218 protein-coding genes, 1 tRNA gene and 3 pseudogenes (2 of these 222 only partly in view) are annotated in these 222616 nt (G+C 63.0%); 104 read left to right on the top strand and 118 right to left on the bottom strand.

Annotated features, from left to right (window positions below; all coding sequences use genetic code 11):
* Both AC0L3B_RS17690 and ligD read left to right on the top strand, forming a co-directional pair.
* Window positions 1–123 carry the end of an MOSC domain-containing protein gene (locus AC0L3B_RS17690; RefSeq protein WP_473380811.1) on the top strand. It extends 441 nt beyond the left edge of the window, so 123 of the gene's 564 nt are visible here — the last part of the coding sequence; its start codon lies off the left edge, out of view; its stop codon occupies window positions 121–123.
* A 12-nt stretch (window positions 124–135) separates the two neighbouring features.
* Complete coding sequence (ligD, locus tag AC0L3B_RS17685) at window positions 136–1083, top strand: non-homologous end-joining DNA ligase (RefSeq protein WP_473380810.1); 948 nt, start codon at window positions 136–138, stop codon at window positions 1081–1083.
* A gap of 30 nt (window positions 1084–1113) precedes the next feature.
* Here the strand turns inward: ligD and AC0L3B_RS17680 are convergent, their stop codons facing one another.
* Complete coding sequence (locus AC0L3B_RS17680) at window positions 1114–1938, bottom strand: ribonuclease HII (RefSeq protein ID WP_473380809.1); 825 nt, start codon at window positions 1936–1938, stop codon at window positions 1114–1116.
* 260 nt (window positions 1939–2198) lie between these two features.
* Between AC0L3B_RS17680 and AC0L3B_RS17675 the strand changes: the two genes are divergently transcribed.
* Window positions 2199–3302 carry a DNA topoisomerase IB gene (locus AC0L3B_RS17675; RefSeq protein WP_473380808.1) on the top strand — a complete coding sequence of 368 codons (1104 nt, stop codon included), beginning with the start codon at window positions 2199–2201 and terminating at the stop codon, window positions 3300–3302.
* Window positions 3303–3529: 227 nt separating this feature from the next.
* On the opposite strand, the gene AC0L3B_RS17670 is transcribed toward AC0L3B_RS17675, so the two are convergent.
* The 9 genes from AC0L3B_RS17670 to AC0L3B_RS17630 form a co-directional block, all read right to left on the bottom strand.
* On the bottom strand, window positions 3530–4735 hold the full coding sequence (locus AC0L3B_RS17670) for an ABC transporter substrate-binding protein (protein WP_456653490.1): 1206 nt from the start codon (window positions 4733–4735) through the stop codon (window positions 3530–3532).
* Window positions 4736–4807: 72 nt separating this feature from the next.
* Window positions 4808–5908, bottom strand: a complete 1101-nt coding sequence (locus AC0L3B_RS17665; protein ID WP_368509101.1) for an SDR family oxidoreductase — start codon at window positions 5906–5908, stop codon at window positions 4808–4810.
* A gap of 54 nt (window positions 5909–5962) precedes the next feature.
* Window positions 5963–6337, bottom strand: coding sequence for a sensory rhodopsin transducer (locus tag AC0L3B_RS17660; protein WP_473380807.1), 375 nt, complete (start codon window positions 6335–6337; stop codon window positions 5963–5965).
* 1 nt (window position 6338) lies between these two features.
* Window positions 6339–6782 (bottom strand): PPC domain-containing DNA-binding protein, encoded by a 444-nt coding sequence (locus AC0L3B_RS17655; protein WP_368507786.1) that lies wholly within the window; start codon window positions 6780–6782, stop codon window positions 6339–6341.
* Between the two features lie 38 nt (window positions 6783–6820).
* On the bottom strand, window positions 6821–8473 hold the full coding sequence (locus tag AC0L3B_RS17650) for a GMC family oxidoreductase (RefSeq protein ID WP_473296964.1): 1653 nt from the start codon (window positions 8471–8473) through the stop codon (window positions 6821–6823).
* On the bottom strand, window positions 8463–9131 hold the full coding sequence (locus tag AC0L3B_RS17645; protein ID WP_473296963.1) for a gluconate 2-dehydrogenase subunit 3 family protein: 669 nt from the start codon (window positions 9129–9131) through the stop codon (window positions 8463–8465). The genes AC0L3B_RS17650 and AC0L3B_RS17645 overlap by 11 nt, the downstream gene beginning before the upstream one ends.
* Window positions 9124–9915, bottom strand: a complete 792-nt coding sequence (locus tag AC0L3B_RS17640; protein WP_473380806.1) for a hypothetical protein — start codon at window positions 9913–9915, stop codon at window positions 9124–9126. The genes AC0L3B_RS17645 and AC0L3B_RS17640 overlap by 8 nt, the downstream gene beginning before the upstream one ends.
* 156 nt (window positions 9916–10071) lie before the next feature.
* Window positions 10072–11169 carry an enolase C-terminal domain-like protein gene (locus AC0L3B_RS17635; protein ID WP_456653486.1) on the bottom strand — a complete coding sequence of 366 codons (1098 nt, stop codon included), beginning with the start codon at window positions 11167–11169 and terminating at the stop codon, window positions 10072–10074.
* Window positions 11170–12945, bottom strand: a complete 1776-nt coding sequence (locus AC0L3B_RS17630) for a thiamine pyrophosphate-requiring protein (RefSeq protein ID WP_473380805.1) — start codon at window positions 12943–12945, stop codon at window positions 11170–11172. It abuts the gene before it with no gap.
* Window positions 12946–14088: 1143 nt separating this feature from the next.
* Here AC0L3B_RS17630 and AC0L3B_RS17625 point away from each other — a divergent pair.
* The 7 genes from AC0L3B_RS17625 (at window position 14089) to cax (ending at window position 21211) form a co-directional block, all read left to right on the top strand.
* Entirely contained in the window at window positions 14089–15423 is a 1335-nt protein-coding gene (locus AC0L3B_RS17625; RefSeq protein ID WP_246776093.1) for an ABC transporter substrate-binding protein, read from the top strand.
* A gap of 78 nt (window positions 15424–15501) precedes the next feature.
* Window positions 15502–16533 carry an ABC transporter ATP-binding protein gene (locus tag AC0L3B_RS17620; RefSeq protein WP_231190013.1) on the top strand — a complete coding sequence of 344 codons (1032 nt, stop codon included), beginning with the start codon at window positions 15502–15504 and terminating at the stop codon, window positions 16531–16533.
* Window positions 16534–16548: 15 nt separating this feature from the next.
* Window positions 16549–17478, top strand: a complete 930-nt coding sequence (locus tag AC0L3B_RS17615) for a carbohydrate ABC transporter permease (RefSeq protein WP_456653483.1) — start codon at window positions 16549–16551, stop codon at window positions 17476–17478.
* Window positions 17390–18325, top strand: coding sequence for a carbohydrate ABC transporter permease (locus tag AC0L3B_RS17610; RefSeq protein ID WP_473380804.1), 936 nt, complete (start codon window positions 17390–17392; stop codon window positions 18323–18325). The genes AC0L3B_RS17615 and AC0L3B_RS17610 overlap by 89 nt, the downstream gene beginning before the upstream one ends.
* Before the next feature lie 573 nt (window positions 18326–18898).
* Window positions 18899–18976: a BA14K family protein gene (locus tag AC0L3B_RS17605; protein ID WP_438286348.1), complete on the top strand. Its 78-nt coding sequence runs from the start codon at window positions 18899–18901 to the stop codon at window positions 18974–18976.
* 85 nt (window positions 18977–19061) lie between these two features.
* Window positions 19062–20105, top strand: coding sequence for an AI-2E family transporter (locus AC0L3B_RS17600; protein WP_473380803.1), 1044 nt, complete (start codon window positions 19062–19064; stop codon window positions 20103–20105).
* Window positions 20106–20152: 47 nt separating this feature from the next.
* Window positions 20153–21211, top strand: a complete 1059-nt coding sequence (gene cax / locus AC0L3B_RS17595) for a calcium/proton exchanger (RefSeq protein WP_311979603.1) — start codon at window positions 20153–20155, stop codon at window positions 21209–21211.
* A 303-nt stretch (window positions 21212–21514) separates the two neighbouring features.
* Here the strand turns inward: cax and AC0L3B_RS17590 are convergent, their stop codons facing one another.
* Window positions 21515–22078 (bottom strand): DUF488 domain-containing protein, encoded by a 564-nt coding sequence (locus tag AC0L3B_RS17590; RefSeq protein ID WP_473380802.1) that lies wholly within the window; start codon window positions 22076–22078, stop codon window positions 21515–21517.
* A gap of 884 nt (window positions 22079–22962) precedes the next feature.
* Between AC0L3B_RS17590 and AC0L3B_RS17585 the strand changes: the two genes are divergently transcribed.
* Window positions 22963–23160, top strand: a complete 198-nt coding sequence (locus AC0L3B_RS17585; RefSeq protein ID WP_204512627.1) for a hypothetical protein — start codon at window positions 22963–22965, stop codon at window positions 23158–23160.
* Between the two features lie 425 nt (window positions 23161–23585).
* Here the strand turns inward: AC0L3B_RS17585 and AC0L3B_RS17580 are convergent, their stop codons facing one another.
* The 10 genes from AC0L3B_RS17580 to AC0L3B_RS17535 form a co-directional block, all read right to left on the bottom strand.
* Window positions 23586–24371: a peptidoglycan-binding domain-containing protein gene (locus AC0L3B_RS17580; RefSeq protein WP_473380801.1), complete on the bottom strand. Its 786-nt coding sequence runs from the start codon at window positions 24369–24371 to the stop codon at window positions 23586–23588.
* On the bottom strand, window positions 24368–25213 hold the full coding sequence (locus tag AC0L3B_RS17575) for a hypothetical protein (RefSeq protein WP_473380800.1): 846 nt from the start codon (window positions 25211–25213) through the stop codon (window positions 24368–24370). Before AC0L3B_RS17575 ends, AC0L3B_RS17580 begins: the two co-directional genes overlap by 4 nt.
* 282 nt (window positions 25214–25495) lie before the next feature.
* Window positions 25496–25732, bottom strand: coding sequence for a hypothetical protein (locus AC0L3B_RS17570; RefSeq protein WP_473380799.1), 237 nt, complete (start codon window positions 25730–25732; stop codon window positions 25496–25498).
* Window positions 25710–25922, bottom strand: a complete 213-nt coding sequence (locus tag AC0L3B_RS17565) for a hypothetical protein (protein ID WP_473380798.1) — start codon at window positions 25920–25922, stop codon at window positions 25710–25712. The genes AC0L3B_RS17570 and AC0L3B_RS17565 overlap by 23 nt, the downstream gene beginning before the upstream one ends.
* A gap of 128 nt (window positions 25923–26050) precedes the next feature.
* Window positions 26051–27001: a L,D-transpeptidase family protein gene (locus AC0L3B_RS17560; RefSeq protein WP_473380815.1), complete on the bottom strand. Its 951-nt coding sequence runs from the start codon at window positions 26999–27001 to the stop codon at window positions 26051–26053.
* A 1025-nt stretch (window positions 27002–28026) separates the two neighbouring features.
* A complete protein-coding gene (locus tag AC0L3B_RS17555) occupies window positions 28027–28251 on the bottom strand; it encodes a hypothetical protein (protein WP_204512631.1) in 225 nt (74 codons plus the stop codon).
* Window positions 28252–28278: 27 nt separating this feature from the next.
* Window positions 28279–29526: a c-type cytochrome gene (locus AC0L3B_RS17550; RefSeq protein ID WP_473380797.1), complete on the bottom strand. Its 1248-nt coding sequence runs from the start codon at window positions 29524–29526 to the stop codon at window positions 28279–28281.
* Between the two features lie 13 nt (window positions 29527–29539).
* Entirely contained in the window at window positions 29540–31306 is a 1767-nt protein-coding gene (locus AC0L3B_RS17545) for a GMC family oxidoreductase (RefSeq protein ID WP_473296956.1), read from the bottom strand.
* Window positions 31307–31318: 12 nt separating this feature from the next.
* Window positions 31319–32086 (bottom strand): gluconate 2-dehydrogenase subunit 3 family protein, encoded by a 768-nt coding sequence (locus tag AC0L3B_RS17540; protein WP_204512634.1) that lies wholly within the window; start codon window positions 32084–32086, stop codon window positions 31319–31321.
* A 404-nt stretch (window positions 32087–32490) separates the two neighbouring features.
* On the bottom strand, window positions 32491–32853 hold the full coding sequence (locus AC0L3B_RS17535; protein WP_473380796.1) for a hypothetical protein: 363 nt from the start codon (window positions 32851–32853) through the stop codon (window positions 32491–32493).
* A gap of 962 nt (window positions 32854–33815) precedes the next feature.
* On the opposite strand from AC0L3B_RS17535, the gene AC0L3B_RS17530 reads away from it, so the two are divergent.
* Both AC0L3B_RS17530 and AC0L3B_RS17525 read left to right on the top strand, forming a co-directional pair.
* Entirely contained in the window at window positions 33816–35909 is a 2094-nt protein-coding gene (locus AC0L3B_RS17530) for a sensor histidine kinase (RefSeq protein ID WP_204512636.1), read from the top strand.
* Complete coding sequence (locus AC0L3B_RS17525; RefSeq protein ID WP_085402319.1) at window positions 35881–36555, top strand: response regulator; 675 nt, start codon at window positions 35881–35883, stop codon at window positions 36553–36555. Before AC0L3B_RS17530 ends, AC0L3B_RS17525 begins: the two co-directional genes overlap by 29 nt.
* 684 nt (window positions 36556–37239) lie before the next feature.
* Here AC0L3B_RS17525 and AC0L3B_RS17520 read toward each other — a convergent pair.
* Complete coding sequence (locus AC0L3B_RS17520) at window positions 37240–37470, bottom strand: hypothetical protein (protein ID WP_204514109.1); 231 nt, start codon at window positions 37468–37470, stop codon at window positions 37240–37242.
* A 321-nt stretch (window positions 37471–37791) separates the two neighbouring features.
* Here AC0L3B_RS17520 and AC0L3B_RS17515 point away from each other — a divergent pair, with 321 nt between their 5' ends.
* A complete protein-coding gene (locus AC0L3B_RS17515) occupies window positions 37792–39042 on the top strand; it encodes a cation:proton antiporter (RefSeq protein ID WP_473380795.1) in 1251 nt (416 codons plus the stop codon).
* 1470 nt (window positions 39043–40512) lie between these two features.
* Here the strand turns inward: AC0L3B_RS17515 and AC0L3B_RS17510 are convergent.
* Complete coding sequence (locus AC0L3B_RS17510; protein ID WP_473380794.1) at window positions 40513–41418, bottom strand: mechanosensitive ion channel family protein; 906 nt, start codon at window positions 41416–41418, stop codon at window positions 40513–40515.
* A gap of 296 nt (window positions 41419–41714) precedes the next feature.
* Between AC0L3B_RS17510 and AC0L3B_RS17505 the strand changes: the two genes are divergently transcribed.
* A complete protein-coding gene (locus AC0L3B_RS17505; protein WP_368507768.1) occupies window positions 41715–42098 on the top strand; it encodes a hypothetical protein in 384 nt (127 codons plus the stop codon).
* On the opposite strand, the gene AC0L3B_RS17500 is transcribed toward AC0L3B_RS17505, so the two are convergent.
* A complete protein-coding gene (locus AC0L3B_RS17500) occupies window positions 42099–42812 on the bottom strand; it encodes a PRC-barrel domain-containing protein (RefSeq protein WP_473380793.1) in 714 nt (237 codons plus the stop codon).
* A 371-nt stretch (window positions 42813–43183) separates the two neighbouring features.
* On the opposite strand from AC0L3B_RS17500, the gene AC0L3B_RS17495 reads away from it, so the two are divergent.
* Complete coding sequence (locus tag AC0L3B_RS17495) at window positions 43184–43984, top strand: Crp/Fnr family transcriptional regulator (RefSeq protein WP_368507766.1); 801 nt, start codon at window positions 43184–43186, stop codon at window positions 43982–43984.
* Between the two features lie 130 nt (window positions 43985–44114).
* Here the strand turns inward: AC0L3B_RS17495 and AC0L3B_RS17490 are convergent, their stop codons facing one another.
* Window positions 44115–45278, bottom strand: a complete 1164-nt coding sequence (locus AC0L3B_RS17490; protein ID WP_473380792.1) for a diacylglycerol/lipid kinase family protein — start codon at window positions 45276–45278, stop codon at window positions 44115–44117.
* A 372-nt stretch (window positions 45279–45650) separates the two neighbouring features.
* Between AC0L3B_RS17490 and AC0L3B_RS17485 the strand changes: the two are divergent.
* A pseudogene (locus tag AC0L3B_RS17485) lies at window positions 45651–45785 on the top strand (DUF1622 domain-containing protein); the annotation flags it as partial.
* A 1161-nt stretch (window positions 45786–46946) separates the two neighbouring features.
* On the opposite strand, the gene AC0L3B_RS17480 reads toward AC0L3B_RS17485, so the two are convergent.
* The 4 genes from AC0L3B_RS17480 to AC0L3B_RS17465 all read right to left on the bottom strand — a co-directional run bounded on the left by AC0L3B_RS17480 (window position 46947) and on the right by AC0L3B_RS17465 (window position 52400).
* Window positions 46947–49016: an outer membrane protein assembly factor BamB family protein gene (locus AC0L3B_RS17480; RefSeq protein WP_456653510.1), complete on the bottom strand. Its 2070-nt coding sequence runs from the start codon at window positions 49014–49016 to the stop codon at window positions 46947–46949.
* Window positions 49013–49333 carry a hypothetical protein gene (locus tag AC0L3B_RS17475; protein WP_204512645.1) on the bottom strand — a complete coding sequence of 107 codons (321 nt, stop codon included), beginning with the start codon at window positions 49331–49333 and terminating at the stop codon, window positions 49013–49015. The genes AC0L3B_RS17480 and AC0L3B_RS17475 overlap by 4 nt, the downstream gene beginning before the upstream one ends.
* A 134-nt stretch (window positions 49334–49467) precedes the next feature.
* Window positions 49468–51207: a molybdopterin-dependent oxidoreductase gene (locus tag AC0L3B_RS17470; protein WP_473380791.1), complete on the bottom strand. Its 1740-nt coding sequence runs from the start codon at window positions 51205–51207 to the stop codon at window positions 49468–49470.
* Between the two features lie 1019 nt (window positions 51208–52226).
* The gene (locus AC0L3B_RS17465; protein ID WP_368507759.1) at window positions 52227–52400 is read right to left on the bottom strand and encodes a DUF1328 domain-containing protein; all 174 of its coding nucleotides are present in this window, start codon (window positions 52398–52400) and stop codon (window positions 52227–52229) included.
* 473 nt (window positions 52401–52873) lie between these two features.
* Here AC0L3B_RS17465 and AC0L3B_RS17460 point away from each other — a divergent pair, with 473 nt between their 5' ends.
* The 3 genes from AC0L3B_RS17460 (at window position 52874) to AC0L3B_RS17450 (ending at window position 55556) form a co-directional block, all read left to right on the top strand.
* Window positions 52874–53311: a BA14K family protein gene (locus AC0L3B_RS17460; protein ID WP_473380790.1), complete on the top strand. Its 438-nt coding sequence runs from the start codon at window positions 52874–52876 to the stop codon at window positions 53309–53311.
* A 74-nt stretch (window positions 53312–53385) separates the two neighbouring features.
* Window positions 53386–54144, top strand: coding sequence for a PRC-barrel domain-containing protein (locus AC0L3B_RS17455; RefSeq protein ID WP_456653508.1), 759 nt, complete (start codon window positions 53386–53388; stop codon window positions 54142–54144).
* Window positions 54145–54227: 83 nt separating this feature from the next.
* Complete coding sequence (locus AC0L3B_RS17450; RefSeq protein WP_473380789.1) at window positions 54228–55556, top strand: DUF2254 domain-containing protein; 1329 nt, start codon at window positions 54228–54230, stop codon at window positions 55554–55556.
* An 11-nt stretch (window positions 55557–55567) separates the two neighbouring features.
* Here AC0L3B_RS17450 and AC0L3B_RS17445 read toward each other — a convergent pair whose 3' ends face one another.
* Window positions 55568–55789 carry a YhjD/YihY/BrkB family envelope integrity protein gene (locus AC0L3B_RS17445; protein ID WP_368507755.1) on the bottom strand — a complete coding sequence of 74 codons (222 nt, stop codon included), beginning with the start codon at window positions 55787–55789 and terminating at the stop codon, window positions 55568–55570.
* Entirely contained in the window at window positions 55743–56474 is a 732-nt protein-coding gene (locus tag AC0L3B_RS17440) for a YihY/virulence factor BrkB family protein (protein ID WP_473380788.1), read from the bottom strand. The genes AC0L3B_RS17445 and AC0L3B_RS17440 overlap by 47 nt, the downstream gene beginning before the upstream one ends.
* A gap of 944 nt (window positions 56475–57418) precedes the next feature.
* Between AC0L3B_RS17440 and AC0L3B_RS17435 the strand changes: the two genes are divergently transcribed.
* The 13 genes from AC0L3B_RS17435 (at window position 57419) to AC0L3B_RS17375 (ending at window position 69426) form a co-directional block, all read left to right on the top strand.
* Window positions 57419–58072 (top strand): cytochrome c3 family protein, encoded by a 654-nt coding sequence (locus AC0L3B_RS17435; RefSeq protein WP_368507753.1) that lies wholly within the window; start codon window positions 57419–57421, stop codon window positions 58070–58072.
* Window positions 58060–60915 (top strand): 4Fe-4S dicluster domain-containing protein, encoded by a 2856-nt coding sequence (locus AC0L3B_RS17430; RefSeq protein ID WP_473380787.1) that lies wholly within the window; start codon window positions 58060–58062, stop codon window positions 60913–60915. The genes AC0L3B_RS17435 and AC0L3B_RS17430 overlap by 13 nt, the downstream gene beginning before the upstream one ends.
* Entirely contained in the window at window positions 60912–62279 is a 1368-nt protein-coding gene (gene nrfD / locus AC0L3B_RS17425; protein ID WP_368507751.1) for an NrfD/PsrC family molybdoenzyme membrane anchor subunit, read from the top strand. Before AC0L3B_RS17430 ends, nrfD begins: the two co-directional genes overlap by 4 nt.
* Window positions 62276–62803, top strand: a complete 528-nt coding sequence (locus tag AC0L3B_RS17420; protein ID WP_473380786.1) for a DUF3341 domain-containing protein — start codon at window positions 62276–62278, stop codon at window positions 62801–62803. Before nrfD ends, AC0L3B_RS17420 begins: the two co-directional genes overlap by 4 nt.
* A complete protein-coding gene (locus AC0L3B_RS17415; protein WP_368507749.1) occupies window positions 62800–63327 on the top strand; it encodes a c-type cytochrome in 528 nt (175 codons plus the stop codon). The genes AC0L3B_RS17420 and AC0L3B_RS17415 overlap by 4 nt, the downstream gene beginning before the upstream one ends.
* The gene (locus AC0L3B_RS17410; RefSeq protein WP_368507748.1) at window positions 63324–64385 is read left to right on the top strand and encodes a hypothetical protein; all 1062 of its coding nucleotides are present in this window, start codon (window positions 63324–63326) and stop codon (window positions 64383–64385) included. The genes AC0L3B_RS17415 and AC0L3B_RS17410 overlap by 4 nt, the downstream gene beginning before the upstream one ends.
* The gene (locus AC0L3B_RS17405) at window positions 64375–64782 is read left to right on the top strand and encodes a hypothetical protein (RefSeq protein ID WP_368507747.1); all 408 of its coding nucleotides are present in this window, start codon (window positions 64375–64377) and stop codon (window positions 64780–64782) included. Before AC0L3B_RS17410 ends, AC0L3B_RS17405 begins: the two co-directional genes overlap by 11 nt.
* Entirely contained in the window at window positions 64779–65549 is a 771-nt protein-coding gene (locus AC0L3B_RS17400; protein ID WP_456653505.1) for a thioredoxin domain-containing protein, read from the top strand. The genes AC0L3B_RS17405 and AC0L3B_RS17400 overlap by 4 nt, the downstream gene beginning before the upstream one ends.
* The gene (coxB, locus tag AC0L3B_RS17395) at window positions 65546–66487 is read left to right on the top strand and encodes a cytochrome c oxidase subunit II (protein WP_368507745.1); all 942 of its coding nucleotides are present in this window, start codon (window positions 65546–65548) and stop codon (window positions 66485–66487) included. Before AC0L3B_RS17400 ends, coxB begins: the two co-directional genes overlap by 4 nt.
* Complete coding sequence (locus AC0L3B_RS17390) at window positions 66480–68153, top strand: cytochrome c oxidase subunit I (protein WP_456653504.1); 1674 nt, start codon at window positions 66480–66482, stop codon at window positions 68151–68153. Before coxB ends, AC0L3B_RS17390 begins: the two co-directional genes overlap by 8 nt.
* The gene (locus AC0L3B_RS17385; RefSeq protein WP_368507743.1) at window positions 68150–68794 is read left to right on the top strand and encodes a cytochrome c oxidase subunit 3; all 645 of its coding nucleotides are present in this window, start codon (window positions 68150–68152) and stop codon (window positions 68792–68794) included. Before AC0L3B_RS17390 ends, AC0L3B_RS17385 begins: the two co-directional genes overlap by 4 nt.
* Complete coding sequence (locus AC0L3B_RS17380) at window positions 68791–69099, top strand: cytochrome C oxidase subunit IV family protein (RefSeq protein WP_368507742.1); 309 nt, start codon at window positions 68791–68793, stop codon at window positions 69097–69099. The genes AC0L3B_RS17385 and AC0L3B_RS17380 overlap by 4 nt, the downstream gene beginning before the upstream one ends.
* Window positions 69100–69201: 102 nt before the next feature.
* Window positions 69202–69426: a DUF6894 family protein gene (locus tag AC0L3B_RS17375; RefSeq protein WP_204512664.1), complete on the top strand. Its 225-nt coding sequence runs from the start codon at window positions 69202–69204 to the stop codon at window positions 69424–69426.
* Window positions 69427–69715: 289 nt separating this feature from the next.
* Here the strand turns inward: AC0L3B_RS17375 and AC0L3B_RS17370 are convergent, their stop codons facing one another.
* Complete coding sequence (locus tag AC0L3B_RS17370; RefSeq protein ID WP_368507741.1) at window positions 69716–70309, bottom strand: Crp/Fnr family transcriptional regulator; 594 nt, start codon at window positions 70307–70309, stop codon at window positions 69716–69718.
* Window positions 70310–70991: 682 nt separating this feature from the next.
* Between AC0L3B_RS17370 and AC0L3B_RS17365 the strand changes: the two genes are divergently transcribed.
* On the top strand, window positions 70992–71222 hold the full coding sequence (locus AC0L3B_RS17365; RefSeq protein ID WP_204512666.1) for a hypothetical protein: 231 nt from the start codon (window positions 70992–70994) through the stop codon (window positions 71220–71222).
* A gap of 268 nt (window positions 71223–71490) precedes the next feature.
* Here the strand turns inward: AC0L3B_RS17365 and AC0L3B_RS17360 are convergent, their stop codons facing one another.
* Window positions 71491–71742: a DUF6894 family protein gene (locus tag AC0L3B_RS17360; RefSeq protein ID WP_210350923.1), complete on the bottom strand. Its 252-nt coding sequence runs from the start codon at window positions 71740–71742 to the stop codon at window positions 71491–71493.
* Window positions 71743–71984: 242 nt separating this feature from the next.
* Here AC0L3B_RS17360 and AC0L3B_RS17355 point away from each other — a divergent pair, with 242 nt between their 5' ends.
* Both AC0L3B_RS17355 and AC0L3B_RS17350 read left to right on the top strand, forming a co-directional pair.
* Window positions 71985–72422 (top strand): RNA polymerase sigma factor region1.1 domain-containing protein, encoded by a 438-nt coding sequence (locus AC0L3B_RS17355; protein ID WP_456653503.1) that lies wholly within the window; start codon window positions 71985–71987, stop codon window positions 72420–72422.
* 399 nt (window positions 72423–72821) lie between these two features.
* A complete protein-coding gene (locus tag AC0L3B_RS17350; protein WP_473380785.1) occupies window positions 72822–73247 on the top strand; it encodes a ZIP family metal transporter in 426 nt (141 codons plus the stop codon).
* A gap of 1619 nt (window positions 73248–74866) precedes the next feature.
* Here the strand turns inward: AC0L3B_RS17350 and AC0L3B_RS17345 are convergent.
* The gene (locus tag AC0L3B_RS17345; RefSeq protein WP_473380784.1) at window positions 74867–77092 is read right to left on the bottom strand and encodes a GMC oxidoreductase; all 2226 of its coding nucleotides are present in this window, start codon (window positions 77090–77092) and stop codon (window positions 74867–74869) included.
* Between the two features lie 533 nt (window positions 77093–77625).
* On the opposite strand from AC0L3B_RS17345, the gene AC0L3B_RS17340 reads away from it, so the two are divergent.
* Entirely contained in the window at window positions 77626–77847 is a 222-nt protein-coding gene (locus AC0L3B_RS17340; RefSeq protein WP_368507426.1) for a hypothetical protein, read from the top strand.
* A gap of 53 nt (window positions 77848–77900) precedes the next feature.
* Entirely contained in the window at window positions 77901–78281 is a 381-nt protein-coding gene (locus AC0L3B_RS17335) for a hypothetical protein (RefSeq protein ID WP_473380783.1), read from the top strand.
* A 795-nt stretch (window positions 78282–79076) separates the two neighbouring features.
* Here AC0L3B_RS17335 and AC0L3B_RS17330 read toward each other — a convergent pair.
* The 4 genes from AC0L3B_RS17330 to AC0L3B_RS17315 all read right to left on the bottom strand — a co-directional run bounded on the left by AC0L3B_RS17330 (window position 79077) and on the right by AC0L3B_RS17315 (window position 82099).
* On the bottom strand, window positions 79077–79517 hold the full coding sequence (locus AC0L3B_RS17330) for a hypothetical protein (protein WP_247398534.1): 441 nt from the start codon (window positions 79515–79517) through the stop codon (window positions 79077–79079).
* A gap of 357 nt (window positions 79518–79874) precedes the next feature.
* Window positions 79875–80297, bottom strand: coding sequence for a hypothetical protein (locus AC0L3B_RS17325; protein WP_473295223.1), 423 nt, complete (start codon window positions 80295–80297; stop codon window positions 79875–79877).
* 16 nt (window positions 80298–80313) lie between these two features.
* Window positions 80314–80514, bottom strand: coding sequence for a hypothetical protein (locus tag AC0L3B_RS17320; protein WP_368507428.1), 201 nt, complete (start codon window positions 80512–80514; stop codon window positions 80314–80316).
* A 157-nt stretch (window positions 80515–80671) separates the two neighbouring features.
* Entirely contained in the window at window positions 80672–82099 is a 1428-nt protein-coding gene (locus tag AC0L3B_RS17315; RefSeq protein ID WP_473298681.1) for an MATE family efflux transporter, read from the bottom strand.
* Window positions 82100–82201: 102 nt separating this feature from the next.
* Here AC0L3B_RS17315 and gcvA point away from each other — a divergent pair, with 102 nt between their 5' ends.
* Window positions 82202–83095 (top strand): transcriptional regulator GcvA, encoded by an 894-nt coding sequence (gcvA, locus tag AC0L3B_RS17310; RefSeq protein ID WP_473380782.1) that lies wholly within the window; start codon window positions 82202–82204, stop codon window positions 83093–83095.
* Window positions 83096–83792: 697 nt separating this feature from the next.
* Here gcvA and AC0L3B_RS17305 read toward each other — a convergent pair.
* Window positions 83793–84572 (bottom strand): hypothetical protein, encoded by a 780-nt coding sequence (locus AC0L3B_RS17305; protein ID WP_473380781.1) that lies wholly within the window; start codon window positions 84570–84572, stop codon window positions 83793–83795.
* Between the two features lie 501 nt (window positions 84573–85073).
* Window positions 85074–85391, bottom strand: a complete 318-nt coding sequence (locus AC0L3B_RS17300; RefSeq protein ID WP_473380780.1) for a hypothetical protein — start codon at window positions 85389–85391, stop codon at window positions 85074–85076.
* Window positions 85392–85552: 161 nt separating this feature from the next.
* On the opposite strand from AC0L3B_RS17300, the gene AC0L3B_RS17295 reads away from it, so the two are divergent.
* A complete protein-coding gene (locus AC0L3B_RS17295; protein ID WP_473380779.1) occupies window positions 85553–85699 on the top strand; it encodes a hypothetical protein in 147 nt (48 codons plus the stop codon).
* 309 nt (window positions 85700–86008) lie between these two features.
* Here the strand turns inward: AC0L3B_RS17295 and AC0L3B_RS17290 are convergent, their stop codons facing one another.
* The 3 genes from AC0L3B_RS17290 to AC0L3B_RS17280 form a co-directional block, all read right to left on the bottom strand.
* Entirely contained in the window at window positions 86009–86479 is a 471-nt protein-coding gene (locus AC0L3B_RS17290) for a hypothetical protein (RefSeq protein WP_473351302.1), read from the bottom strand.
* A gap of 257 nt (window positions 86480–86736) precedes the next feature.
* A complete protein-coding gene (locus AC0L3B_RS17285; RefSeq protein ID WP_473380778.1) occupies window positions 86737–89124 on the bottom strand; it encodes a hypothetical protein in 2388 nt (795 codons plus the stop codon).
* 265 nt (window positions 89125–89389) lie between these two features.
* On the bottom strand, window positions 89390–89773 hold the full coding sequence (locus AC0L3B_RS17280) for a hypothetical protein (RefSeq protein WP_473351304.1): 384 nt from the start codon (window positions 89771–89773) through the stop codon (window positions 89390–89392).
* A 73-nt stretch (window positions 89774–89846) separates the two neighbouring features.
* Here AC0L3B_RS17280 and AC0L3B_RS17275 point away from each other — a divergent pair, with 73 nt between their 5' ends.
* The 8 genes from AC0L3B_RS17275 (at window position 89847) to AC0L3B_RS17240 (ending at window position 94056) form a co-directional block, all read left to right on the top strand.
* Complete coding sequence (locus tag AC0L3B_RS17275) at window positions 89847–89978, top strand: hypothetical protein (RefSeq protein WP_256375626.1); 132 nt, start codon at window positions 89847–89849, stop codon at window positions 89976–89978.
* The gene (locus AC0L3B_RS17270; RefSeq protein ID WP_473380777.1) at window positions 89975–91813 is read left to right on the top strand and encodes an AAA family ATPase; all 1839 of its coding nucleotides are present in this window, start codon (window positions 89975–89977) and stop codon (window positions 91811–91813) included. Before AC0L3B_RS17275 ends, AC0L3B_RS17270 begins: the two co-directional genes overlap by 4 nt.
* A gap of 1 nt (window position 91814) precedes the next feature.
* The gene (locus AC0L3B_RS17265) at window positions 91815–92132 is read left to right on the top strand and encodes a DUF6634 family protein (protein ID WP_473380776.1); all 318 of its coding nucleotides are present in this window, start codon (window positions 91815–91817) and stop codon (window positions 92130–92132) included.
* A complete protein-coding gene (locus AC0L3B_RS17260) occupies window positions 92129–92392 on the top strand; it encodes a hypothetical protein (RefSeq protein WP_473380775.1) in 264 nt (87 codons plus the stop codon). The genes AC0L3B_RS17265 and AC0L3B_RS17260 overlap by 4 nt, the downstream gene beginning before the upstream one ends.
* A gap of 696 nt (window positions 92393–93088) precedes the next feature.
* Window positions 93089–93328 (top strand): hypothetical protein, encoded by a 240-nt coding sequence (locus AC0L3B_RS17255; RefSeq protein ID WP_473380774.1) that lies wholly within the window; start codon window positions 93089–93091, stop codon window positions 93326–93328.
* Entirely contained in the window at window positions 93321–93638 is a 318-nt protein-coding gene (locus AC0L3B_RS17250) for a hypothetical protein (protein ID WP_473380773.1), read from the top strand. Before AC0L3B_RS17255 ends, AC0L3B_RS17250 begins: the two co-directional genes overlap by 8 nt.
* Window positions 93638–93865 carry a hypothetical protein gene (locus tag AC0L3B_RS17245; RefSeq protein WP_473380772.1) on the top strand — a complete coding sequence of 76 codons (228 nt, stop codon included), beginning with the start codon at window positions 93638–93640 and terminating at the stop codon, window positions 93863–93865. The genes AC0L3B_RS17250 and AC0L3B_RS17245 overlap by 1 nt, the downstream gene beginning before the upstream one ends.
* Window positions 93865–94056 carry a hypothetical protein gene (locus AC0L3B_RS17240; RefSeq protein ID WP_473380771.1) on the top strand — a complete coding sequence of 64 codons (192 nt, stop codon included), beginning with the start codon at window positions 93865–93867 and terminating at the stop codon, window positions 94054–94056. The genes AC0L3B_RS17245 and AC0L3B_RS17240 overlap by 1 nt, the downstream gene beginning before the upstream one ends.
* Window positions 94057–94084: 28 nt before the next feature.
* Here the strand turns inward: AC0L3B_RS17240 and AC0L3B_RS17235 are convergent, their stop codons facing one another.
* The 6 genes from AC0L3B_RS17235 to mnmA all read right to left on the bottom strand — a co-directional run bounded on the left by AC0L3B_RS17235 (window position 94085) and on the right by mnmA (window position 98527).
* Window positions 94085–94405, bottom strand: a complete 321-nt coding sequence (locus AC0L3B_RS17235) for a hypothetical protein (RefSeq protein ID WP_473380770.1) — start codon at window positions 94403–94405, stop codon at window positions 94085–94087.
* A gap of 403 nt (window positions 94406–94808) precedes the next feature.
* The gene (locus AC0L3B_RS17230) at window positions 94809–95648 is read right to left on the bottom strand and encodes a metallophosphoesterase (RefSeq protein WP_473380769.1); all 840 of its coding nucleotides are present in this window, start codon (window positions 95646–95648) and stop codon (window positions 94809–94811) included.
* A gap of 150 nt (window positions 95649–95798) precedes the next feature.
* Window positions 95799–95875, bottom strand: a tRNA-Met gene (locus AC0L3B_RS17225).
* Window positions 95876–96227: 352 nt separating this feature from the next.
* Window positions 96228–96584, bottom strand: a complete 357-nt coding sequence (locus AC0L3B_RS17220) for a hypothetical protein (RefSeq protein ID WP_473380768.1) — start codon at window positions 96582–96584, stop codon at window positions 96228–96230.
* A gap of 44 nt (window positions 96585–96628) precedes the next feature.
* Window positions 96629–97267, bottom strand: a complete 639-nt coding sequence (locus AC0L3B_RS17215; RefSeq protein ID WP_018453892.1) for a class I SAM-dependent methyltransferase — start codon at window positions 97265–97267, stop codon at window positions 96629–96631.
* Window positions 97268–97345: 78 nt separating this feature from the next.
* Entirely contained in the window at window positions 97346–98527 is a 1182-nt protein-coding gene (gene mnmA / locus AC0L3B_RS17210) for a tRNA 2-thiouridine(34) synthase MnmA (RefSeq protein WP_027570436.1), read from the bottom strand.
* 347 nt (window positions 98528–98874) lie between these two features.
* Between mnmA and AC0L3B_RS17205 the strand changes: the two genes are divergently transcribed.
* From AC0L3B_RS17205 to AC0L3B_RS17160, 10 genes are all read left to right on the top strand, one after another.
* Window positions 98875–100515, top strand: a complete 1641-nt coding sequence (locus tag AC0L3B_RS17205; RefSeq protein WP_247294083.1) for a flagellar hook-length control protein FliK — start codon at window positions 98875–98877, stop codon at window positions 100513–100515.
* A 13-nt stretch (window positions 100516–100528) separates the two neighbouring features.
* On the top strand, window positions 100529–101236 hold the full coding sequence (locus AC0L3B_RS17200; RefSeq protein ID WP_018453889.1) for a flagellar hook assembly protein FlgD: 708 nt from the start codon (window positions 100529–100531) through the stop codon (window positions 101234–101236).
* A 361-nt stretch (window positions 101237–101597) separates the two neighbouring features.
* Window positions 101598–101873: a CtrA inhibitor SciP gene (gene sciP, locus AC0L3B_RS17195; RefSeq protein WP_002714638.1), complete on the top strand. Its 276-nt coding sequence runs from the start codon at window positions 101598–101600 to the stop codon at window positions 101871–101873.
* Window positions 101874–102065: 192 nt separating this feature from the next.
* Window positions 102066–103673 carry a flagellar basal-body MS-ring/collar protein FliF gene (gene fliF, locus AC0L3B_RS17190; RefSeq protein ID WP_085349194.1) on the top strand — a complete coding sequence of 536 codons (1608 nt, stop codon included), beginning with the start codon at window positions 102066–102068 and terminating at the stop codon, window positions 103671–103673.
* Window positions 103674–103690: 17 nt separating this feature from the next.
* Window positions 103691–104782, top strand: coding sequence for a flagellar motor switch protein FliG (gene fliG, locus AC0L3B_RS17185; RefSeq protein ID WP_018453886.1), 1092 nt, complete (start codon window positions 103691–103693; stop codon window positions 104780–104782).
* Window positions 104782–105402, top strand: a complete 621-nt coding sequence (locus AC0L3B_RS17180; RefSeq protein ID WP_018453885.1) for a FliH/SctL family protein — start codon at window positions 104782–104784, stop codon at window positions 105400–105402. Before fliG ends, AC0L3B_RS17180 begins: the two co-directional genes overlap by 1 nt.
* Window positions 105403–105405: 3 nt before the next feature.
* Complete coding sequence (gene fliN / locus AC0L3B_RS17175; RefSeq protein WP_007596160.1) at window positions 105406–105756, top strand: flagellar motor switch protein FliN; 351 nt, start codon at window positions 105406–105408, stop codon at window positions 105754–105756.
* A gap of 44 nt (window positions 105757–105800) precedes the next feature.
* Complete coding sequence (gene flbD, locus AC0L3B_RS17170; RefSeq protein ID WP_026232617.1) at window positions 105801–107186, top strand: sigma-54-dependent transcriptional regulator FlbD; 1386 nt, start codon at window positions 105801–105803, stop codon at window positions 107184–107186.
* Between the two features lie 290 nt (window positions 107187–107476).
* Complete coding sequence (locus AC0L3B_RS17165) at window positions 107477–108727, top strand: vanadium-dependent haloperoxidase (RefSeq protein WP_018453883.1); 1251 nt, start codon at window positions 107477–107479, stop codon at window positions 108725–108727.
* 165 nt (window positions 108728–108892) lie between these two features.
* The gene (locus tag AC0L3B_RS17160; protein WP_473380767.1) at window positions 108893–110041 is read left to right on the top strand and encodes a M20 family metallopeptidase; all 1149 of its coding nucleotides are present in this window, start codon (window positions 108893–108895) and stop codon (window positions 110039–110041) included.
* A gap of 30 nt (window positions 110042–110071) precedes the next feature.
* Here AC0L3B_RS17160 and AC0L3B_RS17155 read toward each other — a convergent pair whose 3' ends face one another.
* The 10 genes from AC0L3B_RS17155 to AC0L3B_RS17110 all read right to left on the bottom strand — a co-directional run bounded on the left by AC0L3B_RS17155 (window position 110072) and on the right by AC0L3B_RS17110 (window position 118605).
* Window positions 110072–110230: a hypothetical protein gene (locus AC0L3B_RS17155; protein WP_018453881.1), complete on the bottom strand. Its 159-nt coding sequence runs from the start codon at window positions 110228–110230 to the stop codon at window positions 110072–110074.
* Window positions 110231–110325: 95 nt separating this feature from the next.
* A complete protein-coding gene (locus AC0L3B_RS17150) occupies window positions 110326–110907 on the bottom strand; it encodes a flavin reductase family protein (protein WP_473380766.1) in 582 nt (193 codons plus the stop codon).
* A 31-nt stretch (window positions 110908–110938) separates the two neighbouring features.
* On the bottom strand, window positions 110939–111775 hold the full coding sequence (locus tag AC0L3B_RS17145; protein WP_085349192.1) for an ATP-binding cassette domain-containing protein: 837 nt from the start codon (window positions 111773–111775) through the stop codon (window positions 110939–110941).
* Between the two features lie 20 nt (window positions 111776–111795).
* Window positions 111796–112602: an aliphatic sulfonate ABC transporter permease SsuC gene (ssuC, locus tag AC0L3B_RS17140; RefSeq protein WP_473380765.1), complete on the bottom strand. Its 807-nt coding sequence runs from the start codon at window positions 112600–112602 to the stop codon at window positions 111796–111798.
* A complete protein-coding gene (ssuD, locus tag AC0L3B_RS17135) occupies window positions 112599–113777 on the bottom strand; it encodes an FMNH2-dependent alkanesulfonate monooxygenase (protein WP_473380814.1) in 1179 nt (392 codons plus the stop codon). The genes ssuC and ssuD overlap by 4 nt, the downstream gene beginning before the upstream one ends.
* An 8-nt stretch (window positions 113778–113785) precedes the next feature.
* A complete protein-coding gene (locus AC0L3B_RS17130) occupies window positions 113786–114739 on the bottom strand; it encodes a sulfonate ABC transporter substrate-binding protein (protein ID WP_473380764.1) in 954 nt (317 codons plus the stop codon).
* Window positions 114740–114777: 38 nt separating this feature from the next.
* Complete coding sequence (locus AC0L3B_RS17125) at window positions 114778–115740, bottom strand: sulfonate ABC transporter substrate-binding protein (protein ID WP_473380763.1); 963 nt, start codon at window positions 115738–115740, stop codon at window positions 114778–114780.
* Window positions 115741–116100: 360 nt separating this feature from the next.
* Window positions 116101–117267: a cytochrome P450 gene (locus AC0L3B_RS17120; RefSeq protein ID WP_473380762.1), complete on the bottom strand. Its 1167-nt coding sequence runs from the start codon at window positions 117265–117267 to the stop codon at window positions 116101–116103.
* A 78-nt stretch (window positions 117268–117345) separates the two neighbouring features.
* The gene (locus tag AC0L3B_RS17115) at window positions 117346–118134 is read right to left on the bottom strand and encodes a helix-turn-helix transcriptional regulator (protein WP_247337666.1); all 789 of its coding nucleotides are present in this window, start codon (window positions 118132–118134) and stop codon (window positions 117346–117348) included.
* A gap of 111 nt (window positions 118135–118245) precedes the next feature.
* Window positions 118246–118605: a DUF2200 domain-containing protein gene (locus AC0L3B_RS17110; RefSeq protein WP_085395137.1), complete on the bottom strand. Its 360-nt coding sequence runs from the start codon at window positions 118603–118605 to the stop codon at window positions 118246–118248.
* Between the two features lie 321 nt (window positions 118606–118926).
* On the opposite strand from AC0L3B_RS17110, the gene AC0L3B_RS17105 reads away from it, so the two are divergent.
* Entirely contained in the window at window positions 118927–119508 is a 582-nt protein-coding gene (locus AC0L3B_RS17105) for a hypothetical protein (protein WP_085359406.1), read from the top strand.
* A gap of 28 nt (window positions 119509–119536) precedes the next feature.
* Here the strand turns inward: AC0L3B_RS17105 and AC0L3B_RS17100 are convergent, their stop codons facing one another.
* Both AC0L3B_RS17100 and AC0L3B_RS17095 read right to left on the bottom strand, forming a co-directional pair.
* The gene (locus AC0L3B_RS17100; protein ID WP_085359408.1) at window positions 119537–120742 is read right to left on the bottom strand and encodes an LLM class flavin-dependent oxidoreductase; all 1206 of its coding nucleotides are present in this window, start codon (window positions 120740–120742) and stop codon (window positions 119537–119539) included.
* A gap of 97 nt (window positions 120743–120839) precedes the next feature.
* The gene (locus AC0L3B_RS17095; protein ID WP_473380761.1) at window positions 120840–121730 is read right to left on the bottom strand and encodes an acyltransferase family protein; all 891 of its coding nucleotides are present in this window, start codon (window positions 121728–121730) and stop codon (window positions 120840–120842) included.
* A gap of 22 nt (window positions 121731–121752) precedes the next feature.
* Between AC0L3B_RS17095 and AC0L3B_RS17090 the strand changes: the two are divergent.
* From AC0L3B_RS17090 to AC0L3B_RS17080, 3 genes and pseudogenes are all read left to right on the top strand, one after another.
* Window positions 121753–122061, top strand: a pseudogene (locus AC0L3B_RS17090) (nitrate reductase cytochrome c-type subunit); the annotation flags it as partial.
* Window positions 122058–122711, top strand: a complete 654-nt coding sequence (locus AC0L3B_RS17085; protein ID WP_204512192.1) for a NapC/NirT family cytochrome c — start codon at window positions 122058–122060, stop codon at window positions 122709–122711. The pseudogene AC0L3B_RS17090 and the gene AC0L3B_RS17085, both read left to right, overlap by 4 nt.
* An 89-nt stretch (window positions 122712–122800) precedes the next feature.
* Window positions 122801–123916 (top strand): ATP-dependent DNA helicase, encoded by a 1116-nt coding sequence (locus AC0L3B_RS17080; protein WP_007596183.1) that lies wholly within the window; start codon window positions 122801–122803, stop codon window positions 123914–123916.
* Window positions 123917–124036: 120 nt separating this feature from the next.
* Here the strand turns inward: AC0L3B_RS17080 and AC0L3B_RS17075 are convergent, their stop codons facing one another.
* The gene (locus AC0L3B_RS17075; protein ID WP_085395139.1) at window positions 124037–125734 is read right to left on the bottom strand and encodes a tetratricopeptide repeat protein; all 1698 of its coding nucleotides are present in this window, start codon (window positions 125732–125734) and stop codon (window positions 124037–124039) included.
* 245 nt (window positions 125735–125979) lie between these two features.
* On the opposite strand from AC0L3B_RS17075, the gene msrA reads away from it, so the two are divergent.
* The 4 genes from msrA to AC0L3B_RS17055 all read left to right on the top strand — a co-directional run bounded on the left by msrA (window position 125980) and on the right by AC0L3B_RS17055 (window position 127897).
* Window positions 125980–126684, top strand: coding sequence for a peptide-methionine (S)-S-oxide reductase MsrA (gene msrA / locus AC0L3B_RS17070; protein ID WP_018453864.1), 705 nt, complete (start codon window positions 125980–125982; stop codon window positions 126682–126684).
* A gap of 15 nt (window positions 126685–126699) precedes the next feature.
* Window positions 126700–127119 (top strand): peptide-methionine (R)-S-oxide reductase MsrB, encoded by a 420-nt coding sequence (msrB, locus tag AC0L3B_RS17065; RefSeq protein WP_473380760.1) that lies wholly within the window; start codon window positions 126700–126702, stop codon window positions 127117–127119.
* Window positions 127120–127227: 108 nt separating this feature from the next.
* Window positions 127228–127392, top strand: a complete 165-nt coding sequence (locus AC0L3B_RS17060; protein ID WP_083926348.1) for a DUF3309 family protein — start codon at window positions 127228–127230, stop codon at window positions 127390–127392.
* 211 nt (window positions 127393–127603) lie between these two features.
* A complete protein-coding gene (locus AC0L3B_RS17055; protein WP_007596188.1) occupies window positions 127604–127897 on the top strand; it encodes a hypothetical protein in 294 nt (97 codons plus the stop codon).
* Window positions 127898–127976: 79 nt separating this feature from the next.
* Here AC0L3B_RS17055 and AC0L3B_RS17050 read toward each other — a convergent pair whose 3' ends face one another.
* Together AC0L3B_RS17050 and AC0L3B_RS17045 are read right to left on the bottom strand one after the other, a co-directional pair.
* Window positions 127977–128534 (bottom strand): DUF4112 domain-containing protein, encoded by a 558-nt coding sequence (locus tag AC0L3B_RS17050; protein ID WP_085349202.1) that lies wholly within the window; start codon window positions 128532–128534, stop codon window positions 127977–127979.
* A 61-nt stretch (window positions 128535–128595) separates the two neighbouring features.
* Complete coding sequence (locus AC0L3B_RS17045) at window positions 128596–129021, bottom strand: DUF5413 family protein (RefSeq protein ID WP_085349175.1); 426 nt, start codon at window positions 129019–129021, stop codon at window positions 128596–128598.
* 133 nt (window positions 129022–129154) lie between these two features.
* Between AC0L3B_RS17045 and AC0L3B_RS17040 the strand changes: the two genes are divergently transcribed.
* The 3 genes from AC0L3B_RS17040 to AC0L3B_RS17030 all read left to right on the top strand — a co-directional run bounded on the left by AC0L3B_RS17040 (window position 129155) and on the right by AC0L3B_RS17030 (window position 130201).
* Window positions 129155–129400 carry a cysteine rich repeat-containing protein gene (locus AC0L3B_RS17040; protein ID WP_085384905.1) on the top strand — a complete coding sequence of 82 codons (246 nt, stop codon included), beginning with the start codon at window positions 129155–129157 and terminating at the stop codon, window positions 129398–129400.
* Window positions 129401–129437: 37 nt separating this feature from the next.
* Window positions 129438–129665, top strand: a complete 228-nt coding sequence (locus tag AC0L3B_RS17035; RefSeq protein WP_018453858.1) for a hypothetical protein — start codon at window positions 129438–129440, stop codon at window positions 129663–129665.
* A 260-nt stretch (window positions 129666–129925) separates the two neighbouring features.
* Window positions 129926–130201: a hypothetical protein gene (locus AC0L3B_RS17030; RefSeq protein ID WP_051112961.1), complete on the top strand. Its 276-nt coding sequence runs from the start codon at window positions 129926–129928 to the stop codon at window positions 130199–130201.
* A 156-nt stretch (window positions 130202–130357) separates the two neighbouring features.
* Here AC0L3B_RS17030 and AC0L3B_RS17025 read toward each other — a convergent pair whose 3' ends face one another.
* Both AC0L3B_RS17025 and AC0L3B_RS17020 read right to left on the bottom strand, forming a co-directional pair.
* A complete protein-coding gene (locus AC0L3B_RS17025) occupies window positions 130358–131983 on the bottom strand; it encodes a hypothetical protein (protein WP_473380759.1) in 1626 nt (541 codons plus the stop codon).
* A gap of 37 nt (window positions 131984–132020) precedes the next feature.
* Window positions 132021–133313, bottom strand: coding sequence for an adenylosuccinate synthase (locus AC0L3B_RS17020; protein ID WP_018453855.1), 1293 nt, complete (start codon window positions 133311–133313; stop codon window positions 132021–132023).
* A 366-nt stretch (window positions 133314–133679) separates the two neighbouring features.
* On the opposite strand from AC0L3B_RS17020, the gene AC0L3B_RS17015 reads away from it, so the two are divergent.
* A complete protein-coding gene (locus AC0L3B_RS17015; RefSeq protein ID WP_204513993.1) occupies window positions 133680–134612 on the top strand; it encodes a DMT family transporter in 933 nt (310 codons plus the stop codon).
* Window positions 134613–134640: 28 nt separating this feature from the next.
* On the opposite strand, the gene AC0L3B_RS17010 is transcribed toward AC0L3B_RS17015, so the two are convergent.
* Window positions 134641–135045: a VOC family protein gene (locus tag AC0L3B_RS17010; protein ID WP_018453853.1), complete on the bottom strand. Its 405-nt coding sequence runs from the start codon at window positions 135043–135045 to the stop codon at window positions 134641–134643.
* 86 nt (window positions 135046–135131) lie between these two features.
* On the bottom strand, window positions 135132–135536 hold the full coding sequence (locus tag AC0L3B_RS17005) for a hypothetical protein (protein WP_018453852.1): 405 nt from the start codon (window positions 135534–135536) through the stop codon (window positions 135132–135134).
* Window positions 135537–135609: 73 nt separating this feature from the next.
* On the opposite strand from AC0L3B_RS17005, the gene AC0L3B_RS17000 reads away from it, so the two are divergent.
* Window positions 135610–136215: a TetR/AcrR family transcriptional regulator gene (locus AC0L3B_RS17000; RefSeq protein WP_377792003.1), complete on the top strand. Its 606-nt coding sequence runs from the start codon at window positions 135610–135612 to the stop codon at window positions 136213–136215.
* A 17-nt stretch (window positions 136216–136232) separates the two neighbouring features.
* Here the strand turns inward: AC0L3B_RS17000 and AC0L3B_RS16995 are convergent, their stop codons facing one another.
* Complete coding sequence (locus tag AC0L3B_RS16995) at window positions 136233–136622, bottom strand: hypothetical protein (protein ID WP_018453850.1); 390 nt, start codon at window positions 136620–136622, stop codon at window positions 136233–136235.
* Between the two features lie 105 nt (window positions 136623–136727).
* On the opposite strand from AC0L3B_RS16995, the gene AC0L3B_RS16990 reads away from it, so the two are divergent.
* Both AC0L3B_RS16990 and AC0L3B_RS16985 read left to right on the top strand, forming a co-directional pair.
* Window positions 136728–137663, top strand: a complete 936-nt coding sequence (locus AC0L3B_RS16990) for a DMT family transporter (protein WP_007614154.1) — start codon at window positions 136728–136730, stop codon at window positions 137661–137663.
* Between the two features lie 97 nt (window positions 137664–137760).
* The gene (locus AC0L3B_RS16985; RefSeq protein ID WP_473380758.1) at window positions 137761–138738 is read left to right on the top strand and encodes a Bug family tripartite tricarboxylate transporter substrate binding protein; all 978 of its coding nucleotides are present in this window, start codon (window positions 137761–137763) and stop codon (window positions 138736–138738) included.
* A 156-nt stretch (window positions 138739–138894) separates the two neighbouring features.
* Here the strand turns inward: AC0L3B_RS16985 and AC0L3B_RS16980 are convergent, their stop codons facing one another.
* The gene (locus tag AC0L3B_RS16980) at window positions 138895–140580 is read right to left on the bottom strand and encodes a methyl-accepting chemotaxis protein (protein WP_026232608.1); all 1686 of its coding nucleotides are present in this window, start codon (window positions 140578–140580) and stop codon (window positions 138895–138897) included.
* A 252-nt stretch (window positions 140581–140832) separates the two neighbouring features.
* On the opposite strand from AC0L3B_RS16980, the gene AC0L3B_RS16975 reads away from it, so the two are divergent.
* The 5 genes from AC0L3B_RS16975 (at window position 140833) to AC0L3B_RS16955 (ending at window position 146761) form a co-directional block, all read left to right on the top strand.
* Window positions 140833–141876, top strand: coding sequence for a C-terminal binding protein (locus tag AC0L3B_RS16975; protein ID WP_473380757.1), 1044 nt, complete (start codon window positions 140833–140835; stop codon window positions 141874–141876).
* Between the two features lie 88 nt (window positions 141877–141964).
* Window positions 141965–143308: an ABC transporter substrate-binding protein gene (locus AC0L3B_RS16970; protein WP_473380756.1), complete on the top strand. Its 1344-nt coding sequence runs from the start codon at window positions 141965–141967 to the stop codon at window positions 143306–143308.
* 167 nt (window positions 143309–143475) lie between these two features.
* Complete coding sequence (locus AC0L3B_RS16965; RefSeq protein ID WP_018453845.1) at window positions 143476–144432, top strand: carbohydrate ABC transporter permease; 957 nt, start codon at window positions 143476–143478, stop codon at window positions 144430–144432.
* Window positions 144425–145321, top strand: coding sequence for a carbohydrate ABC transporter permease (locus tag AC0L3B_RS16960; protein WP_247475613.1), 897 nt, complete (start codon window positions 144425–144427; stop codon window positions 145319–145321). The genes AC0L3B_RS16965 and AC0L3B_RS16960 overlap by 8 nt, the downstream gene beginning before the upstream one ends.
* Before the next feature lie 84 nt (window positions 145322–145405).
* A complete protein-coding gene (locus AC0L3B_RS16955; RefSeq protein WP_247294061.1) occupies window positions 145406–146761 on the top strand; it encodes an esterase-like activity of phytase family protein in 1356 nt (451 codons plus the stop codon).
* Between the two features lie 192 nt (window positions 146762–146953).
* Here AC0L3B_RS16955 and AC0L3B_RS16950 read toward each other — a convergent pair whose 3' ends face one another.
* Together AC0L3B_RS16950 and AC0L3B_RS16945 are read right to left on the bottom strand one after the other, a co-directional pair.
* Window positions 146954–148630, bottom strand: coding sequence for a mucoidy inhibitor MuiA family protein (locus tag AC0L3B_RS16950; protein ID WP_018453842.1), 1677 nt, complete (start codon window positions 148628–148630; stop codon window positions 146954–146956).
* A gap of 150 nt (window positions 148631–148780) precedes the next feature.
* On the bottom strand, window positions 148781–149401 hold the full coding sequence (locus AC0L3B_RS16945) for a response regulator transcription factor (RefSeq protein WP_473380755.1): 621 nt from the start codon (window positions 149399–149401) through the stop codon (window positions 148781–148783).
* A 202-nt stretch (window positions 149402–149603) separates the two neighbouring features.
* Here AC0L3B_RS16945 and AC0L3B_RS16940 point away from each other — a divergent pair, with 202 nt between their 5' ends.
* On the top strand, window positions 149604–150620 hold the full coding sequence (locus tag AC0L3B_RS16940) for an AraC family transcriptional regulator (RefSeq protein WP_473380754.1): 1017 nt from the start codon (window positions 149604–149606) through the stop codon (window positions 150618–150620).
* A 13-nt stretch (window positions 150621–150633) separates the two neighbouring features.
* On the opposite strand, the gene AC0L3B_RS16935 is transcribed toward AC0L3B_RS16940, so the two are convergent.
* The 3 genes from AC0L3B_RS16935 to AC0L3B_RS16925 are packed head-to-tail and all read right to left on the bottom strand — an operon-like array spanning window position 150634 to window position 152665.
* Window positions 150634–151269, bottom strand: coding sequence for a GNAT family N-acetyltransferase (locus AC0L3B_RS16935; protein ID WP_473380753.1), 636 nt, complete (start codon window positions 151267–151269; stop codon window positions 150634–150636).
* A 22-nt stretch (window positions 151270–151291) separates the two neighbouring features.
* Window positions 151292–151942 carry a CoA transferase subunit B gene (locus AC0L3B_RS16930; RefSeq protein ID WP_456653453.1) on the bottom strand — a complete coding sequence of 217 codons (651 nt, stop codon included), beginning with the start codon at window positions 151940–151942 and terminating at the stop codon, window positions 151292–151294.
* 15 nt (window positions 151943–151957) lie between these two features.
* A complete protein-coding gene (locus tag AC0L3B_RS16925; RefSeq protein ID WP_085349162.1) occupies window positions 151958–152665 on the bottom strand; it encodes a CoA transferase subunit A in 708 nt (235 codons plus the stop codon).
* A 289-nt stretch (window positions 152666–152954) separates the two neighbouring features.
* Here AC0L3B_RS16925 and AC0L3B_RS16920 point away from each other — a divergent pair, with 289 nt between their 5' ends.
* The 4 genes from AC0L3B_RS16920 to AC0L3B_RS16905 all read left to right on the top strand — a co-directional run bounded on the left by AC0L3B_RS16920 (window position 152955) and on the right by AC0L3B_RS16905 (window position 158274).
* On the top strand, window positions 152955–154883 hold the full coding sequence (locus tag AC0L3B_RS16920; RefSeq protein WP_162496341.1) for an AsmA family protein: 1929 nt from the start codon (window positions 152955–152957) through the stop codon (window positions 154881–154883).
* A gap of 208 nt (window positions 154884–155091) precedes the next feature.
* Complete coding sequence (locus AC0L3B_RS16915) at window positions 155092–156477, top strand: ABC transporter substrate-binding protein (protein ID WP_018453835.1); 1386 nt, start codon at window positions 155092–155094, stop codon at window positions 156475–156477.
* A gap of 76 nt (window positions 156478–156553) precedes the next feature.
* Window positions 156554–157426 carry a carbohydrate ABC transporter permease gene (locus tag AC0L3B_RS16910; protein WP_018453834.1) on the top strand — a complete coding sequence of 291 codons (873 nt, stop codon included), beginning with the start codon at window positions 156554–156556 and terminating at the stop codon, window positions 157424–157426.
* Window positions 157423–158274, top strand: coding sequence for a carbohydrate ABC transporter permease (locus AC0L3B_RS16905; RefSeq protein WP_018453833.1), 852 nt, complete (start codon window positions 157423–157425; stop codon window positions 158272–158274). Before AC0L3B_RS16910 ends, AC0L3B_RS16905 begins: the two co-directional genes overlap by 4 nt.
* On the opposite strand, the gene AC0L3B_RS16900 is transcribed toward AC0L3B_RS16905, so the two are convergent.
* The 6 genes from AC0L3B_RS16900 to AC0L3B_RS16875 form a co-directional block, all read right to left on the bottom strand.
* Window positions 158249–158770, bottom strand: a complete 522-nt coding sequence (locus AC0L3B_RS16900; RefSeq protein WP_018453832.1) for a DUF6622 family protein — start codon at window positions 158768–158770, stop codon at window positions 158249–158251. The genes AC0L3B_RS16905 and AC0L3B_RS16900 overlap by 26 nt on opposite strands.
* Before the next feature lie 12 nt (window positions 158771–158782).
* Window positions 158783–159595 carry an ABC transporter permease gene (locus AC0L3B_RS16895; protein ID WP_018453831.1) on the bottom strand — a complete coding sequence of 271 codons (813 nt, stop codon included), beginning with the start codon at window positions 159593–159595 and terminating at the stop codon, window positions 158783–158785.
* A 4-nt stretch (window positions 159596–159599) separates the two neighbouring features.
* Window positions 159600–160514: an ABC transporter permease gene (locus AC0L3B_RS16890; RefSeq protein ID WP_018453830.1), complete on the bottom strand. Its 915-nt coding sequence runs from the start codon at window positions 160512–160514 to the stop codon at window positions 159600–159602.
* A complete protein-coding gene (locus AC0L3B_RS16885) occupies window positions 160511–161680 on the bottom strand; it encodes an ABC transporter ATP-binding protein (protein ID WP_473380752.1) in 1170 nt (389 codons plus the stop codon). The genes AC0L3B_RS16890 and AC0L3B_RS16885 overlap by 4 nt, the downstream gene beginning before the upstream one ends.
* Window positions 161681–161755: 75 nt before the next feature.
* The gene (locus AC0L3B_RS16880) at window positions 161756–163213 is read right to left on the bottom strand and encodes a glycerol-3-phosphate dehydrogenase (protein WP_473380813.1); all 1458 of its coding nucleotides are present in this window, start codon (window positions 163211–163213) and stop codon (window positions 161756–161758) included.
* Window positions 163214–163350: 137 nt separating this feature from the next.
* Window positions 163351–166038 (bottom strand): sensor domain-containing protein, encoded by a 2688-nt coding sequence (locus tag AC0L3B_RS16875; RefSeq protein ID WP_231190372.1) that lies wholly within the window; start codon window positions 166036–166038, stop codon window positions 163351–163353.
* Window positions 166039–166240: 202 nt separating this feature from the next.
* On the opposite strand from AC0L3B_RS16875, the gene AC0L3B_RS16870 reads away from it, so the two are divergent.
* Entirely contained in the window at window positions 166241–167344 is a 1104-nt protein-coding gene (locus AC0L3B_RS16870; RefSeq protein ID WP_018453826.1) for an NAD(P)/FAD-dependent oxidoreductase, read from the top strand.
* A 167-nt stretch (window positions 167345–167511) separates the two neighbouring features.
* Here the strand turns inward: AC0L3B_RS16870 and AC0L3B_RS16865 are convergent, their stop codons facing one another.
* Window positions 167512–167691: a YdcH family protein gene (locus tag AC0L3B_RS16865; RefSeq protein WP_007596254.1), complete on the bottom strand. Its 180-nt coding sequence runs from the start codon at window positions 167689–167691 to the stop codon at window positions 167512–167514.
* Between the two features lie 111 nt (window positions 167692–167802).
* Window positions 167803–167949 carry a hypothetical protein gene (locus tag AC0L3B_RS16860; protein ID WP_240543946.1) on the bottom strand — a complete coding sequence of 49 codons (147 nt, stop codon included), beginning with the start codon at window positions 167947–167949 and terminating at the stop codon, window positions 167803–167805.
* Between the two features lie 69 nt (window positions 167950–168018).
* Between AC0L3B_RS16860 and AC0L3B_RS16855 the strand changes: the two genes are divergently transcribed.
* The 3 genes from AC0L3B_RS16855 to AC0L3B_RS16845 all read left to right on the top strand — a co-directional run bounded on the left by AC0L3B_RS16855 (window position 168019) and on the right by AC0L3B_RS16845 (window position 168837).
* A complete protein-coding gene (locus tag AC0L3B_RS16855; protein ID WP_007596255.1) occupies window positions 168019–168225 on the top strand; it encodes a YdcH family protein in 207 nt (68 codons plus the stop codon).
* Window positions 168226–168344: 119 nt separating this feature from the next.
* On the top strand, window positions 168345–168563 hold the full coding sequence (locus tag AC0L3B_RS16850) for a hypothetical protein (protein ID WP_007614210.1): 219 nt from the start codon (window positions 168345–168347) through the stop codon (window positions 168561–168563).
* A 22-nt stretch (window positions 168564–168585) separates the two neighbouring features.
* Window positions 168586–168837: a hypothetical protein gene (locus tag AC0L3B_RS16845; RefSeq protein ID WP_007614211.1), complete on the top strand. Its 252-nt coding sequence runs from the start codon at window positions 168586–168588 to the stop codon at window positions 168835–168837.
* On the opposite strand, the gene AC0L3B_RS16840 is transcribed toward AC0L3B_RS16845, so the two are convergent.
* Complete coding sequence (locus tag AC0L3B_RS16840) at window positions 168838–169599, bottom strand: GGDEF domain-containing protein (protein ID WP_085384897.1); 762 nt, start codon at window positions 169597–169599, stop codon at window positions 168838–168840.
* Between the two features lie 141 nt (window positions 169600–169740).
* Between AC0L3B_RS16840 and purE the strand changes: the two genes are divergently transcribed.
* Both purE and AC0L3B_RS16830 read left to right on the top strand, forming a co-directional pair.
* Window positions 169741–170229, top strand: coding sequence for a 5-(carboxyamino)imidazole ribonucleotide mutase (purE, locus tag AC0L3B_RS16835; RefSeq protein ID WP_007614214.1), 489 nt, complete (start codon window positions 169741–169743; stop codon window positions 170227–170229).
* Window positions 170226–171332: a 5-(carboxyamino)imidazole ribonucleotide synthase gene (locus tag AC0L3B_RS16830; protein WP_473380751.1), complete on the top strand. Its 1107-nt coding sequence runs from the start codon at window positions 170226–170228 to the stop codon at window positions 171330–171332. Before purE ends, AC0L3B_RS16830 begins: the two co-directional genes overlap by 4 nt.
* Window positions 171333–171368: 36 nt before the next feature.
* On the opposite strand, the gene aqpZ is transcribed toward AC0L3B_RS16830, so the two are convergent.
* The gene (gene aqpZ / locus AC0L3B_RS16825) at window positions 171369–172091 is read right to left on the bottom strand and encodes an aquaporin Z (RefSeq protein ID WP_018453820.1); all 723 of its coding nucleotides are present in this window, start codon (window positions 172089–172091) and stop codon (window positions 171369–171371) included.
* 260 nt (window positions 172092–172351) lie between these two features.
* Here aqpZ and rpsU point away from each other — a divergent pair, with 260 nt between their 5' ends.
* The gene (gene rpsU / locus AC0L3B_RS16820; protein WP_007614218.1) at window positions 172352–172666 is read left to right on the top strand and encodes a 30S ribosomal protein S21; all 315 of its coding nucleotides are present in this window, start codon (window positions 172352–172354) and stop codon (window positions 172664–172666) included.
* 125 nt (window positions 172667–172791) lie between these two features.
* On the top strand, window positions 172792–173442 hold the full coding sequence (locus AC0L3B_RS16815; RefSeq protein ID WP_026232602.1) for a tetratricopeptide repeat protein: 651 nt from the start codon (window positions 172792–172794) through the stop codon (window positions 173440–173442).
* A gap of 27 nt (window positions 173443–173469) precedes the next feature.
* Here AC0L3B_RS16815 and AC0L3B_RS16810 read toward each other — a convergent pair whose 3' ends face one another.
* The 11 genes and pseudogenes from AC0L3B_RS16810 to AC0L3B_RS16760 form a co-directional block, all read right to left on the bottom strand.
* Complete coding sequence (locus tag AC0L3B_RS16810; RefSeq protein WP_018453818.1) at window positions 173470–174432, bottom strand: hypothetical protein; 963 nt, start codon at window positions 174430–174432, stop codon at window positions 173470–173472.
* A 92-nt stretch (window positions 174433–174524) separates the two neighbouring features.
* Complete coding sequence (locus tag AC0L3B_RS16805) at window positions 174525–174809, bottom strand: cupin domain-containing protein (RefSeq protein WP_085359446.1); 285 nt, start codon at window positions 174807–174809, stop codon at window positions 174525–174527.
* A 34-nt stretch (window positions 174810–174843) separates the two neighbouring features.
* Window positions 174844–175099, bottom strand: a pseudogene (locus AC0L3B_RS16800) (ionic transporter y4hA); the annotation flags it as partial.
* A 110-nt stretch (window positions 175100–175209) separates the two neighbouring features.
* The gene (locus AC0L3B_RS16795) at window positions 175210–176691 is read right to left on the bottom strand and encodes a sodium:proton antiporter (protein ID WP_204512213.1); all 1482 of its coding nucleotides are present in this window, start codon (window positions 176689–176691) and stop codon (window positions 175210–175212) included.
* Window positions 176645–177442, bottom strand: coding sequence for an alpha/beta hydrolase (locus AC0L3B_RS16790; protein WP_018453814.1), 798 nt, complete (start codon window positions 177440–177442; stop codon window positions 176645–176647). Before AC0L3B_RS16790 ends, AC0L3B_RS16795 begins: the two co-directional genes overlap by 47 nt.
* A gap of 170 nt (window positions 177443–177612) precedes the next feature.
* Window positions 177613–179010 (bottom strand): NAD(P)(+) transhydrogenase (Re/Si-specific) subunit beta, encoded by a 1398-nt coding sequence (locus tag AC0L3B_RS16785; protein ID WP_018453813.1) that lies wholly within the window; start codon window positions 179008–179010, stop codon window positions 177613–177615.
* Between the two features lie 42 nt (window positions 179011–179052).
* Window positions 179053–179370 carry a proton-translocating transhydrogenase family protein gene (locus AC0L3B_RS16780; protein WP_018453812.1) on the bottom strand — a complete coding sequence of 106 codons (318 nt, stop codon included), beginning with the start codon at window positions 179368–179370 and terminating at the stop codon, window positions 179053–179055.
* Window positions 179371–179381: 11 nt separating this feature from the next.
* On the bottom strand, window positions 179382–180509 hold the full coding sequence (locus AC0L3B_RS16775) for a Re/Si-specific NAD(P)(+) transhydrogenase subunit alpha (protein WP_473380750.1): 1128 nt from the start codon (window positions 180507–180509) through the stop codon (window positions 179382–179384).
* A gap of 137 nt (window positions 180510–180646) precedes the next feature.
* Window positions 180647–180799 (bottom strand): aa3-type cytochrome c oxidase subunit IV, encoded by a 153-nt coding sequence (locus AC0L3B_RS16770; protein WP_007596280.1) that lies wholly within the window; start codon window positions 180797–180799, stop codon window positions 180647–180649.
* A 185-nt stretch (window positions 180800–180984) separates the two neighbouring features.
* Window positions 180985–183870 carry a patatin-like phospholipase domain-containing protein gene (locus AC0L3B_RS16765; protein ID WP_026232600.1) on the bottom strand — a complete coding sequence of 962 codons (2886 nt, stop codon included), beginning with the start codon at window positions 183868–183870 and terminating at the stop codon, window positions 180985–180987.
* A gap of 210 nt (window positions 183871–184080) precedes the next feature.
* Window positions 184081–185988: a M3 family oligoendopeptidase gene (locus tag AC0L3B_RS16760; RefSeq protein ID WP_018453809.1), complete on the bottom strand. Its 1908-nt coding sequence runs from the start codon at window positions 185986–185988 to the stop codon at window positions 184081–184083.
* A gap of 127 nt (window positions 185989–186115) precedes the next feature.
* On the opposite strand from AC0L3B_RS16760, the gene AC0L3B_RS16755 reads away from it, so the two are divergent.
* From AC0L3B_RS16755 to AC0L3B_RS16745, 3 genes are all read left to right on the top strand, one after another.
* Window positions 186116–187609 (top strand): sigma-54-dependent transcriptional regulator, encoded by a 1494-nt coding sequence (locus tag AC0L3B_RS16755; RefSeq protein ID WP_085359452.1) that lies wholly within the window; start codon window positions 186116–186118, stop codon window positions 187607–187609.
* Window positions 187610–187970: 361 nt separating this feature from the next.
* On the top strand, window positions 187971–190151 hold the full coding sequence (locus AC0L3B_RS16750; RefSeq protein WP_085359454.1) for a L,D-transpeptidase scaffold domain-containing protein: 2181 nt from the start codon (window positions 187971–187973) through the stop codon (window positions 190149–190151).
* 287 nt (window positions 190152–190438) lie between these two features.
* On the top strand, window positions 190439–192061 hold the full coding sequence (locus tag AC0L3B_RS16745) for a peptidoglycan L,D-endopeptidase MepK (RefSeq protein ID WP_473380749.1): 1623 nt from the start codon (window positions 190439–190441) through the stop codon (window positions 192059–192061).
* A 15-nt stretch (window positions 192062–192076) separates the two neighbouring features.
* Here the strand turns inward: AC0L3B_RS16745 and AC0L3B_RS16740 are convergent, their stop codons facing one another.
* The 3 genes from AC0L3B_RS16740 to AC0L3B_RS16730 form a co-directional block, all read right to left on the bottom strand.
* Window positions 192077–192496 carry a hypothetical protein gene (locus AC0L3B_RS16740; RefSeq protein ID WP_085395168.1) on the bottom strand — a complete coding sequence of 140 codons (420 nt, stop codon included), beginning with the start codon at window positions 192494–192496 and terminating at the stop codon, window positions 192077–192079.
* A 60-nt stretch (window positions 192497–192556) separates the two neighbouring features.
* Window positions 192557–192829 carry a DUF2312 domain-containing protein gene (locus tag AC0L3B_RS16735; RefSeq protein ID WP_007596286.1) on the bottom strand — a complete coding sequence of 91 codons (273 nt, stop codon included), beginning with the start codon at window positions 192827–192829 and terminating at the stop codon, window positions 192557–192559.
* Between the two features lie 209 nt (window positions 192830–193038).
* Window positions 193039–193341, bottom strand: a complete 303-nt coding sequence (locus AC0L3B_RS16730; protein WP_007596287.1) for a DUF1244 domain-containing protein — start codon at window positions 193339–193341, stop codon at window positions 193039–193041.
* 178 nt (window positions 193342–193519) lie between these two features.
* Between AC0L3B_RS16730 and AC0L3B_RS16725 the strand changes: the two genes are divergently transcribed.
* Together AC0L3B_RS16725 and pyk are read left to right on the top strand one after the other, a co-directional pair.
* Window positions 193520–194113, top strand: coding sequence for a DUF1036 domain-containing protein (locus AC0L3B_RS16725; RefSeq protein ID WP_085359459.1), 594 nt, complete (start codon window positions 193520–193522; stop codon window positions 194111–194113).
* Entirely contained in the window at window positions 194110–195546 is a 1437-nt protein-coding gene (gene pyk / locus AC0L3B_RS16720) for a pyruvate kinase (protein ID WP_027570348.1), read from the top strand. The genes AC0L3B_RS16725 and pyk overlap by 4 nt, the downstream gene beginning before the upstream one ends.
* Before the next feature lie 151 nt (window positions 195547–195697).
* Here pyk and AC0L3B_RS16715 read toward each other — a convergent pair whose 3' ends face one another.
* Window positions 195698–196378, bottom strand: coding sequence for a helix-turn-helix domain-containing protein (locus tag AC0L3B_RS16715; RefSeq protein ID WP_026232596.1), 681 nt, complete (start codon window positions 196376–196378; stop codon window positions 195698–195700).
* A gap of 268 nt (window positions 196379–196646) precedes the next feature.
* Here AC0L3B_RS16715 and AC0L3B_RS16710 point away from each other — a divergent pair, with 268 nt between their 5' ends.
* Complete coding sequence (locus tag AC0L3B_RS16710; RefSeq protein WP_473380748.1) at window positions 196647–197630, top strand: phosphatase PAP2 family protein; 984 nt, start codon at window positions 196647–196649, stop codon at window positions 197628–197630.
* A gap of 225 nt (window positions 197631–197855) precedes the next feature.
* Here the strand turns inward: AC0L3B_RS16710 and AC0L3B_RS16705 are convergent, their stop codons facing one another.
* Entirely contained in the window at window positions 197856–198020 is a 165-nt protein-coding gene (locus tag AC0L3B_RS16705) for a Flp family type IVb pilin (RefSeq protein ID WP_007614256.1), read from the bottom strand.
* A gap of 298 nt (window positions 198021–198318) precedes the next feature.
* On the opposite strand from AC0L3B_RS16705, the gene AC0L3B_RS16700 reads away from it, so the two are divergent.
* Window positions 198319–199833 carry a hypothetical protein gene (locus AC0L3B_RS16700; protein WP_085359463.1) on the top strand — a complete coding sequence of 505 codons (1515 nt, stop codon included), beginning with the start codon at window positions 198319–198321 and terminating at the stop codon, window positions 199831–199833.
* Window positions 199834–199895: 62 nt separating this feature from the next.
* Window positions 199896–201080 carry a glycosyltransferase family 87 protein gene (locus tag AC0L3B_RS16695; protein ID WP_473380747.1) on the top strand — a complete coding sequence of 395 codons (1185 nt, stop codon included), beginning with the start codon at window positions 199896–199898 and terminating at the stop codon, window positions 201078–201080.
* Between the two features lie 331 nt (window positions 201081–201411).
* On the opposite strand, the gene ftsH is transcribed toward AC0L3B_RS16695, so the two are convergent.
* The 10 genes from ftsH to tolQ form a co-directional block, all read right to left on the bottom strand.
* The gene (gene ftsH, locus AC0L3B_RS16690) at window positions 201412–203334 is read right to left on the bottom strand and encodes an ATP-dependent zinc metalloprotease FtsH (RefSeq protein WP_007596301.1); all 1923 of its coding nucleotides are present in this window, start codon (window positions 203332–203334) and stop codon (window positions 201412–201414) included.
* Window positions 203335–203548: 214 nt separating this feature from the next.
* Complete coding sequence (gene tilS, locus AC0L3B_RS16685) at window positions 203549–204664, bottom strand: tRNA lysidine(34) synthetase TilS (protein ID WP_473380746.1); 1116 nt, start codon at window positions 204662–204664, stop codon at window positions 203549–203551.
* A gap of 74 nt (window positions 204665–204738) precedes the next feature.
* The gene (ybgF, locus tag AC0L3B_RS16680) at window positions 204739–205797 is read right to left on the bottom strand and encodes a tol-pal system protein YbgF (RefSeq protein ID WP_018453795.1); all 1059 of its coding nucleotides are present in this window, start codon (window positions 205795–205797) and stop codon (window positions 204739–204741) included.
* A 187-nt stretch (window positions 205798–205984) separates the two neighbouring features.
* Window positions 205985–206473, bottom strand: a complete 489-nt coding sequence (gene pal / locus AC0L3B_RS16675) for a peptidoglycan-associated lipoprotein Pal (protein ID WP_026232595.1) — start codon at window positions 206471–206473, stop codon at window positions 205985–205987.
* A 237-nt stretch (window positions 206474–206710) separates the two neighbouring features.
* The gene (locus AC0L3B_RS16670) at window positions 206711–207475 is read right to left on the bottom strand and encodes an N-acyl amino acid synthase FeeM domain-containing protein (RefSeq protein WP_026232594.1); all 765 of its coding nucleotides are present in this window, start codon (window positions 207473–207475) and stop codon (window positions 206711–206713) included.
* Between the two features lie 162 nt (window positions 207476–207637).
* Window positions 207638–209968, bottom strand: coding sequence for a putative bifunctional diguanylate cyclase/phosphodiesterase (locus AC0L3B_RS16665; RefSeq protein WP_473380745.1), 2331 nt, complete (start codon window positions 209966–209968; stop codon window positions 207638–207640).
* A 242-nt stretch (window positions 209969–210210) separates the two neighbouring features.
* The gene (gene tolB, locus AC0L3B_RS16660) at window positions 210211–211557 is read right to left on the bottom strand and encodes a Tol-Pal system beta propeller repeat protein TolB (protein ID WP_026232593.1); all 1347 of its coding nucleotides are present in this window, start codon (window positions 211555–211557) and stop codon (window positions 210211–210213) included.
* 41 nt (window positions 211558–211598) lie between these two features.
* Window positions 211599–212561: a hypothetical protein gene (locus tag AC0L3B_RS16655; RefSeq protein ID WP_018453790.1), complete on the bottom strand. Its 963-nt coding sequence runs from the start codon at window positions 212559–212561 to the stop codon at window positions 211599–211601.
* A gap of 3 nt (window positions 212562–212564) precedes the next feature.
* On the bottom strand, window positions 212565–213014 hold the full coding sequence (tolR, locus tag AC0L3B_RS16650; RefSeq protein ID WP_018453789.1) for a protein TolR: 450 nt from the start codon (window positions 213012–213014) through the stop codon (window positions 212565–212567).
* Window positions 213015–213057: 43 nt separating this feature from the next.
* On the bottom strand, window positions 213058–213774 hold the full coding sequence (gene tolQ, locus AC0L3B_RS16645) for a protein TolQ (protein WP_007596319.1): 717 nt from the start codon (window positions 213772–213774) through the stop codon (window positions 213058–213060).
* Window positions 213775–214270: 496 nt separating this feature from the next.
* Between tolQ and AC0L3B_RS16640 the strand changes: the two genes are divergently transcribed.
* Complete coding sequence (locus AC0L3B_RS16640) at window positions 214271–214789, top strand: DUF2231 domain-containing protein (RefSeq protein ID WP_368507138.1); 519 nt, start codon at window positions 214271–214273, stop codon at window positions 214787–214789.
* A 35-nt stretch (window positions 214790–214824) separates the two neighbouring features.
* Here AC0L3B_RS16640 and AC0L3B_RS16635 read toward each other — a convergent pair whose 3' ends face one another.
* Window positions 214825–215592: a serine acetyltransferase domain-containing protein gene (locus AC0L3B_RS16635; RefSeq protein WP_473380744.1), complete on the bottom strand. Its 768-nt coding sequence runs from the start codon at window positions 215590–215592 to the stop codon at window positions 214825–214827.
* Between the two features lie 314 nt (window positions 215593–215906).
* Here AC0L3B_RS16635 and AC0L3B_RS16630 point away from each other — a divergent pair, with 314 nt between their 5' ends.
* Window positions 215907–217070 carry an acyl-CoA desaturase gene (locus tag AC0L3B_RS16630; protein ID WP_473380743.1) on the top strand — a complete coding sequence of 388 codons (1164 nt, stop codon included), beginning with the start codon at window positions 215907–215909 and terminating at the stop codon, window positions 217068–217070.
* A 188-nt stretch (window positions 217071–217258) separates the two neighbouring features.
* On the opposite strand, the gene AC0L3B_RS16625 is transcribed toward AC0L3B_RS16630, so the two are convergent.
* From AC0L3B_RS16625 to AC0L3B_RS16605, 5 genes are all read right to left on the bottom strand, one after another.
* Entirely contained in the window at window positions 217259–217744 is a 486-nt protein-coding gene (locus AC0L3B_RS16625; RefSeq protein WP_007596323.1) for a DUF2852 domain-containing protein, read from the bottom strand.
* Between the two features lie 120 nt (window positions 217745–217864).
* A complete protein-coding gene (locus AC0L3B_RS16620) occupies window positions 217865–218605 on the bottom strand; it encodes a TetR/AcrR family transcriptional regulator (protein WP_085348908.1) in 741 nt (246 codons plus the stop codon).
* Window positions 218606–218701: 96 nt separating this feature from the next.
* Entirely contained in the window at window positions 218702–219064 is a 363-nt protein-coding gene (locus AC0L3B_RS16615; protein WP_473380742.1) for a hypothetical protein, read from the bottom strand.
* Between the two features lie 38 nt (window positions 219065–219102).
* Complete coding sequence (locus AC0L3B_RS16610; protein WP_473380741.1) at window positions 219103–219507, bottom strand: YciI family protein; 405 nt, start codon at window positions 219505–219507, stop codon at window positions 219103–219105.
* Window positions 219508–219667: 160 nt separating this feature from the next.
* Window positions 219668–220030: a nuclear transport factor 2 family protein gene (locus AC0L3B_RS16605; RefSeq protein ID WP_085348909.1), complete on the bottom strand. Its 363-nt coding sequence runs from the start codon at window positions 220028–220030 to the stop codon at window positions 219668–219670.
* Between the two features lie 156 nt (window positions 220031–220186).
* On the opposite strand from AC0L3B_RS16605, the gene AC0L3B_RS16600 reads away from it, so the two are divergent.
* The 3 genes from AC0L3B_RS16600 (at window position 220187) to AC0L3B_RS16590 (ending at window position 222282) form a co-directional block, all read left to right on the top strand.
* Window positions 220187–220975 (top strand): SDR family NAD(P)-dependent oxidoreductase, encoded by a 789-nt coding sequence (locus tag AC0L3B_RS16600; RefSeq protein WP_018453780.1) that lies wholly within the window; start codon window positions 220187–220189, stop codon window positions 220973–220975.
* Window positions 220976–221056: 81 nt separating this feature from the next.
* On the top strand, window positions 221057–221494 hold the full coding sequence (locus AC0L3B_RS16595; RefSeq protein ID WP_018453779.1) for a hypothetical protein: 438 nt from the start codon (window positions 221057–221059) through the stop codon (window positions 221492–221494).
* A gap of 434 nt (window positions 221495–221928) precedes the next feature.
* Complete coding sequence (locus AC0L3B_RS16590; protein ID WP_473380740.1) at window positions 221929–222282, top strand: hypothetical protein; 354 nt, start codon at window positions 221929–221931, stop codon at window positions 222280–222282.
* 108 nt (window positions 222283–222390) lie between these two features.
* Here AC0L3B_RS16590 and AC0L3B_RS16585 read toward each other — a convergent pair whose 3' ends face one another.
* Window positions 222391–222616: the 3' portion of a VOC family protein gene (locus AC0L3B_RS16585; protein ID WP_377791981.1), read on the bottom strand. It continues 188 nt past the right edge of the window; 226 of the gene's 414 nt are visible here — the last part of the coding sequence; its start codon lies off the right edge, out of view; it ends in the stop codon at window positions 222391–222393.

Here is a 222616-nt window from a genome sequence, read left to right as displayed (position 1 = left end):
ACGGGCCCTCCGTTCAAATCTGGGGTGCTGGGCGTGGTACGGGCCGGCGGGATGGTCGGGGCTGGTGATACCGCGCGGGCTCGCCCTCCGTCCTCCTCGTTTCGGCCTCTGCCGGCCGTGTAGAAAGAGCCTACCATGGCCCGCAAGTCGACCCTGCCTTATCGCCTGCAGCCCATGTTGGCCACGCTCACGGATGCGCCGTTCGACGATCCCGATTGGGTCTTCGAGGACAAATTCGATGGTTTCCGCATGGTCGCGGAAATCCGGCGTGGTCGGGTCGCGCTCTACAGCCGCAACGGGAAGATCATCAGCCACTCCTATGTCGAGGTCGCGAAAGCACTTGAGGGAGTGAAGGCGGACGCCGTGATCGATGGCGAGCTCGTTGCGATCGGGAAGGACGGCGTATCCCATTTCCAGTTGCTTCAAAACGCCCTGCGTCACGAGGCCAAGCTTTTGTACTGCGCGTTCGACCTCATGTTCGCAGCGGGCGAGGACCTGCGCGCGCTGCCGCTTCTCGAGCGCAAGAAGCGGCTCAAAGCCCTCCTGCCGCGCCACAAGCTCATCGCGTTCAGCAACCACCGCAAAGGCAGCGGCACAAAGTTCTTTGCACAAGCCGAGCTGAGACATCTCGAAGGCATCATGGCCAAGCGCGCCGGCAGCCCGTACGCGTCCGGACGCCGGACCGCCGATTGGCTGAAGGTGAAGACCGCGCAGCGGCAGGAGGTAGTGATCGCCGGCTTCACGGCGCCGAGGCGAACCCGGCCCTTCTTCGGCGCCCTCGTGCTGGCGATACGCGACGACGATACATGGCGGTACATCGGCCACGTCGGCACCGGTTTCAGCCACCAAGTTCTCGAAGAGCTTCACCGCAAGCTCGTGAGGCTCAAGACAGCCAAGTCGCCCTTCCCTGGCAAGGTGAAGGATGAACGGGTTACGACCTGGGTGCGTCCTTCGTTGGTCGCGGAAGTGAAATTCGCGGAGTGGACCAGCAAGGGCGAGCTGCGCCAGCCAGTCTATCTCGGCCTCAGGTCCGACAAGAACGCCAAGCACGTCGTTCGTGAAAAGAAGTGGTCGCGGAAATAATGCCCCGGAGACGAAGCGCACGCCTGCAGTTCAGCTGGCCGTACGCTCGGACGCGGAAGGCCACGGCGGCAGGGGCGGCAGCCCGAGCGCCTTGCGTACAGGTCCGAACGACCTGCGGTGAGCTGCGCATGCACCAAGCCTGGCGAGCGCCTCATAATGAGCCGGCACCGGGTAGCCCTTGTGATCCGCGAATCCGTAGCCGGGGTGGCGCACATCGAGCGTCCGCATGACCGTGTCGCGCTCGACCTTCGCCAGGATGGAGGCGGCCGCAATGCTGGCGGACTTGGCGTCGCCTTTAACGATAGCCTGCTGAGGGATGTCGATTTCCTTCAACCGCTTCGCATCGATCAGCAAGTGCTGCGGCGTCAACCCTAGCCCCCGGACCGCCCGCTGCATCGCCTCGATCCCTGCCCAATAGATGTTGATTGCGTCGATCTCCTCGACCTCGACGAATGCTACACACCAACTCTCTGCCTTTTCCTTGATTTCTTTCGCGAGTTCTTCGCGAGCGGCGGCATCGAGCTTTTTCGAGTCGTCGATTCCGATTATCCGCGTGCCGGGCTTCAGGATCACGGCGCCAGCAGAGACTGGCCCGCCGAGAGGGCTCATTCCCGCCTCGTCCACGCCTGCCACGGCATGATGGCCGCTTTCCCAGAGAGAGGTCTCGAACCGGAACATCTTACGGAGGCGCTGCCCTTCGGACCTATTTTCGGAGCGCCGCTTGTCGATTGAAGCCAGGATGGCACGGGCTCCCGCGCGGGCGTCGGCCCGCAAGATCTGCTCGACGCCGGCCTCGAGCGGTCTTTTCTCGACGACATAGCGCCGGCGCAACGCATCGAGCGAATACTGGGGCATAGTGGCCTTCGTGCAGACTGACTGTGGGAAGCGTGTCGGTGAAATTTGTGGCGATTGTCTGAAGCTGGACCATGCCGTCATCGACTGCGCAGCGCCTTGTCGAAAGGAACCGGACCGGCGCCGCCATCTGAGGTCCCGCTATTCTGGAGGGCCACTGATCCACACCTCGCGTCCGATCTCAGAGCGGAACCAACCGGTGTCTTCATCCCTTGAGAAAGAGTGGAGCCTCGATCCCCGGGTGCTTCCGAGGGGGCCGGCCCATGCTCCGCCAAGCCAGCAACGAAGAAGAGGTTCTGGACCGCAGCGCCGAGGTCGCGGCCACCATCGCGGAAGAAGGGCTCCGGTACGTCAGCGACTCCGCGCCGGGGTACACGCGCAAGCGAACTGGAACCACTTTCAGCTACTACGACAAGGACGGCAAGCGCATCACCGATGCCGCCGTCATCCGACGCATCAAATCCATCGGCATCCCGCCGGCCTACGAGTCCGTGTGGATCTGCCCGTCGTCGAACGGGCACATCCAGGCAACCGGGCTCGATGCGCGGGGTCGCAAGCAGTATCGCTACCATCCGAAGTGGCGCGAGCTCCGAGACCAGAACAAGTATGAGCATATCGTCCTGTTCGCTGCCGCGCTGCCCGCGCTGCGGGAACGGGTCGCTGCCGACATGAAGCGGGACGGACTGCCCCGCGAGAAGGTGCTGGCCACGATCGTTAGTCTTCTGGAAAAGACGTTGATCCGGGTCGGCAACGCCGAGTACGCCGAGAAAAACAAGTCCTACGGGATCACCACCATGCGCCGCAAGCACGTCGCAGTCGGGCGCGGCGTCCTTCGTTTCGACTTCACGGGCAAGTCGGGCAAACAATGGAAGCTTCGCGTCGAGGACAAGCGGATAGCCGCGATCGTGAAGCGCTGCGCGGAGATCCCGGGACATGAGCTCTTCAAGTACCTGGACGACGACGGACAGCCCCGCACCGTCGATTCCGGCGACGTCAACGCCTACATCAAGGACATCACGGGCGAGGACTTCAGCGCCAAGGATTTTCGGACTTGGGCGGGAACCGTTCTGGCGGCGTTGGCGCTTGCCGAATTCAAGAAGTACGACAGCCAGGCTGAGGCGAAGCGCAACGTCGTCGCCGCGATCGAAAGCGTCTCGAAGCAGCTCGGCAACACACCGGCCATCTGCCGCAAGTGCTACGTGCACCCGGAAGTCCTGAACGCCTACATGTCCGGTGACCTCGTGAAGATGATTGATGCCAAGATCGCGCAGAAATTCAAGCGCCAGTACGCCAAGCTCACTTCCGACGAGATCGTGGTGCTGGCATTTCTCCGCAAGCGTCTCAATTCTCTGAAGGTGCCCGCCTAGCCTCGCGTACCCAGTCTCCGGACGCCCGCGTCCTCCTCGATGCCTGCGTGCACGCCTCGGCAGGTGCTCTCGTCGGCAGAGCGGGAAGTGGGCGTTTTGCGGGCGCAGCGATCCGAGTTATATGCAACGCTGCGTGAACGGCGGAAAGGCGCTCGCATTCCGCACTCCAACAAGAGCGCACCTGCGGGTGCGCTCCTCCCTGCGACCAAGCGATTGCAACACCACTATCAGTGTGCAACCAGCGGACAGGCGGAGTCGGACAGCTTCCCGAATGCTTCTTCGCCCGACATAGTGTGAATGAGTTTGTAGTAGTCCCAAGGCTGTTTGGATTCCTCGGGTTTCTTGACCTGCATGATATACATCTCATGCTCCATCAGGCCGTCGGCACGGATCTTGCCGTTGCTGGTGAACATATCGTCGATCTTCATCTTCTTGAGCTCGGCCATCACCTTATCTGAATTGGTGGAGCCGACAGCCTTGACCGCGTTGAGATAGGTCATGGTCGCCGAATAATAGCCCGCCTGATTCATAGTGGGCTCGCGCTTCGTCTTCTCATAGTAGCGCTTGGCAAAGGTGCGGGTCTTGTCGTTGAGATCCCAATACCAGCCCGTGGTGAGGTAGAGGCCCTGTGCGGTCTTGAGACCGAGGCTGTGAATGTCGCTGATGAAGGCGAGCAATGCGGCGGGCTTCATTGTCCTGGCGATGCCGAACTCGTCGGCAGCCTTGATTGAGTTAGTGAAGTCGTTGCCGGCATTGGCCAGTCCAAGCACCTGCGCACCCGCGTTTTGCGCCTGTAGCAGATAGCTCGAGAAATCCGACGTGGAGAGCGGAACGCGCACGGCGCCAGTGACCTTGCCGCCATTGGCCTCGACGACCTTCGAGGCGGACTCCTGCAACTGGGTGCCAAAGGCGTAGTCGGCGGTGAGAAAGAACCAGGTTTTACCGCCCTGCTTCACTATGGTTTTGGCCGTACCGTTGCCGAGCGCCGTCGTGTCGTAGACGTAGTGCACCGTATAGGGTGTGCAGTCCTTGCCGGTCAGTGATGCGCCGGCTGCGCCGATAGCGATGAACGGAATTTTCTTCTCCTTGGCCACATTGTTCATCGCCAGGCTAACTCCCGTGTTCGATCCGCCGAGAATCATCGTAACGCCGTCGCGATCGGCCCATTCGCGAAATTTTTGCGCTCCGACGTCGGGCTTGTTCTGGTGATCGGAGACCATGATCTCGATCTTGTTACCTAGCACGCTGCCGCCAAAATCCTCGATCGCCATCTTGGCCGCCTCGACGCCGCCGGGGCCGATCACGTCGGCATAGAGGCCGGACATGTCGTCTATATCGCCGATCACAACCTTGTTTTCGGCCGCGTGTGCAGTCGTCACCGCCATTGACGCTGCAAGCAATAATTCAAACGTTCTTACCGCAATGTATTTCATTTTACGTTCCTCCTTTTTTGATTTCAGCGCGAGGTCTTAAGACTTCGCATCGTGGGGCCGTGCTCGGTGAAATCAACCAGACCATCGGTCCGAATTCCGGCTCAACACTACTTGCCGAACGTGTCTACCTCCGCGAAACGGCCTTTTGCGTTGGGCGCGCTGAAGCTGCTTTTGGGGCCTGTTCAATGCAAAGAACAACCCGAGGGCGGCCCCTCCAAGTACCGTCGCAGCGTAGGGCACCCACCGACTGAGGGAGCCAGGTGCCAGAAGAGCCGTGGTCCCGGATTCCGCACTGAAGCTGCCGCGCGTGCGGTGAAGCGAGTGCACGGGCTGGTAGAGATTGTCTATTCGGTCGGGACCGATCGGGTGCTCAGTCTGCTGTCCTCCGATGCAAACCTTCGCGAGATAGCTGTCCAGGAACTTGGGCATGATCATGTTACCCAAGATGAGCTTGAGGGTGCTCAAGCCTATCCAATATTCCCGCGCCGGCTTGTTCGCAGCCCTGAATACGACGTCCGCTATCAGTTCGGGCTCGACGACGGGAGCCACCGGCCGCGGCGACCGGCGCATGTGGGCCCTAGCCCAGTCAAACTGCGGCGTGTTGACGGCCGGCAACTGCAGCATGGTCAAATTGATGGCGCTCCGATCATGGATAAGCTCGGCTCGCAGCGAATCGGTGAAGCCTCTGATGGCGTGCTTAGCTCCGCAATAGGCCGACTGCAGCGGAATGCCGCGATAGGCCAATGCCGAGCCGATCTGGATGATCGATCCTCGATTTGCCGGTCGCATGTGGCGAAGTGCGGCCATCGTGCCGTGCACGAATCCGAGATAGGTCACCTCGGTGACGCGGCGGAATTCATCAGGTGTCATTTCCCACGACGGCGAAAAGACGGTGACCATTGCGTCGTTCACCCATACATCGATGTGTCCGAAGGTTGCTGCGACTCGGTCAGCGGCCGCAAATACCGCCTCGGCATCCGCGACATCGAGAGCGAGAACGACGGCCCGGCCTCCGAGCTTTTCGACTTCGTCCCGCACGTCCTGGAGAGCTGTCGCGTCCCGTGCAATGAGCCCCATGGAGAACCCCGCGCGCGCGAAACGGTGCGCCGCCGCCCGGCCAACTCCTGCAGAGGCACCGGTGATGACGACGACCTGACTTTGGTTGACTGGCAGATTATTCACGGCTCGCTCCTGATGTTCATAGCACTGAGCGGATGCACTCCTAGCCTAATTCGCTGGAAAGGCGACCGTGGTCAGCAACGCCATTGCCGGCTGGCGCGAATCAAGCCTTGTATGCTGAACCACAATCGGTGCACTCGCCTCGATGAGCGAGGCGTAGCTGGTATCACGTGGCACGGGCGCGGGGTCGGCAAGATCATTGAAGCGCATGTGCAGCGTTCGCCTGGCAGGTACGGTCAGGACGTAGGGCCCCACGTGGTCCCGGTTTTCGAAGAACAACGTGATCCTGACCTCGGCGTCGCGGTCTCCCGTGTTCAGGAAGCAAGCTGTTTCGTGCGAGACGAGATCGTGGGCCTCGCTAACGCTACCGCTGGGAATATAGCCCTCCGGAATCGCCCAAATGGTGCAGCCGAGCTCTCGCATGTCAATCCTCCAACCTGATCAGCGCCAAGCCGCTTTCAGCATCCTTTCTCTTGCGCAAATGCGTCGGGCTTTCCGTAACGATGACCTCGAGTGTGGGACGGACCAGCCCTGATCCCAAATGCCCGGCCAGCGCCGCCCCATCGCGCTTGCCCACCACCAAATGAACGTGGATCGAGGGCTCGCCTGAGGGCGCCAGAGCGACGTCGCCGATCAGAGATGCCACTTCCACCTGCTCGTTGAGGGGGTTCTCCAAATACTCCTTCTTTTCCCAATCAAAATATTTCAGAACGACCTCGCTGAAGGCGCCGATCCCAGTTATTTGTGCAGCCGAGATATGTTGCTCCTTCGCCAGTGCAGCCAAGCAATGCATTGCTTCTTCGCCCGTCTCCAGCACCGCCGCGAAGGTTCGCTGGCCTGCGTTCTTGCTGAGAATTTTATGCTTCATCGGGTTTCACCTATTTCTCGTTAGATACTCTCGTTCGCTCAGATTCTGATCTCTCCCTGACGCGCGAGAGTGCGAATGCGGTCGGCGGTACGGCACGCGATCGCTTGAATGGTCAAGGACGGATTGGCTCCCCCGACGGTCGGAAATACAGAGCCGTCGCAGATCCACAAATTCTGGATGTCCCAGCTTCGGCAATCCGCGTTCACCACACTGGTTCCAGGATCGGTGCCCATTCGCGCAGTGCCATTCAAGTGGCAGGTATCATCCTCCTGGGTCCAGATATGCCTGGCATCGACGGCTCGAAGTGCCTGGCTCATGAACCGGAGCGAATGATCAATCAAACGCTTGTCGTTTTCGCACCATGAGTAGGTCACGCGCGGAATTCGCAAACCGTATTGGTCGACCTCCTCAGACAGGGTGACGCAGTTTCTTTCTTGGGGCAGCATTTCACCGACGATCTTCAGACCGACGACATGGTTGTAGTTCTTCATTTCGGCGACCAGCCTGGCCCCCCACAGGCCGTGCGCGCTCGCCTGCGTATTCGCCCAGAGTTGCGGCAGCGGCCCTTGGCTCATGTAGGCGTAACCGCCAAAAAAATCCTTGCCCCTGTCCTCGTAGTTCCAGTGCTCGGTGATCGCGAGCGAGGGCGGCCCCTTGTAGGATCGAACTTCGTCGGCCATCACGCCCCACACTGCCTGATTGGACTGCGCCATCAGGTTCTTCCCGAGCAGACCCGAGCTGTTGGCAAGCCCATCGGGGAACTTGTCCGTCGCGGAATTGAACAAGAGCCTCGGCGTTTCGATCGAATACCCGGCGACGACGACGTTGTGCGCACGCTGGAAATGCCAGCTGCCGTCACGATGATAGTGCACGCCCGAGGCGAGACCGGTCCTGCCCACCTCGACAAGGCCGACCATAGCAAGGTCCCGGATTTCCGCCCCTGCCGCGAGCGCCCGCGGGATCCACGTCACGAGGGCGCTCTGCTTCGCGTTCGTCGAGCACCCGGCGACGCAGAAGCCGCGATAGACGCAAGGGTGCGCCAGACCTCGGGGAGCCGAAAGAGTAGCAAGTGGTGTTTCGGTCCACTTGATCCCCATCGCGTCGCAACCCTTCGCGAGTGCACGCGCAGCCGCGTTGAGGGGATGGGCTCGATAGGGGTACCGGGGTCGCGGCGGGCCCCAGGGATAATTGATCGGTCCGGATATCTTCAGTGCCTGCTCTACCTGGGTGTAATAGTCCCACATCTCGCGCCAATCCAATGGCCAGTCGGCCCCATAGCCAAGCAGGGTGCGCGCCTTGAACCACTCGGGTCGGAAGCGAAGCGACACCATCGCAAAATGCACCGTCGAGCCTCCGACGGCCTTGCCACAGTTATTGCTGCCCAGCTGCAGCGGATTAGCCCCGTCCACGATGCGATCGTCGGTCCAATAAAGCTTGGTTTGCTCGGATTCATCGGAGGCAAAGTCTTCGAGTGGCCGAAAATATGGCCCCGCATCGAACGCGACGACTGAAAAGCCATATTCAGCGAGCTTGCAAGCGAGCGTGCCGCCGCCCGCCCCGGTTCCCACGATGGCGAAGTCTACAACCTCGTTCTCGCGGTACTGCCTCATCGGCACCCAAGCGCCGGGTCGGAAGACATCCGGGGCGCGGCCGTTCCTGGCGCGCGGACTTTGCAGGGGGTCATCGGACATGGCGATTGATCCTCGCTGCCTTGTCCTCAGCGCCCGGCTTTGCTTCAGCTGCCTCCCAGGGATCGCGCTCATTGAAATCAAGACGCACATAGCCGCGCGGACTTGCCGGCCCACCCCAACCGATCTCGCTCCAGGCGGTCGGGTGTGCGTAATAAGCAAGCACGATGTCGCGTAATAATCTGCGTTTGAAAAAGTCCGCAGAGCGTATCGTGCCCCACTCCGAAGCGGTGAGCGCACCAGCTTCAGCACGACGAAGCAATTCATCTTGCTCCGCTTCGGTGATCTCGTTGAAACGTCGCTGGTAGGCCAGCTGCGCTTCGGCATCGATGGCCTTCAGCCCCTGCCGCCACGCCTCCCGGTCTCGCGGCATTCCGGCAACGCGATAGCCGTCGCAAGTACCTTCCTGCAGCTTGCTGTCGAGGAGCGCGGCAACTGGAACTTCCGGCCGATCGGCCGGCTGCGGGAGGATGCGGGCGGCGATTGCCGAAACGGTCTCGAACTCGAGGACTGTGAAGAACCGCAGCTCGGGTGCAATCGCCAAACGGCGCGCCACGACTGCCCGGGTCTTGTCATTCCATGATGGTCCGGCCCACTTGTTCAGAACGTCGTAGTCGGGATAAGGCTCGCTTGAGGTAACAGGGCGCGTCCTGTCATGCATCAGGGTACTCCCTCATCAGATCGAGCGCCGCAAGACCGGCAAGGGCGAGCCCGGCAAAGCTCGGGGGCGCCGGCAGCGGCGGCCCGCTGAGAAGATTTTGGCTCCAATTGCGCCAGCCACCCATATTCCGCGATACGCCGTAGGCGTGAAAACCGACCCCTGCCACGCCCATCCCTACAAGCAGTCGCATCCACCAGCACGCGAGCCGATGTGGGCATCGTGCGCCGGCTGATGCCGCCAGAAGCAACCCGGCTCCGATCGGCGGCAGGGTGACCGGAACGGCCATCACCGGATTGTGGAATGCCCCACGGAAATGCAGCAATCCCACTTCCCCCGTCGTCCCCAGCAACCCAGCTGCGGTCACCGCCGCGATCGTCCGACCGGCTGGCAACGAGAGGACCTTGGGCCTTGTTTGTGGCTTGCTCTCGCGCACGCGCTCCGAACAATATCCCAAAAGGCCAGAGAGCAGGATCGCCATGGGAGCGCCGACAGGCGCGCCATAAAACAGGTTCTGCCAGCTGAAGCCACCGACCTTCTTCGTCACGTTGTACAAATGAAAGCCGGTCCCAATCAGACCGGTCGCGGCGGCCAACAGATAAGTTGTATCACGCGCTCCATGAGCAACCGGGCGCGTGTCCGCGGTGCCGTGGGCACTCATCGCAAGCGTCACGGCCGATACGACGAGCGGCACGAACATGGCCTTGTTCTTGAAGGAGCCGCGGTAGTGCTCGACCGCGCTATCGGCGAGCACCGAGGCTGCCAGGCCGCCGGCCGCGCGGTTCAATCGGCGCGCCGCGACTACGGACTTCTTCTGCGTCGATTTCTTTTGTCGCCAGAGAACTACTGATCCTGTCGGGCTTGCCGGCCGGTAGGCCAGCGAGCGCGAGAGATCCGCGGCATACTGGAAAGCTGACTGTCTTGTTCGTGTCATGTGGTGTACTCAAACAGTATAAGGCGCGGCATCCGTCTCTTTGAAAGCCAGCCCGTTTCCCGGTCGCGACAGATCGGGGCGGATGACGCCGTTCTTCGGGACGGGAGCGCCTTCAAACAGCAGGTGTTCGATCCGGACATGGTCATGAAACCATTCCAGGTGACGCAAGCGCGGCGCAGCGCAGGCCGCGTGCAGATGCAGCGAAGGCGCACAATGGGCGGACAGATCGACGTGAAATGCGTCACACAGGGCAGCGATCTGGAGGAAACCGGTGATCCCACCACAGCGGGTCATATCCGCCTGCTGCACATCGACCGCGCGCGCGGCGAGCATCCTCCGCACGTAGTCCACCGTGTAGGCGTATTCGCCCGCCGCGACATCCATTCCAGCGGGGACGCGCGCGCGAACCGCTTGCAAGCCATCGAGATCATCTGAGGGGACGGGCTCCTCGAACCAGCTCACGCTTTCCTGGACGAAAGCGTTTGCAAGCTCGAGCGCTTGCTTGGGTGTATATGCTCCATTTGCATCGACAAAGAGACTGGCGCGTTCTCCAATCGCTTGCTTGGCGAGCCTCACTCGCTCGGGGTCGCGTTTCGGCTGAGAGCCGACCTTCATCTTGACGTAGGCGCACCCCTGTTCGGCGACCCAAGCTCCAAGCTGCTCTTGAAGTTCATCATCGGAGTATGTGGTGAAGCCTCCGCTCCCGTAGATTGGGACGCGAAGCCGGTAGCTGCCCAGCATGCCGACTAACGGCATCTCCAGGAGCCGGGCCTTGAGGTCATAAAGTGCCGCATCCACCGCGGATATAGCGGTCGCCGCGAGTCCTTCTCGACCCAGATTGCGCACTGCTCGCTGCATGGATGACCACGAGCTCTGAGGAGCCATCGAGTCCTGACCTTTGATGGACGGATACAATTCGGCTTCGATCAGGCGGGCAATGGATGCGCTCGAATAGGTGTAGCCTAGGCCTTTCTTGTTGCCGGCCCACGCCTCGACGACGACAAGAGTCGTCGAATCCCAGCTGAAAGTCCCATCTGCTTCCGGCCGATCGGTCGGAACGGAAAACGCTCGCGCGCGCAGGCGGTCGATGGGAACGTCACGCTTCATCTATTCCTTCCCGGGCACGATACTGGTCAGCAGCTCCTTTGCGCTGTTCCTGAGCACGCTTCCAAGCTCAGGCTCTGACGGAATCATGCTGATGAAGTTCTTCGCGTCCTTGAGCGTGATGTGCGGGGGCAAGGGCGGCACGTTCGGATCGGTGTAGGCCTCCAGAACCACAGGACGGTCGGCTGCGAGGGCCTCATCCCAGGCGGCTGCTACCCTGTCCGGATCGTCAACAAAAATCCCCTTCAGCCCGAGCAGCTCGGCGTACCGATGATATGGAAAATCCGGGATGCTCTGCGTGGATTCCGTTTTGCCGGAGCCGAGCTGGATGCGCTCTTCCCACGTGACTTGATTGAGATCGCGGTTGTTCAGCACGAGAACGATGAGTCGGGGATTCGACCATTCCTTCCAGTATTTGGAGATGGTGATCAGCACGTTGAGCCCGTTCATCTGCATGGCTCCATCCCCCATGCACGCGATGACGGTCCGGTCCGGATAGGCCATCTTGGCCGCGAGCGCGTAAGGAGTGCCCGCGCCTAGTGAAGCCAATCCGCCCGAGAGCGAGGCTTTCATGCCGCGGCGGATCTTCAGATCCCGAGCATACCAGTTCGCCACGGACCCGGAGTCGGCCGTGATGATCGCATCATCTGGAAGCCGCGGGGACAACTCCCAGAACAGTCGCTGTGGATTGAGCGGATCGGCAGAGTTCATGGCACGTCGTTCCAACGTGCCCCACCAATCGCGCACACCGCTTTCGATGTCCCGCCGCCAAGCCGAGTCCTGCTTTTGGTCAAGAAGGGGGAGCAGCGCGTTCAATGTTGCCGCGCTGTCGCCAACGATGTTGACCTCCATGGGATAGCGGAGGCTGAGCCGCGAGCCGTCGATATCGATTTGCACGCCAGGCGCGTCTCCCGGCTTGGGCAGGAACTCGCTGTAGGGGAATGCGGACCCCACCATGAGGAATGTGTCGCAGTTCTTCATCAGATCCCAACTGGGCTTGGTTCCGAGTAAGCCGATAGAGCCGGTCACGAATGGCAGATCGTCGGGCAACGCGGCCTTTCCGAGCAGGGCCTTCGCGACACCCGCTTGGAGACGCTCGGCCACAGCGATGACCTCGTCCGTTGCTTCGAGCGCGCCTGCGCCGACCAGGATGGCCACCTTGTCGCCCCTGTTGAGCACGTCAGCAGCGGCACGGAGCAAGGCCTCGCTTGGTATCTTGGCGGGCCCCGCATAGCCGAGCCCGGTGTGGGTCGCGCCATGTGCGAGCGGCGGATCGCTGTAGTCGAGCTCCTGCACGTCCTTCGGCAAGATCACGCACGTAACGGCGCGTCTGAAGTGCGCGATCCGAACAGCCCGGTCGATCAGGTGGCGAACCTGGTCGGGGACGCTCGCTTGCGCGACGTACTCCGTGACGTCCTGGAAGAGTGTTTGGAGATCGACCTCCTGCTGATAGCTGGCTCCGATCGCGCTTCGCGCCTGCTGCCCGACCAAAGCGACCACAGGAACATGGTCCATCTTGGCGTCATACAGGCCATTCAACAGGTGGATTGCACCCGGTCCGGACGTCGCGTAGCAAAGTCCCACCTGACCGGTGAACTTCGCGTGCGCCGAGGCCATGAAGGCGGCCATCTCTTCATGCCGGACCTGCACGTACTCCATTTTGTCCTTGGCGCCTTCTAAAGCGACGTCCAGACCTCCGACGCCGTCTCCGGGGTACCCATAAACCCGGCTCAAGCCCCATTCGGACAGCCGATGCCAAACAAAATTGCTAACGTTCATTGGAATTGCCTTCGGGGTGGCGCCGCCACAAGCGGACGATGTAAAGACCAACGTGAAAAACAAACTAACGTTTCGGTCTGCTGGTCACGGGCGCTACGCTGTCTGTACGGTCACGTACCGCTAAGCGCCGACGAAGTCCCCTAACGAGCTAAATCGGATTCGACAGGCGGGTTTTCGGACGTAGAGCCAACGAGGTGACGTCCTGCATATCTCGTCTCGCTTCTGTCACGTAAGGAAGCGCTGCGCTTGGCCCTTCACAAGATCGACTCCAGACTTGAGATCAGTGGCAGCTCAATGACAAATCGGGCGACAGGATCTGCCGACAGTCCTCCAAATTCACCTGCGACAAGCGATCCACCAGTCAAGGCGGCAGCGCCGCAGCCCGGGACAAGCCACGAACTCGGTACGGGAACGCACATTGGGTGTTCAAGCGCGAGCAGCACAGACGTAGAAGCAATGGTCGATAGTGATCCGGCACCGGTAGTGCAAGCTGGCGGCGGTCTGTGACGCGATGGCTGACGAGGCGAGCTTCCGCTCTACATCTAGTGATCCAGATGGCGAATGGCAGTTTGCGAGCTCGCTCCGTCACCTGCGAGCTAAAAGGCCGTCATAGGGATGGGGGTCATTGTGTTGGCCTGCATCTGTTTATGCAGTCACCACCACTGCATCTAAGGTCTACCAACGTAGATACGAAACCTTCAATCGACCAACGCATTCATGGGACAGGGCCCAGCCCTTGAACGAAACGAGGTGCTGGGAAGGAGCCCTTCATGGCAACGCTCGATATCGACGTCCTCTCTCCCGCAAAAGCCGAACGTGAAGTTCAGTGTCGCCGAAACCTGGTTACTTCCAGCCTTGGGAGTGCGACTGGATGGCATGATTGCTTCGATCCCCTCGGCACCCCCGCCGATTACTTCGTCGCCCGTCTAGCCGATGTAGCCATACTATGTAGCTGGGAGCGGCGCGTGGACGGTAGGGCAGCTCTGATCCCTAGCCGCCCACCGGCGGCATTCGCCACCTTAGCGAGAGCGCTGATACCCAAGCGTGAGAGCATCGGCATTGTGGTCCCAAAGCCGGTGCTCATGCTAGGCGGCGGCCCGAGGCACCTCACCCCACCGACAATCAACAGAGGAGGCACCGACGATGGACACAGGACGTAGATCGCGCGTCACGAGACGCCGTTTCGTGCAGCAGGCCGGCCTTGCGGTTGCTGCTGCCCCACTCATTTCCGCGCCATTCGTGACGCGGGCGTTAGCCGATACCAAGACGCTGACAATCGTGCAGTGGAGCCACTTCGTCCCCGAGTACGATAAATGGTTCGACGCATTTGCTAAAGATTGGGGCGACAAGAACAACGTTTCGGTCGCCGTCGACCACATTCCGGTGGGGAATATTGCGGCACGCGCAGCTGCCGAAGCCTCCGCTGGATCGGGTCACGACATCTTCGGATGGAACGGCTCCGGGGGAGCGCATCTATATCGTAAATTCCTCGTCGATCTGACAGGCCTCGTCGAGGCAACCGAGAAGAAGTACGGCAAGATTTCCACGATAGGCCGCCAGATCGGCTACAACCAGGACGACAAGACCTGGTCCGCCTTTCCCGATTTCTACATCAGCTTTCCCTCGATGTATCGCAAGAGCATGTGGGACGAGATCGGTATAACGCCGGACACTTGGGACAATGTGCGCAAAGGCGGGGCGAAGCTGAAGGCCAAAGGTCACCCGGTGGGCATTTCGCTCGGTCATAGTAACGACCCCAATACGACTTGGCGCGGGCTATTGTGGGCCTTCGGTGGCGCGCTTCAGGACGAAGCTGGCAAGAATGTCGTGCTCGATAAGAAGGAGACGGTCGAAGCCGTCAAGTTCGCAGCGGCACTCTATAACGATGCTATGACGCCCGAAGTGCTGTCGTGGGACGATTCCAGCAATAACCGCTACCTCGCCTCCGGTATCGGCTCGATGATCATCAACCCGATCTCGGCGTACCGGACATTCCAGAAAACTAATCCGAAAGGAGCCGACGACACGTTCGTGATGATGCCGCCAAAGGGACCGGCGCGCCAGATCATGGGCGGCTCGGCGGAGTACTACGGCATCTGGAATTTCGCCAAGAACCGGGAGGGCGCGATCGATTTTCTCAAGTACTACGCGGACCATTGGCCGGAGGCATTCAAGGCGAGCGAAGGCTACAACAATCCTTGCTTCGCCAACCTCGTGCCGAAGCCAATGCCTATCCTGTCGAGCGACCCGACCTCTACGCCAAACGACAAACTGATGGTGCTACAGGGCTCGGATGCCTGGTCGGCAGCTCCTGGCTATCCCGGGCCGTCGTGGCCTGCTGTGGACGAGGTCTATAACGACTTCGTCATCTGCGACATGATGGCGAAGGCGGCCGTTGGCCAGATGTCTGCCGAGGAATCGGTCAAATGGGCCGCCAAGCAAGCCGAAGCCGTCTTCAAAAAATGGCAGGGCAGCTAGGCCTCGGCCGCGGATAGCGTGTGTGCGAGGTCGGAAACGAGAGGACGGACGAGGCTCAAGCCGAAGTCCGGATGTGCAATGGCCGCAGTACTTGCCAAAAACATTGTCAAATCGTTTGGGGGCGATGTACCTGCCGTCAATGGAATCAGTCTGACGGTCCCCGATGGGGAGTTCATGGTGCTGCTAGGCCCCTCAGGCTGTGGCAAGACGACGCTCTTGCGGATCATCTGCGGCCTCGAAAGACAGACCAGCGGCGATCTTTTGATCGACGGCCGCATCGTAAACGAGATACCCCCACGCGCCCGTGGCGTGGCGATGATGTTCCAAAGCTATGGTCTCTATCCTCACTACACAGTGCGGAATAACATCTCGTTCCCGCTCCGCACGCAGCGGGTCTCGAGGGCCGCAATCGGCAAGAAGGTCGAGTGGGCCTCTCAACTGCTCGGCATTGGCCATCTACTCGACCGGCGACCGCGCCAGTTGTCGGGGGGAGAACGTCAGCGTGTCGCGCTGGCGCGCGCGCTCGTGCGAGAACCGACCGCGCTGCTGCTCGATGAGCCGCTTTCCAACCTTGACGCCAAATTGCGCACGTCGGCCCGTCAGGAGATCAGGCAATTTCAGCAGCGCGTCGGCCTCACCACCATCTACGTGACCCATGACCAAGTTGAGGCCATGGGGATGGGCGACCGAATCGCCGTCATTGATAAGGGAAAGATTCGCCAGGTGGGGACACCGGTCGAAATCTATAACAACCCCGCCGACCTCTTCGTCGCAACCTTTGTCGGCGCACCACCCATGAACATCGTAACCCAAAATGGCGGCGAATACCTCGGCTTCCGCCCCGAGAACTTCCTACCCAAGGCCATGGTCGAAGATGAAAGTGCAGCCGAGTTTTCGTTCCGGGTTGATCGATCGGAATATCTCGGCTCGGAGCGGATCGTATACGGGGTGCTAGAAGGCTTTAGTTCGGAACAACTGATCACGGCAAAACTGCCTGGCGCGCACGTAGCCGAGGCAAGTATCCGCACCGGCGAGTGGCATGCGTTCGCGGTGAAGAGGAGCTCTCTTCGGCACTTCGACAGCAGCGGCAACCGAATGGCCCAACACTGAACGGAGCCGTACGCTATGGTCGTTGTCGCTGAAACACTCCCCAGACCGGCAACACGATTTCAATTTCTGCTCGATCGGCGCGATGCGCTGGAAGCGGTCCTGATTGCACCGGCCATCCTCTACGTCCTTTTGCTCGTCGGGTTGCCGCTGCTGCTGGCGATCTACTACTCGGTCAGCGCCTACACTCTCTACAATCCCACGTGGCACTTTGTCGGGCTGGCGAACTTCGAGCAGATCATCCAAGACCCGACCTTCACCCACACTTTGGCCAACACCTTCATCTTCACTTTTGGATCCCAGCTGCTTGGGCTGGTGCTCGGAAAGTTCGGAGCCTTCCTGTTGCTACGGCCATTTCGCGGACGCAAAATCGTCAGAGCGCTAATCATCCTGCCGTTCGCCGTGCCCGTTGCGCTCGCCACGATTGCCTGGCGGTGGATGTTCGATTCGCTCTACAGCGTCATCACGTGGACGTTGATCGCCATGGGGCTCGTGGAACGCGTAAACGCGCCGAACTGGCTTGGCGATCCCCATCTGGCAATGCTGTGCGTGATCATCATCAATGCCTGGCGTTTCTTTCCGTTTGCCATCGTGATTTTTCTCGCCGGGATTACCGCGGTTCCGCAGGACGTACTTGATGCGGCAACGATCGACGGCGCCGGCTTCTGGCGGCGCAACTACCAGATCATCCTGCCCATGATTTTGCCAATCGTGGCGATCGGATTGATTTTCGGCATCGTGTTCACGTTTACGGATCTATCCATTGTATTTCTGCTGACCCAGGGCGGCCCGGTGGGGGCGACCTCCGTGCTGGGTTTTGCGGGCTTCCAGACCGGCATCGTCTCAGGTGACATTTCGCATGGCGCGGCCATCTCTCTGTTCATGCTGCCGGTGCTCCTGGTCGTCGTTATATTCATGCTCCGTTTCATTCGGCGGCGGGAGATCTGAAATGCCCCGCACGATCACCCGCTCCCTCGGCCAAGTCGCGTTCTTTGTCGCCTTGGCGTTTTTCGTAATCCTTGCGACCTTCCCGTTCTACTGGATGGTGATCACCGCATTCAAGCCGAACAGCGACCTCTATAATCTCGGCAACAACCCGTTCTGGTTCAACCAACGACCGACGCTCGACCATGTGATCTATCTCTTCGATCAGACATTGTTCGCGCGCTGGCTATTGAACTCGCTGATCATCGGCCTCTGCGTCGTCATAATAACGGTCGTTACTGCCGTGCCTGCAGGCTATGCCATGGCCCGCATGACGAGTCGAAAGGGAGAAGCGCTAGGCATCGCGATTTTCCTGACTTATCTCGTCCCGCCGACTCTGCTGTTTCTGCCGCTGTCCCGAATCATTGCCGAACTTGGCCTTCAAAATTCGATGTGGTCGTTGGTGCTGGTCTATCCGACGTTCACAATCCCGTTCTGCTCGTGGCTGCTGATGGGGTTCTTCAAGGCGCTTCCAATCGAAATCGAGGAAGCAGCGATCGTCGACGGCTGTAGCCTCTTTGGCGCGTTCATCAAGATGGCAGTCCCCCTGTCAGTCCCAGCAATCCTGACGGTGGTGATATTCACTTTCACCTTGACCCTGCAGGAGTTCGTCTACGCGTTGACCTTCATCTCGTCGTCTGACCAGAAGCCGATCACGCTGGGCGTGTCGACGGACCTCATTCGCGGCGATGTATTTTTCTGGGGCGAGATCATGGCGGGTGCGCTGATCGCCGCCGCTCCGGTGGCGATCGCCTACAATCTGTTCCTAGATCGCTTCATTTCTGGCATCACCGGCGGCGCCGTCAAATAGAACGGCCGCGACGAACATCTCGATCCCGGAGGATCGAGGAGTACAGGAGGACAGAATTGCGCCTGCAAACGGGTGACGCGCCGCTGCTGCTGTGTCGGTCGTCGCGACCTCGCCTGCGTGCCCTCATAACGGGCAGGTGTCAGGTATTGTACGGTGGCGGACCGAGATCATCCGCCTACGTATCCTGGCGGGCCGCTGAGCAACAGCGCACCTGCGACCCTCTGACGCTTGGATCCCCAAAGGCTCATCGGAACGCAAGCTCGCGAGACATCGTTGCATTCGTACACAACCCAGCCACGAAGGCATGGATGAACTTGCGAAGTTTGCTTCTCGTCCTCACTACTGCTGGTGCGATTTCCTTTAACTCGACCTCGGCCTTGCTCGCGGCGCCGATGGTTGGAGCGACGGCATCCGTTCAGCCGGTGCAGTACCGGCCTTGGCATCGTGGCCTGAATCGGCCGCACTGGCGCGGACATTACGCACCCGGTGCCGCCATGGTCGGCGGCCTCGCCGCCGGAGCTCTGATTGGCAGCGCGATTAGCGATGCGAGAGCCGATGCCAATGACCTAGTGCGTGCAGCGCTATCAATCCTATGATCCCGCATCCGGCACATACCTCAGTTACGATGGCGTCCGGCATCCGTGCCCCTAACCGTTCGGGTAGACCGCTGCAGCGGGCTATTCCGATCTCAAGCCGGCCCGCCCCCGAAATGTGGCCTGCTCGAGGAACATACTGAATGGACTCGGGCGAGTTCACCAAACGCGTCGCGATCGCGGTGACGATCGCGACCGTTCCGTTCCTGCTCTGGTATCTCCGGTCGGTGCTGCTGGTGGCCGTTGGCGCGACGCTCCTCTCCGTCGTCCTGGACCTTCTGTCCCGGCCGCTGCGCTGGTGCCGAATCCCGAGAGCCGGTTCAGTTGGGCTTGCCGTGCTTCTTCTGTTCGGATCGCTCGGTGCCACCGCCTATATGTTCGGCACCACGCTATCGAGCGAGATGGAAGACGTGCTGAAGCGCGCGGATATCGCAGCCAAAACAATCGCCGACGCCTTGCAGAATTCCGCTTGGGGGGTCTCGCTCCTGCAGCACGTGGATGCCAACCAGCTCTCGCTCACAAGTTGGGCCGGCAACATCGCCAGCGTGAGCAGCAGCGTCTTCGCTTCCTTGGTGGTCATGATCGCAATGGGCGCGTACATGGCGGCTCAGCCAGGGGTATATCGAAAGGAAGTCCGCAAGTTGCTTCCTCGCAGATGGGCAAGCCCGCTAGAAGCGGCAGCCAAGCACGTCGTCCACTCACTACAGCTCTGGAGTATCGGGCAGGCCATCCAGATGGTACTCGTGGGAGTGCTCACGACAGCGGCAGTCTGGCTTATCGGCCTGCCATCTCCGCTCGCTCTGGGTGTCATCGCCGCGCTTGCCGAATTCATCCCGTACGCCGGCCCCTTCATTGCCGCGGTGCCTGCGCTGCTCGTCGCGACCGCGCAGGGTTGGTCCACGCTGCTTTGGACCCTGCTGGCCTACATTGCCATTCAGCAAATCGAGGGAAACGTGCTGCTCCCGATCATCCAACGGCGGCTCATCGCCGTTCCGCCGGCTATGATCTTGTTCAGCATCTTGGCCGTAAGCAGCTTTTTCGGGATGGCGGGCGTAATTTTCGCCGCGCCTATCAGCGTCATGATTTATGCCGCGCTGGAGACAATGGCTCCAAAGGAGAGAACTGCGCACGCTGGTTCAGGGCAAACGCAAGCCACTTCTCGTCATCAAGCGCGGGACCATTTCTAGTGCGGGGGAAGATACACACCAGGAACTGCGCTGGCGGGCCATCGAGGGTGCTCCTCCTGCTGATGGCTGTGATCCCACTCTCACTCGGCACTGCCTACATGGCCGCGCCGCCGGCGCTGCGGTTTGTGACCAGCGCCGCGGCGATTGCTGTTCTGGCGGAGTGGATCCGACGCGGGACGGAGCAGCTCGCGCGGCACGCAGGACCTACCATCGGCGGCCTGATCATGGTTACGTTCGGCAGCGTCGCGGAACTGGTGTTGGCTCTATTCATACTTGCGAGCGGCGAAACGGCCGTCGTTCAGGCCCAGATCACCGGCTCGATCATCGGCACGAGCCTTTTTGGCTTGGGGATTGCGATCCTGATAGGCGGCCTGTCGCGGCAGCGGCAGACATTTAACCCAGCCAAGGCCGGGCTGCTTTCGACGTTGCTGATTCTATCAGTTATCGCACTGCTTTTGCCGGCGGTGTTCGACTATACGGGTCGGCAGGATCACTTGCACAACATCGGACTTACCGATGAGGAGCTGAGCCTAGGTGCATCGTTAGTCTTGCTTCTGCTCTATGCAGGAAACATCGTCTACACACTGATCACTCATCGAGACGCCTTCGCCGACGAAGAAGCTGAGGGCGATCCTGCGTGGGGTCTGGCATTATCGATCGGCATCATAGTTGGCTGCACCGCGATAATCGCGATCGAAGCCGAAATCCTCTCTGACGTGCTGACCCAGACGGCCACAGCGCTCAGCATCTCGCCGACTTTCCTTGGCGTGATCGTACTGGCCCTCGTCGGGACAAGCGCCGACATCTTCGCGGCGAGTTGGTTCGCTCACCGCGATAACATGACGGCCGCGTTGAACATCTGCGTTGGATCCGCCATCCAACTCGTGCTGGTGGTCGCGCCGCTGTTGGTCCTTATCTCGGCGTTCATGGCAAAGCCCATGAGCCTGGTGTTCGGCAATCCGCTCTATCTGTTTGCAATCGCGAGCACGGCATTCATCGTGAACGCGATCGCACGCGACGGCGAGACCACCTGGTTCGAGGGCCTGCTTCTGGTGGGCGTGTATTTGCTATTCGGGCTCGGTTTCTTCTTCATTGGTCCAGGGTGACCGCCCCTGCTGACGCTATCGGACCTAAACCGAGCCCGGACGCGCGGTGCCTTGCACGCCTTCACCGTTGTGCGCTGCTCGGAGGCGCCGCAGACCGAAGCGCTCGAGAGCCCTGCGCTGCCTGGCTGACCCGAAGTTGCGCGGTCGCCGGCGAATCGACGCTGGCGGTCCTTCCGTCTCGACATGGTCGAGACAGTCCGTCCCGTCGTGGTCTCATCGTGTGAGGATATCTCCATCGCGCCATCCGCGGTCATTGAGTGGGCAAGCTGGCAGATCTCTGGCGGCGAAACGCCTCCTTGGAAGTTAGTCGGCGAACAGGTCCGGGTGCGCCGGCGGGTCGGCCGGGTACACCAAAAGGCGGGTATCCTGCGGCCGAGCCGCCTCGGTAATGATCGCTCGTTCGATCTTTGCCGCTGAGAGGATATGAAACACCTGCTCACCGGCGGCGAGCAGGTAGTCGGTGATGATCCGCCGGTGGCACCGCCACCACACCGTTTCGGCGCACATTATGGCGCAGCGCTGGGTTGCGCCCAGCCGGCGCAAATGATCAAGCGCGCCACGGAAGCGCTCGCTCATGGCATAGTCGGCATAGTTGTGAAAACTCTTGTTCGTCCAAAACGCGTTCACCTCCGGCGCTACCTCGCGCACGCGACTGCGCAGCCCCCCGAGCGGGGCCATGTGCTCATATTGTATGCCATGCGGCCGCAGGGAATTCGGGAGTAGCTCCCGGTTGTACTGCGGGTTAGTGCTGGAACGCGGCATCGTGCGCACATCGCCAAGCAGAGTCACCTCGACGCTTCGCAGCAGGCCGACGAATTCATCCAGCGGCCGCGTGCCGTGACCGATAGTGTAGAAGGGGTGTGCCATTCCGAATCTTCCTCTCCACCTACAATCCAATTTGGGGCTTGATCCGCCGCACGCCAGCGCCTCGGCGTCGGATTCGAGCGGAATGTCAGCAGCGGCCGATCCCTCCTTCGAGAGGAGGCTGATGAACCGAGAATTGGAACTTTGCGGCGGCATGATGGGTCCAATGCGCCGATCAGGATTCAAGGCTCTCCGGAATCCTTCAGTGCCGTCGCAGCGACTCGACGGACGGCTTCATTGGTTCGCCCGGGAACGCCAAGCCCGTGATTGCTAGAAGAGCGCGGCCAAGCTGGGGCCACCGGATAGGCGTACATGATCCCCGGGTCCACGGGAATCGAGAGCCGACGATCCCGCGAATAGCATCCACGTCTACCGCCGCGCTCCGGACGATGTCTGGAGAACGAAGCGTAGGGGAACCCGGGTCCCCGCCCAGTCCGTTGCCAGCTATGCAAGCGACTGTGCATCGCTTGCTGAACAGGCGATCGGATCTCCCGATCTGGCTCAGGTAGTTCTTACCCTATGGCTGGTCGCCATCGCTTTTTTCGCCAAGCTGCGCTCGGCGCGAACCTCGCAGGCAGCGTCCATCGGGCTCATCGTCGACGAACTCGTCACCGATGGCTTCAAATGCGTCTTTCCAGCGGTCGCTCCGTGCCGGTCAAGGTCGACGTGCCCGCCAAGGAGGATCGGACCCTGGTCTGCGTCCCCGCCGACGGCGTCGCTGCTCAAGCGAGGTGAAGAGCGGACCAGGAACTCGGTTTATCAAGCTGCTGACCACGCACATGGGAACGATGACGTGCGATCGTCGCCTAGCCCGACCGCACTTCGATTTTTCAGGGCCGGTGCAACCGAAATCCGGCATCGACGTAGAAGGACTCGGAGCTACTTGCATGACCTTCGAGAAAAAACAGAAGACAGTTGAAGAGCTGACCCGCCTCCGGGAGATGCGGGCCGGCACCACCGATCCCCTGGCGACGCGGCTGCTGCAGGACATCATTATGGAGCTCGAAATCGGCCTCGAGCTTGCATCACAGACGGGAGCATCGGATCAGGCGAGGCCAGCTCCTCCCGAGCCGCCACCTAAGTAGTCCGCTTTCACATCCGACCGGCCCGTCGAGCATCGTCGCAGACGCAGCGACAATTCGGCCGCACAATAGGCTTCAACGTCGGGAACGCTGCCGCGAGGGCTCTCGGCTTGCGAGCGACATCCTAATATAGCCGGCCCAAAAGGGCTCGGGGCCCTTCAGCCCGGGCGGTTAATCTATTGACGCGATAGGCTTCACTCCCAAGGCTCGAGGCAATGCTGGGAGCGAGGTACGCGGATTGCCGATCGTTCCCGGCACCATGCCGCAGGCCAAACGTGCAGCCTCATGAGTTCGACGTGCCTGTATTTCCTGGGGGCCGTCACACTGAAATGCAAAGGCCGCGAAAAACGACATTGCGCCGCGCTAGTGGCGGCAAACAAAAAGGAGCCCCGCCGAAGCGGGACCCCTCATTGGCCTGCTCCAGGCGATCACTTCTTGCTCGGACCTGAGCCCGACGAACCAGGAGAGCTGCTCTCGTTCGCGCTCGGCTGGTTTGCGCTCGGCTGGTTGGCCGTCGACGAGCTTCCGCTTTGCGATGGCGACTGACCCGTCGTACCCGACGGACTGGGTGAGCTCTGCCCCGTCGAAGACGGCTGGTTCTGCGCCTGACCCGAGTTCTGGCTCGGCGTCTGACTGGTCGCGTTCTGCTGGTTCGACGGCTGGCTGGTCTGGCCCTGAGCGGTACCGGTGCCGCTCTGGCCCTGACCTGTCGAGGTCTGAGTGCCCATCAGAGTCTGGGTGCCGGTCGAGGTCTGAGCCCCGGTCGACGACTGCGACTGGATGCTCTGGCTCGCCTGCTGGCTCAGCCGGCCGGAGACGCCGAGCGACGACACAGTGCGCATGTCGATGCTGCCGGTCACCGCGATTCCCTGCTGACGCTGATACACAGTGATTGCCTCACGGGTTTCCGGACCCCAGATGCCGTCGGCTTCACCATGCAGGATACCGCGCTCGATCAACACGCGCTGGATGACGCGGATGTCGTCCGGCGGAAGATCGACCACCGCCATCGTGCTGCCGCCGCTGCTCGCGCCGCCGCGGCCGTGACCGGCGCCGGCGAAGCGCGCCCGCGGACCGACCGGGACTACGTCAACGATGCGGCGATCACGGTCGACGATCACGACTTCGTCCTCCACGACGAAAAAGCTATCGTCGCGATAGGCGGGGAAGACGTCGATCAGCGCCGGATAAGTCGAGACAGACGCGATGGTCACGCTCGGCGGGACCGCGATGCCGGCACGAACCTGGAAGTTGATCGAGCTCGCGTTAACGCGCGGAGCGTTGCTGGCCTGCAGAACCGATTGCTGCAGTGTCGTGCGCTGCTGCGCCGACACGGTCTTGCCGCTCTCGGTCTGGATCTGGCTGTTGGCAGTGGTCTGCTCTGGGTCTGACCCTGCGTGTTGGTGTGGCCCTGGGCGGCGTTCTGGTTGGTGCCGGAGTTCGGATCCCGCTCCTGCGCGCTCTGGCCGGATCCGCTCTGCGGGCTGGACTTGTTGTCAGCCTTGTTGTCCGCCTTTGCGTCGGCCTTGCCCTTGTCCTGCGAGCGGTCCTCCGTCCGCTGCGTGTTGTCGCGCTCGGACTTGTTCTGACCGGCCGCCTGATCCTTGTCCTTCTGGCCGTGCTGCTGCGCGCGCTCCTTGTTGCTGTCGCGCTGCTCCTTGCTGGAGTCCTGCGAGTGGCGCGCATTGTCACGCTCAGACTCTCGCCCTTGGCCCGCCGTCGGATCCTTGCTGCTGTCGCGCTGACCTCCGGCGTGGCCACGCTCCTGCGTGCCGGATTCATCGCGTTGCGCCCGGCTGGACTCGCCGCCTGGCGCGGATGGTCCTTCGGCTCGGCCGCTGTCGCGAGATTCGGACCCGCGGCCCTGCGTTACTCCGTCGTTGTGGGAAGTACCTTCGCGGCTGGATGCGCCGCTGCCCATCCCGCCGCCGGAATGACCGCCCGCCGACATTCCCTTTTCGGTCGCCGCGCCGCCGGCGCTGCCCGCGCCACCGCCCACGCCTTGCGCAGACGCGAAGCCCACGCTCGCAAGCAGTACCGCCGTCGTGACCAGCAACCTACTCTTCACTCTCTTCAACATCAAAAACTCCTCCTCGATCGTGCGTGTGTTCTCAGATGAAACAGGACACAACCGACGCCCTTTCGACGGGGGTGTCCGTCGCGGGCAACCGGGAGGAGATGCAATCGTTCCTTGGATCTCCTTGCACCTCGGTTACGTCCGGCGATCCAACCACGGAGTAGCCCAAGACCAGTGGCACGTTGCGGGACGATGCGCCTCGAGAAGCTCGGCTCGGCGCATGTGCGCTCGGAGCCGAGCCAAGGCTTTGAGGAGCCGTGATCACCAGTGGTGGCGATGCCAGCGATCGTGGTGGACGACGCGGCGCGCATAGGGACCACCGTAATAGGCGAACGCGGGCCGAATGACACGACGATAGCGAGGCCCGTAGTAAGCCGGCGCGTACCCGCTGCTGTAGTAGGCGGTGGTGTAGCCGCCCCACGGATAGGGATCGTATCCCCCATAGTAGGCCGCCGGCGTATAGCCTCCGTAATATCTAGCCCGGATAGCCGTAGCCATAACCATAGCCTGGCCCGTAGCCGTACGCCGAAGAGGCAATGCCGCCGATCACTGCGCCGGCGATCAGTCCTCCGGCGATGCCGGGCCCGAACCCGCCACCACGCCAGCGGGCCTCGGCGGGACTCGGTGCGGCCACGGCGCTGACGCCGAGCACGGCGGCTGTTGACAGAACAAGTAGGGTTTTCTTCACCTCAAGCTCCTCCTCAATTGAGTTCAATGAAGCTGTAACGAAAGCGCTTTTGGCAGGTTGCAGGCGTCAAACCAAAGAACAAGAACGTCGATGAACAGACATTTATCTAGATGAATAACCCTCATACCTCACTCACGGCCGGCCACGAATTCCACGGGCGTGCCTTTCGAAACACTCGCCGCCACACGTTCGGCGTCCCAATTCGTGAGCCGCACGCAGCCGTGCGATTCCGCCTTCGAGACCTTGCTTGGCTCGGGCGTGCCGTGGATCCCGTATCCTTCCGCCGACAGGCTGATCCATATGGTGCCGACTGGATTGTTGCGGCCAGGCTTGATCGTGAACGGCTTGTCGGAGCGCACGCCCTTGAAGTGGTAGTTCGGATTGTAGCGGTAGGTCGGATTGCGGCTGACCTCGGTCACCTTCAGCGTGCCTGACGGCGACGGCTTCTCTTCGCTTCCGACGGTGGCCGGATAGAAGCCGATCAGTGTGTTCGATTTATCGAAGAGCTTGACGGTCTGCCGGGTCTTGTCCACCTCGACCCTGTCGGTCTTGGAGGCCTCGCCGTCCGTGCCGCCCGTGTCCACCACGACGATGGCTTCGCCCGCGCGTTCGAACTTCTTTCCGGAATTCAGGGCTGTTAGAAGCTGCTCGCTCATGTGAAACTTCTCGGCAATCGCCTCGCGGGGGCTGGTATAGCTGAGTTTCGGAATATCCTTCATGCCCTCCATCGTCGATGGAAGCTTCTCGAGGAATGGACCGGCCACGTCCTTCTCGGTGATCATGTAATCGGAAGTAATCGGCCGACTATCAACGCGCAGCGCCTTCAAGACATCGTCGGTCGGTTGATCGGCGCTCGGCAGTTGCTGGGCTTCAGCGTACGCACGCAAGGCCTTGCTCGCATTCTGTCCGAACTTGCCGTCGATCTCGCCCGGCGAAAAGTGCGCCCTGTCAAGCAGGACCTGCAATCGGACACCGGCGGGCGTCGCCTTGTCCCTGGACAGCGATTTCTTCGAAGGCTCAGCCGAATTGATCGCTTCGGGGCTCAGTTCGGCGCTCCAGGCCGGGCTCGCAGCGAGCATCAAGACCAACACCAGGATCGGGTATCCTCTCCGAGACCACATGCTGTGCCCTTTCATTGTCCCGCCTTCTACCCGGCGTCTACGAAGAACGCCCGCACGACCCAGACAACGGCACCCGACATCAGATAGGACATCGCCAGGAGGGTCCATTCTGGAAGCGCGGTACGGGCGGCGAGTCGCTCCGCCAATCTCATCAGCGGCCTCAGCATTCGCCTTCGGGAAGACGCGCGAGGTACGCAAGTCGCAAGCTCGCGAGCTCCTGCATGTCCTCTCTGCGCGTTTCGCATCTCCTTTGGAGATGTCGCCCGGGCAAGCACCGGCGGCGGTCGGCGGCATCGACACCGTCGTGGGTCGCGCAAAAGATCGACCAAGCTGTTTCTACGGCCGTGCGGACGCCCACGGCGTCGACCATTCTCAAGCTCCAAAGCGGAGATGTTAGTGTTGATCAACGTCCTCCGAGGTCAAAAAGTTTCCGCTTTTTCCCGATGCGTCCGGGCATGCTGAGTTGAACTTTTGACGTAAGTGGAGCAAGTGCCGTTCGGCTTAACTAGGGCCATGCAGCAGGAAGCGAGACTGAGAAGGAGAGTAGCCGTGTTGCGCGATCCGATAGATACCGAGGGTCGGCCCATTCGCACTTGAGATGCGTCAAGGCGAACATCGCCGCACCGGCGTAGAGATGATTGAACTCAGACTCCTACGCACTCCGGGCTCCGCGCCTCAATCCCGCTATATGGGGCCGACTCGGAGAGCGGCTCCGCCGATCATGATCGGCGTTGCATTGCGGCCACTGCCGCCGGGCCGGTTACGTCCTGGGATCCAAGCGTAGCTTCCCAGCGCGCCGCCTCAGTTCCAGTAAGCGGGACAAATCTCGCTACGTTGGGCCTAATCATTTGCGCAGCACTCGGTTTCTTCTTCATTCTTCCGGCTTGAGGACCCCCCGATAAGTCTCGCAGCGCAGTCAACATAGCGCCATGAACCTGCGGAGGCACCGCCAGACCGGAGTGTTTGGAGAACCTTGAAAGCTGCTAACGAGAGGAAGTTGCGTGGCGGTCATGGTGCTCCCGTTTTTCCCGCTCGCTCCGAAGGATGTGCCGGGTGATTTTTCGATCACGCTTGAAGGCGCCTTTTGTAGCGTGGTATGCGGCCATTCCTGGCGTCTCCTTGGATTTGTCTCGCCCAGCGTAAGCCGGAGCTACCAGCACGAGCGTGAGGGCGCAGATCAGTACGCCGAACCAGTTCTTGGACTTCATGGGTTTTCTCCTCCGGAAGCAGAATACCTATCGGCCACTGAGCTCCTGGGGAGTTGAACGACGCAACTCTCCCACCTGGGATGCGGCTACTTGAGTTGCTGAATTGCCCCAAGCGTTCCTGACGTAAGTAGCGAGGTCTGCAATCTGCTGGTCCGAAAGCTTCCAGTCGAAGGCCGGCATCGATACCTGCGTCGGCCGGGCATCAGTCGTCGCCGCGTGCGCACCATTCAGGATCAACCTGATGATAGTGGTCGGGTCCCGGTCCTGTACGGCGCTGCTTCCCTGAAGCCGCGGAAACATAGCCGACACGCCCTGGCCTTCGGCTTGGTGGCATCCCGAACAATTGTCGACATAGAGCGCTCCGCCGGCGGCCATAGCTTTCGGATCTGGCTCAGCAACCTTGTTGTCCTCGGTAGCTGCTGGAATATCCTTGAGGTAAGTCGCCATAGCCTTGAGATCGTCATCGTTCAGCTTCGAGGTCGAGAAGGTGATCACCTCCGACATGGGACCGTAAGCGACGGTTCGGTCGTTCCGGCCTGTCTTGAGAAACGTGACGATCTCGTCGATGCTCCATTGCCCCAACCCCGACCGAACGTCGGCCGTCAAATTCGGGGCGTACCAATCCTGCAGCTTGCCGCCGCGCAAGGCGGACTGCTTCTCTGCGGAGCCCAGAACATTGGTGGGCGTGTGGCAGGCGCCACAATGTCCCAAGCCCTCGACCAGATATGCTCCGCGATTCCATTCGGGCGACTTTTGGTCGTCCGGCTTGAATGTTCCTGCCCGGAAGAACAGTTCGTTCCACCCCCTCATGACGAACCGGTCATTCAGCGGCCAAACAAGATCGTTCGGCGGAAAGGACTTTGATGCCGGCTCAAGCGAGCTCAAGAAGGCGTGGAGCGCATCTGAATCCTCGCGCGTCACCTTGGTGTACCAGGGATATGGGAACGCGGGGTAGAGATAGCTTCCATCCGCAGCAATTCCCTGATGTAGCGCCCCATAGAACTGATCATCGGACCAAGTGCCGATCCCGGTCTTTCGGTCCGGCGTGATGTTCGCCGAGTAGATCGTGCCGAACGGGGTCGGAATCGCGCGGCCGCCCGCAAATGGCTTGCCTCCGGGTGCCGTGTGGCAGGCCTCGCAGTCTCCGGCCGCGGCCAGATAGCGTCCTCTTTCTACTTGGCCGAAGGACAACTGCTCGCAGCGAGCGGGCGAAGCGAAACAAGCAAAGGCGCAGGAAGAAGCAAGCAATACGAGTTTCAGAGCACTGGATGACATCTTCCCGATCTCCTTACGCCTGAACCAACGGGCCGGGATTCTTGAGGTACTGCGTTCTGATGGCCTGCGCGGACCACAGCGCCAGCGCGGCAACAGTACCTGTCGGATTGTAGCCAGGGTTCTGCGGGAAAGTGGACGACCCCATCACAAAAAGATTCGAAACGTCCCAATGTTGCAGGTAGCGGTTGAGAACGCTGTCCCGCGGGTTCGAACCCATGATCGCACCGCCGGTGTTGTGCGTCGTCTGGTATGGCGTGATGTCGTAATGTCCCTTACGGGGATTGCTCCTGATCTCCCGCGGCTTCATGGCCCGGGCGATCTGCTCTGCCTTGCCGGTCAGAAAATCCGACATTCTGTGCTCGTTGTCGGTGTAGTCGAAGGTCATCCGCATCAACGGCCTGCCCAGGAAATCGCGGTATGTCGGGTCGAGATCGAGGTAGTTTCCTCGATGGCTCATGACGGCGCCATGCGTGGCGACGGACATCGACCTGAGGTAGTCCCGGACGACCGCCCTCTTCCATTTGGCGCCCCATTTCGGAGTCCCGTCAGGCACCAAATGGGTCTCGATCGGCCGCCCGTTCGTGTTCCAGCAGGCGATATAGCCGCCTCCTAAAAACCCGAGATTGGAATGATCGAAGTTGTCTCCGTTGAATTCGTCAACGACCATTCCCAGCGCGCCGGCGCCGATGAACGGGTTCAGTATCTTGTCGTCGTAGAATACGTCGACACTGGACACGATCTGGTAGGCGTAGTTCTTGCCGAGCGTACCTGCTCCAGTGCTCGGGTCGTACGGTGTGCCGATCCCCGATAGCAGCAGCAGATGCACGTTGTGCAGAACGAACGCGCTGAGAACGATCAAATCAGCTGGCTGCTCGTACTCTTCACCTTGGGTATCGACATATGTGACGCTGACCGCCCGTTTCCTGTCGCTGTCGAGGTTGATCTTGATGACCTCGCACTCCGTCTTGAGCGCAAAGTTCTTCTTGCGAAGCAGAACCGGCAGAATCGTCGTTTGCGGGCTTGCCTTGGAGTAATTCCCGCAGCCGAACTTCTCGCAGAACCCGCAATAGGTGCATGGGCCGAGTTGCACCCCGAGTGGATTGGTATAAGCGCGAGACATGTTGGCGGAGGGAGCCGGGAAAGGCTTTAGGCCGACGTCATTCGCGGCCTGCGCGAAGAGTGTCGGGCCGTACGTCATCTCCATGGGAGGATTGGGATACTCTCTGGTCCGCGGGCCTTCGAACGGGTTTCCGCCGGGCTGGATTTGACCTTTGATATTCCCTGCCTTGCCCGAGATGCCGCAGAGGTACTCCCATTTGTCGAAGTACGGCTCCAGGTCGTCATACGTGACGCCCCAATCCTGGATAGTCATGTCCTGTGGTATTGCTGCCGCGCCGTAGCGATCCGTGTTGTGGCTCCGGGCGAGGAAATCGCTCGGCAGGAAACGCCAGTTCTGTCCATTCCAATGAATTCCCGCCCCGCCCACGCCCGTCCCTGGGAGAAAGGAGCCGAGTTGGCGCATTGGTAGAGCGGTCTCGCTCCTCGAGTTTCGGAAGCTCAGCGTCTCACGCGCAGGCTCTTGGAAGAGTGCATGGCGATAGTAATAGCGGAGCTCGTCTTGAATGAACGTTGTGGCAAAGTCGGTCGTCGTATCCCGCCAGCCACCGCGCTCAAGTGCCAAGACGTTCAGCCCGGCATCACTCAGTTCCTGGCCGAGCAGCGCGCCGGTCCAGCCGAACCCAACGAGGAGCGCATCCACGGGAGGGAGCTTGGTAGCCATCTTGAGGTCTCCCTATCCTTTCGGAGTCCAATGGGGACGGCCATAGAGTGACACCGGCGGTAATGGGTAGCGCTGGCCGTGCTTACTGACGAAGTCACGGTAATCGTATCGCGCGCCCGGAAAGCCGATCATCTTCCAGGCTGCCATATTCTTGTTTCCGCCGTACAAGGGATCTGCGAAGAATCCTTCCTGGGTATTGAGGAGGAGCTGCTTGAAGAATGCCTTCCCGTCGACCTGCTCGAGCTTTGCTTTTCCCTCCTCGAGGTCGCCGAGCACCTTGTCCTGCTGCTCCGCGCCGAGGTCCACGAAAGCCTTTCCACCGAACCCGTTTCGGCAATAGCCATCGACGGCTTTGATCGCGGCTCGATACAATTGGGCTGGCGCCATCCGTGATTGATAGCCCTGAGTTTCCGTGCCCTTTGCCCAAGGGCCACCCATGTACCAGCGTTCGGCTCGCCCGTACGCTCCTGCAAGCTGCCGGTCGATGAAGACCGTGACGCCAAGCTCACGCGCGCCCGGTCCTAGCTCGTCCTTGGGTATCAATCGGGAAACAACCGCATCCACCCAGGCAACTTCGTCTTGGGTGAAAAACTGATAGCCGCCGGTGGCAACTGGCGCCGGGTTGTTGGCTTCGCCCGGCGCCCAGGGGACCTGCTGCGAGATTGTGTCAGCCGTTGCGCTGCCGGAAGAAATCGCCAGGGAGGATCCGGCGACAATTCCCGCAGTGAGTAGCGCGCGGCGGTTGAGGCCAGGACTCGCGGCTCGTTCTGTGTTCGCCATCGCGGGCCCCTTATACCTTCGTGAAGGCTCCAACAACTTACGAGAAGCAATCAACGGCTCGCGAGAACCGCGGGTTCGCACGGTAGCCGGCGGCTTATCGAAGGTTGGTACGGTCCCGCACCATGTGATAAGCTCAAGGTTGGCTCTGCAGCAAGCGTACGAACTCCAACACGTTCTCCGCTTGAGCTGCCTTGAGACGACAGCTCTCCCGTTCTTCGCCGGGAGGCAGATCAGCAGCCTCCCGTTTTGCTCGGTCCGCCAGTTGCTTCAACCGCTCGGGGAGCGAGGAGAGCTGTACGTCAGGACTCCGACGCCGGCGTTTTCTCGGACTCTTTCGGACAGTTCGCCGAGCCAACCGCTGCATGTCGTGTTCCCTCCGAACGAGCACTCCGGCGTCTCGGCCTCTATTTGGAAGTGCCCTGCCGCGGCGAATTCGACCCGGTGGTCCCTTGAGATGAGCTGCCCGACTTGGAATCGGGCGGATTCACATTCATGGCTTCGAAAACCGACATTCCATGCGGGCCGATTGTCATCAGCACCGGATTGCCGTCCTTGCTTTTGGCCTGCACGACGAAGGATTCGGCTACGACCTTGACGTCGGTGAAGCCGGCCTTCTGCAGATCCTGCTGGATCTTTTGCGCCGCGGCAAGATTCTGGTTCGAGTTACCGGAAGGTTGTGATGAGGCCTGAGATCCGTTCGTGGCGTTCTGTGCGGCGGCGGGGGTCGCCAGCGCCATCAGCACGACGGCCGAACCCGCAATGAGCATCCTGTTCATGTGATGACCTTTCCAACTTGGAGGATTTAACATCCATATAGCTAACGGGCGGCCACTACGTTCCGAGACTTAGGGCCGACGCCGAGTAAAGGTCGGTACGTAAGCGAACACAGATGGTAAGGCCTCGCGCTCCCGACCCACGAGGCGGTTTGTACTCTGGCGCACAACTATCCTGAGCGCCTCCCATTCCGGGAGGCAGGGAGCTGCGATCAGACGCAGAGTATGGCTTCTTGTCGAGGGCACCTCTCTTGACGATTTTCGAGGGCCACCGGGTTTCGTCATGGAGCACGCTGCTGCGCGTGGGCCGAAGATAATCGCTTCTAGCAGCATGCCCCAGTGAATTAAGGGTCAGCTGACATTGGTACCCCGGCGGCCTCGGCTAGGCCACTACCGATGCCGCACTCACAGTCGGAGCCTTCACCCGCCGCGGCGCCACGCAGCAAAACTCTGGACGCGTCGATCACAAACACAGTGGCAAAGAACGGATACAAAGTGTCGCCCGTTTTAGCACGCTCGGGAGTTTCGTTTGGTTGGGAGCTGCGCTCTCGCGCAAGACCTATCCCCTAGGGCGGCTGCGCTCCTTTGACGAAGCAGCGCAGTTCTCACGGAAGGGTCGCATATGATGAACTCGAGCATAGCGAGAATGTCGTCCCTGCTACGATTGCAGCAAGGGCTCTCGTAAGTCGCAAGAAGCCTTTGTGCCTCTTCCAAGGCCCCAACCAGCACCTCGATATCGGTTCGGACTTTGATTTCTTGCGATGACATTTCCGTCTCTACGATCTCCTTCGCTCGGCAGCAGCGGCAATGCTGATGTTCCATGTCAATTCCCGATTCTAGACCGCAACAATGATTGCCTGTACGATGGGACGGATCGAGCGATGCCGGGAGTCGGGGCGTCCGTTAGTCCTGTCGGGAAAAACCTGACCCAGAAAACATCGAGGAAGTGCCAGCACGTGGGCGTTTTGCTGTCTCATTTGATACCCACCGGCAAGGAGGCCCCCACCTCAATCTCCCGGCGCGCAGCCCGCCGCCCCTTGATCCTCGTCTTCATCGCGGCAGCGATGCCTCTTGCGCTTTTTGCGGGTTGGGTCGTTTTCCTGAACGCGCAGCAGCAGCGCAGGGGCTCTCAGGCTGCCGCCGTGGAGACGCTCGACAGCGTCGTCAACCGGCTTGCCTCCGAAATCAGTCTCCAGCTCGAGATCGCCGAGACCGTCGCGGCGTCCGCAACACTCGACAAGCCGGACCTTGACGCGTTCTATCGCGAAGCGACGCGTGTCAACGAAGCACGTCCTCTTTGGCAGACGATTCAGCTCGTCGATCCTGATGGGAATCAGGTGCTTGATGTCAGCCGTCCACTCGGAGATGGGATGCGCGCCACCGCCGACCGAGAGAATTTCGAACAGATCCTGAAAACGAGAAAGCCGGCGATCGGCGGAATTGGGCCACGTGGTCCCATCACCGGCAAACGCGTGGTGGCCGTCAGGGCCCCTGTAGAGCGCGATGGGCAATTGAAGTTTGTACTCACGGTGGCCCTGGTGCCTGATGCAATAAGCCAGATTTTGAAGAGCGCAGGAGCCCCGGCCGGCTGGGTCGGTTTCGTGGTCGATGCCAAGGGGAACATCGTCGCCCGCACCTTCGGTGAACAATCCGAACTCGGACAATCTGCCAGCGCTACGGTCCGCCAGGCGATAGCCTCAGCGCCAGAAGGAAGCTACGTCAAAACCACGCCTGCCGGCGAACAAGTCGACTCGATCTACAAAGTCATCCCCGGAACCAGCGGATGGTCGGTCCATTTCGGAATACCGACGCAGGAACTGAATGGTCCCGTCCAGCGCTCAGCCATTTTCCTAGCCGGGGGTGGGGTATTGAGCTTCGTGTTGGCTCTGACTTTGGCCTGGTACACCATACGCGACATTTCGCTTCGCCGGCGCGAGCAAGAAGCGCAGGCAGCATTGGCACTCAGCGCAAGTGAAGAGCGACGGAGGCTGACGATTGATGCCGCAGATCTCGGCGTGTTCAGCTGTGATTTTGCGAGCAGAGAAGCGATCGTGTCGCCCCGCGCCCGAGAGATGCTCCGGATAGACGGTTCGCGCTCCGAAGGAGATACGATCCTTCCGATCGATCGGATACTGAGCTGTATTGATCCCGCCGACCAGCGGAACTTTGAGGCTTCCTTGCTGAGTTGCCGTTCGGGAAACGTGGCGATTGCTGATTTCCGGACCGCTCCCCCTCACAGCCGGTGGCTGCGGGCCAGCGGGCGGCTGTCTCGCATCGATGATAAGAACTTGGACGTCGTGTATGGCGTCATTCTGGATATCGACGAGACCAAGCGAGCCGAGCTGGAGCGACAGCAACTGCTTCGACGTCTTTCCGAAGCGGAAGAAAATGAACGCCGTAGAATCGCAAGAGAGCTTCACGATCAGATCGGCCAGACGGTCACAGGTCTACTTCTCGGTCTGAAGAACCTGGAGCCGCTTCTGGGCACGAGCCCCAAACGCAAGCTCGGATTGGAGAGGCTCAATTGGCTGCAAGGACTCGCGAGAGGAATTGGGCGCGATATCCATCAAATCGCCTCTGACCTGCGCCCGACCGCCCTTGATGACCTGGGACTTTACAAGGCGCTGGAGGCATTCTGCGCGGAGATCCGGCGCCGGTTCGGGATCAGCGTTGATTTTCAGCCTCTGGGCAGAAGAGATCGTCTCGGCCAGGACGTCGAAATCGCGGTTTACCGCGCCGTCCAGGAGGCCGTGAACAACGTGGTCAAACACGCGCAAGCTCGAAACGTCAGCGTGGTCATCGACCGACGCACAACGGAGCTTAGGATCGTCGTCGAAGACGACGGGAACGGCTTCGACTTTCAGGAATTCTCGCAGGGTGAGAGCCGCCACGCAAAATTGGGCCTGTCCGTCATCGAGGAGCGCCTCACGCTGCTCGGTGGATCTTTGGCGATTGAATCTGAACCCGGCCACGGCACCTCTCTTTTCATGAGAATACCGGTGCCAATAGAGGAGATGGGCTATGTGCCCGATCCGGATCACGTTGACTGACGATCATCCGCTTGTTCTGGCCGGAATGAAGGCGTTGCTTCAGGACGTGCATGACATCGAGATCGTCGGGGAAGCAACGGATGGACAGGCCGCCCTAGACATCATTCGCCAGGCCACACCGGACATTGCCATCCTGGACATTTCACTTCCCGGTATCAGTGGCCTCGAAGTTGCTCGCACCTTAGCGACGCAGCTTCCTCAAGTTCGTCTTCTGGCGCTGACCGTGCACGAGGATCACGCCTACGTTCAGCCGATGCTGCAAGCGGGAGCTCGCGGCTATCTGCTGAAGCGCTCTGCGGCCGACGAACTCGAGCGCGCAGTTCGCGCGATCGCTGGCGGTGGTTTGTATCTGGATCCAGCAATAGCGGAGAAAGCACTTCCATCGGCGCAGGGCGCCCACTCGTCTTCCGGCGCTTCCACAGCCGGCGAGCTGACACCGCGCGAGAGTGAGGTCCTCAGATTCATCGCACAAGGATTCAGCAACAAGGAAATTGCCACTCAGCTAAGCATCAGCATCAAGACCGTCGAAACTTACAAGGCCAGGGCGGTCGAAAAGCTCGGACTGTTCACGCGTGCCGACATAGTGCGCTACGGCGTGGCCCTTGGCTGGTTGAGCCATTCGGGAAAGAGTGCGGATCAAGTTTGACCGGGAAGTAGGTGGGCCAAACGGCCGTGCGTACGTGCGGACGTCAGGATTATCCCGACAAGCCCCGCTCATCTCCTGACTGACCGATGGGACGCCGTCCACTATCTTGCGTGAAGCGGACGAGAGAACCAACGCGGATCGCCGGCCACGTTCTTTCCGGCTTCTGCGCTCCGCACCTTGTTGGATCGGATCAGGTTTGTGTGGAGGCACACATGAGAAATGTACTTTTTCGAGGACGTGCCGGTCGCCAGCTCTTTGCACAGTATGAGAAACTGCCCGGGCTCGCTACCCGAACGAGCTCGCGGCTAGATGCCCGCACGGCGAGAACCGCTGGCATTTGCCTCGCTTGCATCTATCTCACCTGCCTTCTGTTCTCGGCATACGCGATTGCTTGACGGCAATAGGCGTGTGGCAACCGACACCGAGGAATGACGAAGTCAGATTCGTCGCCCCGATCCTTTGCAGGAACTCGCTCGATCATGGATACAGTCGTGGTGCTCCTGGTGCTCGGTATGTTGTTCACGGCTCTTTGTATCGCGGCGCTGGAGATCGCGGCACGTCGATTTTCCCGGACTCTTGAGCGTCAGCTTCCGATGTAACGTGCGGCGCACCCATCTCACTGCGCAAAGATTGCTCTTATGCAAGGTGAGGGCCGCCCCAATCGACGGCCCTCCAAGTTTGCGTTTATCGGCAGACACGCACGTGCTTGACGATACGCCGACCATGATAGCCGCGGGTGACTACGGTCCGCACGGTGCAGACCCTCCGATGATGATGATAGTGATAGCCAGCCTGCATCGTCTCGGATGTTGCCGCGGCGCCGACCGGTGGCGCCATCATCGCATTGGCAGGAACCAAGAACTGAGTGCCCGCAAGCATAGCAGCGGCCGCAAATCCATAGGCGATTTTCTTCATAGTTTTTCCTTGTCGTACGCCCCCTCCGCACTTCTAGGTCGGTCCAATGAATGCGGAGTGAACGACGATACTGACAATCGTCGTCGCGATCTTTCGCCGCAGATGCAGAATCGACGGCTGACTCGGTCGCGGAGACGGGTTGGGATTGAGGCGCATCCTAGTCCGCTTACATGTCCCGCAGGAACTGCCGAAGTTGCTTTTGATTATTAACGTTTCAAAAGTCGCCATCTCGAACGCACTGCCTTCAATGAGTAGAGCGAACAGCGGCCTTAATGGAAGGGAGTGAACAGGCACTCTCGCCAGAGCACAAGGGAGCCTGTCGTGCTTTCGCTGATGGATATCGCTGCCGTTCTGCTTACATTGTGTGCCGTCTTCGGCTGGCTCAATCACAAGTTCCTGCCGCTCTCCCGCAGCGTAGGTCTTCTCGTAATGAGCGTCCTGACGTCACTGCTCCTGATCGGCTTGGATGCGGCGTTTCCGACGATTCAACTACTAGACCAGCTTGCCAATGGGCTCCGGCAGATCGACTTTGCCGAAGTCGTGGTGAATGGGATGCTTGCATTTCTGCTGTTCGCCGGCGCGTTGCACGTAGATCTGGACACACTCAGAAGCCGCGCCATTCCGGTATTTATTCTGGCCGTCCTCGGCACCTCAATTTCAACCGTCCTCGTAGGCCTGATGTTCTGGTTCATCTGCGGCCTTTTGAACCTACCCGTATCGTTGGCTTGGGCATTCGTGTTCGGCGCACTGATCAGCCCGACTGACCCCGTTGCTGTCCTGAGTACGCTTCGCAACACCAAAGTGCCCAACGAGCTGCAGATCGAGACGGAAGGCGAGGCATTGTTCAACGACGGCGTCGGGATTGTTCTGTTCACGATCATGCTTCGCTTTGCGAGCACCGGAGACGGCGGTCAGGTTTCGGCCGCCGATGTCGCTGAGTTACTCGTTCGCGAAGCTGGTGGAGGAATAATGTTGGGCTTGTTGACTGGCTATGTTGCGTATCGCGCGATGCGGCTCATCGACGACTACGCCATCGAGGTGCTGATCTCGCTTGCCCTCGTCACTGGAACCTACGCACTTGCGCTGCATCTGCACGTCAGTGGCCCGCTCTCCATGGTCGCCGCGGGCCTACTCATCGGCGACCGAGGACCTCGATACGCAATGAGTGAGCGGACACAAGGATATCTGTTCGCGCTCTGGACCCTCATCGACGAAATTCTCAACTCGGTCCTTTTTCTGCTCATCGGACTCGAGACGTTGATACTGCGCTTCGATCCTCGCAGCCTCGGTCTGGCAGCAGCGACGGTGCCAATCGTTCTCTTCGCCCGCTTTGTTTCTGTTTCGGTTCAACCATTTCTGTTCGGATGGACTCGGCTGCTCTCCTTGCGCAACGCGCCTTTTCTCACCTGGGCCGGCGTCCGAGGCGGAATTTCAGTTGCACTCGCCCTGTCCATGCCGGATAACCCGGCCAAGGCCGCAATGCTCGCCTCAACCTATGGGGTCGTCCTGTTCAGCATCATCATCCAAGGCTCGACTCTAGGCTGGGTGGCAAAGCGGACGGTCGGACAATAAGTCTCGTCTCGAACTGTCGTTTAAGCGCGGGGCTAGACGCGCTCGCTCTACCCGGTTCAATCCTCGCAGCTGTCGATGCCAGCATCTGCGACCGCGCGTTTGGTTAGGACGCCGACTATATCGTTCAGGCGGGGCGAGGCAGAGCGGACCGCCATTGCCGCGCCGGCCCGATGGCGCTTCACCTGAAAACGGCGTGGCGACCTCGCGGCCGCGAAGTTGATGGAGAGCTCCGTGGCTACGCTTAAGCTCTGGTTTCTCGGCTGTCGACATGCTGATCGTGCGGCCTGCTCCTGGATGGGTCCTCCTCATCGGCTTGCCCTGCCACTATCTGCGGCCCTGCTGAACTTGCATCGGGGCACTTGCAGGCGCGCAGCGCCGGCGATCCTTGTGGCTCTGGCACAGTCTCCAGCCCTTGCCGCTTGGATCGCTCTCTTGCTTTGACGATATAGCTGTTGGATGAAAATGTCATCGCACGATGGATTCAGAAACCAACGGTCTCGCTGCCGCCCGCACTTAGGATACTCTCCCAAACCGGTTTGAGCACTCTCTTGATTGGGTTGATCGTTGCCGGGCCATGTTCGGTGTCCTCTCAGTTGGTACGGTGTCGTACACTCGCGACTCTGGCCGGGCACTCGGCGCGACAAAGTGTCCTAAACTCTTGACGCGAGAAACCAAGATAGCAGGCTCAAGTTGAGACCGCATTCTGAAGCTACAGGAGCCACAGATGCGGAGATTTACAATTGCGCTTTCTCTCACCGGCCTCATCGCGATTTCTCCGGTGGGCAGTAGCCAGGCTGCACCATTGACCGCGCTCTCGGCTGCCGCGAGCCCGACGCAGCACACGTCCACAGTGCAGGATAATCTCACGCAGATTCGCTGGCGTGGCGGCTGGGGGATCGGCGCGGGACTACTTGCAGGAGCGTTGATAGGCTCCGCCATCGCGGCTCCCTACTATTATGAACCGCCGTACTACGGCTACCGGTACACGTACAGTTACGGTGGGTATTATCCAGCATACGCCTATACGCCTTACTGGGGAGGCTATGGCTGGGGACCGCGACCGTACGCTTGGGGGCCTCGGCCTTGGCGCTATAGCTACGGCTGGTCCGCGCCGCGGCCGTGGGGATATACCGTCCGGCACGCACACCCTTGGCGTCATAGCTACGGTTGGGCGCCAAGGTACCACCGGCATCATCATCATCACGCGGTCATCCGCGCGTATCATCGTTGGTGATGCACCGCGCTTCTAGCGAAGTGCCCGCACATTCACCCATCGGACGAACGCGCCGGACAGGCACTTTGCTGGGAAGCTACTGTACGGCTAAATTTGCCTGTTGCTGGCACGCGCTCATCCGCGCTGCAATGGTCGCTACGCTCTCGTGTTTGGTACTAATCATCCCGATCCGCGTCGTGGGTCAGGGCGCCCTGTGACGCCACCCTACCCGCAACGCAACGAGCGGATCTGGCGTGCTAAGAAGCAGGCGGGGCCCCTGGGCGAGCATCTGCCGAGATCCGCAAAGTTGGCATTCCAACGACGTCGTAGGTCGCAGAAGCCACGGAAATTCCTTCGCCATCGAGGCCCGACAAGATGTCCCGGCTGATCGCGTCCTTCAGCTCGCGAACACCGTGGATTGGAGCGAGAAAGCGAAGCGTCAACTCGAGCCAATTGTCGGTCAATCGCCAGTAAACGCGGGGATCAAAGTCCGACATTGTGTGACCGTAGACGCGCTTCATTTCGTCCGAGAACTCTTCGGCCGTCGACTTAAAACCCGCGGTATGCGCCCGCGCGGCGTCGACCAGCAACTCCTCGACCCTTGATCGGTCATCCTGGTACCGTACCGGTATCTTAATCTCATCCCATATAAACGGGAATTCTCTGGTGTAGTTGTAGACCGGCTCGTCGAACACCTTGCTGTTCGACACAGTCACGATGCGTCCCGTATATTGACGGCTTCTAATCCACATTGCAGGCGAATCCGACTGAACGGGTGGAGGTTGCCCCATCTCAAGAATGGTAGTCTGCATGAAACTCAGCGCGATCACGTCTCCGCGGACGCCTCCCATCACGATGCGATCACCGAGGTTGAATGTTCGGCCCCTTAGGATCACGAAGTATCCTGCCGTTGCTGTGATGACCTTCTGCAAAGCAAAAGCGAGCCCCGCCGACAGAAGACCAGCGGCGGTACCGAGCCGCGCTGGATCATCAAACCAGATCGAGAGCACACCGAGGACGAGGGTCACAGCGAGCAGAAGGTTTATCGCCTGCCGCACCCAAAACAGGACTCTGTGCCAACTGACCAGTCTTTGCCCGAGCGCGACGACTCTGCGCAGCCCCCATCCGAGCGCAAGCACGCATCCTACGAGGCCGATCGTCAAGAGAAGCTTATGTGCGTTTTCGGGCGTCGCGCCGATCAGAGGGACACCGAAAAGCTTGAACCCACGCAAACGATGCCGAGAAGACCGCTTCCCTGGTTCAGGCGGTGGCTCCGGCCACCCTATCCGTCCGCGACGTTCGCGCCCGAGGACCTGGACGCCTTCCTGGTCCGCCTGCTCGATGGCGCCATGCCCGTCGCGGCCGCCGGGCCCACCCAGGCTGTCCCGAGCGCCGCAGGCTGGCCTGCTGCGGCTCGGTCGACGTCACGCGGGCGGTCCTCGACAGCCGCCCGACGCGGATGGCCGGGTTCGCCTGCCAGCGCAACTACATGGCCCTTCTTTTGGACCTGGAGGAGGTCCGCCCTCGTCCGCGGCGCCGACATCGGCGGCTCACCACCGAGGGGTGGGCAGACAGGCTGCTCGTCGCCGACAAGGTCACCCGCAAGCTGATCGCAGGCGGTCACCTGCGCGCCGTCACCGTGATCAACCCCGTGAACCGCTGCCCGGTCACGATCGTCCCGACGGAGGATATCGAGCGGTTCAACGCCGAATTCGTCACCTGTTCGCGCTCGCTCGCCAGCAAGGCCGGCATCACATGGCGTCAAGAAGGAGCTCGAGGCCGCCGGCGTGAAGCCAGCGATGGATCCGGAGGAGACCGGGGCAACAATCTACCGCCGCCGTGATCACGAGTTCTGAAACTCCTTCATGTCGAGGCGCAGACCGGCTTTGTTTGCTTGATCTGCCGTGACGTAAGGCAGGCCGTAATAGCTTAGTTTCGGGCTCCACTGCCCCGTCTGGCCCGGGTACGGGAAGGCATAGGTGCCTCCACCGGCAGACGCTTCCCGAGATATTACGATTGCCGCAAGCTTTCCGGCCCTATCGAATACTAAATCGGAGACATAGCCGTAACCCTGGCCTGCCTGCAAACGCGCGTAGTCTCCAATTATTTTCGAGATCGAGAACTCGTGCGACTCTTCTTGCGCCTGACCGGGATCAAAAAAGAGCCCATATTCTCGGGACCTCAAGTCGGAGAAGTCCGCCACGATAGCGCCTTCATGAACCGGCCGTAGTACCCGCTTGAACGGAATTCGAGAGATGAACTCCGGTTCGTCCTTGGTTCTAAATCCCTCAACGACCAAAGAAACGATCTGCCCGTCGTCTGCAACAATCACGTTTCGGACGCTCCCCAAATATTCACCTTTCAGCGAAAACACCGCACTCCCGAGCAACCGGGAGGCACGGTAGCCGCTATAAACCGTGTTTGCGAACTGCTGGGATTGGGCCGGCTGTTCCACCCCAACCGGCTTCGCCGTCTCGGCTCGTCCGATACCGGAAAGAGCTGAGTTTGCAATTGCACCAAGAAGAAGTGCGAGGGCGATCCTGCTCTTACCACGCATTCCAATACTCCTGCGACCTGAGATGCGACCGTTGCTCCTTACTCACAATCGCTTGCGGCGCTTCTAGTTCTACGCATCACCCAACAGATGGTCCGCTGCCGTGCCAAGCACAGGGAGCCCGCGTCCAACTATGAGCCCTCCCTGGAAAGCGCAGATGCGCCCACGAGCCAGCGAAGCGTTCAGCATGCTTTCGCTCACGATCCGTTTCGTTCCCGGTGCTTGAGCGCCTCGGGTAGACGAAGTCGCAAAGCCTGTGGATCAGGTCCTGCTGATTGTCAGGTTTCTCCTGACCCACCTTCACTTCAGCCTGACTGTGACACGGAGAGCACCCTCCCCACATCTGGACAAATGGTTTTCGCACGGAGGCGATCATGTTGAGGGAAGAACTCGAAAGCGGGCTTGCGCCGTCAAGTCAGACGCGATCGCTCAAACCGGCACAGGAAGCGCCGCCTGCCCGCCGATCAAGCAACGATCTGATCCGTCGGCTATCATCTTCATCACGCAGCCTGCTGGTTGAACGTTGCAGCGAGGTACGCCTGACCCCGAGACAAATGTTGCAAGAGCGGAATCTCCCGCTAAAGTATGCCTACTTCCTCGAAGACGGCGCAGCCTCCTTGACCGCCAGGGCCGGAGATTGCCTTCCAGTTGAAATCCAGACCATCGGAGCCAAGGACTTCATCGGCATTCCTTTGATCCTTGGAATGCGTGTCTCCTCTCACCGGTGCATCGTTCAGGTTCCGGGCAGAGCGCTGCAAATAGAAGCTGATGCACTGATTGAACTGGTGAGGACACGCACCGAAATCGAAAAATTGCTGTTGCGCTATGTTCAGGCTACTCTGATCCAAAGCTCGCAACTTGCAGCGTGCAACTCACGACACAGCTTGCAACAGCGGCTGGCTCGGTGGCTGTTGGTTGCACAGGACAAGTTAGCCTCTGACGAAATCCCGCTCACGCATCGATGCATGGCGCAGGCACTCGGAGTACGGCGCGCTGGCATCACAGCAACCATGGGCGAAATGGAAGGGCGAGGCATCGTCATGCAACGCCGTGCTCACATCGAGGTTTTGGATAAGGCGCGCCTGAAGGAGATGTCCTGCAACTGCTATCGTGTGATCTTGTCTGCCCATGAGAACTCCCTCAGTGCGACCGATACGCGAGAGATTTGTTCGTAATTGCAAGCTGGTCACACTGCGGCGGCCGGCACTCCAGAGCGAATCTGTCTCCGGTGCCTTGACCGAAGCAGCCAAGCCGTCAGTGTGGATGCCTGTCACCTCAAAGCAGTTCTCTGAACTGTGTTCGAAGTCACGAGTTCAGCTGAGCCATGGGTACATCGATCGTCACATTTAGCCCGCTATTCCCCCAACTGCGTGTCAGGGATCCCCTCAAGGCAATGATGCTTTTCGCTGCGAGATGAGATCCGAAACCGCTGGTCTTTGGTTCACCCGTAAGCAGCGGGCCGCCACTCTCTTTCCACGTCAGGCGAACGCGATCACCTTCCTGCCAAATGACGTCGAGCCTTCCCCCGGGCCGCGCGCGAACGACAGGTTCGCCCTTTTCCTCGGTAGCTACGGGGGTCTGCGTAATGACCTCACCATCCACCGAGACATGCTGGCTCGGGTCCGTATCGATCAAGAATTCCGGAGCCTTTAGGCAAACAGTATTCGCCGCACCAAAGGGGGCGCCAAACGCCCGCCGGCCCCATTCCTTGGCCATTGTCCACTTGGATGGTCCTGTCAGGATCTGCACCATGATGGTCCCGTCGTCCGGCTTCGCTTCGCGGGCGACCAGGACACCGCCCTGGTAGCCTCCACTCGCAATACGGACGTCCAGCGCTTCGAACACGTGCTCCACCCCGCTGGCGGTAACAACGCAGAGGAACGGCTTAAATCGCAAGAACTTGCCTGCGGCGACAAGGGCGTAGGCAGCGCGACCAAAATATTTCTTCAGAACGTGAGGTGTGGCACGGCCGACGATCGAGGGCATTCCGATCGAGGATCCATTGACGAAACGGCTCTCGTTGATTGTGCCAAGATCGACATCAGCGACCTTGCCGTCGACCAGGACATCGATGGCGCCTTGAAGATCGAGCGGTATCCCCAAGGCCCGAGCAAAGCTGTTGGCTGTTCCCAGCGGCAGAAGCCCCAAAACTACGCCCCTGTCGCGAAAATGGCGCGCAACCGAACTAACAGTTCCGTCCCCGCCACCCACAATGATGAGCTTTTGTCCTTTGGCGATTTCGTCACGGACGATGTCCGGCAGCTTCTCGGCATTCCGAACCGGATAAACTCCATCAAGTACGATCCCTGCTTGCAAAAGCTGTTCCTTGGCTTCCGACCAGTTGGCTGCACCTCGCCGCGAACGCGTATTCACGATGAGAACTGCTCGGCGGATTCCTTTGATCTCGCGCTCGATAGCCTCTTTTTCGGCGCGACGATCGGATACTTGCCGGTCATTACGAGTGATCATTTTCGCATTTTACCTTCGGGCTGACCTTCTGCTGATGGTGCGTCGGTGTGAGACGCCTGTTCGTCCCTTGGTGACCCATCCCTCGCTGAGTGACCGGCGCATTTGGGTGCGAGCCGGCCGTGCGATTTGCGTGTAACGAATGAAAGCCGAAGGAGGTCCGCTCCTGTCTGATTGCGGACCTTCTCTCGTCAGGCCCGGATCGGGACCGTGCGATGGACATGAAGAAGAGGATTTCGCACAGCCATCGGGGCCTGAAGCAGGACAGGGCCCGTGTGGCGGGGCTAAGAATGTTGCGGGTGTACTTCCGATCATCGTCGGGCTGCTGATCGCAACGGGCCGGTACTTGTTCGCCCTCCGGAGCAGCCAGATGGGTACCGACTCTTCCGCCAAGACACCGGTCGGCCGGTCCTACTTGGCTTGGAGGTTCTCGTTGCCGCTGACATCATAGAACAGTCGCAGTCACTGCGACGCCAACGAGTGTGGCCGTACTCGCTGGCGTTGTGCTGATTAGAACCTTCTGAGCTTCAGTTTGGAGGTCGCACCTGAAGGCCCCTTTCCGTGGTAGGAAAGGACCGAGAGGGGCGCGCGCCAAGCACCAGCGGTGCCCTCCGCCGCCGGGAGGGCCAACATAGCCGCGTCGTGATCGAAGATCAGTTGGTCGGATAGGCCGGACGCGAGGCGTGGCACTTTCTGGCAGCAACTCGAACTCGATTCGTCGCCGCACAAGCGGTCAGCTGCGGCGCCAACCTGCACTATACGGCGGAGCCGCTAATACCCTACGGTCGCGACTAACACATCAGTTCTAGGTTCTAACCCAAAGCAAGGAAACGAGAATACCAAGGCTCATGAACACCGAAAATCCGATAAGCCACCATGCACTACCGAGGCCAAACCTCCGTTGTCGCTCCGCGCCAGGCCAAGCCCTCACCTCTTGCGCAGCAGCTAGGCGAACCTGACCTGCACTATCCGGCGATCCGCCTGCTTCGTCGTCTGTCCCGAGCGGAGCCGCCGCAGGATCCGGGGCGTCGACCTTCTCCCGGCTCCTCCCCTGATCAATCGCGATACGCAACTGGTCGGTGTTCTCAATAGGGACATTCGCGTCGAGCACAGAAGGGCGTGGTGGTGACGCAGCGGATGCATGGTTACTATGAACACTCGAAGCCATCAATGGGCCTTCCTTCGCCGCATGAATCTCACGTTTCTCTGGCTCACCGGATGCCCGACAATCTCTGTTCAACTCTGGTGCGTCATTCGAGCCAGCGTCTACTCGGGCTTGAGCGACTCTTCGGACTGGATCACTGGTTCTTTGGCTTTACAGTTCGCTTCCGGAAACGGGGGACCTAGCTGATCCGCTTCTTGCCGGCGGCGCTCGACTTGCCTGCTCACTTTCTCGTTAAGCCTGGCGATCCTATCTGCTCGCGTCATCTGCTTCGCCCTTTCTGTTGCGGGTTGTTTGATTCGTCGCCATTTCAAAGAACTCGCCAACGCTGTCGTTTCACGGCAACCCGCCTTCGCTCTCTCCTCCCAAAACGCCTCCCGTCGGGAAAGGTTCGAGTGACGGAGTAGCGGGTTCGATACGGTCTTGTGCCTTCCGCTTATGGGCACGGCCTCCAAAGCAGCATCGCGTTGATCTCGGTTGCCGCAGCCCGCCGCCTTAGCTCCTGTTTTTCAGCCCGGCAAAGCGAAAGAGACCACCTGATCACTCACCTTCGGCAAAAGGATCGAATTGCCGCCCACCACAAATGTTACGTATTCTTTCCCGTTGTAGTTATAGATGGCCGGCATGGCGACAGCCGGCGCATCGACCAGGTTACTCCACAATTCCGTACCCGATTTCAGGTCCAAAGCGCGCACCCGCGAATCCATCGATGCGCCTATGAAGATCAGGCCTGATTGGGTAATCGCGGGTGCTCCGATCGTCACCGAGCCCCAGGATTTCGGCATGTAGAACCCGTATTTCTGCACTTGCCCAAAAGGCTCATTCCACAGACGCTTACCCGATTTCAGATCATAAGCTGCGATCATGCCATAAGGCGGATTCCAGCACGGCATACCGGCCCAGTTGAGGAAGGTCTCCAGTTTGAAGCCGTATGGAGACCCCTCCTGAGCGTAGTAGCCTGAGCTTTCGCCATTTTGCGCCTGTTGCTTGAAATCTTCGCGCTTGATCAGCCGATAGATCTGCACGACGCTGCTGGAGTTCACGACGAACACGCCCGTGCGCGGATCGATGGCGCCGCCGCCCCATTCGGTCCCGCCCGTTGTCGGAGGATATGTGATCGTGCCCTGCAGACTGGGAGGCGTAAAGCGACCGTCGTAACGCAGCTTCTTGGCTTCCCGGCTGCAACTGCCGAAGCCGATCCAGTCGGCGAGCGGAAACACGCCCGGCCATTTGTCGGGTATCGTGGGAGCTGGCGTCGCCACATACGGCTGTGTTGGCGAAGCCTCTTCGCCCGGGACGTCAGATTTCGGCGCCGGTCGTTCTTCGATAGGATAGATCGGCTCCCCGGTCTCGCGATTGAGGACGAACAGGAAGCCTTGCTTTGTCGTCTGCACTAGCGCAGGGACCTTCTTTCCGTCCTTCTCCAGGTCGACCAAGGTGGGCGCTGCGTTGGTATCGAGGTCCCAAATGTCGTGGTGCACGAGCTGCCGGCTCCAGACCATCTTGCCTGTCTCCGCATCGAGTGCCGTTACGGAGGTTGCCAGCGGGATCTTCTCCTTCCGATCCCCTCCGTAGAAGTTGGGGCTCGGGGAGCTCACCGGGATGTAAAGGAGTCCCCTTTCGGCGTCGATCGAGATTGATGCCCAGACGTTTGAGGTCCCACTGTGCTGAGCAATGGTGGGGTCAAGCGCGTGAAAGGTCCATTTCAATTTTCCGGTGCGGGCGTCGAGCGCAAATACGGTACCCGGGGGAGCCTGCTCGTCAGCCCAGTCCTTGCCTGCCCAGCCGAGATAGAGTGTGTCATGATAAACGGTCGGCGGCTGCAGAAGCGATAGCGGCCATTTCGCATTCACGGTGTTCCACTGGTTGACATCGACCATGCCATGCTGACCGAAATCGCTGCAAGACTTGCCGGTGTCGGCGTCGACGGCGTAGAGCTTGGCGTCCATCGTGCCGATGTAGACAATCTTCTGGCACTCCATTCCACCTTGCACATTCTCGGCCTGCCAGTAGGCTACGCCGCGGTTCTTCAGGTCCGGCTGCGTCAGCGCTTTGAGCACCGCGTGGGGGTCGAACTTCCATTTCTCTTTTCCGGTACCCGGATCGAGCGCTACGATCCGGTAGAACGGAGTGCCGACATACAGGGTTTTGTTGACAAACAGCGGCGTCGCGGACCAAACGCTCATTGGCTTCTCGCCAGTACCGTCAGAGACGTCGCCCGTGTGGTATTCCCAGGCCTTCCGTAAGCCCTTGACGTTCTCGGGCGTGATCTGGTCGGCCGTCGAAAACTTCTGTGCGTTGAGGTCACCGTTGAATGTCCCCCACGTATTCCGCGCGTTCATCCACTTGTCAGGTCCCTTGCGTGAGGGCTGTACCTGAGCAGTCGCCTCGGAGGAGCCTTCCTCTCCACTCGGCAGTCGGTTGGCAGAGCCATTTGTTGCAACTCCATCCTGGCCGACAGACAATGGTTCGCCTGCAGTCTGCGCCGGGCCCTTTGATTGTCCGAATGCGAGGGAGGGGGCCGCAAGGAGCAGGAGGCACGCTGCCAAAGAGAACGAAATTCCGTGGGTTGTACTCATCTGTTGCTCCTTGAAGAGGCGAGTAAAAAATTATTCTGGCTCGGATTTGAGAGAATGTAGACAATCCATCCGACGAGCCCGAGTGCCATGGATCCGACGAGGATTGGCGTCTCCAGGAAGTAGGCGGCAAATGCGGTGCCGAGGAGATCGAACAAGACGAGGACGGCAAGAACGACCCTTAGCCATTTGCGTTTGTGTTGATAAAGCGCGAGGAACAGAGACGCCGCGGCGAGAAGGAGGGTGGTGACCAGCACGAGATAGGCTCCGCCGGAATGGGCGATTCCATTGCCCTGATCAAAAGTGGCGATCCCTGCCACGATGCAGCCAGCTAGAGAACTAGAGAGCAGCACCCAAAGCCCATAACTCGTGGGCCGAGCCGATGTTCTAACCATTCGTTTCCTCACGTTTCTCTTCTGTGGTCGCAGCCGGCCGAGGACGGAAGCGTCCGGTTTCAAATCGGCATTCGGTAGCCGTAGAATTCATGATCCTCGTTGTAACCGTCCTGTCCGGCGCCGAGATCGCTAAACTCGCGTACGAACTCTATGGCTTCGATCCATTTGACCATCTTGAAGCCCAGTTCGTTCTCACACCGGAGCCGCAGCGGCGCGCCGTGCAGCACACTGAGCGCATGACCGTTCATTTCGTAGGCCAGGATTGTCAGGCGGTGACGCATGTTGAACATCTCGTGGACGTCGTAGTAGCGGCCTCCGTCAGAGCCGTCCGCGAGCGAGTAGAAGACGGCGTAGCGAGCCTCTGGAAAGGGCTTCACCGCATCAAGGATATCGCTCATGCGCACGCCGCCCCACTCGGCCACGCCCGACCATCCTTGGATGCAGAAATGGGTGGTGATCTGTTTCTGCTTCGGCATCCGCTTGAGATCGGCCAGCGAGAATTCCCGGCTAGTCTCCACTAGCCCGCCGACCCGCAAGCGATAGTCGCGAAACTTGCCTTTGAGCAGACGTTCGTATTCGGCGGAGTTGGGCATAGTGCCGTTCGGCCAGAAATGCGGCGATATGTCAGATTTGCGCAACTCCGCGGTCGGTGCCCACCACTCCGCGACGGCCTTTATCCAGCCGACCATTAGACGCCCTGTCTTTTGCACCAGACGGGCGTGCTTGACCGTGAACGGCGAAGCGGCCCACCAAGCCAAGCCCACCAAAATGAGCGCCAGCAGGAACAGCGGAAATCCGACCCAGTGCTGGCTCTTCACCCCAGCGAACATGTGGTTGGTATTTTCCCGCAACCCAGTGATAAAAACCATTATCCCGTGCGCGAGGATGAAGAAGACAAACCAGGTGAATGAGATAAAATGTATCGAGCGGGCGACCTGCCGGTTGAGCACGGTCCCGAGCAAGCCTAGACGGTTGGAAATCGCAGGAGCCTGCAGGAGTCCTGTCGCAATGGAAACCGGCGCCGCTATGAAGACCGTCACGAAGTAGCTGAGCTGCTGCAGACCATTATAGCGGGTCCAGCTGGATTCCGTCGGAAAGTTCAGGGAGGCGTACTGGATGGCGGTCGAGAGGGCGTTCGGGAAGACGTCCCACGTCAGGGGCACAAGTCTCAGCCACTGATCCGTGGAGAACAGCATGACGTAGAAGACGAGGCCGTTCAGCACCCAAAGAAGATCAACAGAGAAGTGCCACCACCTGGCGAGGCCAATGGTGTGGCGCAGCCCGGGAATGCCGAGCCAGCCCGGAAGGCTCACCGCATCGTCCTTTGCGGTCCAGATACGATCCTTGGGTACGGGGTGCTGAAACCGGAACCACTCTGTGCCTGGCGTACAATCCCTGTTCCAATACAGGCGAGGATGATCGGCCAGTATCTGGATGCCCGCCCTCATGATCAACATCATGAAGAGCATGTTCAAGAAATGCTGGAGCTGGAGCCACCATGGAAAACCAGTATCGACGGAGGGTGCGTTTTGCGCGATTCCTGGATACCGTCTGATGAAGTCTTGGACGGTTGAGAGCTCTCGAAGATTTTGCGCCAAGGCTATCAGGAGGACTAATGCTGCAGCGCCGAGTGGGATGACCCACAAAACGTTGAACCATCGATTCCCGAGCCGGATGTGCGGAACGATGCCCTCACGGGGTGGCGTCCATTTCGAAAGCACGATCCGATCATCCGCCGAGCTCAACGTGTCGTTGATTGCTCCATCCCGCGCATGTTTGATTTCGACAGAGTCGTGCATTCTGCCTCTCGTCGCTCTGACGGCCCGCTCTGCGGATCTCGAACGCGAAGTGTTCTAGGGAGCTGCGTGCGTGGGAGCTCGCACCACAGTTTCGCGGCAGCGACAACAGCGGTACCTAACAACATGAACGCAGGATCTTGCGTTCCGACTTATCGCTGTGCATTGTGCGGTAACGGACCAACCAAAGACTGCCGCCGGGGTTCAGCTCAGAACCCTTCTCTCTGGCTATCGTCTTAGCTCCTGCCGCCGCGCTTTGGCCTCTCTGGACCCGCACAGGCTGCTCGGCCCCCTTTGCTGCGTCTTCAAGCATGGCGATTTAACCACAGTGCGGTCGTGCCCGTTTAGAGTGGGTCGCTGCGCGAGGGCTAGTAACAGGCACTCGATCGCATACGCCAACGCTCATCAGTCGGGTACCACAACAACAGCTTCACTCGGCTATCCGGGCGTAGATTTTCTTTGCGATCACCTTCAGGGCGCGCCTCTTTTGCTCCTCCGACAACGCCGCATTGTTTTTGATTAATGGACAGAACAAGCCGATCATGAAGTTTGTCAGCGCAGCGTCGGTCGCGTGAGGATAGCGGCTCTTCAGCCCATAAAGGATGGTAGGTATTGCTCGCCCCCCTGCGCGGCAATGAGCTTAGAATAAGATCTGATCTCCGTTTGGGTTTGAGGTAATGCCAAGTCCGAGTGGTTCGGATGAGGTGTGGGGCACTCCAGGGCTTTGGGTCCTTCCGAGCTCGCTAACACAACGGACGCAGCAATAATCCCGGCCGCTATAGTTCCGATTCGCTTACTGGACACGGCATCTTCTCCAACGACTTATGAGCTCTCAACGGAAGCGACCGCGTGCGAGCTTGCCAGAGTTCCGTAGTGACAGACTCCTGAAACGCCACAAATCTCTGGCACGCATCGCTATCGAGCCCCTCGGTTTGAACGTTGATGATTGACGACGAACTGCGGCCGCTGGTTCGCCGAACCTACGGATCGCCTTTGCCCGCCGTGACGCTCCCTAACAAGAGCTAGAGAAGCACCTCACCTGCCACGAAGGCTAGGACCAGGAAAATCAAGAAAATCGCGACGGCCGCGAAAAATAGCCACTTGGCGATCGCGGATGCGCCAGCGGCGATTCCACTGAAGCCCAAGAATCCTGCCACAATTGACACTAGAAAAAATATCAACGCCCACTTAAGCATGCCACGCTCCTACCGGCTTCGTCACAGACAGGTATGCCAATTCCGTGACTGATAGATCGAGGTCGACCGTTCGCAAAGCGCTGTCGGCCTACCCTGCGACAATCGCCATGAATTTTGGGCGTTCCGATCAAAACGCCCTGCCACGGTACAGGGTGGGTGCGCTAACGTACTCCTGACTAGCACTGCATTCGAGCGCTTGCCTGACCCGAGAACTCTGCGCCACAAGGAGACATGCCTTGGCCTCACGTTGGTGCAGGACTGTCACTGGTCATCGCGGTGATCAAGCCGCGGCCGAATAATTCGCGCAAAGTTTGTCCGCTTCCGCAACGGCTGGCGAAGCTCGTTTCGCAGCTGAAGCTCGTTTCGCAAGAGTTGCACTCAGCGCCAGCAGCGACTGCGGCCAGCACTGAGGTACACATCCGTACCGAGTGTCTCTGCAACGGCACCGCCGCTCGCGCATTTCCGTTGATGGAATGCAGCAAGGAGCAGAGCGTATGAAGACTTGTTATCACTCGAATAAATGGTGCGGCGCGGCTGCCGTGCTGGCTCTGGCGGTCCCGATTGGAGCGGCGCAGGCAGCGCCGATGCAGGCAGCGCCGATGCAGGCAGCGCCGATGATAACGGCGAGTGGAGCAGCCAAAAACGACGCCAATCTGGTGAAGGTTCAATGGAGGCATAACCGCCGCCATGGTTGGCATCATTGGCGGGACGGATACCGGCACCGCTATGGTCGGGGCTGGGGCCCAGCCGTAGGCGGCTTTGTGGCAGGTGCGGCGATTGGAAGCGCCCTCGCCAATAGCCGGGCGCAAGCTGCTGAGAACAACACGTATTGTTCCCAGCGGTACAAATCGTACGACCCGAGCTCCGGGACCTACATGGGCTACGACGGCATCAGGCACCCATGTCCCTAGGCCGGAGGTGTCCCGCGGCACCCCGCTGTTCGGCAGGTCAAAAATCCGAAACTTGAGCAAAAGGAGATCTACCTATGAAGGCAACCTCATTCTTGGCTGCGGCATTTCTTGTTGGCGTATCATCCGTTGCGGTGGCGCAAAACGCACCGCGAGCCACCGGTCCTGCGGATCATGGCGCTGTGCAGAACTCGCCTCCCAACCAGTCGGTGGACCATCGCGCCGATGGTGGCAGCACCACCAGCAACAAGGGAACAAACAAGGCCGACGCGATCCAGTCAAACAGTAGCGAGGCGAGCGTTCGGCAGCAGATGGTCAACGACTTGCAGCAGGCCGGTTTCTCCGACGTAAAGGTACGGCCGCAGTCGTTCCTGGTGGAGGCTAGAGATCGGTCAGGAAATCCGGTGACGATGTTCGTTGGCCCCAACACTTTCGCCGAGGTGAAAACGATCGGGGCGAATGCGCAGAAGAACTCCTCAGACGCAAACTCATCCAGCGGCAGCGCCAATGCGACTTCGGATCGCCCCGGCGGGGCCTTCACGTCGGTGCCTCCCAAGGATGGCCTGAGCTCGCAGTTGGTGGGTCTGCAGGTGTACAACAACTCGAAACAGGACATTGGCACGATCAAGGATGTTGCGCTGAATGAAAACGGCATCGACGGCTATATTCTTTCCGTGGGAGGATTCCTGGGCATCGGTGACCACTACGTTGCAGTACGACCTTCGGCGATCAATTTGAAGTTCGATCATGCGGCCAAGAAGTGGACCGCTACGATGGACACGACGGCCGACCAGTTGAAGTCGGCGCCTGAGTTCAAGTACCCAAGCAACGGGTAATAGTGTGAGGTGGAGCGGTTCGGCGGAACCGCTCCACCTTCCGGCTGTTGCTTCCAAGTCGATTCGGTTTGCCGGCTTAAATCATGCTTGCCCGCGCTGAAAAACTGCTGGCTGATCTGGGCGAGACATTCTGGCTGGTCCCGATGCTCGTGGTGCTTTGCAGCCTGAGCGGCGCCTTCGCTCTCGTTCACATCGACCGGAGCAATGTGTCGCTCGCAAATCTGCAGGGTTGGTTGTACGATGGCGGCGCGACGGGCGCGCGTACCCTGCTTGGCACAGTCGCCGGCGCGACGATCGGCGTCGCGGGAACGGTGTTCTCCATTACCATCGCCGCCTTGTCTCTCGCTGCTGGTCAGATGGGGCCGCGGCTCCTGCGCAATTTCGTCCGCGATCGCGGCAATCAAGCCACGCTCGGGATGCTGCTCGGCACATTCTGCTATACCCTCGTGGTGCTGAGAAGCATTCGGACGGAGCCCGAGGGCGGCTTCGTCCCTCATCTATCACTGAGCGTTGGAATTCTGCTCGCTCTGGCTTGTGTGGCGATGCTCGTCTATTTCGTCGGTCACGTTGCCGGCCGGATCAACGTGGAAACTGTCGTCGAACTCGTCAGCGAAGACCTCGGCGGCGCTATGCGCCAGCTAACCGTCAAGGATCCGCAGCCGAAACCTCCTCCGGGCGAGTACTGGATCGGCTCCCTGCCCCTGAAGGACTCGCGGCGCGGTTATCTGCAACATCTTGACGAAGAGGGCCTGGCCACCTGGGCGGCTAAGCATAGAGTTACCATTCGGCTGTTGATCGGCCCCGGCGACTATGTTTTCCCGGGGGCGACCGTCGCTCTGGTTAACCCTCCCGTCGACGGTGCCGAAGCGGCTATCCGGAATGCGACGGCGCTGGGCGCAACAAGCAGCATTGCTTCCGATCTGCGCTTTGCCGTTCGCCAACTTGTCGAAGTCGCGGTGAGGGCTCTTTCCCCCGGCATCAACGATCCGCACACCGCCCTCTCGGTCCTGGATCGACTCGGCGCGGCGCTGTGCGACCTTGTGCCCCTGCATCTGCCATCAGGGGTGTCGATCCGAGGAAGTCAGCCGGTCCTGGTGGTGCCGCATGTGCAATACGATCAATTGCTCGGGACGATGTTCCATATGATCCGGCAAAGCGCAGGCGCGCAACCTGCAGTGTCGATCCGGATGATCGAGGTGATGACCCAGGTCGCAAGCTGCGAGCGCGATCCCGCCCGGCTCTCGGCGCTCTCCAGCCACGCCGACCTCGTCCTTGCGGACGCTCATCGCCTGATTGCCGCTCGCAGCGACAGGGAGGACGTCGAAGGCCGACATCAGCTGTTTACTCTGATGGTCCGGGCAGGTCCGATGGGGCGATTCACCGAAGAGATCTTTGCCTCTGCCGGGTCTTGATACGCCAAAGGCTAACGCTGAGTCAGCCCCCTTCCGATCTGGGCGTTGAGCTCGGCGCCCGCCAGGATGAAGTAAGCTGCGACCCAGAGCCATGTCGTCAACACGGCAACTGCGTCGAGCGATCCGTAGGTCTTTTGATAGGCTGCGACGTGTTCACGTAGGTTGAGAATGCACAAGAACCGGCAATCAATCCGGTCGTAGCGAGGAGCCCGCCGGCCGAAGCAAGGTCCCATGTCGGCTTCGACCTGTTGGGTGAGTAGCGGTAGAGCGAGCGACAATCGCGATGATCATGCACACGAGCAGCGGCCACCGGATCAACATTGCCGTAGCCCTCCACCCGGCTGGAATTGGGAGGTAGCTGAGCAGGAGGGGAATCAACGCAATTAGGATCACGGCGCCGCCTGCGAGGATGATCAACGCCACGGTCAGCGACAGAGCGACGGCATTGAAGACAACAAGCCCACGCTCCTCGGAAACCGCGTAAGTCACGTTCAAGGCGGTCATGAGCGTCCCGGTGGCGTAACGCGCACTCCAGATCGAGATCCCTACACTGACCATCAGCCCGAGGCCGAATGGCGGATGCGTGCCTTGCTCGAGCACTTTCAATCGTTCTGAAATGAGCGCAGTCGCCTCACCTGGCAGGATGATCTGGAGCGCATTGAGCTGTCGCACGATATCGTTGGGGTCGGCAACGAGACCGTAGACTGACACCCGCGCGGCAATGGCGGGGAAAATCGAGAGAAAGGAATAGAAGGCGACGGCGGCAGACAAGATCGAAATGTTGTGATCGTCCAGCTTGGCCCAAACGGCGGCCGCGACGGAGATGAGCCTGCGCACAAGTCCGGGGCCACCGGCGCTTACCACCTCGACGTTGCAATTTGCCTTTCCGTTCAGGTTGATCCCGTAGCCAGCTTTCACGAAAGCACACAAAGCCCCTCAGCTGCTGCTGGCGTTCCACGCCATCGTCGAGAGATGAATGGCCATCTCAACGGGCGCTGAGGGCCGCTCGAGGAAATGAATTTGCCGGGCCAAGAGAGCACCGCCCTCCGAAAGCGTACCCGCAAGTTTGGGAACCACAGCCTCGGACGCACTTTGGATCTGGAGCAACGCATTAAAGTCTCTACCCCGAATGGCCGAGCTTCCTCCGTCCGGATTCTCGTCTCCCCGCTTCCGGCCGACAGCCCGGGGAGGATGCGCCTGACGCTCCGGTTGGACAGGACCCATTTGGGAGTCAACGTCGAGCATCTGAGCCGGTGCGGACGCAGCAGAACGGCTGGGCGCATCGAACCTCCGGCAGGCTGCAGAACCTTGCGAACGCCGCTGCTGCGGCTGCGCTTGCGGTCATTCTGCCAAAAGCTGTACTCCGCGCGGCGTCGCCCCGACCATCCAGGAGCACGTAGGCACCTATCTGGTACCTAGAAGCTCGGCACCCAGTTGCGAAGGGGTGGCAATAGCTAGGAAAGCCGTTCGCCCGCGATCTTGTTGATGTGCTCGGGATGTGTCATCGGAAGCAGCCGGGCAAGTTTCCGAATGGGCCGCGCCCGCGAACTCCGTTTGTACGCTACCGCGCAAAGATTCTGAGCGCCTCGCATTCCCCGGAGGCACAGAGCTGCGGTCAAATCGTTGAGCAGTCGCTTCGGCCGCAGGCCGCCGCAGGCTGAAGCGCGTTCGGGGGCTTCATGCTGGAAGATGGATCCATCACACCTTTTCTTCGGCCACCTTGCGTACCGACAGTAAGCGCGCTCACGAACGCTCACGGCGACGTAAGCAGGCCGAGCGCAGAGTTCGGCACCAGCAGCCCTAAACCGAGATTGACCAATGAACGGGATTGGCGATGAGAAGCCGCCGACAGAGCCAGGTGCATGCAGATTTTCCGCCCAGGCGCTGACACGATCGCGAAGGTGCTCCTGGCCTCGTGCGGCGCCGCCCCGATCCTTTTGGTCGGGTTAGCCTACGGTATCATGAGCTCGCCTTACGCGACTGGACAAGATGTGACGCGCAACCAGCCGATTCCGTTCAGCCATCAGCATCACGTCGGCGGCTTGGGGCTTGATTGCCGCTACTGTCACACCTCGGTCGAAAAGGCGCGCTTCGCCGGGCTGCCACCGACCGAGACGTGCATGACCTGCCACTCCCAGCTTTGGACAAACGCAGGCATGCTCGCCCCGGTGCGTGCGAGCCTGGCGAAGGATGAGCCAATCGCCTGGCAGCGGGTGAACAAACTCCCCGACTACGTCTACTTCGACCATTCAATACATGTCGCGAAAGGGGTTGGATGCACAAGCTGCCACGGCGCGGTCGATCAGATGCCACTGATGCGCCAAGCGGCGCCCCTGACCATGCAATGGTGCATCGATTGCCACCGAGCGCCCGAGAAAGCACTGCGCCCGCGCGAGGCGGTGTTCGACACCGGATGGTCACCAGCAAAGAATCAGGAACAGCTCGGCCGCGAGCTAATGGCGAAGTACCACATTCGTGTTGATCATCTGACGGATTGCTCGGTATGTCACAGGTAGATGAGTTGCCCGTCAAACGGGTCTCACGCGTAGCCCGCCCCGAGCTGGACCGCCGGCAGGCATTGAGCTTCCTCGCAGCTGGCGTCGCGTCGGGACTGGCCGCTTGTAGCCGTCCGGACGAACAGATAATTCCTTACGTGAGAATGCCGGACCGCCTTGTGCCGGGCGAGCCCTTGAAATTTGCGACCACTCTGGCGCTCTCGGGCTACGGGCGTGGAGTGCTCGTTAGTTCCGTCGACGGGCGCCCGATCAAGGTCGAAGGCAACCCTAAGCATCCTGCGAGCCTCGGTGCGAGCGACGTGTTCATGGAGGCCGCCGTTTTGTCCCTCTACGATCCGGACCGCTCGCGGACAACGCTTCACGAAGGGGCCGTCGCTCCGGCTGAGGCATTCCGCGCAGCTGTGCTTGGCCAGAACCGACTGCTCAAGCAACGCAGTGGCGAGGGGCTACGACTTGTCACAGGTCGGGTGAGTTCGCCCACCCTGCTACGACAGATCGACGATCTGCTAGGGCAATTTCCGAAAGCCGCGTGGCATGCCTATGATCCCGCCGACGATGGCAGTGCCCGCGCCGGCGCAATGTTGGCCTACGGACGAGACATCGAGACAGTGCCACACCTCGCGCGCGCGCGCGTGGTAATCGCGCTTGGTGCCGACCCGCTGGGCCATGGTCCGGATCAACTCCGAAGCGCAAGGGGATTTGCCGAGCGCCGTCAGCCGCAGAACGAGGGCTTCTCGCGTTTTTACTGCCTTGAGGCGGCCCCGACGCTAACCGGGGCGAAAGCTGATCATCGGCTCGCCCTCCGGCCGGCGATCATCGGCGAAGTGGCGCTCGCGATTGCCAAGTCGCTTGGCGCAGCTGTCCGGGACGCCGCGGTGCCCGATCATTTGAAAGAACTCGTGCGGAAAATTAGCGCCGATCTGAACTCCAGTCCCGGCAGCGCCATCGTTCTCGCGGGCCGAACGCTTTCCGCCGAAGCCCACGCGGTCGTGCACTGGATCAACGCTCGCCTCAATGCGCCAGTGGACCTCATTGATCCAGTGGGCCGCACACCTGCCGGGCGCCAGCCCCAAGCGCTCGATGAACTGGTTCGCGATCTGAAAGGGGGCGGCGTCGATCAGCTCGTCACGCTCGGCGTCAACCCTGTGTACGACGCTCCTGCCGATCTCAATTTCTCCGACGCTTCCAGAAAAGCGCCGTTTCGACTGCACGCCGGCTGCTATGCGGACGAGACCGCAGAGCTTTCAAACTGGCACGTTCCCCTGAGCCATCCACTCGAGGCCTGGTCTGATCTGCGTAGCATCGACGGGACAGCCAGTCTGGTTCAGCCGCTGATCCGACCGCTCTATCGCAGCCATACGGAGCACGAATACATTGCGCTTCTCACGAACGGCGATATGGCCTCGCCGCGCGATCTCGTTCGACGGACTTGGCAGGCGCAGGCCGGAGCTGACTTCGAGACCTGGTGGACACGCGCGCTTCACGATGGTGTCATCGCCGGCAGTGCGGCGGACCCGTTGCGACCTGCAGAGCCCAAACTACCGCAGATGCCGGAACCTCGTGCCGCGTCCGAATTCCAGGTGGTGCTGCAGCCCGATCCAAGTATCTGGGATGGTTCGTTCGCAAACAACGCCTGGCTGCAAGAATGTCCGAAGCCCCTGACAAAACAGGTCTGGGGCAACGCTCTCGCGCTCAACCCTGAAGATGCTCGGCAGCTCGGTGTCTCCGTCGGCGAGGTCATCTCGATCCGATCAGGCGGGGCCACCATCGAGGCCCCCGTGCTTGTAGAGCCGAGTGCTGCCCTGGGTGTCGGTTGTCTGACGCTCGGCTATGGCCGCCATCGCGCCGGCGCTATCGGAAATGGCATCGGATGCGATGCAACTCGGCTTCGGACCACAAAAAACCCATGGACCATCGCGGAAGCCGTCATCACAAGGACCGGCCGAAATCAAGAACCGCTCACAACCCAGAATATCGTCCGCGCTTCGGACTATGTTTCCGAGCTCTACCCGGTGCGCAAAGTCGCCGTTGCTGCAAGGACGCTCTCTGCTCCGGAAGCGGAGCGCCCCCCCAGTTTGCTGCCGGAAGCACCGCCTCGCAGCGGCGATGGAAACGCTTGGGCCATGGTCATCGACACCTCGGTGTGCATCGGCTGCAATGCATGCGTCGTCGCGTGTCAAGCCGAGAACAATGTGCCCGTGGTCGGCCCGGAAGAGGTCGCTCGTGGGCGAGACATGCACTGGTTGCGGGTGGACGCCTACGATCATGGAACAGCGACCAATCCGGCGCTCGGTTTCCAGCCGGTCCCGTGCATGCATTGCGAGCACGCCCCGTGTGAGCCTGTGTGCCCTGTCGCTGCTTCGGTTCACGATAGCGAAGGGCTCAACGCACAGGTCTACAACAGGTGCATCGGCACGCGGTTCTGCGAGGCCAATTGCCCCTACAAGGTACGTCGGTTCAATTTTCGGGGGTACGCCGACGGCCAGGAGTACGCCAACCTCGGCTTCGAATCCTATCTCGCTCAAAAGAATCCGGAGGTCACGGTGCGCGCTCGTGGCGTCATGGAGAAGTGTACTTACTGCGTCCAGCGGATCAGTTCGGCACGACGAGCGGCAGAGCGCGATGATCGGACAATCGGCACCGACGAAGTCCGCACCGCGTGCCAGAACGCATGTCCCACCGGGGCGATCGTATTTGGCGATCTCAATCAGGATGGATCCAGCGTCAATGGGCGCAAGTCTGATCCTCGACACTACGCCCTGCTTGGGCATTTGGACACGCGTCCCCGCACGACCTACCTCGCCGACGTTCGCAATCCTCCAACCGAGGGGGACGGCAAATGAGCGATGTCCTCGAACCGAATGCGGCCGCGCCGGCGCCTTGGGTTTCTGCGTACCGGGCCAGCGACGTCGAGATCACGCAAGCTGTGACGGCGCCTCTGTTCGCAAGCCCGGGAAAGTTCTGGTGGATTGCTCTCCTGGTCAGCGCGCCCTTCGTCGCGTGGCTTCTGGCAGCAATCGTCTGGGTGTTTTACGAGGGCATCGGTGTCTGGGGGGTCAATTCCACTGTCGTGTGGGGCGTTGCGATTGCCGACTACGTGTGGTGGATCGGCATCGGCAATGCAGGCACGCTGATCTCGGCAATGCTGTTGCTGACGCGGCAGCGATGGCGCGCCTCGATCAACCGGTTCGCAGAGGCCATGACGCTGTTCGCGGTCGCCATTGCGGGGCTCATGCCTATCGTGCATCTCGGACGACCGATCTACGCCTACTGGTTGGCGCCCTACCCCAACACGATGTCGCTGTGGCCGCAGTGGCGGAGCGCGCTCGTTTGGGATTTTTGGGCGATCATCAGTTATTTGCTGTTCTCGATCCTATTCTGGTACGTCAGCCTCATTCCGGACCTCGCAACCATGCGCGATCGGACGAGGTCGCGCACGGGTCAGCTGCTCTACGGGGCCTTTGCACTCGGGTGGAGCGGCTCGCTGCGGCACTGGCGTGCCCTGAGGATCCTTCATACGACGATGGCAGCACTCGGGGTACCGCTGGTTTGCTCGGTGCATTCCATCGTCGGGCTGGATTTCGCCGCAAGCCTGATGCCGGGCTGGCAGGAGAGCATTTTTCCGCCGTACTTCGTCGTGGGCGCGATGTACTCCGGGTTCGCCATGGTCGTTGTGCTTGCCTTGGCGATCCGCTGGGGGTTCGGACTTCAAGCCATCATAACGCGCAAGCACTTCGACGTCATCGGTCGTGTCTTGCTGATGTCCTCGATCGTGATGGGCTATTCCTACGCAACGGAATGGTTCATGGGCTGGTACGGGGGCGCCCGCAGCGACCGCAGTCTCGTCGCTTTTGAGTTTACCGGGACTTATGCACCGCTGTTCTGGGCGCTGCTGACCTGCAATGTCGTCCTGCCCCAGGCGCTCTGGTTTCCTCGCGTGCGAAGGTCCCTTGCCGCCCTATTTGCGATTGCGATCGCAATCAACATCGGGATGTGGCTTGAGCGCATTTTGATCGTCTGGAATACACTCTCTCATGGATACATGCCGAGCCTTTGGCGGGTGTTTCACTTCACCATCTGGGACTTGGCGTTCGTCATTGCACCGCTGGGCTTCTTTGCGTTTTTGTTCCTCATCTTCGTGCGGCTGATCCCTGCGGTTTCGATGTTCGACATGCGCGAGCTCGCGCACCGGGAGAACGTGGCATGAGTGGGCCTCTCCTGGCAGAATTTCCGGATGCCGCTACTCTGATTAGCGCCGCTCGGAGCCTGAAAGTCCGTTCCGATTGTGGCCTTCTCGATGCTTTCGCCCCCTTCCCCGTCGAGGATCTCGAGCAGCTGATCCCCGCCCGGCGCTCCGCTACTCCGGTCACGATGCTTTTGGCCGGGTTCTCCACGGCAGTGTTCGCCTTCGCCCTGCAGTGGTACAGCGCCGTCGTCGACTATCCCATCAACAGCGGCGGGCGCCCATTGAACTCGTGGCCGGTTTTTCTCCTCGTACCCTTTGAAGTCGGGATCTTCGCAGCTGCCCTCGCCGGATTCATCGCTCTGCTGTGGTCAACGGGGTTGCCGAAGCTCCACAATCCATTGTTCGACATCCCCGGCTTCGAACGGGCTTCGCAGGACCACTACTTCCTGCTCGCGCGCGGAGAGAGCGACGAGACCACGCTCGAGCTCCGCCACCTGCTTCGGACGGCCGGCGCAACGAGAGTCACGGAAGTGCGTGCGCCATGATCGGTCGCCTGGCAATCCCGCTGACGCTGGCACTGCTGCTTTCCGGCTGCAACGACATTTCGATGACACAGCAGCGGCGATATGGAACCTTTTCGCGCGCGGCTCTGTTCGAAAATCGGACCGAAGCACAGCCACTGCCGGAGGGCGCCGTGGCGCAGGGAGACATCGAACGTCAAAGGCAAGCGCAGCAGCGCCCGCCGATCGACGCGAGGCTGCTCGCGCGTGGCCGCGAGCGCTACGACATCTATTGTTCACCGTGCCACGGGCTGTCCGGAACGGGCAACGGAATGATCGTGCAGCGCGGGTTTCCGGCGCCGCCATCCTACCACGATAGCAGACTTCGGGCCGCGCCCGCCGAGCACTTTTTCCACGTGATCACCAATGGCTACGGGGTGATGTACTCGTACGCCGCCCGGGTTGATCCAAACGACCGGTGGGCGATCGTGGCCTACATAAGGGCACTTCAGGAATCTCAGGGCGCGAAGGTAGCGGATGCTCCCGAGCTACGAAGCAGGTTGCCATGAACTCAGATGCGACAATCGTTAGCTTCCATAATCTGCGCCGGCTTCCAGCCGTCTCGGGAATTCTGCTGCTGAGTGTCGCTCTGATCGTCGCAGCCGGATACAGGACACCGGTCCTCTCTCAGGGATGGCTGCTCGCGTTCGCCATCTGGAGTTGCGTGCCGATCGGCAGCATGATTTTGTTGCTGATACATTCACTAACCGGCGGCCAATGGGGCACCGCAACGGCCGCAATGTTGAGACCGTCCGCCGCGCTGTGCGCGGCGGTGGCCATCGCCTTCCTTCCAATGCTGACGACTTCCGGCCAACTCTACCCATGGGCACTGGACGGTTCGCACATCGCCCATGACGTTGGACGCTGGTACCTGAACTGGGCTTCCTATGCCTTGCGCGCCGCTGTTGCACTCGGCGGATGGTGCGTCCTCGGGATCACGTTTGCATTGGCCAAAGGTGGCCGTCTGCTCGCGGCGCTGGGACTTGCCTTCTACGGCGCTACCATCAGCCTAGTTGCGGTGGACTGGTTTCTTTCTGTCGAGCCGCACTACGTCGCGACTGCCTTTCCGGCGATGATTGCGATTCAACAGCTCGCGGCGACGCTGGCCTTTGTTGCGCTCCTGACCGCACCCACCCTCGATGAGTCTGCGGCATCCGATGTGGGTGCGCTGCTGCTCGCGGTCTTGCTTGGGGTCGTCTACCTGGAATTCATGACCTATGTTGTCGCTTGGTACGGCGATCTGCCCGACAAGGCCGCATGGTACCTGAAGCGAAGCTCTCCGGGTTGGGCAGCGACGATAGTCATTGCGTTTGCCTTGGGCGCAGCTTTGCCGTTCTGCATCTTGATCGTAGGCAAGTGTCGGCGGAGCCGTTACGGCCTACAATCGGCCGGCATATTGGTGCTGCTCGGCTCCGTTCTCCACTTCTGCTGGCTGATCGTTCCTGCCTTTGATCAGCAAGACGCAGTGCTCACCTGTGGCATGGGTGCGCTGGTCGCCTTGGGCATGAGTTCTTTTCTGATTGGAGCTGCCCTCAGTCCCGCTTTGGAGGCTCAGCATGCCGAATGAAGAGATGGACCGCCGGGCGCTGCCGCAATCTCCCGACGTTGCCACGCGCAAAATCCTCATTGCCGTCGGCGGCTACCTCGGTTTCGTCGGCCTGGCCATGGTGGCAATCTTTTTTTACGTTAAGGCAGATGCACCCGCCGCCTTCAAGCTGCCTATCGAACGACAATTCCCGCAGCCCGGCCTCCAAACTGCCCCGGACCAGGACCTCGCCAATGCATTGCAGAGCGAACGAAGTGCTCTGTCTCGGTACAGCTGGATCGACCGAGGCAGAGGTGTCGCAAGAATACCCATTGAGAAGGCCGTCGAGATCGTCATTGCCAGAGGCGACCGCGGTTACGATCCTCTGGACAAGTCAAACGCCCCGGAGGTCGAGAACATCAAGGGAGCGCAGCAATGAGAGTGCTTGCGCTAACGGTACTCATGGCCGTCTGGTCCTCGAGCGCCTTGTCGGCTTTGACGGAACAGCAGCTCAAAGATGTTGCACTGGCGCCACCTGAAGGAGCCAGGGCGCCGGCGACACTTGAGTTTCGGGACATGGATGGCAATGAAACGACCCTTGGCCACGCAATCGACGGCAGGCCGACCTTGCTGCTGCCGGCGGACTTCACGTGTACCCAAATCTGCGGCCCGGCGCTCACTATCGTTGCAAGCGCGCTACAGCAGACGGGATTGTTGGCCGGGCGCGACTACAGCCTCGTGGTGTTCGGGATCGATGCAGGGGATGATGCCGCCGCGGCTCGCAGATTCGCCGGCGGACAAGTCGGCGGCCCCGGGGTATCGGTTCTAGTCGGTAGCCAGGCAAGCATTGACCATCTCACCACGGCCATCGGTTATCGCCTCCAAACCGATGGCCAAAATAGCGCGGTCGCTCACCCAGCGGCGTTCGTCACGCTCACGCCTGACGGTCACGTTTCCCGTGCGTTTTCCAGCCTGGGTTTGCAACCACTCGATCTCAAACTCGGGATCCTGGAAGCCGGGGGCAGTGTGGGCGGACTGAGGAGCCGTATCGCCCTCCTCTGCTACGGATTTGATCCGGTTCACGGCATCTACACCCGGCGGGTCGACTCCGCCCTGAAGCTCGGCTGCGCATTGACCGTCGCACTTCTTGGGTTGGCGATAGTCATCATGTGCCGTCGGTCGCGACGCACCGGGGTGATGACATGACCACCGTTTTTACCCTGCCGGAGGCAAGCACGCACGCCGCTCGCGTCGATGGGATATTTGCGATTCTGGTGGTCGTGTCGGCGCTCACGCTTGCCCTCGTGTTCGGCTTGCTCGTCACGTTCGCCATCCGTTATCGCCGGGGCTCCAACGCCAAGCGCGGCCGGTTGCCAGAGATCGTGAACCGCGAATTCGAGGTGAGCTGGACGGCCGCGACCGGGTTCCTGTTCGTATTTCTGTTCTGGTGGGCCGCCTCGGCCGATGTGGGCGCGCTCACCGCTCCGACGAACGCGCTTGAGGTGCACGTGCTCGCCAAACAATGGATGTGGAAAACACAGCACTCGAACGGTGCTCGTGAAATCGACGAGCTCCATGTTCCGCTCGGACAGCCGGTTCGGCTGGTCATGACGTCCCAGGACGTCATTCACTCGTTCTTCGTGCCCGCGTTTCGCATCAAGCAGGACGTGCTGCCGGGGCGCAACACGGAGACCTGGTTCAAGGCGACCAAGCTTGGAGTTTTCCCGCTGCTGTGCGCCGAGTATTGCGGCACGGACCATTCAGCGATGCGCGGCCGGATCACGGTCATGGGTGAGGACGACTACGCTCGGTGGTTGAGCAGACAACCCGAAGGCGACGACCTCGCTCACCTCGGCGCCAAACTCTTCGTATCTCAAGGCTGCTCCGGGTGCCACGCAGCTTCTTCCAGCGTGCATGCCCCCAAGCTCAACGGCCTTTACGGCCGGACCGTTCAGTTGTCGGACGGTCGGCAACTGAAAGCAGACGATGCCTATCTCCGGGATTCGATCCTCCAGCCAAAGCGCGACATCGTCGCGGGGTTCGAACCACTCATGCCGAGCTTTGCGGGGCTGCTCGACGACGGGGAGGTACAAAGTCTGACCGCCTACATTCGCTCTCTCGGACAGGAGCAAGATCATGAGTGACGTGGTGCTCGCGGGCGAACTGCCGTTTCCGCCGCGTCCGGACTATCTGCGAGCGGGGAGCACGCTCGCATCTTGGCTCACCACCACCGATCACAAGCGCATCGCCATACTCTATGCGCTCACGATCACGGTCTTCTTCTTCATGGGCGGCGCAGCGATCACGGCGGTCCGCCTCGAGCTGTTCGTGCCGAACGGCTGGTTTCTGAGCTCCGATACCTACAATCGGCTGTTCTCGTTCCACGGCATCATCATGGTCTGGTTCTTCCTGGTGCCGTCGATCCCGAACACGTTCGGCAACTTCCTGATGCCGCTGATGATCGGAGCGCCCGATGTGGCCTTTCCGCGCCTCAACCTGTTCAGCTGGTACCTGACGCTGGTCGGCGGGGTGTTCGCGGTCTACACCCTGATAGCGGGAGGCGTCGATACTGGTTGGACCTTCTACACCCCGTTCTCGACGATGTTCTCCAACACGCACGTCCTCACGGCCGCTGCCGCCGTGTTCGTCGTGGGTTTCGCCAGCATCGCAACCGGGGTGAATTTCATCGCGACAACGCACATGTTGCGCGCGCCGGGAATGACCTGGTTCAGACTGCCGCTGTTCGTCTGGTCGATCTACGCCACCTCGATCGTCATGGTGCTCTCGACTCCCGTGCTCGCGATCTCGTTGATGCTGGTCGTCGCAGAGCGCTGGTTGGGGCTGCCGATCTTCGATCCGGCACGCGGCGGCGATCCCATTCTCTTCCAGCACCTGTTCTGGTTCTACTCGCATCCCGCGGTCTACATCATGGTCCTCCCGGCCATGGGAGTGGTTTCCGAGATCATTCCTTGCTTCGCCCGACGCCGCCTCTTCGGATACGACTTCATGGTCTATGCCATCATTGCCATCGCGGGGATCGGCTTCTTCGTTTGGGGACACCACATGTTCGTGTCCGGACAATCGCCCTATGCGAGCCTCATCTTCTCGTTCCTTTCCTTCGTCATCGCCGTACCTTCGGCAATCAAGGTCTTCAATTGGACCGCATCGCTCTACCGAGGACAGATCAGCTTCAACTCGCCAATGCTCTATGCCCTCGGGTTCGTTGGATTGTTCACGACCGGCGGGTTGTCGGGGCTGTTTTTGGCGTCGATCCCGGTCGACGTGCACGTAACCGACACCTACTTCGTCGTAGCGCATTTCCACTACATCATGGTCGGCGGTTCGGTGTCCGCCTTCTTCGGTGCGCTGCACTTCTGGTGGCCAAAGATCACGGGGAAAATGTACCCGGAGTCCTGGGCGCAGTTTGCCGCCATCACGATGTATTTCGGCTTCAACATGACTTTCCTGCCGCAATTTTTCGCCGGGTACCTCGGAATGCCGCGGCGCTATCACACCTACCCGGCAGAGTTTCAAGTCTACAACGTCATGTCATCCGCTGGCGCGGCCGTTTTGGCCGCCGCTTATCTGCTTCCGCTGATGTACCTGACCTGGTCCCTTCTTCACGGCAAACGCGCGCCGAACAATCCTTGGGGCGCTACCGGGCTGGAGTGGACGACGACGTCGCCGCCGCCGCCGAACAACTTCGATATCCAGCCGCTTGTGGATCGTGGCCCTTACCAGTATCACGCCGAACGCGAGTCGGCCGGGACCGATGCCCCCGAAGTTCAGAACGCCAGGTCGCTACGATGACCGACGCAACCGCACTGCTTCGAGAACCGTGGGAGCGCTTCGAGCGCCAGCAACGAGCGGGAAAGTTCGGGATCTGGATCTTTCTTGCAAGCGAGACCCTGTTCTTCGGAGCACTTATGCTCACCTATGCCGTCTGCCGGGTCGAGCACCCGGACGCATTTGCGGCAGCTGGTCGCGCCACAAACATCTGGTTCGGCACGATCAACACCGCCATCCTGCTTACGAGCAGTCTCACCATTGCGGTCGCCTCCCAAGCTGCGGCCCAGAGCGAACGCTCCCGCACTCTCGTCCTCACCTGCCTAGGCCTGACTGCGGCGCTCGGATTCGCGTTCATCGTCGTGAAGGGCTTCGAATACAAGGAGGATATCGACAAACATCTGGTCCCCGGAGCCGGCTTTGCACTGTCAGAGGCGGCTGCGCAGCTTTTCTATGGTCTGTATTGGCTGGTTACCGGGGTACATGCGATCCATCTCACGATCGGCATCGTGCTTGTCGTCAGGCTGATCGTGCTTGGAGCAACCAGGCGAATTCGCCTGCGCGAGAATCCCGAAATAGAAGTCACCGCGCTCTATTGGCATCTCGTCGATATCGTCTGGATCTTTCTGTATCCGCTCATTTATTTGCCAGGGAGAGCCTCATGACTGGAAATCGATCGCATCCAAGCAGTTCGTCAGCTCTGTGGGTCAAGAACGGGGTCATCTGGGTCGCACTTCTCGCTTTGCTCTTATTGAGCATGTTCCTGGCTTACATTCCTATGGGCCCTATCACCGTCGCGTCGGGAGTTATCGTTGCCGTCATCAAGTCGAGCTTGGTCGTGGTCTTTTTCATGGAGCTCATCCAAGCTCGCGCATTGGTCAGGCTTGCCGCCGTCTCCGGCTTGATCTTTCTCGCGGCCATGTTCTTGCTTACTTTTGCAGATGTGCTGACCAGGACAGGGAAGATCTAGCCCCACCAAACAAAGCCGGTGCTCCAGCGTACCATTCTGACGAACGGCTGGCCGCCGACCGCGTTTTATCTTGCCGAAGGCGAGCAGCGTTGATTCTCCGCCATGCAGCGCTATTTTTTCGATCAGTGCGAAGGGCTCAAGGTGAGATTGGATCGGGTGGGCATGGTACTCCCGAATGAGGATGCGGCCCGGAAGGAGGCCCTGTGTGAGCTGGCCGAGGCGTTCCGCGAGGCCGCCCTGACCGACACGGGGACCCGTCCCGCAATCCGCATCAGAAACGAGCAACGCGTTGTGGAAACGGTGACTAGCCTTCTCCAAAGGGGCTGAGCTTGACACCTGGGGGACGTCGTCTCCCCCGCTCTGGGGGTAGTCCGGCTCCATTCGCCGGCATGCGGAACTCCTCTGGTTGGACCGAAGCTAACGGCGACGAATGAATCGCCGTCGGAGGACCCAACCAACCAGAACCGGCCGATGCGGCTGGGCATTCAGCTTCCGGCAGGCGGTTCAGGTCTGTGAACGCCTTTGCTCCCGCTACAGCGCTCCTAGCCACCACCCGCCTAGATCACCAGCTTGAGGCTGGGCCAACACAAAGAAAGCTTGCGCCGTCGGGCATCAGCTAGGCCGGCGGACCGACGCTTGTGAGCTGACGGGCGTACTCGCGATGAATCATTTGGAAGCAAGCACATGAGATCTGCCGAAGAAGGTCAGGATTAGTGATCTCGATGTGCCCGCGATGAGTGCTGATCACGCCCTGATCCTCGAGGTCGCTCAGGCATTCAGTCACGCTTGCGCGCCTCACGCCAAGTAACCTGCTGAGGACATCGTGGGTGAGCGGCAGGTTGTGATCATCCAAGCTTTGGCAGGCCACCAGCAGCCAGCGAGCCAGTCGCTGCTTGAGCGAATGGACTGCATTGCATACCCCAGATTGGGACGTCTGCACCACAACCACCGCAAGGTACCGGTGAAGGACCTGACGGAACGTGGGAAGACGGTTGGCCAACTCCAGGAAGTCGGGTGCGGAGAGCCGCAATGCCGAACCGCCCACCTGCACGATCCGCCGGTGCGGTGGAGCGTGAGCTTGGCCTGTCAGGAGAAGAAGCGCACCGACAGCGCCTTCGCTGCCAATGAGCCAAGCCTCCACATAGTCGTTCTCACCGACCTTCGCACTCACGGATACCAGCCCGTCCGTAATAAAATAGACATGTTCCAACGAGGAACGCCAGTGATGAAGGATTTGGCGAGGCCGAAGCCGCACTTCTTCTGCCCTGGACTTGATTGATTGGAATTCCTCTTTTGGAAGCAACCTGAGTAGCCGATTCCGTGAAACCGGCGCCGTCGCCTCGCTCCCCGTTGCTATATCGTTCAAGGCCGGGCTCCAGCACAACCGGGGGACTTTCCGGGATATGATTCCTCACATCAAACCCGAGCGCAAGCGGCGAAATTCCGCGCCGAACGGACACCTGGCTGGTATCGCTCAGCTTCTTGCGATCGTCGCTCTCCGTAGCCGAGCCTTGTTTGCATGGCAGTATTTGCTCTCCTCTAGTGCACTACTTGGGACAGGAGCAGAGAGATAACTGACGGCAGGCGAGTTTCGCAAACCTTTGAGCGTCTCGGTCGATGCACAGCGGCTGCCGCTTGGAACGAAAGCTGCTACATCTCCCAACGACGGCGCCCTCGAACACCTCCCTGTATCCACTCTGCCAGACACGCCCGTGCAACATCCCATTGCTCCTGCGACACGTTGTATGCGCGGTGTCGTACCAAACTCGGACGAGCAGGCAGGACTTAGCTCCGCTTTCGGAAGTAACTTGTCGTCTAAACGAAGGGCAGCTGGCGGCGACCAGCCCTGCTGAATAGCGGACCGGGTTCACAGGGTCCAAAGCGAAGCCACGATGTTGATCGACACCCAAATGGCCAACCAGATGCAGGACGCAATAGATGAAACGTTTCGAACTCTGCCTGAGATCTATAAGACCGACGAAGTAAAGCTGGAGATCGCGCGCGCCGTTGCGTTCAGCACGTTTCCATACCAGGCGGCCGCACGACGGGCCATTATTCAGATGTTCGCGACGCTCGATCGCGCGGTGAGAAATCGCAGGAAGCTGGCTAACCATCGAAACTAGTTCGACGGTCATAGCCGACACGACCAGAGTGCCGGTCGAGGGTACAACATGTAGCGCGCGAACTGTGGTTCCGGCGAAGTATCGCTCGGTATTGTAGATCCCAAGCGCCCTATCGAGAGGTGCCTTGATGCGACCCGCTGAACTAGCACACGCACGGGCTATTTTGGACGTGATCAGGCGAGCTCCAAAGAGGCGCGCTGCTTTTGTTGCCGCGGCGCCGCAATGCGCGCAGCGCACCGCGCAATTCAGGACACCGCGCAATTCAGGATCAGCTCAGGCGTGCAGTGTCGATGCTGATCTCAAACAGCGGGCCACGAGGGCCGCGCACGGAAAGGCGCCACTGCTGCCCAGGGTCCAGATTGCTTTCGAGCGTCTTCAGGGTCCGCAGCGCCTCGCGCCACGCTGCGTTATCGTCCGGCAGCTCTTCTCCATCGCGGTCGCTGAAGGATCTGTGATTGTGGATGTGGAAGAAGTATCGCGGCACTACGATGATCCTCGTCGGCGCATCGGCAGATATCATAGCTACAGATCCTGCTCCCGCAGAGGTTCAATGGCTCGATTTTCGGTACGCTTGCGCACAAAGCCGTGGGGCTCCCTCTGCTATTCGTGCCGCCCACGTCAATGGGCGCCATGGGCGGTGAAAATTTGTTACTCACGGGTACGATGGCTCGTGGAGCGCACGAGTTCTAACGAACGACTGGCGCCCCGCGGCGTTGTAGGTGCAACACCCACTTCCGCTCCCTCCTGTGCGAAAGTACCCGCATGAACGCGCGCACAACAAACGGCTCTCAATCGCGAAATGGCTCGCTCTGGAATCTTGCGGCCCTAGGCCAACTCCGAGGCGCGCTTACTGTTGACGACATTCGCAAGTCGCTTCCGATCGATCGGATGAGCGATGAAGACGTCGCGGCAACAATGGCCTATCTTGAAGAAAAAGGCATTGAGGTCCTAGTGGACCCGAAATTGCTCGTTGGGTCCCCCAGGCCCTCCCCCGAAGCACGTCGCCATCAACCAACCGTGGGATTAACCAAGACGGACCCGCTGCGCACTGATGGCGCGAATTGGCTCGCGAGCCGTCCGCCGGAGCAGCCGGCTTGGCATGGATCTTCCGGGCACTCCAGCTTACCGACGGCAGCTGTTGTGTTGGCAGGTGCGGTGGTTTGCATGTTATTCGCCATCCTGCTCTGGGTGTTGCGGTGAGCACTGGCTGCAGACTTTCGTCGCAGGTTCTGTGCTCTGCCGTACGGACGTCGGTCCGCAATGGAGTGGGCGTGTGATGCCCGTATGGTTGAGCGCTGGCCTGTGGGGGGTACTGGGAGCTTCGTCGCTGGTGGCAGGAGCAGCTGTGGCTTACCTTGCGACACTGCCAAGATGGCTTGTCGCCGGAATAATGTCGTTTGGATGCGGCGTCCTGATTTCAGCGGTGGCGTACGATCTGCTCGAAGATGGCTATGAGGAAGGCGGACTATTGCCGATCCTTGCCGGTGCCCTCATCGGCTCACTGGCATATGCGCTCGCCGATCACATCGTTTCGAAACGGGCGGGCATCACCGGAAGCAGTCGGGCGATCAACAGCAGCAAGCCGGAACGGGGGCCGGTATGGCGATCGCGGTTGGCTCGCTCCTGGACGGAATACCCGAAAGCGTCGTTCTCGGCCTCACGCTTTTGAGTGGAAAAGGCGTAAGCATCGCCATGCTCGCCGCGATCTTCCTCTCAAACTTTCCGGAGGGGCTCTCGAGCGCGGTCGGAATGCGCAAGGCGGGCCGCAGCGCGAAGTACATTTTCGGGCTGTGGATCACGATCGCCGTATTGTCCGGTCTGAGTTCGCTCTGCGGAGCAGCGTTTTTGGCCGGGGCCTCGCCAAAGCTGACTGCGACGGTGAACGCGATAGCGGCCGGCGCGCTCCTCACTATGGTCGTGAATACCATGATCCCAGAGGCCTTCGAGGTTGAGCAGAAGATTACCGGAGTGCTTGTGGTGGTCGGGCTTTTAGTTGCATTTGTTTTGTCAAACGCAAGTGGATGATGCCGGGCTTACCGGATTCTCGTGTGGCATCCGCCCCCGCGCCGGCGGTGAAGCCGGTCCGGGGTCGCGGGATCGAGCCGTGGATCCCGCTCGCGCGAGAGCATCTCACCCTCGACCGGAGAAGGGGCGGCGCGAGCCGGTCCGTCGCGGCGGCGCCGGAGGTCTTGCGACCTCGCGCGCCGTCCGACCGCGCCCGCGGCGCGCCCCCCGACGTCCTGCATGGACCACTGATAATCCGGCCGATAGCCTGCTCCACGACGACCACACATGCTTCCGCGCGATCCTTGCAGGTCGCGGGAGGGTGACGCGGTCGCCGGAGGCGAGAACCACCAAGATGGTCTCGCCGGAAGCCGGCAGTCGTTCGGAAAGGGCGATCGCCCGACGGGCGCCACCCGAGCGTGCCTGAAACCCTCTGAGACCCCAGTTTTCTCCGACGAGAGAGGCCTTTGGCACGGGGCGCGGCACCGCCTCCTTCAACCATCAGAGGGGCCGCTCCCCGAGAGACCTAGGCAGGGCAGAACCAAGACTACTTTTCCTAGGGGAAAAGACGCACCGAACGCCCGTTGACGCTGGCGGCCCCACCTGTGTGCTGGCGGCCATACGGCGAAGGCCGCAGCGTGATGTGAAATCGCTGCGGCCCGCGCCTGGTCAATGAAGCCGGGTGAAAAAGATCAAGTGAAGTATGCAGCCAGCCCCGGTACCGAAATTCTGACTTAGCCGGAGCTCGTTTGCAAATACAATTTCGGCGGAACCGAACTCCACTTTACGTGCATTTAGTTCCGACAGGGAACAGGGGTCTCGGGTCTTTAGTGTCGCGGTGCGACCCCTTCCGTCCGCCTGATCCAGGTAGCGAAACCTCGGCAGGAGTGTGCTTGCTGCGACGCTGCGCGTAGGTGGAGCGCAAGGAGAGTTGCAAAGAAGATCGTCCGGAGCGTGCCGCGGGTACAGCTACGGTACACTCGCGCTGACACGCTTCGCCTACTTTATGTAGGAAGCGCCGTGCCTCATGGGCCCATTGGCGGCGGCGCCGACTTGGCCGCGCGTTTGGGATTACGTGCGGACCTCTAGGCACCGGGGTCAGATGAGCTGTCGCGAACGCCGGCGACACCCGGGATCGCGTCCAGCCGGTTTTGCTTGTCACGCTTGCCAGGAGATGATGCGGTCGATTGAACTCCCGCATTTGGGTTTCTGAAACAGCGGAACCATCACCGGCGCTCTGGTGTCCAGGTCTAGACCGCCAGAGCCGACCGATCGAAGCGCCGCAGCCAGGCGCCATCTTCTTCGCACCGCGAACCTGAGACCCCTCTTCTGGAGCAATCTAACCTGACGTCCTCACACATCCGGGGTGCGACGCCCTGAGTTCGCCGCTAAGTGGGCCATCCGCAACGGCAGAGCCGGAACGCTGCTATTCGTCGATAGACGCTCGTCGGGGAGCCCGCGGCTCCTTCTGGAGCGCGCCTCGGGGAGTGCCTCGAGAGAGCACGCCTTTGTTCTCGTAGCGCGATGGAATGTTCGATGGCTTTGTGTGCGCGCTCCAGAAGTTTCCGCGTCTCCTCACTAACCGGCCGGTTCATAGAGTGCTCTCGGTCTGTGCAGCGGGAGCACAATAAAGCTCTTGGCTATGGGAAGCTCGGCCCCTTGAAGGAGTAGACCGCACCCGTCCTGTGGATGGGCGCATTGTCCGGCCGGGCCAGTTCGTCGATCTGAATCTCGAAGCCGAAGTTGACGCCGACATAGGCCGTGTTGTCGTAGCCCTCGTTCCGGGGGTCCGGGAAGCCGATGAAGACGCCCGAATTGTCGTCCGGCGCCGTCATCATCCATTGCAGCCGCAAAACATAGCGAGGCGGCGTCCGGCGCTTCAGCCAGAGCAGCCCCAGATCGGTCCCCGTTCGTGCCTCGAGAACCCCGCGCCGGACCCGGAACGAGCCAGGGTCGTCCCGGCCGGGCTGGTTGCTGATCGTCGACATTGTCCAGTCCCCCAGAGAGGTGCCATCGAACAGCGTCTCGAAACCCGCCTCGGCCACGAAGGCTGGAGGCGTCATGATCATGTCGCCGGTGCGGCGCGATAGCGCTATCCCGGTCAGCATCGGGTTGGGCGAACCGATGCTCGGGAATAGCGCCGGGCCGGCCGCATACAGGTTTTCGGTGTGATGGAAGCGTCCGTCGCCGTCCGTGACGCTCGCGGTCGGATCGGTGCCCATCCAGAGTGTCCCGGCTTCATGATGGGTCGTCCCGAGCCCGTCCTGGTTGCTCTGGAGCACCTGCATGGGCTGACCGTTGGCGAAGACGGCGGCGACCTTTTGCATCGCCGCATCCATGACGGCCCAGAGATCCTGATCGCGCTGCGTCGGTGTCAGCGCAACCGATGCACGACGAACGCCGTATTCGTCTGTCCGCGAGCTCAGATCGACGCGGCCTGGATGAGCGGCGGGATTGGCCGGATCGGCGGGCTCCATCTCTCCGAGCCCTCTGATTGCAATTGCGACGTGCGTGTCGGTCGAGGTCTTCAGCTGATCGAAAAAGTCGACGTCGGGCACCTTGCGGTAGAGCTCGTCCTCGGCGCCGCTGGTGTTGCCGCCGCCGCTCGCGGAGATCTGAAGGTGGAAGTGGCCGATCAGATCACCATTCGGGCGCGTTGCCCGTCCCTTCACGAACAGGGCCGCAGTCTGCAGCTCGTTCACCGCCGGCGAAAGCCCGGAAATCGCCGACCGCGGCACGCGGATGACAAGGTTCGAGCGAAGGTGCGCAATCAGATTCTTGCCGATGAGAGACAGGGTCGGAAGTCCGGTGGCATCGAACGATGCAAGAGCCAGACGCGCGTTCTCGATCGTGCCGAGCGCGATGACAACGGCACCATCGGGTGCCAGATCTATCGGACCTCGACTGGTGTCGATGCCTGAGATGCGCCAGGTCCCTGCCGCGGTGGGGACGCTGCGCAGCGTCAGCACATGCGTGTCGGGCAGCACCATGAATTCCTTGACCGAATCATTGCCGTTGGAGTCGCTCGCCGCAGTCCGAGCCGCCTTCATCAGCAGCGGAACGACGCTGAACTTGTTCAGCGGGAAGAACCCCGCGTGTGGCGGGCGCGCCTGCACAGCCAGCGGCGCTTCCAGCTTCAGCAGGTTTAGGAGGTCGTTTTGCGAAAGTCCGCCGCTCGACGACAGGCCAAGCAACTGTGCGGGGTCGGCGGCCGACTTCAGCAGCGGAGATGGCGGGAGCGCGTCGAGCGCGAACGCTCCGGGCACGCTCGACAAACTGTCGAAGAGCCGGCGACGCAGCGCATTCTGCAATTCGCCGAAAATGAAGTCGTTCGCCTCGTCGACACCGATCTGGCGAGAACTCTCATCGAAATAGCGGCTGTTCAGATCGACTACGGTGTTTGCGGGCCAACCCAACATCTCCTCGTCCAGCAGACGAGGCGACCAACCGCCCCAATAGAGCGATCTGCCCCCGAGCGTGTACGCTAGTCCTTTGAAGGGAATAGTCGACTTCCATGGAATTCCCCAGACCTCGTTGCGTGGGGGCTCCGGCTGCGGCAGGCTTTCGTTCAAAAGGAACGGATTAGCCGGATCGGCAAACCCTTGGATCCCCGTGTTCTGAACATGCTCAGGGACGGTGAACATCCCGGCATCGACGACCAGCGTCCTCAATCCGCCACCCGTTTGTTTCTGGCGGAACCACAAATGCTCAGCCATCGCAGAACCGAATGTCCCGCCTCCCACGATGATGAAATCGAACGGACGCCCGCCTGCGGATTTCCAGGCATCAACTTCCGCGAGATTGTTGCAGAGATAGCGGCCTTGAATGTCTTTGGTGAACGAGGTCGTTTCCGTAGTGATTGGCATTGCCCGTCTCCTGGTGCAATCCTCGGACTCGCCTGAGTGTTAAGACACGGCTTCCTTCAACCTTAAATGAGCTAATTCACAGATTGCTCTTCTTTCACTGCCGAGGCCCGGTGCGACGACGGCCTCTTACGCCGCCAAGTTCCAAATCCTCGTACAAGAGCTCGGAACCTGTTGAGTCAGAAACGCTGAAGCTCCGCCGAACTTCGCGCAAGCTGCTGGATACCGTCCACGCCCCCAGCCCTGCTCCGCTACTACGTCGCGAGCCACCGAACTGGTTGCGGCATTCGGCTTTGCCATCTCGATCACCTTGAAGGATGCGGACCAACTTTCGACCAATGGCCATATCCGGTGACGCTGTGGCGGGCTGATGCTGTTCGCCGAAGTCCAAAAAGCTGCGCCCCGGCTTGCGGGCCATCTGCGTACAACCATACCGAAGCCTAGGTTGCGAGGCGCGAAAACTAGTAGCTTTGGTGCGATCGAGGAACTGCGGAGCTTCAACAATATTCTGTCATGATCAACAAGGAGGGATCCGCATGCCGATCCAGACCGTGATGGACAGTACCGGCGACAGCCGTCACTTCTTCGACTCGGACGATGCACGAGAATTAGCCAAGGCGGAGCAGCGGTTCCGCGAGCTGACGAACGTCGGCTTCACCGCTGCGGTCCGGACCGGTTCAGGTCAGGTGTCGCAGATCCGATCGTTCGACCCCACGGCGGAAGAAACTCTTTTCTTCCCCCGGCTGGTCGGCGGCTGAATTGCTGAACCGTGTGGCTGTTCAGGCCGTCGCGGCCGGATGAACGCTCACGGATGAGGGCTGCAAAGGCGCTGTTCATTAGACACGGCGCCGAGAGCACTCCGGAAGGACGCGCGCTGCTGCTGCTGCGGCATTACCTCTCGCCTGTCCAACGGCGGCAATTCGCGCAGACGGGTTATTTCGAGGTAATCGGTGGCGACACGGGCAACCGCTACAGAATCTATGCGGGAGCGGCTGCGAATGTCTGCGAGGTCGGCGAAAACGGCCGTCCAAGGATCGGCTTGTGTTTCCTGCCCGTTGGCGACCTTCCGATTGGAGACGTCATGCTGGCCCAGAAGATCGCGCTCGAAACGTGCGAGGGCAGCGCGCTCGCAGTAGCCCGAAAGTTCACTCCCAGCGGTTTCTTGTTCAGCCGGTCCCGCCCGCTTCGGTAGCGGCGGCGTTGCGTCCCGCGTCGGTGGCGTCGCGTGTTGCCGATCGCCGCTGGCAAACCGCAGCGGTAGGCCTGGAGCGATAGGTAGAGTGGAAGTCGTCCCACTCAGGGGCCGACAGCCGCCTTGACCCAAGCCGGACATTCGATGCCAAACACTGGCGTTCCGCACATCTCTGCCAGGAGGTGGTTGCAACAAACATATCTCAGATCCGCATCGAGGATGGCCAAGCTCACCGGCGCGAGGTGAAATACCTCTGGCTCAGTCGCGGCCTTGTTGTTGGTGACCTGGTGTGCTGCATGAACCCCATGGCCCTACCGCGACGTCACAGAGGCCCCAAAGATACAATGTAGGCACACACTGCTCCAGAACCTCACGCATCGCGAGAAGTCCCTTACAGAGGGGCGCGGGAACTACCTCGGGGGCCGAGAAGGCAGCATTCGAAGGATGACCGATCGGCTGCCGGTTCAAGGCCGAGCAGATGACCTCGATCGCGGTAGTCTAGTGCTCCAATCGGCACGCAGGCGACGATCCGGCGCTCGGAGAAGGAGCTGTCGAGCTCGGCTCGAATTGGATGCGCGTTCCACAACTGATCACGAAGGGAGCTGCGAGATCAGCGGTTCTCATGGAAGCATCTACATTGACCCCCTTAGAGCCGCGAGGCACGGCCACTCCAGCGGAGCCAAGGCTGGGGTGAGAACGGGATGCGTAACATCCTCAAGGGACCTCGCAACTGACCAGGACGCAACCCGACACCGGAGCGGCGACCGTTACGTGAGAACAGCGCGTCCGTTCAACTCACTCGCGGTAACGACAAAATTCGTCGCCGTTTTCATATTCAAAGCAGATTTTGACGCGGCGCCGCGGCCGATCCTCATCGCGGAATCGCGAGCGACGGTCCATATCTTCATCATCGCGCTGCGTCCGCCAATTGCCGCCCGTGGTGCGATGGTCCATATCTTCCATCATACGTCCCATATGCTGCTGACGCATGCGGTCCATACCCGTGCGATCCTCATCGCGCTGTGTTGTCCAGTCACGCTTAACGCGGGTATCTTCAGCGGCCTTACGCTCCCTCTCGCGCGCCTGATCGGACTGCTGCGGCGTACGGTCCGGCTGAACAGGAGTCGTCTGGGTCTCGTTCGAGCCGGGTGCAGTCTCGGGTTGTTGAGCAAGGGCGAAGCCGGAGACTAGGAAAGAGGAGAGGAACAGAACGGTCGCTGAAGCTGACTTACGCATGTCATATCCTCGTGGCAATTCTCCTCAACCGAGCGAGCGACGGATTGTTTCTGCTAAGGCCGCACCTTTTTTAAGATGCGGTGCAAGGTGGCAAGGCGGCAAGGAAGCAAGGAAGCAAGGAAGCGTCCGCGCAGCACAAGGCCGGCGGAAGGAGCCGCTCTCCGGCGATATTGCAGCGCGGAGCTAAACGCTTCCGGTTTGAAACGACAGTTGCTCTCGTCGGCGGAAACGGGCCCTCCATTCAAATGCGGGGTGCTGGGCGTGGTCAGGGCCGCCGGAGCGGTAGCGGCTGGCGATACCGCGCGGGTTCGGGTCCCGTCCTCCTCTTTTCGCGCGTTGCCGGCGCTGTAGGACACTTCAGGAGGCGCTCGCCCTCGCTCGTTCGCGCGCCTCGCGCCGCCGTTCGCGACGTTCGCGGCGCCGCTTGGCACGGTCAGCGGGTTGCCGCAGCGGAGCAACCTGCGTCGCAGCGACTATCGGCGCCGGAGCCTCCTCGACCAAAGGCGCCTGGATCGGTTCGGTCGCAGCGGGGCGGGCTTCCATGAACTCGAGCACTGCCCGTCCTTTTGCCGTGATCTTCCACCCGCCACCGATCCGTTCGACCAGCCGGTGCGAAAAGATGTCGAGATCGGGCACCCGCGCGGCCAGGCGCTTGGTCCGGTCCGCCCAGTCGCGACCGCTGGTCGCCAGGATCGCCATGTCGCGCTTGAGGTCCTCCATCACGGCGAAGCCGTCCGGATAGCTCACCAGGATCTTGAGGACCGTCACCTGGAAATTCACGCCCCCTCCGGATCAATCAGCGCCACATCGTGGGTGCACGGGACAGCGCGTCGTGGCCGACCCGCCTTAGCCCATCGGGCGAAACCTCGCCTCTGGTGGCGGCCTCCAGGATTTTCGAAGCGACGTGAGTCCGTGCTCCAATCTCGCGGTGCGAAACGCTTTCGCAGACGTCGTCCAGGACCGCGCGCAAAAGCGCGGTTGTCTCCGTATCAAACATGAGGCGCCCCAGAGGGAAAGGGGTAGCGTAGGCCGGTTTTGCCGGCTGGGGATTCAGGCATGTTAACCTTCCGGGAAAAATGCAGTCGAAGCTATGAGGGAGCCAAGAGTGTCGGGGGCGAGTGTGATTGCGGCTCCGGTCGGTTCTTGCCGGCGGACTATCTGGTTCTCTTGCTGGAGATATCATCGGCTTCGAAGCCAACGCGCTGCATCAGACTAGAAAGCGGTATCAACCCGAACGCCATCATCCCAGCAGAGACTGCGAAAAAGTTCAGGTCGAGGCTCGCATTCCAGCGTAGCAGCAGATAACCGCCCGCAGCAGCGATCAGCGCGCGGGTCAGAGCTCCGAGCAGCGAAGCCGCGAGCCGCCGGGTGCCTTGGCCTACACAGTACAGCACAAAGCCGAGACCGAAGAACCCAAAGAAGGGGCCGACATCGTGCAGGTACTGCACGCCCGCCTGGATGGTCGCGGGGTCGTCGTTGAAAAGGCCGATCCATTGGCGCGCTAACAGCGCACCGACGAGTCCTATTGTGGCGGTCACCGCAGCGCCTATAACCGCGCCCGTCCAGGCGGCGCGCCGCGCACGCTCGATCAGTCCGGCGCCAAGGCTGGCGCTGACAACCATGCCGACCGGGCCGCCCACACCGTAGGAGATCGGCACAAGCAGGAACTCTAGACGTGAGGCTGAGCCATACCCTGCCAAAGCAGCGATACCATGGGAGCCGACGTAAGCGGTCACAAGCGTCAGCGTTACATTGGTGCTCGCCGCGATGATGGCAGAGACGCCGCCGATCTTGAGGATCGTCAAGGCAGGCGCGAGCGCCAGGCGCGGTGGGGTTGGCGAAGGCCGCAACAAGCCCATATGGCCCCACAGGTAGATTGCGTAGGCAAGTGTTCCGAGAGCGTAGTTGATCAACAGTGCGACGCCACCGCCGATTGGGCCAAGCGCGGGAATGCCGAAGCCGCCGAAAATCAGAAGCGGTGATAGCGGCACCAGCAGCGTTGCGCCTGAGCACACTACAATGACCGGCAGTCGCAAGTTTCCGGTGCCGCGCACCGCCGCCATCAGCAAGTTGAATGTCCAGATCAGCGTCGCTCCGCCAAAGACCACCGTCGAATATTGCAGGGAGATCTGTAGCGAAGCGCCATGCCCGCCCATCGCACGATAGATCAAGGGCCCCAGCCCATACATGAATGCGGTGGTTGCCAATCCAAGCGGCAGCGCCAACCCGATCGCGTACCAAGGGTAGGAGCTTGCCTCGGCGAATTCGCCGCGTCCTAGCGCCCGCGCCACCGAAGTGACGATACCACCGCCTGTCGCACCCTGGGAGATCGCTACGGTAAGCGCGAGCAGCGGGAAGACCAGCGTCACTCCGGCGAGAGCGTCGAGCCCGAGCTTTGCGATGAAGTAAACCTCGAGAAGTCCCATCAGCACCTGGACGAGCATCACGGTCGAATTCGGGACCGCCAAGCGGAGGATCGTCAAGGCGACCGGATGGCCTAGCAGCGCGTCAAGTCGGTCATCGCGCAGCGCCATGCGCGCCGTGTGCGGCTTTGAATCGGCGATATTCGCGGGTCCGTTCACGATCACTTCCTCTCGTTGCAGAGAGCGACATGACCACGGCCGCCGAACGCGGCCCAACCATATGAATTGACACGCTCTGTTAGCAAAACTAACAATCTAAAAATGGTCCGTTTACCGCCACTCGAAGCCATGCGCGTGTTTGAAGTCGCCGCTCGTCATGGCAGCTATTCCAGAGCGGCTGAAGAACTTCACATCACTCATGGAGCGGTAAGCCAAAGGATTCGGCAGATCGAAGAGCGGGTCGGGATCAAGCTTTTCGAGCGAATGGGGCACCGAATGGTACCCACGCCGGACGGGCGACGTCTCTATGATCGAGTTGCGCGCTCGTTAGCCGAACTAACCGGGGCACTCACTTCGCTGAGATCTTCCCCCATGGATGCCGAAGTCACGGTGAGCTTGCTACCGGTGATGGCGGCCCGCTGGCTGTTGCCGCGCTTGCCCCGATTCAACGAGCATTACCCCCACATCCACGTCAACGTGAAGTCGGATCGGCAACTCGCCAATTTCAAGTCGGACAAGGTCGATATCGCGTTACGTCTCGGCACCGGAACTTGGAAGGGGCTTCACGCCATCCGGCTGATGGACGAGGAGATCTTCCCGGTCTGCAGCCCGCGCTACAACGGAGGGCAGTTCACGCGAGACCCGTCGGCATTCGTGAATGAGCGGTTGTTAATCGATCCGAACGTCCCCTGGTCGACCTGGTTCAAATCGCTCGGAGTGCAGATCGACCGGAAGATCGTCGGCAACTCCTTCGCCGATGCGAATCTGCTGATGGAGGCGGCGATCGACGGGCAAGGAATTGCGCTCGCGCGCCGCTCGGTCACTCGCGCCGATCTGCTCAACGGCAAATTGGTCCGGTTGTCCGACCATAACTGCCGCCTGCCATTATCGCACTTCCTCGTTCATCCGCCGTTGCTAGAGAGCAATGCGCCGGCGATGGCGTTCCGTGATTGGATGCTGACGGAGGCCATGGAAGGCTTGGGCTTGCAGCACTAGGTCCGCATTCGCCTCCAAATCGGCCGAGATTGACGGCCGAATCGGCCGAACAGGTGGTACACACCGGTGGTCACAAAACTCGGCCGGGCTTTTTAGGAATCCTTGTTTTCCGCGGATTTTCGCGCATTGGGGGCATCGGGGGAGAGATTCCCACTTTCTGCGCCACCTGCCCTCAGTTGTCGCCTATCAAGATCGGCCTTGCTCCCACAGGGGCCCTCTTGCTTCGGGTTGATTGGAAACTCTTCGGGCTCCCTCGTCGGGTGTCGCGCTCGCGTAGATAATCCCGCGCTCACCGGCCGCGGGTCTGGCTACATCGGTTTCTTACCGCAACGCGCCCCGACCCTCGCTGAAGGCCTCGCTCACGCAGCCGGGCATCAGAACTTGGTCAAAGAGTGGTCGTTTCAGTGGTCGACGGGCTACCCGATCTCTCATCCGTGAAGCAGGCGGTGATTTCATCCTCCGCGCACTGTGCAGCTCATCCGCAGTCCACACCGGCGCGACGCCGTCAGCAAGGAGGCGACCCTCCTGCGAACCGAATGCTGAACGGACTCTCGCTCTAGCCATGATAGGCGCTGCGAATCTGATCCAAGCTTCTTTGCTGCGGCGAGCAAAAGGAATCACTTCCCAGAACCGTATGCTCCTGCTTGTGGCGAGCCCTCGGTGCATGGACGCACAATCGCTGTCTGAATCTTTATGCCTAATCCGATCGCCCTGCTGTCGAGCTTTCGGATGCGCACTCATAGCTGGTCCAACTGTTGTCGGCTGAACTTCGAAACGTGACGCTCTCTCGCAAATTGGTCAATGATGCTGCGACGTCGACAAGGCGTCTAGAGCGTGAGCCATGGCCAACGATGATGCAGCGACCAGTGAACGTAGCGTCGTCCTTCCGCCACTCCGAAAGGTTCCTCGCGGCATCTGCGGCGGCGAACACAACATCTCCCCCCGGAGCGCGGAATTGGAGTCTAATCTCGCCGCCCATCCGACTCAGCACGGCATGCATCGTCGGAGCGATCGAAAACTCTTCGATCGAGCGCCGCTCCGGGTCGATCTCGATTGCACGCACCGAGGTGCGGGCCTCTGCTGTGTCCGACTCTTCGATGGACGTCCAGCGGACCATCTGCGCGACCTGATCTGGATCGACAAGGACAGGCGCGCGCTCGCCCTCTTCCAGCTTGCGACCGACGATCAGCCCAGGCCCGCCGATCGGCCGGGATCCTCCGAGGACGAAGGCATCTCCTCCCCTCGATTTAGCAGCCAGCAGGATCTCGCTCCTCGGAAGCTTGAGGGCGGGCGCGGGCCTCTCGCCGAAAAACATGTTCGTCGCCCAGTTGAACGAGCGCACATCGACGACACTGATCGCCTTGGTTGTCGGATCAATCAAAATCGCCTTCATAAAACCTCCTCGTTGCTCCTCGGCGCGCTTTGAAGCGCAGGCTTGTATGACGATCGCCTCGCGTTCGGCGAAGGTCAACAGCATAGCGCGAAAGCCGCGGATCTATCGTAGCTGATCGATCGCGAAGTGACCGTCACGCAGCCGTGCGCCTCATGTGAAGCTAAGCCGCGTTCCATGCTCCGAGGGGCAATGATGGCAGGTCCGACTTTCATTCCGGCCTCACGCTCCGCTCGTCTCGTCGCCGCCCAACTCGGTGGTGCGGGCCGGGCGGTCGCTCCACGGCACGTTTCCGCCGACGACAGCTAGGTTGGCGAATTCGCTCGCTGAGGCGCTGCAGACATCCGCCCTGCAGGGGTCGCGCGTACATTTCGGCGGGCGTCGCCGGCGAGCCATCCATGCCGCAGACGTAGGAACCGAGCTGGTGCGCCCTTCTCCTCGATCAGGAGATCACGCGCACGCTCTCGCGGCGTCGCCCGGTACAGCATGGCGATGGTCTCACGTGCTTTGCGCTCGGCGTCTGTCACGGCTCGACTCACGACCAGGCGAACAGGACGGCCCGCGCGAACAGCAGGTACGCGACCGCCATCACGCGATATCCTCGTGCAGCAGGTTTCCGGTTGGCCGGTTGCCGCTCCAGATGGGCTCGGGCTTGAACGGCGCGCCGATGCGGCCGATCTGCTTCCGATACTTGTGGGCCAGCGCGTGCATCTGCTGGCGTTCGCCCTGCGACGGCGACGTTGCCCTCGCCGAGCTGGCGCCGGAAGCGTACTTCGCCAGCGCCTCGAGCGTCCGGTCCTTGTTCTTCAGGGCCATCGACTTGACGGTGCGGCCGCAAGCGCTCTCGGTCGCGGAGGCGATGCCGCGCAGGTTGGCGTTCATCCGGTTCTGGTCAAACTGCAGCACTGGGGCCTCCGTCGTCCGCTTGGCTTCGCCATCAGCGCGCGCGCCGTGTCCCTGGATCCGCGCTCGGATGGGACGCCGTCAACCGCGAGGCGCGCAACGACGGCCGCTACGAGGTCCGGAATTTCGATCGCGAGCTGGCCGTCCTGGTAGAGGGCGAGGACATGCTCGCGCAGCGCCGCGTCGAAGGCCGGGACCACCGGCTGACCACGCTCGCGCTTGCGAGCGCGGCAGGCGCGCTGGCGTTCGGCGACGGTCAGAGCTGGCTCTTGTCCTGCGTCATGCGCTGCAGGGAGCCAGCCCGCCATTAATTAAACTACAGCAGATGTGACTGGTCACGGCGCTGCACCTGAAACGCGAGAAGCCCGCAGGGAGTCTCACCGGGTGAGTGCTGCGGGGCTTCCGTTCGCCAAGCGAGTTGGATCGACAGGCTTGAGCAAAGGTACATCGCGCCGGCCCCGGCGAAGGTCAACACGCTTCCGGTCGCGCCGACAAAAAGGCCAGGTCTCCCGGGCCCAGTTTGTCAACCCAGTTCGCCGGGGCTTCCGGCTGCCTGAGAGTGATCATGGTCGACCTCGTCACGGCGAAGGTCAACGGCCGTGCGACTACGGCCATTCGATCTAGAACAGCGCCTCTCCCCACGCGTCCGGCCGGATCGGCGGGCCGCAGGTCTCGCTCCCTTCACCCTGTCTGTCTAGCGGGTCGACGAGCCTGATGCGCAGGCGGCGCAACGTCGACTTGGCCTCCTCGACCGAGAATCCGTTGGCGGTCAGGTACGAGAACGCCTTTCTGACGATGTTGACGTCTTGCTCGCTGAGGTGACCGACGTGCGGCATGGTCGTCAACGCTACTACCATCGCCAAGCCCACCTGCTCTGCCGTCGGCGCTTTGCGCTGGTCCATCGAGCTGCGCCATCTCGCCGTCCGGAGACGACCCTTGGCCTTGCGTTCCTCTGGTGTCACCCGGCGACTGGTTTTGACAAACCGGGCATTCGGCCTGCACGGGTCACGGAAAAACATGGTCTGGCGCACGTCGTCCATGGCCTTGATCTGGTCGACGACCTCCGGGGTGAGCCTGCTCTGTTTCGTCATGGTTGCCTCTCACTTGTCAGCCGGCTGGCAGGCCTGCGGTTCTCGGATTCTTATTCGGCGCTACGGCAAAGCCCAAGCGGAGAGCATGGGGCCGGAGGCCCTGCGACGACTGCGCCGCAGGCTGCGCGTTCGAGCCCATGGCGTGCTGCGCCATCGATGACGCCAGCCTGCGGCGCTCGGCAGACATCGAGGTGAGAAGATTTTAGGGATTTGGCCGGATTGCCGTGGATGGCTGCGCGCCGGCAGGCATGGACCGATCAGGCGGCTCGCCTCGTCGGCACGAACGCCCCGAGACGCCGCCGACGAACGAATGACAGGTCGACTGGCGAGGAGAAATCGAGTCCTTCGCCTTCGTCGTCATCGATCGCAGCTCGCCGCCGACAGCCGTCACGCCAGGATTCCACCGCACGTTTCCACCGATCGAGCGTGCCCGAGGCTCGCTGACATGACCGGAATTCCGACTCCGGCATGCCCTCGGGGCGCTGGACGACGACACGACGGAGGCGAACGACGTTCTGGACCGGGGCCGGAGCATCCGTCACCGGGCTGACGGCGGGGGCAGGATCGGGTTGATGCGGAGTGTCGGATTGAGCCGAAGAACGCATAGCTTGATATCTTGCAGCTTCTGAGACAATTGCCGCGACCTCATCGAACCGGCGATAAGCCGTTGGCCGGCTGACGTTTCCTGAGGCGACGAGCGTCCTGAGCACGTCGGCCTTGGCCTCGATGACCTCCTCGATGGTGCGGCCCAGCGCCATCCGTCGTTCGATTTCCTCGGCGATGAGGCCACAGTTGATGGCCCTCTCGTTCGCGCGCGAGATCGTTCCGGCCCTCGACTTGCGAGCGATCTCGATCGCCTCGCGCTCCTCGGCGGTCTCCGGCTTGTAGCCCTTCTCGGCATACTCGTTCGAAGCGCGATCGCGTCCCCGGTCGCAGAACTCGCCGCTCGCGTCTGGAATGATGCCCAGATCGACGACGAACTGGCGCTGTGCGGCGAGGATTCCGCGGAGCGCCTTCCCGTCGACGTGCAACTTCAGCATGCGCTGGGTCACCGCGCCCGAGACCGGGTGGTACAGCCAGTCGACGAAATCCTCCTGCTTCCGGCGCGCCGCCAAGAATTTCGGGTCCTTGCGGCGCTGTGCCGCCCTGATGACGATCCTGCGCGCCGCAACGCCGTCGTGCCACATCGCCGACGAGAGCTCGACCTCGACCTTTCCGAGACGCGCGGCCTTGAGCACTTTCGCGCGCCGGCGCATCTCGCGGAGATCCGGCGTGATCGTCGGCAGGAGCCGCTTCCACTCCGACATCGTGGCGAAGTGGTCGTCGCAGACGACTACCGACCATTTCGGCGTCAGCGGATTCTTGAGCTTATCGACATTGTGGTGGTTGGGGTCGGCGCCGAGATCGATCAGGAGCGAGACGATGCCCTTCTGTATCATCTTGTGCAGATTGAACTGCGCGGCCTTGTTCTTGCCCTTGCCCGGGATCACGCGCGAGCCTGGCGGCAGAAGCCAGATCAGGTGAGTATTTTCGACGCCGCCCTTGCCCTCGGCGCCGCGGTAGGAGATCAGGTTCGGCATGAGCTCCGGCGGCAGGAGGCGCCGCAGAGCGATCCAGAGAGCGAGCTCGCTCGGCCACCAGCCGTCGAGGTCGACAACGAAGCCACACCGGCGGACCGCGCTCCACTTGATATACTCGCGGTCGCGCGCATCCATCGGGCCGAGACCGATAAACAAGGACGTGCTCTCAGACGTCTTGTCCCGCCCGGTGACGATATCGCCTGCCTTCGGCAGCGAGGACGAGAACAGCTCGAACGACAGTATCCGCAAGGCCGTGCGCAGGGCTTTCGTGGGCCTGCCGTTCTTTTGGAATTCCTCGATGAAGGCCGCCGTGCGCCGGTCTGCGCAGAGGTGTCCATCATGGTGCTCGAAACGCTCCAGGCGGCGGCGGTTGCGGCCGGTATGGCGTGCGGCGACCATATTGGCGACCAGCTCCGGGTCCCGGATCCACAGCTCCCAGTCCGGTGATGGCTTCCGCCAGTTTTTGCGGTAGAGTTCTATGTCCGGCGCGGCGAGGCCTTTCCGGACCGCTTTCCGGCACGCGCGCTCGTAGCCCCGGAGGATGCGCTCCCCCTCATAGTCCTCGCGGGTCGGGATCGGGCGCTTCGCTTTGTGGGCGCGATCGCAAGCCCTCGCGTAGCGAGCGTTCTCCTCGTCGACCTTCGGCTGGCGGCGCCGCTCGAAATAGGCCCGTACGGACCGCGCCTTCTCAGCATTGCTCTCCGCCGTGGCGGCGAGATGCTGGGCGTGAACGGCGCGGTCCTCCAGCCATTTGCCCCAGCCGAGGGCGGTCTCAGGCGTGACGCGCGGCGCGACGGGCTCCACCGGTCCGGTGACGCGCTCCGGCACGCCGTTCCGCATCAGGGTGATGCGCGGCTGGTGGACGAAGAGCGGCGTCGTTGCCGGCAGCGGGTATTTGTCGTGTGACGGTGCGGCATCGGCCATTCCGGCAAACCGGTTTTCCAGCCGCTTGCACACGTCTAGGGCAGGCTTCGGCTCCGACCAGGTCGGCAGCGTGCAAGCGCCACCGCGCACAATGTGCGGCGCGGGCGCGAATCCTTGGGTGCTGTCCTGGTGGCTCTGCATGTCGATCCAGCAGACACTATAGACCGACTTCCGCAATCCTCCAACGATAAGTCGACCATCCGGCGACGATTCCGTAGGACCCGCCCGGGTTCCAAGGCCCCGGTCGCTTCGACAATTTCTAGATTCGAATCCTGACAATTCGAGATTCGAAATGTCGCCGACGGGTCAATGGTGGCAGACATGATGGCAACGGGCGGCGATCCCCGGAGGCGCATTCGTTGATTCCGCTCGCGGAATTCGGACGGACAATCCGAGATTCGAAATGTCAGTTGCCGTCGCCCATCCAGTAGTCGGTCGGGTTCTTTTCCCAGTCGTCCGGCGCGGCGGTGCCGAACAGGACCCTGTAGGCTTGGTTGAAGGACTGCCATCGATTGGCGTATCCCAAGGCGTTTTGGACCAGATATTCCTTCGGCGACGGTACGCCCTCCACAAGTTTTCCACGTGGATCGACCCTTGGATTCCTCGGGTCCGCTCTTACCCATCCGATCAGGATGCTCTCGATGTAGGCCGAGCGGGACAGATTTTTCTCATCGGCGCGCTTGTCGAGGATCCGGACCAAGTCGGGGTGCATGCGCATGGCAATCCGTTCGGACCGGGTCTCGTCGCCGTCTTCGGATATCGCAGCCTTCTTTTTCGAATCCTTAACCATGTTCTCGCTAACCCTTTGATTTTCGTCGAAAGTTGTCCGACAAACGGCGACCAATGATGGCAACTCGGTACAGATGACATACGCCGCCCCCAAGGATTCGTCCAGCCCGAGCGCCGCCGAGCTCGCGGAGCTGCTGCGCCTGGTCGGGGAAGACCGCGCCGAGAGCGCGCCGCCGCAGCTGCCAGCGCAGGAGGACAAGCGATGATCGATGTCGACGAAACGCTCCCCTGGCTGGCCTCGGTGATCTGCATGCCGCGCTGGCCCGTGGCGACCAAAATGGTCGTCGACCGGACCGAGGCGCGCGGCTACGAGCTCAATCTGCTGCGCGACCGAAGTTTGCGCGACGTGAGCCCCGAGGCCCTGTCCTGCGTTGCCGAGGTCGTGAGCGAAAAGGATGCTGTCCTCGCGATGGCGTGGAAGCTCCTCGCCCTGCGGCCCACGGACGCTCGCGCCATGGTCCAGGCCGTCGTGGCCGACGCCACCGCGCTGATCTCCAGCACCGAAGGCGACGTCGTGGAGGCTCTCGCGCGCCTGCGCGTCTGGGATGCGGTTGCCCACGGCAAGGTGACCGGCGGCGACGACTTTTTCCAGCTCGCCGAAAAGTATTGGCGCGGCGAGCGCCAGTATATGCTCGCCCGCCGCGACGAGCAGAACCGTGTCGTCCCGGCGATGCCGCCCTGCGTTGAGCTGCTCGCGTGCGACCGGTGGGACGACGCGTTCGCGTGGTTGGCGAAGGAGACCGCGCGGCAAGCGGGACACGACACCGACGTCAGACCGCCGCCGCCTCACGACGATCGCAAGAAGCAGGCAGATCTCATCAAGGCGCACGTCGAGTCGCTGTTCGGTGAAGGTCGCGACTACTGCGGAGATCTGGCGTTGGCCTGGCAGATGCTGCTGTGCGACCCGCGCCGTCCGGACACGTTCAACGCCGTGCTGCCCCAGCTCGCCTGGTCGCTGCGACACCGCTCCGTCATCACGAACCCGGCGGAGGAAAACCTCCTGCGCGCCCGCCTGCACCTGTGGTGGGAGGCCGCCGCCGGAAAGTGGGACGACCACAAGGACTCGATTTTCGCGATCACCGCCCGGCTCGCGGACAAGGTCGAGATCTATGACCGTCACCGCACGCAAGAGGAGGCCGACGAACAGCCCGAGTCGACAGAGCCCTGTCTGGATCCGGTCGCGCCGACCGTCGTCGTGATGCCGAAGGGCCGCGCCGAGGAAAAAGGGCTGCCGCAGGCGTGGAAGGATCTCCGGGACGAGCCGCTGCCGCTCGTGGTGTGCCGGGACGCCGCGGAGGTGCGCGAGCGCCTGCAGGATGAGTATCCGCACGCGTGGCGTGAGGTGGCGATGCTGACGCAGGACCTGCGCAGTGGCGATCCGGCGCGGATCAAGCCGACCTTGTTGTTGTCGCAGCCGGGCACCGGGAAAACGCGCCTGATCAGGCGGTTGGCCGAGCTGATTTCGTCGCAGATGTACCTCAGGAGATTCGACGCGGCGAGCGCTTTCGATGGCATGTATGGAGGCACACCGAAGGGCTGGACGAGCGCGCATCCCAGCGTGCCCGCGCGCGCCGTGTTGGCGTCGCTGACCGCGAACCCGATTGTCCTTGTCGACGAGATCGAGAAGGCCAGCGAATCCACGCACAACGGCAATCTCTGGAGCGCGATGACTCCGCTCCTGGAGCGCGAGACGGCGCGGAGGCACCGGGAGAGCGGCATCGACGCCGAACTCGACCTGTCCCACGTGATCCACCTGGCAACGGCCAACTCGGTCGAGCGCCTGCCCTCGCAACTGCGCGACCGATTCCGGGCCATCAAGATCCCGGCGCCCACGCTGGCGCACCTGCCGCGGCTGGCGGCGCTGGTGATGCGCGACCTCGCGGCCGAGGACGATGCCCGCGCGCACGACGAACCGCTCGCCGCGGACGAGCTGGAGATCATCGGCCGGGCCTGGGCCCGCGAGCGGTTCAGCATGAGGAAGCTGCAGCGCCTGGTCGGCGCGACGCTGGAGGCGCGCGACATGTGCGCAAGGAGGCATTGATATGTCCTTGGACGAGAAGCTGCTGCGGAACGACGTCGAGAGCTACCTGCGCGGCGAGGAGCCGCCGGCCGATGTGCTGGCTGTCGCGCCAAGGCTCGAGAAATGGGCCGCGAGTATCGCGCGCGGCCCGCAATCGTACGAGATGACGCTCCTCGGCGTCGCGACAGGGCATCCGTACCTAGTCGACGGACGGGAGGCCACGACGTCCCCGATCGTCTGGCTCGACCGCAAGGGTCGGTGGGCGCGGTCCCAAAACCGGCTCTGGAAGCTCGGCGAGCCGGAGGGCACCGAGATTCCGATCGACGGGGTCGACCTATGAGCGGCGACGAAGAGCAAGTGGCGCGCCTGCTGGAGCGCCTGCAGACCGGATGGCAGCCTCGCGGCGACGAGATCGACATGCGGATCAGGCAGCGCTGGATCTGCGATTGGAGCTTCGCGCCCTCGTTCTCGCGAGCCGAAGCGGTGATTATCGGAAGCCTGGAGACCCGCAATGGCGTGGTCCGGACGGATGTGATCCTCTGGATCGACGCCGACCTCCGCTGGGCGTTGTGCGAGGACGGCTTTTGGTGGCTCCGTTAAAGCGGAATTTGGCCCTAGAATTACGATATAGCGTAACGACAGCCGGCGCGGCACTAAGATCGGAGTCGGAAGCCAGCTCGGCGGCGCGCGCGTCAGCGTGCTCACCGAGGCGCAGTGGTCGGCTCCGTAGGATACCAAACGCGGCTTAGCTTCCCATAAGTCGCGCACTTCGCTCGGCGCTCTCAGCAAATTTTTCGCGATCAGTTCACGAGGCGCTTCCGTTTCGCCGGGGCGTCGCGGATGCTCCTCATCGAGGCGGAGGTCGTTCGTTCGAATCGAACCATGGCGGCCCGGGGTGAAATATCCCCGGGTGTCGGCATGTAGCTCAGTCAGGTAGAGCGCCGCCACGCTCGCGGGCGCTGTCTGCCGTATGGGGACGGCGCCCGCGATTCAAAATGGAGGCAGGAATGAAGTTCATCGCGTGCTCGCAGCCGGCGCACAAGGACTACGGCGTCAACAGTCCGGTCAATCTCGGTCTCTGCGCGTCGTATACCCCCGGCAAGATCGCAACAGACCTGAGGCTGAACAGGACGCAGAAGCCAGAGGCACACTCATCGTCTTCTCCATCATCGGGCAGGGATGCGGCATCAGGTGGTCGTTCGCGGACGGGGCGTCCCGCGACGCCGAGGTCTCCCGCATCGACTCCATCGTGATCGAACCCGATCTATGCGACTTCATCTTCGATAAGGCTTCCTGATGCCCGCCGACCCCCGCCTGTTCGACAGCAGCTCGATGACGCCGCCGCCCGCGCCGGAGATCGACGCCGTGACGTGCACGGTCGACGACGTTATCGAGCGCAGGAAGGCGATCATCGAATCCAGGAAGCGCATGCTGGACATGTTTACGTACGAGGGGCCCACTCTCACCATGGGTGAGTCCGTCGGATACACGCTGCTGTCGGAATGGCGCTTCAATGAGAGGCGATGTGATGTCTGAGCACAGAGCGGACCTCGAAGCACTCGGCGCCAGCGCGACCGCCATCTTGGACTTCGAGCGCGTCACCGAAGGTCTGACCTTCGCCATCAATCCGGAGATCCTGGTGGACCCCGGCGACGGAAATATCGTGCTGCACTGGCAGCGCCCTGGCGAGAATCGCGCTTTCGGCCTCTACTTCCCCGGCAACGGCGTCGTAGTCGGCGTGTTCTCCCCATCCCGCGCGGAGCAACCCATCTGGCGGAAGAGGGTCGATGACGTCAAAGAGGTACGCCTTGCCACCGACCTCGCGATCCTCGCGGCGCTGCGCTGATGCCCAGTCGCCTCACCAGGTATCGGCGCCAGCTCCTGCGCTTCGTCGCCGAGCGCTCGCCCGATGGCGCTGGATTCCACGCCACCGACGTCGTGCCGGAGATCGCCGGCGTCGATCCCGGCTACGCGCTGCTGACGCTCGAAGGCAGAGGCCTGTGCTGGACCGAGGAGCCGGACATCGTGGGCTCGACGCCGGCTGGGTTGATGGCAGCGAAGGAGAACGCGTGATGTCGGACCGTTACTCCAACCCGAACGAAACCTTCGCCCTCTGGATCGGACCGGGACACCGCATCCCGTCTTGCGTCGGCGTGCAAACGAAGTGGCTGAAGTCGTATAGAGCCCGCGTCGTGAACGAATGGAAGGGCGTGATCCTGGCTGTCTATCACCGCAAGTCAGGCCAGCAGCCGTCCTCCTCGTGACGCCCTGTCCGGTGCATGCAGCCGTCGGCTAGGAGCCGCACGGCGACGGCCTTCCATATTGATCCGGGATCGTAGCTCTGCAGAGCCTCCGTCGCGAGAGCGTGACGACCCGGAAGCACTTCAGGCATTCGACGCGCAGCTCCTCGGACCTGATCTCGGCGAGCGTGCGATCGGCGCGCGGCCGCGTCGTCGTTGCGCGCGGATCCGCCAGCACGCTCGACCACCAGGCGTCGTCGTCGGTGACTCCGGCGCGGCGCCGCTGCAGCTCGGCCAGGCGGCGAGCGGTCTCCTCCACGCGCTGCTGCTTCGGCGTCGGGAAGCGCCAGTCTGCAGCCCGTCTTCCAGCCATAAATCCCTCCGCCGAAATGCATGCTCGAAAGCGAGGAAAGGCGCATTCCACAAGGCTTTTGCCGTCAGCCTAGATGCTTGTTGACCTGAGAACGTATAGAGAACAAGATAATTTCACTGTCAACCGATGTAAGAAAAACATGGCAGAAACGCCGTTTTGTCACCCTTTCCTTACCCTGGGAATCCTTCGATGGCCGACCCCGCCGAGCAGCAACCCGCCGTCGACGAAGCTGCCGAGCTGGAGGCTGACGTCCGCCAGGCCATCGAGGCCTGCGGCGGCGATCGATCGACGCCGTGCGCGCGCTGATCGTGATGAACACCGCGCTCGAGCAGGAGCTCGCCGACGTCTATGCGAAGGCGAGCCATGGATTCCTGCGCGGCCGGCGGGTGCCGAAGCGCAAGGACTAACGGAAGCGCGGGCGCGGCGACCACTCCGGGATCTCGACGACCAAGTCGGGAATGAAGCCGGTATTCGGCTCCCAGGCATAACCAGCCGGATTGCAGACTATGCGAGTCCCGTCGCCACCGGCGCCGCCCACGACGCCGTCGCCGCCCACGGCGTAATCGTGATTGTCGTGGACGTGACCGTGGATCCAGAGCGTCGGCCGGTACTCGGCGATCACGTCGGAGAGGTCGCTGATGAAGGAGGCGTTCATCGCCTCGGCGTCGGCGTAGCGCGGGTGCAGCGACCCGGGGTGCGGGGCGTGGTGCGTGATGCACACGGTCGGGCCGTCGTGCTCCTCGGAGAGGCGGTCGGTGAGCCAGCGCCGCTCGGATAGGTGGCGCTTGTAGGCCTCGACCGGCGTGAACGGCTTGGGGAATTCGGCGCCGTCCGAGGTCCGGATGAATTTGTGGTCGTTCATGTAGCGTCCGGCGTGGAGGCCGTGCGCCTGACTCTCGGCATCGAAGCGGTAGTCGGTCCACAGCGTGCAGCCGAGGAAGCGGACGCCGTCGACCACCGGCACTTCGGTCGCATCCAAAAACCTGACGTTGGTCCGGCGCGCCCGGTCGCGGATCATGGCCGCGGCGTCTTCCAGGATGGATCCGTAATACTCGTGGTTGCCGGCGACGAATAGCACCTCTTTGCCCCACAGCGCGCGCTGGTTGGTCAGCCAGCTCACCGCCCGGTAGGCGTTGTGGACGTCGCCGGCGAACACCGCGACGTCGAAATCGAGTCCTTCGGGGACGTTGTAGCCGTGCGACCAGACCTCGCCGTGCAGGTCGGATGCGATGAAGATTTTCATGCCGGGACGGTCGCGCCGCGGTCGGCAAGAGGCAAGGATTCGAAATCTTGGGTACAAAAGCGGGTACAAGAGCTGTTTTCGCCCCTTGCCGCCCAACAAAAAGGCGTTGGCGAACGAGGCGCAAGTCTTTGATTTCTTTCATGGAAAGGTTGGTAGCGGGAGAGGGACTCGAACCCCCGACCCCAGGATTATGATTCCCGTGCTCTAACCAGCTGAGCTACCCCGCCACAGGGTCGCGAGGGCCGAAACAAGCCGACCTCGCGAACGCGCGGCATATAAGGAAGGGGGCGGCGGGCTGTCAATCCGAGTTTGCTTCCGCTTTGGCTAAAGCTTCCGCCTTCGCCAAGGCGACGGCGCGACAAGTCCGCGGACAGGAATGGATGGGTGTGTTTTGGGGCCGAATCTCGGGCCAGATTCGTCATGGCCGGGCTTGTCCCGGCCGTCCACGACCTTTTCCCGGCCATCCACGACCTTTGCGGGCGGCCACAAAAACGTGGATGCCCGGGACGAGCCCGGGCATGACGACGAGATTGGGATGCGGAACAGGCTCCGCCTACGCCAAGGCTTCGGCGCGACGAGCTATTTCGGCCGCACCGTCGGGTCGCCGCTGGGGCTGCCGGGGGGCGGGATGACGGGCATGGCGCCGTTCGTGCTGGGCGCCGGGGCGTGCATCTCGGGATCTACGCCGGAGGGCGGGCAGAGCACGCCGTCCGATTTTGCCAATTTGTCGCCGAGCGGTTCCCGGGACTGGCCGGTGGTGGTGCCGTCGGCCGAGCGGTTCGGGCGATCCTGCGGCGTGCAATTGGTCGCGTGCTGCGGGGATGGCGGCGCGGTCGCTTGCGGCGGCGTCGCCGGGGCGGGCGGAGCCTGCGCGATCGCGCTGCCGGAGGCGGCGATCAGGAGGCTGGCCAGAATGATGTTTGATGTCGTGCGCATGGGAGGGAAACGCGCGGGTCAGCCCGCGTGTTCCGCACCCCCGATCACGATTTGAGGTAGCGGATCAGCGAAAAGTGGCCCATCGGGGGCATCGGGCGGCGCTCGGCAAGCGTAACGCCGCCGTGTTTTGCGGCCCAGTCGACCAGGCGCTGCCATGGAAATTCCGGGCGCCAGCCGAGGCGGCGGGCGAGCGGCGCAAACGCGAGCTCGGAGAGTTTGCGCAAACCTTTTTCGGCCCCGATGTGGTTGACCAGGATCAGCTCGCCGCCGGGCTTCAAGACGCGCATGAACTCGTCGAGCGTGCCTTCGGGATCGGGCACCGCGGTGATGACGTATTGTGCGACCACCGCGTCGAAGAAGTTTTCGGGGAAGGCGAGGTTCTTCGCGTCCATCACCGAGAGTACTTCGACATTGCTCAAGCGCATCGCGCGCACGCGCGATTGCGCCTTGCGCAGCATCGGCTCGGAGATGTCGACCCCGCAAATCTTCGTGGTGCGCGCATAGTCGGAGAGCGACAGCCCGGTGCCGACGCCGACGTCGAGGATGCGGCCGCCGATGCGATCGGCCTCGGCGATGGTCGACTGCCGGCCGGCGTCGAACACCTTGCCGAACACGAGATCATAGACCGGCGCCCAGCGGCCATAGGCCTTCTCGACCCCGGCCCGCGAGATGTCTGCTGCCATGCCCCCTGCCCTGCCTAGATTCTTATTTTGCGCATGATCTGTTCGGAAAACCGCTGCACACTTTTCCGGATCATGCGCTTAGCCGCGGACCGCTTCTGCGAGCGGCCTCGTCGTGCTGCTTGCGGCCTTCGCGGCGGCGCTTTGAATGAAGCCGCCGCCGAGCACGCGGGCCTGGCCGCCAGGTGCGTCGTAGAACACGCAGGCCTGTCCCGGCGAAACGCCCTCTTCGCCGGCGACGAGCTCGACCTCGTAATGGCCGTTCGCGCCGCGCAGCCACGCCGGCTGGGGCGCGCGGGTCGAGCGCACGCGCACGAACATTTCGAGGCCATTGCCGATGGCGCGGTCGATGTCGCCATCGCCGATCCAGTTGACGTCGCGCAACACGATGCGGTGCATCTTCAGCGCCTCGCGCGGGCCGACGACGACGCGGCGGTTGGCGGCCTCCAGCCGCACCACGAACAGCGGCGCGGCGGCTGCGATGCCGAGGCCGCGGCGCTGGCCGATGGTGAAATTGGCGATGCCGTTGTGCCGGCCGAGCACGCGGCCGTCGAGATCGACGATGTCGCCGGGGTCCATCGCGTTCGGCCGCAGGCGGGTGATGATGTCGGTGTAGCGCCCGGTCGGCACGAAGCAGATGTCCTGGCTGTCGTGCTTGTCGGCGACGGCAAGACCGAAGCGCCGCGCCAGCTCGCGCGTCTCGGGCTTGGTCATGTCGCCGAGCGGAAAGCGCAGATAATCGAGCTGCTCCTGCGTGGTCGCGAACAGGAAGTAGCTCTGGTCGCGATCGGCGTCGGCGGCACACACCAGCGCGCGCGAGCCGTCGGCGCGGCGGCGCGAGGCGACGTAATGACCGGTGGCGAGCGCGGTGGCGCCGAGTTCGCGCGCGGTCTTCAAGAGGTCGCGGAACTTGACCGAGCGGTTGCACTCGATGCACGGCACCGGCGTCTCGCCGAGCGCGTAGCTGTCGGCGAAATTGTCGATGACGGATTCGCGAAAGCGGTCCTCGTAGTCGAGCACGTAATGGGGAATGCCGAGCTTGGCCGCGACGTCGCGGGCGTCATGAATGTCCTGGCCGGCGCAGCAGGCGCCCTTGCGATGGGTCGCCGCGCCATGGTCGTAGAGCTGCAGCGTGATGCCGACAACGTCGTAGCCTTCCGCCTTCAAAAGCGCAGCCGTCGTTGATGAATCGACGCCGCCTGACATGGCAACGACGACCCTGGTATCCTCAGGACGGCCTTCGAGATCCAGACTGTTGAGCATGGGCCTTAAAGCGTTGTGGACGGCGGTGTTGGGCGATCCGCTGGGTGCTTCCGGCGGGACAAAGGCAATCCCCGGGAACCGAGAGTTCCCGAAGGGCGCGGCCTGCCCGGTCGAAAGCGGTTGAGAGCTGTCTCTTTAATATAGGCGGCCTTCCGGTGAAGCAATCACGGACCCCCCAAGGTTTGCGGCAATTCTTGCCGGGGAGGCAGAAATGGCGGGGCTTCGGAGGCCCCGCAGCGGCGAGGTCAAGTTATCAAGCCATTGATTTAACTGCGTAAAATGCTTTTCGCAGAGGTGGCCCGCTCCTTGCTACCTCTCATGGCGAAGATGTTTCCAAGGGGTTGCCTGTGGTCGGTCGTACGTCAGATGTCGTGGCAAGCGTGCAAGTCCCAAGCGCGCAGCAAAAGCTTGCCCGGTCGCAAGCGCCGAAAGACACGTCCAACGACTCCTTTGGCTCGCTGGTGGACAGCAACACCCAGGCGATCAGCGATAGCGCGGCGTCCTCCGTGCAGGACTCCCCGCGCCGACCCGATTCATCGTCCTCCGCCTCGGACAAGAGCCCGCGCGATCGCTCGGCGACCGACCAGTCCTCGCAGAGCAAGGCCAGCGACGACGCCGACAATTCCGCGCCCGCCAAAAACGACATCAAGAACGACGCCAAGAGCGACGCCAAGAACGACTCGACGGCTGATGCGGCCAAGGCTGATAGCAAGTCCAAGGACAAGCCGGAGGCGTCCGACGCCAAATCGGCCGACAAATCTGCGGACAAGTCCGACGAGACCAATGCGGACAAGGCCGGCGGCATCGATGGCCTCGCCGCCGTCGATACCGCCGCCGCCGCGCAAGTCGACGCGACGCAGGCCGCCGTACCCGATCCGAATGCACTCGTGGTCGCCGTGCCGGTCGATTCCAACGCGGCTGCAAACCAAGTCGCCGGCGCCGCCGCCTCGCCGCTGACGATTGCCGCCGCCGGCATCGCCGCCAGCGCATCCATCGCAGCGCAGATCGCCGGCACCAAGACCGATACCGCGACGCCGGGCGACAAGAGCGCCAAGACCGCAAGCGCCAAGGTCGATGCCGACACCTCGGCGGTGCTGGCCGATGCCGCGACCGGGACCACCGATTCGACCGCGGCCGATGCCAAGACCAATGGCGGCCTGATCGCCGCCGTCGACCAGGGCACGCCAAAAACCTCGTTCAAGGCCGCAGTCACTGCGCAAGGCGCCAGCGACGTCTCCAATATCGGCCAGGACACCGGCAAGGCCAACGCCGCGCAGACCTCGGCGACGGCAGCGTCCGCCAACGCGGCGCATCCGCACGCCGACAAGCCGCCGATCGACGCGAACGCGACCGACGCCAAGGCTGGGACTTCCGACCGCACCGCCGATGCGGCACCGGCGACGGCAGCACCGCATGCCCATGCGGGCACGCAGGCCGCTGTCTCCACCACCGACACCGGCGCGCAGGCGGCCTCGGCCGTGCAGGCGTCGCTGACCAATACGACTTCGGCCGCGACCGCATCGACCGCGACGCTCACGGCGACCGCAGCCACCAATACGGCCATTCCGATCACAGGCGTGCCGATCGAAATTGCCGCCGCCGCACGCGCGGGCAAGACCCGGTTCGACATCAGCCTCGATCCGCTCGACCTCGGCCGCATCGACGTCCGCATCAATGTCGACCGCAACGGACAGGTCACCTCGCATCTCACCGTCGAGAAGCCGGAGACGCTGCAGATGCTGCGGCAGGACGCGCCGCAATTGCAGCGCGCGCTCGACGATGCCGGCCTGAAGACCGGCAGCAACGGGCTGTCCTTCAGTCTGCGCGACCAGAATTCATCGGGCCAGAACTCCGGCCAGAACAACGACAATGGCGGCAATGCCCGCCGGCTGATCGTCAGCGACGAGGACGCAGTTCCCGCGGCCCCGGTCGGGCGCAGCTACGGCCGCATGCTCGGATCGAGCAGCGGCGTCGACATCAGAGTGTGAGGAGTATTCGATCATGACCACCACGAATGCCGCCACCGCCCCGTCCGTCGTCTCGGGCACGACCGACCTGCCGAAATCCTCGTCGAACCCAAGCCTGGGCTCGACCACCGGCGCGACGCTCGCCGGCAACTTCCAGACCTTCCTGACGCTGCTGACGACGCAGCTGCAGAACCAGAACCCGCTCGATCCGCTCGACACCAACCAGTTCACCCAGCAGCTGGTGCAGTTCGCCGGGGTCGAGCAGCAGCTCAAGACCAACGACTCGCTGTCCCAGCTCGTCACCCTGCAGCAGACCACGCAGGCGACCCAGGCGCTGGGCTTCGTCGGCAAGACCGCCCTGGTCGACGGCACCACCGGGACCATGACGAATTCGTCGGCGACCTGGCATCTCAACGTGCCGAGCGACGCCACGGTCGACATCACCATCGCCAATGCCAGCGGCCAGACCGTGTTCACCGGCAAATACACCGCCGGCGCCGGCACCGACGTTCCGTTCACCTGGAACGGCCAGGGCAATGACGGCACGCAATGGCCCGACGGCAAGTACACGATCTCGGCCACGGGCAAGGATGTCGCCAACAACAATGTCGGCATCGCTGCACAGGTGCAGGGCACGGTGTCATCCGTCGACCTGACCCAGTCGCCGCCGCTGCTGACCATCGACGGCGCCAGCTACACGCTGAGCCAGGTCAAGAGCATCATCGCGACGGCCAGCAATTAAAGGCGGAATGCCCCTGGATAACGGTGTCGTCCTGGCGAAGCCAGACCCATTGCCACCGAAAGTCGCTTTGGTTCGTAACCCCGAGTCGTCGTAGCGACTCCTCCCTGGGGTAATGGGTCCTGGCTTTCGCCAGGACGACAATTGGGGTCTTGCAGCGCCGCGCGCAGGCCTCGTTCGTTAGTAAAGTATTTACGAACACCCCCTTCGGCCCGCCTGGACGCACCGTCCCGCCGGCCGAGTCGGCTGCGTTCCAGCCATTTTCAACGAGAATTGTATTGAAGCCTTAGGCTTAGCGGATTTTTAAGCCGGCGCGCGTAGGGTTCCTGAGTGAGTTCAGTGGTTGAGAGTTTGTGAGTACGCCATGACAGAACCCCATCGCCCGAGGGTAAAATACGTCATCGGGCCGGACGGTAGTCCGTTGACGATTGCGGATCTGCCTGCACCCGGCACCAAACGCTGGGTCATCCGCCGCAAGGCCGAGGTCGTCGCCGCAGTTCGTGGCGGTCTTCTCTCCCTCGAGGAGGCCTGCAGCCGTTACACGCTGACGGTTGACGAATTCCTCTCCTGGCAGTTTTCGATCGACCAGCATGGTCTGGCGGGACTTCGCACCACCCGTATCCAACAATATCGCCAGTAGGCAATCCGGAAATCTGCGGCTTTTGACGAAAATCGGCCTCGTCTTGCGAGGCCGATTTTTTTCATGCTTCGTTTTGGCGCGACTTTTGTCGCAGCTCTTAACCTTCGTTAACCATATCGAAACCATCACCTAGGCAATAATTGCCCAGTCGGCCTTTCCTGTGAAAGCAGCCGAATCTGTCGGGGCGGTTGCTTGCAAGGTCTTGCGGACTTTCTGAAGGGTATCGGAGCCGCCCGGTTCGGGGCGATGATCGCGGTCACCGCCGCGCTCGTCGGCTTTTTCGCGTTCGTCATCATGCGCGTCACCACGCCGCAGATGACGACGCTGTTCACCGACCTCAGCGTCGAGGACTCCTCGGGCATCATCAAGGACCTGGAGCGTCAGGGCATCCAGTTCGAGCTGCGCAACGAGGGCACCATCATCATGGTGCCCAAGGACAAGGTCACCCGGCTGCGGATGAAGCTCGCCGAGGGCGGCCTGCCCAAGGGCGGCGGCGTCGGCTACGAGGTGTTCGACAAGTCGGATGCGCTCGGCACCACCTCTTTCGTCCAGAACATCAACCATCTCCGCGCGCTGGAAGGCGAGCTCGCCCGCACCATCCGCGCCATCGACCGCATCCAGGCCGCCCGCGTCCATCTGGTGCTGCCCGAGCGCCCGCTGTTCTCGCGCGAGGCGCCGGAGCCGTCGGCCTCGATCGTGGTGCGGGTCCGCGGCGCGCTGGAAGCCCAGCAGATCCGCGCCATCCGCCACCTCGTCGCCTCGGCCGTGAACGGGCTGAAGCCGCAGCGGGTCTCGATCGTCGACGAGACCGGGCAGCTGCTCGCCGACGGCGCCCAGACCGATCCGGACCAGCAGATCGGCGACGAGCGCCGCACCGCCTTCGAGAAGCGGATGCGCAAGCAGGTCGAGGACATCGTCTCCTCCGTGGTGGGGACGGGACGCGCCCGGGTCCAGCTCTCCGCCGATTTCGACTTCAACAAGGTCACCCAGACCTCGGACAAGTACGATCCCGAAGGCCGCGTGCTGCGCTCGAGCCAGACCCGCGAAGAGCAGAGCATGACCGCCGACAACAACGGCCAGGTCACCGTCAACAACGAATTGCCGGGCAACCAGCAGAACGGCGGCGTTGCGGCCAAGGACCAGAGCAAGAAGAGCGAAGAGACCAACAATTACGAGATCTCCCGCACCACCAAGACCGAGGTGACCGAGGCCGGCCGGGTCAACCGCATCTCGGTCGCGGTGCTGGTCGACGGCATCTACTCCAAGAACGAGAAGGGCGATCTGGCCTACCAGGACCGCACCAAGGAGCAGCTCGACCGCATCGCCACGCTGGTGCGCTCGGCGATCGGCTTCGACCAGAAGCGCGGCGATCAGGTCGAGGTGGTCAATCTGCGCTTTGCCGATGCCCCCTCCACCCCCCCGATCGCCGAGCCGAGCGGCTTACTCGGCATGCTCCAGTTCACCAAGGACGACGTCATGTACTTCGTCGAGCTCGGCGTGATGATGCTGCTCGGCCTGGTCGTGCTGTTCCTGGTGGTCCGGCCGCTGGTCAAGCGCATCCTGGCATCCGACGAAGTCGCAGCCGCCATCTCCGGCGCCCTCACCGGTCCGGCGAGCGACGAGGCCGCGCCTGCCAGCCAGGCGCTCTTGCCGAGCGGCGCCGCGAGCGCGATCGACGTCGCCACGGTCCAGGGCCAGGTCCATGCCCAATCCGTCCATCGCGTCGGCGAACTCGCCGAGCGCAATCCCAACGAGACCGTCGCCATCATCCGCCAATGGCTGACCGAACCCACGAAATAATCGAGAAGTGATCTGATATGGCCGCCGCCCTGCAAAACGCCAATTCCAACGACATCACCAGCGTGATCTCCACGCTCGGTCAGCGTGCGGGCAGCCGCGGAGGCGCGAAGACCGAAGCGGTGGCGGGGCCGAAGCGCGCCGCGATCCTGATGCTGGCGCTCGGCGAGCAATATGGCGGCAAGATCTGGTCGCTGCTCGACGACGACGAGGTGCGCCAGCTCTCCCTGGAAATGTCGACGCTCGGCACTGTCGAGGTCGACACCGTGGAGGACATGCTGCTCGAATTCGTCTCGCGGATGTCGGCCTCCGGCGCGCTGATGGGCAATTTCGACGCCACCGAACGGCTGCTCCAGCAATACCTGGCCCCCGAGCGCGTCAACGGCATCATGGACGAAATCCGCGGCCCCGCCGGCCGCAACATGTGGGAGAAGCTCTCCAACGTGCAGGAAGAGGTGCTCGCCAACTATCTCAAGAACGAATATCCGCAGACCATCGCGGTGGTGCTGTCGAAGCTGAAGCCGGAACACGCCGCGCGCGTGCTCGGCATCTTCCCGGAGGACCTGGCGCTCGACGTCGTCAACCGCATGCTGAAGATGGAGGCGGTGCAGAAGGAGGTGATCGAGAGCGTGGAGAAGACGCTGCGCACCGAATTCATGTCCAATTTGTCACAGACCCGCCGACGCGACGCCCACGAGGTGATGGCGGAAATCTTCAACAATTTCGACCGCCAGACCGAAACGCGCTTCATCACCTCGCTGGAAGAGGACAACCGCGAATCGGCCGAGCGGATCAAGGCGCTGATGTTTACCTTCGACGACCTCGTGAAGCTGGATTCCGGCTCCGCCCAGACCCTGATGCGCAACGTCGACAAGGACAAGCTCGGCGTCGCGCTCAAGAGCGCCAACGAGGACGTCCGCAACTTCTTCTTCGGCAACATGTCCTCGCGTGCGGCAAAAATGCTCCAGGACGACATGGCGGCGATGGGCCCGGTCCGCCTGCGCGACGTCGACGAGGCTCAGGCGCTGCTGGTCAACCTCGCCAAGGATCTCGCCGCCAAGGGCGAGATCATGCTGACCAAGAACCGCGCCGACGACGAGCTGGTGTATTGATGGCCGCTCCGGCAAAATTCCTGTTCGACAACGACTTTGCAGCGCCCGACCGGACGCGCGAGAAGGCCGCCACCGCGGCCGAGATCGCCCAGAAGGTCGCGGAAGCCGAGGCGCGCGCCTATCAGGACGGCTTCGCCGCCGGCCAGCGCGAGGCCAAGGCCGAGAGCGACCGCCGTGTCGCGCTCGCCATGGAAGAGATCAACATCGCCATCCGCGGCATCGCTTCGGGCATCGGCAACATCGAATCCAAGATGGAAACCGAGGCGGTCGACGTCGCGGTCGCGGTGGCGCGCAAGCTGTGCGCCGATCTGGTCGCCGCCGAGCCGCTCGGCGAGATCGTCGCGCTGGTCAAGGACTGCTTCTCGCATCTGGTCGCGACGCCGCATCTCGTCGTCCGCATCAACGACGCGCTCTACGATTCCGCGCGCGAGAACATCGAGCGCCTGGCTAGGCAGAACGGCTTCGAAGGCCGGCTGGTGATTCTGGCCGAACCCGAGATTGCCACCGGCGACTGCCGGATCGAATGGGCCGATGGCGGCGTCGTGCTGGAGCGCGCCGCCATCACGGCCAAGATCGACGAAATGGTGGGACGCTATGTTGCGTCCCGCAGGGGGAGTTAAGCCATGAGCGACACTGACGGACAGGTCCCGCTGCCCGATCTCAACGGCCCGATGCCGCCTACCGGCACCGACGTCGGCTACAACGAGGACGAATACGCGACGCGCGCCGCCGCCGACCTCGAGGCCGTGTTCGACGTTCCGGTGCAGGTCTCGGCCGTGCTCGGCCGCTCCAAGATGGACGTCAGCGAGCTGTTGAAGCTCGGACCCGGGACCGTGCTCGAGCTCGACCGGCGCGTCGGCGAGGCCATCGACATCTATGTCAACAACAAGCTGGTCGCCCGCGGCGAAGTGGTCCTGGTCGAGGACAAGCTCGGCGTGACCATGACCGAAATCATCAAGACTGAACGCGCCTAAAGCGACGACGCGCGGCAGCGCGTCCAGACGGACAGGAGACTGATATGCGGCTTCTCATCGTTGGCACATTGAAGGGCCAGCTCACCACCGCCACCAAGATCGCGATGGCGAACGGCGCCACCGTGACCCACGCCGAGGATAACGAACAGGCAATGCGCGTGCTGCGCGGCGGCAAGGGTGCCGACCTGCTGCTGGTCGACGTCGCCCTCGACATCCGCGATCTCGTGATGCGGCTCGAGGCCGAGCACATCCACGCGCCGATCGTCGCCTGCGGCATCACCAACGACGCCCGCGCCGCGGTCGCCGCGATCCACGCCGGCGCCAAGGAATACATCCCGCTGCCGCCGGACCCGGAACTGATCGCGGCGGTGCTGGCTGCCGTCGCCAACGATTCCCGCGAGCTGGTCTATCGCGACGAGGCGATGGCCAAGGTGATCAAGCTCGCCCAGCAGATCGCAGGCTCGGACGCTTCGGTGATGATCACCGGCGAATCCGGGACAGGCAAGGAAGTGCTGGCTCGCTACGTCCACACCCGCTCGGCCCGCGCCAAGCGCCCGTTCATCTCGATCAACTGCGCCGCGATCCCCGAGCATCTGCTGGAGTCCGAGCTGTTCGGCCACGAGAAGGGTGCCTTCACCGGCGCGATCGCCCGCCGCATCGGCAAGTTCGAGGAGGCAACCGGCGGCACGCTGCTGCTCGACGAAATCTCGGAGATGGACGTCCGCCTGCAATCGAAACTGCTCCGCGCCATCCAGGAGCGCGTGATCGACCGTGTCGGCGGCACCAAGCCCGTCCCGGTGGACATCCGCATCATCGCGACCTCGAACCGCAACCTGGTGGACGCGGTGCGCGAGGGCACGTTCCGCGAGGACCTCTTGTTCCGGCTCAACGTCGTGAACCTGAAGATCCCGCCGCTGCGCGAGCGTCCCGCCGACATTCTCGAGCTCGCCCAGCACTTCGTGAAGAAATACGCCGAAGCCAATGGCGTGCCGATGCGCCCGATCTCGGCGGAAGCGCGCCGGGTGCTGTCCACCAACCGCTGGCAGGGCAACGTCCGCGAACTCGAAAACACCATGCACCGGTCAGTCCTGATGGCGCAGGGCGACGAGATCGGCGCCGATGCGATCCTCACGCCCGACGGCGACCGCCTCGACCTCGCCAAAACCGTGCCGGCCGTGGCCCATGCCACCATGGCCGCCGAGCAGGTGACGCGGGCCCTGGTTGGCCGCACCGTCGCCGACGTCGAGCGTGACCTGATCCTGGAGACGCTGAAGCACTGCCTCGGCAACCGGACCCATGCCGCCAATATCCTGGGCATCTCGATCCGTACGCTGCGCAACAAGCTCAACGAATATTCCGACGGCGGCATTCCGATCACGCCAGCGGGAACGCCGGGTGAATATCCACGCATGCCGATGGTGGGGGCGTAGGCGCTCTACGCTGACTGAGAGAAACGAATGCCCGGGCTGGTCCCGGGCATTTTTCTTTGAGAAGAACGCAAAGCAGTCACCACAATCCGTGGCTTCCGGCGAAAGTCAGGATCCATTACTCAGTGCGAACGGTAAGCCACGCCGACCCATTCGGAGCTACTCTTCCGCCGCGTGAAGCAGTTCACAATCAAACCACAACAAGATGGTTAAAGTCCTCGAGCCGCGCGACGTGATGTCGGGCAGAGCCGCATTGGTCTCGCGAAACGTCCTTTACATCGAAAGGGCATCCCATGAAGAACTCGTCGTGGACCATCTTCCGCCTCTCATTGATTGTAACGCTGCTCGCAGCGTCGGCGCCGCTTGCGCGCGCCGACGTGATCATGGATTGGAATGCAAAGGCCGACGCGATCGCCACTGAAAAGCAAATCCTTCCAGCGCCCCACAGCCGTGCCTTGTCTATGATGCACGTCGCGATGTTCGAGGCGGTCAACGCGATCGATCGCCGGTACGCGCCTTACAAGCTTGCCCTATCCGCGGATCGTTCGACGTCGCGGGAAGCTGCGGCCGCAGTTGCGGCTCACGACGTGCTGCTGTCGCTCTATCCGGACCTCAAGCCGGAGCTGGATGCGGCGCTGACGAGTTCTCTGGTGCCGATCGCCGACGGCGAGTCCAAGATCGCGGGCATCGGCCTCGGCAAGGAGGCCGCGATGCAGATCATCGCGCTTCGTGAGAACGATGGCAGCGCCGCCCTTGAAACTTACCGGCCCCTGACAACGGCGGGGGCCTACGTTCCGACGACCGTCCCGCTGTTCTCGATCGCGGGCGCGACGACGCCCTGGGTCATGACGTCCGGATCTCAGTATCGCCCCGGCCCGCCGCCGGCGCTCGGTTCAGAGCTGTGGACCCGGGACGTCAACGAAATCCGCGAGGTCGGCAGCCGAACAAGTGTGATCCGGACGCCCGAGCAAACCACGGTCGGTCGATTTTGGTTCTTTGTCGGTGCCCGCACCTACAATCCGATCGTGAGGCAGGCGGCAACGGCCAAGGGCATGGATCTCGTCGACTGCGCCCGGCTGTACGCGCTGACCTCAATTGCCGGCAACGACGCCTTCGTCGCCGTTTTCGACGCGAAGTACCACTACAATTTCTGGCGGCCGATCACGGCCATACGCAACGCCGACCTGACATCGAACGCAGCGACGCCTCGCGACGCATCCTGGCTGCCGCTGGGGGACACGCCGATGCATCCGGAATATCCCTGTGCTCACTGCATTACGTCGGCAGCGATTTCGACCGTGCTCCAGACCATCGTTGGAGATTTCGGCGAGTTCTCGGTGACCAGCCCCACGGCACCAGGCGTCACCCGCAAATGGACGCGGCTCCAGGACTATAGCGACGAAGTCTCCAACGCCCGTATCTGGGCCGGCTTTCACTATCGGTTCTCGACCGAGATCGGCAAGGAGATGGGCCGGAAGATCGGCGCGCTGACCGTCGCCACGCAGCTTCGCGGCGTGGAAGCGATGGCGGAGCCGAGGCGTTAGCCGGTTGCCACACGCTCAACTTCGTTCTGGCGAAAGCCGGGACGACGTGGAAGGCACGGTGCGTCCAATTCCGTGGACCGGCGACATGGCCGCACCGCGTTCTCCGACTAGGTCACACCGGCGCCAGGCCCTATAAGCCCGCGTGAGAACCACGCGAGGGTCAACATGTCTCAAGCTCAAATCACGGACTGGCTGGCGACGCAACGGCAGGCGATGATCGACCTGCTGCGCGATGTCGTGAACATCGATTCCGGATCCTATGACAAGGAAGGCGTCGATGCGGTCGGGGCGCGGTTCGAGCAGCATTTCGCCGAGCACGGCATTCCGTTCCGGCGCGAAAGCCACGCCACATTCGGCGATGCCATCCACGCCGAAGTGGCAAAGCCCGGCAGCAACGAGAAGCCGGTGCTGTTGATGGGGCATCGTGACACCGTGTTCGGCAAGGGCGAGGCCGGACGGCGTCCGTTCACGATCCAGGGCAGGCGCGCCTATGGTCCCGGTGTTGCCGACATGAAGTCCGGCGTCGTCATGAACATATTCGTGGCAACCGCCTTCCACAAATTCGGCGGCAACCCGCACCCGATCAAGCTGCTGATCACCTCGGACGAGGAGATCGGCTCGCCCTCCTCGCGGCCGGTGATCGAGCGCGAAGGCCGAACCGCGCGCGCCGTGTTCAATTCCGAGCCGGGCCGTCCGACCGGCAATATCGTCACGGGACGCAAGGGCGGCATCTTCATGCATGTCGCGATCACCGGCAAAGCCGCGCATTCCGGCGCCAATTTCGCCGCCGGCGTCAGCGCGATCGGCGAGCTCGCGCACAAGATCGTCCATATCCACGCGCTGACTGATCTCGACAAGGGCATCACGCTCAATGTCGGCCTCGTCTCGGGCGGGCAGTCCGTCAACACGACGGCGCCTTACGCCGAAGGACAGATCGACCTGCGCTACGTCGATCCGGCGGACCGCGCGAGGGTGATGGCCGCGATCGAGACCATCGTCGCGACGTCCTACGTTCCTGGCACCAGCGCGACGCTGACGGTCAAAGGCGAGTTCGTGGCGGTGGTACAGAGCGCCGATTCAAGGGCGCTGTTCGAGAACTATCAGGCCGCCGCAAGGCAGGCCGGCCTCACCACGCTCCAGGGCGAGTTCTCCGGCGGCTGCGCCGATTCCGGCTTCACCGCCGCGGTCGGGACACCGACCATCTGCGGGCTCGGCCCGGTCGGCGGGCTCGCGCACTCGCCGGAGGAATATCTCGAGCTCGACAGCATCGTGCCGCGCGCACAGGCGCTGGCGCTGGCGATCTTGCGGGGGTAAAAACAGGTGCCGCGCCCGCCCGCGAAAACCTCACGAATAGCTCGGCGCATCCGGCCTGCGGAAGATCTGGATGGGGTCGCCCGGCACGATCGGATGGCCGCTGAACATCGCATAGGCATAGAGCGCGAGATAGGCGATCGCGAGCGCGCCGACCGCATAGAAGGCCCAGGTCGCGACGCGTTTCATCATTGCGCTCCATTGCTGTCCCGGCGGGAGGCTCAGGCAGCGCTTCTAGAGCGATGAGGAGGAAAACGCCAGCCTGCACGGCCTGTCGCCGGCGGCGATCAAATGCCGCGCCGGACCGGGGTGGGAACGCTGACGTCCGCAAGCCGGAGTGCGTCTTCGTCCTGATCCACCGCCACGTACTGGCCGTGCCAATAGGCCAGCGCAGCGTTGCGGGTCGAATTCCTGACGTCTCTGACACGCCCGATGATGATCCCGTGCGAATGGCGCTCGAAGATCTCCTCGACCTCGCAATCGACGGCGGACAATGCGCCAACCAGCAGCGGAACACCCGAGACCGCCGTCACCCATCTGGCGCCCGCGAAACGATCGGCACCCTTGAGCCCGCCCTTGCCGGCAAAGCGCTCGGCGATGTCGAGCTGATCGGCCGCGAGGATGTTCACGCCGAAGGCGCCGTGGCGCCGGATCAGCGGGAAGGAGGAGGCGTCGCGGTTGATGCTGACGATCAGCGTCGGCGGATCGACCGAGAACGAGCTGACCGAGGTGACGGTCATGCCGGTGATGTCCTTGCCCCGTCCGGCGGTGATGACGCTGACGCCGCCGGTAAGGTGGCGCATGGCGCCGCGGAAATCGGCGGAGGAGACGGCATTTTCGGTCATGAGATCGCGGGGCACTACATTCATGGCTTCGTCCCCAAGCGGGGTCCCTGTCTATCTAGGTACGATCGTCCGCCGACAAAAGGTGGCTCAGGATCGAGCCTTCGAGACCCGCGAGCTCGGCCGAGCCGCGTTCGCGCGGTCGGGCCGTGTTAACCACAACGTCGTGGGCGATCCGCCCTTCCTCGATCACCAGCACCCGGTCGGCCAGCGCGACCGCCTCGGCGACATCGTGGGTCACCAGGATCGCGGTAAAGCCCTGGTCGCGCCAGACGCGCTCCAACAACCGCTGCATCGAGATGCGGGTCAACGCGTCCAGCGCGCCAAGCGGCTCGTCGAAGGCGAGCACACGGGGACGCGAGACCAACGCGCGGGCAAGAGCTACGCGCTGCTTCTGGCCGCCCGACAGCACCGAGGGCCACTGGTCGCGCTTGTCGGTCAGTCCGACTTCGGTCAACGCCTTATCGGCGCGTGTATGCGCATCACTGGATGAACGATCGCGACCGAGGCCGACCTCGACATTGGAGAGAACGCGGGCCCAAGGCAACAGCCGCGGCTCCTGGAACATCACGCGAATATCCTCGGGCTTCACGGCGTCGCCGAGCGAGATACTGCCGGCGTCGAACTTCTCCAGGCCCGCGATGAGGCGCAGCAGCGTGCTCTTGCCGCAGCCGCTTTTTCCGACGATGGCGACGAACTGGCCGGCGGGGATGTGCAGGTCGATGCCGCGCAGCACCTCGTTGTCGCCGTAGGATTTGCGCAGGCCACGGATGCTGAGCGGCAGGCCGCTCGTTTGCACTGGGCGCTCCTCGCGCACGACGCGGGCGTGAGGCGCGAAATGGGAACGGCTGGCGAGTTCGGTGTCCGGAAGGGAGGTACGAAGGGCTGTCTGCATGTGATTCCCAGTATGTCTGCTCAGCGTTTCCAATAAGCGGGGTGCCAGGAGAGCGTCAGGCGCTCCAGCACGCGGGAGGCGCTGTCGGCGAGCTTGCCGAGCAGCGCGTAGATCAGGATCGAGAGCACCACGACGTCGATCAGCATGAACTCGCGCGCCTGCATCGCCATGTAGCCGAGGCCCGAGGACGCCGCGATGGTCTCGGCGACGATCAGGGTCAGCCACATGATGCCGAGCGCGAAGCGGATGCCGACGAAGATCGAGGGCAGCGCGCCCGGGAAGATCACCCGGCGAAACAGCTCGCCGTCGCTCATGCCGTAGATGCGGCCCATCTCGATCAGCTGGGGATCGACGGTGCGGATGCCGTGCAGCGTATTGAGGTAGATCGGGAAGAACACGCCGAGCGCCACCAGGAACAGCTTCGCGCTCTCGTCGATGCCGAACCACAGGATGACCAGCGGGATCAGCGCCAGATGCGGCACGTTGCGCACCATCTGCAGCGTTGTATCCGTGAGCTTGGCCGAGAGCTGCGACAGGCCGTTGGCGAGGCCGAAGGCAAAGCCGATGCTGCCGCCGATCAGGAAGCCGATCGAGGCGCGCCAGAATGAAACCCAGATGTTGCGAACGAGCTCGCCGGAGAGCAGCAGCTTCCAGCCCGCAAGCAAGACGTCGCTCGGCGCCGGCAGCACCCGCGTCGGCACGAAGCCGGTGACGCTGGCGACCTGCCAGATCGCGATGATGGCGAGCGGCACGATCCACTGGATCAGGCCGTCGACTCGCGGCAGGCGCAAACTGCGCGGGAGTGAAACGCTGTCGATCAGGCTCATGACTGCGACACCTTCTGTTGCGGACGGAAGTCGCTGCCGACCGTTTCACCAAAAGGGCCACCGTTGAAGTGCAGCCTGGTCACGTTGCTGGGTTGCTCCAGCGAGAGCAGCGGGAATACCAGCTCGGCGAAACGATAGGCTTCCTCCAGATGCGGGTAGCCCGACATGATGAAGGTATCGATGCCGATGTCCTGATACTCGTTGATGCGGGCCGCGACCGTCTGGGCGTCGCCGACCAGCGCCGTGCCGGCGCCGCCACGAACGAGGCCGACACCGGCCCACAGGTTCGGGGCGATCTCGAGCTTGTCGCGCTTGCCGCCGTGAAGCTGCGCCATGCGCTGCTGGCCGACCGAATCCATCCGCGCAAAGTTCTTCTGCGCGGTTGCGATGGTCTCGTCGCTGACGTGCTTGATCAGCTCGTTGGCCGCACGCCAGGCCGCGTCATTGGTCTCGCGGACAATCACGTGGAGCCGGATGCCGAAGGATAGTTTTCGACCGCGAGCTGCTGCGACCTCCCTCACCCTCGCGATCTTCTCGGCGACCAAGGCCGGCGGTTCGCCCCAGGTCAGATATTTGTCGACGGTGTCGACGGCGACGTCGATGCCGGCATCCGACGAGCCGCCGAAATAGAGCGGCGGACGCGGCGACTGAACCGGCGGAAACAGCAGTTTGCCGCCTTCGATATGGATGTGCTTGCCCTCGACGTTGACGGTCTTGCCAGCGAGCAGCTCGCCATAGACGTTGAGGAACTCGCGGGTGACCTCGTAGCGCTCGTCATGGGCGAGGAAGATGCCGTCGCCCTTGCTCTCGACGGGATCGCCGCCGGTGACGACGTTGACCAGGAGCCGGCCGTTGGTGATGCGGTCCAGCGTCGACGTCATGCGCGCGGCCACGCTCGGCGATTGCAGGCCGGGCCTGACCGCCACGAGATAGCGCAGCCGCTCGGTGAACGGCGCGACCGAGGAGGCGACGATCCAGGAATCCTCGCAAGACCGCCCGGTCGGCAGCAGCACGCCGAAATAGCCGAGCTGGTCGGCGGCCTGCGCGATCTGGCGCAGATAGTTGAAATTGACCTCGCGGCCGCCGATGCCGGTGCCGAGATAGCGGCCGTCGCCGTGGGTCGGCAGGAACCAGAGGATGTTGGCGTTCGTTTGCTTGCTCATGTGCTTGCTCATGTGCTTGCTCATGATCCTGGCTTCCGCGCCACGTCGGAAATCTTGATGGATTTGGGGATCAGGTTGAGGGCGAAGAACGCGTCCGCAACCTGCTGCTGATCGGCGATGACGGCATCGGTCAGCGGCTTGATGCCGTAGGATTGCCGCTTCAGCGCGACCTCGACCACCGGGACTGACAGGCCGATGGACGGCGCCAGCTGCTCGGCAACCGCGTGGATATCGCCCTTGGCCCAATCGTCGACCGCGCTCAGCTCGGCCAGCACGGCGTCGACAATCCTCGGATTGGCTTCGAGGAATTTCTTCGAGGAAAAATAGAACTGGTAGTTGGCGACGATGCCGGTGCCGTCGGTAAGCGTGCGGGCGCTGGTGGCGGCTTCCGCGGCGGCCTGGAACGGATCCCAGATCACCCATGCATCGACTGCGCCGCGCTCGAAGGCGGCGCGCGCATCGGCCGGCGCCAGAAACACAGGCTCGATCTCGGAATATTTGACGCCGGCTTTCTCCAGCGCCTTGACCAGGAGGTAATGGACATTGGAGCCCTTGTTGAGCGCGACCTTCTTGCCTTTGAGGTCGGCGACCGATTTCAGCGGGCTGTCTTTTGGCACCAGGATCGCCTCGCCCTTCGGCGCCGGCGGCTCGTAGGCGACATACTGGATCGGCGCGCCGGCGGCTTGCGCGAAGATCGGCGGGGCTTCGCCGGTGTTGCCGAAATCGATCGCGCCGATATTGAGCGCCTCGAGAAGCGGCGGGCCGGAGGGGAATTCGGTCCACACCACCTTGTAGCCGTCGGCAGCTAACTTCGGCTCCAGCGTGCCCTTGCTCTTGAGCAGCACCAGCTTGCCGTATTTCTGGTAGCCGATGCGGACGACCTTGTCCTGTCCGTAGGAGGTGCCGACCGCGGCGGCGACGATGCCGATCGACAGCACGATGGCCGCGATCAGACGCTGGATGATACGCCTCATGTTCAAACCCTTTGAGATGGGGAGATTGGTTGGCACGATCAGGCTGCCGGGTTGCGCCAGACGATATCGCGGATCACGATCGGCTTCGGGATCAGGCCGAGCTTGTGGAAGCGGTCGGCGACGCCCTGCTGGGTCGTGACGATGTCGTCGGTGACCGGGCCGACCACGAAATTCGCGCGATTGGCGGCGAGGGTCTGGATGTCCAGCGGGACGCCGGTGATCGCGGCGAGCGATTTGGCGACCGCGTCGCGGTGCTGCTCGGCCCATTGACCGGCGGCGGTTGTCACATCGATGATCTGTTGCAGGATGGCGCCGTGATTCCTGGCGAAATCGCGGTTGGCGATGAAGAAGGAATTGGTCTTGGTGACGTCGCGCGCATTGATCAGGATGCGGCCGCCCTGCTTGGTCTCGCCGATCGCGAAGTAAGGATCCCAGATCGCCCACGCCTCGATGCTGCCATTGGCAAAGGCGGGCCCGGCATCCGGCGGCGTCAGATAGACCGGCGTGATATCGGCATAGGTCAGGCCGGCTTTCTCGAGCGTCTGCACCACGATGTTGTGGGCGCTGGAGCCCTTGGTGAAGCCGACGCGCTTGCCTTTCAAGTCGGCGATGCCGCGGATCGGCGAATCCTTCGGCACCAGGATGCCCTGCCCGTTGGTGATGGGCTGGCCGGCGGCATAGACGATCGCCGCGCCCGCGGCCTGGGCGAACACCGGCGGGGAGTCGCCGACCGCGCCGAAATCGATGCTACCGACATTCATTGCCTCCATCATCGGAGGCCCCGACGAGAACTCGACCCATTTCACGTCGATGCCCAGGGGCGCGAAATGCTTTTCCAGGGCGGCCTGCTGACGCGTGATAACCAGCACGCCGGTCTTCTGGTAGCCGACACGAATGTCCTTCACCGCGCCTTGTGACGTTGCTTGCGCGTTGGCGTGCGAAACGAATGCGGCGGCTGCCGCAGTTCCAACGGATAGTTTGAGAAAATCCCGACGTTGCATCCGACACTCCCGGCCGCGTGCGGCCGTCCTTCATTCGTGCTCGGGAATGATGGGGCGGCTTATCGGAGGTGTCGAGACGCGCGGAAAAATAGCGATGCATGCACTGCGCACCTGGCGGAGCGCATGATTAATCTTTCGATCCACGGAGCGAACGCAGGGGATATTTTTCCGCACGCGAATGTGAAAAACGCACGCAACCGAGCCGAGAAATTAAAAATCGCGAAAACAACCCCATGCACAGTAGCCGGGGCGCGCGAAAACAATGACTTACGCTTATCCGAAATTGACCTTGACTCGTCGGGCAAAACAGGAGCAGGATGGCATCGTGGCGGCGTTGCGGATGGACCGGTCCCTGCCGGCCTAATGCAGCCATCTCACCGGTAGATTCTGCAGCCCGCGAAAGGCCCATCCGCCGATCCGTACCGGCTCGTCGTCGGCGGTCTCGAGCCGGCCGGCACGGGCGAACAAGGTCGGCAGTGCGACGTCGGCAATCATGGCGCGGGAGGCCCAGGCGCCGGCACAGAAATGCGGACCGGCGCCGAACGCGACGCTCTTGGCCGTATCACGCCGCACGTCGAACTGGTCGGCGCGTTCAAAGTGCTTCTCGTCGCGGTTGGCGGAGCCGAACATGAGGAATACGCGTTCATCGGTTTCGAAGGCGACGTCGCGGATCGACCACGGCTTTGCGATGCGCCGCGGCGACATGCCGATCGGCGAGATCCAGCGGGCATATTCCTCGAAGGCCTGGAGCCACGTCACCTCGCCCTTGCGCACGAGATCGAGCTGGTCGGGATGGCTCAGCAGCGCCCACATCGTGCCGGCGATCGCCTTGCGCGGCTCGTTCTGGCCGCCGGAGATCGCGAGCTTGACGTTGGCGCGCACGCTCTCCATCGCCATGCCGGACGCGAGGAGCACGCCGAGGATACTCTGGTCGGGATGCTTGCGCATCACCGGCAGGATGTCGTCGATCGCGGCATCGATGCCCGACGTCGCCGCATGGCAACGCGCCTCGACGGCCGCGTCGCCGCTGTAATTGGCGATGCCCTCGATCATGCCCTGTGACCAGGCGTCCATGTCGGCAAAGCCGATATTGGTGAGGCCGGTGATCGACTTCAGGCATTCGCCTGAGAACGGCAACGCGAAGTCGCGCATGAAATCGATCCGCCCGGGCGCGATCGCGTCGATGATGCGATCGGCATGGGCCTGGAACAGCGCGGTCCAGTGCGCCTTGACCGTCTTCGGCGACACCGTTGGAAACATCGCGCGGCGCTCGACCTGGTGCGCCTCGCCGTCCTTGCGCATCATGTTGTGGCCCATCAGCCGGTTCATCAGGCCCGCGGGCTGGTGCGAGGAGAACACGTCGATCTGCTTCTCGGAGATCGAGATGTCGTCGCGGCTGGTCAGCAGCGTCGAGCCCAGCTGCGGCACGAAGGCGATCGGCGCCTCCTTGCGCATCTTGGCGAGCATCGGATAGGGATCGGCCCAGAATGCGGCCGGGTCGATGTCGATGCGCGGCGCGGTGCTCAAGCTTCGCTCCATTGCTGGTTAGCCGCCAAGGCTAGCGGCTTCACGAGGCGCCGTCTGTCCCCAGCGATTGGGACAGCTTCAGTTCAGGCTGCGCGGGCCGGCGAGCAGGCGCAGCACGATCGCAAACAGCTCGCTTTGTGACGAGATGCCGAGCCGCTCATAGGCGCGCTTGCGATAGGTTAGCGTCGAATGCAGGCTGATGCCGAGCGTCTGCGAGATCGCCTCGGAGCTGAAGCCGGAGAGGATGCGCCGGCAAACGTCCTGCTCGCGCGGGGTGAGGCTGGCGAGCGGCGCGCGCGTCGCGAAGAGCGCGGCGAGAGACTGCTCGGTCGTCGCAGCCGAGCCGTGCTGGAAATGGCGTGCCACGCTCGCACTGATGGCCGGTGCGATGGCCTGAAGCCGCGCACGCTGGGGGGCGCTGAAGCGGCCCTGGACAGCGATGCGATAGAAATTGACGTAGAAGCAGGTGTCGTCGACCCAGATCGCGGTCGCGCATTTGTCGACGATGCCGGAATCCACAAAGAACATTTTTCGGTAGCGGGCGCCGTACATGCGCGGCGCGAAGGCGGGCAGCACGAGCGTGGCGCGGCCCTCACCTTCGAACAGCGCATCGCGGTTGGGATCGGATTGGTGGAACTGGCCGGCATAGGCAGCGCCGAGATCGCCGCCGATCGGGATGTTGCCGGCATCGAGCAGGCAGTGTGCGGCGCCCGCGCGGCTCAGCGCGAACACCATGCAATGCCCGACCCCGGCCTGCCGACGCAGTGTATCGATCAGGACATCAGGAAAATCCGGACGACCGATGGCAAGCACCGCGGGTGTGACATCGCCAGCCGCCGGCTTTGCGGGCGTCCCGTGAGGGCGCATCGTTTTCTCCCCATCGCCTTTTGACGAAATTTATCAGCAATGGCCGCGCAGCGGAAGGCGGGTGTCGCCCGATATCTCCTGCCACGTCGCCGAGCCGGCGGACGAAGGGGCTCAGGAAGCACTTTTGCGCAGAATCCTGTCCATTGCTTTTCCCTTCGCCAGCTCATCGATCAGCTTGTCCAGGTAGCGGATCTCTCGCATCGTGGGTTCTTTGACGTCCTCGACCCGGACGCCGCAAACCACGCCTGTGATCAGGGTTCGCGAAGGATTGATCTTGGGGGCCTTCGCAAAGAAGGTTTCAAAGTCCGTCCCCTGCTCCAGTTGAGCTTCCAGTTCGTTCTGACCATAGCCTGTCAGCCAGGAGATGACCTGATCAACCTCCGTTTTGGTGCGCCCTTTCTTCTCCGCCTTCGCAACGTAAAACGGGTAAACGCTTGCGAAGCTGGTGGTATAGATCCTGTGTTTCGCCATGACCACTCCATGGATCACTCGCTGCGGCCGAAGGCCGATACGATATCATCGATGGAGTTGCCTGTAGAGGTTCTGACTGAGAAGCCCCGCGAAGCAATATACGGCGGCAAATGCGCTCCATCAAAGCGCCCGTGATATCGGTCACTGAGCGTTCAAGGCAGTTGCGGCACTCTGCATCGTGCCAGCGCAATCACCTTCCGGGCGGCCGCTGAGGTGACTGTCTCGACAGTGTTTTGCCGGCATCCCCTGCTAGGTTAGCAGAATTCGCACCCAGCAGGGTATGCTCGGATGTGAAGCTTACTCCAAGGCAAAGGCGCAGCTATGTTCAAGGTCGAACCCACGCTTGAAAATCTCGCATCGCATATCCAGCGGCAGGACCGGTCGCTGAAGGCTATGAGTTGGAGCGTTTTGGGGGCTACGATCCTGGCGGCTGCGGCGATCATTTCATCGCAATGGCATGCGACCGCTAATGCCGATACAGTCAAGGCCAAGACCCTGTCTGTGGAAACAATTGCCTTGCGAAATGGCACCGGCAAAATCGTCGCCTTGATCTCATCCACTTCCGACGGAACGCCGCACATCTCGCTCTTGGATAGCCGCGAGAAGGTGCGTCTCAGCATCGGGCTTCGCCAGGATGGCGTACCTTCGGTGTCGCTCCTCGATACGGAGCAGGGTCAGCGGGCAGTGCTGTCCCTGAACGATCATCAGGATGCGTCCTTGACGATGTACAATGCTGCAAAACTTCCCCGTGCGACGCTCGCTGTGGACTCCGTCAGCTCGGGTCACATGGTTCTCTTCGGGACCGGCGGTGGTCTAAACTTCTCCGCTTTGGATGGCCGCGTGCAGTGGACTCCGGTGGGCGGAGCCGTTCAGAACATCCAGACGAAAACCGAATCCAAATAAACTCAGCCGGCCGCAGCGGCGAAAGACCCTACCCCGCCGCCGCCTTCGCCGGCGGAACGTTGATCGCGAGCTTGCCATAGCGGTCGGTGAACGCCTGCGTGTCGATCTCCTCGAGCTTGATCTCGCCGCTCATGACGCCCTGCTTCCAGGCCGCCTGCGCGGGATCGTTCTGGAATTCCGGCATCACCTCGCGGCCGAACAGCTCCAGCGATTCGCAGATGTGCTCGTGGCTGTTCTTGCCCGCCTGGTTCAGCAGGATGACCTGGTCGATATGCGAGCCCTGGAAGCGCTTCAGCTTCCTGCGGATCGTCTCGGGCGAGCCGATCAGTCCGCCGCGCAGCGCAGCCTCCTGCGCCTCGGGATTGTCGCGTTTCCACTTGTTGTACTCGTCCCACATGTTGACGGTATAGGGCGCCGGACGCTGGCGATTCTGCGACGCGCCGTAGAAGCGTAGCGCGAACTGGAAGAAGGTGGCGCCGTCGGCGCGCGCACGCGCCTCCTCGTCCGTCTTTGCGCACATGAAGAACGACACCAGCGCCATGTTCGGGTTGATCTCGTAGTCGGCGAGCTTGGCGAGACGCTTGGTCATGGCGTTGTAATAGGCGTGAACCCAGGCGTGCGCGGCGTCTGCGCTGACGAACTGGAAGCCGAGCGCACCAAAGCCATGGCGGCCGGCGCGCTCGATGGTCGGCAGCTGCGAGCAGGCCATCCACAATGGCGGATGCGGCTTCTGCACCGGTTTTGGCACGACGTTGCGCAACGGGATGTCGAAATATTTGCCGTGGTGCTCGCTTCCTGCGTCCTTGAACATCGGGAAGATCGCGGCGACGGCCTCCTCGAACACCTCTTTCTTGGTCTCCATGTCACGGCCGAACGGCGTGAGCTCGGTGATGGAGGCGCTCTCGCCCATGCCGAATTCGCAGCGGCCGTTGGAGAGCAGATCGAGCACCGCGACGCGCTCGGCGACACGTGCGGGGTGGTTGGTCGTGAGCTGGAGGATGCCGTGGCCGAGCCGGATGTTCCTGGTGCGCTGGCTCGCGGCTGCGAGAAACGATTCCGGCGAGGGCGAATGCGAGTATTCTTCGAGGAAGTGATGCTCGACAACCCAGGCGTGGTCGTAGCCGAGGCTGTCTGCGAGTTCCATCTGCGAGAGCGCGTTCTGATAGAGGCTGAGCTCGTCGCCGGCCACCCACGGCCGTGGCAGTTGCAGCTCATAGAAGATGCCGAACTTCATGACGCCGTCTCTCCCAGTTTTTTTGCAGGTTTTCTTGCAAGTTTTCTTGCCGTTTATGTTTTTGTTGCGGGCATCTTAATGGGCGGGGCGGCGCTGTCTACGCAGTCGCAATTCCGCCTTGCGGGAGAAGGTGCTTTTCGGCACGGCGGCCATTCAGGACCACGCCGATGAAGGTGAAGCGCACCAGCAGATGATAGCTCGCCAGCATCGGAGGAAGCGCGACCACGAGAAGAACACCGAACTTGATCAGACCGGGCCAGTCGAGCTGCGACAGCGCGACCTGCAGCGCCATCACGATCGGCAGATGGATCAGATAGAGCCAGTAGGATGCATCGGCGAGATAGCGCCAGGTCGGGCTGAAGCCGGACATGAAGCGGAGCGCGAGGCCGATGACCGCAAAGGTCGAAATCCATATCGCCGGCGCATACAGGATCACGGAGACAAGCCGGAGCGTGGCGAAGCCGAAAGGCAGTTTCGGTGCACCCGGCGCGGACGTCATCGCCCCAACCAGCACGAAACTGATCAGGATCAGAGTGATTGCGAGCAGAAGATGCGGGAGCCAGCGCCGCTCAATCAGTCGCAGCAGATCGATCTGCCGATGCAGCAGCCAGCCGATCGCGAAGGCGGTGCCGAAGCCAATCCAGGCCTGCGCGTTGGTGACGAGCGATTGATCCGGCGTCCTCACGCCCATCACGTTGATCCAGCGTTGGTCGAGGCAGAAGGCGGCGCCGATCGGGATTGCCAGAACAAGGGGGGCCAGCGGACTTTTCATGATCCCGGCGAAGACGCGGTCAATCACCGCTCGCCACCTGCCTGACGCATTTAGCCAGACAAATGCGCCGCGCAGCAGCAGCACGACGACATAAAGCTCCAGCAGCACATAGATGAACCAGAGATGGGTCAGGGGGAAATTCGGCAGCACCGGTGGCCAGCTGCGGGACCAGCCGCCGTTCGGGAAATGAGACGCCCAGATCGCGATGAAGTACATGGGCGTGAACAGGATCGGCCAACCCGTGCGCAACTATCCGGAGCAGCCGCCGGTGATCCCGCACACGATCGACGGCTATCAGATCGACCTCAACGGCAACAAGTGCCTGTCCTGCCATGCGCGGGCGCGCATCGCGGAATCGCAGGCGCCGATGGTCTCGATCACCCACTTCATGGACCGCGACGGCCAGTTTCTGGCTTCGATCTCGCCGCGCCGCTTCTTCTGCACGGAATGCCACGTGCCGCAGAACACCGCCAATCCGCCCGTCAGCAACGACTTCACCGACATCGACACGCTGCTGTCGCGCGCAAGCCCCGGTGGCCGCCGATGACGACGACCGCTGATGAACCCGGCGAGGGACTGAAGGCCAGACGCGGCTTCGTCGCGCGAAGCTGGGACTTCGCGCGCGAGCTCTGGCAGGTGCTGATCCGTCCGAGCTCGGTGTTCGGGCTCGGCGTGCTGGTGCTGGCGGGCTTCATGGCCGGCGTGATCTTCTGGGGCGGCTTCAACACCGCGCTGGAATTGACCAACACCGAAAAATTTTGCACCGGCTGCCACGAGATGAAGGACAACGTCTACGCCGAGCTGAAGTCGACCATCCATTTCGCCAACCGCTCCGGCGTGCGCGCGACCTGTCCGGATTGCCACGTGCCGCACAACTGGACCGACAAGATCGCCCGCAAGATGCAGGCCTCCAAGGAGGTCTTGGGCAAGATCTTCGGCACGATCGACACCCGCGAGAAATTCCAGGATCACCGGCTCGAACTGGCGGCGCATGAATGGGCGCGCTTCAAGTCCAACGATTCGCTGGAATGCCGGAACTGCCACAGCGCCGATTCCATGGACATCACCAAGCAGTCGCCGCGCGCCTCGGTCGCCCACCAGCGCTTCCTGTTCACCAAGGAAAAGACCTGCATCGACTGCCACAAGGGCATCGCCCACCATCTGCCCGACATGCGCGGCGTTCCCGGCTGGCAATAGGGCGCCCCGCCCGGCTTGAACCAGCGGTGCGAATGGTTAGTTTTGGGGCTGGCGAATCGCTCCGTTTTCGCCCCCTCCTCAAGACAGACATGGCCACATTCACCCCGCATCAGGATGCCGCGCTCAAGGCCGTTGGCGACTGGCTCAAGGCCAAACCCGGCCGCAACGGCACGCCGCCGGTGTTCCGCCTGTTCGGCTATGCCGGCACCGGCAAGACCACGCTGGCGCGGCACATCGCCGACGGCGTCGACGGCGAGGTGAAGTTCGCCGCCTTCACCGGCAAGGCGGCGCTGGTCATGCGCAACAAGGGGTGCGACGAAGCCTCCACCATCCATTCGCTGATCTACCGCACCCGCGAATCCGGTGAGGAGCAGCCCAGCTTCGAGCTGTGGGACGACGCCCCGGCCTCCAAGGCCAAGCTGATCGTGATCGACGAATGCTCGATGGTCGATGCCGAACTGGGCCGCGACCTGATGTCGTTCGACTGCCCGCTGCTGGTGCTGGGCGATCCCGCGCAGCTGCCGCCGATCCAGGGCGGCGGCTTCTTCACCAATACCGAGCCCGACGCGATGCTGACCGAGGTGCACCGCCAGGCCCAGGACGATCCGATCGTGCGGATGTCGATGGACGTCCGCGAGGGCCGCGAGCTCGACATCGGCCGCTACGGCGAGAGCGAGGTGGTGTCGCGCAAGGAGCTCGACCCTGATCGCGTCATGGCCGCGGACCAGGTGCTGGTCGGCCGCAACAACACGCGACGCGCGTACAACATGCGGGTGCGCCAGCGCCAGAACATCGAGGACGTCTTCCCCGTCGCCGGCGACAAGCTGGTCTGCCTGCGCAACAACCGCAAGAAGGGCCTGTTCAACGGCGGGCTGTGGCGCGTGAAGTCGCGCAACACCTCGCGCTCGAAATCCCGCATTCTCAGCATGCGACTGTCGCCGGACGAGGATCTCGGCCACAAGGTGACCAAGGTCTCGGTGCGCGCCGATTGCTTCGAGGGCGGCGTCGAGGCGATCGCCTGGGAGCAGCGCAAGCCCTATGACGAGTTCGACTACGGCTACGTGCTGACCGTGCACAAGTCGCAGGGCTCGCAATGGGACGACGTCGTGCTGTTCGACGAGAGTTTTGCGTTTCAGGAGAGCCGCGCGCGGTGGCTGTACACGGGAATCACGCGGGCGGCGAAGCGGCTGAGCATTGTGGTGTAAAGCCGCGCTGCTGTAGGGTGGGCAAAGGCGCAAAGCGCCGTGCCGACCATCTCTCCACAGACGCAATAAAAACGGTGGGCACGCTTCGCTTTGCCCACCCTACGGCACCGGCATCGCGGTTCACTTCCCCGCGACGAAATAAAAATCCTCGCGCCCCGGCGGCGAGCCGTAGGAAAACGGCTGCTGCTCGTGCTTGGTCACAAGCCAGACATCGTCGCGAACGATGTCGAACAGTTTTCGGATCTCGACGCGCGGCATCTTGATCTCGCGAGCGAGCGCGGTGGCGAACGGGCTGTCGGCGCCGCCGTCGCCATCCATCGCGGTCTCGCCGTGCTTGGCGGCGTAGACCACCATGAAGCCGGCGCCCGGCTCGATGTTGGAAAAACCCTTGTCCACGAGCTTGAGCGACAGCGTGCGCTGCATGGTCGGCGCGAACGGATTGTCGCGACAGGCATCCAGCATCACCAGACGCACTTTTCGCGCAGCGCCCACCGCCGCGATCACCTGCTCCAGCGCGACCGCCTGGGTCTCGGCGTCCCTGTCGGCGGCGAGCTTGGCGTCGACGGGAACGAGATAATTCACGCCGCCGATCTCGAAACCATGGCCGGCATAATAGACCACCGCCCAATCCGCCTTCTCCGCCTCGGCGGCAAACGTCTGCAACGCTTCGAAGAACTTGTCGCGGGTGAGGTCGCTGACGGATATCACGGTCTGGAAGCCGACATCGCGCAGCGCGGCTGCGATCATTTTCGAGTCGCGTGGCGGATTGGGCAAGGCGTGGACGTTCTTGTAGGCACCGTTGCCGATCACCAGCGCCACACGGCGCCCGGTGGATCCGGCCGACGGCTGCGGGGTCAGCGCGGCCAATCGCTCCTGCGCGATCGCGCGGGCGCGCGCGACGTCAAGTTCGTCGAACTTCGTCAGCGAATAGGCCGCCGCACGATAGTCGGCACGGGCCTGGGCGAGATCCTTCTTGCGCTCGTAGATCTGGCCGCGACCCGAATGTGCCCGGACGTTGTTCGGGTTGATCTGGATCGCCGTATTGTAGTCCTTCAGCGCGGCTTCGAAATCGCCCTTCAACATGTTGACGTCGGCGCGATTGTTGATCGCGTACGTGTTCTTCGGCTGCTTCTCGATTAGGCCGTTGCAGTCGGCGAAGGCCTGGTCGAACTTGCCCATCATGCCATAGGTGATGCAGCGGTTGCCGGTGATCTGCTGCGCGGCCGGTTCGATCTTCTCGGCCTCCGCGAAATCGGCAATCGCGCCGTCAAAATCCTGCATCAGCGTGCGCACGCGGGCGCGGTTGGTGTAGCCGAGCAGGAACCTGGGCGCGTATTTGATCGACAGGTTGAAATCGTCGAGCGCGCTTTGCAGCGCACCCCGGCGCAACTGGATGACGCCGCGGTTGTTGTAGGGGACACCGTAGGTCGGGCGCTTCTGGAGCGCGAGGTTGTAGTCCGTCATCGCATGGTCGTCCTGGCCCGTCCGCTCATAGGCGAGGCCGCGCAAATTGAGCGTGACGACGTTGTCGGGATCGAGGTCGACGGCCATGGACAAGGTCTCGATGGCGTGGACGTAGTCGCGCTTGTTGATCAGCGTATTGCCGCGCACGGAGAGCGCGATGGCCTTGTCCTTGCCGGTGAGCCGGTCGGCGTTGAGCAGCTTGTCGCAGGCCTGCGCCCTCGCCTGTGCATCCGCCTGGCGGTCGCGGCAAATGGCGAGGTCGTCGCCGGGTTGCGGTTCGGCCGCCGCGAGCGAGCTCCAGCCGGCCAGGATGGCGAGCACGACGACGAGGGTCAGGGATGCCACGCGCAGCATGTTGTCAGGTCAGCTCCAGCCACGATTCTCTTAAGTCGATCACCGATCGCGCCGGTTCATCTAGCGCGGAGTTCCGGTCGTCGCCAAGCCGGGCCGCTGGAGGCGGCGCGTTTCACGGGCTCGTGTCCCTCCGGCCGTAACAATCGCCCGGTCCGCCCGTATCTCGAATGTCCGAAAATGCCGGGCAGGCTGTTCGCCCGGCCCCAACCGCCCTAGACTGTCAGACCTTCCGAAAGAGGATCGCCATGCGCCGACCTGCCGTCCTGTCCCTGCTCGCCGCAACCACCGCCCTGACGCTGGCCTTTGCCGCGCCGACCCGGGCCGCAGAGGATGCGGTCGTGATCCCCGCTCCTGCCGTTGATGTGGCCCCCGCAAGCGGGATCCAGACCGCCGTGATCGCCGGCGGCTGCTTCTGGGGCGTGCAGGGCGTGTTCCAGCACACCGCGGGCGTCGTCAACGCGGTCTCCGGCTACGCCGGCGGCACCAAGGCGACGGCCGACTACCAGACCGTCTCGAGCGGCCGGACCGGCCACGCGGAATCCGTCGAGATCAAATACGACCCCAAGAAGATCTCCTACGGCAAGATCCTGCAGATCTACTTCTCGGTGGCGCACGACCCGACCCAGCTCAACCGGCAGGGCCCCGACACCGGTCCGCAATATCGCTCGGCGATCTTCACCACGTCCGACGAACAGAAGAAGGTGGCCGAGGCCTATATCGCCCAGCTCAACGGCGCCAAGGTCTTCAGCAAGCCGATCGCGACCAAGGTCGGCGCGCTGGAGGCATTCTATCCGGCGGAGGCCTATCACCAGGATTATCTGACCCTGCACCCGAACCAGCCCTATATCGCCTACAACGACCTTCCGAAGGTCGAGAACCTGAAAAAGCTGTTCGCGGATAACTATATCGAGAAGCCGACGCTGGTGAGCGCCAGCAAGGCCACCAACTGAAAAAACGGGAGACCCATGCCCGACACCAAGACGAAAACCACGGACGACAAGGTCATCAAGAGCGAAGAGCAATGGCGCAGCGAGTTGTCGCCGATGCAATTCGCGGTGCTGCGCGAGAAGGCGACCGAGCGTCCCTTCTCCGGCGAATATGAGCACGACCACCGCGCCGGCACCTACACCTGCGCCGGCTGCGGCAACGTGCTGTTCGAGTCCGACGCGAAGTTCGATTCCGGCTGCGGCTGGCCGAGCTTCACCCAACCCGCCGTCGAGGGCCATATCGAAGAGGAGCGGGACGTCAGCCACGGCATGATCCGTACCGAGGTGCTGTGCGCCAAGTGCAGCGGTCATCTCGGCCATGTCTTCCCCGACGGCCCGGGGGCGACGGGCTTGCGTTACTGCATCAATTCCGCCGCGCTGAAGCTCGAACCCAAATAAACCTTGCGCGGCGCCGAGTTCCGTCATGGAACCCGGCGCCGCGATGTGCTTTTCTTCCCTGGTGGTGCGGCTGGCCATGGCGTGGCGGCGGCCGCCAGGGAGGATGCCATGACGCTTGGGACCATCCTGATCATCCTGGTGATCATTTATCTCGTCGGCGGCCTGTCGGGCCGCTTCGGCGGCTACGGCTACGGAATGGGTCATTCCGGCATGGGGATCGGCGGCCTCGTCCTGGTGGTGCTGCTCGTGCTGCTGCTCCTTGGCAAGCTGTAGACCATTCAAGTCGCTGATATTCCTGCAATTTCCCGGGCTGCGGAGCTGCCATGCGCAGATTCATCATCTCGCATCGCGGGGGTCGCAATTTTGTCAAAACGGGCTATATTAGAGGACGAAAATGACATGTGCGGCGCCCACTCAATCGTGGCCTCTGCCCGTCCCAACCCCACGCGCTTAAAGCCCCAGAGAGATCACGAGGTCTTTGACCATGCGTCCACTGCGTCCGTTCAACTTCAACACTTCCGCCGAACTCTTCCCCGCTGCGATCCGCAAGAAGAAGCGTGCAGGCTTCACCTATCGCCGGTTCGGCACCGCGGCCGAAGCCGTCCAGTTCGCGATGGAGCAGTTGCCGACGGATTCGCTGAACGGCGCCTATCTCCAGGTCGAGGAAGCGCGCTTCGACCAGAACGGCATCCGGTCGCTCTATGAGAGCGAAGCCTTCCCGCTGCCCCGCCACCGCAAGCCGGTGGAAGCCAGCACCGACGCCGCCGACGCGGCGTAAGTTTTCGTCACGCGCTCCGATGTGCGCTGAAAGCGCGATGGCCCGAAAGGCCGTCGCGCTTTTTGCGTTTTGGGGCGTGTCAGATGCGAGGCTGCTTGTCGAGCCAGCGGCGGAGCAGGCGCACGTTGCGCATGTTGGCACGGAACATGACGTCGAATGCGTCGCCCGCGAACGGGACGATGCCGACGACGCCGTCGAGGGCGACATTTCCGAGCATGCGCGCGGTGATGTACCAGGGCGCCCCGAGCGCCCTCGCCTCTTGCACCAGCCAGAGCGAGATCGCGGTGGTGATGATGTCGCCGACGACGGGGATCAACCCGATCAACCCATCGATGCCATAGCGGATGTTGGTTCCGGGCAGCACGAAGGCGACGTCGAGCAGCTTTGCGATCGCCTCGATCCGCGCGATCCGCTGCTCGCGCGTTAGATTGCCAAACGGGTTGCCGGCGAAGGGACTGTCCTTCCCGAACTCGAAGCGAAATTCGCGAAAGCCCTGCCCCAGCGTTTCGGGCCGGATCTCGTGACCGTCCTGATCGATGATCGGCCCACGCCCGTCGGTGCCCGAAGAGGCCGCACCCGAGCGGCTTCCCGAACGGGATCGACGCGGAGCAAGAATATCGTCATCGGACATGGTCATGGCCTGTAGGGAACGCGCCAGCGCGGCGGAGGTTGCTGCGGCGTGATTGAAGGTCGCGCCCTCAAGTCTGTGCCGCCGCCGGCTGCGGCTCCGCGACATATTTATGCACGAGCCAGGATGAAATCACCGCCGGCACGAACCCGACGAGGCCGTACAGGATGAACTGCACCGCGCCCGAGTCCGGCCCGCGCGAGCTGTAGGTCAGCGAGGCCAGGATGAAGGCGAACACGCCGACCAGCAGCATCCGCAGCACCGGGCCGATCCGGCGGACGTGGACCAGGATATCGTCGACCGCACCGATCATCAGCGAGGGCAGGAAGCCGAACAGATAACTGTATTGCAAGGATTTGAAGAACACCGCGAACAGCTTGCCGACCTCAGCGAGACTGGTCTGGGTCCAATAGCCGGACTGATAGGTCGTCGTCAGCAGCAGCAGGAACCCGCCCACGAACGGGCCGACCAGCGCAAACACGAGATAGCGTTTCATCAGGCACCCTCATCCTTCACCTTACTATAGCAGCGCCGCGGGAACCTTGAATAGCGGGAGGGGCGGGCTCTGCGCTGGGAACAAGCGGCATAGCGACGGACTTGAAATTCACCTGTCAGATTTGGAGCCGCCGATGTCCCGCAAACTGTTCTTCCTGGCGACGATCGCACTGACGGCCGTGAGCGGCCTGTCGAACGCGCCCGCTCTCGCACAAGGCCATATGGGTTCGCCGCAGGAGCAGCAGGCCTGTTCGCGGGACGCCTCGCGCTTCTGCCGCAAGGACCTCGGCAATGACGGTGCGGTGCAGGCCTGCCTGCAAGCCAACCGGGCCAAACTGTCGCGGTCTTGCAGCAAGGTCTTTCAGAGCCACGGCATGTGAGGACCGGAACCATCCCCGGCGAACGGAGAGTGAAGCCATGTTGCGCGACGAACAGCTCTCGATCCTCAGGGACATCAGCCAATCCATCGCCTTTGCCGACGACCGGCACGGCAAGATAGGCGAGCTGATCGCCGACGGTTACGTGATGAAGGACGGAGATCTGTTCGAGCTCACGGCAAAGGGCGTTACGGCGGTCGAAGAGCATGCAGCGCTTGGCGCAAGCGATGTGGAACAAGCGAGCGTATCCTCCGATCGGTTGATCTGATCGCACGCGAGTCGCGTTGTGCGTGACGTGCGCGCAACAATTGCGAATTCCTTTTTGCCTGCCATTGCGGTCGCGCAACAATGGCGCATACTTGGCTCGGGCGGCGCAGCACTTTTCGATTCGAACATCACCAGAGATCGAGCAACCACATGCGGGATTGAGGTCCCGGCGTGATGGCTGAGACATGCGGCAGGTCAAGCCGCGTGCGGCGCCCCAAAACCAAGTGGCTCAAGCCCACGGAACTCGGGGACGCATTCTGCATGACACGCAATCAGACGATCGCAACTCTCTTCGCCCTCGCCACCACCGCCATCGCAATCCCGACATCGCCAAGCTTCGCGTTCTCGTCCGAAGCGCAGCAGATGTGCTCGGGCGATGCGATGCGGCTGTGCTCCAGTGAGATCCCCGACATTCCCCGGATCAGGGCCTGCATGGTGCAGAAGAAGGCTCAGGTCAGCCCGGGCTGTCGCGCCGTGATGGACCGCGAGCATGCCGCCGCGACAGGATCGCGCAAGCGGGAAGCAGCCGCGCAATAGAGAGAGCGTATCTGCGGCCATCGTGAGGGCCCGCCCAAGGGGCGGGCCCTCAGGATGAGGTCTCGTTTCGCGGCGAGATATCGAACCCTCATGGTGAGGAGCCCGCCAAGGCGGGCGTCTCGAACCATGCAGGCCAAGGTCTCACGGGGTAGAGATCTAGTCGCCCCACTGCGCGAAGGCGTCGTTGAAGGCGCGCTCGCCGGGAGCGCCCTTCTCGATGGCGATGATGGCGCGGCGCTGGTTGGCGTAGACCAGGGGCACGTCGAACCAGGAGCGCTCCTTCAGCAGCTGGACGTTGCGGCTGCGGTCGGCATCGACGTTGGAGAGGCCGACCAGGAAGAAGCCGTCGGTGACCTTGACCGCGAGGCCTGCGAGTGGCGTGCCGCGTGCCTGCTCGTTCGACTTCATCAGGATGCCCGGCACGTTGGAAACGCCGCCGCCCGGAAAGTCCGGCGGCAGGACGAAGGTCAGCTCCGCGGTGTGGCTCGCCGGCAGCGAGGAGTCGGTGTTGCGGCGGAACGACATCGTCATCTTGAACTTGCGGTCGGGGATCTCGATGTCGGCGCGCACGGCGACGTCGGCCTTCTGGTTGCCCGACGCCTTGATCGGCTCGAGCCGCCACACCACCGAGCCGACATATTGCTTGCCCTTCGGATCGGATGGATCCTCGTCGTAGAGCACGACTTTCTGCGCCACCGGCGCGACCGGCTGGTCGCTGGCCGAGGGCTGGCCGACGCGATCCGGAATCTTGGGCTTGCTCTGCGGCTGAGACGAATCCTTGGGCGCCTCCACCACCTGCGTCGGCGAAGACTTCAACAGGTTGGTCGCGGTCTGGACCAGCTGCTTGCCCCACAGGATGCCGGCACCGACCAGGATCAGCACGATGCCGACGGCGATCGCGCTCTTGAACGGAAAGGCGCGGCCGGTGCGGGCGCGCTTCTTCTTGGGTTCGCGGTCGAGAACGGGGATGTGCGGACGTTGCGACGGCGGCTGCGACGGCGGCGCGTAGCGCTCAGCTTCCTCGATCGATTCGTCGTAGGAATACGGCGCGTCGGCTCCGGCGCCGCGATTCTCCAGGCTCGGCTCGAGCCGGTCGAATTCCGGCGAGGGCGAGGGCACGTTGGCGTAGGTGCGGCGCGCCGCGCGGTTGGCCTGCGCGGCGGCGCCGCCGAGCTCGTTGGCGTCCGCCGTGATGTCGCGGAAGCCGCGCACGCCCGGTGCGGGCGGCAGCGGCGGTGGCGGTCCCATGTCCGGCGGACGGCGCCCACCAGCGCGATCACGTCCGACCGGCGGAGGCTCCGGCATCGACGACTGGGCCGGCGGACCCGGCTGCCGCGGCGCGTCGAAACGCGGGGCCCGCGGCGCACGCGGGGCGTCGCCCTGGTCATCGACATTGAAGGAGGGCCGGTCAGCCCGCGGCGGCGGCGGAGCCGGACGGGTGCGCGGCGGGGCAGCGGTTTGCGGCGCGGGCGAGTTGCCCTCGGTGGCGCGGGTGCTGGCACGGCGGAAGGCGTCGCCGCTGCCGCTGCTGCGGGCGCCGCCACCGGGGCGCGAGGCCTCGCGGGCACGCTGGGCCGCCTCTGATTCGACCTTGCGGACGGCCTCTTCCAGCGAGAGGCGCTCGCGGGTGATCTCGGATTCGGAGAGCGGCGGCTGCACGCTGCGCAGTTGCGCGATCAGCGCCGTGCGCGCCCGCTCGTAGAGCGCGCGACGGCTCTCGCCGGGAGCGTTGGGGTCCAGGGCGGCAATAGCGCGGGCGATCAGCGGGTAGTAATCAGCCATTTCTACTCAATTATACGCGCGTCCCGGTAAGAGATCGTTAAGCCTCAAACGGATTTTGTACCAGGATAGTATCCTCGCGTTCGGGGCTGGTGGAAAGCAGCGCCACCGGGCACCCCACCAATTCCTCGATCCGGCGGACATATTTGATCGCCTGGGCCGGCAGCTGGGCCCAGGACCGCGCATTGGCGGTCGGCTCCTTCCAGCCCTCGATGGTCTCGTAGATCGGCTCGACCCGGGCCTGGGCGCCCTCGCCCGCCGGGAAATGATCGATCTCCTTGCCGTCCAGCCTGTAGCCGGTGCAGACCTCGATCGAATCGAAGCCGTCGAGGATGTCGAGCTTGGTCAGCGCCAGACCGTTGATGCCGCAGGTCCGGACCGCCTGGCGAACCAGAACCGCATCGAACCAGCCGCAGCGGCGGGGCCGCCCGGTATTGGTGCCGAACTCGCGGCCGCGCTCGCCGATCTTGCGGCCGGTCTCGTTGTCCTGCTCGGTCGGGAACGGGCCCTGGCCGACGCGGGTCGTATAGGCCTTGCAGAGGCCGAGCACATAGCCGACCGCGGCGGGGCCGAGGCCCGAGCCGGTCGCCGCCTGCGCCGCCACCGTGTTGGACGAGGTGACGTAAGGGTAGGTGCCGTGATCGACGTCGAGCAGGGCGCCTTGCGCGCCTTCGAACAACATGCGCTTGCCCTCGCGCCGCTTGATGTCGAGCAGCCGCCACACCGTCTCGGCATAGGGCAAGAGCTGCGGCGCGAGCGCGGTCAATTCCTTCACGATCTCCTTGCCGTCGAACTCCGGCAGGCCGAGGCCGCGGCGCAATGCGTTGTGATGCGCCAGCAGCCGGTCGATCTTGTGCGGCAGGGTGTCGAGATCGGCGAGGTCCATCAGGCGGATGGCGCGGCGGCCGACCTTATCCTCGTAGGCCGGGCCAATGCCACGGCGGGTGGTGCCGATCGCGGTCGCCGCATTGGCGGATTCGCGATGCGCGTCGAGTTCGCGGTGCAGCGGCAGGATCAGGGTGACGTTCTCGGCGACCCGCAGATTGTCCGGGCCGACCGCGACGCCCTGCGACCGCAGCTTGGTGACCTCGTCGAGGAAGGCGGCGGGATCGAACACAACGCCGTTGCCGATCACCGACAGCTTCTGCTCGCGCAGCACGCCCGAGGGCAGCAGCGCCAGCTTGTAGGTCTTGCCGTTGATCACCAGCGTGTGGCCGGCGTTGTGGCCGCCCTGGAAACGGACGACGATGTCCGCCTGCTCCGACAACCAGTCGACGATCTTGCCCTTTCCTTCGTCGCCCCACTGGGCGCCGACGACGACAACATTGGCCATTCGCGGGTAATCCCTATGCAATCTGTCAGATGCGCCCAGCCCAATCACGGCCGGGGCCGCTCGAACGCGAGGCAGCCAACCGGATAAAGGATGCAGCCCCTCTAGGCAAGCAAGAACGGGACTTTTTCGAGGCCGCGAGCGCATCCCAAGCCTTTGATATCCCCTGAAAATCCAGAAACCTTCGCGGCGGGTGCAATGCTTCGACCAAAGCGTGAGAGGCTGCTTCCGCCGCTGCATGGTCGCGATGCATCCGGCCCCCGTTGATGCAACCTCGATTTCCGTGTCTTTGAACGGGGCCGGGTTTGAACCGGCCCGGGGGCCACCGGGCTGGAGGCTTGGCGCATGACGCGGGGCCACAACAATCCAATGTCCGCCACCGACGAGACCACCGGCGCCGCCACGTCCGGCCACAACTGGATCGCCAACCAGCCTTATCTGCTGCTCAGCATCACCGCGCTGTGCTGGGCCGGCAATGCCATCGTCGGCCGGCTCGCCGCCGGTCACATCCCGCCGGTGACGCTGTCGTTCCTGCGCTGGTTCTTCGCCTTCCTGCTGGTGCTGCCGTTCGCCTGGAAACACCTTGCGCAGGACTGGCCCGCGATCCGCGGCAGGCTCGGCCTGATGGTCACGCTCTCGATCACCGGCATCGGCGCCTTCAACACGCTGCAATATTGGGCGCTGGAGCATACGCAGGCGCTCAACACTCTCCTCTTGCAATCCGCCGCGCCGCTGGTCGTGGCGCTGTGGTCGCTCGCCATCCTCGGCGTCCGCCTCACCGTAGCGCAGGCCTTCGGCGTGCTGCTGTCGATGTGCGGCGTGCTGATCATCCTGCTGCATGGCGACTTCACCACGCTGTCGAACATCGACTTCAACAAGGGCGACCTCATCTTTGTCGTCGCGCTGATCATCTTCGCGCTCTATTCGGTGCTGACCTTGAAGCGGCCGCCGATGCACGGCCTGTCGTTCCTCGCCTTCACGTTCGGCTGCGGTGCTGCCTGTCTCCTTCCGCTGGAGATCTGGGAGTTGTCCGCGCGTCCCGTGATGAAGCTCGACGGGCCGAACCTCCTGACCCTGTTCTATGTCGCGGTATTCCCCTCGACGCTCGCCTATCTCTGCTTCAATCGCGGTGTCCGCCTGATCGGCGCCAACCGCGCCGCGCCGTTCTTCCATGTCGTGCCGGTGTTCGGCTCGATCATGGCAATGGCGTTTCTGGGCGAGCACCCGCAGGCGTTCCACTTCATCGGCTTCGCGCTGGTGCTGGCCGGCGTGTTCGTGGCGTCACGGAAGCAGGCGAGCTAGGCTTGGGGCCCGGTTCGATCGGCTGCGATCAAGCGTTTGTCGACGGGTTCATCCACACCATCTCCCAAACATAGCCATCGGGATCTTCAATGTGTCGGTTGTACATGAAGCCGAGATCCTGCGCCGGATTGGGATCGGCGCGACCGCCCGCAGCCACCGCGCGCGCCAGCGTTGCATCGACGGCATCGCGGTCGTCGACCGTGAGAGCGAACATAGCCTGGCTGTGGCGCCGCGCGTCGCCGATCTCGCGGCTGGTGAATTCACGATACCGGTCGTGGGTCAGCAGCATCACGCCGATCGCGTCCGTGAACATGAGCGACGTCGAATTTGCTCCGGAGAATTGAGGATTCACCGCGCCACCCAGGGCTACGTAGAACGCAGTCGATGCGGCGAGATCGCGTACCGGCAGGTTGACCAGAATCATCTTGGACATTGCTTTTCCTTCGAAAGCGGCTGGAAGCCGCGCTATGGTCTGACATTGGGAACAGGGAGCTCTCAACACTCCTCCCTGGACTGCATTCAAATGTAGCGCGCGGCGCCCATGCAGAGCGCGGCCATGCCCAGCAGGCCGGCCGCCGCACGTTGGGCGGCGGCGATACGTGCACGGAGGTCCTCCGGCTTGCCGGTGCCGCGACGCAAGGCCGCGAGCGCACGAGGACCGATGACAGCCTGAATAGCGGCCGCGATCAGTGCACAGACAGCACCGACGGCGAGCACCTGCTCGGTCGTGCCGAAGCTGTGGGAATGAACGAGATGGCCGAGATAGCCGCCGGTCAGGATGGCAATCGTCGCCGCGCCGAGTTGTGGAAAGACCAGCTGCTCACCGGCAACTCCGCCGATGCGGGCCAGCGCAAAGCTTGATCCCGCCCAGAACACGGACGACAACACATGAAGTGACAAGGCGATCACGAGGGCAGTTTGCATGGCAAGCTCCGAACCGGCTTCTAAATTAGATATACTACATGTATAGTCAATACGTCAACAGAATGGCAAGGCGATGCCGAAGCGCAATTATGTGAGCTCCGCGCGGGCTTCCGCGGCGGCGGCGACGCGCGAGCGCATCATCGCGGCCGGGGCGCGGCTCCTGCGCGAGGACGCGAGCATTGCGAGCTTCTCCCTCGACGTGGTCGCCAAGGCGGCCGGTGTCACGCGGTTGACGGTCTACAACCAGTTCGGATCGCGGCGGGGACTGCTGGAGGCCGTGTTCGACGACATCGCGCACCAGGGCGGACTGTTCGAACTGGCCGAGGTGATGACGATGGCGGATCCGCGCGCCGCGCTCGACCGCGTCATCGAAATCTTCTGTACGTTCTGGGGGCGCGATCCCGCCATCGGCGGGCTCAACCAGGCCATCGCGACCGATCCGGAATTCGGCGAGGCGCTGATCGAGCGTAACGAGCGACGGCGCGAATTGCTGACCGCGCTGCTGTCGCGGATCGTGGGCAAGCACGCGGCAAAGCGCGCCATGCGGGACACGGTTGATTTGATCTTCGTGCTGACGAGTTATCCGACGTTTGCAGCGCTGAGCCGGCAGCGGTCGACGGAGGAGGTCTGTCGCTTGCTGCAGACGGCGTGCCACGCGGCTGTGGACGGGCTGAAGTAAGCCGGCAGCAGGCGGCGCTACTTCATCTTGAACTTGCTGTACGCTTCGCTGGTCGCAATGATGACGTGCTCGGCGCAGGCGTTGACGCGGTGCGGATCAGCCTCCGTCTCGTAGGCCTTCGAGGTCATCATGTCGATGAAAGCCGTGACGGTGGGATAATAGACCAGCGCCGCGAAATCCCAGTCGTTGCCCTGCTGCGGGCCGAGCGCGACGGCCCTGGCCTCGCCGGTCCAGAGCAGCGTGCCGCCGCGTGCCTTGATCATCGGCACTGTGACCGCACTGTAGCGCAGATAGGCGTCCCAGCCGGAACCGTCGCCGTCGCCGGAGTGCGCGTGGAAGCGCATCAGGTTCAACATCACCACCGGTGCATGCCGATCGAGCCGATCAAGGCCATCGATGTTCAACATATTAACCGCCAATGCCGCCTCCTCTGGTCATGCCTGCATTGTAGCATTGCGGTCGCATGACTTGTGTCACGACGCAAATCCGGCGCAAGCTCGTATGCAACGCCAATGACGATCGCTTCGCCCGCGCCACCGGCCTCCAATCCGGCCAGTTGGCTCAACAACCAGCCTTATCTGCTGCTCAGCCTGAGCTCGCTGTTCTGGGCCGGCAACATCGTGCTCGCGCGCCACGTCGGCGCGCATGTGCCGCCGCTGACGGTGACCACGATCCGCTGGTTCGGCGTGTTCCTGATCCTCCTGCCCTTCGCCTGGCCGCATCTGAAGCGCGACTGGCCGAATCTGCGCAAGAGCCTGCCGCTGATGCTGTTCCTGTCGCTGGTGGGCTTTGCCTTCAACAACGCGATCTCGTACTGGGCGATGCAGTACACGGAAGCGCTGAACGCGCTGCTGATCCAGTCGGCCGGACCGTTGTTCGTGGCGCTGTGGTCGCTGGTGCTGTTCGGCGTGCGGCTGACCGGTGCGCAGCTCGCCGGCATCGGGATCTCGCTTCTCGGCGTGCTGATCATCATCCTGCGCGGCGATCTCGCCGCGCTCGCGAGCATCAGCTTCAACAGGGGCGACATCATGTTCGCCTCCTCGCTGGTGGCGTTCGGGATCTACTCTGCCTTCATCCCGCGGCGGCCCAAGATCCACCAGCTCTCCTTTCTCTCCTTCACCACCTGCTGCGGCGCGACGATGCTGCTGCCGACCGCGATCTGGGAGGCCTGGAGTGGTCGCGTCCTGCAACTCGACGGGGTGACGCTAGCGACGCTGGGCTACATCCTGATCTTTCCCTCGACGCTGGCCTATCTCTTCTTCAACCGGGGCGTGGCGCTGATCGGCCCGAACCGCGCCGCGCCGTTCTTCCATCTGGTGCCGGTGTTCGGCTCGGCGATGGCGATCCTGCTGCTCGGCGAAAAGATTCAGCCCTTCCACCTGATCGGCTACCTGCTGGTGCTCGCCGGCGTCGTGATCGCCTCGCGCCAGGGTTCTGCGGTGAAGTAATTCCGCGACGCGAGACGAGGCGACAAACTCGCGCCTTCCGATTTCGACGAGGAGACGCTAGGTTCCCCGCCAACCAAAAAAGAGGGAACAACCAGACATGCTTTCAGCGTTGATCCGAAACCTGCGTGCCATCGGCACGGGCGCCCTTTGTCTCGCCGCCGCGTCCGCTGCGCAGGCCGACAATTATCCGAGCCGCAACATCACGCTGGTGCTGCCGTTCGCCGCCGGCAGCGGCACCGACACCACGACGCGGCTGATCTCGCAGCATTTGTCGCAGGCCCTCGGCGTCGGCATCGTCATCGAGAACAAGGCGGGCGCCAACGGCATGATCGCCGCCACCTATGTCGCGCGCGCCGCGCCCGACGGCTACACGCTGCTGGTGACCACCAACACCACGCATTCGGCCAATCCCTATCTGCTCAAAAGCCTGACCTACGATCCGGTCAAGGACTTCACCCCGATCGCGCGCACCGGCGACCTGCCCTTCATGCTGGTGATCCACCCGAAGGTGCCGGCCAAGACCGTCGGCGAGCTCATCGCCTACGGCAAGGCCAATCCGGGCAAGCTGAGCTACGCCTCGGGCTCGTCCTCGGCGATCGTGTCGGGGGCGACCTTTGCACACAATGCCGGGCTCGACCTCCTGCACGTGCCCTACAAGAGCTCGCCGCCGGCGCTCAACGACGTCATGGGCGGCCGCGTCTCGATGATGTTCGTGGACATCCTGACCGGCCTGCCGCATGTCCAGGGCAACGCGCTACGCGCGCTCGCCGTCACGACGAAGGACCGCTCGTCGCTGGTGCCGAACCTGCCCTCGATGCAGGAGGCCGGCGTGCCGGACTTCGACATCTCGTCGTGGCAGGGCTATTTTGGCCCCGCCGGCATGCCCAAGGAGATCGTGACGCGACTCAACGCCGAGATCCGGAAGATCGTCGAGAAGCCGGAGATCAAGGCCCAGCTCGCCACCCTCGGCATGGACGCGTTTTCGGGCACGCCCGAGCAGCTCGGCACGTTCGTGAACGAACAGCTGGTGTTGTGGGAGAAGCTGATCCGCGAGGCAGGGATCGAGAAGCAGTAGGGGCTCGCGAAAGCCGCGCGCTCGGCATTCTCCGTCATGGCCGGGCTTGTCCCGGCCATCCACGTCGATCAAAGCGTCCGGTGTCCAAGAACGTGGATGCCCGGGACAAGCCCGGGCATGACGATAGAGGAGATGGCGTCGCTTTGGTGTGGCGACCTACGCCGCGCGCACCTTGGCGAGGAAGCCGTCGACTGCGCTGCGCAGCGCGCCGGACTGGCTGTCGAGCTCGCGAGCGTTGGTGAGCACGTCGCTTGCCGCCGTGCCGGTCGCTTCCGCGGCCGAGGTGACGCTGCCGATATTGGCGTTGATCTCGTTCGATCCGGCCGCGACCGACTGAATGTTGCGGGCGATCTCGCGGGTCGCCTCGCCCTGCTGCTCGATCGATGCTGAAATGCCCGCGGTGATCTCGCTCATCTCGGCGATGGTCTGAGTGATGCCGCCGATGGCGGCGACCGCATCGCTGGTCGATGTCTGCATCGCCGCGACCTGGGCGGAGATTTCCTCGGTCGCCTTGGCGGTCTGGTTGGCGAGCGCCTTGACTTCGGAAGCGACGACGGCGAAGCCGCGGCCGGATTCACCGGCGCGCGCCGCTTCGATGGTGGCGTTGAGGGCGAGCAGATTGGTCTGTGCCGCGATCGAGTGGATCAGCTTGACCACCTCGCCGATCTTCTCGGCGCCGGTGGAGAGTTCCTGCACCGTGGCATTGGTACGCTCGGCGTCGTTGACAGCGCGGCTCGCCACTTCGGTCGAGCGGGTGACCTGGCGCGAGATCTCCGCAACCGAGCTCGACAGCTCTTCGGCAGCCGCGGCAACCGTGCCGACATTGCCCGACGCTCTCTGCGAGGCCGCGCCGACCGTCGCCGCACGCGACGAGGCGTCGCCGGCGGTCGCGGTCATCGATTGCGCAGTGGCTTGCATGCCCGTCGCAGCCGAGGAGACCGAGCGGACGATACCATTGACGCTGCGTTCGAAGTCGCTGGCGATGCCCTCCATCACGCTGCGACGTTCCGCCGCTGCGCGATCCTTGGCATCGGCTTCGCTCTTCTCGATGTCGCGGATGCGGACAGCGTTGTCCTTGAAGATCTGGACGGTCGACGCCATTGCGCCGACCTCGTCACCACGGCCGACGCCGGGAATGTCGCCGTCGAGCTTGCCCTCGGCGAGATCCTTCATGCGGGCTCCGAGCAGGGCGAGCGGGCGGCTGATGCTGCGACCGATCAGCCAGGCAACGCTGCCGGCGACGATGACGATACCGAGCATGGCCAAGCCGAGCAGCCAGTAGACCGGACCCATCTTGGCGTCGATATCATCGAGATAGGCGCCGGTGCCGAGATACATGTCGAAGCCGGGGACCGCGACCGCGTAGCCGAGCTTGCGGATCGGCTTCTCCTGGCCGGGCTTCACATATTCATAATACAGCAGGATCGAACCATTGGCCTTGACCCCGTCCATCAACTCGGCAGACAGCTTGCGGCCGTTGGTCACGACATCCATGCGGTTGCTGCCGATCTGCTTCGGATCGGGCGCGAGCTGGGTGATGCCGTCATAGGACGTGCCGAACAAATAGCCCGCACCGTTGTCATACGTCATTGCATTGCCGTAGCGACGAATCTCGGCCATCGCCGCATCCTTCGTCAGCTCGCCGGCGTCGACCCGCTTCTTGAGGGCAGCGGCGTAGTTGCGCCCCATCTCCACGATCGCCTTGGCCTGATCGATGCGCGCGTTCACCATCTCCTGCTTCATCAGGTATCCGGCGAGGATCCCGGAAATGCACAGTCCGAACAAGGTGACGCCGACGAGGATGCCGAGCTTGGGGGCGATCTTCATATTGCTTAATTTCACGGGATGCTCCGGCAACACAGGGATAAGGACGCGCGAGTGAATCGATCGAAATCAAATTAACCTTTAGGGGGTGACCCCTTAGCAAGCTGTTACGGGGCGCCCCGTAGAAGCCCGGAGAAGACGTCGAACCAGTCGTATAAATCGCCTCAATGACAACCGGGAATTGTACGCGACCTCCTCGATTTCGCGTAAAAGACGCAAAGGCCCGCGCAAAGCATGGGTCACAACAAGAAACCAAATCGGGAGCAGGACATGCCGAAATACAGGGTGGTGACGCCGAAGGGCGCGAGCTTCACGGTCGCGAGCAGCGATTATTCCTACGAGCGCGAGGCGCTCGATCCGATCGACGCCGAGATCGTCGAGGCGCCGGCCGACGAGGCCGGGTTCATCGCCGCCGCGAAGACAGCGGACGCCATCTACGCCAAGGGCATCCCGATCACCAAGACCATCATCGACGCGCTGGAGAGCTGCAAGGTCATCACGCTGGGCTCGGTCGGCGTCGACAGCGTCGACATCAAGGCCGCGACCGCGCGCGGCATTCCCGTCACCAACATCCCCGACACCTTCATCGAGGAGGTCGCCGACCATGCCATGATGCTGCTGCTCGCTGGCTTCCGCCGGCTGGTCGAGCAGGACCGGATGGTGCGTAGCGGCCGCTGGGCCGAGGGCCGGCCGGCGTTGTCGAAGATACCGCGGCTGATGGGCCAGACGCTCGGCTTCATCTCGTTCGGCCGCGTGGCGCGTGCGGTTGCGAAACGCGCAGCTCCCTTCGGCCTGCGGATGATGGCCTACGATCCCTTCATCCAGGAAACGCTGATGTCCGACCACGGCGTGATTCCGGTGACGCTGAACGAGGTGTTGTCGCAATCCGACTTCGTCTCGATGCACGCCCCCGCCCGGCCCGAGGTGCATCACATGCTCACCGAGAAGCACTTCCGGCAGATGAAGAAGGGGTCCGTCTTCATCAACACGGGTCGCGGCGCCACCGTGGACGAGGAAAGCCTGATCAAGGCGCTTCAGGAGGGCTGGATCGCCCATGCCGCCCTCGACGTGCTGGAGAAGGAGCCGCCCTCGCACAACAATCCGCTGCTCGGCATGGACAATGTCACCCTGACCGCCCACGTCGCCTCCGCCTCGGCACGGTTTGACGAGGCGCGCAAGCGCCGGGTGGGCTACGAATTGTCACTGGTGCTTCAGGGCATGTGGCCGGTAAGCTGCGTCAATCCGTCGGTGCTGCAAGACACCGCGCTCCGCCGCTGGCAGCCTGTCAGCATGGACCGCGGCCCGAACAGCTAGACGGGACGGCCGCGAAGGCGCGCCGGCAACCGGAAAGACCCTTCACCGGCGATCAACGCCGGGAAGGGAAACATATAGGGAGGAACCGATGAGGAACGACATCACACGTCGTGATGCCTTGGCGCTGGGCCTGTCCGCTGCGGCAATCGCGGCAACCGGTGCTCCGGCAAATGCGCAATCCGCGATCAGGGCGGCGGACGTCCCCACACCGAAACTGCCGATCGAGAAAGGCGCATCCCTGCGCATGCTGCGACCGGTACGTTTCGTCCAGGCCGACGAGGACGTGTTCCGCGCCAATGCGGCCAAATTCACCAAGGCGACCGGGGTCGAGGTCAAGGTCGACTTCGTCGGCTGGGAGGACATCAACCAGCAGACCGCGGTGACCGCGAATTCCGGTGCCGGCCCCGATATTATCATCGGCTTCTCCGATGCGCCGCACATCTATATCGACAAGCTGATCGAGCTGACCGACGTCGCCGACTATGTCGGCAAGCGGTACGGCGGCTGGCTGCCGCTGGCGCAGCGCTACGGCAAGAAGAACAAGAGCGACGCCTGGATCGGACTGCCGTTCGGCGCGACCGCGGGTCCGCTGATCTACCGCAAGTCGATCCTGCGATCGGTCGGCTTCGACAAGGTGCCGGAAGACCATGCCGGAATCCTCGATCTCTGCCAGAAGCTTCAGAAGGCCGGCAAGCCGGCCGGCTTGGCGCTCGGCAACGCCAAGGGCGACGGCAACGGTTTTGCGAACTGGGCGCTGTGGTCGCACAACGCGGCGCTGCTCGACGAAGAGGGGAACGTCGTCATCAACAGCAAGGAGACGATCGCCGCACTGAACTGGGTCAAACAGCTCTATCCGACCTTCATCGCCGGCACGACGTCATGGAACGACGTCAGCAACAACCGCGCCTACGCCGCGCAGGAGATCTCGCTGACCGCCAACGGCGTCTCGCTGTATTTTTCACTGAAGAACGATCCGGCGACCAAGGCGATCGCCGACGACAGCGAACATCAACTGCTGCCGAAGGGTGTCGCCAAGGTCTCGCCGATGGCGGGCCTGACGCTGAACGCCATGCTGTTCAAGCACAGCCAGTACCCCAACGCCGCAAAGGCCTTCCTGCAATACATGCTGGAAAAGGACCAGTACGAGCCGTGGCTCAACGCCAATTCCGGCTACTGGGCCCAGCCGCTCGCGGCTTACGCGGAGGCCAAGGTCTGGAGCGAAGATCCCAAGATCAAGATCTTCAAGGACACCATGAACACCATCTACTATGACGGCTATGCTGGCCCGATCTCGACCGCGACCGGTGCCGTCAGCGCCGACTACGTGCTGATTCAGATGTTCGCATCCGTCGCGACCGGCGCTGCCACGCCGGAAGCCGCAGCCGCGGAAGCCGAGCAGCGCTGCAAGCGGTACTTCCGGCGGCAGAAGTAGCGCTGGCCAAAAGCGCGTCATCGCGAGCGAAGCGAAGCAATCCAGCCTGTCTTCCCAGTTACAGCCTGGATTGCTTCGTCGCCCCAGTGCAAAATTGCTTCGCAATTTTGTTACGGGCTCCTCGCAGTGACGGGCCTGGTGACTTTCAGAGACGGGACAACAAACCGATGTCCGTGACCACACTCTCTTCTCCTGCCCTCGTGCACCGGCAACCCTCCTGGCTGGTGCGCCTGTTCGACTACAAGCCGTTCCTGATCGTGATGTGCCTCGCACCTGCGATCGGGCTGCTCACGGTGTTCCTGACCTATCCGCTCGGCCTCGGCATCTGGCTCGCCTTCACCGACACGACGATCGGCAGAAAAGGCGTCTTCGTCGGCTTCGAGAATTTCCAGTATCTGCTCACCGATTCCCTGTGGTGGAACGCGGTGTTCTACAGCGTGGTCTACACGGGGATCGCGACCTTTGGAAAGTTCGCGCTCGGCTTCTGGCTCGCACTGCTGCTCAACAACCATTTTCCGTTCAAGAGCCTGTTGCGTGCGATCATCCTGATGCCCTGGATCGTGCCGACGGTGCTCTCGGCGCTGGCGTTCTGGTGGATCTACGATCCGCAGTTCTCGATCATCTCCTACCTTCTGGTCGACGTGCTGCACTGGCGCACCACCAATATCGACTTCCTCGGCTCGCCCTGGCCGGCGCGCTTCTCGCTGATCGCCGCCAATATCTGGCGCGGCATTCCCTTCGTCGCGATCTCGCTGCTGGCGGGCCTGCAGACCATTTCGCCCTCGCTCTACGAAGCCGCGATGCTCGATGGCGCCAGCGCCTGGCAGCGGTTCCGCTACATCACCTTCCCGATGATGATGCCGATCCTCGCGATCGTCATGACCTTCTCGATCATCTTCACCTTCACCGATTTCCAGCTGGTCTACGCCATCACCCGGGGCGGCCCCGGCAACTCAACCCATTTGCTGGCAACGCTGGCCTTCCAGCGCGGCATTGCGGGCGGCGAGCTCGGCGAGGGCGCGGCGATTGCGGTGTCGATGATCCCGTTCCTCGTGTTCGCAACGCTGTTCTCTTATTTCGGCCTGGCGCGCCGCAAATGGCAGCAGGGAGAGAGCAATGACTGATACCGCCGCCGAGCCGGCCGCCGTCGCCACCACGCCGCCGGACACCATGGCCTGGGATTCCGGGCTGCGGCGGCTGATGATGATCTATCTGCCGCTCGGCTGCTTCGTGCTGATCCTCCTATTTCCGTTCTACTGGATGACGATCACGTCTTTCAAGCCGAACGCAGAGCTGATGAACTACCGGGAGCACAACCCTTTCTGGATCTCCTCGCCGACGCTGGCCCACATCAAGCACCTGTTGTTCGACACCGCCTATCCGCGCTGGCTGTGGACGACGATGCTGGTCGCGGTCGGGGCGACTACGCTGTCGCTGATCGCGAGCACGCTGGCCGCCTATGCGATCGAGCGCCTGCGCTTCCGCGGCAGTCCCTATGTCGGCCTCGGCATTTACATGGCCTATCTCGTGCCGCCGTCGATCCTGTTCATTCCGCTCGCGACCGTGGTCGTGCAGTTCGGCCTGTTCGACAGCCCGCTTGCGTTGATCCTGGTCTACCCGACCTTCCTGGTGCCGTTCTGCACCTGGCTCCTGATCGGCTATTTCAAGTCGATCCCCTACGAGCTCGAGGAATGCGCGCTGGTGGACGGTGCCACCAGGCTCCAGATCCTGCGGCGGATCACGCTGCCGCTGGCGGTGCCCGGCCTGATCTCGGCCGGCATCTTCTCCTTCACGCTGTCCTGGAACGAGTTCATCTACGCGCTCGCCTTTATCCAGAGCGGCGCCAACAAGACGGTGCCGGTCGCGATCCTGACCGAGCTCGTCACCGGCGACGTCTATCAGTGGGGCGCGCTGATGGCGGGCTCGCTGCTCGGCTCGCTGCCGGTTGCGATCTTCTACTCGCTGTTCGTCGATTACTACGTGTCGTCGCTGACGGGCGCGGTCAAGGAGTAGCTGTCGGCTGCGGCGTTTGGCCCGGTTTCACAAAACTGCAATGCGCGGTCCGCATAAGACGGCCTCCGTTAACAGGAGACGCACATGCGCGCGACTTTGCTTAGTACCGTCGCAACGATCATTCTGACCGCGAGCTCCGCGCTGGCGCAGAGCGAAGGCGAATTCCCCGCCAAGCTCGCCGGCCACGTCGTGATGCCGGCCGCCACGTTCATCGACGCGCCGGCTGATGCTCCCGCCGATCTCAAGACATCCGGTAAATACACCACCGGGAAGCGGGTCGACGCGCTCGGCACGGTGATGGGCAAGTCCTATGAGCGGGCCACCGGCGTGTCGCTGCCGTTCAAGGGCCAGCCGCTGCAGGGCCATTCCGGTATCAAGTCGATGGGGGACGGCACTTTCTGGGTCATCACCGACAACGGCATGGGCGCGCGCGCCAATTCGCCAGATTCGATGCTGTACCTCAACCGCTACAGGATGGATTGGGCCGGCGGCAAGATCGAGCGGCTGGAGACCGTGTTCCTGCACGATCCCGACAGACGCGTGCCGTTCCGCATCGTGCATGAAGACACCGAGAGGCGTTACCTCACCGGCTCCGACTTCGACACCGAAGGTTTCCAGATTATCGGCGACACCTTCTGGATCGGCGACGAGTTCGGCCCCTACATCCTGAAGGCCGACAAGACCGGCAAGATTCTGGCCGTATTCGAGACGGTCGCCGACGGTAAGCCCGTGCGATCGCCGGATCATTGGGCGGTGGCGACCCCGGGCGCGCCGGGTGCGACCTACACCAACGTCAACCTCCGACGCTCCAAGGGTTACGAGGGCTTCGCCGCCTCGAAAGGCGGCAAGTTTCTCTACGGCCTGCTCGAGGGGCCGCTCTGGGATGCCGAGAAAAAGGACTGGGAGAAGGTCGACGGCAAGGAAGCCTCGCGCATCCTCGAATTCGACGTCGCCGCGGAAAAATTCACCGGCCGCTACTGGCAGTATGTGTTCGAGCAGAACGGCAATGCCATCGGCGACTTCAACATGATCGACCCGAGCGCCGGCCTGATCATCGAGCGCGACAACGGCGAAGGCACGCCCGAAAAGGCCTGCCCGCAAGGCACCCGCGGCGAGAACTGCTTCCCCGACGTGGCCAAGTTCAAGCGCGTCTACAAGATCGAGCTCACCGACGCCAATGTCGGCAAGCCCGTGCGCAAGATCGGCTACATCGACCTCCTGAAGATCAGGGATCCCGACAAGAAGGCGAAGAAGCCGCTCAATGACGGCGTCTACACGTTCCCGTTCTTCACCATCGAGAACGTCGATCGTGTCGACGAAACCCACATCATCGTCGGCAATGACAACAATCTGCCGTTCTCGTCCAGCCGCGATCCCAACAAGGCCGACGACGACGAGTTCATGCTGCTCGATGTCGCGGACTTCCTGAAGGCGAAGTAAGCCAGCGCTCTCTCAACGCGGGTCATCGCCCGGCTCGACCGGGCGATCCAGTACGCCGCGGCGCCAGCGATCAAATCGTGAGGCCGCGGCGTACTAGATGCCCCGCCCTCGTGCGTAACTGCGCACTAGGCGGGACATGACGGACAGTGAGCGAGCACGAGGTAAAGACAACTCGCACCTCGGCGCCGCACATCAACCCGCCGGCACGATCACCATGCTCTTGTCCTTCGGCCAGCGAATGCGCCAGACGAAGTTGATGTCCTTGACCTCGCCGGGCTTGGCGTCGAACGACCATTCCAGCACGCCGCGCCGGTCGCGAATATTGCTTGCGGTCGGCGGCGTGGTCGCAGGCAGCATCTCGACGAGGATGTCCTCGTTCTCGCTGACCGGCAATTGATCCTCAATCGCGACCTTGATCGGGAAGTCGTGACCATTGCGGATCGTCGTCTTGAACGATCGCTCGTCGGTCTTCGACGTCGTGACCAGGAGACCGGCCGAACCTTCGTTGCGCTTGAGCACCGCGCGCTCGATCCTGACCTTGTCGTCGGCGCCGAAGCCGAGCCGCACGATATCGTCCTTGGCCGAAGCCGAGAGTTTGCCGCGGCCGACGAAAGTCCCGTCGCGATAGATTGCGACCTTGCCCGGCAACAGGCTCGTGTCGTCGGTCTGCTTGAAGCTCGCTTCGAGGAAGGCGGTGGGGTCCATCACCGGTGCCGCGCGCACCATGAGATCGGCGGGCACGGTCATCGAGGCGATGCGCAGGCTCTTGGCGCCCTCGGCGGCCCCGAGGCTGACGCGGCCGGGAATTTTGTAGGTGGCCTGGAAGTCACCGATCTCGGCGACCGCCTGCTGCTCTTCGGCGCGTTCGCGGATATCGTCCGCCGCCTTGGCCGCGGAAGTTTCCATCTTGCGCTGCTGCATGGGCGCCGCCGCAGGCATTGCCGAATCCGAAACTGAGCCCAGCGCCCGCGGCTTCGGCACTTGCGGATACTGCGCGACCAGCGAATTCAGCTCCGGCGCGCTGCCGCCGCGGCCGATGCGGACCGTGGAGACGCCGAGCGCGACGTTCGACCAGTCCTCGCCGGTCGCCTGCGTGACCTCGGCGCGGCGGACAAGCTCGAGCTGCGGTTTGCGGTCCTTCGCGCCGGTATCGAGCCGGGCGTCGTAGAGCGGCAGCCAGCGCGCATTACGCACATTGTAGGTGACCCGCAACGTCGCCTTGGTTGCTGCCGGCGCCGCGATGTCCATGCGGACTTCGAGCTTGCTCGGCGGCTTGGCCTTGCGCTCGACTTCGAGCTGGGCGATCTGCCGATCGATCTCGCGCATCTTGCGCGTGGCGTCGCGAACGGCGGTATCGGCGCTCGCAATTTCGTCGCCAACGGCGGCAAAGGCCGTGCGCCATTCGGCAATCGGCCGCGCCTCGCCCTTGTCGCCGATGCCCGCGGGAGAGGCTTCCGCAAAGTGCTCCGCGAATTTGCGCCGCGCAATGGCCGAGTCGATCGCGCCTTGCAGGTCGGCGCGCTGGTCGTTCAGCGCCTCGATGCGCTTGTCCAGCTCCGGCAGATTGACCGGCGCCGCACGCGGCGTTCGCGCATCGATCGTACCGATGGTGAGCTTCGCTCCCCCCTCACCCTCCACCCGGATCGAGGAGGTGTCGAGACCAAGCGGGAAGTCCTTGGCAATGAGCGTCGAGTCACCAGACGGCAGGTCCACCGCGATGACGCGGGTGACGGTCGCGCCATCGGGGTAAACCGTAACGGTATCGATCGCCGATGTGGCGTCCAATTCGGCGGCCCATGACCACGACGCGAATGCCGTGGTCACCAGAACCAGGCTCGTCGTTGCCAAACATTTTGCGGTGATGCGCATCAAGTCCCTCCTCCAAGTCATCGCCGCCGCCAGCCGGACGCGCGATCCAATGCCTCGCCAACACGGTTGGACGCGGCAGGGGAGGAACTGGTTCGATTGGGGTTTCCGTGGGGCGCCGCCGCGGCGGCAGCAAGGCCCGCGACGGAGCGCTTAATCCTGAGGGGTAGAACCCTGCGCGAAGATGCGGCGAAGCAGGTCCGTCACGTTCTTCGCACCGGCCTTCCTCAGAATGCCGGCGCGGTAGCCCTCGACCGTGCGCGCGCTCAGATGCATGCGCCGGGCGATCTCCTTGTTGGTCAGGCCCGCGGCGAGATGCTCGAGCACGTCGCCTTCGCGCGCGGACAGGGGTTCGCAGCCGGGCAACCACCGCTGCCGGTTGGAGCCCGGCTGCGCGAACTCGTCGATGGCGGCATCGATCCGGTCGACGATGTCGCGGGTGCGGAACGGCTTCTCGATGAAGTCGGCCGCGCCGCTCCTGATGGCATCCACCGCCATGGCGATGCTGCCGTTTGTCGCGGTCACCAGCACCGGCGCCATGCAGTTTTCCTCGCGCAGGCGCTTGAGCACGTCGAGACCGGAGCGATCGGGCGGCATCTCCAGCAGCACGCAGGCCGGCATCCGCGCCTTGGCCTCCGAGAGCAGAGACGCGCCGTCGGCGAAGCAGATCACGTTGTATGCGCTTTGTTGAAGCGCGGTGGAAAGTTGTTCGCGGGAGGCGGCATCGGTGTCGATGACGAATACCTCACCCTTGGAAAGCATGTCCCCCGGCATAATTCCGATCCAGCAATGTCTTGGGTCAAATGGTCCGAGACGGCAGCGGGGCCTCGTCGCGCCGCGCCGTCATATGCACGGCATTCACGCCCGTGCTTCGGTTTTACTTATGTATGTTCCACCCATTTCCCGGATTTGACGGATCGGGACAGAAACTTTACATTTCGGGACATCTGCGGGATGTCCGGCAGGAACGGGTCGCATGACCGACCTCATTCGCAGCGCGGGCTTGAGCTATTACCCGGAGGTCGCCCGGTCGGTCGGGCTCGACCCCAAACACATGATGCGCAAGATCAGGCTGCCGCTGGCCTGCCTCGACAAGCCCGACACGCCCATTGCCGTCACCGGTCTCCGCCGTCTGCTCGAATTGTCGGCCGAGGCGTCCGGCGCCGAAGATTTCGGGTTGCGGCTTGCTGAACGCGGCGGGCTGACCAATTTCGGCGCGGTCGGCCTGATCGTGCGCGAACAGGCGACCGTTGGTGAAGCCATCGAAGCCTTCTCGCGCTTCATCCCGATCCATCACGACGGCATGAAGCTGGACGTCACCCGCAACAAGCAGACCGTGACCGTCACGCTGCACCTGCGTGGCCGGCAGCCGGCCGCGCCGCGCCAGTCGATCGACATGGCGCTCGGCAGCGTCCACCGCATCATCCAGTCGCTGTTCGGCAGCGATTGGCGGCCGCAGGAAGTGCACCTGCATTACCCACCGCCGCTCGACCGCAAACGCTACCGCGAGTTCTACGGCTGCCGTGTGACCTTCAATGCGGAGGCCGATTCGATCCTGTTGTCGGCACACGACATGGAGCGCCGGATCCCGAGCGCGCATCCGCTGATCGCGAGCTATCTGCGCAAGCGGATCGAGGCGATCGAGACGCGGCCGGCAAGCTGGGAGGAGAAGGTCGACGAGGTCGTGCGTCTCCTGCTCGCCGGCGGCGACTGCACGGTCGAGCGCGTCGCCGAACACCTCGCCTGCACCCGGCGCACCATCCACCGCCACCTCGCCGAAGCCGGCACCAGCTTCTCGGCCATTCTCGACGCGCAGCGCGCCGATCTCGTGGTCCAGCTCATCGACGACCCCGGCCGGCCGCTGGCCGACATCGCCGTGCAGCTCGGCTTCTCCGCACAGAGCGCCATGGCCCGCTGGTTTCGCGGCCATTTCGGCTGCACCATCACCGCATGGCGCAAAGGCGCCCGGCCATTGGCGGCAACCGCGGCTTGATTTTCAAGACCGATCACATCACCCGCGCAAACATGCGAAAGCCCGGCGCACCGATGATCGCCTCGAAGGCAGGATCGCGCTTCTCCTCGGCAAGGACAAAGCCGGCCTTGGTATAAGCGCGCTCGGCGGGCTCGTTGCCGATCAGGAACGATATTGTCGCCCGTGCACATCCAGCCGCTCGCCCCTTCTCCAGCGCATGCGCGATCAGTGACTGCACCAGGCCGCGGCCGCGATAGGCGGGATCGGTCGCGACATGCTCGATCATCCAATCGCCCTCGCCGCCCTGAACCCAGCAGGCGCGCGTGTAGCCGCCACGTTGACGAATGGCCTCTAGCTCTCCCGCGGCGAGTCCGGACGTGGCTGCGACTTCCTCGACCGCAGGCCAAGCCGCTGGTCCCGTGCCGGCCGCCGGTAGCGCACACAAGGCGGCAGCAGGCTTACCATCGATCTCGGCGACCAGAAATTGCGAGACGTGCCACATCGACACCGCGCGGGCGGCTGCGACGCGCGCGATGAATTCGCGGCACTGTGTTTCAGGCCAACCGAGCGCAACGTCGAACCAGCCGCGCGGCCGGTAGCCGCGCTGCGATGACAGGATGGTTTGTGCGATGAAATCGGCGTCTTCGGGACGCGCAGACCGTATCGTCATGCGCGCCCCCTTCGCGAAAACCTTACGTGTTCTTCAGCGCGACGCGGAATTCGGCGTCGGTCTTGGCCTTGACCTCGTCGAGCGAGACGCCGTCGGCGAGCTCGATCAGCGCCATGCCGCCGCTGCCGTGCTTGTCGATGGTGAAGACGGCCAGGTCAGTCACGACCATGTCGACTACGCGCTCGCCGGTCAGCGGCAAATTGCACTGCTTCAGGAGCTTTGGACCGTCCTTGGCCGAATGCTCCATCACCACGACCACGCGCTTGACGCCGGCGACGAGATCCATCGCGCCGCCCATGCCCTTGACCATCTTGCCGGGGATCATCCAGTTGGCGAGATCGCCGTTCTGGGCCACCTGCATGGCGCCGAGGATCGACAGATCCATGTGGCCGCCACGGATCATGCCGAAGGAATCCGCGCTCGAGAAATACGAGGTCGACGGCAGTTCGCTCACGGTCTGCTTGCCGGCGTTGATGAGATCGGCGTCCTCTTCGCCCTCGTACGGGAACGGGCCCATGCCGAGCATGCCGTTCTCGCTCTGAAGGCTGACGTCCATGCCGTCCGGGATGTAGTTCGAGACCAGCGTCGGGATGCCGATGCCGAGATTGACGTAATAGCCGTCACGCAGTTCCTTCGCGGCGCGCGCAGCCATCTGTTCACGGGTCCAGGCCATCTTAGTCTCCTGATCTCAAGCTGCCGTGCGCGGGCGGGTGTTGCGGAATTCGATGCGCTTCTTGGCCGTTCCGACCTCGACGATGCGCTTGACGAAAAGACCGGGCGTGTGGATGTGGTCGGGATTGAGTTCGCCGGCCGGAACCAGATGCTCGACCTCGGCCACCGTGACCTTGGCGGCGGTCGCCATCATCGGGTTAAAGTTGCGCGCGGTCTTGCGATAGATGAGATTACCTGCGGTGTCGCCCTTCCAGGCATGGACGATGGCGAGGTCGGCGAACAGGCCGCGCTCCATCAGGTATTTCTGTCCGTCGAATTCCTTCACTTCCTTGCCTTCGGCGATCAGCGTGCCGACGCCGGTCTTGGTGTAGAAGGCCGGAATGCCGGCGCCGCCCGCGCGGATGCGCTCGGCCAGCGTGCCCTGCGGATTGAATTCGAGTTCCAGCTCGCCGGCGAGGAATTGCTGGGCGAACAGCTTGTTCTCCCCGACATAGGACGAGATCATCTTCTTGATCTGGCGGGTTTCGAGCAGGCGGCTGAGGCCAATGCCGTCGACGCCGGCATTGTTTGAGACCACCGTCAGGTCCTTGACGCCGGAGTCGCGGATCGCGTCCGACAGCGTCTCGGCGATGCCGCAGAGGCCGAAGCCGCCCGACATGATCATCATGCCGTCTTTCAGAACGCCCTCGAGAGCCGACTTGGCGTCGGGATAGACCTTGTTCATGCAAATTACCTTCGAGTGAACCTTCGGCTTGCAGGCGTCGCGCCTTAGTGGCGGCGATTATTAGGCGAAATCGTCCGAAGCCGTCAATGATACGGGGTTCTCCGCTCCGCCCCTGGGTGATAGAAGCTGCCCAAGCCGTGGGCGCAACCGTTCCCGCGGCCTTGAAAGCGACAAGAAAACCCATCAAGTTGGGGCACTTAACACAATAGGCCTTGGGCGTGGGGCGCGCAGGTTTCCCGGCCCGCCTTCTGGCTCCAGCGACCAACTCGATCAGGACATGCCATTGACCATGGCCCAAGGAATGAAGCGCCTCGGGACGCCGATCGCGGCGCTGCTCGGCGTGGCGCTGATCGCCCTGATCGCGACCTCATGGCTCATCAACCGCGACGCACTGCGCAAGGCCGTGGAAACGCAGATCCGCGACGTCACCGGACTCGAGGTCAACGTCGCAGGCGCGATCGACATTTCGGTGCTGCCGGCAAGCTACATCTCCTTCCATGACGTCGGGCTGAAGGGCGGCGGCACCAGCGATCCCGCGCTCCATGTCGACGTTCTCACCGCGAACCTGCGGCTGCTGCCGCTGCTGCTGCAACGGTTCGAGATCGCCGACCTGACGCTGCTGCGGCCGCGCATCCATGTCAGCCTGAAGCCGGACGGTGAAAGCAACTGGACACCGTTCATCCAGACCATCGCGCGCACCATGAAGCCTGGCGCCGAGAATCAAGTGTCGTTCTCCGAGATCCGGATCCAGGACGGCGTGCTCAATTACGAGGACGCCGCCACGCACGGCACCGAGAAGCTCGAGGACATCGACCTGTCGCTGGCCTGGCCCTCGATCTCGCGCTCCTTCGCTGCGACCGGACAATTCGACTGGCGGGGCGAACGGGTCGACGGCTCGATCAGCTTTTCCGATTTCGTCGCCGCCCTCTCCGGCGAGCGCTCGGGGTTGAAGGCGCGGATCGCGAGCGCACCGCTCAAGCTCGCCTTCGACGGCAGCGTCGCCAATCGCACCAGCCCGATGATGGAGGGTACGCTCACCATCGACAGCCCGTCCTTGCGCAACGCGCTGCGCTGGACCGGCCAGCCGCAGCCCGCCAGCGGCGGCTTCGGCCGTTTCGCGCTGAAGGCGCGGGCCAATGTCGTCGGCGCGTCGATCGCGCTCACCAACGTCAATGTCGAGCTCGACGGCAACACCGCCGAGGGCGTGATGACCTACGCCAATAACGGCCGGCAGACGCTGCAGGCGACGCTCGCAGCCGACGCGCTCGACTTCACCCCCTATATCTCGACTTTCCGCCTGCTCGCGAGCGGCGCGCGCGACTGGAACAGGCAGCTGTTCGATCTCAACGCCTTGTCGACCACCGACCTCGACATGCGCCTGTCGGCCGCCAAGCTGACGGTCGGGACGTCGAAACTCGGCCGCACCGCGATCGGCGCGAATCTCCGCAACGGCACGCTGGCGCTCTCGGTCGGCGAGGCCCAGGTCTATGGCGGCATCGCCAAGGGCTCGTTCGGCATCGCGCGCTCCGACACCGTCGCCGACATCAAGGCGCAATTCCAGTTCACCGACGTCGACCTTCAGGCCTGCGCCTCCGAGCTGTTCGGCATCAACAAGCTGTCCGGGCGCGGCAACATCAACGTCTCGCTCCTCGCGTCCGGCTCGAGCCCGTTCGGCCTCGTGCAGTCGCTCGACGGCAGCGCCACAGTGACCGGGCATGACGGCGCGATCGCGGGCTTCAATGCCGAGCAGCTCCTGAAGCGGCTCGAGCGGCGGCCGCTGTCCGGCGGCGGCAATTTCCGCAACGGCTCTACCCCTTACGACAATCTCACCATCGCGGTGAAGTTCTCCGACGGCGTCGCCACCGCCGAGGACATCCGCGTCGAAGGACCGGCGGCGAAGATCACCATGACCGGTACCGCCTCGGTGCCGACGCGCGAATACGACATGAAGGGCGTGGCCAGCCTCAACAGCGCGTCGGGGTTCGAATTGCCCTTCGTGGTGCAGGGCCCCTGGGACGACCCCCTCGTCTTCCCCGATCCGGAAAGCCTGATCCGCCGTTCGCCGGCCTCTGCGCCCCTGCTCGACATGCTGAAAGACCGCAAGCCGGGCGACGCGGTGCGCTCCGCGATTGAGCGCATCACCGGCACCGGAAAACGTCCCGCACCGGCCGAAGCGCCGACGGCGGAGAACGCCAAGGAAGGCGCGAAGTCCAATTAAGGACGGCGATCAAGCGGCGCCAGCAGATCGGCGCGAATTGATCAGGGCGAATTGATGCGGCGATTGGATCGATGCGCACATTAAGCATCTCCTCTCGCCCGACACCCCACGACCTATGTCTGACAAGAAGCCGCTAGATCGGATAGCGGCCATGCGCTAGTGTTTTATACGACCGGTTAAAAACACCGGCCGTTTGAGGGAGAAAAACGTGAAATCCAAGGTTATTGGCGCAGTATCACTGGCGGTCGCTGCGGCCGGGCTGTTTGCAGCCGCTGCACCCGCATTTGCGCAGCAGAAGACGATTACGGTCTGGTGGGGCAAGGGCTTCTACCGCTCCGAAGACGACGCGCTGCTCGAGACGATCAAGAAGTTCGAAGCCAAGACCGGCATCAAGGTCGAATTGTCGCAGTACGCGATCCAGGACATGATTCCGAAGACGGTCGCCGCACTCGATTCAGGCACCGTGCCCGATGTTGCCTATTCCGACACCTACGACGTGCAGGTCCAGGGCAAGTGGGCCTACGAAGGCAGGCTCGAGGACCTCTCAGACATCATGGAGCCGATCAAGGATCGGTTCGTGCAGAACACGCTGGATGCGTCGATCCTCTATAACGACGTCACCAAGAAGAAGGCCTATTACGGCTTCCCGCTGAAGCAGCAGAGCATGCATGTCGAGATCTGGAACGACATGCTTGAGAAGGCCGGCTTCAAGCTCGCCGACATCCCGACCGACTGGGAAGGCTACTGGACATTCTGGTGCGACAAGGTGCAACCGGGGATCCGCAAGGCGACCGGCCAGCGCGTCTACGGCGTCGGCCAGCCGATGGGCGTGGAATCCACCGACGCTTTCCAGTCGTTCTACACCTTCATGGATGCCTATCACGTCAAGCTGGTCGACGACGACGGCAAGCTCACGGTCGACGATCCCAAGGTCCGCGAGAACCTGATCAAGGCGATGAAGGACTACACCGACACCTACATCAAGGGCTGCACCCCGCCGTCCTCGACGACCTGGAAGGATCCCGACAACAACGTCGCGTTCCACAACAAGACCATCGTGATGACCCACAACTTCACGATCTCGATCGCGGCGAAATGGTTCGAGGACTCCCAGAACCAGACGCTCACGCCCGAGCAGCGCGAAGCCGGCAAGAAGGCCTATGGCGAGGATATCATCACCGCGTCCTTCCCGAAGGCTCCGGACGGTTCGACGATCCGCTACCGCTCGGACGTCAAGACCGGGCTGGTCTTCTCCGTGGCCAAGAACAAGGCCGAGGCCAAGCAGTTCATCGCCTTCCTGCTCCAGGAGGAGAACGTCCGGCCCTATATCGAGGGTGCGCTCGGCCGCTGGTTCCCGGTGACGAAGGAAAGCCAAGAGAGCCCGTTCTGGCAGGCTGACCGGCATCGCAAGGCGGTCTACTCGCAGTTCAAGGGCGGCACCGCCGCGTTCGACTTCACCAAGAACTGGAAGTTCACCATCCTGAACAACGAGAACGTCTGGGCCAAGGCGATGAACCGCGTGGTCAGCGAGAAGGTGCCGGTGGACAAGGCGGTCGACGAGCTGATCGCCCGCATCAAGGCGGTCGCGGGCTGATCTCGGACTGCAATAAGGTATATGCTAATACCGGTCGCGGCTCTCCGCGACCGGTTGCTTTCGGTGGGTATGCGATATGGCGATCACACTTTCCGGCTCAGACACAATTCCGGCCCCTCCCCTGTCGGCGCGCCTGACCACGCAGCAGGTCTGGGGCATCTTGCTGCTTGTGCCCTATCTACTCGTCTTCCTGGCCTTCGTCGTCTATCCCGTCGGCTACGGCCTGTGGCTGGCGCGCAGTCCGGCGAACTATGTCGCGCTGTACAACGACCCGATCTTCGCGCGCGCCGCGGTCAACACGCTGATCTTCCTGGTCATCGGCATCAACGTGAAGATGCTGATCGCGCTGTTCCTGTCCGGCTTCTTCGCCCAGCAGCGCCCCTGGATCAAATGGCTGTCGGTGATCTTCATCCTGCCTTGGGCGGTGCCGTCGATCCCGACCATCCTGTCGGTCCGCTTCATGCTCAATCCCGAATGGGGCATGGTCAACCATTTCATCTTCTCCCTCACCGGCGATGACGGGCCGAACTGGCTGAACGATCCGACGGTCGCGCTGACCATGGCGATCGCCGTGCATATCTGGAAGTCGCTGCCGTTCTGGACGCTGATCCTGCTGACCGGGCGGCTCGCGATCCCGCAGGATCTGTACGAGGCGTCCGAGGTCGACGGCGCCAGTCCGTGGCAGAAATTCCGCTTCATCACCTGGCCGTCGATGCAGATGCTCTACGTCACCTGCACGCTGCTCTCGATGATCTGGACGCTCGGCGACTTCAACAGCGTCTATCTGCTCACTGGCGGCGGGCCGGCCGACCTCACGCACGTGCTGTCGACACTCGGCATTCGCTATCTCCGGCTCGACCAGCTCTCGCTTGCGATGGCCTCTATCGTCTGCGCGATACCGCTCGTGCTGCCGCTGATATACTTCATGATGAAACGGTTGTCGCGATGAAGCTTCCCACCCTCCGCGAAGTTGGCACCGAAGCCAAGCTCCTGCTGATCGGCATCCCGGTCTTCATCTGGACCATGATTCCGATCTACCACATGTTCCTGTTCGCGATCTCGCCCAAGGAGGACGCGTTCTCGGGCAAGCTGTGGCCGGATCATCCGACGCTGCACAACTTTCACATCGTGTTCTACCAGGAGCACTATTTCCTGCGAGACTTCTGGATCCAGTTCTGGAACTCGACGGTGATCGCGCTGGCCGCAGGCGCGCTGACCTTGTTCGTCGCGACCGCCGCCGCATTCTCGATCTCGCGGCTTAAGGCGCCGGGCGGCCGCTGGGTGATGAATCTCGCGCTGTTCACCTACTTCATCCCGGCGGCGTTCCTCGCCGTGCCGATGTACCGCACCATGGGCAACTACGGCCTGCTCAACAATCACTGGTCGCTGATCCTGGCGATGGTGACGATCGCTTCGCCTTACGCGATCTGGGTGCTGAAGCAGGCGTCCGACAAGCTGCCGGTCGAGCTCGACGAGGCCGCCGTGATGGACGGCGCGACCACGCTGCAGCTGTTCCGCCTGGTCTATGTGCCGCTGATGATGCCCTCGCTGGTCGCGATCGGCACCTATGCCGTGCTGCTGGCCTGGAACGAATATCTCTACGCGTTCCTGCTCTTGTCCAAGGACACCGATATCACGCTGCCGGTCGCGCTCGGCAACTTCCTCGCCGCCGACGACTCGCCGTGGGAGCTGTTGATGACCACCGGCTTCATCTACGCGCTGCCGCCGGCCGCGGTCTATTACGCCTTCAAGCGCTACATGGTGGGCGGGCTCACGGCCGGTGCGGTGAAGTCCTGAGATCCACGGCGCGCTTTCTTTGGTAGGCAACCAGCAGCGCGATCATCGAGCCGATGAAATAGCCCGCGGTCGCGCCCGAAATCGCGCGGCCGACGACGAGTGCGAGTGCACGGTCGCTCGCATCGACCGCCGAGATCACGCCGACCGCATACTGCAGAGAGAATATGACGAGGTTGCGGATCAGCGCAAAGGCGCCACCCGCGCGGATGATCTCGCCTGTCTTGTGATCGACGTCGAACGGACGCGACGTTAATACGCCGATCGGCAACAACACCAATGCGGCCCCGCCCCAGGCAACCAGCGGCCACGCGCTATCCTGATGTCCGAAGCCAATCCGCGAAATGCCCCAGACGATGAATACGATCGGAACGATCAGCGCACGCCAGATCGGCGTCTTGCGCGGCTGCATCGCCTTGATGCCCTGCCAGACCAGATAGGCGAGCAAGGTCCAGACCCAGAGCGGCGTATGCACCAGGACCTGATAGGCAAACGTCATCATCGCCTCCCGTTATAGCGGCGCCGCGCTCTCGCCCTGCGAGCTCGACAGTTTCGAGGCGAGCGAGGCGATGACGATGACAACAGCAATCAAGGCGATCACCAGCGTGCAGATCGCGTTGATCTCGGGCTTCACTCCGAGCCGCACTTCCGAATAGATCCGGATCGGCAGCGTCGCCGAGCCGGGGCCGGTGGTGAAGCTCGCGATCACGAGATCGTCCAGCGACAGCGTGAAGGCGAGCATCCAGCCCGCGACGATCGCAGGCGCGATCAGCGGCAGCGTTACGGCCACGAACGCGCGCAGGGGGTCGTAGCCGAGATCCATCGCGGCCTCTTCCAAGGAGCGGTCGAGCGAGCCGAGGCGGGACTGCACGACGACGGCGACGAAGCACATCGTCAGCGTGGTATGGGCGATCGTCACCGTCCAGAAGCCGCGCTCCGCGTTTAGCGCCACGAACAGCAGCAGCAGCGACAGTCCGGTGATCACCTCCGGCATCACCAGCGGCGCATAGAGCATGCCGGAGAACAGGGTGCGGCCGCGAAACCGCTCGCCGCGCGACAGCGCCACGGCGGCGAGCGTGCCGATCAGGGTCGCAATGGTTGCCGACGAAACCGCGACGCGCAGGCTCATCCAGGCCGCCTCGATCATGGCGCGGTCATTGAAGAACTCGTGATACCAGCGCAGCGACCAGCCACCCCACACCGTCACCAGCCGCGAGGCATTGAAGGAATAGATCACGAGGATCAGGATCGGCAGATAGAGGAAGGCCAGACCCAGCGAAAGCGAGGCGACGTTGAAGCGGGACAGACGGGAGACCTTGCGCATCGCCTCACCGCCCCTGTTCCAGCTGCCGCTTCTGCAGCCGTTCGTACAGCAGCAGCGGGACCAGCAGCACCACCAACAACACGATGGCCGCGGCGGAGGCGACCGGCCAGTCCTTGTTAGTGAAGAATTCGAGCCACAAGGTCTGGCCGATCATCAGCGCATTGGAGCCGGCCAGGAGATCCGGAATGACGAACTCGCCGACGATGGGGATGAAGCACAGCAGCACGCCGGCGCCGACGCCGGGCAGCGACAGCGGGAAGGTGACGAGCCAGAACACCTGCCAGCGCGGCGCGCCGAGATCGGAGGCGGCCTCCTCCAGCACCGGCTCCATTTTGGCCAGCGTGGCGTAGAGCGGCAGGATCATGAACGGCAGGTAGGAATAGACGATGCCGATATACATCGCGCTGTCGGTGGAGAGCCACACCACGGGCTGACTAACCAGATGCAGCGCCAGCAGTATCTGGTTGAGCAGGCCGTCGTGCTGGAGGATGTTGATCCAGGCATAGATCCGGATCAGGAACGAGGTCCAGAACGGCACGATCACCAGCACCATCGCCACGGCCTGCCAGCGCGCCGGCAGCCGCGCCATGCCGTAGGCGATGGGATAGCCGATCAGGAGCAACAGCGCGGTCGCGGTGACGGCGACGGTGAGGCTACGCACATAGGCGAACACGTAGATATCGTCGGAGACGAGCAGCCTGAAATTGTCGATCGACAGCGCGGCAAAGGCGGCCTTCAGCGCCCCCCATCCCGCCATCAGGTCGAACACCGGCTCGTAAGGCGGCTGCGCGATCGCCGTCTGCGACAGGCTGATCTTCAGCACGAAGCCGAACGGCACCAGGAAGAACAGCACCATCCAGACATAGGGCGCGATCGCGGCAAAGTGAGCCGGTCGCGCAAAAATGCGGCGCCCGCTCATGACGGCAGCACCACGCAGTCGTCGGGCGTGAACCAGGCGACGACAGGCTGGCCCACGCTGTAGGCGTCGACGTCAAGGCGCGCGCTGTTGGCGACCGACGCCTGCACCATCCCTCCGGCCTCGAGCTTCACCTTGTAAGTGGTGGTGCCGCCGAGATAGCAGATGTCGGCGATCACGCCGTCCAGCTGGTTGATCGCCGTTTCATGACCGGCCTCCCTCGCCGGACCACGGCGCGACAGCCTGACCTTTTCGGGGCGGATCGCAACCGATAATCTGACCTCGCCGAACGGCTCGCGCGGCTCCGCCACCACCAACGGTCCCGCATCGCGCGTGCCTATGACCAGACGATGACCGTCGCGCAATTTGGACTCGGCGTCGAACAGGTTGATGTCGCCGACAAACTCCGCGATCCAGCGCGAGCGTGGCGCCTCGTAGAGTTCGCGGGGACTCGCGACCTGCGCGAGCTTGCCGTCTCTCATCACGCCGATCCGGCTCGCCATCGTCATCGCCTCTTCCTGGTCGTGGGTGACGATGATGAAGGTCATGCCGAGCCGGCGCTGAAGCTCCATCAGTTCGCCTTGGGTGCTTTCGCGCAGCTTCTTGTCCAGCGCTGCGAGCGGCTCATCGAGCAGAAGGAGCTGCGGGCGTCGCGCCAGTGCACGCGCCAACGCCACGCGCTGGCGCTGTCCCCCGGAGAGCTGGTCGGGCTTGCGCTTCTCGAGTCCGTCGAGCTTCACCAGCGCAACCATCTCCGCCACACGCGTGGCGATGTCAGCGCGCGCCATACCGGCGCGCTTCAGGCCGAAGGCGATGTTGTCGCGCACCGACAGGTGCGGAAACAGCGCGTAGTTCTGGAACATCATGTTGATCGGCCGCTCATGCGGCAGCGCCTGCGCGATGTCCTTGCCGCCGAGCAGAATGCGCCCTTGATCCGGCGCTTCGAAACCGGCGAGCATGCGCAGAAGCGTGGTCTTGCCGCAGCCGCTGGGCCCGAGCAGCGCAAAGAACTCGCCGGCCTTGATGTCGAGCGAGACGCCATCGACGGCCCGGAACGTCCCGAACGTCTTGGCAACGCCCTCGATGCGCAGCAACGGCTCGCCGGCAGCGAACTGCGTCTCTCCGACCGCAGCCGCAGCCGCGTCTGTTCTGGGCAACTCGTCAGTCATGGTTCCTGCCAACCCCAATCAAGCCGCACGCTAGCGGCCGATCGTCCCTCACTCAACCGGTTAGAGGCCGTTCGTTCACGCATTCGCCATGAACGCAGCCAGCGCATCGCATTCCCCCGCTGACATCGTCAGGCCGAGCTTGGAGCGGCGCCACAGGATGTCCTCGGGAAAACGCGCCCATTCGTGGGTCATGAGATAGCGCACCTCGGCCCCGGTCAGTTCGGGACCGAAGGCGGGGCCGAGATCGTCCCGGGTCTTCGCCTCGGCAAGCACAGCCGATAGCCGCGAGCCATAGGCCGCGACGAGGCGTTGGGCCTGCGCCTCCGAGAGAAAGCGCCAGCGGTCACGCGCAAGATCGACCTCGGTGTCGAAACGATCCCAGGCAAAATCTCCGCCCGGCAGCGCCGCGCCTGCGGTCCAGGGCGGCGACATCGGATAGAACGGCGTCAACTTCGTCACCGCGCGCTCCGCCCGCAGGCGCGAGGTGGTGACGTCACCGCCAAACATCGTGATCAGCGGCGCCTTGCGCTGTCGCGCGTCGAACAGCGTCGTGCCATCACGCCCGCGCGCGGACGCCAGCGTCAGGTTGACGCCGGAGACCGCGCGCACCACGTCGGTCGGGGCAACGCGCTCGCGGAAATAGCGACTGGCCGCTTCGCAGAGATAGCTGACGTCGGCCCCCCGCATCGCGACGATCGCAGGATCGCCGGTGAAATCGTGCGTGACTGTTCCGATCAGGGTGAAATCGCGCGCGAGGGGACTCGCGAAGATCAGCCGGCCATCGCTGTTCTGGAAGACGTAGACGTTATCGGAATCGAACAACCGCGGGACGATGATCTGGCTCATCTGCATCGCCGCCATGGCGGGTTGCGGCTGCCGCAGCACGGTCTCGGCGACTATCGACGTCCAGCCGCCGGTGGCGTTGGCCAGCGCCCGGGCCGTGATCGTGCGACGATGGCCGCGGTCGACCACCGCGAGCCGCCATGTGTCGGTTCGATCGGCGCGCACACAGCGCGCTCCAGTCCGAATCACGGCGCCACGCTCGGCCGCATCCAGTGCCGTGAGCACCACCAGTCGGGAATCGTCGACAACGCAATCCGAATATTCGAAGGCCGTGCCGAATGGTCGTTTCAGCGCGTTGCCGACCGAATGATGCGTGATGTCGAGGGTCGCCGTTGCAGGCAGGCCGCTCCGGCTGGTGAGGCTGTCGTAGAGGAGCAGGCCGACGCGCAGCAGCCATGGTGGGCGCTCGTCGGAATGCGCCGGGATCACGAAGCGCATCGGCCGAACCAGATGCGGCGCGATCCGGAGCCAGATACGGCGCTCGGCGAGTGCCCGGCGCACCCGTCGGAAGCCGCGCCGTTCCAGGACCGAGAGATCGCCATGGATCAGCCGCGGCGTTGCCGAGGACGCCGCACCGCCCAGATCGCCCTGCTCCAACAGGATGACCCGCAGGCCGCGGCCGGCGGCATCGCGGGCGAGGCTGACGCCGTTCAGGCCGCCGCCGATGATCGCAAAATCGTAATCCGCCATGAAGCCGTCGAATGGGAGCGAAACGCTCGCCATCTCTAGAGCCATTTCCCTTCCGATGAAATCGGAACGGGGCTCTAGATTCTGGTTTGGCGCGTTTTCTTGACGCGAACCCGCATCCGCTGCGCTCGAAAAACGCTCTAGCCGGTCTTGAGCGCAAGCTCCATGACTTCGGCACGACCGACGAGGCCGGCATATTTCCCGATCGGCAGTGGCTTGCCGAGCAGATAGCCCTGCACGCCGTCACAGCCTTCCGCGGCGAGGAAGGCGAGTTGTTCCAGCGTCTCGACGCCCTCGGCGACGATCGACATTTCCAGGCCATGGCCGAGATCGATCACCGCGCGCACGATCGCCGCCGATTGCGGGTTGCGGCCGAGATTGATGATGAAGGCGCGGTCGATCTTGATCTTGTCGAACGGGAACGCCTGGAGATAGCTCAGCGAGGAATAACCGCTGCCGAAATCGTCCATGGAGATGCGCACGCCGAGCGCCTTGAGCCGGCGCAGGAGCGCCAGACCGCGATCGAAGTCCTCGATCAGCACGCCCTCGGTGATCTCGAGCTCGAGCCGACCGGGTGCGAGACCCGTCTCGAGCAGGATGGAATGCACGAGCCCGACCACGTCGCCGTGCATGAACTGCGCCGGCGACAGGTTGACCGCGATCTGAAGCGGCTTCGGCCAGGACGCGGCCTCGCGGCAGGCTTCGCGCAGGATCCACTCGCCCATCTCGACGATCAGGCCGCTTTCCTCCGCGATCGGGATGAATTCGGCCGGGGAGACTTGGCCGCGCACCGGATGCTGCCAGCGCGCCAGCGCCTCGAAGCCGATGATCTCGCTCTCGGCGACGCTGTGGCCCGCTGCTCCCTGCGGCTGGAAGGCGAGCGAGAGCTCGCCGTTCTTGATCGCCATCGAGAGATCCTGGTGCAGCACGCGGCGATCGCGGATCTGCTGGTCCATCTCCGGCTGGAACAGGCTGATCGTGCCGCGCGACTTCTGCTTGGCGCGGAACAGCGCCGCGCCGGCATTGGCGAGCAACGAGGCGGCGTCGGCGCCGTTGTGCGGGAAGATCGACATGCCGGTGGTGACGCCGGCGCGGACCGGGCGGCCGTCGATCTGGAATTCCTTAGCGACGGCATCACCGATCTGCTGCGCCAGCGCGAGACCTGCATCCGGCTGCTTACCGTCGATGATCAGGCCGAACTCGTCGCCGGACAGGCGCGCCACCACGCCGCCGCGCGCGGAGTCCTGGAGCCGCTGGGCCACCTCGACCAGGAGCTTGTCGCCGTGCGCATGACCGAAGACGTCGTTGACCTCCTTGAGACCGTCGAGATCGACGCACAGAACCGCGAACTCCTCGCCGGTGCCCTCGCAGGCCTCGATCATCTGGGTCAACGCCTGCAGGAAAGCGGCACGGTTCGGCAAATCGGTGAGGCCGTCGTGATAGGCCATGTGCGCCATGCGCGACTCGGTCTGCCGGCGATCGGTGACGTCCTCGTGGGTCTTGATCAGATATTGCGGCTCCCCGGTGTCGCCCAGCACGGTGGCGCGGCGGGTGAGGAACAGCCGCAGCCCGTCCTTGGTGGAGATCGGGTGCTCTTCGGTGATCATCCCACGCTTCTTGATCGCGGCTTCGTCGCGCGCGATGATCAGCTTGGCTTCCTTGGGATTGAAGATGTCGGACGCGGTCAGGCCTGTGGCTTCCTCGCGCCTGCGGTTGAGGATCGTCTCGGCGCTGCGGTTGGCGAGCAGGTAGCGGCCGTCCTTGACCTGCTCGACGATCAGGGCCACCGGGATGTTGTCGACCACGAGCTCGAGGAACTTCTTCGTGCTCTCCAGCTCCTTCGACAGCGAGCGGCGATCGGTGATGTCCTCGAATACGAGCATCAGGAATTCGGGCTTGTTGCTCTCGTTGCGGACAACGATCCGGATCGAGGCAACCATGCGTCGCTCACCGGCGCGGTCGACCTCGAATTCGTTGCGAAACTGGCCGTCCGGCGAATCGAGTGCCGTGCGGTCGGTCGCCTCGATGCTGTCCGCCGAGATCGGCGCAAACAGCTCGCGCGCGTTCTTGCCGACGACATGGTCGCGCGAGAAGCCCCAGAAGCGCTCATAGGCGCTGTTGGCGAAGATGTAGCGACCATCCTCGATGTTCTTTGCGGCCACGCAGGCCGGCACGTTGTCCAGCACCGTTTCCAGGAACTGCTTGGTGGAGGCGAGCTGCCGCGACAGCCTGCGCTGCTCGCTGACGTCCAGATGCGTCGTCACCGAGCCGCCGTTGGGCAGCACGAAATATTTCACGAGGATGGCCCGCCCGTCCGGCAGTTCGGTGATCAAGCCGTTGGTGCTTGCCGCCTTCTCGTAGAACTCCTCGTTGGAGGCGGCGCCGAGCACCCCGCGCTTGCGTCGCAGCTCAAGGAGTTCGTAGCCGTTCATGTTGGCCCAGAGATCCGACCGCGCCAGGCCGTAAATCTCGATATAGCGGTCGTTGCAGAAGATGACGCGCCGCTGCGCATCCGTCATCACCACGCCCTGGTTGAGATTGTTCATGGCGGAGGAGACGAAGGCATTGCGCCGCAGCTGCAGACGTCTGGTCCGGCGCAGCGAGGAATGGATCCACAGCGCGATCGCGATGAGGAACGAGCAGATCACGACGCCCGCGATCAGGGCTTCCCAGATCACGTTGGGATTGAGCTCGCCGAGATAGCTCGGCGGGGCGAAGCTGTCGGAAAGGGCAAAGGCGCGTGCAGGCGCGACCGCTGCGGCCAGGCACACGACGGCCTGCACCGCAATCGGAAGCGCGCTGCCCGCGTGCCAGTTCTTCTCAGCCATCAGCCACCCGCGATTTCAACGTCGGATTGTCTGGCCTCGCGAGTTTGGATCGGGTAAACGCCTGTACGCGCAACGGAACAATGTGGCATCAAATACGGCAATTGCCCTGACATGATAAATGCTTCCTTAACGGAAAAAGCCCCCGCGCCGCCCTCCCCAGGCGTGGGGCCATCGTCGCTTCGAGCGGACGTCCTGCACGACCATGGATAGGGTGGACTGCGTCGTCATCGGAGCCGGCGTGATCGGGCTCGCGGTGGCTCGAAAGCTGGCGCAAGCCGGGCGCGAGGTGATCGTGCTCGAGCAAGCCGAGGCCATCGGCACCATCACCTCCTCGCGCAACAGCGAGGTGATCCATGCCGGCATCTACTACCGCGCCGGAAGCTGGATGGCGCGCATGTGCGTCGACGGCAAGCACGCGCTCTATCGTTACTGTTCCGAGCGCGGCATCCCGCACAGGAATTGCGGCAAGCTGATCGTCGCGACCAATCCGAAAGAGACCGAGAAGCTGCAATCGATCAAGGCGCATGCCGAGGCCAACGGCGTGCTCGACATGCAGTTGCTCACGGGTGATGCGGCACGTGCGCTGGAGCCGGCGCTCGCCTGTGACGCCGCGCTGCTGTCGCCGTCGACCGGCATCATCGACAGCCACGCCTACATGCTCTCGCTGCGCGGCGAAGCCGAGGACGCGGGCGCGGCCTTCGCGTTTCACACCCCGCTGATCCGTGCCAAGGCGACCGCCGGCGTCATCGAGATCGAGGCGGGCGGCGAAGCGCCGATGACGCTGCAATGCAGCCTCCTCGTCAACGCCGCCGGGCTCTCGGCGACCACCGTGGCGCGCAACATCGAGGGCATGCCGCTGGAACGGATCCCGACGGCCTACCTCGCCAAGGGAAACTACTTCAGCTGCAATGCTAGGGCGCCGTTCTCGCGCCTGATCTATCCGGTGCCCGAGCCCGGTGGCCTAGGGGTGCATCTGACGCTGGACATGGCCGGGCAGGCCCGTTTCGGCCCTGACGTCGAGTGGATCGAGACGATCGACTATGAGGTCGACCCGTCACGCGCCGAGCGCTTCTACCCGGCGATCCGCAAATACTGGCCGACGTTGCCTGACGGTGCTCTCATGCCGAGCTATTCGGGCATCCGCCCGAAGATCGTGCCGCCGGCGGTGGCCACGCAGGATTTCTTGATGCAGGGCCCGCGCGATCACGGCGTCGAAGGCCTGATCAATCTGTTCGGCATCGAGTCGCCCGGATTGACGTCATCGCTCGCGATCGCGGATCACGTCGCCGAGCTCGCAAACATCTAGTGGTTTAAGGCGAATTGGATTCCGGTTGCGCGTAAAGAACTGCGTCCAGACAAGACGCTGGAGCCGCGCAAATCCTTGCACGCTGCGCGCCTTGCAGCAGGGATGAGCGCAAAGGCTCCCATCCCTGCCTGAAAGGGTGCGATCAACTCTACGCTGTTACGGGGTTACTAGTGGAGCGTGTCGCCGTGCCTGAGACGCTCGATCTGGTCCTTGACCATCAACTTCCGGCGCTTCAACTCAACAATTTGCAGGTCGTCTGTTGAAAGGTGCACGAGAGCTTCGTGCAATTCGTTTTCGAGAGTTTTGTGCTTCCGTTCCAATTCAACCAGATGTGCCTGAATTGTCATTCGAAACCTCCTCGGTAGGGGTGAACCTTGGATTCGACCGGACGAGGAAGTGTACATCACCGATTTGTTCTGTCGATGGATATCAGTCGTCGCGCTGTCATTTTTAGAAATTCATATGTAACGAAGCGTGAGTAAGGGAACCACGCGGGAAAAATCCGTGATATCAATGCGCTTGCGCAACGCCGGAGCGACCGCAGAAATATCTCGCGGGAGATCGGCGCGCGACAGCCCGAGATCGCTTGCGATCACGGCGCGCAAGGACGATAGTTTCCACAGGGCATCCACAGCCTTAATCTCACGCCTATCGGTTTTTCGGCCACCGCAGACATGACCAATGAAGATGCGCGCGAACTCGAATCCGAGCTCGCCCGGTTGCACCAGGAACACCGAGATCTCGATGTGGCGATCGATGCACTGCATCAATCGCCCGCCCCCGACCTGTTGCGGTTACAGCGGTTGAAGAAACGCAAGCTGTTGTTGCGTGACCGTATCGCGTTCATCGAAGACCAGATCACGCCCGACATCATCGCCTGATCCACGGGTAGAACTTTACGGCGGCCCCGCCGCACGTAAATCCGCTTGACTCGAAAGGAACAAAATAAGAACATTTGAGCACCCAACACCCCCGGGGAAACCGTCTAAGGAAAATGCAGATGTCGGCAACCGCCCTTCTCGACAACAGCCATTATGAACAAGCCTGCGATCAGGCGATCGCGATGTGCGACGGCAATCTGCGCAGCACCATCAAGGCGCTGATCATGGCCAATGAATATCTGGAGGCCGAGCTGGAAGAATTGCAGGCGGCGGTTTCCGCAGGCTGCATTCCGGAGACCTCGCGCAGCAAGATGCGGAGCAAGAGCAGCGCCGCCTGACTGTCAGCTATCGGAGCCGACCATGTCCGATGTCACCTATTACGTTGCATTACCTTTCCTGACCGACGAGGACGGATCGCCGGTCGCGGGTGCGGCCGAGGAATGCCAGAGCGCGGCGGCCGCGCTACGGCGCGCCGAGATTATGTCGCACGGCGCCGGCCACACCGGCGCGGTCGCGTTCAGCCGCAGCGGCGATCCCATGACCGGCGAATTCGGGGACGCAAAACTGCTCCGCAGCTTCGGCGACGTACCGAAAGACCTCGGCACGCTTTAACTAGCTGCTGACGAGCCTGATGTGCGGCTCGTGCCGCCGGTGCGCCTTGCGCACATACATCGCGGCATCGGCCTCCTCCAGGGCGCGCGTGGCGTCGGATTGCACTCCGAGCAGGGCGACGCCGGCGGAAGCGCCCGCGCTCACGTGCTGGCCGCGAAAGACAAAGGACAATTCGTCGATGGCCTGCTCGAAAGCCGCGGCCTTCGCCTTGGCGTCGGTCTCGCTGAGATTCCAGAGCAGCAGCGCGAACTCGTCGCCGCCGAGCCGGCCGACCACGTCCGAAGCGCGGATCTGCCGCGTCAGCGTGGTGGCAATCGCCTTCAGGACCTCGTCGCCGGCCGCATGGCCGAAGGAATCGTTGATCGGCTTCAACCGATCGACGTCGAGCACGATCAGCGCCCCGCTGGCGCGGTAGCGCTTCATGTAGGCGACGGCGCGGGCGAGCTCGCGTTCGAAGCCGCGCCGGTTCGGAATTTCGAGCAGGAAATCGGTGTCGGCAGCCGCCTCGAGCTCCGCGACCCGCCGCAGCGCCCCCCTGAGCTTGCTCCGGAGCTCGCGGATGGTCGCGTTGATGGCCGGCTCGATGGCCGCTTTGGCCCCGTCATCGGCAGACGCTGCCCGCTGCGACGGCCTGGTCGGACGCCGCGCCGGACCCTTGATCCGACGCTTGGCCGGACGCTTGAGAGCAACTTTGGAGCGGCCGGCACTGGCCTTCGGGCCCTTTTTGGCCTTCGCAGCGCTTGCCCTTTTTGGTTTCTTCATGGGCATCCTGCTCAATGAAGGCTTGCGGGGATTCACCAAGACAGGATAGTTCATTCCCTTCTCCTTGCCACCGCCTTGCGAGCCACCGGCCGGAACCTTTAGTCTGGCCTATCTTTCTGTTTTTCGAGAACAATTCACGTCATGACCGCGCCGATCGCCATCATCATGGGAAGCCAGTCGGACTGGGACACGATGCGGCATGCCGCCGACACGCTCGCAGGGCTCGGCGTTGCCGCCGACACCCGCATCGTTTCGGCCCACCGCACCCCCGACCGGCTGTTTACGTTCGCCAAAGGCGCCAAGACGGCTGGTTACAAGGTCATCATCGCCGGCGCGGGTGGCGCAGCCCACCTGCCCGGCATGGCGGCGGCTCTGACGGAATTGCCCGTGTTCGGCGTCCCCATCGAATCCAGGACGCTCAAGGGCATCGATTCGCTCTATTCGATCGTCCAGATGCCCGCAGGCATCCCGGTCGGCACCCTCGCCATCGGCAAGGCGGGCGCCATCAATGCGGCGTTGCTGGCGGCGGCCGTGCTGGCCTTGTCCGACCCGGCCTTGTCCGATCGCCTCGCCGCCTGGCGCAAGGCGCAGACCGAGGCCGTGGCCGAGCGCCCGGAGGACAAGGCGTGACTGACGCAAAGCAGGTGAAGCTGAAGCCCGGCGACACCATTGGCATCCTCGGCGGCGGACAATTGGGGCGGATGCTGGCCATGGCGGCGGCCCGGCTTGGCCTGCGCTGCCAGGTGTTCTCGCCCGATCCGGACTCACCGGCCTTCGACGTCGTCCTGAATGCGACCTGCGCCGAATATGCCGATGTCGAAGCACTCGAGCTGTTCGCCAACGACGTCGACGTCATCACCTACGAATTTGAGAACGTGCCGTCCGCGGCCGCGATGGTGCTGGATGCGCGCCGCCCGGTGCTGCCCAACCGCAAGATCCTCGAGACCACCCAGGACCGGCTCGCCGAGAAGGATTTCGTGACGCGGCTGGGCATCGGCACCGCAGCCTACGCCGACGTCACCTCGGTCCCGTCATTGCGCGAGGCGATCGCCAGGAGCGGCCTTCCGGCGGTGCTGAAGACCCGTCGCTTCGGCTATGACGGCAAGGGCCAGGCCATCATCCGCGAGGGCGACGACGTCGCGAAAGTGTGGACCAGTCTCGCCACCAAATCGGCCATCCTGGAAGCCTTCGTGCCGTACGAGCGTGAGATTTCCGTGATCGCCGCCCGCTCGGCCACGGGCCAGGTCGAGTGTTTCGACGTCACCGAAAACGAGCACCGCGACCACATCCTGAAGATCTCCCGTGCGCCCGCCCGGATCCCGGACGTGCTCGCCGAGGAAGCGCGCAGTATCGCCGGCAAGATCGCGGGCGCGCTCGATTATGTCGGCGTGCTTGCCGTCGAGATGTTCGTGCTCGCCAACGGCACCGGACCCAAGGTGCTGGTCAACGAGATCGCTCCGCGCGTGCACAATTCCGGACATTGGACGCTCGACGGTGCGTCCGTCTCGCAGTTCGAGCAGCACATCCGCGCCATTGCCGGCTGGCCCCTCGGCAAGCCCGTGCGCCACGGCGAAGTCGTCACCATGACCAATCTGATCGGCGACGAGATCAACGAATATGACAAGTGGCTGAGCGTCGCGGGCGCAACGGTGCACATCTACGGCAAGGGCGCGCCGCGTCCGGGCCGCAAGATGGGACATGTCACCGAAGTGCGACCCACGACCGGCAAATAACGGGACCGCGGCGCATGCCGCGATCCCGCTTTGCAGTTATGCCGTCTTCGCGCCCGCGACGACGCCAGTGGGCTCTTCGCTGAGCCAACGATAGATCACCCCGCCCAGCGCGCCGCCGATCAGTGGCGCAACCCAGAACAACCAGAGCTGCGACAGCGCCCAGCCGCCGACGAACAGCGCGGGCCCCGTGCTACGCGCCGGGTTCACGGAGGTGTTGGTGACGGGGATGCTGACGAGATGGATCATCACCAGCGCGAGCCCGATCGCCAGCGGCGCAAAGCCGGCGGGCGCGCGGCCGTGAGTCGCGCCCATGATGATGAACAGGAACATCATGGTCATGACCACCTCGGTGAGGAAGCACACGATCATGCTGTACTGGCCGGGAGAATGGGCATCGTACCCGTTGGACGCGAACCCCTTGCTGACGTCGAAGCCGGGAGCTCCGCTTGCGATGACGTAGAGCAGCCACGCGGCCACGATCGCGCCGGCGACCTGCGCAATCACATAAGGCAGGATCTGTCCGGCCGGAAAACGTCCGCCGGCGGCAAGACCGACAGTGACGGCCGGATTGAGATGACAGCCTGAGATGTGGCCGATCGCATAGGCCATGGTGACCACGCTCAGTCCGAACGCGAGGGAGACACCGACCAGACCGATGCCAACCTGCGGAAAGCCGGCTGCGATCACCGCACTTCCGCAACCTGCGAATGTGAGCCAAAAGGTACCGATAGCTTCGGCCGCGTATTTCTTCATATCCATGTGTCGTCCCCTGCTTTCAAAGATTCCGGAACAAAGCTCCGGAAACGGCCCCACCCTTGGCGTCAAATCTCCCAAATCAGGGCCGCACAGAGGTATTTTGCCTCATTTAATGGCTGAACTTGGCCCGAAAACCCGCTTGGCCGGTGGACATCCCAAGTTTTGTCTGATACATCCGCGCCCTCAAGGTTAAGGGCTTGTGCGTTTCGCCATCCCCTTTGACTTACCAGAATTCAAATCCGATCCACTGAAGAGGATGCCGCGTGCAGGTTCTCGTTCGCGATAACAATGTCGATCAAGCCCTCAAGGCGCTGAAGAAGAAGATGCAGCGCGAGGGTATTTTCCGCGAGATGAAGCTCCGCGGTCACTACGAAAAGCCCTCCGAGAAGAAGGCCCGTGAAAAGGCCGAAGCCGTGCGTCGCGCACGCAAGCTGGCCCGCAAGAAGCTGCAGCGCGAAGGCCTGCTGCCGATGAAGCCGAAGCCGGTGTTCGGTGCTGGCCCCGGCGGTGATCGTGGCGGTCGCGGCGGCCCGGGTGCAGGCGCAGGTGCAAGTGCTGGTCCGCGCGGACCGCGCTGATTTACCCGACTTGAGAGATTTCAGTTTTCGATGACGCGGGCCCCTGGCCCGCGTTATTGTTTTGTGAGCGGTGCCTTGCTGGGATGGGGCACTACCGATGCGGCACTAGCGCGAGCGAACCGTAGATGGCCTCCCCTCTCCCCAAGCGCGGCTTGGCGCGGCTACGGCAGATCTTGCAGCAGCCGTTTGCGCTGGCCTTGATGGGGATTTCGCTATGCGGCTGCTCCTTCGACCTGGGGTCGCTGACGCCGGAGAAGGAGAAGCCGCAGGAGGCACCCAAGGCGGCCACGACCGCTGAGAACGTGGTCAGCGCCGGCAATGTCAGCGAAGCCCAAGCCCATACGGCAAAGGCCCAGGCTCTGGCAAAGTCCGGCGAGACGGCGGCCGCGCTCGATGAATTCAATCACGCGGTCGGACTCGATCCGTACAACGCGCAGGCGCTCTATGGCCGCGCCCTGATCTACCAGGGCAAGAACCAGCACGACTTCGCCATCGCCGATTTCAGTGCCGCGAGCGGCCTTAACCCGCAGAAGGTCGAGCCGCTGCTCGGCCGCGCCACCAGTTATCTCGCCGTCGGCAAGGTCAAGGAGGCCGCGGCCGATCTGGATGAGGCTTCCGAGGCCGATCCCCACAATGCCCAAGTCTGGACCATACGCGGGCAAGCCTATGAACGGCTGGGCGACAGGACCAAGGCGGCGGCGTCCTACACCAAGGCGGTCTCGCTTCGCCCACGCGACGACGCCGCCCGCAGCGGCCTCGCCCGCGTCGGCGGCTGACGAGTCTGGCGCAGCGCGGGCGCCGTCTTAATCCGGGGTGACGCTCTTCGGCAGAACGGAGTGGAACATGGACTTAACGCCCGACAGCATGTCGTCGGCGACATTGGTCTTCGGCCGCGGCATCGACGCGCCGGCATCGGCGCGCAGATCGAGCGGGGGCGCAATCATCGGGACCGGAATATCAGCCGGCGGCGTCAGCCGATTCGGGTTCTCGTTGCCGACCGACGCCGTGTAGGGCGGGCTCGGCTGCGACGAGCCGCCATTGCCATAGGCCTCGGCTGCGGGTGTCGAGACCGTGATCGGCGGCGGCAACGGACGCACCGATGACGTATCCACGGGAATGATACGCGGGGCCTCCGGAGTGCGGGCGGCTTCACGCACCGCAGGCTCCTGAGTCTTCTCGGGCGCCTTGGTCTCGGAAGACTTATTGTCGGAAGCCTTTGTGTCGGCAGCCTTTGTGTCGGAAGCTTTGGCCTCAGCCGCTTTGCTCTCAGGCGACTTGCGCAGGCGCTCGATCGCGGCGCGCACGAGATCGTTGGCGTCGGGGGTTGCGGCCGGCGCGGCAGCAGCGGGCGCCGAATTGGCCTCCACCACCGGGGCGGCGGGAGCGGCTGCACTGACGGCCGGCGTGGACTTGGCGACTGCCTTCTCGCGACCGGACGGCTTGCCGCGCGGGGCGGCCTCGGCCGGTGCCACGTCCGCCGTCGAGGTCTTCGACTCCGCGCCCGGATGATCGGCAGCCTTCTCGGCCGCCGGCTTGTCCGTCACGTTCTTCTCGGAGATGCCCTTGGCCTTGACGCCGGGCGCGGGGAGGTTGGCCACATCGGCGGGCTTGCCGTTCTTGCCGGCCTCGGCGGGCGCCGTCACGGCCGCGGGCGCATCCGCCGCCGGCTTGGCGTTGATGTAATGATTAACGATATACGCCCCGATGATCGTTGCGAGCACCGAGGGGAAGATGTCCATCGAGATTTTAGCGATGTATTTCAGCATTCCGGCCACTCCCCGCGCGATCTGATGCGGGAACTTTGAGGCATAGTGAGGGATCAACTGCGACGGATCAATGGCAAAGGGGTACGCCGGACTTACGACTTCAGCTCAACCTCAAGGAACACGATCTCGGTTGCGGTTTCGTTAAGCACGTCGTGCTGGACGCCGGCCTTGCGAAAATAGGATTTCCCGGCCGCAAGCTGTGCTTTGGACCGCTCGCCATCGGGCGCCACGATGGTCATTTCCCCTCCGACCATGGGAACAATGACGTAGTCCATGCCATGGGTGTGATGCCCGGTGGCGCTGTTTGGCGCGAGCCGCCACTCGGTCACCCGAACCTGCTCATTGTCGACCTGAACCTCGGACTCGGCGGCAAGCATCGGAACTCTCCTGGGGCATATCCGGAAAACCGGTTCAGGGCACGAAAACCACGAACACGTAGACGGCAAATACCACCTTATGGACCAGCCCGAACAGGACATTGGTCCTGCCCGTACCGAAGGTCAGCATGCTCAGGAAGAAGGTCAGGAGCAAAGGCAGGCGGCGCGCCGATCCTGGCCGCGACGGCATCGACCACCAGCGAGAATTTCTTGGACAGCAACACGACCGCCAGCAGCGCAATCAGCAGCAGCACGACGCTGAGCACCAAGGCCCGGCCCGACAGATGCGCCTCGCACGGCCAGCGCCGGAAAGATCCAGGCCGATCGAGGCGTCGGATTGTGCGCGCTCATCCATCGGCTCCAATTGTCTCAGCCGAGCAGTAGCAATCGCGCGGCAGATTCAATGCCAGCGCAGGATCGGAGCGAACGGCAGCAGCGTCAGCAGCACGAACAGCGGGATCAGCACCGCGCTGGCGCGCAGGAAATAACCGAAGAAGCTCGGCATCTCGATGCCGTTCTCGCTGGCGATGCTGCTCACCATGAAATTCGGCGCATTGCCGATATAGGTAAGCGCGCCCATGTAGACTGCGCCCATGGAGATGGAGGCGAGCGTGCCCGAGAGTTCGTGCATCAGCATCTGCGGGTCGCCGCCGGCGAGCTCGAAGAACAACAGATAGGTCGGCGCATTGTCGAGGAACGCCGACATCAGACCGGTGAACCAGAAATAGGCAACCTCGCGCGGCGTGCCGTCCGGAGCGGTCACGGCCGACAACAGCCAGGCGAACGCGCCGTGATGGCCGGCATCGAGCATGGCGATGACCGGGATGATCGCGATGAAAATGCCGGCGAACAGCTTTGCGACTTCGCGGATCGGCTCCCAGGTGAAGCCGTTGGCCTGCCGGTGCTCGTCCGGCGTCAACCACACCGACAGGCCCGCTATGGCCAGCAGCGCCGCGTTGCGGGCGATATCTTCCAGCTCCAGCCTGGTTCCGAGAATGTCGAAAGCGATGCCGGGCTTCCACATCGCCGAGGCCAGCAGGCTCGCGACGATGGCTGCAATCAGCACCAGGTTGACGAGGCCGCGGATGCGGACCGGCTTCGCGGCGCCGGCGGCGCCGAGCAAGGGTTCGCTGCGGAAGCGCCAGACGTCGATGACGACGAAGATCGCGAGCAGCAGTCCGGCAACGATCGCCGTCTGCAGCCAGATGGTCCGCGTGGTCCAGAAGAAGTCGACACCATGCAGGAAGCCGACGAACAGCGGGGGATCGCCGAGCGGGCTCAGCGCGCCACCGACATTGGCGACCAGGATGATGAAGAAGATGACGACATGGGCGTTGTAGCGCCGCGGTCGGTTGGCGCGGATCAGAGGGCGGATCAGGATCATGGCCGCCCCCGTGGTGCCGACGACACTCGCCATCACCGTACCGAGCGCGAGGATGCCGGCATTTGATGCCGGCGTCGCCTTGATGTCGCCCGTCACGAGAATGCCGCCAGCCACGACATAGAGCGAGAACAGCAGCACGATGAAGCCGAGATATTCGGCGAGCATGGCGTGAACGAGCGCCGCCAACGTCGCCATGCTCCCGGCCAGGATGACGAGCGAGGCGAGTGCCAGCAGCGACCAGGCCGCGGCGATCTTGCCGTAATGATGGTGCCAGACTTTTGCAAACAGCAGCGGCCCGAGAGCGATCGACAGCAGGAGGCCGGCAAAGGGCAGCGCATACGGCCAGCGCATCGCCGCGCCGTCGAGCCCGGTCGCCGCCCATGCGTGCTGTGGCAACAACACGACGAGGATCGCGGCGATGAACCCGCTCGCGCGCCGAACGACAAGCCGTCTAGAAAGCAATGAAGTGCCTCGCCGTTTCAATCGCACCGAACGCATCGAGATTGTCGTGTCCACCGCCCGCAAAGCGAACGAACTCCTTCGGTTCGTGCGCAAGCGCGAACAGACGCTCTCCGAACACGATGGAAATGGCAAGGTCATCGGTGCCATGCATCACCAATAGCGGCACAGTGACGCGCGGGATGCGCTCGTCGGAATGAAATGGATCTCGCATCAGCAGGCGGACCGGAACGTACCAGAACGATGAAGCTGCAATATCGGCCGTCGATGTATAGGGCGCTTCCAGGATGAGTTTTCCAACACGATGCTCCGAGGCGATCGCGACCGCCACGCCGGTCCCGAGCGAAAAGCCCCACGCGACGATTCGCTCCGCCGCGTAGCGCGCGGTGGTGAAGGCGTAGGCGGCCGCGGCATCGCGCAGCAGGCCCGCCTCGCTCGGCGCCCCGCTCGAGCCGGCATAGCCGCGATAGGACAGCGCGACCAGGCCGGTGCCGTCCGCCGTCATGGCCTTGAGGCGGCTGACGCGACCAGCGAGATAATCGCCATTGCCCGGAAAATACAGGATCACGGGGCGGCCTGGCTTCGCCGGCACGTGCCAGACGATGACATTCTCGCCATCGGAGGTAGTCAGGACGTGCTCTTCGGCCTCGGGGAAGCCTGCGGCGTCCGGCGTGGTGCGACCGACGGGCGGGATCGGAAACAGCATCTCGCGCTGCCTGACATACAGCACGAGGAGACCGGCGCAATAGACGGTCACGAGCAGGATGGCGATCCATTTGACGATGGTCATGATGACGCGACCCGGCCCCTGTTCAGGGTTTGCACCGGCTCGGCAGCAATTTCATGACATCGCCCGAGGCGGGCCGGAACGTCACGGCAGCCGCACGCCGCCTGGTGAGCGGTGTGCCACGCGACGCGCTGCTCGCGCGTCGCATTGGCAATGGCCCGCTTGCCTCCGCGCTACATCGCCTTGACGATGTTCTCGGTGACCTTCTTGGCGTCGCCGAGCAGCATCATGGTGTTGTCGCGATAGAACAGCGGATTGTCGATGCCGGCATAGCCGGAAGCGAGCGAGCGCTTGATGAACATCACGGTGCCGGCCTTCCAGACCTGGAGCACCGGCATGCCGTAGATCGGCGAGGTCTTGTCCTCTTCGGCCGCCGGATTGGTGACGTCGTTGGCGCCGATCACGAAGGCGATATCGGCCTGCGCGAATTCGGAGTTGATGTCCTCGAGCTCGAACACCTCGTCATAGGGCACGTTGGCCTCGGCCAGCAGCACGTTCATGTGGCCGGGCATGCGGCCGGCGACCGGGTGAATGGCGTATTTCACCTCGACGCCTTCTTTCTTCAGGATGTCGCCCATTTCACGCAGCGCATGCTGAGCCTGTGCCACCGCCATGCCATAGCCGGGCACGATGATGACCTTCTGCGCGTTCTTCATGATGAAGGCTGCGTCGTCGGCCGAGCCGAGCTTGGCCGGCTTCTGCTCGCCGCCGCCACCGCCGGCCGCCGCGGTCTCGCCGCCGAAGCCGCCGAGAATGACCGAGATGAAGGAGCGGTTCATCGCGTGGCACATGATGTAGGACAGGATCGCGCCGCTTGATCCCACCAGCGCGCCGGTGATGATCAGCGCGGAATTGCCGAGGGTGAAGCCGATGCCGGCCGCGGCCCAGCCCGAGTACGAGTTAAGCATCGAAATCACGACCGGCATGTCGGCGCCGCCGATCGGGATGATCATGAGGACGCCGAGCGCCAGCGCGATGATGACGATCAGCCAGAAGTCGAGCGCGCTGCCCGTCATGACCAGCCCGACGATGAAGACGACGAGCGCGATCGCGAGCGCAATGTTGATGATGTGGCGGAACGGCAGGATGATCGGCGCACCGCTCATGCGCGCGGACAGCTTCAGGAACGCGATCACCGAGCCGGTGAAGGTCAGCGCGCCGATGGCGACGCCGAGCGACATCTCGACCAGGCTCTGCGGATGGATGTTGCCGGGGCTGCCGATGTCGAAGGCCTCCGGCGCGTAGAACGCACCGGCCGCGACCAGCACCGCGGCCATGCCGACCAGCGAATGGAACGCGGCGACCAGTTCCGGCATTGAGGTCATCGGCACCCGGCGGGCAATCACTGCGCCGACGCTGCCGCCGATCGCGATGCCAAGGATCACGAGAATCCAGGCGAGGCCGTCCGCCGGCGGATGGCTGGCCAGCGTGGTGGCGACCGCGATCGCCATGCCGATCATGCCGAAGAAATTACCCTGCCGCGATGTGGCGGGGCTGGACAGCCCGCGCAGCGACAGGATGAACAGCACACCTGCCACGAGATACAGAACTGCAGCCAGATTGGCGTTCATCTCAGGTCCCCTTTGTCTTTGTCACCCCGAGGTGAACGCCGCTCACTTCACCTTCTTCTTGTACATCGCCAGCATGCGCTGGGTGACAAGGAAGCCGCCGAAGATATTCACGCAGGCGAAAATGAGCGCGATGAAGCCGAAGCCGCGCGCCCAGCCCGAGCCGCTCGAGATCATGCCGACCCCGACCGCGAGCAGCGCACCGACCACGATCACCGAGGAGATCGCATTGGTCACGCTCATCAGCGGCGTATGCAGCGCCGGGGTCACCGACCACACCACGAAATAGCCGACGAAGACGGCGAGAACGAAGATCGACAGCCGGAAGACGAAGGGGTCGACGACCTGTGCAACATGCTCCATGGCGGCTCTCCTTACGCTTTCGGCTGGAAGTTCGGGTGGATGACGGCGCCGTCCCTGGTCAGCGCGGTCGCTTTGACGAGATCGTCGTCCCAGTTCACGGCCAGCGCCTTGCTGGTCTTGTCGACCATCGTTTCGATGAAGTTGAACAAATTGCGCGCGTAGAGGCTGGAGGCGGACGCCGCGACGCGGCCGGCGACGTTGGTGTAGCCGACGATCTTGATGCCATCGACCTCGGCGACCTCGCCCGCCTTGACGCCTTCGACATTGCCGCCGCGCTCGACGGCGAGATCGACCAGCACCGAGCCCGGCTTCATCGACTTGACCATGTCAGCCGTGACGAGCCTCGGCGCCGGCCGGCCCGGAATCAGCGCGGTCGTGATCACGATGTCCTGCTTCTTGATGTGCTCGGCGGTGAGCGCGGCCTGCTTGGCCTGATACTCCTTGGACATTTCCTTGGCGTAGCCGCCGGCGGTCTGTGCGTTCTTGAATTCCTCGTCCTCGACGGCGAGGAATTTTGCACCGAGCGATTCGACCTGCTCCTTGGTGGCGGGCCGGACATCGGTCGCGGTGACGACGGCGCCGAGACGGCGTGCGGTCGCGATCGCCTGGAGGCCGGCGACGCCGACGCCCATCACGAACACTTTGGCGGCGGGCACCGTGCCGGCCGCGGTCATCATCATCGGGAAGGCGCGTCCGAAGGCCTCGGCGCCCTCGATCACGGCGCGGTAGCCGGCGAGGTTGGCCTGCGAGGACAGCACGTCCATCACCTGCGCGCGCGTGATGCGCGGCATCAATTCCATCGCGAAGGCGGAGACACCGGCATCGGCGATCGTCTTCAGCGCGGCCTCGTTGCCGTAGGGGTCCATGATGGCGATGACGAGCGCGCCGCGCTTGTACTGCGCCAACTCGGAGGCTTCAGGGCGCTTCACCTTGATGATGATGTCGGCGTCCTTCAGCGCGTCGGCGCTGACGGTGGCGCCCACGGCGGTGAATTCGGAGTCCGGCAGGCCCGACTTGAGGCCGGCGCCCGGCTCGACGGCGATCTCGGCGCCCAACGCCTTGAACTTCTTCACCGTATCCGGCGAAGCGGCGACCCGCGGCTCCGACGGATCGATTTCCTTGGCAACGGCGATCTTCATAGGCCCTCCGGCGACGCGGGAAGAAGCGCGCACGCGAACTTAGCGTTACTCCCGCAACGTTGGATACCGGTTTTCAATCCGGCTTGATTGCAAATTTTATAGGCACCGACGACAGTGGCGGTGCTGCAGGGGATGGATCAGGTCAGGAAGATCGCCATCAGGATCACGATAAGCGCGACCGAGACCGTGCCGTACTTCACCAGCTTGATGAAGCCCTCGTAGGTCTGCTCGTGGGCAACGTAGTCGTTGCCGTCGGCGGTGCTGTACGCCACTTCGCTATGGTCAGCCATGAATTGTCCCCAGTCGAAAGTCGAATTTCGTGGCTGGGATACCGCAAACTTCCGGGCAGGGCAACGGCACGGAGGCGCGGTTTCCCGGCAAATCAGGTCATTTGGAATTCCAATGGGCGGGAATTCGGCTCAGACCGGTGATCCGCCCGTCAGAGGCGGTCTCCGATGCCACGAGCCGAGGCCTCTCAGCGCAGGCCGAGCGCACGGCGGACTGCGCCGATCGGCTCCACCTTGCTGTCGCAGAAGTTTCGCTTTGCGCAGCGTTCTCCCGGAACGTTGACGACGATTGCATCCGCGCCGGCATCCTCGGTGAGAAAACCGTGGCTCATGTGGAAACCCAGCGCGCGGTAGACCTCGAACTGCTCCTCCGAGAAGAACTGGTCACCGGTGGTTTCATGCGGGAAGGTGTCGTTGCGGCGTGCATAGTCGCGGATGTAGTCGTTCTCGTCTCCGGTCAGGGACGACTTGATGTACACGAGGTACCCCTTTTCCCCCGAGCCGTAGTCGATGGTGCCGACCGCCACGTGCGGTCCGCCCGCCGTGCGCCGGGCCGGGGATTTGGTTGCGTTGCACTTCATCCACTCGAGCGTGGTGTTGCGGATCGGCGTCCACGGCAGATCGATGATGATCCCGAGATCGATGCGCGCATAGCGCTGCAGCGTCACCAGGGATGAGAAATTCATGGGTGCATCGGCTTCGGCGTCAACCGCGATGATCACCTTGCAGCGTCGTCGCAACAACTCGTAGACACCGAGATTCTCGATGTGTCCGCCGTCCGTCAGGTAGACCGCATCGGCATTCTCGTAAAGCCGGCCCGAGATCTCAGACCATAGAAACAAAGGGGTCGAGTGGTGCTGCGGCTTGTCCTTTGTCGAGACCCAGCGCGGGTTCTTCAACCAGTACCCCAGGCGCACGTTGAGGAGCGCCAGGGTCGGGGTCAGCGAGCGGATCGACCCCGAGCCCATGTTCGACGAAGCGGCGGCCCCGGAGATTGCCATCGCGGTCGCAAGATCGAGGCCCGGCGCGACCTTCTCGAATGCCGGTGTATTCGCATAGCCAGTGGCCTCGCTGCCGACGTGCAGCGGCGAGAATATGAAGAAATCCGCGTTCCGTCCCCGCCGATTGGCGAAGTCGGATCCTTGGATGTTCAGCGCGGCGTTGATGATGGGATATGGCGAGGCCAGGCTGCATTTTTTCGATGTCGCGACCGTCATCGCTCCCGCTGGATCGACCCCGTAGACCATCTGATGTAACAGACCGCTCAGCTTCTCCTCGTCGAGCGGAAGGAAATCCCTCCCCTGGTCCAGGCTCGGCATGTTCCGCGACGGCTCCCCGTCGGCGTAATAGAGCGGATTGAACAAGAAGGCCTTGCTGAGGCGATCACGATAGAGCCGGTGCAACGAATTGGCATTCGGCCCGAGAACCCACGACAGGCCGAACATGGCCGAGCCCGACAAGAAGTAGAGCAGCATCATCCGCCAGCTGACACTGTTGCCGAACTGGTACTTCGACCAAGTGAATTTGTCCGGGGACTGCAATGACGCAACGGAAAACAGCCATGCGGGAATGTGCGAGATCGGCCCCACCGGCTTGGAGACGACGACCTTCGCTTCGCGATTGGTGATTTCGGCCGAGAGCTTGCGGGTCGCCGAGTCAAACTGGACATTTCCCTTGACATCGACACCGGCCGCGGGCGGCACGGGTTGCACGCCAGCCGCTCCCCACTCCTCGATCATGGGGTATTGACGGTAGGCGGCGTCGAGGGTCTTGTCGTTCGCGATGCCCCAATAGCAAAGATAGAGATATCCGACCCAGATCAGCAAGGGCAGCGCCAGTCCCGCGACAAGCACGGCTGCTTTCGCCGCATGGGCGAGCAGGCGTGATCCCAGGTCCGAGGCGCCGGCGCCCTTCAGCAGGTCGGCGAATTGCTGCCGGAACAGCGTGACAGCCGCCGCAACCGGCGCAGTGATGGCCGCAAGCGATTGGACCCACTTGATTGCAACGCCGCCAATGATGCCGCCGGACTGAGTCGTGTTAGCGTCGGCGACATCGAACATCTGGGCGATCATGAAGGGCTGAAATTCGAAGAAGCAGATGGCGGCAAGCAGAACGAGATAGGTCGCGCCGACCGTCGACGGATAGCCGCGGAATTCACCTCCCTTGGTCGACGAAATCGATCGCAGCACTGCCCAGCCAAAGAAAAGCGCAAGGCCGAGCAGGACCGCTGCAAGCGAAAGGCCAAAGTGATCGACATTCAGGCAGCTGGCGATCGCACAGATGAGACCCATCGCAAACGCAAGACCGGCCAGGTACCGAAACAGCTCGCGCCGCCCGACTTTGAAAAGGCGCCCGACCAACAAAAGCAGCAAAGCGACAACAAGGCCGACAAGAAAGAAGGCAGGCATCAATCCCAGGCTGGAGAGGGGACCAAGATTGTGGGTGTCGTCGACGCTCAGGCCGAAGAAATTGGTCGTATAGAGTGACGAGCGTGCGGCGTTGGACAGGATCGTGATCACTGCAACGAGCAGTACAACCGGCAGCGTCAGGCTCAGATTGGCAACGAGTCCACGCACGACGATTGCGACGCCGGTGATCAGGTCGCGCGCGCCGGCCGGAACGAGATAGTTCGAGTAATTCCGGATATGGCCCACCGCAGGCGTGTCACTGATCTCATTTGCGCTCTCGGCTCCAGGTGTCGGCGTGCTTCCGAAGACGAAATTCTGCGCCCGCGTCATGGTCGCCGTAAACGAACAGCCGGTGTAACCGCCGCCCGATACGGTCGACAGATAGTCGATGTGCTTGATGAGCCCGTGGTGATTGAAAGCCTGCAAGACGCCGAGGCAGATTGCGGAGGATCGGATCCCGCCGCCTGACAGCGCAAGGCCGACCGTGTCGATCGCCTTTTCGTCGCCAGGGTATGCAACGGGATCCATACCCTGGGCTAGGCGGCGGTTGTTGATGGCTGCGAGCTCGCGCTTGACGATCTTCCGGTGCTGCGTCCCCCACAGCTGCTGTTCCCCCACAGCCCGTGGCGGCTCCACCTTGGGGTCTGGGGCACTGATCCTGGCCATGTTCGCCTCCCTGGCCGAGCACACGCGACGATCAACGATCACAGATTGCATTGCAGGTCGAACCCGCCTGCAAGAATTAGTCCGGTCCCGGGCACAAACGTTCAATGTGCATGGCGGGATCTTTACAACCCGCCTCCCCCGTTGTCGGAACAACGGGACACTCGGACGGCCGACCCGACCTGCTCGCTGCAGCGCTGAAGGCGGTTCGGCTCAGCCCATCGCTTCCAGTTCGTCGATCATGCCGGCGATGACGCTCAGGCCGCCGTCCCAGAACTTTGGATCCTTGGCATCGAGCCCGAACGGCCGCAGCAGTTCGGAATAATGCTTGGTGCCGCCGGCGGCGAGCATGTCGAGATAGCGCTCGGCAAAGCCTTCGGCCGCGTTCTCGTAGACGGCGTAGAGCGAGTTCACGAGACAATCGCCGAATGCATAGGCGTAGACGTAGAACGGCGAATGGATGAAGTGCGGGATGTACATCCAGTAGTTCTCGTAGCCCGCTTTGATCTCGATTGCCGGACCAAGGCTCTCGCCCTGCACCGAGAGCCAGATCTCGCCGAGCCGCGTCGCGGTGAGCTCGCCGTTCTTGCGTTCGGTGTGGACCGCGCGCTCGAAGGAATAGAACGCGATCTGCCGCACCACGGTGTTGATCATGTCCTCGACCTTGCCGGCGAGCAGCGCCTGGCGCTGCCTTGCGCTCCTGGTCTGCGCCAGCAGCCGCCGGAAGGTCAGCATCTCGCCGAACACGCTCGCGGTCTCCGCCAGCGTCAGCGGCGTCGGCGCCATCAACGCGCCGTTCCTGGCCGCCAGCACCTGATGCACGCCATGGCCGAGCTCATGGGCGAGCGTCATCACGTCGCGCGGCTTGCCCTGGTAGTTCATCAGCACGTAGGGGTGCGCGGACGGCGTGGTCGGATGCGAGAAGGCCCCCGGCGCCTTGCCCGGACGTACCGGCGCGTCGATCCAGCGGTCGGCAAAGAAGCGCTCGGCGATATCAGCCATCTTGGGCGAGAAGCCGCGATAGGCGGAGAGCACCATGTTTCGCGCATCGCCCCAGCCGATCACGTCGGTCGCAGCAAAAGGCAGCGGCGCGTTGCGGTCCCAATAGGCCAGGCGCTTCCTGCCGAACCAGCGTGCCTTCAGCGCGTAGTAGCGATGCGACAATTTTGGATAGGCTGCGCGCACCGAGGCGACCAGCGCATCCACCACCTCGCGCTCGACGCGGTTGTTCAGGTGCCGGGAATCTGCGACGTCCTTGAAGCCGCGCCAGCTATCGGAGATGTCCTTGTCTTTGGCCAAAGTGTTGGTGATCAGCGCAAAGGTGCGCTCATTGGCCTTGAAGGTCTTTGCGAGCGCCTCTGCCGCGGCCTTGCGCTTGGCGCCGTCGCGGTCCTGCAACAGATTGAGCGTCGGCTCGATCGCGAGCTCCTTGGGCCCGACCTTGAAGCGCAGGCTCGAAATGGTCTGGTCGAACAGCCGATTGAAGGCGGAATAGCCGGTCTGCGCCTTCTCCAGGAAGAGCTGCTCGAGCTTGTCCTCGAGCTGGTACGGTTTCTCCTTGCGTAGATCCTCGATCCAGGGACGGTAGTGCGCGAGCTCGGTGGCCTGCATCGCGCGGTTCAAAATATCGTCATCGATCCGGTTGAGCTCGAGCGCGAAGAACAGCAGATGCGTCGATGCCGCCGTCAGGCGCTCGGAAACGTCGCCGTAAAACTTTGAAATCTTGGGGTCCACGCTGTCGCCGGCATGAACGAGGCCAGCGTACGAGCCGAGCCGGCCGGCGAGGTCGTCGATCGCCTCATAGCGTCGCACGGCTTCTGCGAGCCATTTTCCGCCATCTTCCTTTGCTGTTCCTGTTGCGAGCTTGCCCTTGTAGTCCGTCTCGAACGCGACGCAATCGGCATCCATCTTTGCGAGATCGCGCGCCACTTCCGGCGCATCGATCCCGGAATAGAGGTCGGCGAGGTTCCACTCCGGAAGCTTGCCGGTCTTGCTCGCAGGCTTTGCGGGTGAAGGTCTGGAGGACTTTGCCTTGATGACCGATTGCTTGGTGCCTGGTTTGCGGAGAGCAGACTTTTTGAGAGCAGACTTTTTGAGTGCAAGCTTGGAGCTCGAATTCATTGTGTGGGAAACCTGTGTTCAACAATCGCGACGGCGGGCGGGGGCATCAGGATTTAACAGTGCGTTAATCGGCTTCGGCCAGAGTGCCCCGATTCGAGACAGATAGTAGTAGCGTGCGGGGAACACCATGGCTGCCAGTATTTTGATCGCCGACGACGACGCTGTAGCCCGCCGGCTGGTCGAAAACATGGTGCAGAAATGCGGCTATGAGACGATCGTGGTGGACTCCGGCGATGCGGCGATCGCCGCCCTCACCGCCCCCGACGCGGCCATCGACGGCGTCATCCTCGATCTCGTGATGCCCGGCCTCGACGGCATGGGCGTGCTGGCGAAAATCCGCGAAGCGGGTCTCAGCATCCCCGTCATCGTGCAGACGGCCCATGGCGGCATCGACAATGTGATCTCGGCGATGCGCGCGGGTGCGGCCGACTTCGTGGTCAAGCCGGTCGGCCTGGAGCGGCTCCAGGTCTCGCTTCGCAACGCGCTCAATTCGTCCGCGCTCAAGGGCGAACTGCAGCGCATCCGTCACAGCCGCGAAGGCCGGCTGACCTTCTCCGACATCATCACACGCGCCGAGGCGATGGCGGGCGTGATGCGCGCGGCGCAGAAAGCAACAAACTCCTCGATCCCGGTGCTGATCGAGGGCGAGTCCGGCGTCGGCAAGGAGATGTTCGCGCGTGCCATTCATGGCAGCGGCGAGCGCAAGGCCAAGCCGTTCGTCGCGGTCAATTGCGGCGCGATCCCCGACAACCTCGTCGAATCCATTCTGTTCGGTCACGAGAAGGGTGCCTTCACCGGCGCCACCGAACGCCACACCGGCAAGTTCGTCGAAGCTCATGGCGGCACGCTGTTCCTGGACGAGGTCAGCGAGCTGCCGCTGAGCGCGCAGGTCAAGCTGCTTCGCGCGCTCCAGGAAGGCGCGGTCGAGGCGGTCGGCGGCCGCAAACCCGTGAAGGTCGACGTCCGCATCATCTCGGCGACCAACCGCAGGCTGCTCGAGCGGGTCAAGCAGGGCCACTTCCGGGAAGACTTGTTCTATCGCCTGCATGTGCTGCCGCTGACGATCCCATCGCTGCGCGCCCGGCGCGAGGACATTCCGCATCTGCTCAGGCATTTCCTGGCGCGCTTTGCCGCCGAGGAGAACCGCCCCATCACCGGCATCAGCGGCGAGGCCGTTGCGCACCTCGCTCAGCTCGATTGGCCCGGCAACATCCGCCAGCTCGAAAACGCGGTCTATCGCGCCGTGGTGATGAGCGAGGGCGACCAGCTTGGCCTCGACGACTTCCCCCTGATCGCCTCGCAGCCGCATCCGGGAACAGACATTCCGACGGCGCCGCTGATGCTGGAGCCAATCGCGGCCCCCTCCGTCGTGTCGGGTAATGACATACCGATCGCACCGCTGCCGCAAGCGGGTGCTCTCTCCATGCTGACCGCGACCGGCGACGTCCGGCCGCTGGAGGACATCGAGAACGAGATCATCCGTTTCGCGATCTCGCATTACCGCGGGCAGATGTCGGAGGTCGCCCGCCGCCTCAAAATCGGCCGGTCCACCCTCTACCGCAAACTCGATGAGGCCGGGGTTCCCGGCCATGGCGGCAAAAGCGGTGAGGAGACGCACTGAGCCTGAGCGAACGGAGGTTCGTCCGGGCGGAGCGATACGACTGTAAGCCGTTCGTATGACGACGGAATTCGACTGCGATTTGAACCGTGACTTGGAAGTGACAGACACAGGGAAAAGCGCGTGGCAGAAGCGCACAATCCGTTGCCAAGAGGCGTGCTTGAAGTCAGTTTGTCGTGAGTTGTCCCGGGTAGCGCTGGCTGCGAAATCGGGGCCTGTATATCGTCCGCGTAAGATTCGTCTGCGTAGGAATCGTTGCGTGCAGGCGTGCAACTTTCGAGAGGCCGGCGCGGTTTAGCCGAAGCTCAATAGGCGATAACGAAGCTGTTCCACGGGGGACAGTTCACCCGAGGGGTGCGACACAATGCGTGACTGTTTGAACCACCGTGCAGGCTTTGACCGTGTCTTGTTCACGGTCGCGGCGACCTTCCTCACGGTATCGGCCAGCTCAGCCCTGGCGCAGGATCAGGCGCGCAGCAGCGCTGCCGAGCTCGCGATCGAAGCCGCAATCCCGCGCCCCGAACCCGCAAACGTCCCGCCCCCGACCGCATCGGACATCAAGGTCGACACCACCGCCACGATGGTGGACCCTGCTAAGGAGCCCGCCAAGGAACCCCTGAAGGCCGAATCCGCCCCCGCGCCGGACAAGGTCGAGACCAAGCCTTCCGACGTCGCCACCACGCCCGCCGCCGAGGCGACGAAGAGCGAGACGGCGAAGACTGAACCTGCCAAGACCGAACCTGCCAAGGCCGACACGGCGATCCCAACGCCGGCCGCGCCCGCCACCGCTGCGGCTCCGGCCTCGGAGCCGGTAGGGGCCGCGAGCAACGTTCCCGCGGCCGACCAGCCGGTCGCCGACAAGCTCAAGGACATCATTGGCGCAAAGGCCTCGCGCTATTTCGACCGTAAGAACGAACGCGCTGCGATCGAGAAGTTCTACGGTGCACGCGACTTCGCGCCGGTCTGGAGCCAGGGCGGCAGCCTGACCGCTGCGGCCAAGGGCGTGATCGCACGGCTGAAGGACGCGGCGTCCGACGGTCTCAATCCCGCCGATTACCCGGTGCCGGACTTCGCGGCCGCCACGACACCCGATACGCTCGCCGATGCCGAGCTCAAGCTCACCGCCAGCATGTTCGACTATGCGCGCCAGGCCCAGAGCGGCCGCATGCACTGGTCGCAGGTCAGCGGCGACATCCTCTATCCCGAGCATCCGGTCGATCCGAACGAGGTGCTCGCCAAGGTCACGACCGCGGCGGACGCCTCCGCGGCGCTCGACAGCTACAATCCGCCGCAAAAACTTTACAAGGAGCTGAAGGCGAAGCTCGCGGAGCTCCGCGGCCAGGGCAACGGCCCGGTGATCGAGATCGCCGATGGTCCGGCGCTGAAATACACCCCGGCCGGCAAGAAGCAGGCTGAAATCGTCGTTGAAGATCCGCGCGTGCCGCAGCTGCGCGCCAAGCTCGGCATCACCGAGAACGCCAGCGACACCCGCTATGACGCGGCGGTCGCCGAAGCCGTGCGCAAATTCCAGAACAGCGCCGAGCTCAAGGCGACCGGCATCCTCGACGACAAGACGGTCAGGGCGATCAACGCCCCGAAGCGCGACAAGCAGATCGACGTGGTGCTGGTGAACATGGAGCGCTGGCGCTGGCTGCCGCGCGACCTGGGCGCGCCCTCGCTGGGCGATGCCTATGTCATCCTCAACATTCCCGACTACACGTTGAAGGTGATGCAGCGCGGCCAACAGGTCTGGACCACCCGCGTCGTCACCGGCAAGCCCGGCACGCATGCGACCCCGCTGCTCACCGAGACGATGAAGTACATCACGGTCAATCCGACCTGGAACGTGCCGCCGTCGATCGTCTACAACGAATATCTGCCGGCGCTTCAGCAGGACCCGACCGTGCTCCAGCGCATGGGTCTCAAGCTCGAACAGAACCGCGATGGTTCGGTGCACATCTCGCAGCCGCCCGGTGAAGCCAACGCGCTCGGCCGCATCCGCTTCAATTTCCCCAACAAGTTCCTGGTCTATCAGCACGACACGCCGGACAAGAACCTGTTCGCCCGGGACGAACGCGCCTTCAGCCACGGCTGCATGCGCGTGCAGAACCCGGATCAGTACGCCTCGGTCCTGCTCAACATCGCGATGCCGAACGAGAAGTACACGCCGGAACGCATCCGCAGCATGTACGGCAAGAGCGAGATCGACCTGAAATTCCCGACCCCGATCCCGGTCAACATCACCTATCAGACCGCATTCGTGGACGATGGCGGCAAGCTGCAATTCCGCAAGGACGTCTATGGCCGCGACGCGACCATGATCAACATCCTGAAGAACGGTCGCGGCAAGGATCTCGAGAACGTCGTCGCGCACTCCCAGCCGAGCTATTCACGCCCGGCGACGACACTGCCGAACGGGGTGTTGGCGGCCAACAACGGCGGCTCGTCCGGGCCGAATTTCTTCGAGCGGCTGTTCGGAGCGCCCACCCCGCCGCCGGCCCCGGTCGGCCGCCGGCCGCAGCAGCAGCGGGTATTCACCCGCTGAGCCAGGCCGCCCGGCGCCTGATTTCCTGAAATTCTGCAGTAAAATCAGCGACCTCATCCTCTGGATGGGGTCGCTTAACGTTAACCATTCTCCACCTGACCTCAGGCAGCGGGCGTTTTTTTGCCACACTCACCCGGTTAGGTTCGCGATCTGACTTGGTTTGGGGGCGGGAAGGTCAACCTCGAATTAACCTTCTCGCTTTAACAAAGCGTTCATCCTCTTTCGCGCGCTAACGGGGTTAGCGGGAGAGTCCATTTTGAACGCTCGTCGACTGGGTGGGCTCTAACGTGCTGACTGGAATCGCACGCCAATTCGCTGTGCTGTCGTTGTCCCATGCGGGAGTGAAGGCCGGATCCAGAATCGGCCTCGCTGCCGTATTGCTGCTTGCTGCCGCGGGTTCAGTTCACAACGCCGCCGCGCTCAACGAGACCAAGACGCTCTCCTTCCACCACACCCATTCCGGCGAAGACCTCACCGTCACCTTCAAGCGCGACGGACGCTACGACGAAGCGGCGCTGAAGCAGCTCAACCACTTCCTGCGCGACTGGCGCAGCCAGGACGAGACGGTCATGGACCGTCACCTCTTCGACATCCTCTGGGAAGTCTACCGCGACGTCGACGGCAAGCAGCCGATCCAGATCATCTCCGCCTACCGCTCGCCCGCGACCAACTCCATGCTCCGCCGCCGCTCCTCCGGCGTGGCGCGCTTCAGCCAGCACATGCTGGGGCATGCGATGGACTTCTACATCCCGAACGTGCCGCTGGAGCAGATCCGCTTCGCCGGCCTGCGCCTCCAGCGCGGCGGCGTCGGCTTCTACCCGACCTCCGGCTCGCCGTTCGTACATCTCGACACCGGCAGCATCCGGCATTGGCCGCGCATGACGCATGACCAGCTCGCCCGGGTCTTCCCGGACGGACGCACCGTCCACCTCCCGACCGACGGCACGCCGCTGAAGGGCTATGAGCTCGCCAAGGCCGAGATCGAGCGGCGCGGCAGCGGCGAGGATTCCGGCAGCAAGTCGAATTTCTTTGCCGCCCTGTTCAAGGGTAAGCCGGCTCCGGCCGCGGCGAGCAACGACGAGGATGACGAGGGCGCGCCCGCCCCGTCCGCGAAGACTGTCGCGCCGACCGTGGTCGCCGCCGCGACCAAGCCGGCCGATCCGGTGCCGACGCCGCGCGCCAAGCCGTCAGTCGCGGCGACGATCCAGCTCGCCTCGGCCGATATGCAGATCGTCGCGCCGCCCAAACCGAAACCGGCGCCTGTGGCTGACAAGCCGGCCGCCGGCAAATCTGCTGACGCCAAGCCCGAGACCCCCGCCGACATCATCAATGCCCGCGGCTTCTGGGATACCCCGACTGCGCCGCAGCAGGCGACGCCGGCCCAAATTGCTGCGCTGAAGGCACGGCAGGCGCTTGCCGCCGCCACCGATCCGCAGCCGACCGCGAGCGTGTCCAGCGCCGCCTATCAGGCCCTGGCCTACGCGCCGGCGTCCGCCTCACCGGTCGACCGCGCCAACGTCGTCGCCGCCTCCGCGCCGATCCCGCGCTCCGCCCGTCCCGCCTCCGCGTCGCGTAACCTTGCGCCGGCGACCGAGATCAACACGGTAGTCGGTAAGCGCGTCGACGGCATGGTCGCAACCGCGACCCGGCTCTCCGCAGCCAAGGGCGAAAGCATCTGGCTCAAGATCGTGATGCTGTCGCCGAGCGCCAGCCGCGCGATGTCGGTCACGCTGATGGGTGAGCTCGACACCGCCGCAATGCGCGCCTACTTCGTCAAGCCGCAGTCCGTGATCGCCATGGGTTTTGCCGACGATCCGATGCAGGGCCTGTCCTGCGACAGTTTCTCGGGCACCGCCACCGCCAAACTCGATACGACGTCCTTCGTCGTACGGACGGCTTCGCTGCGCTGACGTCTTCGCGCGCCGCTAACGCTTCCTCCGTCGATCCAGATGATACGTCAACGCCAGCGACAGGCAGACCGATAGGTCCTGCTTCGGCAGCTTGCCCGACACCGGCAACAGCAACGCCCTGGTCTGCCGATATTCGAACTGATCGGGAAAGCGTTCACGAAAGGTATCGACCAGCGTCGTCTTGCAGTTGAACAGAATCGCGGCGTGCGCGGAGTCCTTCAGGCGGCCGAGCCGGATCGTGCTGCCACTGCCGGTCTCTTCGGTCAGATAAGCAGGCTCGCCCCATTTCAACGTTTCGGTAAGACGGCCGATGCCTTCATGCGCCGCGGCGGCCGCGAAGATCAGCTCGCGTACCCAAAGCAGCCGCTTGCCGATCGGCGCCGGAAAAGCATCGTAGGCACGGCTTACCTCGCGCGGCAGCGGCGGCGCAGTCACCGCGGTCTCCTTCGATCGGCATGGTGTCGCCCTGGCGAAAGCCAGGACGACACCGATAGCTCAGATCATCCCCAGTGCTTGCATGTAGGTCTCGAGGATCGTCTCGGCCTCGGCGCGCTCGTTCGGGTCCTGCTTGCGCATGCGCACGATGGTGCGCAGCGCCTTGACGTCGTAGCCGTTGCCCTTGGCCTCGGCGAATACGTCGCGGATGTCGTCGGAGATCGCCTTCTTCTCTTCCTCCAACCGCTCGATGCGCTCGATGATGGACTTGAGCTGGTCCTTGGCAAATTTCGTCGCGGGCTCGTCGTCGCGGACGGCGGCGGAGGTGGCCATCTTGGTACTCCCAATGGAACTGGCAAAACGAGGTGACGCCGGCATCCTCACCGCGCGTGCTGGTTAGACCCTTAGGGTTCGGACCTCTCGCGTTCAAGGCAGCATCGCGCTCGTCCACAGCGCGCCCACACCTTCCTGCGGCGTGTCGAAGAAAGCGGTTGTGTGATGCGACTCAAAGGCACCGCATATCAGGCTGCCGGCGAGGCCGTTCAGTGCCCGGGATGAACCTTCTTCATGGCATCGAGCTGCTCAGGCGTGGCCGCGCCCTGGTATTTCGACTTCCAGGCCTCGTAGGGCATGCCATAGACGGCTTCCCGGCTCTCATCCTTGCTCAAGGCGACGCCCTGGGCGTCGGCGGCGTCCTTGAGCCAGTTCGACAGGCAGTTGCGGCAGAAGCCTGCGAGATTCATCAGGTCGATGTTCTGGACGTCCGTCCGCGTCTTCAAATGATCGACCAGGCGCCGGAAAGCGGCAGCCTCGAGTTCCGTTCTGGTTTTGTCGTCAATTGCCATGGCTGGATCCCTCGGCTTTGCGAATTGGCTGTGACCTTGATGGGTCACCCTTACGAGATCAGGTGGGGCCTGTCACAGATTTTGCCATATCGCGGCGCAAACGGGCGCGAAGCCGGCTTCAGGCAGTTCCCCGGGCCCTACGCCAAATCGTCAATGATCTGATATAGCTTCCGCGACAATGATCGCCGAATCTCCCCGCTCCCGTCTTCGCCTGCTCGCCCGGTTGGTCCCGGTGCTGGTGGTTGGCCTGCTGTGCCTCTGGGCCAGCCCGGCCTCCGCCGATTTCCGGCTCTGCAACAACACATCGAGCCGGGTCGGCATCGCGCTGGGCTACAAGGATGCCGAGGGCTGGACCACCGAAGGCTGGTGGAACATCTCATCGCGCTCCTGCGAGACCCTGCTGCGCGGAACTCTGGTGGCCCGCTTCTATTACATCTACGCCATCGACTATGACCGCGGCGGCGAATGGTCGGGCCAGGCTTTCATGTGCTCGCGCGATAAGGAGTTCACCATCCGCGGCACCGAGGATTGCCTTGCGCGCGGCTATGACCGGACCGGCTATTTCGAGGTCGATACCGGCGAGCAGCGGGCCTGGACGGTGCAGCTCACCGATGCCAACGAACAGCCGTCAAAGCAGCAGCGCGTGCCAGGCCTCCCCGGCCCGGTTGGCCCGGGGGTCCCGGGTTTGCCCAATGGCCCGCCCGGTGGTACGCCCCCCGCCGCGCCTGGCCTCCCGCCAGCTCCCTCGCCCCCGTCTGGAAATAAGCCATGAGGCGTCTTCGCCGTATCAAGATTCTCGCGACCCTTGGACCCGCTTCTTCGGACCTCGCGATGATCCGCCGCCTGTTCGAGGCCGGCGCCGACCTCTTCCGCATCAACATGAGCCACACCCCGCATGACAAGATGCGCGAGCTGGTGGCGACGATCCGCAACGTCGAGAGCAGCTATGGAAGGCCGATCGGCATTCTGGTCGATCTCCAGGGGCCAAAGCTCCGGCTCGGCGCCTTCGCCGAAGGCGCGGTCCAGCTCCAGAATGGCCAGACCTTCACGCTCGATTCCGACAAGGCGCCGGGCGACACCACCCGCGTCCAGCTCCCGCATCCGGAGATCCTGGCCGCGCTGCGGCCGGGCCATTCGCTGCTGCTCGACGACGGCAAGGTGCGGCTGATCGCCGAGGAGACCTCGAAGGAGCACGCGGTGACGCGCGTCGTGGTCGGCGGCCGGATGTCCGACCGCAAAGGCGTCAGCCTGCCCGACACCGACCTGCCGGTCTCGGCGATGACGCCGAAGGACCGCGCCGATCTCGAAGCGGCGCTGGTCACCGGCGTCGACTGGATCGCGCTGTCCTTCGTGCAGCGCGCCGACGACGTGCTCGAGGCCAAGAAGATGATCCGCGGCCGTGCGGCGGTGATGGCCAAGATCGAGAAGCCGCAGGCGATCGATCGCCTCGCCGACATCATCGACGCCTCCGACGCCCTGATGGTGGCGCGCGGCGACCTCGGCGTCGAGCTGCCGCTGGAACGCGTGCCGAGCCTGCAGAAGCAGATGACGCGCATGGCGCGGCGCGCCGGCAAGCCGGTGGTGATCGCGACCCAGATGCTGGAATCGATGATCCAGTCGCCGGTGCCGACCCGCGCCGAGGTCTCCGACGTCGCCACCGCCGTCTACGAAGGCGCCGACGCCATCATGCTGTCGGCGGAATCGGCGGCCGGCAAATTCCCGGTCGAGGCCGTCTCGACCATGAATCGCATCGGCGAGGAGGTCGAGCGCGACCCGATCTATCGCTCCGTCATCACCGCACAGCGCCCGGCCCCGGAAGCCACCGCCGGCGATGCCATCGCGGACGCTGCGCGGCAGATCGCCGAGACGCTCGACCTGCCGGCCCTGATCTGCTGGACCAGTTCGGGATCGACCGCCGTGCGCGTGGCGCGCGAGCGGCCGAAGCCGCCGATCGTGGCGATCACGCCGAACGTCGCGGCGGGACGCCGGCTGTCGGTCGTCTGGGGCATACATTGCGTGGTGGCAGAAGATGCGCGCGACCAGGACGACATGGTGAGCCGCGCCGGCCAGATCGCGTTCCGCGACGGCTTCGTCCGGGCGGGCCAGCGCGTGATCATCGTCGCCGGCGTGCCGCTCGGCATCCCCGGCACCACCAACATGGTGCGCATCGCCTCGGTCGGCCCCGAGGGCGAAGCGAATATCTAGCTCCGCCGGCACCCGGCAAACAAAAAATGTCGAAAACAACCCCATGCACAGTAGCCGGCGAGTCCGGCGGATGTGCTGAGGTTTTTTGAAAAGGCGAGCTCGAGCAACGGCCTGGGCGCGATCAGGTCCGCCGGTCGATCAGGATGACGTTTTAGGCCCCAACCAGCGCTTTCGCCGTCGGCAGCAGCGTCTGCTGCACGACGAGCCCCCTGGCGCGGGCGTCCATGACGCCGACCGCGCGGAGCGCCAGCAGCGTCACGGTCTGCACGGCATCGCGCATCCTGGCGGGATCGTCGAGATTGTCCGGCGCGAGCGGTCCGACCAGGGCCTCGTGCAGCGCGCCGAGCAGCGCGGTGGCAGCAAGGGCCGTGTCCTGCGCCGGCAGGTGGCCGGCGCGCACGGCGGCGTCGATCCGCGAGGCCATCTCACCCGCGATCTCGCGCCGGCTGGCGAGGCGTGAAGCGCTGACATCGACATCGACCGGCTCGGCCAGGATGCCCCAGGCGAGCCTGCGCTGTGACAGGGTATGGACAGCCACGGTGGTGACCGCCGCCGCCAGCGCCGAGGACGGCCCCGGCGCGGCATCGGCGGCTCGCCGGATCGCCGTGAGCTCGTCGCGGGAGACTTCGGCAATCAACTCGGAGATCAAATCGGCCTTGGAGGGGAAGTAGCGGTAGACCGTACCCGCAGCGACGCCGGCGCGAACCGCGACTGGCGCAATCTGCACCGCCGCCATCCCGCCTTCCGCCGCCGCCTCCCGCGCCGCCGCCAGTATCGCACTGCGCCGGGCCGCAAGGCGCTTCACCACTTGATGCGTCCGCCGATAAACCATGGCGCGCTTCCTGTCCCACACGCCGGTCGCACGCCTTGCGGCCGAACGCTTCGTCACTGATATCGCAAATCGCCCCGCAAGGACTGAACAACTATTCAGAGTGGATGACAAGGTGCAAATGCATGAAGCGTCACGCAAAAAAAACGCGAGCTCAAACAGCTAAAAACGTCGCGAACTGCTTTGGTGAAGGGGTAACCACGATCGTTACCGCCATCTTAAACCTGCTCCGCGACTGTGCTGCGGTATCGCGATCCCACCTCGGTGCAGCATGGTCGACACGGACGCCCGGACCGCCTGGCAGCTCTTCCACCTGAACTGGCTTCCCATCGCAGCCATGGGCGGCCTGCTGGCGCTGGGCCTCGCCTTCACCGGCCTGAGCCTCGAACCAGTCGCCTATTGGGTGACGCTGGCAGTTGCTGCAGTCTTGCTCGCGCTGGCCTATGGCCACCGCATCGTCAAAGGCGAGCTTGCCGACCCGAAGCTGCTGTTTTCGCTCGGAACGATCGGACAGATCATTCTCACCTGCGCCATCGTCGGACCGCTCAGCTATGTCGCGGCCAAGCTGAACTGGCCGCTGCAGGACCAGGCGCTGCTTGCGATCGACCGTGCACTCGGCCTCGATCCTGAACCGATCGCGCGATACGTCAACGACCATCCCTGGCTCGCGGACTGCCTGGCTCGCGGATATGGGCTGATCAAATTGCCGCTGCTCGGCATTCCCGTCGTGCTGGCACTGACGGCGCACTATATGCGGCTGCAATTGTTCATGCTCGCGATGAGCCTCGCGCTCGCGGTCACCATCGCGATCTCCGCCGTCGTGCCCGCGATCGGCACCTATTGGGGGCTGCAGCTGTCCGCCGCGCATTTTCCCGAAATCAACACCGCGGTCTATGCCGGGCAGTTGCGCGACATCCTCGCGCTTCGCGACGGTAGCCTGCACGAGCTCCAGTTGTTCTTCCTCGCCGGCATTGTCTCGTTTCCGAGCTTCCACGCCGCATCCGCCGTGCTCTACATGTGGGCGCTGTGGCCGGTGCGCGGCCTCGGCGGCATCGCGGCTGCGCTCAATCTGCTGATGATTGCGGCAACACCGGTGATCGGCGCGCATTACGTCATCGACGTCGCCGGCGGAATCGCAGTCGCCGCAGCGTCGATCTGGGCGGCGAAATTCTATCTCGAATGGCACCGCCGCGCGCAGCAGACGTCTGCCGCGCCTGCGCCGTCGGCGGTCTGGCAGCCCGGCCTCGCGGAATGACAGCCGACAAGTTGCCCTAGGGTCCGCGCGTAGCGGCGTGCCCGCCGGCAACTTTCAATGTTCAATGTTTTCGACGGTGGGAACGCCTGCGCTTTCGGAGCCGCGGCAGACGCTTTGCCGCCCTACAAGCTTGCTACAGCTTCACAACTTCTCAGATCCGGAAATCGTCCGCCAAAAGAAAAGAGCCCCGTCAAGGGGCTCTTTGAATTCGCGATTCGTACAGCGTTACTTGAGGCTGCTCGAGATCGAGGTGAACTTGGCGTTCAACGTGGTGCCCAGGTTATTGACGACAGTGATGATCGCCAGCGCAATGCCGGCGGCGATCAGACCGTATTCAATAGCGGTGGCGCCGGATTCATCTTTCGCAAAACGCGCAACGAGGTTCTTCATAAAGAGCTCCAAATGAGTACACGAGGCTACAACTGATCTGGTCTTTTGGGCTTCCCAGCGCCGCTTGACCATGGAACCGAACGTAGAGGCAAAGAATTGCGCCGCAGTTAATTCGACTGCGGAAACACAGAGCGGTTTGCGTGTGTGCGTCGATGGTAAACCGAAATCTAAAACGATCCGTTAAATTGTCGAGACATCAAGCCGGCCCCGCCTCACCGGTTTACCCGGAATTATGACCGCCGTGGTCCAATGTCGATCGCTCGGCACAACGACAAAAACACCAGGACGACGAGGCGGCATGTCCCTTTCCTTTGCCAACAGCATCACGGTGCAGGGTCGTGCGCGAGCCCTGGTGCCGCTGTGCGTCGGTGCGGGCGCCTATCTCTTCTTCGTGTATGTCGGAGACACGCTGCTTCAGGACTCCGACTCGCTCTGGCAGATCAAGATCGGACAATGGATCCTCGATCACCAGGCGCTTCCCTACACGGACTTCTATTCCTTCACCCGTCCGGGGGCGCCCTGGGTTTCGACCTCATGGCTGTCGCAGGTCCTGTTCGCCCTCTCCTATGCGCAATGGGATTGGGCCGGCCCGGTGATCCTCACCGCGCTTGCGGTCGCATTGTCGGCGGCGATGCTGGTCGGCCTGCTCGAGGCCCATCTGGAAATTCCGCGAGCGGTCCTGTTCGCGATGTTCGCGCTGTTGCTGTCGCTGCACCACGTTCTGGCGCGGCCACACATGCTGGCGCTGCCCGTGATGATCGCGTGGGTCGGCGTATTGATGGCCGCAGCCGACCGCAAGGGCGCCCCGTCATGGTACTGGCTGCCGCTAATGTCCCTGTGGTCGAACCTGCATGGCGGCTTCGTGCTGGGCCTGGCGCTGATCGGCCCGATGTCATTTGTGGCGCTCTGGGGCATGGAGTCCGGCAAGCAGGTCCGACTGCTGTCGCGCTGGTTCCTGTTCGGTGTTGCGGCACTCGCCGCAAGCTGCGTCACGCCTTATGGCTGGCGCACATTGCTCGGCGCGATCAACATCCTCAATCTGGGCGAGCTGCTGACGATCATCTCCGAGTGGGCGCCCGCGAACTTCGCCTCCTTCAACGCATTCGAAGGCGCGCTGTTCGGCCTGATTGCGATCGGGCTGTATCGCGGCCTGACGCTCTCGCCCCCGCGTATTCTTCTGATCCTGCTTCTGACCTGGATGGCGCTCACCCACGTCAGGAGCATCGAGGCCTTCGCCTTCCTGGTGCCGCTGGTGCTGGCCAAGCCCCTCGGCGAACGGTCTGCGCTGCCGCAGCCTGGCACGCAGGGCGGCGAGAGTTGGGCTGCCCGTTACGTCACCGCCACAGGCGCGCTGATGATCGTGGCCGCAGGCTGGACCTCGACCTCACTCTACATGGCGCATCACCGCTTCACCTTCACGATGGATCAGACACCGGTCGCCGCCGTCGATCTGCTCGAGAAACGCAAGGCGCAACGCATCTTCAACGCCTACCAGTTCGGCGGCTATCTGATCTCGCGTGACATCCCGGTCTTCATCGACGGCCGCGCCGAGCTCTACGGCGAAACCTTCGCCATGGACGTCTTCAAGGCCGTGGAGCTCAAGAAGCTCGACAGTCTGACGCGGCTGCTCGACGCGTACCAGATCGACGCCACGCTCATGGTCGCGGACGCACCGGCCGCCCAGGTGCTGGACCACATCAAGGGCTGGAAGCGGCTCTACGCGGACAACATCGCCGTGATCCACGTGCGAACCGGCGGCACAGAGGCCGGCGCGATGCCGGAAGCGGAGTCCTCGAGGGAAGCCGTCAAGTGAGCGCGTCAGCTCAGCAGCCGATATCCGGTCCATCGCGCCGCTGGATCGGAATTCCTCTCGTGATGCTGCCAGCGTTTTCGATCGCAACGCTCTTCGCCTGGGGCGTCCTGATCTCCACCTTCACCCATCCCGGTTGGATCGGGCTGAACCACGTCGCTCCCGGCACCGACTGGATGGTGTTTTACGGCGCCGTCAGATCGTTGCTCGCCGGCAATCTTGCGCTGGTCACCGATGGTGACGCGTTCACGGCCTATCTCAACCAGTCGTTCGCATCATGGCTCACGGTGCCTCTGGAGTTCCGCCCATGGTTCTATCCGCCCGGCTTCCTCGTTCTGCTGCTGCCATTCGCGCCGCTTGGCTTCATCGGCTCCTATGTCGCATTCCAGGCCGCGACCGCAGGCTTCCTGGCCTGGGCGCTTCGCAACCGGTCCGATCAGCCGCAACTGACGCCCTACATCATCGCGGCCGTGCTGGTCTCGCCATCGGCATCTCTCAACCTGGCCGATGGACAATGCGCCTTTCTCGTTGCCGCACTGCTGGTCGCGGGCGTCAGGCTGCTCGGACCGCGACCGCTCCTGGCCGGGGCAATCCTCGGGCTGCTGAGTTTCAAGCCGCAATTCTTCCTGCTCGTCCCGCTCGCGCTAATGGGGGCGCGCCGCTATGGCAGCCTGTGCGCTGCTGCATGCTCGGCATTCGCATTGGCGGCTGCAAGTGCCATGATTTTTGGCGTCGAATTGTGGCTCTGGTGGATACCGCAGGCGTACAACAATCTGGTCAGCCCCGACGCGAAATGGCTGGCCTATGGCCGCATCTGGGGTCACAGCGTGTGGGCCTGCGCGATGCTGCTAGGCCTGCCGGAGCGGCTGGCCTCCATCCTGCAGCTGGCCGCGATCCTTTCGAGCGCGGCGGCAACGCTCGCGGTCTTTCGCTCCTCGCTCCGTACCAACAACAAGCTGATCGTACTGCTTGCGGCAACCGTGCTGGCAGCCCCGCATTCGGGCCCTTATGACGCGACGCTGCTGACGGTCGCCGTCGTGCTGTGGCTTGCCGCATCGATCGATGCTCCACGCTTTCGCGACTGGCTGATCGGGCTCGGCATCTGGATGGTGCCGTTGCTCAGCCCGGCGGTGTATATTCCGGCGGGACGACTATCGCCGCTCCTCATCGTCGCTCTCATCGGCGTCGTGTTCGGCGCGTTGCGCAGTCCGGCAGGGTCTGGCGAGCCGGCAATGTCGCCGCATTCCTGAATCCAATCTGCGGCTGGCGATGCGGGCGCCGAAGTGATGACGCAAACTCCAGAGCGTGTGCCACCACTTCTAGCGTGATTGGCGAGAGATGGTGGGCGCGGCGCTTAGGCACCTTTGCCTGCCGTACTTCTGAGTTTCCAGTGCAACTGCATCAAAATCGTCAATGCGAGCGCAGTGAAGCAAATCCAGACTGTCACCGCGGATCTATTCTGGATTTCTTCGCTGCGCTCGCAATGACGGGGCGCTGAGTTGGCACCACCCGCAAATCACCATCACCAACAAAAAACGCGGCGTTTCCGCCGCGTTTTTCAATTCGATCTGCCGTACGCGATTACGCCTGCGGCTGCGGCTCCAGGCCGGGATCCGGATCGGGTCGCGGGCGCGACTTGCCGGCCGGCGGCACGGCCGAGGCGCGCGGTGTGGTCGGCTCGAGCACGGATTCGCGGTTCGGCTTCTTGCCCTTGAGCAGGTCGATGATCTCGTCGCCGGAGAGCGTCTCGAATTCGAGCAGGCCCTTGGCGAGAGCTTCGAGATCGGCGCGCTTCTCGGTGAGAATACGCGTTGCCTCGTTATAGCCTTCTTCGACGAAGCGCCGGATCTCGGTATCGATCTTCTGAACCGTCGCTTCCGATGCGTTCTGGGTGCGCGACACCGACATGCCCAGGAAAACCTCGTCCTGATTCTCGCCGTAGGACACGGTACCGAGCGCCTCGGACAGGCCCCAGCGCGTCACCATCATGCGCGCCAGACGCGTCGCCTGTTCGATGTCGGACGACGCACCCGAGGTTACCTTCTCGCGACCGAAGATCAGCTCTTCGGCGACGCGGCCACCCATCATGATGGCAAGGCGCGAGGTCATCTGCTCCAGCGACATCGACAGCTTGTCACGCTCGGGCAACTGCATGACCATACCCAGCGCACGCCCGCGCGGAATGATGGTCGCCTTGTGGATCGGATCGGTCGCGACGACGTTGAGGCCGACGATGGCGTGGCCGCCCTCGTGATAGGCCGTCAGCAGCTTCTCTTCCTCGGTCATGACGAGCGACTTGCGCTCGGCGCCCATCATCACCTTGTCCTTGGCTTCCTCGAACTCGGCCTGGGTCACCATCCGCTTGTTGCGGCGGGCGGCGGTGAGCGCGGCTTCGTTGACGAGGTTCATCAGGTCGGCGCCGGAGAAACCCGGGGTGCCGCGCGCGATGGTCTTGAGGTTGATATCCGGCGCCAGCGGCACCTTGCGGACGTGGACCTTGAGGATCTGCTCGCGGCCGACGACGTCCGGGTTGGGCACCACGACCTGACGGTCGAAGCGGCCGGGACGCAGCAGCGCGGGATCGAGCACGTCGGGACGGTTGGTCGCGGCGATCAGGATCACGCCCTCGTTGGCCTCGAAGCCGTCCATCTCGACCAGCAACTGGTTCAGCGTCTGCTCGCGCTCGTCATTGCCGCCGCCGAGGCCGGCGCCACGGTGACGACCGACGGCGTCGATTTCGTCGATGAAGATGATGCAGGGCGCGTTCTTCTTAGCCTGCTCGAACATGTCGCGGACGCGGCTGGCGCCCACGCCGACGAACATCTCGACGAAGTCAGAACCCGAAATGGTGAAGAACGGCACGTTGGCTTCGCCCGCGACCGCACGCGCGATCAGGGTCTTGCCGGTGCCGGGAGGTCCGACCAGCAGCACGCCGCGCGGAATTCGGCCGCCGAGGCGCTGGAATTTGCCGGGGTCGCGCAGGAATTCGACGATCTCCTGCAGGTCCTGCTTGGCCTCGTCGACGCCCGCGACGTCCTCGAAGGTGACGCGGCCATGCGCTTCAGTCAGCATTTTTGCGCGCGACTTGCCGAAGCCCATCGCCTTGCCGGCGCCGCCCTGCATCTGCCGCGACAGGAAGATCCACACGCCGATCAGCGCGATGAAGGGCAGCCAGGAGACCAGCAGCGAGACGAACCACGGCACGTTGTCGCCGGGCGGCTTCGCAGTGATCTGCACCTTGCTGTCATAGAGGCGCTTCACGAGCGTCGGATCGCTCGGCGCATAGGTCTGGAAGCTCGAGCCGTTGGTGAAGGTGCCGTGAATGTCCGGCCCCTGGATTACGACGTCGCGCACATTGCCGCGGTCAACCTCGCTCAGGAGCTGGGAGAAGGCGATGTCCTGCGAGGAGGCGCGCTGACCCGGATTCTGGAAGAGCGTGAACAACGCCAACAGCAGCAGGACAATGATGACCCAGAGGGCGAAATTGCGCAGATTGGCGTTCATCGATCTTCCTTCGTGGTCGCGCGGATCGCGGCCTGAGCCTTGGGCAGTTATTTGGGCAGCGCGAGGAAATCCCCAAGGAATCCTCTCGGTTAGACGCATACAATCTAGGTGTCGCTCCGGTCGCTGCCAAGGGAACGAGATGGGACTATTTAGCCCATCTTAGTCCGATTCCCGCTGAAATAATGGCGCTCGGGTCCGGGTTTTTCCTGCCTGGTTAAGGTGTCCTCACGGCGCGGTCTCGAAACGGCCGGTGCCATGATCCGCCCTTATCCACCCTTGATCCACCCTTGCGCCGGGCCGGCGCCGGGGCGATGCGGATACGTCCCCCGGCAAGGCTGATCAAGGCTCCCGCAAGCGTCTGCTTCAGGGCCGGCCGGCCATTTGCGGGTGCGCGGGCACTTGCGGCAATGGCCTGATCGAGCACGGCCAGGAGGGATTCGACCTTGCCGAGTTCCGCCGGCCCCTCATGCCCGAACGCGTTGATGGCCCGCAGCAGGATCCGCAGCCGGACCTCCTCCGGCAGGGCGGCAAACCCGGAGGCCTCGAAGCTTCGAACGCCGGCCTGCGGCGCATCGCCGCGATCCCGCAAACGGAGGAAGCGCTCGGCTCCATCGGTCAGCACCTCGACGGCCAAATTGGCGCGCGCCAGCCTTGCCGCGAGCCGAGCCAGGCTGCGGGCATCACCGCCCTCCGCCGCGAGCTGCGGCAGCAGCGCACGCAGCCGCGGCCGGGTAAAGGCAGCGTCGTGGTTGGTGGGATCGTCGGCAAAGCCGATCTTCGCCCGCTTCAAGGTCGCGATCAGCTGCGACTTCGGAACATCGAGCAGTGGACGCGCAAGAACGACGCCGTCGCGCTCGGTGAGACGGGCCATCGCCGACAGCCCGGCTAATCCGCTGCCGCGCACAAGCCGCATCAACAGGGTCTCGGCCTGGTCGTCGCGGGTGTGGGCGGTCAGCACGTGGCTCGCACCGGCGAGGCGCGCGGCCTGCACAAGCAGGCGGTAGCGAGCTTCGCGCGCGGCGGCCGGCAGTCCCGTTTTCGGCTTTGCCCCGCGCCAGCGCACGGTCCGGTGCTGCAGGCCAAGCCCGGTTGCGAGACGCTTGACCTCGCGCGCCTCGCGCGCCGCCTCCGGCCGCAAGCCGTGGTCGATGGTGACTACGGTGAGACGCGGGCCGCGCGAAAGGCTGCGATGCCAGCGCGCCGCAAGCCACATCAGCGCCACCGAGTCGGGCCCGCCGGAGACCGCGAGCAGCAGTCCCTGCGCGCCTTTCAGGCCTGCGAAGAGGCGCTTGGCCTCACGCGCCGAGATCGGTGAATTGTCCTCTGACATGACACTGCAATCGTCCGCGGATGGACACTGTTTAGCGCAGCGCCATCCGTCTTGTCAGGATCAATCGCCGCGCCTCAGCACTTCACCCGCTTCTGCTCGCGGTCGACCGCAGCTTTGACGCCGGCGGAAGCGCGCGGATATTTGCGACCGACTTCACCGAAGGCGGCACACGCCGCCTCCTTCTCCTTCAGCGCCGCCAGCGACTGGCCGAGCCGCAGCAGGGCATCCGGTGCCTTGGCGGATTTGTCGTATTTCGTGGTGACGGCGAGGAAGGCTTCCGCGGAGTCGCGATATTGCTGGCGCTGGAAATAGCTCTCGCCGAGCCAGTATTGCGCGTCACCGAGCAGCGGGTCGCTCGGATATTTCTGCGAGAAATTCTTCATGGTCTGCTCGGCCAGCGCATAGTCCTTGCGCTGCATGTAGCCGATTCCGAGGTCGAATTCGTCGCGCGGCGTTGCCGAGGGCGGCAGGGTCGCAAGGCCCGTGCCGCCTGATGGCGCGGGAGAGCCGGATGAGACCGGCGGATAGCCGGGCTGCGCAGCCTGAGGCCCGACCGCCTGCGGATAGCGGGGGCCGCTGTTGGCGAGATCAAGCGGTTCGCCGGCGCCACGGCCGCCGGGCGCGCCGCTCGGGGCACCTGCAGGCATCGGTTGCTGCCCGCCGCCGAGCGCGCGCGGCGCACCCGGCGCATTCGGACTCTGGTTCGGGTCGAAGGCATCGCCGCGGCGGCGCGTGCCCGGCGCGCCGGGCGCAGGCTGCTCCTGAACGATCGGTGCCGGAGAGGCGATCTGCGGCTGCTCGTAATTCGGCTGGGCCGCTTGCTGGTGCGGCGGCTGCTGGCGATAGGCCGGCGCGGCTTGTGCGGGCGGCATGGCCGCGACATTGGGCTGGACCGGCGTCTGGCCGGGCGAAGCTTGCGCGCCGCCCTCGAGCGCTCGCAGCCGCTCTTCGAGCTGGCGGTTGCGATATTGCAGCTCTTCGTTCTGGCCGGTGAGCTGGCGCAGCTGGTTCTCCAGCCGCTCGATCCGCATCTCGGGATCTGCATCGTCCGATTGTGCGAGGGCGGGCGAGCACAACGAAAGCAGCGCGGCGATCGCCACGGTGCCGGTGAAGACCTTAAATCTGGATGACATCTTGCCCTGACGACGAAAGCGAAATGGCCTGCGACCGAACATTCGACGCGCCACACATTGAAGGGGAGTACGCCAAAACTGTGACTGTAACAAACGGGTTTCTGTCACAGATCGCTGAAACGAAACCGGCGCCCGAGAGGGCGCCGGCATAATCGCTATCTGAAGATGAACGGCGCCTGACCGATCGTCAGGAGCTCGCGTTCAGCACGGTGACGGCGCGGCGGTTCTGCGACCAGCAGGAGATGTCGTTGCAAACGGCCACCGGCCGCTCCTTGCCGTACGAGATCGTGCGCATGCGGTTCGGATCGATGCCGCGCGAGGCGAGGAACGAACGCACCGATTGGGCGCGGCGAGCGCCGAGCGCGATGTTGTATTCGCGGGTGCCGCGTTCGTCGGCATGACCTTCGACGGTGAAGCTGTAGCGCGGATAGCTCTGGAGCCACTGCGCCTGCTTCTCCAGGGTCACGATCGCCTGCGGGGTCAGATCGGTCTGGTCGCTTTCGAAGAACACGCGGTCGCCGACATTGACGACGAAGTCTTGCTGGCTGCCCGGCGTCGCCGCGTTGGCCATCGCATCCGTGGCAGAGTTCTTGTTGGCGCAGGCACCCATCGACAACGCGACGGCAAGCACCGCGGCCAGCTTCAATCCCTGGAGGATGCGCATAGGATGTTTCATTCCGGAGCCTCCACGCTCACGTTTCGTCCACTGCTGTCCGGTCTACAGGGGGTTGGTTAAGCGAACGTTCCGTCAACCTTGATGGAACCTTGCCACAGCCGGTCAAATGCCCCCAACCAGCGAAAAGCAACCGTCATGGTTAATGGGTTGTAAATGTGGCGCGACGGTGAAGGCAAGCCGCAACGACCGGCAAAAACCGCGGCCTTTGCTGGAATTTTAGGCTCCTCGCGTGGGGGCCTAGCGGGCAGAACCCGTTGCCGAGACGGCTACGTCCGGGGGCCGCTGCGTGGCCAGCGACACCGGGCGCGCGGCAGCCTGGCGGGGGCTGCTGCGTTGAAACAGCATGCGCCGCTCAAACGCGCTGGAACGCATGATCGGAAAGCGCGTCAGGACCTTTTCCCGCTGGTTCCGGAAATCGGACGCCATCAGCACGGCCTTCTTGGTGGGCCAGCCCGGAAACCCGCGTGGCTCCGGTGAAATGGTCTCGTGCAGGAAGATGCGACGATAAAACGCCTGGTGGTCGGTCCGGATCATGGCCAGCCCGGTATCGGCGTTGAAATGATCGCAGGCCACAAAGGCCAGCCGCACCGTCAGATAGGGCAGCTCCGGAAAACGCTGGTGCTTTTCGGGATCGGCAACAAACCGGCATGGATCGATGAGAACTTCGCCGCGGTCGAGGCGGGGATGCAGGACGTCGCCAAACACTTCGGTCGTGTAGGACATCCGCCAGTCCGACGTCAGGACGTGAATGCGAACGGAGCTGCAGAGCTCTCCATCGACATAGACCCCGAAATTCCAGGTGTTGGGCGCATCGTCGAAGCGATCGGTTACGCGCCGCGACTCCGACGGCTCGATCAGACCGGCGTGCAGATAGGCCCGGTACCGCATCAAATAGAGGTTGTCTCGGTCCTCGGGAGTTTCGATCAGGCGGTAATCGATGCGGTCAAACAGAGCGGCTCCCCGCGGAAGGAGCACCGTTTGCGGTTCAGCTCCAGACGTCATCCAGTACCCCTACACTCCAAAGCAACTTCTGCGAGTGTGAGGAGATTAATGGTTCATTAACGGAATTGCAAAGGCTTAGAAACGTTAGGGTTAACCTTTGCAGCCCGCAAAAACACGGGCGAACGAGAGCTAAATGCGTTGAAGGAGTGAGGCGGAGAAAGATCAGGCGATCGATCGCGAGGACACCATGACGATGTGGTCCTCAGCCCCGCGACGACCATGCGAGGCATTGAGCAATTGGCGAATCCGGACTGCCGGCACCGGCCGGCTGAACAGATAGCCCTGCCCTTCGGTCACGGTGCCGTCGGCGCTGATCAACTCGAGCTGATCATTGGTCTCGATGCCCTCGACCACGACCGCCATGCCGAGATCGGCCGACAGCCGCGCTACGCCGCGCAGCAGCGTCAGCGGCCGGTCGGCATCGATGCCCTCGAGGAAGGAGCGGTCGATCTTCACCTTCTGCATCGGGAAATTGTGCAGGTAGCTGAGGCTCGAATAGCCGGTGCCGAAATCATCCAGCGAAATGCGCACGCCGATCGCATGCAATTGCGACAGGATGTCGTGCGTGAGCTGGGTGTTGCGCAACAGGGAGGATTCGGTGATCTCGATCTCCAGCCGATGCGCCGGGAGCCCCGAAACCTCGAGCGCGTAGCGGATTTCGCTCAAGACGTCGCGCTGGTGGAATTGCTGCGGCGAGAAGTTGACGGCGACGCTGACGCCCTCCGGCCATTTCATGCATTCCATGCAAGCGCGGCGCAGGATCCAGCGGCCGAGATCGACGATCAGCCCCATGTCCTCGGCGACCGGGATGATGTCGATCGGCGAGACCGTGCCGCGCACCGGATGATTCCAGCGCAGCAGCGCCTCGCACGTCGTGATCTTGCCGGATTTCAGATTGACCAGCGGCTGATAGAACAGCTCGAACTCCTCGTTGGCGAGCGCCTTGCGCAGATCGAGCTCGAGGATGCGGCGCGCCTCGACGGTCGCCGCCATCTCGTCGCGGAAGAAGCAGAAGGTGCCGCGGCCGTCGGCCTTGGCCCGGTACAGCGCCATGTCGGCATTCTTGAGCAGCGTGTCTGCGCTGATGCCCTCCGGCAAGGTCAATGCGATGCCGACGCTGGCGCCGATCTCGACCAGATGATTGTCGATGCGGTAACGCTCGCTCAGCCGTTCGACGATCCGGCGCGCCAGCGCAGCGGCGTCCTCGGGCGAGGAGATGTTCTCCTGGAACACGACGAATTCGTCACCGCCGAAGCGGGCGACGAAATCCTCGGGGCGCAGCATCTCGCGCAGACGGTTGGCGACCGCGCACAGGAGCTGGTCGCCGCAGGGATGGCCGAGCGTGTCGTTGACCTGCTTGAACTGGTCGAGGTCGACGAACAGCAGCGCGGACAGGCGCTCGGCGCCGTGCGAGATCGCCAGCAGCCTTTCGATCTCATCGCGGAAATGAACGCGGTTGGGCAGCGCGGTGAGGTCGTCGTAGCGCGCCAGATGCGTGATCTTGGCCTCGGCGCTACGTCGCTCGGTAATGTCCTCGAGCAGCACCACCGCGCCACCGTCAGCCATCGGCTGGACAGTCCAGGACAACGACCGGTTTCGCTGCGTATCGGGATCGGCGGTGATGATCTCCTTGGCTTGCGAACTCTCGATGTCCGCGACGATTCGCTCGCCGCTCCCAGCCGAGATGGATCCCGCGCTCACGCACGCCGCGACGATGTCACGCGCGTTGACCCCGCGCTGCGCGAGACCTTCCGGCAGATTCATCATTTCGCCGAAGCGGTGGTTCATGACCGCCAGCTGTCCGTCGACGCGGAACATGCAGAGGCCGTGCGGCATGTTGTTCAGAGCCGTATCGAACTGGCCGGCGAGCGCGGCTTCACGCTCACGTGCCACGACCGCTCCCATGAAGATTCGATGCAGATTCACCGAGAGCTGCATGATCGCCATCAGGAACGCGGCGCTGACCAGCGCCATCGCGATGTAGTAGGGTGTTCCACGCAGCGCCAAGGCAAGCACGGCCGGGCCGAAGATCAGCACGGCCTGGAGGTGGAAGATCGCAGGCCGGCCATATGCCCTGCCCGCGCCGCCTGCCGCGATTCCGGTCGTGACCGACAAGGCGATCATGTGGGCCACGGCGTCGTCCGTGGCCAACAGGGTGGTGGCGCACCAGATGCCGATCGCAGCCGCCTGGATCTTTGCTCCGATCTGATAGCGCTTCTGCCAGCGTGCGGCCGCCTCGACGGTCATGACCGCGTGACGTGCCTGATAGAGGCGCAGGTCGATCGCCCGCGCGGTCCCGGCCAGGATCAGAAGTGCGACGCACGCCCAGATCAGCGGCTCGCCCGTCCTCAGCGCGGTGAGGGCCGCACCAATCGACACGAAAATGAGTCCCGCCAGCAACGGGCCAGGCGCTTCGAACAGCGAATCGATTTGCGCCGCCGAAGTTTTCGGCGGCCGCTGTTCCGGCTCTCCGCTCTGACTTGCAAACTGCATCTGGTGTTTACGCGCGTCCTGTCTGGAGCGCAGTTTTACCGATCCGGTATGAAGTCTTTCTGAGGGAACATCGTTAAAGTCGAGTTGTTTTGAATGACCAATAGTCGGAATACATCAATAGAAACAAACCCATGGGAAAAGTTTGCCTAGTGCAACCTTAAAGAACAATTATCGCGGGGAAACATCTCGCCAAGTTTTCGGAAAAGGCGCGCGGTCAAATCATCGCGCGCCGGGGGCGGCGGCTAGCCCGATGTCGAGGACAAGAGCGGCGACCATGCCGGGTCGGAGGCGAAGCCCGGCGTCGGCACTTTCAGCTCGTTGCGCCCCGAGATGTCGACGGAGAACAGCGACGGCCCGCCGCTGCCGCCCGGATCGCGGAAGAACATCAGCACGCGGCCGTTCGGCGAGAAGGTCGGACCTTCGTTATGATAGCCGGAGGTGAGAAGCCGTTCGCCGGAGCCGTCCGGCTTCATCACGCCGATCGAAAACTGCCCGCCACCTTGCCTGGTGAAGGCGATGTAATCGCCCCGCGGCGACCACACCGGCGTCGAATAGGTGGCGTTGTTGTCGTCCTTGGAGAAAGAGATGCGCTGCGCCGCTCCGCCGCCCGCGGCCATGACATAGATCTGCGATCTGCCGCCGCGATCGGACTCGAAGCAGATGCGGGTGCCGTCCGGGGAGTAGGAAGGCGAGGTGTCGATCGCGGGCGTGTCGGTGAGGCGCGTGGTCGAGCGCGAGCGCAGATCCATCACGAACAGGTTGGAATTGCCGCCCTGCTGCAGACTCATGATGACGCGCTGGCCGTCCGGCGAGAACCTCGGCGCAAAGGTCATGCCGGGGAAGTTGCCGACGATCTCGCGCTGGCCGGTCTCGATGTTGAACAGGTAGACCTTCGGATCGCCCTGGCCAAATTCCATGTAGGTGATCTCTTGCGAGTTCGGCGAGAAGCGCGGCGTCAGCACGAGGTCGGAGCCGCGGGTCAGATAGCGCACATTGGCGCCGTCCTGGTCCATCATCGCGAGCCGCTTGACGCGGCGCTCTTTCGGCCCGGTCTCGTCAACGAACACCACGCGGCTGTCGAAATAGCCCTTCTCGCCGGTCAGCTTCTCATAGATCTGGTCGGAGATGATGTGGGCGATGCGACGCCAATATTCCGGCGAGGTGAAATATTGTTGGCCGGCGAGCTGCTGGCCCGTGACGACGTCCCACAAGCGGAATTCAGCCTTGAGGCGGCCGTCCGGCTGCCGCGTCATGCGGCCGGTGACGAGGGCCTGCGCGTTCAGGGTCTTCCAGTTCTCGAACTGCGGCGCGACGTCGATGTTGCTGATGCGCTCGATGAAGGCGGCCTGGTCGACCGGCGCAAACAGGCCCGAGCGCTTCAGATTGTTGGTGATGACCTGGGTGACGCCGTTGCCGACGTCACCGTCGGCCGGCGAGCCCGGCACAAAATTGGTGATCGCAATCGGAATCGGCCGAAACTCGGTGGGATCGATGCGGAGCCGTCCCTGCGGCTGCTGGGCCAAGGCTTGTCCGCCCCCCAGCATCGCGAGCGTCGATCCGGTCAGGGTCATGAAGCGGCGGCGGTTCATCGATCGAACGTCATTCATCGCAAAATTCTTTTGTTCGGATGTCACAACATGTCTTTCAGGCCGAAAGTCATCGGAATGAGCTTCCAGCTCTCGTATTGCTGCTTCGGCATGAACGAATAGACCTGACACTGCACGATGGCGCGTCTGGCACTCTCCGCCACCGCCTGTGCGATCGATCGCGACGGTCCCCTCACCGCGACGACGATCGGCTCGGACGCGAGCGATCCGTCGATCTTCATGGGAATGTCGATGTCGGCTTCGTATTGATCCGCATCCTGGCCGTTATAGGTCGGCGTGAAGCAGCGCTTCACCGCCCCCTGGAACGCGCCCCGCCAGGTCGCAATGTTGTTGGCGGCCGTTCCGGTCGTCGATCCCAGCGAGGCCGACGCATTCAGCGTCGAGCCCGCGAGTTCGTGCCGGGTCGCGGCGCGCTTGTCGAGATCGCGCTGGATCTGCGCGGGATCGAAGCTGCGCTCCTTGGGCTTCGGCAGCTGCTGTTGCGGCTGCACCGCCGCGACCTTTTGCTCCGGCGGCTTGGGCGGCGGCTTCTTGGTTTCGAGCTTTTTCTGCAGCTCGGCGATCGGATCTTCCTTGGCCGGGTCAGGCTTTTTTTCCGGCGGCTTCGGTTCTTCCTTGGGCTTCGCCTCAGCGACGGGCTTGGGCGGCTCGGGCTTCTTCTCGACCGGCTTCTCCACGGGTTTTGGCGGCGGCTCCGGCGTCGAGTTGGTCTTGATCAGCTCTTTCTTCTCGGTGACCTTGCCGACAGCGTCTTCCTCGGGCTTGGCTTCCGCGATCTTCTCGACCTTCGGCTTCGGCTCTTTCTTGTCGCCGGTCTTCTGCCCCGACATCATCTGCGCGAGTTGATCGGTGGAGATGATGTCGATCGGCAGCGACTCTTCCGCCGGCACAAAAGCCCTGCTGCTAAAGGTGACGAGCCCCCATCCCAGCACGAGGACGTGGAGGGCAATCGACGCAACGAGTGTCTTGTCGACCTTCACCTTCACGGTTTACCCCTGATCCGCTTCCGTGACGAGCGCCAGCTTCTTGAAGCCTGCGCCGGACAACTGGCCCATGACCTTGGCCACCGTCCCGTAATCCGCCTTCTTGTCGGCACGCAAATAGATGCGTTCCTCGAGCCCGCCGCGCGCGTCCGTGATCGCCTTCAGCTTGGGGATCAGTTCGTTGATCGCGATCTCGGCGTCGTTGATGAACACCTTGCCCTTGATGTCCACCGACATCTGGATCGGCTTCTGGTCGTTGTTTTCGAGGCTCTTGGCCTGGGTCTGCGGCAGGTCGAGCGGCACGCCGACCGTCAACATCGGCGCCGAGACCATGAAGATGATGAGCAGCACCAGCATCACGTCCACCATCGGCGTGACGTTGATTTCGGCCACGACCGGCTTGCGCCGGCCACGGCGCCCACCGCCTCCGGACGAACTCGCAACGTTCATGCCCATGGTCTGGTGCCCAAATTGCCCTTCACACTATACATGCCGTCCGTCAGCCCCGCTCGTCGATCTGGCGCGACAGGATGGCTGAAAATTCATCGGCGAAGCCTTCGAGCCGCTGGGCCTGCCGGTTCACCTCGGAGGTGAACTTATTGTAGAAAATAGTGGCAGGAATGGCGGCGATAAGGCCGACGGCGGTCGCAAACAGCGCCTCCGCGATGCCAGGGGCCACCACCGCCAAAGAGGTGTTTTTCGACGCCGCGATCGACTGGAAGCTCGACATGATGCCCCAGACGGTGCCGAACAGGCCGACGAAGGGGCCTGCGGAGCCGACGGTGGCGAGCACCAGCAGCCGGCGTTCCAGCCGCTCGACCTCGCGGGCGATCGAGACATTCATGACCTTGTCGATGCGCATCTGAAGGCCGGCGACCGAGCGGGCCTGGCTCTCGAACGAACGCTTCCACTCGCGCATCGCGGCGACGAAGCAGGCCGCCATGGAATGTGTCGGCTTGGCCGAGAGCGTGCGATAGAGGTCCTCGATCGACTCGCCGGACCAGAAAGCCTGCTCGAAACGGTCCATCGAGCGGCGGGTGCGGGCAAACAGGAAGATCTTGTCGATGGCGATCGCCCAGACCCAGACCGAGCAGGCGAGAAGCCCCAGCATCACCGCTTTCACGATCCAGTGAGCCTGCCAGAACAGCGCGATCAGCGACACGTCCGCGGAAGCGGCAACCGGAAGGGCTGACTGAGCCACGTCGGCCGGATTCATAAGCAGTATCCTCTCAAGGCGATCGTTACCTGATGTCCCGACCTAATGTCCCGGCCAGCAAATGGCCGCCGGTTCCCCAATAGCCGCGCTAGAACCGGCGCGGCCGGCAAGCCCGCTCAAAGCCTTGTCTTTCTGGGGTGCAGGGCTCGTCCAAAGCCGGCCGCCTGCATTCCCTGCCAAGATGTCAAAACTATGGGCCCGACCCCAAGGCTCAGACTTCAGGCTTTGGGCGCGCGATTGTCCGCAATTACCAGAGCCCGGCGATGGTTAATGCTGGGTTACCGCAGACGAATTTGAGTGCGGGAAAGGGAGGTCGCACAGGGGGATGGGAGGCGCGGCGGGCGGGCCGTGTTCCCGACGGGACGGTGCGCTGCGCCCGGGACAGCAGAGTTCCGCTTTCCCGTGCGCATCAGGAGCGGAGCCCGCTATCCCGGTCAGAGGAACCAGCCTCCGTCCGAAAAATTGTCTGGAAAATCACTTGTCGCGAGGTTTTGCCATGAGCATCAACCCCAAGACGACCGCCGCGGTCGGCGATCATCCGCTCCACCCCATGATCATCCCGTTCCCCGTCGCCTTCCTGGTCGGCGCGCCCATCGCCGATCTCGCCTTCATCGGCACCGGTGACGGCTTTTGGGCCAGAGCCGCGATCTGGCTGATCGGCGCCGGTATTGTGATGGCGCTCGTTGCGGCCGTGGCCGGCTTCACCGACTTCTTCAGCGACGCCCGCATCCGCAGCCTCAATGACGCCTGGTATCACATGATCGGCAATCTCGTAGCCGTCGTGCTGGCCCTGATCAATTTCTACCTCCGCTACGCGCAAGGCGCGGAAGCTGCAATCAAGCCGTGGGGCGTGGCGCTGTCCCTGATCGTGGTCGGCATTCTGCTTTTCACGGGGTGGAAGGGCTGGGAGTTGGTCTACCGGCATCACGTCGCGGTGCTGGACGCGCCGGGCCAGACCAGTTCGGAGCCGGTCAGCCCGCGTCATGGCGGCGAGAGCCGCCGCCGCGCCGCGTGAACGAGGAGCACGTCGCCTGATGACGTGACGGCGAGTCAGGCCGCGGAAGCGGGCTCTGGGCAATTGGTCAGCCGCGCCGGATTGCCGATTGCGGTGCAGCCCCGGGGCACGTCGCTCGTCACGACGGTGTCGGCGCCGATCTTTGCAAAATCGCCGATTCTGACGTTGCCGAGAATTGTCGCGCCGGAGCCGATGAACACGCCGCGACCAATGCGAGGCGAGCGCGCCGGCAGTTCCGTGCCACGACCGATGCTGACGTTCTGAAGCATGGTGACCTCGTCGCCGATCACCACATCGGCACCGATTACGATGCCGGTGGCGTGGTCGAGATACACCGACGATCCCAAGCTCGCCGACGGATGAATGCTGACCTGCAGGACGTTCGACGCCTCGTTCTGAAATAGCAGCGCCGCGTCACCACGGTCGTGATGCCAGAGCCAGTTCGAGACGCGCCACGCCTGCAAGGCGACGTAGCCCTTCAAGTGCAGCAGCGGCGCCAACACTCCGCTGATGGCGGGATCGCGAAGCACGATGGCCTGCAAGTCGCGGCCGGCCGCCTCGATCAGATCCGGCTGATCATTGAAGGCGTCGCGGGAAAATGTCGTGAAGCGCGCGCGTTCGACCTCGCTGTCGCCAAGCCGGCGTCCGATCAGGTCGGACAGTGCGGCGGTAAAATCGTCATGGACGAGGATGAGTCCGACAAGAGCCTTGCCGAATATGGCGTCGGCTGCCGCGGTGCGCTGCGCCTCGTCGCGGATCTTCTGCCAGAGGGTTTCGCTCGCTATCATCGCCGCTTCCGCCATCGTTGCTGCCTGCGGTATTTTGACGCTTCCTTTTCACTGTCGGATATAGGCCGTCGGCAGCCCGCGCGCCACGCACCCCGTGAGGCTACGAGCTTGCATGCCAAGCAGCCGCGATCATATATATGGAGGCAGCCGAGTTCCGCCCGTAGCTATGGTCTCAGGTTCGTGCTGCCGCGCTGGCCCGGGTTGCTCAGGCAAAGCATCTCGTTCAAAGCCCCGCAGTGGTCCGCCATCCCCGGGATTGTCGCACACAGCGGCCCTCAGTGCTGCCGAAGCGAATCCCGAATCCCCGTCCTCCAAGGTCACGCCAATACATGTCGCCCAACGCCCCCGCTGACGACCAACACGACGACATCATGTATCCCTCCGCCCTGCCGTTCCTGCTGGTCCATCTCGGCTGCATTGCTGCGATCTGGACCGGCGTTACCTGGCAGGCCATCGCGATCTGCGGCTCACTCTATGTCGTCCGTATGTTTGCGATCGGAGCAGGCTACCACCGCTATTTCTCCCATCGGGCTTTTGCGACCGGTCGAGTGTTTCAGTTCATCCTGGCCTGGCTTGCGCAAAGCACCGCGCAGAAAAGCGTTTTGTGGTGGGCGGCCAAGCATCGACATCATCATCTGCATTCCGATACCGAAGACGACGTGCATTCGCCGCGTCATCGAGGCTTCCTCTACAGTCATCTCGGCTGGATTTTTTACAGCGAGCACGATGGCACCGACCTCGTGAAAGTCGGAGATTTCGCCGCCTATCCGGAGTTGATGTGGCTGCATCGCCTGGAACTCCTGCCAGCCGTCACGCTGGCTGCGCTCTGCTTCCTGGTTGGCGGATGGTCCGGTCTCGTCGTCGGCTTCCTGTGGAGCACCGTGCTGGTCTATCACGCGACCTTCTGCATCAATTCCCTCGCCCACGTGCATGGACGCAAGCGGTACGTGACCGGCGATGATTCACGCAACAATTGGCTGCTGGCCTTGTTCACTCTCGGTGAGGGCTGGCACAACAATCACCACGCCTACCAGAGCAGCGTGCGGCAGGGTTTTCGCTGGTGGGAAATCGACGTCACCTATTACATCCTGAAGGTGCTGTCCTGGTTCGGCATCGTCTGGAACATGAAGTCGCCGCCCGAGCAGGTGCTGCGCAACGAGCAGCCGCTTGGCGCACGCGTCATCAACCGGGCGGCCCGCGAGCTTGCCGGACGGTTCGATGCGCAGACCCTGGCGCATGCGATTTCGTCGGCGCTCCGCCGAGCCGATTTGGCCCAGTTGCAACTGCCGACGCTGCACGACATCCTGAGTCGCGCGCACGAAGGTGTCGATGCACTGACGCATCTGCACTTGCCGAAGATTCCGACCCGCGAGGAGTTTCTCGCCGAGGCCAAGGCGATGTTTGCGCGAACGCGATCACTTAACGAGATCGTGGACTATGCCTACGAACACTTCCTGGAGTCGGTTCGCGCGCAGCTCGCCACGGCGCGCTGACCAAGTCTCTCCAGGCCAAGACTTTCCAGCCAGGACATTTCCAGAAGGTCGCGGCGGCCTGCCGCGCATTGCCAAAATCAAACCGCCCGCCTGCGGGTTGCGCAGGCGAGCGGCTCGGGGCCATCAGGACTTTGGGGGCATGCGCCTGACGGCTTTGAGAGGCGTCAGTCCCGAGATCAAGCTTGAGATCAACCTTGCTGCTGGTCGGTCGGCGGCGGGGTCGGGCGTGTCTTGTGTTGCGCCATGAACTGGTCGAACTCTTCCTTGTCCTTGGCGTGACGCAGACGGTCGAGGAAGTTCTTGAACTCGACCTGCTCCTCCTCGAGCCGCTGCAATGTCTCGGTGCGGTACTCGTCAAAGGCGCGGTTGCCGCTCGAGGGCGGACCGAAGCCAAAGCCGAAACCGTGGCGCTCCATGCGGCCGCGCATACGATCCATCTTGTACTGCATCCGCTCCATCTTGTTCTGCCAGCGATCCTGGTTGCTCCAGCACGACATTCTTCTGCTCCCGAGTGTGAAAAAGAGAAGGGCAAGTCCGATCGGCCACCAGATGATGAAGCCGAGGATGGTCACGGCGATCCAGCCGGGATGCCAGGGCGTATTGAGCATGTGGGGGCGCTCGTAGTGTTGGTCCGAAGGGCCGCGCCATCGATTGACATCAGCGGTGTAGGCCATTTCCCTCTCCATGACGGCATCAGCGCCGTTGTGAATGTAAATAACATTTACATAGGTAAATCATCCCGCGGTTTTGTCAAGCCGACCGCCTGACAGGGCGGGGCAATTATTTGGGTAACTTTATTTCGGCTTGCCCCAGGGACCACCGGGCGGCACGCCTGAACCGGAGGATGCCTCCGGCGGCACCGGCGGCGGCTCGGCGCTTTTCGCCGGGGGACGGCGATCGGTCGGGAAGCCGAGACCGCGCAGATAGATCAGCACCTCAGCTTCGAGCAGCTCGTCCGGCGACATCGGCAGCTTTCGACGCGCGGCGTCACCGCGGGAGAACAGCGAGGCCACGCCATGCGCCATGGACCAGATGTGCAGCGCCATCATCATCGCCGGCGGCCGCGGCGTGCCCGGCGGCGCCAGCGCGGCAAGCCGCTCCGCCGCGGCACGAATGATGTTGAAAGCACGCTCGCTGGCCGCCTGGAGCGCCGGATTGGCATCCACCGGGAGGCCAGATTCGAACATCGCGTTGTAGAACGCGGGCTCCTCGCGGGCGAAGGCGAGATAGGCCCTGCCGACACGCTCGAACGCCGTGACGGTGTCGGGCCGTCCGTCGTCCCAAGCCGCGGTCAGGCGCGATTCAAACTGCTCGAAGCCGCGCTGCGCGATCGAGGACAGCAGTTCTTCACGGTCGCGAAAATGCCGGTACGGCGCCGCCGCACTGACGCCGGCCATGCGTGCGGCATCGGCAAAGGTGAAGCCGGCCGCGCCCTTCTCGGCGATCAATCCGAGGGCGGCCTGCAACAGGGCTTCCTTCAGATTACCGTGGTGATAGCCGCGCTCGGCGCGGCGCGTCTCCTTGCGCCAGCTCATGTGAACGACCTTTACATGAGCTGGCGGTGAAGGTCACTAGCGGCGACGGGTTGATCAGCCCGTATTCTTCCCGGTCCGGCGAGGCGGCCCGAGATCCTAGCCGCCAGGGATCGGCAGCACCGGCATGATCTCGACGCGTTCGCCGGGGAAGATCGTGAAGTGCGGGTGGTTCTCGAACATCTTCGCCGCGGCTTCATGGGACGCTGCGCGCACCACGGTGAAGGCGCCCATCTCGTTGGCGATGTCGGCGATGCCCTTGCCGTCGACCTTCTTGGTCTTGCCGAGCGGGCCGCCCATGGCCTCGATCGCGCCCTGGTGCTTTTCGACCCAGCCTTTCCACGCCGCCATGCCCTCCTGCTCTTTCGCGTTGCGCTCGGCCTCGGGCATCGCATTCCATGCGGTCCATTTGGAGCTGGTCTTGCTGCCGAGGAAAACGGCGAGATAGGTGTCGGTGCTCATCGGTTCTCTCCTTTGGTGATGGATAGACGAAGCTGCGGCTATTTCTTCAGGTCGCCGAAACCGGCGGCGGCCTCCTGCACGTCTGGCGGGAAGTCGCTCATCTCCTGCACCTGACGGATCTCGATGATTTCGTTCGGTGCGGCCGGACACCGCCTGGCCCAGGCGATCGCCTCGGCACGCGAGACAACCTCGATCATCCAGTAGCCGCCCAGGACCTCCTTGGCCTCGGCGAACGGACCATCGGTCACGATGGGCTTGCCGGCCGCAAACGAGACGCGCGCGCCCATCGAGGGCGGGTGCAGGCCGTCGAGCGTGATCAGCACGCCGGCGTCCTTCAGCGCCTCGTTGTAGCGCATCATCGCAGCGACCCGCTCGGGATCGAGTTGAACGTCGGGCGCCGCGGTCTCGTAGCCGAGCGGGATCATCAGCATCATGAATCGCATGAGCACTCCTTGCGTGCTTTTTCGTTCGGGTTGCGCGGCGAGGCGCCACTCCGGATGGGCGGGAGCGACGGCCCGGGCCGCCCACCCTCACCTCCAAGACGAAGGAACCTTGACGAAACCGACAGGTGACGAAAATTATTCTGGCGATTATTGGCTGGCTCTAGCGCGCCTGCGGCAGGAAACGCCCGTCCTGCCGGGCAGCGCCGAAATAGACGTCGATGCGGCGAACCTTGCCGCCGGCGAAGGTGAAGAACTCGGTGTTGCGAAAGCTCCTGCCATCTGTCGCCCGGCAGAGATAGGTGACGAAGGCCTCGTCGCCTTGGACGAAAATCCGCTCGATGTCGTGCCGCGCAATCCAGCCGGTGTCCCTCCAGCAACGCTCGAAATAAGCCGCCTTGTCGAGATCGTCGTCGAACGGGCTGGTGAAGCGGAAATCGTCCGCCAACGCGTCGGCGACCCGTTGCCGGTCGTTGCCGAGATAAGCGGCGAAAAGGTCTCGAATCTGGCGCTCGTGGTTGGACATTGCGGATCTCCCTGGCAATGATCCCCTGGAAGACGATCCATCGAGGACCGTCCCGACATCGTGCCTTCGAGTTAAGGCCTTCCTCGTCGGGACGAAAGCGAAGTAAAAGAGGCTCGCGTTTGCGCGACCCAATCTTTCATAAGGACCGATCAGCCAATGCCCCCTACCCCGCACCGCGTTGCCCTCGTCACCGGAGCCGCGCGTGGCATCGGGCTTGCGACCGCGAAGAAGTTTTTGAGCGAGGGCTGGCGGGTGGCGTTGATCGACATCGAGGGCGAGTTGCTCGGCTGCGCGGTCGCCGAGATCGGCCGGGACGAGGCCACGCTGGCGTTGACCTGCGACGTCTCGGACGCAGCCGCGGTTGCCGCCGCGATGACGACGGTCGAACAGCGGTTTGGCCGGCTCGATGCGCTCGTCAATAATGCCGGCGTTGCCGTGTTCGCGCCGCTGATGGAGACGTCGGAGACCGATTGGCGGCGCGTGCTCGAGGTCAACCTCACCGGCCCGTTCCTCTGCACCAAGGCGGCGGTGCCGCTGATGCGCGACGGCAATGGCGGCGCCATCGTCAACATCACCTCGATCTCGGCAGTGCGCGCCTCGACGCTGCGCTCGGCCTACGGCACCAGCAAGGCCGGCCTCGCGCACCTTACCAAGCAGCTCGCGGTTGAGCTCGCGTCCCTCAACATCCGCGTCAACGCGGTCGCGCCGGGACCGGTCGACACCGCGATGGCGAAGCAGGTGCACACCAGCGAGATCCGCGCCGATTATCACGACGCCATTCCGCTCAACCGCTACGGCCTGGAAGAGGAACTCGCCGAAGCCATCTACTTCCTGTGCTCGGAACGATCGAGCTACATCACCGGACAAATTTTGGCCGTCGATGGCGGCTTCGATGCGGCAGGCATCGGCCTGCCGACGCTGCGCGGCGAGCGGAGGAACGGGTAGGCACCGCGTAGGTTGGCCTAGCGAAGCGTTACTACCTCTTCTCGTCGGCCTATCCTACGGACTCGAATTCGCGGAGGCTTCATGCGGCGCGTCACCTTTCTCAGGGCCCTGATCCTCGCATCCGCGCTGCTCGCCGCCACACCTGCCTCGGCCGAAATCCGCATCATCCAGTCGCCCGGTGGACAGGTCGGGCCGTTCCTCGATTTGTTCGAGAAGGTGCGCGAGAGCGGCGAGCGCGTGGTGATCGACGGTCCCTGCCTGTCCGCCTGCACACTGGTACTGAGCATCGTGCCGGGCGAGCGGATTTGTGTGACAAAACGCGCCGTGCTCGGCTTCCATGCGGCGCGCTCGGTCGATCGGCGCGGACGCTTCTACGCCGAGCCGGAAGCATCCGATGCGGTGCTTGCGGCCTATCCCGGCCCGGTGCGCGACTGGATCAGTCGCCGCGGCGGCCTCTCGTCGCGGTTGCTTCTGCTGAAGGGACGCGACCTCGCCGCGATCTATCCGCGCTGCCGGTGATGATCGACGGACGCGAGTGCCCGGCAAAATTGCGCCGGTCACCTGCTTCGAGAGCTCTAGTAAAAACTCTGGATCAACTCGGTCAATTCCATGCTCGCGCAGATGAGCATACCCCAAAGTGCAAAGTTGATCTGCAGCGCCGCCGCCATCGGTCGCTCCCCTTCCAAGTCCGCCCGCCCCAGTTTTTAGAATTTATGACGGAATAAATAACGATTCTGTCCCGGAGTTCACAGCCTAATATTGCGCCAGTTGTTGTGCGATGCGGTCCGCATCATTTCACGAAGCGGCCTCACTGCTCTCGCAATGTGGTGCGACAGCAGAATTCATATTCGGCCATGTCGGCCACGCGTTTCCCTTAGGTTCCATTTGAGCGGTGCGACGCAAGCTTCGGTAAGCGGACTTGGCGCGTCGCATACAACACCCAAGGGTCCGGCATGATCCGACACGGCTTCGTCTTGCTCACTTTTTGCGCAACGCTCATGGGATGCGTGGTCGCGCCTGCGCAGGATCGCCGTCCGATCGCATGGGACGGCCTCGGTCAGGATCCGAACCGTCCCTCCGGCATCAAGCGTCGCGTGGCGACCCAAGCTCCCGCGGCGAGTGATCCGAATCAGGAGCGGGAGAGAGTCCTCGGCACCTTGCGCCCGTACTCCGCGGCGTGGTGGGCAATCCATGACGAAATCGAAGCGGAGAATGACAGGCAGCTCGGGACAAAGCTCGTGATCTGTCCGCGCTGCGTTCCCTCCTCCCAGCCACCGAGCAATGACGTGACCGGATCGATTCGCTGAGGGGTACGCGGTCGAATCGGCACATGACGCGACGTCCACATGCGGGCCCCTCTCCCACATCGTCGGGGAGAGGGGATCGTCGCTTAGCGCGTCAGGCGATCGCGCCTGTCACATTCCCTCGGCCGGGCAGTTCACCATCCAGGGAATGCCGAACTTGTCGACGCACATGCCAAAGCCCTTGGCCCAGAACGTCTTGCTGAAGGGCATGGTGACGTTGCCGCCATCGGCGAGCGCGTTGAACTTGCGCTCGCCCTCCGCCGGGTCCGCGACCGTGAGCGAGATCGAAAAGCCCTGCGGCTTGTGAAAGTGCTCGCTTGGTGCGTCGGAGGCCATC

It is taken from the genome of Bradyrhizobium sp. Kon56 (assembly GCF_055807635.1).
Note: the sequence above shows the minus strand (reverse complement) of the source record. Positions and strands in the feature narration are given on the sequence as shown.

What these genes read in the sequence shown, in the direction of transcription:
- ligD (WP_473380810.1), top strand. Translation starts at nt 136, where the DNA reads ATGGCCCGCAAGTCGACCCTGCCTTATCGCCTGCAGCCCATGTTGGCC.
- AC0L3B_RS17680 (WP_473380809.1), bottom strand. Translation starts at nt 1,938, where the DNA reads ATGCCCCAGTATTCGCTCGATGCGTTGCGCCGGCGCTATGTCGTCGAG.
- AC0L3B_RS17675 (WP_473380808.1), top strand. Translation starts at nt 2,199, where the DNA reads ATGCTCCGCCAAGCCAGCAACGAAGAAGAGGTTCTGGACCGCAGCGCC.
- AC0L3B_RS17670 (WP_456653490.1), bottom strand. Translation starts at nt 4,735, where the DNA reads ATGAAATACATTGCGGTAAGAACGTTTGAATTATTGCTTGCAGCGTCA.
- AC0L3B_RS17660 (WP_473380807.1), bottom strand. Translation starts at nt 6,337, where the DNA reads ATGCGAGAGCTCGGCTGCACCATTTGGGCGATTCCGGAGGGCTATATT.
- AC0L3B_RS17655 (WP_368507786.1), bottom strand. Translation starts at nt 6,782, where the DNA reads ATGAAGCATAAAATTCTCAGCAAGAACGCAGGCCAGCGAACCTTCGCG.
- AC0L3B_RS17650 (WP_473296964.1), bottom strand. Translation starts at nt 8,473, where the DNA reads ATGTCCGATGACCCCCTGCAAAGTCCGCGCGCCAGGAACGGCCGCGCC.
- AC0L3B_RS17645 (WP_473296963.1), bottom strand. Translation starts at nt 9,131, where the DNA reads ATGCATGACAGGACGCGCCCTGTTACCTCAAGCGAGCCTTATCCCGAC.
- AC0L3B_RS17635 (WP_456653486.1), bottom strand. Translation starts at nt 11,169, where the DNA reads ATGAAGCGTGACGTTCCCATCGACCGCCTGCGCGCGCGAGCGTTTTCC.
- AC0L3B_RS17630 (WP_473380805.1), bottom strand. Translation starts at nt 12,945, where the DNA reads ATGAACGTTAGCAATTTTGTTTGGCATCGGCTGTCCGAATGGGGCTTG.
- AC0L3B_RS17625 (WP_246776093.1), top strand. Translation starts at nt 14,089, where the DNA reads ATGGACACAGGACGTAGATCGCGCGTCACGAGACGCCGTTTCGTGCAG.
- AC0L3B_RS17620 (WP_231190013.1), top strand. Translation starts at nt 15,502, where the DNA reads ATGGCCGCAGTACTTGCCAAAAACATTGTCAAATCGTTTGGGGGCGAT.
- AC0L3B_RS17615 (WP_456653483.1), top strand. Translation starts at nt 16,549, where the DNA reads ATGGTCGTTGTCGCTGAAACACTCCCCAGACCGGCAACACGATTTCAA.
- AC0L3B_RS17610 (WP_473380804.1), top strand. Translation starts at nt 17,390, where the DNA reads ATGGCGCGGCCATCTCTCTGTTCATGCTGCCGGTGCTCCTGGTCGTCG.
- AC0L3B_RS17600 (WP_473380803.1), top strand. Translation starts at nt 19,062, where the DNA reads ATGGACTCGGGCGAGTTCACCAAACGCGTCGCGATCGCGGTGACGATC.
- AC0L3B_RS17590 (WP_473380802.1), bottom strand. Translation starts at nt 22,078, where the DNA reads ATGGCACACCCCTTCTACACTATCGGTCACGGCACGCGGCCGCTGGAT.
- AC0L3B_RS17585 (WP_204512627.1), top strand. Translation starts at nt 22,963, where the DNA reads ATGACCTTCGAGAAAAAACAGAAGACAGTTGAAGAGCTGACCCGCCTC.
- AC0L3B_RS17570 (WP_473380799.1), bottom strand. Translation starts at nt 25,732, where the DNA reads ATGGCTACGGCTATCCGGGCTAGATATTACGGAGGCTATACGCCGGCG.
- AC0L3B_RS17560 (WP_473380815.1), bottom strand. Translation starts at nt 27,001, where the DNA reads ATGCTCGCTGCGAGCCCGGCCTGGAGCGCCGAACTGAGCCCCGAAGCG.
- AC0L3B_RS17555 (WP_204512631.1), bottom strand. Translation starts at nt 28,251, where the DNA reads ATGAAGTCCAAGAACTGGTTCGGCGTACTGATCTGCGCCCTCACGCTC.
- AC0L3B_RS17550 (WP_473380797.1), bottom strand. Translation starts at nt 29,526, where the DNA reads ATGTCATCCAGTGCTCTGAAACTCGTATTGCTTGCTTCTTCCTGCGCC.
- AC0L3B_RS17545 (WP_473296956.1), bottom strand. Translation starts at nt 31,306, where the DNA reads ATGGCTACCAAGCTCCCTCCCGTGGATGCGCTCCTCGTTGGGTTCGGC.
- AC0L3B_RS17540 (WP_204512634.1), bottom strand. Translation starts at nt 32,086, where the DNA reads ATGGCGAACACAGAACGAGCCGCGAGTCCTGGCCTCAACCGCCGCGCG.
- AC0L3B_RS17535 (WP_473380796.1), bottom strand. Translation starts at nt 32,853, where the DNA reads ATGCTCATTGCGGGTTCGGCCGTCGTGCTGATGGCGCTGGCGACCCCC.
- AC0L3B_RS17525 (WP_085402319.1), top strand. Translation starts at nt 35,881, where the DNA reads ATGTGCCCGATCCGGATCACGTTGACTGACGATCATCCGCTTGTTCTG.
- AC0L3B_RS17520 (WP_204514109.1), bottom strand. Translation starts at nt 37,470, where the DNA reads ATGAAGAAAATCGCCTATGGATTTGCGGCCGCTGCTATGCTTGCGGGC.
- AC0L3B_RS17505 (WP_368507768.1), top strand. Translation starts at nt 41,715, where the DNA reads ATGGCCGGGTTCGCCTGCCAGCGCAACTACATGGCCCTTCTTTTGGAC.
- AC0L3B_RS17500 (WP_473380793.1), bottom strand. Translation starts at nt 42,812, where the DNA reads ATGCGTGGTAAGAGCAGGATCGCCCTCGCACTTCTTCTTGGTGCAATT.
- AC0L3B_RS17495 (WP_368507766.1), top strand. Translation starts at nt 43,184, where the DNA reads ATGTTGAGGGAAGAACTCGAAAGCGGGCTTGCGCCGTCAAGTCAGACG.
- AC0L3B_RS17490 (WP_473380792.1), bottom strand. Translation starts at nt 45,278, where the DNA reads ATGATCACTCGTAATGACCGGCAAGTATCCGATCGTCGCGCCGAAAAA.
- AC0L3B_RS17480 (WP_456653510.1), bottom strand. Translation starts at nt 49,016, where the DNA reads ATGAGTACAACCCACGGAATTTCGTTCTCTTTGGCAGCGTGCCTCCTG.
- AC0L3B_RS17470 (WP_473380791.1), bottom strand. Translation starts at nt 51,207, where the DNA reads ATGCACGACTCTGTCGAAATCAAACATGCGCGGGATGGAGCAATCAAC.
- AC0L3B_RS17465 (WP_368507759.1), bottom strand. Translation starts at nt 52,400, where the DNA reads ATGCTTAAGTGGGCGTTGATATTTTTTCTAGTGTCAATTGTGGCAGGA.
- AC0L3B_RS17460 (WP_473380790.1), top strand. Translation starts at nt 52,874, where the DNA reads ATGCAGCAAGGAGCAGAGCGTATGAAGACTTGTTATCACTCGAATAAA.
- AC0L3B_RS17455 (WP_456653508.1), top strand. Translation starts at nt 53,386, where the DNA reads ATGAAGGCAACCTCATTCTTGGCTGCGGCATTTCTTGTTGGCGTATCA.
- AC0L3B_RS17450 (WP_473380789.1), top strand. Translation starts at nt 54,228, where the DNA reads ATGCTTGCCCGCGCTGAAAAACTGCTGGCTGATCTGGGCGAGACATTC.
- AC0L3B_RS17445 (WP_368507755.1), bottom strand. Translation starts at nt 55,789, where the DNA reads ATGGGACCTTGCTTCGGCCGGCGGGCTCCTCGCTACGACCGGATTGAT.
- AC0L3B_RS17435 (WP_368507753.1), top strand. Translation starts at nt 57,419, where the DNA reads ATGCAGATTTTCCGCCCAGGCGCTGACACGATCGCGAAGGTGCTCCTG.
- AC0L3B_RS17430 (WP_473380787.1), top strand. Translation starts at nt 58,060, where the DNA reads ATGTCACAGGTAGATGAGTTGCCCGTCAAACGGGTCTCACGCGTAGCC.
- nrfD (WP_368507751.1), top strand. Translation starts at nt 60,912, where the DNA reads ATGAGCGATGTCCTCGAACCGAATGCGGCCGCGCCGGCGCCTTGGGTT.
- AC0L3B_RS17420 (WP_473380786.1), top strand. Translation starts at nt 62,276, where the DNA reads ATGAGTGGGCCTCTCCTGGCAGAATTTCCGGATGCCGCTACTCTGATT.
- AC0L3B_RS17415 (WP_368507749.1), top strand. Translation starts at nt 62,800, where the DNA reads ATGATCGGTCGCCTGGCAATCCCGCTGACGCTGGCACTGCTGCTTTCC.
- AC0L3B_RS17410 (WP_368507748.1), top strand. Translation starts at nt 63,324, where the DNA reads ATGAACTCAGATGCGACAATCGTTAGCTTCCATAATCTGCGCCGGCTT.
- AC0L3B_RS17405 (WP_368507747.1), top strand. Translation starts at nt 64,375, where the DNA reads ATGCCGAATGAAGAGATGGACCGCCGGGCGCTGCCGCAATCTCCCGAC.
- AC0L3B_RS17400 (WP_456653505.1), top strand. Translation starts at nt 64,779, where the DNA reads ATGAGAGTGCTTGCGCTAACGGTACTCATGGCCGTCTGGTCCTCGAGC.
- coxB (WP_368507745.1), top strand. Translation starts at nt 65,546, where the DNA reads ATGACCACCGTTTTTACCCTGCCGGAGGCAAGCACGCACGCCGCTCGC.
- AC0L3B_RS17390 (WP_456653504.1), top strand. Translation starts at nt 66,480, where the DNA reads ATGAGTGACGTGGTGCTCGCGGGCGAACTGCCGTTTCCGCCGCGTCCG.
- AC0L3B_RS17385 (WP_368507743.1), top strand. Translation starts at nt 68,150, where the DNA reads ATGACCGACGCAACCGCACTGCTTCGAGAACCGTGGGAGCGCTTCGAG.
- AC0L3B_RS17380 (WP_368507742.1), top strand. Translation starts at nt 68,791, where the DNA reads ATGACTGGAAATCGATCGCATCCAAGCAGTTCGTCAGCTCTGTGGGTC.
- AC0L3B_RS17375 (WP_204512664.1), top strand. Translation starts at nt 69,202, where the DNA reads ATGCAGCGCTATTTTTTCGATCAGTGCGAAGGGCTCAAGGTGAGATTG.
- AC0L3B_RS17365 (WP_204512666.1), top strand. Translation starts at nt 70,992, where the DNA reads ATGTTGATCGACACCCAAATGGCCAACCAGATGCAGGACGCAATAGAT.
- AC0L3B_RS17360 (WP_210350923.1), bottom strand. Translation starts at nt 71,742, where the DNA reads ATGATATCTGCCGATGCGCCGACGAGGATCATCGTAGTGCCGCGATAC.
- AC0L3B_RS17355 (WP_456653503.1), top strand. Translation starts at nt 71,985, where the DNA reads ATGAACGCGCGCACAACAAACGGCTCTCAATCGCGAAATGGCTCGCTC.
- AC0L3B_RS17350 (WP_473380785.1), top strand. Translation starts at nt 72,822, where the DNA reads ATGGCGATCGCGGTTGGCTCGCTCCTGGACGGAATACCCGAAAGCGTC.
- AC0L3B_RS17345 (WP_473380784.1), bottom strand. Translation starts at nt 77,092, where the DNA reads ATGCCAATCACTACGGAAACGACCTCGTTCACCAAAGACATTCAAGGC.
- AC0L3B_RS17340 (WP_368507426.1), top strand. Translation starts at nt 77,626, where the DNA reads ATGCCGATCCAGACCGTGATGGACAGTACCGGCGACAGCCGTCACTTC.
- AC0L3B_RS17335 (WP_473380783.1), top strand. Translation starts at nt 77,901, where the DNA reads ATGAGGGCTGCAAAGGCGCTGTTCATTAGACACGGCGCCGAGAGCACT.
- AC0L3B_RS17330 (WP_247398534.1), bottom strand. Translation starts at nt 79,517, where the DNA reads ATGCGTAAGTCAGCTTCAGCGACCGTTCTGTTCCTCTCCTCTTTCCTA.
- AC0L3B_RS17320 (WP_368507428.1), bottom strand. Translation starts at nt 80,514, where the DNA reads ATGTTTGATACGGAGACAACCGCGCTTTTGCGCGCGGTCCTGGACGAC.
- gcvA (WP_473380782.1), top strand. Translation starts at nt 82,202, where the DNA reads ATGGTCCGTTTACCGCCACTCGAAGCCATGCGCGTGTTTGAAGTCGCC.
- AC0L3B_RS17305 (WP_473380781.1), bottom strand. Translation starts at nt 84,572, where the DNA reads ATGCTGTTGACCTTCGCCGAACGCGAGGCGATCGTCATACAAGCCTGC.
- AC0L3B_RS17295 (WP_473380779.1), top strand. Translation starts at nt 85,553, where the DNA reads ATGCTCGCGCAGCGCCGCGTCGAAGGCCGGGACCACCGGCTGACCACG.
- AC0L3B_RS17290 (WP_473351302.1), bottom strand. Translation starts at nt 86,479, where the DNA reads ATGACGAAACAGAGCAGGCTCACCCCGGAGGTCGTCGACCAGATCAAG.
- AC0L3B_RS17285 (WP_473380778.1), bottom strand. Translation starts at nt 89,124, where the DNA reads ATGCAGAGCCACCAGGACAGCACCCAAGGATTCGCGCCCGCGCCGCAC.
- AC0L3B_RS17280 (WP_473351304.1), bottom strand. Translation starts at nt 89,773, where the DNA reads ATGGTTAAGGATTCGAAAAAGAAGGCTGCGATATCCGAAGACGGCGAC.
- AC0L3B_RS17275 (WP_256375626.1), top strand. Translation starts at nt 89,847, where the DNA reads ATGACATACGCCGCCCCCAAGGATTCGTCCAGCCCGAGCGCCGCCGAG.
- AC0L3B_RS17270 (WP_473380777.1), top strand. Translation starts at nt 89,975, where the DNA reads ATGATCGATGTCGACGAAACGCTCCCCTGGCTGGCCTCGGTGATCTGC.
- AC0L3B_RS17265 (WP_473380776.1), top strand. Translation starts at nt 91,815, where the DNA reads ATGTCCTTGGACGAGAAGCTGCTGCGGAACGACGTCGAGAGCTACCTG.
- AC0L3B_RS17260 (WP_473380775.1), top strand. Translation starts at nt 92,129, where the DNA reads ATGAGCGGCGACGAAGAGCAAGTGGCGCGCCTGCTGGAGCGCCTGCAG.
- AC0L3B_RS17255 (WP_473380774.1), top strand. Translation starts at nt 93,089, where the DNA reads ATGCCCGCCGACCCCCGCCTGTTCGACAGCAGCTCGATGACGCCGCCG.
- AC0L3B_RS17250 (WP_473380773.1), top strand. Translation starts at nt 93,321, where the DNA reads ATGTCTGAGCACAGAGCGGACCTCGAAGCACTCGGCGCCAGCGCGACC.
- AC0L3B_RS17245 (WP_473380772.1), top strand. Translation starts at nt 93,638, where the DNA reads ATGCCCAGTCGCCTCACCAGGTATCGGCGCCAGCTCCTGCGCTTCGTC.
- AC0L3B_RS17240 (WP_473380771.1), top strand. Translation starts at nt 93,865, where the DNA reads ATGTCGGACCGTTACTCCAACCCGAACGAAACCTTCGCCCTCTGGATC.
- AC0L3B_RS17235 (WP_473380770.1), bottom strand. Translation starts at nt 94,405, where the DNA reads ATGGCTGGAAGACGGGCTGCAGACTGGCGCTTCCCGACGCCGAAGCAG.
- AC0L3B_RS17230 (WP_473380769.1), bottom strand. Translation starts at nt 95,648, where the DNA reads ATGAAAATCTTCATCGCATCCGACCTGCACGGCGAGGTCTGGTCGCAC.
- AC0L3B_RS17220 (WP_473380768.1), bottom strand. Translation starts at nt 96,584, where the DNA reads ATGCGCACGACATCAAACATCATTCTGGCCAGCCTCCTGATCGCCGCC.
- AC0L3B_RS17215 (WP_018453892.1), bottom strand. Translation starts at nt 97,267, where the DNA reads ATGGCAGCAGACATCTCGCGGGCCGGGGTCGAGAAGGCCTATGGCCGC.
- mnmA (WP_027570436.1), bottom strand. Translation starts at nt 98,527, where the DNA reads ATGCTCAACAGTCTGGATCTCGAAGGCCGTCCTGAGGATACCAGGGTC.
- AC0L3B_RS17200 (WP_018453889.1), top strand. Translation starts at nt 100,529, where the DNA reads ATGACCACCACGAATGCCGCCACCGCCCCGTCCGTCGTCTCGGGCACG.
- sciP (WP_002714638.1), top strand. Translation starts at nt 101,598, where the DNA reads ATGACAGAACCCCATCGCCCGAGGGTAAAATACGTCATCGGGCCGGAC.
- fliG (WP_018453886.1), top strand. Translation starts at nt 103,691, where the DNA reads ATGGCCGCCGCCCTGCAAAACGCCAATTCCAACGACATCACCAGCGTG.
- AC0L3B_RS17180 (WP_018453885.1), top strand. Translation starts at nt 104,782, where the DNA reads ATGGCCGCTCCGGCAAAATTCCTGTTCGACAACGACTTTGCAGCGCCC.
- fliN (WP_007596160.1), top strand. Translation starts at nt 105,406, where the DNA reads ATGAGCGACACTGACGGACAGGTCCCGCTGCCCGATCTCAACGGCCCG.
- flbD (WP_026232617.1), top strand. Translation starts at nt 105,801, where the DNA reads ATGCGGCTTCTCATCGTTGGCACATTGAAGGGCCAGCTCACCACCGCC.
- AC0L3B_RS17165 (WP_018453883.1), top strand. Translation starts at nt 107,477, where the DNA reads ATGAAGAACTCGTCGTGGACCATCTTCCGCCTCTCATTGATTGTAACG.
- AC0L3B_RS17160 (WP_473380767.1), top strand. Translation starts at nt 108,893, where the DNA reads ATGTCTCAAGCTCAAATCACGGACTGGCTGGCGACGCAACGGCAGGCG.
- AC0L3B_RS17155 (WP_018453881.1), bottom strand. Translation starts at nt 110,230, where the DNA reads ATGATGAAACGCGTCGCGACCTGGGCCTTCTATGCGGTCGGCGCGCTC.
- AC0L3B_RS17150 (WP_473380766.1), bottom strand. Translation starts at nt 110,907, where the DNA reads ATGAATGTAGTGCCCCGCGATCTCATGACCGAAAATGCCGTCTCCTCC.
- AC0L3B_RS17145 (WP_085349192.1), bottom strand. Translation starts at nt 111,775, where the DNA reads ATGCAGACAGCCCTTCGTACCTCCCTTCCGGACACCGAACTCGCCAGC.
- ssuC (WP_473380765.1), bottom strand. Translation starts at nt 112,602, where the DNA reads ATGAGCCTGATCGACAGCGTTTCACTCCCGCGCAGTTTGCGCCTGCCG.
- ssuD (WP_473380814.1), bottom strand. Translation starts at nt 113,777, where the DNA reads ATGAGCAAGCACATGAGCAAGCAAACGAACGCCAACATCCTCTGGTTC.
- AC0L3B_RS17130 (WP_473380764.1), bottom strand. Translation starts at nt 114,739, where the DNA reads ATGAGGCGTATCATCCAGCGTCTGATCGCGGCCATCGTGCTGTCGATC.
- AC0L3B_RS17125 (WP_473380763.1), bottom strand. Translation starts at nt 115,740, where the DNA reads ATGCAACGTCGGGATTTTCTCAAACTATCCGTTGGAACTGCGGCAGCC.
- AC0L3B_RS17115 (WP_247337666.1), bottom strand. Translation starts at nt 118,134, where the DNA reads ATGCGCCCTCACGGGACGCCCGCAAAGCCGGCGGCTGGCGATGTCACA.
- AC0L3B_RS17110 (WP_085395137.1), bottom strand. Translation starts at nt 118,605, where the DNA reads ATGGCGAAACACAGGATCTATACCACCAGCTTCGCAAGCGTTTACCCG.
- AC0L3B_RS17105 (WP_085359406.1), top strand. Translation starts at nt 118,927, where the DNA reads ATGTTCAAGGTCGAACCCACGCTTGAAAATCTCGCATCGCATATCCAG.
- AC0L3B_RS17100 (WP_085359408.1), bottom strand. Translation starts at nt 120,742, where the DNA reads ATGAAGTTCGGCATCTTCTATGAGCTGCAACTGCCACGGCCGTGGGTG.
- AC0L3B_RS17095 (WP_473380761.1), bottom strand. Translation starts at nt 121,730, where the DNA reads ATGTACTTCATCGCGATCTGGGCGTCTCATTTCCCGAACGGCGGCTGG.
- AC0L3B_RS17085 (WP_204512192.1), top strand. Translation starts at nt 122,058, where the DNA reads ATGACGACGACCGCTGATGAACCCGGCGAGGGACTGAAGGCCAGACGC.
- AC0L3B_RS17080 (WP_007596183.1), top strand. Translation starts at nt 122,801, where the DNA reads ATGGCCACATTCACCCCGCATCAGGATGCCGCGCTCAAGGCCGTTGGC.
- AC0L3B_RS17075 (WP_085395139.1), bottom strand. Translation starts at nt 125,734, where the DNA reads ATGCTGCGCGTGGCATCCCTGACCCTCGTCGTCGTGCTCGCCATCCTG.
- msrA (WP_018453864.1), top strand. Translation starts at nt 125,980, where the DNA reads ATGCGCCGACCTGCCGTCCTGTCCCTGCTCGCCGCAACCACCGCCCTG.
- msrB (WP_473380760.1), top strand. Translation starts at nt 126,700, where the DNA reads ATGCCCGACACCAAGACGAAAACCACGGACGACAAGGTCATCAAGAGC.
- AC0L3B_RS17060 (WP_083926348.1), top strand. Translation starts at nt 127,228, where the DNA reads ATGACGCTTGGGACCATCCTGATCATCCTGGTGATCATTTATCTCGTC.
- AC0L3B_RS17055 (WP_007596188.1), top strand. Translation starts at nt 127,604, where the DNA reads ATGCGTCCACTGCGTCCGTTCAACTTCAACACTTCCGCCGAACTCTTC.
- AC0L3B_RS17050 (WP_085349202.1), bottom strand. Translation starts at nt 128,534, where the DNA reads ATGACCATGTCCGATGACGATATTCTTGCTCCGCGTCGATCCCGTTCG.
- AC0L3B_RS17045 (WP_085349175.1), bottom strand. Translation starts at nt 129,021, where the DNA reads ATGAAACGCTATCTCGTGTTTGCGCTGGTCGGCCCGTTCGTGGGCGGG.
- AC0L3B_RS17040 (WP_085384905.1), top strand. Translation starts at nt 129,155, where the DNA reads ATGTCCCGCAAACTGTTCTTCCTGGCGACGATCGCACTGACGGCCGTG.
- AC0L3B_RS17035 (WP_018453858.1), top strand. Translation starts at nt 129,438, where the DNA reads ATGTTGCGCGACGAACAGCTCTCGATCCTCAGGGACATCAGCCAATCC.
- AC0L3B_RS17030 (WP_051112961.1), top strand. Translation starts at nt 129,926, where the DNA reads ATGACACGCAATCAGACGATCGCAACTCTCTTCGCCCTCGCCACCACC.
- AC0L3B_RS17025 (WP_473380759.1), bottom strand. Translation starts at nt 131,983, where the DNA reads ATGGCTGATTACTACCCGCTGATCGCCCGCGCTATTGCCGCCCTGGAC.
- AC0L3B_RS17020 (WP_018453855.1), bottom strand. Translation starts at nt 133,313, where the DNA reads ATGGCCAATGTTGTCGTCGTCGGCGCCCAGTGGGGCGACGAAGGAAAG.
- AC0L3B_RS17015 (WP_204513993.1), top strand. Translation starts at nt 133,680, where the DNA reads ATGTCCGCCACCGACGAGACCACCGGCGCCGCCACGTCCGGCCACAAC.
- AC0L3B_RS17010 (WP_018453853.1), bottom strand. Translation starts at nt 135,045, where the DNA reads ATGTCCAAGATGATTCTGGTCAACCTGCCGGTACGCGATCTCGCCGCA.
- AC0L3B_RS17005 (WP_018453852.1), bottom strand. Translation starts at nt 135,536, where the DNA reads ATGCAAACTGCCCTCGTGATCGCCTTGTCACTTCATGTGTTGTCGTCC.
- AC0L3B_RS17000 (WP_377792003.1), top strand. Translation starts at nt 135,610, where the DNA reads ATGCCGAAGCGCAATTATGTGAGCTCCGCGCGGGCTTCCGCGGCGGCG.
- AC0L3B_RS16995 (WP_018453850.1), bottom strand. Translation starts at nt 136,622, where the DNA reads ATGTTGAACATCGATGGCCTTGATCGGCTCGATCGGCATGCACCGGTG.
- AC0L3B_RS16990 (WP_007614154.1), top strand. Translation starts at nt 136,728, where the DNA reads ATGACGATCGCTTCGCCCGCGCCACCGGCCTCCAATCCGGCCAGTTGG.
- AC0L3B_RS16985 (WP_473380758.1), top strand. Translation starts at nt 137,761, where the DNA reads ATGCTTTCAGCGTTGATCCGAAACCTGCGTGCCATCGGCACGGGCGCC.
- AC0L3B_RS16975 (WP_473380757.1), top strand. Translation starts at nt 140,833, where the DNA reads ATGCCGAAATACAGGGTGGTGACGCCGAAGGGCGCGAGCTTCACGGTC.
- AC0L3B_RS16970 (WP_473380756.1), top strand. Translation starts at nt 141,965, where the DNA reads ATGAGGAACGACATCACACGTCGTGATGCCTTGGCGCTGGGCCTGTCC.
- AC0L3B_RS16965 (WP_018453845.1), top strand. Translation starts at nt 143,476, where the DNA reads ATGTCCGTGACCACACTCTCTTCTCCTGCCCTCGTGCACCGGCAACCC.
- AC0L3B_RS16960 (WP_247475613.1), top strand. Translation starts at nt 144,425, where the DNA reads ATGACTGATACCGCCGCCGAGCCGGCCGCCGTCGCCACCACGCCGCCG.
- AC0L3B_RS16955 (WP_247294061.1), top strand. Translation starts at nt 145,406, where the DNA reads ATGCGCGCGACTTTGCTTAGTACCGTCGCAACGATCATTCTGACCGCG.
- AC0L3B_RS16950 (WP_018453842.1), bottom strand. Translation starts at nt 148,630, where the DNA reads ATGCGCATCACCGCAAAATGTTTGGCAACGACGAGCCTGGTTCTGGTG.
- AC0L3B_RS16945 (WP_473380755.1), bottom strand. Translation starts at nt 149,401, where the DNA reads ATGCCGGGGGACATGCTTTCCAAGGGTGAGGTATTCGTCATCGACACC.
- AC0L3B_RS16940 (WP_473380754.1), top strand. Translation starts at nt 149,604, where the DNA reads ATGACCGACCTCATTCGCAGCGCGGGCTTGAGCTATTACCCGGAGGTC.
- AC0L3B_RS16935 (WP_473380753.1), bottom strand. Translation starts at nt 151,269, where the DNA reads ATGACGATACGGTCTGCGCGTCCCGAAGACGCCGATTTCATCGCACAA.
- AC0L3B_RS16930 (WP_456653453.1), bottom strand. Translation starts at nt 151,942, where the DNA reads ATGGCCTGGACCCGTGAACAGATGGCTGCGCGCGCCGCGAAGGAACTG.
- AC0L3B_RS16925 (WP_085349162.1), bottom strand. Translation starts at nt 152,665, where the DNA reads ATGAACAAGGTCTATCCCGACGCCAAGTCGGCTCTCGAGGGCGTTCTG.
- AC0L3B_RS16920 (WP_162496341.1), top strand. Translation starts at nt 152,955, where the DNA reads ATGGCCCAAGGAATGAAGCGCCTCGGGACGCCGATCGCGGCGCTGCTC.
- AC0L3B_RS16910 (WP_018453834.1), top strand. Translation starts at nt 156,554, where the DNA reads ATGGCGATCACACTTTCCGGCTCAGACACAATTCCGGCCCCTCCCCTG.
- AC0L3B_RS16905 (WP_018453833.1), top strand. Translation starts at nt 157,423, where the DNA reads ATGAAGCTTCCCACCCTCCGCGAAGTTGGCACCGAAGCCAAGCTCCTG.
- AC0L3B_RS16900 (WP_018453832.1), bottom strand. Translation starts at nt 158,770, where the DNA reads ATGACGTTTGCCTATCAGGTCCTGGTGCATACGCCGCTCTGGGTCTGG.
- AC0L3B_RS16895 (WP_018453831.1), bottom strand. Translation starts at nt 159,595, where the DNA reads ATGCGCAAGGTCTCCCGTCTGTCCCGCTTCAACGTCGCCTCGCTTTCG.
- AC0L3B_RS16890 (WP_018453830.1), bottom strand. Translation starts at nt 160,514, where the DNA reads ATGAGCGGGCGCCGCATTTTTGCGCGACCGGCTCACTTTGCCGCGATC.
- AC0L3B_RS16885 (WP_473380752.1), bottom strand. Translation starts at nt 161,680, where the DNA reads ATGACTGACGAGTTGCCCAGAACAGACGCGGCTGCGGCTGCGGTCGGA.
- AC0L3B_RS16880 (WP_473380813.1), bottom strand. Translation starts at nt 163,213, where the DNA reads ATGGCGGATTACGATTTTGCGATCATCGGCGGCGGCCTGAACGGCGTC.
- AC0L3B_RS16875 (WP_231190372.1), bottom strand. Translation starts at nt 166,038, where the DNA reads ATGGCTGAGAAGAACTGGCACGCGGGCAGCGCGCTTCCGATTGCGGTG.
- AC0L3B_RS16870 (WP_018453826.1), top strand. Translation starts at nt 166,241, where the DNA reads ATGGATAGGGTGGACTGCGTCGTCATCGGAGCCGGCGTGATCGGGCTC.
- AC0L3B_RS16865 (WP_007596254.1), bottom strand. Translation starts at nt 167,691, where the DNA reads ATGACAATTCAGGCACATCTGGTTGAATTGGAACGGAAGCACAAAACT.
- AC0L3B_RS16855 (WP_007596255.1), top strand. Translation starts at nt 168,019, where the DNA reads ATGACCAATGAAGATGCGCGCGAACTCGAATCCGAGCTCGCCCGGTTG.
- AC0L3B_RS16850 (WP_007614210.1), top strand. Translation starts at nt 168,345, where the DNA reads ATGTCGGCAACCGCCCTTCTCGACAACAGCCATTATGAACAAGCCTGC.
- AC0L3B_RS16845 (WP_007614211.1), top strand. Translation starts at nt 168,586, where the DNA reads ATGTCCGATGTCACCTATTACGTTGCATTACCTTTCCTGACCGACGAG.
- AC0L3B_RS16840 (WP_085384897.1), bottom strand. Translation starts at nt 169,599, where the DNA reads ATGAAGAAACCAAAAAGGGCAAGCGCTGCGAAGGCCAAAAAGGGCCCG.
- purE (WP_007614214.1), top strand. Translation starts at nt 169,741, where the DNA reads ATGACCGCGCCGATCGCCATCATCATGGGAAGCCAGTCGGACTGGGAC.
- aqpZ (WP_018453820.1), bottom strand. Translation starts at nt 172,091, where the DNA reads ATGGATATGAAGAAATACGCGGCCGAAGCTATCGGTACCTTTTGGCTC.
- AC0L3B_RS16815 (WP_026232602.1), top strand. Translation starts at nt 172,792, where the DNA reads ATGGCCTCCCCTCTCCCCAAGCGCGGCTTGGCGCGGCTACGGCAGATC.
- AC0L3B_RS16810 (WP_018453818.1), bottom strand. Translation starts at nt 174,432, where the DNA reads ATGCTGAAATACATCGCTAAAATCTCGATGGACATCTTCCCCTCGGTG.
- AC0L3B_RS16805 (WP_085359446.1), bottom strand. Translation starts at nt 174,809, where the DNA reads ATGCTTGCCGCCGAGTCCGAGGTTCAGGTCGACAATGAGCAGGTTCGG.
- AC0L3B_RS16795 (WP_204512213.1), bottom strand. Translation starts at nt 176,691, where the DNA reads ATGCGTTCGGTGCGATTGAAACGGCGAGGCACTTCATTGCTTTCTAGA.
- AC0L3B_RS16790 (WP_018453814.1), bottom strand. Translation starts at nt 177,442, where the DNA reads ATGACCATCGTCAAATGGATCGCCATCCTGCTCGTGACCGTCTATTGC.
- AC0L3B_RS16785 (WP_018453813.1), bottom strand. Translation starts at nt 179,010, where the DNA reads ATGAACGCCAATCTGGCTGCAGTTCTGTATCTCGTGGCAGGTGTGCTG.
- AC0L3B_RS16780 (WP_018453812.1), bottom strand. Translation starts at nt 179,370, where the DNA reads ATGGAGCATGTTGCACAGGTCGTCGACCCCTTCGTCTTCCGGCTGTCG.
- AC0L3B_RS16775 (WP_473380750.1), bottom strand. Translation starts at nt 180,509, where the DNA reads ATGAAGATCGCCGTTGCCAAGGAAATCGATCCGTCGGAGCCGCGGGTC.
- AC0L3B_RS16770 (WP_007596280.1), bottom strand. Translation starts at nt 180,799, where the DNA reads ATGGCTGACCATAGCGAAGTGGCGTACAGCACCGCCGACGGCAACGAC.
- AC0L3B_RS16765 (WP_026232600.1), bottom strand. Translation starts at nt 183,870, where the DNA reads ATGGCCAGGATCAGTGCCCCAGACCCCAAGGTGGAGCCGCCACGGGCT.
- AC0L3B_RS16760 (WP_018453809.1), bottom strand. Translation starts at nt 185,988, where the DNA reads ATGAATTCGAGCTCCAAGCTTGCACTCAAAAAGTCTGCTCTCAAAAAG.
- AC0L3B_RS16755 (WP_085359452.1), top strand. Translation starts at nt 186,116, where the DNA reads ATGGCTGCCAGTATTTTGATCGCCGACGACGACGCTGTAGCCCGCCGG.
- AC0L3B_RS16750 (WP_085359454.1), top strand. Translation starts at nt 187,971, where the DNA reads ATGCGTGACTGTTTGAACCACCGTGCAGGCTTTGACCGTGTCTTGTTC.
- AC0L3B_RS16735 (WP_007596286.1), bottom strand. Translation starts at nt 192,829, where the DNA reads ATGGCCACCTCCGCCGCCGTCCGCGACGACGAGCCCGCGACGAAATTT.
- AC0L3B_RS16730 (WP_007596287.1), bottom strand. Translation starts at nt 193,341, where the DNA reads ATGGCAATTGACGACAAAACCAGAACGGAACTCGAGGCTGCCGCTTTC.
- AC0L3B_RS16725 (WP_085359459.1), top strand. Translation starts at nt 193,520, where the DNA reads ATGATCGCCGAATCTCCCCGCTCCCGTCTTCGCCTGCTCGCCCGGTTG.
- pyk (WP_027570348.1), top strand. Translation starts at nt 194,110, where the DNA reads ATGAGGCGTCTTCGCCGTATCAAGATTCTCGCGACCCTTGGACCCGCT.
- AC0L3B_RS16715 (WP_026232596.1), bottom strand. Translation starts at nt 196,378, where the DNA reads ATGGTTTATCGGCGGACGCATCAAGTGGTGAAGCGCCTTGCGGCCCGG.
- AC0L3B_RS16710 (WP_473380748.1), top strand. Translation starts at nt 196,647, where the DNA reads ATGGTCGACACGGACGCCCGGACCGCCTGGCAGCTCTTCCACCTGAAC.
- AC0L3B_RS16705 (WP_007614256.1), bottom strand. Translation starts at nt 198,020, where the DNA reads ATGAAGAACCTCGTTGCGCGTTTTGCGAAAGATGAATCCGGCGCCACC.
- AC0L3B_RS16700 (WP_085359463.1), top strand. Translation starts at nt 198,319, where the DNA reads ATGTCCCTTTCCTTTGCCAACAGCATCACGGTGCAGGGTCGTGCGCGA.
- AC0L3B_RS16695 (WP_473380747.1), top strand. Translation starts at nt 199,896, where the DNA reads ATGCTGCCAGCGTTTTCGATCGCAACGCTCTTCGCCTGGGGCGTCCTG.
- ftsH (WP_007596301.1), bottom strand. Translation starts at nt 203,334, where the DNA reads ATGAACGCCAATCTGCGCAATTTCGCCCTCTGGGTCATCATTGTCCTG.
- tilS (WP_473380746.1), bottom strand. Translation starts at nt 204,664, where the DNA reads ATGTCAGAGGACAATTCACCGATCTCGGCGCGTGAGGCCAAGCGCCTC.
- ybgF (WP_018453795.1), bottom strand. Translation starts at nt 205,797, where the DNA reads ATGTCATCCAGATTTAAGGTCTTCACCGGCACCGTGGCGATCGCCGCG.
- pal (WP_026232595.1), bottom strand. Translation starts at nt 206,473, where the DNA reads ATGAAACATCCTATGCGCATCCTCCAGGGATTGAAGCTGGCCGCGGTG.
- AC0L3B_RS16670 (WP_026232594.1), bottom strand. Translation starts at nt 207,475, where the DNA reads ATGACGTCTGGAGCTGAACCGCAAACGGTGCTCCTTCCGCGGGGAGCC.
- AC0L3B_RS16665 (WP_473380745.1), bottom strand. Translation starts at nt 209,968, where the DNA reads ATGCAGTTTGCAAGTCAGAGCGGAGAGCCGGAACAGCGGCCGCCGAAA.
- tolB (WP_026232593.1), bottom strand. Translation starts at nt 211,557, where the DNA reads ATGAACCGCCGCCGCTTCATGACCCTGACCGGATCGACGCTCGCGATG.
- tolR (WP_018453789.1), bottom strand. Translation starts at nt 213,014, where the DNA reads ATGGGCATGAACGTTGCGAGTTCGTCCGGAGGCGGTGGGCGCCGTGGC.
- tolQ (WP_007596319.1), bottom strand. Translation starts at nt 213,774, where the DNA reads ATGAATCCGGCCGACGTGGCTCAGTCAGCCCTTCCGGTTGCCGCTTCC.
- AC0L3B_RS16640 (WP_368507138.1), top strand. Translation starts at nt 214,271, where the DNA reads ATGAGCATCAACCCCAAGACGACCGCCGCGGTCGGCGATCATCCGCTC.
- AC0L3B_RS16635 (WP_473380744.1), bottom strand. Translation starts at nt 215,592, where the DNA reads ATGGCGGAAGCGGCGATGATAGCGAGCGAAACCCTCTGGCAGAAGATC.
- AC0L3B_RS16630 (WP_473380743.1), top strand. Translation starts at nt 215,907, where the DNA reads ATGTCGCCCAACGCCCCCGCTGACGACCAACACGACGACATCATGTAT.
- AC0L3B_RS16625 (WP_007596323.1), bottom strand. Translation starts at nt 217,744, where the DNA reads ATGGCCTACACCGCTGATGTCAATCGATGGCGCGGCCCTTCGGACCAA.
- AC0L3B_RS16620 (WP_085348908.1), bottom strand. Translation starts at nt 218,605, where the DNA reads ATGAGCTGGCGCAAGGAGACGCGCCGCGCCGAGCGCGGCTATCACCAC.
- AC0L3B_RS16615 (WP_473380742.1), bottom strand. Translation starts at nt 219,064, where the DNA reads ATGAGCACCGACACCTATCTCGCCGTTTTCCTCGGCAGCAAGACCAGC.
- AC0L3B_RS16610 (WP_473380741.1), bottom strand. Translation starts at nt 219,507, where the DNA reads ATGCGATTCATGATGCTGATGATCCCGCTCGGCTACGAGACCGCGGCG.
- AC0L3B_RS16605 (WP_085348909.1), bottom strand. Translation starts at nt 220,030, where the DNA reads ATGTCCAACCACGAGCGCCAGATTCGAGACCTTTTCGCCGCTTATCTC.
- AC0L3B_RS16600 (WP_018453780.1), top strand. Translation starts at nt 220,187, where the DNA reads ATGCCCCCTACCCCGCACCGCGTTGCCCTCGTCACCGGAGCCGCGCGT.
- AC0L3B_RS16595 (WP_018453779.1), top strand. Translation starts at nt 221,057, where the DNA reads ATGCGGCGCGTCACCTTTCTCAGGGCCCTGATCCTCGCATCCGCGCTG.
- AC0L3B_RS16590 (WP_473380740.1), top strand. Translation starts at nt 221,929, where the DNA reads ATGATCCGACACGGCTTCGTCTTGCTCACTTTTTGCGCAACGCTCATG.